The organism is Burkholderia aenigmatica, from assembly GCF_902499175.1.
Classification (GTDB): Bacteria; Pseudomonadota; Gammaproteobacteria; order Burkholderiales; family Burkholderiaceae; genus Burkholderia; species Burkholderia aenigmatica.
The window spans coordinates 57,672-230,840 of sequence record NZ_CABVQC010000004.1; the positions used below are offsets into that span (position 1 = coordinate 57,672).

General features: G+C 63.4%; 157 protein-coding genes and 7 pseudogenes (1 of these 164 cut by a window edge). 100 read left to right on the forward strand and 64 right to left on the reverse strand.

Annotation, left to right across the window (positions count from 1 at the left end; genetic code table 11):
- Both eno and BDO18943_RS04280 read right to left on the reverse strand, forming a co-directional pair.
- Positions 1-696, reverse strand: partial view of a phosphopyruvate hydratase gene (gene eno / locus BDO18943_RS04275; RefSeq protein WP_175021373.1) — the 5' portion only. 579 nt of this gene lie to the left of the window's left edge; the window shows 696 of its 1,275 coding nt (coding positions 1-696); it begins with the start codon at positions 694-696; the stop codon falls past the left edge of the window.
- Positions 696-2,105, reverse strand: a complete 1,410-nt coding sequence (locus BDO18943_RS04280) for a glycerate kinase type-2 family protein (protein WP_175021374.1) — start codon at positions 2,103-2,105, stop codon at positions 696-698. The genes eno and BDO18943_RS04280 overlap by 1 nt, the downstream gene beginning before the upstream one ends.
- A 165-nt stretch (positions 2,106-2,270) precedes the next feature.
- On the opposite strand from BDO18943_RS04280, the gene BDO18943_RS04285 reads away from it, so the two are divergent.
- The 5 genes from BDO18943_RS04285 to BDO18943_RS04305 all read left to right on the forward strand — a co-directional run bounded on the left by BDO18943_RS04285 (position 2,271) and on the right by BDO18943_RS04305 (position 8,006).
- Positions 2,271-3,674, forward strand: a complete 1,404-nt coding sequence (locus BDO18943_RS04285) for an aminotransferase-like domain-containing protein (protein ID WP_175021375.1) — start codon at positions 2,271-2,273, stop codon at positions 3,672-3,674.
- 150 nt (positions 3,675-3,824) lie between these two features.
- Positions 3,825-4,670 (forward strand): sugar phosphate isomerase/epimerase family protein, encoded by an 846-nt coding sequence (locus BDO18943_RS04290; RefSeq protein WP_175021376.1) that lies wholly within the window; start codon positions 3,825-3,827, stop codon positions 4,668-4,670.
- A gap of 29 nt (positions 4,671-4,699) precedes the next feature.
- Complete coding sequence (locus tag BDO18943_RS04295) at positions 4,700-6,157, forward strand: MFS transporter (protein ID WP_175021377.1); 1,458 nt, start codon at positions 4,700-4,702, stop codon at positions 6,155-6,157.
- The gene (locus BDO18943_RS04300) at positions 6,154-6,369 is read left to right on the forward strand and encodes a hypothetical protein (protein ID WP_175021378.1); all 216 of its coding nucleotides are present in this window, start codon (positions 6,154-6,156) and stop codon (positions 6,367-6,369) included. The genes BDO18943_RS04295 and BDO18943_RS04300 overlap by 4 nt, the downstream gene beginning before the upstream one ends.
- 426 nt (positions 6,370-6,795) lie before the next feature.
- A protein-coding gene (locus tag BDO18943_RS04305) for an IS3 family transposase (RefSeq protein ID WP_175021379.1) occupies positions 6,796-8,006 on the forward strand; the annotation gives its coding sequence in 2 pieces (ribosomal slippage) (positions 6,796-7,111 and positions 7,111-8,006; 1,212 coding nt in all).
- Here BDO18943_RS04305 and BDO18943_RS04310 read toward each other — a convergent pair.
- Positions 7,998-8,279 (reverse strand): transposase, encoded by a 282-nt coding sequence (locus BDO18943_RS04310; RefSeq protein ID WP_175021380.1) that lies wholly within the window; start codon positions 8,277-8,279, stop codon positions 7,998-8,000. The genes BDO18943_RS04305 and BDO18943_RS04310 overlap by 9 nt on opposite strands.
- A 483-nt stretch (positions 8,280-8,762) precedes the next feature.
- Here BDO18943_RS04310 and BDO18943_RS04315 point away from each other — a divergent pair, with 483 nt between their 5' ends.
- From BDO18943_RS04315 to BDO18943_RS04360, 10 genes are all read left to right on the forward strand, one after another.
- Positions 8,763-9,596, forward strand: coding sequence for a substrate-binding periplasmic protein (locus tag BDO18943_RS04315; protein WP_175021381.1), 834 nt, complete (start codon positions 8,763-8,765; stop codon positions 9,594-9,596).
- A gap of 108 nt (positions 9,597-9,704) precedes the next feature.
- Positions 9,705-10,544, forward strand: a complete 840-nt coding sequence (locus BDO18943_RS04320) for an amino acid ABC transporter ATP-binding protein (RefSeq protein ID WP_321533521.1) — start codon at positions 9,705-9,707, stop codon at positions 10,542-10,544.
- A 10-nt stretch (positions 10,545-10,554) separates the two neighbouring features.
- A complete protein-coding gene (locus BDO18943_RS04325; protein WP_175021382.1) occupies positions 10,555-11,226 on the forward strand; it encodes an amino acid ABC transporter permease in 672 nt (223 codons plus the stop codon).
- A gap of 10 nt (positions 11,227-11,236) precedes the next feature.
- On the forward strand, positions 11,237-11,902 hold the full coding sequence (locus BDO18943_RS04330) for an amino acid ABC transporter permease (protein ID WP_124500541.1): 666 nt from the start codon (positions 11,237-11,239) through the stop codon (positions 11,900-11,902).
- Between the two features lie 34 nt (positions 11,903-11,936).
- Positions 11,937-12,815: a dihydrodipicolinate synthase family protein gene (locus BDO18943_RS04335; protein WP_175021383.1), complete on the forward strand. Its 879-nt coding sequence runs from the start codon at positions 11,937-11,939 to the stop codon at positions 12,813-12,815.
- A gap of 56 nt (positions 12,816-12,871) precedes the next feature.
- The gene (locus BDO18943_RS04340) at positions 12,872-13,888 is read left to right on the forward strand and encodes a 4-hydroxyproline epimerase (RefSeq protein ID WP_175021384.1); all 1,017 of its coding nucleotides are present in this window, start codon (positions 12,872-12,874) and stop codon (positions 13,886-13,888) included.
- Positions 13,885-15,177 (forward strand): NAD(P)/FAD-dependent oxidoreductase, encoded by a 1,293-nt coding sequence (locus BDO18943_RS04345; protein ID WP_175021385.1) that lies wholly within the window; start codon positions 13,885-13,887, stop codon positions 15,175-15,177. Before BDO18943_RS04340 ends, BDO18943_RS04345 begins: the two co-directional genes overlap by 4 nt.
- 15 nt (positions 15,178-15,192) lie before the next feature.
- Positions 15,193-16,674 (forward strand): aldehyde dehydrogenase family protein, encoded by a 1,482-nt coding sequence (locus BDO18943_RS04350; RefSeq protein WP_175021386.1) that lies wholly within the window; start codon positions 15,193-15,195, stop codon positions 16,672-16,674.
- Positions 16,675-16,686: 12 nt separating this feature from the next.
- Entirely contained in the window at positions 16,687-17,733 is a 1,047-nt protein-coding gene (locus tag BDO18943_RS04355; protein WP_175021387.1) for a proline racemase family protein, read from the forward strand.
- Between the two features lie 64 nt (positions 17,734-17,797).
- Positions 17,798-18,505, forward strand: coding sequence for a GntR family transcriptional regulator (locus tag BDO18943_RS04360; protein WP_175021388.1), 708 nt, complete (start codon positions 17,798-17,800; stop codon positions 18,503-18,505).
- 9 nt (positions 18,506-18,514) lie between these two features.
- On the opposite strand, the gene BDO18943_RS04365 is transcribed toward BDO18943_RS04360, so the two are convergent.
- Positions 18,515-19,332, reverse strand: a protein-coding gene (locus BDO18943_RS04365; protein WP_175021389.1) for an IS5 family transposase whose coding sequence is annotated in 2 segments (ribosomal slippage) — positions 18,515-18,984 and positions 18,984-19,332 — 819 coding nt in all. Because the reading frame shifts where the segments join, the coding sequence is not laid out codon by codon here.
- A 1,731-nt stretch (positions 19,333-21,063) separates the two neighbouring features.
- Here BDO18943_RS04365 and BDO18943_RS04370 point away from each other — a divergent pair.
- A complete protein-coding gene (locus BDO18943_RS04370) occupies positions 21,064-22,344 on the forward strand; it encodes a dicarboxylate/amino acid:cation symporter (protein ID WP_407649790.1) in 1,281 nt (426 codons plus the stop codon).
- A gap of 359 nt (positions 22,345-22,703) precedes the next feature.
- Here BDO18943_RS04370 and BDO18943_RS04375 read toward each other — a convergent pair whose 3' ends face one another.
- Positions 22,704-23,903, reverse strand: a complete 1,200-nt coding sequence (locus BDO18943_RS04375; RefSeq protein WP_175021390.1) for an MFS transporter — start codon at positions 23,901-23,903, stop codon at positions 22,704-22,706.
- Positions 23,904-25,270: 1,367 nt separating this feature from the next.
- Here BDO18943_RS04375 and BDO18943_RS04380 point away from each other — a divergent pair.
- Positions 25,271-26,158, forward strand: coding sequence for an isocitrate lyase/PEP mutase family protein (locus BDO18943_RS04380; RefSeq protein WP_175021391.1), 888 nt, complete (start codon positions 25,271-25,273; stop codon positions 26,156-26,158).
- 121 nt (positions 26,159-26,279) lie between these two features.
- A pseudogene (locus tag BDO18943_RS04385) lies at positions 26,280-26,537 on the forward strand (transposase); the annotation flags it as partial.
- A gap of 252 nt (positions 26,538-26,789) precedes the next feature.
- On the opposite strand, the gene BDO18943_RS04390 reads toward BDO18943_RS04385, so the two are convergent.
- Positions 26,790-27,833: an IS110 family RNA-guided transposase gene (locus BDO18943_RS04390; RefSeq protein ID WP_210771939.1), complete on the reverse strand. Its 1,044-nt coding sequence runs from the start codon at positions 27,831-27,833 to the stop codon at positions 26,790-26,792.
- 68 nt (positions 27,834-27,901) lie between these two features.
- On the opposite strand from BDO18943_RS04390, the pseudogene BDO18943_RS04395 reads away from it, so the two are divergent.
- Positions 27,902-28,771: pseudogene (locus BDO18943_RS04395) on the forward strand (IS3 family transposase); the annotation flags it as partial.
- Between the two features lie 395 nt (positions 28,772-29,166).
- Here BDO18943_RS04395 and BDO18943_RS04400 read toward each other — a convergent pair.
- Positions 29,167-29,460 (reverse strand): H-NS histone family protein, encoded by a 294-nt coding sequence (locus tag BDO18943_RS04400; RefSeq protein ID WP_175021393.1) that lies wholly within the window; start codon positions 29,458-29,460, stop codon positions 29,167-29,169.
- A 693-nt stretch (positions 29,461-30,153) separates the two neighbouring features.
- Here BDO18943_RS04400 and BDO18943_RS04405 point away from each other — a divergent pair.
- Positions 30,154-30,720: a hypothetical protein gene (locus BDO18943_RS04405; RefSeq protein WP_175021394.1), complete on the forward strand. Its 567-nt coding sequence runs from the start codon at positions 30,154-30,156 to the stop codon at positions 30,718-30,720.
- Positions 30,721-30,785: 65 nt separating this feature from the next.
- Here the strand turns inward: BDO18943_RS04405 and BDO18943_RS04410 are convergent, their stop codons facing one another.
- From BDO18943_RS04410 to BDO18943_RS04465, 12 genes are all read right to left on the reverse strand, one after another.
- Entirely contained in the window at positions 30,786-31,439 is a 654-nt protein-coding gene (locus BDO18943_RS04410; RefSeq protein WP_175021395.1) for an acyl-homoserine-lactone synthase, read from the reverse strand.
- Positions 31,440-31,685: 246 nt separating this feature from the next.
- Positions 31,686-32,468, reverse strand: a complete 783-nt coding sequence (locus tag BDO18943_RS04415; RefSeq protein ID WP_175021396.1) for a LuxR family transcriptional regulator — start codon at positions 32,466-32,468, stop codon at positions 31,686-31,688.
- A 341-nt stretch (positions 32,469-32,809) separates the two neighbouring features.
- Positions 32,810-33,736, reverse strand: a complete 927-nt coding sequence (locus BDO18943_RS04420; RefSeq protein ID WP_175021397.1) for a beta-ketoacyl-[acyl-carrier-protein] synthase family protein — start codon at positions 33,734-33,736, stop codon at positions 32,810-32,812.
- The gene (locus tag BDO18943_RS04425) at positions 33,733-34,773 is read right to left on the reverse strand and encodes a 3-oxoacyl-ACP synthase (RefSeq protein WP_175021398.1); all 1,041 of its coding nucleotides are present in this window, start codon (positions 34,771-34,773) and stop codon (positions 33,733-33,735) included. Before BDO18943_RS04425 ends, BDO18943_RS04420 begins: the two co-directional genes overlap by 4 nt.
- On the reverse strand, positions 34,770-35,363 hold the full coding sequence (locus tag BDO18943_RS04430; protein WP_175021399.1) for a GNAT family N-acetyltransferase: 594 nt from the start codon (positions 35,361-35,363) through the stop codon (positions 34,770-34,772). Before BDO18943_RS04430 ends, BDO18943_RS04425 begins: the two co-directional genes overlap by 4 nt.
- Positions 35,360-36,469, reverse strand: a complete 1,110-nt coding sequence (locus tag BDO18943_RS04435; RefSeq protein WP_175021400.1) for an acyl-CoA dehydrogenase family protein — start codon at positions 36,467-36,469, stop codon at positions 35,360-35,362. Before BDO18943_RS04435 ends, BDO18943_RS04430 begins: the two co-directional genes overlap by 4 nt.
- A 28-nt stretch (positions 36,470-36,497) precedes the next feature.
- Entirely contained in the window at positions 36,498-37,706 is a 1,209-nt protein-coding gene (locus BDO18943_RS04440) for a pyridoxal-dependent decarboxylase, exosortase A system-associated (protein WP_175021401.1), read from the reverse strand.
- The gene (locus BDO18943_RS04445) at positions 37,703-39,322 is read right to left on the reverse strand and encodes an acyl-CoA ligase (AMP-forming), exosortase A system-associated (protein WP_175021402.1); all 1,620 of its coding nucleotides are present in this window, start codon (positions 39,320-39,322) and stop codon (positions 37,703-37,705) included. Before BDO18943_RS04445 ends, BDO18943_RS04440 begins: the two co-directional genes overlap by 4 nt.
- Positions 39,323-39,372: 50 nt before the next feature.
- Positions 39,373-40,320, reverse strand: a complete 948-nt coding sequence (locus BDO18943_RS04450; protein ID WP_175021403.1) for a 3-oxoacyl-[acyl-carrier-protein] synthase III C-terminal domain-containing protein — start codon at positions 40,318-40,320, stop codon at positions 39,373-39,375.
- Positions 40,317-41,216, reverse strand: a complete 900-nt coding sequence (locus tag BDO18943_RS04455; RefSeq protein WP_235995809.1) for a 3-oxoacyl-[acyl-carrier-protein] synthase III C-terminal domain-containing protein — start codon at positions 41,214-41,216, stop codon at positions 40,317-40,319. Before BDO18943_RS04455 ends, BDO18943_RS04450 begins: the two co-directional genes overlap by 4 nt.
- Before the next feature lie 121 nt (positions 41,217-41,337).
- Positions 41,338-41,616, reverse strand: a complete 279-nt coding sequence (locus tag BDO18943_RS04460; RefSeq protein WP_175021405.1) for an acyl carrier protein — start codon at positions 41,614-41,616, stop codon at positions 41,338-41,340.
- A gap of 32 nt (positions 41,617-41,648) precedes the next feature.
- Positions 41,649-42,908, reverse strand: a complete 1,260-nt coding sequence (locus BDO18943_RS04465; RefSeq protein ID WP_175021406.1) for an acyl-CoA dehydrogenase family protein — start codon at positions 42,906-42,908, stop codon at positions 41,649-41,651.
- A gap of 227 nt (positions 42,909-43,135) precedes the next feature.
- On the opposite strand from BDO18943_RS04465, the gene BDO18943_RS04470 reads away from it, so the two are divergent.
- The gene (locus BDO18943_RS04470) at positions 43,136-43,972 is read left to right on the forward strand and encodes a FadR/GntR family transcriptional regulator (protein WP_124455160.1); all 837 of its coding nucleotides are present in this window, start codon (positions 43,136-43,138) and stop codon (positions 43,970-43,972) included.
- Between the two features lie 41 nt (positions 43,973-44,013).
- On the opposite strand, the gene BDO18943_RS04475 is transcribed toward BDO18943_RS04470, so the two are convergent.
- The 3 genes from BDO18943_RS04475 to BDO18943_RS04485 all read right to left on the reverse strand — a co-directional run bounded on the left by BDO18943_RS04475 (position 44,014) and on the right by BDO18943_RS04485 (position 46,540).
- Positions 44,014-45,438, reverse strand: a complete 1,425-nt coding sequence (locus BDO18943_RS04475) for an amidase family protein (RefSeq protein WP_175021407.1) — start codon at positions 45,436-45,438, stop codon at positions 44,014-44,016.
- 360 nt (positions 45,439-45,798) lie between these two features.
- Positions 45,799-46,125: a helix-turn-helix transcriptional regulator gene (locus tag BDO18943_RS04480; RefSeq protein WP_175021408.1), complete on the reverse strand. Its 327-nt coding sequence runs from the start codon at positions 46,123-46,125 to the stop codon at positions 45,799-45,801.
- Positions 46,126-46,189: 64 nt separating this feature from the next.
- Positions 46,190-46,540: a helix-turn-helix domain-containing protein gene (locus BDO18943_RS04485; RefSeq protein WP_059708336.1), complete on the reverse strand. Its 351-nt coding sequence runs from the start codon at positions 46,538-46,540 to the stop codon at positions 46,190-46,192.
- 180 nt (positions 46,541-46,720) lie between these two features.
- Here BDO18943_RS04485 and urtB point away from each other — a divergent pair, with 180 nt between their 5' ends.
- The 28 genes from urtB (at position 46,721) to BDO18943_RS04625 (ending at position 74,460) form a co-directional block, all read left to right on the forward strand.
- Complete coding sequence (gene urtB, locus BDO18943_RS04490) at positions 46,721-47,596, forward strand: urea ABC transporter permease subunit UrtB (RefSeq protein ID WP_175021409.1); 876 nt, start codon at positions 46,721-46,723, stop codon at positions 47,594-47,596.
- 3 nt (positions 47,597-47,599) lie between these two features.
- The gene (locus BDO18943_RS04495) at positions 47,600-48,673 is read left to right on the forward strand and encodes a branched-chain amino acid ABC transporter permease (protein WP_175021410.1); all 1,074 of its coding nucleotides are present in this window, start codon (positions 47,600-47,602) and stop codon (positions 48,671-48,673) included.
- Positions 48,673-49,407, forward strand: a complete 735-nt coding sequence (locus BDO18943_RS04500; protein ID WP_175021411.1) for an ABC transporter ATP-binding protein — start codon at positions 48,673-48,675, stop codon at positions 49,405-49,407. Before BDO18943_RS04495 ends, BDO18943_RS04500 begins: the two co-directional genes overlap by 1 nt.
- Positions 49,394-50,164 (forward strand): ABC transporter ATP-binding protein, encoded by a 771-nt coding sequence (locus BDO18943_RS04505; RefSeq protein ID WP_175021511.1) that lies wholly within the window; start codon positions 49,394-49,396, stop codon positions 50,162-50,164. Before BDO18943_RS04500 ends, BDO18943_RS04505 begins: the two co-directional genes overlap by 14 nt.
- An 8-nt stretch (positions 50,165-50,172) precedes the next feature.
- Positions 50,173-51,351 (forward strand): ABC transporter substrate-binding protein, encoded by a 1,179-nt coding sequence (locus BDO18943_RS04510; RefSeq protein WP_175021512.1) that lies wholly within the window; start codon positions 50,173-50,175, stop codon positions 51,349-51,351.
- A gap of 52 nt (positions 51,352-51,403) precedes the next feature.
- Complete coding sequence (locus BDO18943_RS04515) at positions 51,404-52,816, forward strand: amidase family protein (protein WP_175021412.1); 1,413 nt, start codon at positions 51,404-51,406, stop codon at positions 52,814-52,816.
- Entirely contained in the window at positions 52,813-53,367 is a 555-nt protein-coding gene (locus BDO18943_RS04520; RefSeq protein ID WP_175021413.1) for an amino acid synthesis family protein, read from the forward strand. The genes BDO18943_RS04515 and BDO18943_RS04520 overlap by 4 nt, the downstream gene beginning before the upstream one ends.
- A gap of 61 nt (positions 53,368-53,428) precedes the next feature.
- Positions 53,429-54,466: a porin gene (locus tag BDO18943_RS04525; protein ID WP_175021414.1), complete on the forward strand. Its 1,038-nt coding sequence runs from the start codon at positions 53,429-53,431 to the stop codon at positions 54,464-54,466.
- 150 nt (positions 54,467-54,616) lie between these two features.
- Positions 54,617-55,075, forward strand: a complete 459-nt coding sequence (locus BDO18943_RS04530) for a hypothetical protein (RefSeq protein WP_175021415.1) — start codon at positions 54,617-54,619, stop codon at positions 55,073-55,075.
- 279 nt (positions 55,076-55,354) lie between these two features.
- A complete protein-coding gene (locus BDO18943_RS04535) occupies positions 55,355-55,606 on the forward strand; it encodes a helix-turn-helix transcriptional regulator (RefSeq protein ID WP_124520927.1) in 252 nt (83 codons plus the stop codon).
- The gene (locus BDO18943_RS04540) at positions 55,593-55,886 is read left to right on the forward strand and encodes a hypothetical protein (RefSeq protein ID WP_175021416.1); all 294 of its coding nucleotides are present in this window, start codon (positions 55,593-55,595) and stop codon (positions 55,884-55,886) included. The genes BDO18943_RS04535 and BDO18943_RS04540 overlap by 14 nt, the downstream gene beginning before the upstream one ends.
- Positions 55,887-56,360: 474 nt before the next feature.
- Positions 56,361-57,206: a ParA family protein gene (locus tag BDO18943_RS04545; RefSeq protein ID WP_175021417.1), complete on the forward strand. Its 846-nt coding sequence runs from the start codon at positions 56,361-56,363 to the stop codon at positions 57,204-57,206.
- A 357-nt stretch (positions 57,207-57,563) separates the two neighbouring features.
- Positions 57,564-58,241, forward strand: a complete 678-nt coding sequence (locus tag BDO18943_RS04550; RefSeq protein WP_175021418.1) for a lytic transglycosylase domain-containing protein — start codon at positions 57,564-57,566, stop codon at positions 58,239-58,241.
- A 95-nt stretch (positions 58,242-58,336) separates the two neighbouring features.
- The gene (locus tag BDO18943_RS04555; protein WP_235995811.1) at positions 58,337-58,630 is read left to right on the forward strand and encodes a TrbC/VirB2 family protein; all 294 of its coding nucleotides are present in this window, start codon (positions 58,337-58,339) and stop codon (positions 58,628-58,630) included.
- Positions 58,631-58,646: 16 nt separating this feature from the next.
- A complete protein-coding gene (locus BDO18943_RS04560; protein WP_175021419.1) occupies positions 58,647-58,967 on the forward strand; it encodes a type IV secretion system protein VirB3 in 321 nt (106 codons plus the stop codon).
- A gap of 1 nt (position 58,968) precedes the next feature.
- Positions 58,969-61,437 (forward strand): VirB4 family type IV secretion/conjugal transfer ATPase, encoded by a 2,469-nt coding sequence (locus BDO18943_RS04565; protein WP_175021420.1) that lies wholly within the window; start codon positions 58,969-58,971, stop codon positions 61,435-61,437.
- Positions 61,434-62,597, forward strand: a complete 1,164-nt coding sequence (locus BDO18943_RS04570; protein WP_175021421.1) for a type IV secretion system protein — start codon at positions 61,434-61,436, stop codon at positions 62,595-62,597. The genes BDO18943_RS04565 and BDO18943_RS04570 overlap by 4 nt, the downstream gene beginning before the upstream one ends.
- A 16-nt stretch (positions 62,598-62,613) precedes the next feature.
- Positions 62,614-63,309 (forward strand): P-type DNA transfer protein VirB5, encoded by a 696-nt coding sequence (gene virB5, locus BDO18943_RS04575; RefSeq protein WP_175021422.1) that lies wholly within the window; start codon positions 62,614-62,616, stop codon positions 63,307-63,309.
- Between the two features lie 209 nt (positions 63,310-63,518).
- A complete protein-coding gene (locus BDO18943_RS04580; protein ID WP_175021423.1) occupies positions 63,519-64,214 on the forward strand; it encodes a virB8 family protein in 696 nt (231 codons plus the stop codon).
- Positions 64,211-65,035, forward strand: coding sequence for a TrbG/VirB9 family P-type conjugative transfer protein (locus BDO18943_RS04585; protein ID WP_175021424.1), 825 nt, complete (start codon positions 64,211-64,213; stop codon positions 65,033-65,035). The genes BDO18943_RS04580 and BDO18943_RS04585 overlap by 4 nt, the downstream gene beginning before the upstream one ends.
- Entirely contained in the window at positions 65,028-66,254 is a 1,227-nt protein-coding gene (gene virB10, locus BDO18943_RS04590; RefSeq protein ID WP_175021425.1) for a type IV secretion system protein VirB10, read from the forward strand. Before BDO18943_RS04585 ends, virB10 begins: the two co-directional genes overlap by 8 nt.
- On the forward strand, positions 66,251-67,369 hold the full coding sequence (gene virB11, locus BDO18943_RS04595; RefSeq protein WP_175021426.1) for a P-type DNA transfer ATPase VirB11: 1,119 nt from the start codon (positions 66,251-66,253) through the stop codon (positions 67,367-67,369). Before virB10 ends, virB11 begins: the two co-directional genes overlap by 4 nt.
- 8 nt (positions 67,370-67,377) lie before the next feature.
- Positions 67,378-67,752 (forward strand): hypothetical protein, encoded by a 375-nt coding sequence (locus BDO18943_RS04600; RefSeq protein WP_175021427.1) that lies wholly within the window; start codon positions 67,378-67,380, stop codon positions 67,750-67,752.
- Positions 67,749-69,467, forward strand: a complete 1,719-nt coding sequence (locus BDO18943_RS04605; RefSeq protein ID WP_175021428.1) for a type IV secretory system conjugative DNA transfer family protein — start codon at positions 67,749-67,751, stop codon at positions 69,465-69,467. The genes BDO18943_RS04600 and BDO18943_RS04605 overlap by 4 nt, the downstream gene beginning before the upstream one ends.
- Positions 69,464-71,320, forward strand: coding sequence for a PriCT-2 domain-containing protein (locus tag BDO18943_RS04610; protein WP_175021429.1), 1,857 nt, complete (start codon positions 69,464-69,466; stop codon positions 71,318-71,320). The genes BDO18943_RS04605 and BDO18943_RS04610 overlap by 4 nt, the downstream gene beginning before the upstream one ends.
- A 56-nt stretch (positions 71,321-71,376) precedes the next feature.
- A complete protein-coding gene (locus BDO18943_RS04615) occupies positions 71,377-72,900 on the forward strand; it encodes an LPD7 domain-containing protein (RefSeq protein ID WP_175021430.1) in 1,524 nt (507 codons plus the stop codon).
- A gap of 14 nt (positions 72,901-72,914) precedes the next feature.
- Complete coding sequence (locus tag BDO18943_RS04620; RefSeq protein ID WP_235995813.1) at positions 72,915-73,445, forward strand: plasmid stabilization protein; 531 nt, start codon at positions 72,915-72,917, stop codon at positions 73,443-73,445.
- A 1-nt stretch (position 73,446) separates the two neighbouring features.
- A complete protein-coding gene (locus BDO18943_RS04625; RefSeq protein WP_175021432.1) occupies positions 73,447-74,460 on the forward strand; it encodes a relaxase/mobilization nuclease domain-containing protein in 1,014 nt (337 codons plus the stop codon).
- Between the two features lie 17 nt (positions 74,461-74,477).
- Here the strand turns inward: BDO18943_RS04625 and BDO18943_RS04630 are convergent, their stop codons facing one another.
- Positions 74,478-74,909: a hypothetical protein gene (locus BDO18943_RS04630; RefSeq protein ID WP_175021433.1), complete on the reverse strand. Its 432-nt coding sequence runs from the start codon at positions 74,907-74,909 to the stop codon at positions 74,478-74,480.
- Between the two features lie 215 nt (positions 74,910-75,124).
- Between BDO18943_RS04630 and BDO18943_RS04635 the strand changes: the two genes are divergently transcribed.
- The 5 genes from BDO18943_RS04635 to BDO18943_RS04655 all read left to right on the forward strand — a co-directional run bounded on the left by BDO18943_RS04635 (position 75,125) and on the right by BDO18943_RS04655 (position 79,014).
- A complete protein-coding gene (locus BDO18943_RS04635) occupies positions 75,125-76,282 on the forward strand; it encodes an IS30 family transposase (protein ID WP_175021434.1) in 1,158 nt (385 codons plus the stop codon).
- 178 nt (positions 76,283-76,460) lie between these two features.
- Positions 76,461-76,703: a hypothetical protein gene (locus BDO18943_RS04640; protein WP_175021435.1), complete on the forward strand. Its 243-nt coding sequence runs from the start codon at positions 76,461-76,463 to the stop codon at positions 76,701-76,703.
- Between the two features lie 408 nt (positions 76,704-77,111).
- Positions 77,112-77,576, forward strand: coding sequence for a hypothetical protein (locus BDO18943_RS04645; protein ID WP_175021436.1), 465 nt, complete (start codon positions 77,112-77,114; stop codon positions 77,574-77,576).
- Between the two features lie 9 nt (positions 77,577-77,585).
- Positions 77,586-78,293 carry a nucleotide-binding protein gene (locus BDO18943_RS04650; RefSeq protein ID WP_175021437.1) on the forward strand — a complete coding sequence of 236 codons (708 nt, stop codon included), beginning with the start codon at positions 77,586-77,588 and terminating at the stop codon, positions 78,291-78,293.
- A 76-nt stretch (positions 78,294-78,369) separates the two neighbouring features.
- On the forward strand, positions 78,370-79,014 hold the full coding sequence (locus BDO18943_RS04655; protein ID WP_175021438.1) for a hypothetical protein: 645 nt from the start codon (positions 78,370-78,372) through the stop codon (positions 79,012-79,014).
- A gap of 47 nt (positions 79,015-79,061) precedes the next feature.
- On the opposite strand, the gene BDO18943_RS04660 is transcribed toward BDO18943_RS04655, so the two are convergent.
- On the reverse strand, positions 79,062-81,251 hold the full coding sequence (locus BDO18943_RS04660; protein WP_175021439.1) for a ParB/RepB/Spo0J family partition protein: 2,190 nt from the start codon (positions 81,249-81,251) through the stop codon (positions 79,062-79,064).
- Between the two features lie 129 nt (positions 81,252-81,380).
- Positions 81,381-82,214, reverse strand: coding sequence for a DUF932 domain-containing protein (locus tag BDO18943_RS04665; protein WP_175021440.1), 834 nt, complete (start codon positions 82,212-82,214; stop codon positions 81,381-81,383).
- Positions 82,215-82,655: 441 nt separating this feature from the next.
- On the opposite strand from BDO18943_RS04665, the gene BDO18943_RS04670 reads away from it, so the two are divergent.
- The gene (locus BDO18943_RS04670; protein WP_210771940.1) at positions 82,656-82,865 is read left to right on the forward strand and encodes a hypothetical protein; all 210 of its coding nucleotides are present in this window, start codon (positions 82,656-82,658) and stop codon (positions 82,863-82,865) included.
- Positions 82,866-82,990: 125 nt separating this feature from the next.
- On the opposite strand, the gene BDO18943_RS04675 is transcribed toward BDO18943_RS04670, so the two are convergent.
- The gene (locus tag BDO18943_RS04675; protein WP_175021442.1) at positions 82,991-85,399 is read right to left on the reverse strand and encodes a hypothetical protein; all 2,409 of its coding nucleotides are present in this window, start codon (positions 85,397-85,399) and stop codon (positions 82,991-82,993) included.
- Between the two features lie 38 nt (positions 85,400-85,437).
- Positions 85,438-87,000, reverse strand: coding sequence for an SLC13 family permease (locus BDO18943_RS04680; RefSeq protein ID WP_235995815.1), 1,563 nt, complete (start codon positions 86,998-87,000; stop codon positions 85,438-85,440).
- Positions 87,001-87,165: 165 nt separating this feature from the next.
- Between BDO18943_RS04680 and BDO18943_RS04685 the strand changes: the two genes are divergently transcribed.
- Together BDO18943_RS04685 and BDO18943_RS04690 are read left to right on the forward strand one after the other, a co-directional pair.
- On the forward strand, positions 87,166-87,906 hold the full coding sequence (locus BDO18943_RS04685; RefSeq protein ID WP_175021443.1) for a GntR family transcriptional regulator: 741 nt from the start codon (positions 87,166-87,168) through the stop codon (positions 87,904-87,906).
- 174 nt (positions 87,907-88,080) lie between these two features.
- The gene (locus BDO18943_RS04690) at positions 88,081-89,166 is read left to right on the forward strand and encodes a sigma-54 interaction domain-containing protein (protein WP_175021444.1); all 1,086 of its coding nucleotides are present in this window, start codon (positions 88,081-88,083) and stop codon (positions 89,164-89,166) included.
- Between the two features lie 50 nt (positions 89,167-89,216).
- On the opposite strand, the gene BDO18943_RS04695 is transcribed toward BDO18943_RS04690, so the two are convergent.
- From BDO18943_RS04695 to BDO18943_RS04725, 7 genes are all read right to left on the reverse strand, one after another.
- Positions 89,217-90,326, reverse strand: a complete 1,110-nt coding sequence (locus BDO18943_RS04695; RefSeq protein WP_175021445.1) for an LLM class flavin-dependent oxidoreductase — start codon at positions 90,324-90,326, stop codon at positions 89,217-89,219.
- The gene (locus BDO18943_RS04700) at positions 90,323-91,075 is read right to left on the reverse strand and encodes an LLM class flavin-dependent oxidoreductase (RefSeq protein ID WP_175021446.1); all 753 of its coding nucleotides are present in this window, start codon (positions 91,073-91,075) and stop codon (positions 90,323-90,325) included. The genes BDO18943_RS04695 and BDO18943_RS04700 overlap by 4 nt, the downstream gene beginning before the upstream one ends.
- The gene (locus BDO18943_RS04705) at positions 91,072-92,130 is read right to left on the reverse strand and encodes an LLM class flavin-dependent oxidoreductase (protein WP_175021447.1); all 1,059 of its coding nucleotides are present in this window, start codon (positions 92,128-92,130) and stop codon (positions 91,072-91,074) included. The genes BDO18943_RS04700 and BDO18943_RS04705 overlap by 4 nt, the downstream gene beginning before the upstream one ends.
- Positions 92,127-93,149 (reverse strand): LLM class flavin-dependent oxidoreductase, encoded by a 1,023-nt coding sequence (locus BDO18943_RS04710; protein WP_175021448.1) that lies wholly within the window; start codon positions 93,147-93,149, stop codon positions 92,127-92,129. Before BDO18943_RS04710 ends, BDO18943_RS04705 begins: the two co-directional genes overlap by 4 nt.
- Positions 93,146-94,519, reverse strand: a complete 1,374-nt coding sequence (locus BDO18943_RS04715) for an LLM class flavin-dependent oxidoreductase (RefSeq protein ID WP_175021449.1) — start codon at positions 94,517-94,519, stop codon at positions 93,146-93,148. Before BDO18943_RS04715 ends, BDO18943_RS04710 begins: the two co-directional genes overlap by 4 nt.
- 325 nt (positions 94,520-94,844) lie before the next feature.
- Positions 94,845-97,190 carry a TonB-dependent receptor gene (locus BDO18943_RS04720; protein ID WP_175021450.1) on the reverse strand — a complete coding sequence of 782 codons (2,346 nt, stop codon included), beginning with the start codon at positions 97,188-97,190 and terminating at the stop codon, positions 94,845-94,847.
- Between the two features lie 38 nt (positions 97,191-97,228).
- Complete coding sequence (locus BDO18943_RS04725; RefSeq protein WP_175021451.1) at positions 97,229-97,576, reverse strand: hypothetical protein; 348 nt, start codon at positions 97,574-97,576, stop codon at positions 97,229-97,231.
- Between BDO18943_RS04725 and BDO18943_RS04730 the strand changes: the two genes are divergently transcribed.
- The 24 genes and pseudogenes from BDO18943_RS04730 to BDO18943_RS04845 all read left to right on the forward strand — a co-directional run bounded on the left by BDO18943_RS04730 (position 97,575) and on the right by BDO18943_RS04845 (position 124,937).
- A complete protein-coding gene (locus tag BDO18943_RS04730; RefSeq protein ID WP_175021452.1) occupies positions 97,575-98,816 on the forward strand; it encodes an SfnB family sulfur acquisition oxidoreductase in 1,242 nt (413 codons plus the stop codon). The two genes, BDO18943_RS04725 and BDO18943_RS04730, sit on opposite strands and share 2 nt — an antisense overlap.
- Positions 98,816-100,444: an ABC transporter substrate-binding protein gene (locus tag BDO18943_RS04735; RefSeq protein ID WP_235995818.1), complete on the forward strand. Its 1,629-nt coding sequence runs from the start codon at positions 98,816-98,818 to the stop codon at positions 100,442-100,444. Before BDO18943_RS04730 ends, BDO18943_RS04735 begins: the two co-directional genes overlap by 1 nt.
- Before the next feature lie 4 nt (positions 100,445-100,448).
- Positions 100,449-101,450, forward strand: coding sequence for an ABC transporter permease (locus BDO18943_RS04740; RefSeq protein WP_175021453.1), 1,002 nt, complete (start codon positions 100,449-100,451; stop codon positions 101,448-101,450).
- Positions 101,447-102,277, forward strand: a complete 831-nt coding sequence (locus BDO18943_RS04745; protein WP_175021454.1) for an ABC transporter permease — start codon at positions 101,447-101,449, stop codon at positions 102,275-102,277. The genes BDO18943_RS04740 and BDO18943_RS04745 overlap by 4 nt, the downstream gene beginning before the upstream one ends.
- The gene (locus BDO18943_RS04750) at positions 102,274-103,971 is read left to right on the forward strand and encodes a dipeptide ABC transporter ATP-binding protein (RefSeq protein WP_175021455.1); all 1,698 of its coding nucleotides are present in this window, start codon (positions 102,274-102,276) and stop codon (positions 103,969-103,971) included. The genes BDO18943_RS04745 and BDO18943_RS04750 overlap by 4 nt, the downstream gene beginning before the upstream one ends.
- Positions 103,968-104,852, forward strand: a complete 885-nt coding sequence (locus BDO18943_RS04755) for an alpha/beta fold hydrolase (protein ID WP_175021456.1) — start codon at positions 103,968-103,970, stop codon at positions 104,850-104,852. Before BDO18943_RS04750 ends, BDO18943_RS04755 begins: the two co-directional genes overlap by 4 nt.
- Before the next feature lie 78 nt (positions 104,853-104,930).
- Complete coding sequence (locus tag BDO18943_RS04760) at positions 104,931-105,476, forward strand: GNAT family N-acetyltransferase (RefSeq protein ID WP_175021457.1); 546 nt, start codon at positions 104,931-104,933, stop codon at positions 105,474-105,476.
- 4 nt (positions 105,477-105,480) lie between these two features.
- Positions 105,481-107,013: an MFS transporter gene (locus BDO18943_RS04765; RefSeq protein WP_175021458.1), complete on the forward strand. Its 1,533-nt coding sequence runs from the start codon at positions 105,481-105,483 to the stop codon at positions 107,011-107,013.
- A 219-nt stretch (positions 107,014-107,232) separates the two neighbouring features.
- A complete protein-coding gene (locus BDO18943_RS04770; protein WP_175021459.1) occupies positions 107,233-107,790 on the forward strand; it encodes a GNAT family N-acetyltransferase in 558 nt (185 codons plus the stop codon).
- Positions 107,791-107,820: 30 nt separating this feature from the next.
- The gene (locus tag BDO18943_RS04775) at positions 107,821-108,762 is read left to right on the forward strand and encodes an ABC transporter substrate-binding protein (protein ID WP_175021460.1); all 942 of its coding nucleotides are present in this window, start codon (positions 107,821-107,823) and stop codon (positions 108,760-108,762) included.
- A 118-nt stretch (positions 108,763-108,880) separates the two neighbouring features.
- Positions 108,881-111,364, forward strand: a complete 2,484-nt coding sequence (locus tag BDO18943_RS04780) for a TonB-dependent receptor plug domain-containing protein (protein ID WP_175021461.1) — start codon at positions 108,881-108,883, stop codon at positions 111,362-111,364.
- A gap of 151 nt (positions 111,365-111,515) precedes the next feature.
- The gene (locus BDO18943_RS04785) at positions 111,516-112,517 is read left to right on the forward strand and encodes an LLM class flavin-dependent oxidoreductase (RefSeq protein ID WP_175021462.1); all 1,002 of its coding nucleotides are present in this window, start codon (positions 111,516-111,518) and stop codon (positions 112,515-112,517) included.
- 42 nt (positions 112,518-112,559) lie between these two features.
- Positions 112,560-113,882, forward strand: a complete 1,323-nt coding sequence (locus tag BDO18943_RS04790; RefSeq protein WP_175021463.1) for an LLM class flavin-dependent oxidoreductase — start codon at positions 112,560-112,562, stop codon at positions 113,880-113,882.
- Complete coding sequence (locus BDO18943_RS43045; RefSeq protein ID WP_175021464.1) at positions 113,882-115,693, forward strand: amino acid ABC transporter permease/ATP-binding protein; 1,812 nt, start codon at positions 113,882-113,884, stop codon at positions 115,691-115,693. Before BDO18943_RS04790 ends, BDO18943_RS43045 begins: the two co-directional genes overlap by 1 nt.
- Positions 115,694-115,744: 51 nt before the next feature.
- On the forward strand, positions 115,745-116,785 hold the full coding sequence (locus BDO18943_RS04800) for an LLM class flavin-dependent oxidoreductase (protein ID WP_175021465.1): 1,041 nt from the start codon (positions 115,745-115,747) through the stop codon (positions 116,783-116,785).
- 162 nt (positions 116,786-116,947) lie between these two features.
- The gene (locus tag BDO18943_RS04805; RefSeq protein WP_175021466.1) at positions 116,948-117,643 is read left to right on the forward strand and encodes an energy transducer TonB; all 696 of its coding nucleotides are present in this window, start codon (positions 116,948-116,950) and stop codon (positions 117,641-117,643) included.
- Positions 117,644-117,712: 69 nt separating this feature from the next.
- Entirely contained in the window at positions 117,713-118,651 is a 939-nt protein-coding gene (locus BDO18943_RS04810; RefSeq protein ID WP_175021467.1) for a MotA/TolQ/ExbB proton channel family protein, read from the forward strand.
- A gap of 12 nt (positions 118,652-118,663) precedes the next feature.
- Positions 118,664-119,086, forward strand: a complete 423-nt coding sequence (locus tag BDO18943_RS04815; protein WP_175021468.1) for an ExbD/TolR family protein — start codon at positions 118,664-118,666, stop codon at positions 119,084-119,086.
- A 12-nt stretch (positions 119,087-119,098) separates the two neighbouring features.
- The gene (locus tag BDO18943_RS04820; RefSeq protein ID WP_175021469.1) at positions 119,099-119,530 is read left to right on the forward strand and encodes an ExbD/TolR family protein; all 432 of its coding nucleotides are present in this window, start codon (positions 119,099-119,101) and stop codon (positions 119,528-119,530) included.
- A 160-nt stretch (positions 119,531-119,690) separates the two neighbouring features.
- Positions 119,691-121,034 (forward strand): annotated as a pseudogene (locus tag BDO18943_RS04825) (LLM class flavin-dependent oxidoreductase).
- A gap of 1,661 nt (positions 121,035-122,695) precedes the next feature.
- Positions 122,696-123,052, forward strand: a pseudogene (locus BDO18943_RS04830) (DUF1016 N-terminal domain-containing protein); the annotation flags it as partial.
- Between the two features lie 177 nt (positions 123,053-123,229).
- Positions 123,230-123,400: pseudogene (locus tag BDO18943_RS43125) on the forward strand (biotin carboxylase N-terminal domain-containing protein); the annotation flags it as partial.
- Between the two features lie 80 nt (positions 123,401-123,480).
- Positions 123,481-123,687: a hypothetical protein gene (locus BDO18943_RS04840; protein WP_175021470.1), complete on the forward strand. Its 207-nt coding sequence runs from the start codon at positions 123,481-123,483 to the stop codon at positions 123,685-123,687.
- A gap of 464 nt (positions 123,688-124,151) precedes the next feature.
- On the forward strand, positions 124,152-124,937 hold the full coding sequence (locus BDO18943_RS04845) for an ABC transporter substrate-binding protein (RefSeq protein WP_175021516.1): 786 nt from the start codon (positions 124,152-124,154) through the stop codon (positions 124,935-124,937).
- A 184-nt stretch (positions 124,938-125,121) separates the two neighbouring features.
- Here BDO18943_RS04845 and BDO18943_RS04850 read toward each other — a convergent pair whose 3' ends face one another.
- The gene (locus BDO18943_RS04850) at positions 125,122-126,309 is read right to left on the reverse strand and encodes an MFS transporter (RefSeq protein WP_210771941.1); all 1,188 of its coding nucleotides are present in this window, start codon (positions 126,307-126,309) and stop codon (positions 125,122-125,124) included.
- Between the two features lie 159 nt (positions 126,310-126,468).
- Here BDO18943_RS04850 and BDO18943_RS04855 point away from each other — a divergent pair, with 159 nt between their 5' ends.
- The gene (locus BDO18943_RS04855) at positions 126,469-127,368 is read left to right on the forward strand and encodes a LysR family transcriptional regulator (protein WP_175021471.1); all 900 of its coding nucleotides are present in this window, start codon (positions 126,469-126,471) and stop codon (positions 127,366-127,368) included.
- A gap of 83 nt (positions 127,369-127,451) precedes the next feature.
- Here BDO18943_RS04855 and BDO18943_RS04860 read toward each other — a convergent pair whose 3' ends face one another.
- The 6 genes from BDO18943_RS04860 to BDO18943_RS04885 form a co-directional block, all read right to left on the reverse strand.
- On the reverse strand, positions 127,452-128,912 hold the full coding sequence (locus tag BDO18943_RS04860; protein WP_175021472.1) for a gamma-aminobutyraldehyde dehydrogenase: 1,461 nt from the start codon (positions 128,910-128,912) through the stop codon (positions 127,452-127,454).
- Between the two features lie 69 nt (positions 128,913-128,981).
- A complete protein-coding gene (locus BDO18943_RS04865; protein WP_175021473.1) occupies positions 128,982-130,046 on the reverse strand; it encodes a threonine aldolase family protein in 1,065 nt (354 codons plus the stop codon).
- Positions 130,047-130,066: 20 nt separating this feature from the next.
- The gene (locus BDO18943_RS04870) at positions 130,067-130,825 is read right to left on the reverse strand and encodes an ABC transporter permease (RefSeq protein WP_175021474.1); all 759 of its coding nucleotides are present in this window, start codon (positions 130,823-130,825) and stop codon (positions 130,067-130,069) included.
- On the reverse strand, positions 130,818-131,516 hold the full coding sequence (locus tag BDO18943_RS04875; protein ID WP_175021475.1) for an ABC transporter permease: 699 nt from the start codon (positions 131,514-131,516) through the stop codon (positions 130,818-130,820). The genes BDO18943_RS04870 and BDO18943_RS04875 overlap by 8 nt, the downstream gene beginning before the upstream one ends.
- 23 nt (positions 131,517-131,539) lie before the next feature.
- On the reverse strand, positions 131,540-132,313 hold the full coding sequence (locus BDO18943_RS04880) for a transporter substrate-binding domain-containing protein (RefSeq protein ID WP_175021476.1): 774 nt from the start codon (positions 132,311-132,313) through the stop codon (positions 131,540-131,542).
- A gap of 12 nt (positions 132,314-132,325) precedes the next feature.
- Entirely contained in the window at positions 132,326-133,159 is an 834-nt protein-coding gene (locus tag BDO18943_RS04885) for an ABC transporter ATP-binding protein (RefSeq protein WP_210771942.1), read from the reverse strand.
- A gap of 228 nt (positions 133,160-133,387) precedes the next feature.
- Between BDO18943_RS04885 and BDO18943_RS04890 the strand changes: the two genes are divergently transcribed.
- The 3 genes from BDO18943_RS04890 to BDO18943_RS04900 all read left to right on the forward strand — a co-directional run bounded on the left by BDO18943_RS04890 (position 133,388) and on the right by BDO18943_RS04900 (position 136,499).
- Positions 133,388-134,584 (forward strand): amidohydrolase, encoded by a 1,197-nt coding sequence (locus BDO18943_RS04890; protein WP_175021477.1) that lies wholly within the window; start codon positions 133,388-133,390, stop codon positions 134,582-134,584.
- Positions 134,585-134,814: 230 nt separating this feature from the next.
- A complete protein-coding gene (locus BDO18943_RS04895) occupies positions 134,815-135,540 on the forward strand; it encodes an alanyl-tRNA editing protein (protein WP_175021478.1) in 726 nt (241 codons plus the stop codon).
- A 284-nt stretch (positions 135,541-135,824) separates the two neighbouring features.
- On the forward strand, positions 135,825-136,499 hold the full coding sequence (locus tag BDO18943_RS04900) for a helix-turn-helix transcriptional regulator (protein WP_175021479.1): 675 nt from the start codon (positions 135,825-135,827) through the stop codon (positions 136,497-136,499).
- 462 nt (positions 136,500-136,961) lie between these two features.
- On the opposite strand, the gene BDO18943_RS04905 is transcribed toward BDO18943_RS04900, so the two are convergent.
- Entirely contained in the window at positions 136,962-138,311 is a 1,350-nt protein-coding gene (locus BDO18943_RS04905) for an MFS transporter (RefSeq protein WP_235995833.1), read from the reverse strand.
- 219 nt (positions 138,312-138,530) lie between these two features.
- Between BDO18943_RS04905 and soxR the strand changes: the two genes are divergently transcribed.
- Positions 138,531-139,007 carry a redox-sensitive transcriptional activator SoxR gene (soxR, locus tag BDO18943_RS04910; RefSeq protein ID WP_175021480.1) on the forward strand — a complete coding sequence of 159 codons (477 nt, stop codon included), beginning with the start codon at positions 138,531-138,533 and terminating at the stop codon, positions 139,005-139,007.
- Between the two features lie 307 nt (positions 139,008-139,314).
- Here the strand turns inward: soxR and BDO18943_RS04915 are convergent, their stop codons facing one another.
- Positions 139,315-140,484, reverse strand: a complete 1,170-nt coding sequence (locus BDO18943_RS04915) for a porin (RefSeq protein ID WP_175021481.1) — start codon at positions 140,482-140,484, stop codon at positions 139,315-139,317.
- Between the two features lie 669 nt (positions 140,485-141,153).
- Here BDO18943_RS04915 and BDO18943_RS04920 point away from each other — a divergent pair.
- Positions 141,154-142,290 carry a TIGR03364 family FAD-dependent oxidoreductase gene (locus BDO18943_RS04920; RefSeq protein ID WP_407649791.1) on the forward strand — a complete coding sequence of 379 codons (1,137 nt, stop codon included), beginning with the start codon at positions 141,154-141,156 and terminating at the stop codon, positions 142,288-142,290.
- A gap of 227 nt (positions 142,291-142,517) precedes the next feature.
- Here the strand turns inward: BDO18943_RS04920 and BDO18943_RS04925 are convergent, their stop codons facing one another.
- Positions 142,518-143,189, reverse strand: coding sequence for a TetR/AcrR family transcriptional regulator (locus tag BDO18943_RS04925; RefSeq protein ID WP_175021520.1), 672 nt, complete (start codon positions 143,187-143,189; stop codon positions 142,518-142,520).
- A gap of 357 nt (positions 143,190-143,546) precedes the next feature.
- Here BDO18943_RS04925 and BDO18943_RS04930 point away from each other — a divergent pair, with 357 nt between their 5' ends.
- From BDO18943_RS04930 to BDO18943_RS04940, 3 genes are read left to right on the forward strand one after another with little or no spacing between them, the layout of a single operon-like run.
- The gene (locus tag BDO18943_RS04930) at positions 143,547-144,359 is read left to right on the forward strand and encodes an enoyl-CoA hydratase/isomerase family protein (protein WP_175021483.1); all 813 of its coding nucleotides are present in this window, start codon (positions 143,547-143,549) and stop codon (positions 144,357-144,359) included.
- 29 nt (positions 144,360-144,388) lie between these two features.
- Positions 144,389-145,573: an acetyl-CoA C-acyltransferase family protein gene (locus BDO18943_RS04935; RefSeq protein WP_175021484.1), complete on the forward strand. Its 1,185-nt coding sequence runs from the start codon at positions 144,389-144,391 to the stop codon at positions 145,571-145,573.
- Positions 145,574-145,620: 47 nt separating this feature from the next.
- A complete protein-coding gene (locus tag BDO18943_RS04940; RefSeq protein WP_175021485.1) occupies positions 145,621-147,177 on the forward strand; it encodes a long-chain-fatty-acid--CoA ligase in 1,557 nt (518 codons plus the stop codon).
- A 411-nt stretch (positions 147,178-147,588) separates the two neighbouring features.
- Here the strand turns inward: BDO18943_RS04940 and BDO18943_RS04945 are convergent, their stop codons facing one another.
- Positions 147,589-148,428, reverse strand: a complete 840-nt coding sequence (locus tag BDO18943_RS04945; RefSeq protein ID WP_175021486.1) for a TrmB family transcriptional regulator — start codon at positions 148,426-148,428, stop codon at positions 147,589-147,591.
- Positions 148,429-148,540: 112 nt separating this feature from the next.
- On the opposite strand from BDO18943_RS04945, the gene BDO18943_RS04950 reads away from it, so the two are divergent.
- The 4 genes and pseudogenes from BDO18943_RS04950 to BDO18943_RS04960 all read left to right on the forward strand — a co-directional run.
- Positions 148,541-148,906, forward strand: coding sequence for a RidA family protein (locus BDO18943_RS04950; RefSeq protein WP_175021487.1), 366 nt, complete (start codon positions 148,541-148,543; stop codon positions 148,904-148,906).
- Complete coding sequence (locus BDO18943_RS04955; RefSeq protein WP_175021488.1) at positions 148,903-150,144, forward strand: MFS transporter; 1,242 nt, start codon at positions 148,903-148,905, stop codon at positions 150,142-150,144. Before BDO18943_RS04950 ends, BDO18943_RS04955 begins: the two co-directional genes overlap by 4 nt.
- A 57-nt stretch (positions 150,145-150,201) precedes the next feature.
- Positions 150,202-150,360, forward strand: a pseudogene (locus tag BDO18943_RS43130) (IS481 family transposase); the annotation flags it as partial.
- Between the two features lie 24 nt (positions 150,361-150,384).
- Positions 150,385-150,723, forward strand: a pseudogene (locus BDO18943_RS04960) (transposase); the annotation flags it as partial.
- Here the strand turns inward: BDO18943_RS04960 and BDO18943_RS04965 are convergent.
- From BDO18943_RS04965 to BDO18943_RS04990, 6 genes are all read right to left on the reverse strand, one after another.
- A complete protein-coding gene (locus tag BDO18943_RS04965; RefSeq protein ID WP_175021489.1) occupies positions 150,704-151,045 on the reverse strand; it encodes a hypothetical protein in 342 nt (113 codons plus the stop codon). The pseudogene BDO18943_RS04960 and the gene BDO18943_RS04965 sit on opposite strands and share 20 nt — an antisense overlap.
- Positions 151,046-151,058: 13 nt before the next feature.
- Entirely contained in the window at positions 151,059-151,499 is a 441-nt protein-coding gene (locus tag BDO18943_RS04970; protein WP_235995825.1) for a hypothetical protein, read from the reverse strand.
- Positions 151,500-151,504: 5 nt separating this feature from the next.
- Positions 151,505-151,780 carry a hypothetical protein gene (locus BDO18943_RS04975; protein WP_175021490.1) on the reverse strand — a complete coding sequence of 92 codons (276 nt, stop codon included), beginning with the start codon at positions 151,778-151,780 and terminating at the stop codon, positions 151,505-151,507.
- 258 nt (positions 151,781-152,038) lie between these two features.
- Positions 152,039-152,500 (reverse strand): hypothetical protein, encoded by a 462-nt coding sequence (locus BDO18943_RS04980; RefSeq protein WP_235995835.1) that lies wholly within the window; start codon positions 152,498-152,500, stop codon positions 152,039-152,041.
- A 5-nt stretch (positions 152,501-152,505) separates the two neighbouring features.
- Complete coding sequence (locus tag BDO18943_RS43050) at positions 152,506-152,646, reverse strand: hypothetical protein (protein WP_175021491.1); 141 nt, start codon at positions 152,644-152,646, stop codon at positions 152,506-152,508.
- 146 nt (positions 152,647-152,792) lie between these two features.
- Positions 152,793-153,332 carry a DUF4303 domain-containing protein gene (locus BDO18943_RS04990; RefSeq protein ID WP_175021492.1) on the reverse strand — a complete coding sequence of 180 codons (540 nt, stop codon included), beginning with the start codon at positions 153,330-153,332 and terminating at the stop codon, positions 152,793-152,795.
- A gap of 409 nt (positions 153,333-153,741) precedes the next feature.
- Here BDO18943_RS04990 and BDO18943_RS04995 point away from each other — a divergent pair, with 409 nt between their 5' ends.
- The 4 genes from BDO18943_RS04995 to BDO18943_RS05010 all read left to right on the forward strand — a co-directional run bounded on the left by BDO18943_RS04995 (position 153,742) and on the right by BDO18943_RS05010 (position 156,803).
- Complete coding sequence (locus BDO18943_RS04995) at positions 153,742-154,461, forward strand: response regulator transcription factor (RefSeq protein WP_039353478.1); 720 nt, start codon at positions 153,742-153,744, stop codon at positions 154,459-154,461.
- Positions 154,461-155,963, forward strand: coding sequence for a sensor histidine kinase (locus BDO18943_RS05000; RefSeq protein WP_175021493.1), 1,503 nt, complete (start codon positions 154,461-154,463; stop codon positions 155,961-155,963). The genes BDO18943_RS04995 and BDO18943_RS05000 overlap by 1 nt, the downstream gene beginning before the upstream one ends.
- Before the next feature lie 101 nt (positions 155,964-156,064).
- Complete coding sequence (locus tag BDO18943_RS05005) at positions 156,065-156,283, forward strand: YgaP family membrane protein (protein ID WP_175021494.1); 219 nt, start codon at positions 156,065-156,067, stop codon at positions 156,281-156,283.
- Between the two features lies 1 nt (position 156,284).
- On the forward strand, positions 156,285-156,803 hold the full coding sequence (locus BDO18943_RS05010; RefSeq protein ID WP_175021495.1) for an RNA polymerase sigma factor: 519 nt from the start codon (positions 156,285-156,287) through the stop codon (positions 156,801-156,803).
- A gap of 40 nt (positions 156,804-156,843) precedes the next feature.
- On the opposite strand, the gene BDO18943_RS05015 is transcribed toward BDO18943_RS05010, so the two are convergent.
- Together BDO18943_RS05015 and BDO18943_RS05020 are read right to left on the reverse strand one after the other, a co-directional pair.
- Positions 156,844-157,944: an AraC family transcriptional regulator gene (locus tag BDO18943_RS05015; RefSeq protein WP_175021496.1), complete on the reverse strand. Its 1,101-nt coding sequence runs from the start codon at positions 157,942-157,944 to the stop codon at positions 156,844-156,846.
- Positions 157,945-158,083: 139 nt separating this feature from the next.
- Complete coding sequence (locus BDO18943_RS05020; RefSeq protein WP_175021497.1) at positions 158,084-158,539, reverse strand: carboxymuconolactone decarboxylase family protein; 456 nt, start codon at positions 158,537-158,539, stop codon at positions 158,084-158,086.
- A gap of 536 nt (positions 158,540-159,075) precedes the next feature.
- Between BDO18943_RS05020 and BDO18943_RS05025 the strand changes: the two genes are divergently transcribed.
- Positions 159,076-160,710 (forward strand): AMP-binding protein, encoded by a 1,635-nt coding sequence (locus BDO18943_RS05025; protein ID WP_175021498.1) that lies wholly within the window; start codon positions 159,076-159,078, stop codon positions 160,708-160,710.
- Positions 160,710-161,870 (forward strand): AraC family transcriptional regulator, encoded by a 1,161-nt coding sequence (locus BDO18943_RS05030; RefSeq protein WP_043185763.1) that lies wholly within the window; start codon positions 160,710-160,712, stop codon positions 161,868-161,870. The genes BDO18943_RS05025 and BDO18943_RS05030 overlap by 1 nt, the downstream gene beginning before the upstream one ends.
- Positions 161,871-161,970: 100 nt before the next feature.
- On the opposite strand, the gene BDO18943_RS05035 is transcribed toward BDO18943_RS05030, so the two are convergent.
- The 11 genes from BDO18943_RS05035 to BDO18943_RS05085 form a co-directional block, all read right to left on the reverse strand.
- The gene (locus BDO18943_RS05035) at positions 161,971-162,237 is read right to left on the reverse strand and encodes a hypothetical protein (RefSeq protein ID WP_175021499.1); all 267 of its coding nucleotides are present in this window, start codon (positions 162,235-162,237) and stop codon (positions 161,971-161,973) included.
- A complete protein-coding gene (locus BDO18943_RS05040) occupies positions 162,234-162,923 on the reverse strand; it encodes a response regulator (protein WP_175021500.1) in 690 nt (229 codons plus the stop codon). Before BDO18943_RS05040 ends, BDO18943_RS05035 begins: the two co-directional genes overlap by 4 nt.
- Before the next feature lie 113 nt (positions 162,924-163,036).
- Positions 163,037-164,479 (reverse strand): efflux transporter outer membrane subunit, encoded by a 1,443-nt coding sequence (locus BDO18943_RS05045; RefSeq protein WP_175021501.1) that lies wholly within the window; start codon positions 164,477-164,479, stop codon positions 163,037-163,039.
- 4 nt (positions 164,480-164,483) lie between these two features.
- Positions 164,484-167,627, reverse strand: a complete 3,144-nt coding sequence (locus BDO18943_RS05050) for an efflux RND transporter permease subunit (RefSeq protein ID WP_175021502.1) — start codon at positions 167,625-167,627, stop codon at positions 164,484-164,486.
- 20 nt (positions 167,628-167,647) lie between these two features.
- A complete protein-coding gene (locus tag BDO18943_RS05055) occupies positions 167,648-168,805 on the reverse strand; it encodes an efflux RND transporter periplasmic adaptor subunit (RefSeq protein ID WP_175021503.1) in 1,158 nt (385 codons plus the stop codon).
- 265 nt (positions 168,806-169,070) lie between these two features.
- The gene (locus BDO18943_RS05060) at positions 169,071-169,814 is read right to left on the reverse strand and encodes a 4'-phosphopantetheinyl transferase family protein (RefSeq protein ID WP_210771943.1); all 744 of its coding nucleotides are present in this window, start codon (positions 169,812-169,814) and stop codon (positions 169,071-169,073) included.
- A gap of 52 nt (positions 169,815-169,866) precedes the next feature.
- Positions 169,867-170,307, reverse strand: coding sequence for a hypothetical protein (locus BDO18943_RS05065; protein ID WP_175021505.1), 441 nt, complete (start codon positions 170,305-170,307; stop codon positions 169,867-169,869).
- Positions 170,308-170,365: 58 nt separating this feature from the next.
- Positions 170,366-171,841: an efflux transporter outer membrane subunit gene (locus BDO18943_RS05070; protein ID WP_175021506.1), complete on the reverse strand. Its 1,476-nt coding sequence runs from the start codon at positions 171,839-171,841 to the stop codon at positions 170,366-170,368.
- A gap of 11 nt (positions 171,842-171,852) precedes the next feature.
- Positions 171,853-172,767, reverse strand: coding sequence for a biotin/lipoyl-binding protein (locus BDO18943_RS05075; RefSeq protein WP_043185806.1), 915 nt, complete (start codon positions 172,765-172,767; stop codon positions 171,853-171,855).
- A 23-nt stretch (positions 172,768-172,790) separates the two neighbouring features.
- A complete protein-coding gene (locus BDO18943_RS05080) occupies positions 172,791-172,985 on the reverse strand; it encodes a DUF1656 domain-containing protein (protein ID WP_089429479.1) in 195 nt (64 codons plus the stop codon).
- The coding region (locus BDO18943_RS05085) for a hypothetical protein (RefSeq protein WP_175021507.1) at positions 172,975-173,169 on the reverse strand (195 nt) is incomplete at its 5' end. The genes BDO18943_RS05080 and BDO18943_RS05085, both read right to left, overlap by 11 nt.

Sequence of the window (173,169 nt, forward strand, 5' to 3'; positions counted from 1 at the left end):
GCCGCAAGCGTCGATGGCAATCTGCATCAGCGTGAGGATCAGCTCCGGATCCTCCGACGGTGCGGCATAGCCATATGAACTGGCGACTTGTGGCTTGTGTCCGAGATACGAAGTCAGGACATCGCCCAGTTTCTGGAACACGGCTACCGCCATTTCGATCGAGAAATCGATGCTGTCGGTTCCGTAGGGAACGATGAGGAATTCGTTGAACGCCTGAGCGAAGCCGTCGTAACGTCCACCGTTGATGACATTGAAGCATGGCACGGGAACCGTCCACAGCGCTCTGCCGGCAATGTGCTCGTAGAGTGGGATCGCGCGGGACGCAGCCGCCGCGCGAAACGCCGCGATCGAAACCGAGTAAATCGTATTGCCGCCGAGGCGATGCTTGTCCGGCGTGCCGTCGAGCGCGATCATCTTCTCGTCGATCGCGCGCTGGTCGAACACGTTCATGCCGATCAATGCGGGGCCAATGACGTTCTCAGCGTAGTCGACCGCCTTGTGGACGCTGAGTCCCTTGTACGTGGACGGATCGCCGTCGCGAAGCACGAACGATTCGTGCATGCCGACCGACGTCCCGGTGGGCGCTGCGCCACGTCCGATCGCGCCGCTTTCGGTGCGGATCTCGACTTCGACGGCCGGCCGGCATTTGCAGTCGATGATTTGCTGCGCGTGAACGGAGGAGATGTTGTCGGTCATCATTGGACCTCCGTCGCTGCCGGGACGTACAGAATGTTCAGGTCGCACAGGTTGGTGCCGGTGTTCCCCGTGAAGATCGCGGAGTCGATCGCTGCAAGCGCTTCGTAGCAGCTATGCTCGCGCAACGCCTGATACAGGCTCACACCTTTCGCGGCGGCCGCCTTGAGGCTCGTCGAATCCGTGATGCCGCCCGCGACGTTCGCCGTTCCGTCCGTCCCTTCGCTGTCGATCGACAACAGGCATGCGCCGCGGGTCTTTTCCGCAGTGATGGCAAAGCTCACCGACATTTCCTGGCCCGGGCCGCCATGCCCTTTGATCACGCTGCTGTCGTTGATCAGCGTCGTGACTTCGCCGGAGCTGAGCAGCACGCACGGCGGCTTGATCGGTCTGCCGTAGGTCTGGATCTCGCGCGCGATCGACGCGAGGAACGTGCCGGCATCGCGGCTTTCTCCTTCGAGGAACGACGTGACGATCATTGCCGGGATGCCCAGCTCCTCGCAGATTTCCTTCGCGTAAATGCACGAGTCGGGCAGCGTGTTGAGCAGAAAGTAGGTGTTCTCCGGAAAGGCCTTGGGCGTCTCCGCTTCCGGGCCAGCGTGCATCAGGTAATCGACGACGCTGGCAGGCAGACGGTCCGCGACGTTGCGATTGACGATGGTTGCGCGCGCATCGTCGAGCGTCGTCATGTCGGGGCCGATCGGCGTGCTCTTGTAAGCAGCATACGGCACGGCGATATCGTCCGTCGCCGGGGAACCGACCGCATCGCTGATACCGAAGCCGATCAGCTCGGCACCCACGGCCTGAATGCGCTTGGCCAGCATGCCGCCGTTGAGTGCAGAAATGTGCCGGCGCACCGCGTTGATTTCGTAGATGCCCGCGCCGGACTTGAGCAGTACGTCGGTCGTGTCGATCTCGTCCTGCAGCGTGATGCCGTCGATCGGGCACGACATGAGTGCGGAGCTGCCGCCGCTGATCACCGCGATGAACAGATCGTCGGGCCCAGCCTGATCGACCAGTTCGATGATCTTTCGCGACGCTCGATGGCCTTCCTCGTTCGGCAGCGGATGACCGCCGACGAACACTTCGGTTTTATTGAAGCGATCCGATTTCTCGTGAATCTTTACGATCGCGATGCCATACGTGAGCCGGTCTCCGAGCACGTGATCGATGGCCATCGCCATGTGGTTGCAGGCCTTACCCGCGCCGACCAGATACACGTTGCGCTTTTTCGACAAATCCCAGGAGCGTGTGCCGATATGCAGCATGTCGCCGTCGACGCGCATGATGCTTCGAATGCGCTCGTAGCCGTCGAGACGCTGCAGCGTGCGATCGGCAATGTCCAGAACGATGCGCCGGGATTCGACGGCGCCGTGAGAGAGAAGCTCTGCGGAATTTCGTATTTTCTTCATACGGGGATCGGTGAAGGGTTGCCGTCTCGCCGAACGCATGCAGCGACGACGTAAGGGCAATTTAGGCAAACACCCTGCACAGATACATGTACACTTGGATGTACTGGCGGATCGCTGTACAGGCTCCGCGGCCTACACGCATCTCTCTCGTTACGAGTCGTTCTCATGAAGCCCGTTCTTTCTCTGGATGCAGGTTCCGAGATGTCGCTCACCATGCAGATCGTGGTGGGCATCATTCAGGAGGTCGACGAAAAACGCTGGCGGCCGGGTGCGCGCGTACCGAGCATCCGCACGTTCGCTGGCGCGCATGGCGTGTCGACCTTTACCGTGGTGGAGGCCTACGATCGCCTCGTTGCGCAAGGCGTTCTGGTGGCGCGTCGCGGGTCCGGCTTCTACGTGTCGGAACGGCGCCTGGGTGCGCCGCGGAAAGCGGCGGAGAAGCTTGACGAGAAAGTCACGAACGGATGGCTGGTACGCAATTTTCTCGGCGCGACCGAAGGGGCCATTCACGCCGGCGCAGGCTGGCTTCCCGAAACGTGGTTCGACAGCGAAGGGATCGCACGATCGCTGCGACAACTCGCGGCGCACCCCGAGCACCTGCTCGGCTACGGACACGCACGGGGCTTCGACCGGCTTCGCGAACAGATCGTGCGTCAACTGGCCGAATACGAAATCGAAACCGACGTCGGCGGCATCATGACGACGCTGGGCGCAAACCAGGCGCTCGATCTCGTGATTCGTCAATTCACGCAGCCCGGCGACGTCGTGATGGTCGACGAACCATGCTACAGCGACCTGCTGGTCGCCCTGCGGATGCGCGACGTCGAAACCATCGGGATTCCGATGACGCCGACCGGGCCGGATGTCGCAGCGATGGAGGCTGCGCTCGAATCGCGTCACCCGAAGCTCTACTTCACGAACAGCCAGCTGCACAATCCGACGGGGGCGAGCTACAGCTCCTCGGCGGCCTACAAGGTCCTCAAGATCGCGGAGCGCCACGATTGCCTGATCGTCGAGGACGACGTGTCGGCCGATCTCGTCCAGGGCGCGCATTTCACGCTCGCGTCGATGGATCAACTGCGCAACGTGATCTATGTCGGCAGCTTTTCGAAGACCATCGGCGCGGGGTTGCGCGTCGGATTCGTCGTTGCCGATCACGATGTCATCGAAGCGCTCCTTTACCAGAAGCTGGTGTCTGGCATGTCGACGCCGACCGTCACCGAGCGCCTCGTCAGCGCGGTGTTGTCAGAAGGGCACTACCGGAAGCAGACGGAGCAATTGCGGGACCGACTGGCCGCCGCGCAGGAGAAGACGTGCCGACGGCTGGAGGCGAACGGCATGGATGTGTTCTGCGAGCCGCGTTCCGGCATGTTCGTCTGGGCGAAGGCGGTCGGTGGAGATTCGGATTCATCCCGGCTGGCGGAGTTGGCGTTACAGCAGAACATCTTGCTCGCGCCTGGACACCTGTTCTTTGCCGGCCGCGTCAAGACGGGCTGGCTGAGGTTCAACGTCGCGCACTGCAACTACGACCGGCTATTCAACTTCCTCGCGAATTCCATCGGCCGCTGACGGGGCGCCAGCGGCGCTTCCCAAGTGTGCAGTTTCCATCGCCTGTACAGGTATCACGGCCTGTACATGTCGTGCGTTATTTCAGCGCGTGAGCATGTGCTGAAGAAACGTCGATGCAGGTCGGGAGAAACACATGGAGAGAGCCTACGCATGAGTGATGACCTTTCGCGGTTCGCGATCAATCAAATCACGACACCCAGATGGACTCTGCCTGAAGCACTCGATGGCTACAAGCGTCAGGGAATCGGCGGAATTGGGGTCTGGCGTCAGTTTCTTGAGGCGTACGGAGTCGCGCAAACGCGCAAGCATCTGCGACAACTGGAGATGTGGGTGCCGTCGCTGTGTACGAGCGAGTGGCTCAACGTGAGCGTCGAACAGAGCATGGCCGCGGCGATCGAAACGAATCGGCGCCTGCTCGATGCGGCCGCGGAAATCGGCGCGGCATGCCTGATGATGGTGGTTGGTGGGATGCCACCGGACAGCAAAGATATACAAGGTCAACGGTCCCGCGTGCGCGATGCACTGTTTACGTTGTTGCCGCATGCGCGCGAAGTCGGCGTCAAGCTTGGCCTCGAGCCTCTGCATCCGATGTATGCCGGCGACCGCAGCGTACTGAATTCGATAAAACTCGCCAACGATCTCTGTGACGAACTCGGTGAGGGCGTCGGGCTCGTGCCCGACGTTTACCACTGTTGGTGGGATCCGGCCTTCGAAGCCGAACTTCGCCGCGCGGGACCACAACGGATCATTACCTTTCACTATTGCGACTGGCTCGTGCCGACACGAAACCTGCGCGATCGCGGCATGGTTGGCGATGGCGTCATCGATATTGCACGAATCAAGGGATGGCTGGACGACATCGGCTATGCGGGACCGTTCGAGCTGGAAGTTTTCTCCGAGCTGGACTGGTGGGAGCGTCCACCGGATGAGACGGTTCGTGTCGCGATCGAACGCTGCGGACAATATGTCGGCACGGCTTCAACCAAACGAGTCTGAGCGCTGTTCATTTGGTTTAAAGGGTCGCAATGAACCGCTTATCCATCGGAAAAAGCGTGTGTGACGACGAGCGTGCGGAAAGTACGGGCGCGCTCTTCGGTACACGTACGGAAAAGGTACAAGATCAGGTGACACAAGACTCGTCTTCAGTTACTAATCCCGATCCCGCAGATCTCGCTGTTTCGATTCGGCACCTTGGCGCGACCGGTAGCACGGGCCTCGACGCGTTGTATCGCAAGGTAACCGTGCGTTTGCTGACGCTGTTCTTTCTGTGCTTTTTCGCGGCCTATCTCGACCGTGTCAACATTGGGCTGGCCAAGCTTCAGATGCTTGATGCGCGCGGTTTCAGCGACCGCATTTATGGTCTCGGTGCAGGACTTTTCTTTGTCGGATACATCGTATTCGAGATACCGAGCAATCTCGTGCTTGAAAAAGTGGGTGCCAAGGTCTGGATCGCACGCGTCATGATTACATGGGGCGGTCTGTCTGCTGCGACACTGCTCGTCAGAACTCCATTGCAGTTTTACATCGTACGCTTTCTTCTCGGGGCCGCAGAGGCCGGCTTCGTACCGGGCGTACTGTTGTATCTGTCGCAATGGTTTCCGTACGAGCGGCGTGCAAGAATTGTTGCGTTGTTCATGATCGCCATGCCCATCTCAAGCCTTGTTGGTAACCCGCTGTCCGGCTGGCTGATGAACGCGATGGATGGGGTGCGAGGCTTCGGCGGTTGGCAGTGGTTGTTTCTGCTCGAAGCGCTGCCATCGGTTGCGCTTGGTGCTTTCGTGCTCGTCTGGCTGCCGAATAGCATTGAGCAGACATCTTGGCTTACGATCGATGAAAAGCGTGTCCTGCTCGGCAGCGTCGACAGCCATGCGCATGTCGAGAAGATATCATCGCTCACGCATGTGTTCATCGACCGGCGCCTATGGATTCTGGGTCTCATCGACGCCTGCATCATGGTCGGCGTGTATGCGACGAGTTTCTGGCTACCGTCGATCTTGCACGAATCGGGAGTGAGCGATCCGCTCAAGATCGGACTCTGGATGGTGCTACCAAACGCGGCTGCGGTGTTCAGTATGCTGTGGTGCGGTCGCAGTTCAGATCGCGCACGCGAACGTCGCTGGCATATGGCTGTTCCATGTCTGGTCGCGGGTTGCGGGTTGTTCGTCGCGGCATTCACGCCGCATGCCACGCTCTCGACCGTCGTACTGTTCACCCTTATCAACGCAGGAGCGGCGGCGACCATACCGGTCATCTGGACGTTGCCACCTACGTTCCTTCAAGGGACCGGCGCTGCTGCCGGCATCGCCATGATCACGTCGCTCGCGAATTTGGGGGGCTTTATTGGTACCTATATCTTGGGGTGGCTGCACGACGAATTCCATTCGCAGCGAGTAGGGCTGCTCGGATTTGGTGTGTGCATGCTGATTGGATGCGCATTGGCGCTCGCCTACCCGAAGACCAATGGTGCGACGGGGGATTCATGAGACGCTGGCTGGTGGCATTGTTCAAATACCGCTCGAAGTATGCGCTTGAGCCCTGTTTCTACACGTCGGTGATGTCGGCAACGCCGCTTGGTTTCGCGATAAGCGCCCACTACGACGCACGCTCAAAAAGTACGGCGCTTCAAGATGATCGTTTCGTATGGCCTATTGGTGCGGATTCTAATAGCCGTTTGAGGAAAGAGATCCGTGATTGAGTCGGTGTGGCGAACGATCAACCAGAACACACGGTGACGACTGCATATTAAGCCTGATTGTTCATCCATCGACGAAATCCTTGGCGTCGGCCCGCTTACTACCACGGCGGCGGTGGCCACTGTAGTTAATCCAAAATTATGGTGAACGGTTAATCCTTTTAGGATCAGCAAAAAGGACAACAACAATTTGTGCAGGCTCTTGACTCACGGAGCATGCTGCATGCTGGAAAGTGCCGAGGACCTAAGTTCTTGGGGCGAGCAGCAAAAGAAGAAAACAGGCAGCGAACGTGGTAGTGATCTCATGGGCGAACAAACTGGCACGAGTCACCTTCTGGAGCAGCCCCCTGAAACACCGGACATAGCCTCTCACTTAAACTAGCGGGTAGGCATAAGACTGTGTTTTTGACTAACACCAGGCAGGAAGTGATGGAAGTGTTGACGGGCCCGGAGCGTCGGCGGCGCTGGACGACGGAGCAGAAGCTGGCGATGGTGCGTGAGAGCTTCGACCCAGGGAAGTCGGTTTCGCTGGTCGCGCGCCAGCACGGCGTGAATCCGAACCAGCTGTTCCATTGGCGCAAGCTGTACCAGGACGGGAGCCTGTCAGCGGTCAAGGCTGGCGAGGAAGTGGTTCCGGCATCGGAGTTGGTCGATGCGCTCAAGCAGATTCGCGAGCTGCAACGGATGCTCGGCAAGAAGACCATGGAGAACGAGATTCTCCGGGAAGCAGTCGAGTATGGCCGGGCAAAAAAATGGATAGCGCACTCGCCCTCGCTGCCGGAGGACGACCAGTGAAACTGGTTTGTGAAGTTCTCGGCGTGTCGCGCTCGAACGTATCGGCACGACTGTCGCGTCCGGCGACGTGGCGCGATGGCCGTCAATCGAAGCAGACTGACGATGCGAGCGTGGTCGAGGAAATCCGCCGGGTCGTCGGCGATTTGCCCAGCTATGGCTATCGCCGCGTCTGGGGCGCGTTGCGTAATGAGCGCGTCGCTGCCGGGCAGGTGCCGTTCAATGCGAAGCGCATCTATCGTGTCATGCGTATGCATGGTCTGCTGATGCAACGCCGTTCGATTCCGCCTCGGCCGCAACGTCGGCACGATGGCAAGGTGGCCGTCGCGCGCAGCAACCAGCGATGGTGCTCGGATGGTTTCGAGTTCCGCTGCGACAACGGCGAACCGCTGCGCGTGACGTTCGCGCTGGACTGCTGCGACCGCGAAGCGATGAGCTGGGCGGCCACGACGGCGGGCCATAGCGGCGACATCGTTCGTGACGTGATGCTGGCTGCAGTGGAAAATCGGTTTGGCAACGAGCTGCATACCCCGTCCGAAATCGAATGGCTGACCGACAACGGTTCGGGCTATACGGCCGACGAAACGCGCCGGTTCGCGACGGCCATCGGCCTGAAGCCATTGACCACGCCGGTGTGCAGTCCCCAAAGTAACGGGATGGCCGAGAGCTTCGTGAAGACGATGAAGCGCGACTACGTCGCCTTCATGCCGAAGCCGGACGCAGCGACTGCTGCACGCAACCTGGCCATCGCGTTCGAGCATTACAACGAGAAGCATCCCCATAGCGCGCTGAAGTACCACTCGCCTCGCGAGTTCCGGCGCTCGATCGATTCAGCAACCTTAGTGTGACGCCGTGTCCGGGATTACAGGGCCAACTCCACCTTCCAACACTCCAAACTTGTCGCCCCGATCGAATTCGACCGTCAGTAGCGATACTTCGGCGCTCTGGTGCAATTCCATCATCAGCACCACATCCGACTCATCGCACTTCACTCGCCAGGCATCCAGGCTATACGTCGCAATGCCTAAACGCTGAGCCAGATCCGCTACCAAACGGTGCTGTTTGGCGACTCTCTTGACTGCTTCGATCTTGACCTTATCGGTGCACCGCTTGCCGCTCATGCAGTTGACGGAAGGTTGACCGCTCCTGTGGGACTGGTGAGAGGGCGGCTGACGGGACGCAGGACTAGCCAAACGCGACGGCCAGTCAATTCGAGTGCCTAGAGAGAAATCGCTCGCCCTCATCACTAACGCGACGCATCAAATATTCCTCGGTGGCGCGTGTAGAGGTGACCCTCCGAAACCTAGCAGGTGGTCAACGCCCAGTGTGCTGTCGTTCTTCGGTCGAGTGCCCTTGCACGATCGGTTACCGAAGTCGATCCATTGAAACGCGCCGAATGTTTCGCACCGAGATGAGCGCGGCTGGCCGATGCGTTTCTCTCTTACCCGCCCGGGAAAACCCGACCACCTCACGGCCCAATTTCTCGTTGACACGCAGATTTTTGCCCTTCTAATATGTACACAACGATGTACACAGTAAAACACACATTGATGTGTGGAGAAATAAGCCGTCATACGGGTTTACCCATCTCAAGTGAGGTCACCATGAATCGACTGTCTCGTTTCACCCGTCAAATTGCCGCGTGCACCGTGGCGGCGGCATCGCTGGTCGCGGTCGCGCCTTCGTACGCCGCCGGGCCCGACGCCTGGGCCGCCGTGAAGAAGGCCGGCGTCCTGCGCTGCGGCGCCGCGGTCGCGCCGCCGTACGTGATGCGCGATCCGAAGACGGGCGCCTACAGCGGCTTCTTCTCGGATCTGTGCCGCGATTTCGGGCAGAACGTGCTGAAGGTGAAGGTCGAATTCGTCGATACGAGCTGGGACAACATCGTGGCCGGCCTGCAATCGGACAAGTGGGACCTGTCGCTCGCGCTGAACGACACGCCCGAGCGTGAAAAGGCCATCGCGTTCTCCGCGCCTGCGACCGACTACAACGTCTCGTTCGTCTACAACAAGAACAACCCGAAGATCACGAAGCCCCTGCGCTCGCTAGCCGATATCGACAAGCCGAACGTCACGATCGCGGTGATGTCGGGCACGTCGCAGGACAAGGCGATTTCCGCCGAGCTGAAACAGGCGCGGATCATGCGGCTGCCGGGTAACGACGAGACGCGCCTGTCGCTGATCTCGAAGCGCGCCGACCTGCTCGCCGACGCGAACATCACCAACATGTTGCTGACGGAAGCACACCCGGACTGGGCGGCCAGCTTCAACCCCGCGCCGCCGCTCGCTCAGCAGGAAGTCGCGTTCGGCCTGCGCAAGGACACGCCGAAAGCCGATCTCGACGTGCTCAACGACTACCTCGCGCAGCAGGTCAAGTCGGGCGCGGTGAACCGCCTGATCAAGACGTCCGTGCAGGCGATGCTCATCCCGGGCAAGTAAGCGCCGGCCGCACACCCCGCGCCGACGGGCCCGGCGGATCGCCGCCGGGCGCCGATTTTCCGATTCGCACTTTGCGCGCCGACGTCGGGCGCCGCTGGAGAGACAGTCATGTTGTCGCCTCAAACGACGGCCGTCAGGTCGGCCATGCACCCCCTTTCGTCCACGCGCTTCGCCGCGTCCGGGCCCGACGGCGATTTTGTGCGGCTGCGCGACGTGCACAAGGCATACGGCCCGAATCTCGTCGTGATGGACGGCATGAGCCTCGACATGCGCGCCGACGACCGGCTCGTGATCATCGGCCCGAGCGGGAGCGGCAAGAGCTCGCTGCTGCGCGTGATGATGGGCCTCGAAGGTATCCAGCGTGGCGAGATCGCGTTCCAGGGCGCGTCGTACATCCAAGGCGGCGATGCGCGCGGTGGTTGGCGCATCGACGCGAAGCTGCAAAAGCAGGTCGGCATGGTGTTCCAGCACTACACGCTGTTTCCGCACCTGTCGGTACTCGGCAACCTGATCCTCGCACCGGTGCGCGTTGGCGGGCTGTCGAAGACGGACGCGACCGAGCGCGCACGCACGTATCTCGCGCGCCTCGGCCTCGAAAGCAAGCTGCACGCGTACCCGAGCCAGCTGTCCGGCGGCCAGAAGCAGCGCGTGGCGATCGCGCGCGCGCTGATGCTCGAACCGAAGCTGATGCTGTTCGACGAAGTGACGTCCGCGCTCGATCCGGAAATGGTCGTCGAAGTCCAGAACGTGATGCTGCAACTCGCCGAACAGAAGATGGCGATGATCATCGTCACGCACGACATGCATTTCGCACGGGACATCGCGACACGCGTCGTGTTCTGCGCAAACGGCAAGATCGTCGAGCAAGGCGCGCCGGACCAGATTTTCAAGTGTCCGAAGGAAGCCCGCACGCGCGAATTCCTCGAGAAAGTGCTGCATCTCGACTGAGGCCGATGCCATGAACTATCACTTCGATTTCAGCTTCCTCGCCGGCAGCGTCGGTGCACTGATCGACGGGCTGAAGGTCACCGTCGTGCTGGCCGTGGCCGCGAACGCGATGGGTCTCGTGCTCGGCTTCGTGCTGTGCCTGCTTGCCATGAGCCGCTGGGCGCTCGTGCGCTGGCCCGCGCAGCTCTTCATCGAATTCTTCCGCTGCACGCCAGCGCTGCTGCAGATCATCTGGTTCTTCTACTGCATCCCGATGATAGTCGACGTGTTCATCGACCCGGTCACGATGGGCGTGCTCGCGCTCGGCCTGAACCTGACCGCATTCAACGCGGAAGCCTATCGCGCCGGCGTGCAGGCGGTGCCGAAGGAGCATCTCGACGCGGCGGTGGCGCTCGGCCTGAGGCCGTGGCAGCGCACGCTCTTCGTCGTGCTGCCGCAGGCGCTGCGCAGCGCGATGCCGGTGCTGCTGACGAACGGCATCGGCAGCCTGCAGCAAAGCGCGCTGGTCGCGATCGTCGCGGTGGGCGACCTGATGTACGTCGCGAAGAGCATCGCGACCGAAGCGTACCGGCCGCTCGAAACCTATTCGGTCGTCGCGCTCGTATATTTCGCGCTGTCGCTGCCGATCGCGAAACTCGTCAACGTCATCGAGCGCCGCCAGGACGTCGCCGTCCAGCGCTGAGGAGCCCGTCGTGAATCTCGATTTTGCCGTCGTCTGGCCGTACTGGCTCGTGCTCGCGAAAGGCCTCGGGCTGACGCTCGCGTTCACCGTGACCTGTGCACTCGTCGGCAGCCTGCTCGGCTTCGTGCTGAGCCTGCTGCGGATGTCGCCGTCGCGCTGGCTGCGCGGGCCGGTCACCGCATTCGTCGAATTCTTCCGCGGCACGCCGCTGCTGATCCAGCTGTTCTGGGTGTTCTTCTGCTTCCCGGTCGTGCTGCGGCTGCCGATCCCGCCGTACCTGTCGGTGCTGATCTCGCTGACGCTGTACATGGCCGCGATCACGAGCGAGACGTTTCGCGGTTCGCTGAAATCGATCGCCGGCGAACAGCACGACGCATGCATTGCGCTCAGCCTGTCGCCGCACGTGAAGATCGTCTACGTGATCTTTCCGCAGGCATTGCTGCGCGCGATCCCGCCGCTGCTGTCGAACGTCGTGAGCCTGTTCAAGGAGAGCGCGCTCATCTCGTCGGTGGGGATCGCCGACCTGATGTTCGTCGGCCAGAACGTGTCGAACAGCACCGCACGGCCCGTCGAGTTCCTGACGACGGTTGCCGTCATCTATTTCCTCGTCGCCTTTCCGCTGACCCGCCTGGTCGGCGTAGTGGAGTCCAGGATGCTCAGGCGCTATGCCTATTAACTCGCAACGCTCTCATCCAAGCCGGAGAAATCTCATGCAACTGAAAGGCATTCTGCCCGCACTCGTTACGCCGTTCTACGCATCGGGCGCGGTCGACCACGATACGCTTGCGTCGATCCTCGAATATCAGCTCGCCGCGGGTGTCAGCGGCTTCGTGCCGCTCGGATCCACAGGCGAGTACTACGCGCTCACGAACGACGAGCGCCGTGCGGTGATGAAGACCGTGCGCGAAGTGGTCGGCAACCGCGGCGAGCTGATTGCCGGCGCGAACGGCTCGTCGACGCGGGAAGTGATCGAGCAGGTCCGCCAGGCACGCGATGCCGGCTACACGAACATCCTGATCGCGCCGCCGTACTACGCGCTGCCGTCGCAGGACGAACTGATCGGCCACTACGACGCGATTCTCGCCGCGGTGACCGACGTGAACGTGATCCTGTACAACTATCCGGTGCGCACGAACGTCGAGGTCGGCTTCGGCGTGCTCGATGCGTTCAAGGATCACCCGCGCGTAATCGGTATCAAGGAAAGCAGCGGCAACCTGCTGCGCGCGATCGAGATCGGCGGCAAGTACCGCGACCACTATCAGCTGTCGTGCGGCTCGGACGACCAGGCGCTCGACTTCTTCCTGTGGGGCGCGACCAGCTGGATCTGCGGGCCTGCGAACTGCTTCGCGAAGCAGGTCGTGAGCTTCTACGACAAGTTCTCGGCCGGCGACCTCGCGGGCGCGCAGAATGTGATGCGCTCGCTCTTCCCGGTGATGGCGAGCATGGAGTCCGGCAAGTTCATCCAGAAGGTCAAGTACGGTTGCGAGCTGGCCGGCTTCAAGGTCGGCAATGCACGCATGCCGCTGCAACCGCTGACCGACCAGGAGAAAGCGGAATTCCGCGCGGTCTTCGAGGCGTCGCAAGCGTAACGCGCACCCGTACCGGCGCCACGCGGCGTCGGTACGTCGACCGAGGGCATCCCAACATGACGATTCACAGCTTTACCTGTATCGAAGGCCATACGGAAGGCATGCCGGTGCGCATGGTGATCGACGGCGCGCCGACGCTGCAGGGCGCGACGATGAACGCGCGCCGCGAGGATTTCGTCGCGCATCACGACTGGGTTCGCCGCACGCTGATGCTGGAGCCGCGCGGCCATGCCCACATGTCGGGCACGATCCTCTATCCGCCCGTCAGCGACAACGCCGATTTCAGCCTGCTGTTCATCGAGACGTCCGGCTGCCTGCCGATGTGCGGCCACGCGACGATCGGCTCGATCGCGTTCGCGATCGAGGAGCGTCTCATCGCGCCGAAGCAGCCGGGCACGGTCACCGTCGACGTGCCGGCGGGGCGGATCGTCGCGCGCTACGAGATGACCGGCGAGCGCGTCACGTCGGTCCGCTTCACCAACGTGCCGAGCTTCCTGCTCGCGCGCGATGTCGAGATCGCGATTCCGGCGCTCGGCACGCTTGCCGTCGATATCGCGTACGGCGGAAACTTCTATCCGATCGTCGACGTTCAGCCCAACTTCCCCGGTTGCGAACACTTCACGCCGGACGAACTGCTCGCATGGGGCCGCGACGTGCAGCGCGCGGTGAACGACGCAATCGACGTCGTGCATCCCGACCATCCGGCCATTCGCGGTGTTCGTCATTGCATGTGGACCGGCAAGCCGATCGCGAGCGACGCGCACGGGCGCGCGGTGGTGATCGCCGGCGACAGTCTCGTCGACCGGTCGCCGTGCGGCACCGGCAGCTCGGCACGCGTCGCGCAGCGCTTCGCGCGCGGCTGGCTGAAAGCGGGCGAAGCGTATCGCCACGAGAGCCTGATCGGCAGCCGCTTCATCGGCCGTGTGGAATCGGTCACGCGTCTCGACAGCGGGCTCGACGCCGTGCGGCCGAGCATTGAAGGACGCGCATGGGTCACCGGGCGCGCGCAGTATCGTGTCGATTCGTCCCAACCGTATGCGCACGGCTTCAGCCTGCAGGAGTTCGTCAATTGAACGCGATTCCGCGAGACCATGCGCCCGCATCAACCGGCGCGGCGCGCAACGAGACGGCCGTCGTGATCGGTGGCGGGATCGTCGGCGTGTGCTGTGCGCTTTATCTGCAGCGCGACGGGTACGCCGTCACGCTGATCGATCCGGCCGCACCCGGCGACAGCACCGCGAAATGGAGCTGCGGTCAGATGGCCGTCAGCGAGGTCATCCCGCTGTCGAAGCCGGGCATCCTGATGAAGGTCCCGCGCTGGCTGATGGACCAGAAGGGGCCGCTTGCGCTGCGGCCGGGCGCGCTGCCCGGCATCCTGCCGTGGTTCTTCCGCTTCGTCGCCTCGGCCCGCCACGCGAAGATCGTATCGATCGCGCAGGCAATGGCCACGCTGACGCACGACGTCTATCCCGACTACGCGCCGCTGCTCGATGCGTGCGGCGACCGCGCGCTGCTGGGCCAGCGCCCGGTGCTCGAAGTGTTCGACGATCCGGCCGGCATCACGCACGAGCAACCGCATCTGGACCTGCGGCAGTCGCTCGGATTCGAATCGCAGCGGCTGACGGCCGCGGACATCGGCGATCTCGAACCGGCGCTCGCCGGCCGGTTCAAGCACGGGGTGCTGTTTCCCGACTGGCGCGCGGTCAGCGATACCGAAGGCTTCATCGCGGCGCTGACGGCCAGCTTCGAAGCGCAAGGCGGGCGCCGCATCCGCGCGCATGCCGCGCGGATCGACGAAGCACCCGGCCGCGCGACGGGTGTGACGCTGGCGAACGGCGAGCGCATCGCGGCCGACCATGTCGTCGTTGCGGCCGGTACCGGCTCGCGACAATTCTTCGGCCCGCTCGGCGTACGCGTGCCGCTCGAAGGCATCGCCGGCTACCAGGCGCTGCTTGCCGACCCGGGCGTCGAATTCCGTCACTCGGTGATCTACGCGGACGGCGGCTTCTGCTTCAGCCCGATGACGCGCGGCCTGCAAATCGGCGGCACGATCGAGTTCGCGGGCCGCAACGCGCAACCGAACTTCCGGCGCGCGGACATCATCCTGGAAAAGGCCCGGCGCATCCTGCCGGAGCTGCGGACCGCGCGAGTCGAGTACGGCGTCGGCTACCGCCCGTTCCTGCCGGACACGAAGCCGGTGATCGACCGATCGAAGCGGCTACCCAACGCATACATGGCCTTTGGCCACGGCCAGCTCGGCCTCACACTCGGTGCGACGACCGGCCGCCTGATCGGCGACCTCGTCGCCGGCCGCCCGACGCGGCAGGACCTGTCGCCGTTCAGCGCCTATCGTTTCGCCTGACATTCGAGACCCTTCATGCAAACCTACGAACGACTTTTCATCGACGGCCGCTGGGTGGCGCCCGTTCGCGGCCATACCTTCGACTCGATCGACCCGAGCGACGAAACCGTGATCGCGAGGGTGGCGGCCGCCACCGCCGAAGACATCGATCTCGCCGTCACCGCGGCGCGGCGCGCCTTCGACGAAGGCCCGTGGCCGCGCCTGACCGGTGCCGCGCGCGCCACCGTGCTGCGGGCCATCGCGCAAGGCATTCGCGACCGCCTGCCGGAACTGGCCGAACTCGAAGTGCGCGACAACGGCAAGCCGCTGCCGGAAGCGCTGTGGGATCTCGGCGATGCAGCCGGCTGCTTCGACTTCTATGCGGGACTGGCCGAGCAGCTCGACGGCAACGCCGAAACCCCGGTGCCGCTGGCCGACGAGCGCTTCAGCACGGTCGTCCGCAAGGAGCCGATCGGCGTGGCCGGCGCGATCATCCCGTGGAATTTTCCGCTGCTGATGGCTGCGTGGAAGGTCGCGCCCGCGCTCGCGGCCGGCTGCACGATGGTGCTCAAGCCGTCCGAGCTGACGCCGCTCACCGCGCTGGAGCTGGCCGGCATCGCCGACGCGGCCGGGCTGCCGGCCGGCGTGCTGAACGTCGTGACGGGCCTCGGCACGGACGCCGGCGCGCCGCTCGCCGAGCATCCGGGCATCGACAAGCTCGCGTTCACCGGCAGCGTGCCGACCGGCAGCCGGATCATGCAGGCCGCCGCACGCGACATCAAGAACGTGAGCCTCGAACTCGGCGGCAAGTCGCCGTTCATCGTGTTCGGCGACAGCGATCTCGAAGCGGCCGTCGAATGGATCCTGTTCGGCATCTTCTGGAACCAGGGCGAAGTGTGCTCGGCCACGTCGCGCGTGCTGGTCGAGCGCTCGCTGTACGCGCCGCTCGTCGAGCGGCTCGCGCAGGAAGCGCGCAAAATCAGGATCGGCAACGGCCGCGACGACGGCGTGCTGCTCGGACCGCTGGTGAATCGCGGCCAGTACGACAAGGTGTTGACGGCCATCGCGCGCGGCCGGGAAGAAGGTGCGCGACTCGTGACCGGCGGCGGCCGGCCCGCGCATCTCGAACGCGGCTACTTCATCGAGCCGGCCGTGTTCGCCGACGTGCCGGAAGACAGCTGGATCTGGCGCGAGGAAATTTTCGGGCCGGTCGTGTGCGTGCGGCCGTTCGATACGGAAGACGAAGCGGTGCGTTCGGCCAATGATTCGCGCTTCGGTCTCGCGGCTGCAGTGATGTCGGCCGACCTGCCGCGCTGCGAGCGCGTCGCCCGCGCGATGCGCGCGGGCATCGTCTGGATCAACTGCTCGCAGCCGACGTTTACCGAAGCGCCGTGGGGCGGCTACAAGCAGAGCGGGATCGGGCGCGAACTCGGCGAGTGGGGGCTGAACAACTACCTCGAGGTCAAGCAGATCACGCGCTACGACAGCGACAAGCCGTGGGGCTGGTACATCAAGTAAGGTGAATCGATCATGCGCTGGAACAAAACGCTGCAGCTCGTCGACGTGCATTGCGAGGGCGAGATCGGCAAGGTCATCACCGGCGGCGTCCTCGACGTGCCGGGCAAAACCATGCTCGACAAGATGAACTACATCAACGAGACCGACGACAGTTTGCGGCGCCTGGTCGTGCTCGAACCGCGCGGCTGCCTGCAGATGTCGGTCAACCTGCTGTTGTCGCCGACGCGACCCGACGCGCAGGCGGGTTTCATCGTGCTGCAGGCCGACAAGGCGCATCCGATGTCGGGCAGCAACTGCATCTGCGTCGTGACCGCCTTGCTCGAACTCGGGATGGTGCCGATGCAGGAGCCCGAGACCACCGTCGTGCTCGATACGCCGGCCGGACTCGTCACCGCGCGGGCCGCGTGCCGCGACGGTCGCTGCGTCGGCGTATCGCTCGACATGGTGCCGGCGTTCGTCGAGCACCTCGACGTTGACGTGCACACGCCGGAGTTCGGCACGATCAAGGTCGACATCGCATTCGGCGGCGTGTACTACGCACTTGTCGACGTCGGCCAGATCGGGCTCGACATCGCGCCGGGCAACGCGCGGCAGCTCGCGACGCACGGCGTGCGGCTCAAGGAGATCATCAACCGGCAGGTCACGGTGCAGCATCCGCTGTACCCGGAGATCAACGAAGTCGCCTACGTGATGTTCCGCAACCGTGTCGACGACACGGTGTACCAGACCTGCACGACACTGCCGCCCGGCCGTGTCGACCGCTCGCCGTGCGGAACCGGCAGCTCGGCCAACCTCGCGACGCTCGCCGCGCGCGGACGCGTGCAGATCGGCGACCGCCTCACGTCGCGCTCGACGATCGGCGGCGAATTCCGCGTCGAGCTGCTCGGCACGACCGAAGTGGGCGGGCGAGCGGCCGTGCTGCCGCGCGTCACCGGGCGCGCATGGGTGTTCGGATTCCAGCAGCTCGGCGTCGATCCCGACGATCCGCTGGCCGCCGGATTCATGCTCAGCGACACGTGGGGCGACGGATTCGGGCCGTCCGCGGCGTCGGGCACGTGAGGGCGCGATGCTAAACTCCAGAGCGCGCCCGGCGACCCGGGTCGATTACAGGAAGGGTAGCGAGATGAGCAAAGAGGCCGTTGAAACCGAAGGTGGCGGCCGCCGGCACGGCGGGCGGTATGTGTATGAGGAATTGCGCAAGCAGATCCTGACGCTCAAGCTGAAACCCGGCGTGCAGCTCGACGAAATCTCGCTGGCCGCGCAGTTCGGGCTGTCGCGCTCGCCGGTGCGCGACGCCATCGCGCGGCTGAGCAGCGAAGGGCTCGTCACGATCCTGCCGAACCGTACGACGCTCGTCACGCCGTTCGAGATCGAGGAATTCCCGAAATACATCTCAGCGCTCGACCTGATCCAGCGCGCGGTCACTCGGCTCGCGGCCACGCAGCGCTCGGAAGCCGACCTCGCGAAGATTCGCAAGGCCGACGACGTCTACATGGAGGCGGTCGAGAGCGGCGACTTCCAGGCGATGTCGGAGACCAACAAGGCGCTCCACATGGCGATCGCGCATGCGGCGAACAACCCGTACTTTGTTGGCTACTACGAACGGCTGCTGGGGGAAGGTCAACGCCTGCTTCATCTGCATTTCGACTTCACTGTGAGTTCACCGACGGCAGCCAAGCTCGGTCGCGATCACGACGAACTGATTGATGCGATCGCACGACGCGACGCCGATGCCGCCGAGAGGGCCGCGCACGAACACACGATGCTGTTCCAGAAACGCTTCCTCGACTACATGAAGCAGAACATGACTGAGTCGGTGGCAATCCTCTAAGAGACGGTTTCATAAAGACTGCTCGGCGCGCCGGAGCGTATTCCAGCAGATCAGGCAGCAACCGAGTTTGAGGAACGCGCCGTGAATGTCGGCACGGCGTTCGAAACGAATACGGATGCGACGGAAGTGATGCAGCCAAGCATGCGTGCGTTCAACGACCCAGCGATAGTTTCCAAGGCCGCTGCCGTGTTCGGTACGACGCTTGGCAATCACCGGTTCGATACCACGATTGCGCAACGCTTTTCGATGTCGCTCGGAGTCGTATCCGCGGTCGGCGTAGACCACACGCGGTCTCTGCATTGGGTGGCCGCGCAATCCGCGAATCGGTGGAATCGCGTCGATCAGCGGCAGCAATTGCGTGACGTCGTTGACGTTCGCGCCGGTCAGGATCGCGGCAAGCGGCGTGCCGTTGGCATCGGTGACGATGTGGTGCTTCGAACCGGGTCGAGCGCGATCGGTAGGGTTTGGCCCAGTTTTTGGCCCGCCCCAACGGCGCGAATCGATGACGAATCGACAGCGGCTCGCGAGAAGTCGATCTGGTCTGCTGCTCGCAGCTTCGCGAGCAGCAGCTCGTGCAAGCGGTCCCACACGCCGGCCGCCTGCCAGTCGCGCAGCCGCCGCCAACATGTCACGCCCGAGCCGCAACCCATCTCGGCAGGCAGGTCGCGCCAGCGTAGTCCGGTCTTGAGAACGAACAAGATGCCGGTCAGCGCGGCGCGATTCGAAACAGGCAGGCGGCCCGGGTTCTTCTCGCGCCGCGGCTTGGATGGCGGCAGTAACGGCTCGATCAGTGTCCACAATTCGTCGTCGATGATCGGCTTGCCCATCTCCTCGGCCTCGGTTGTTCCGATGCCTGAGGTTAACAGTTCGCCGCGAAAGTTAACAGGCCCACGGGCTCTTTTTGAAACCGTCTCTAAGAGTATGGCTGCTGATTGACCCGAAAGTGGTCTCACTCTTGGTCAAAATATTCCATTCAGGCATAACGGTATCGACGATATCGTGGGCAATCGTCAACTCGGTATTACTTTCGTAATGCAGTTGCTGCATAGCAGCTATATCTGCGGCTCGATTCAGTGCCGATCGGCTCGGGTATCGAACGAGATGCTCTGTGATGGGCGACGCGGCGGCGCGTGGGTTGACAATCCAAATTTCATCAATCGAGTGGCTCGCCTCAGGTCCCAGAAGGCTTGACTGACACCCACGTTCGCGCGGAAGAGCTTCGCGTTTGTCATTCGGATTTATGAGAAGCGTCGGGACGCGATACTGGGCGCGAAGCCGTTCTGCAAGCTGTCGCCGTTGCCATCCTTCAGCATCTCAGACGAGTAGAACGCGAAGCGCGTTCCGATGTATCGCTGAGCGTCGGTGGAGACATGATCACGACGCCGCAATTGAAGACGCCATATAGGTGGCGAGTCAGCGAGACGCGAGGGGGTAGCGTTCTACCCATCTTCTACTTATCTTCCGCAGAGGCATGGATCGTGAGAGCCGTGCTTAGTGGCGAGCCACGGCACGCATGAAAAATGTCGCGGATCTGGCGAATCGGAACCGGGCTACCCAGGGCGGCCCCGTCACGGGTTCTAGGTGGAAATTGAGTTTATTCTCAATTGCACATGCGCAGTCGAGAATCTACGCTCAACGAAGAAATAGATAAATGTGGTTGCACTACGCGACCCTAAAGGAGACGAGTATGTTCGCCAAATTGGTGGAGCGGAGTCGTTTTGCCATCAAATCCCCAACCTCAATGTTGCCCGCAAAGGGTGGCGGCATTCAAATAAATCAATCCATGTTTTTTTTGGAAACATAGATTTTTGATATATGAAGCGCACCTGTGAATATAAGAATTCACGAATACCTTAATTCCTCTTATTGAAGCTACTGGTAGTCGAAAAGGTATCGATAGGTGGAATTCTCGATTGGCAATGGGTATCGGCATTCATGTTTCAGCCGCAACTCAAAGGATGTCGAACCAATGGCGCGCACTCAATAGAGTGTGAGTTATGCCGCTTGAATCGCTTTTCGAGGCTCATGACGTTGCCGTCACCCAGATTTCGACTTGTGATCCGACGCGAAGAATTATCTCCGATGAGGATCGCGTCATGAAGTAACTCGGGCGACGACTGGTTAACGTACATCGCAGTGGTTTAGTTGATGCAATGACATCGCAATTTTATTGCGCTTGAATTCATCTTTCCAGTGCTGTTATTCGCGTGCTTGCGATCGATTTGGCATCTTTATCATGTCAATTAAAAATCCAGGAATCTGGTTGTGGTTGCACATATCAAATCTCCCTCCAGGCAATCGACTGGGTAATTATTGGAGGGCACTGACGACGGGAGCCATTATGCGAAGTAGGGCGGCAGGCTGAATCAGTCGCTCAAGAAAATAAATACTCCAGTTAACGATAAATCAATATCATCAATTAAATGGAGGTTGTTTAATTTATTGGTTGGATTGTTTTTTCGATTGTTTTTTGGATTGCTGAAATTTATTTTGAGATGAATTGGTGTGCCCCAGCTTGCGGCGGCTGATCAGATACTATCTATCGGTATGGAAAAATCGTGAAGAAACCTTTCTATAAAATCCTCTACGTTCAGGTAATTGCGGCGATTCTTGCTGGCATCATCGTCGGGCATTACGCGAGCTCGTTTGCCGTCGACATGAAACCACTCGGCGATGCATTCATCAAAATTATCAAAATGGTGATCGGACCGATCATCTTCTGCACAATCGTTACTGGCGTTGCTGGCATGGAGGACATGAAGAAAGTCGGGCGGGTCGGCGGCAAGGCGATCTTATATTTCGAGATCGTGTCTACGTTTGCGCTGCTGCTTGGACTGTTGGCAACACATTTGCTGCGTCCAGGCGCTGGATTCAACGTCGCTCTGTCAACATTGAACGGCAAGGAGGTCGCATCGTATGCTGCGAAGGCACACGGGCAATCGATGGTCGACTTCTTTATGCACATCATTCCGGACACGTTAGTCAGCGCGTTTGCACAGGGTGAACTCCTGCAGATCCTACTGATCGCATTGTTGTTCGGGAGCGTGCTCGTGCATCTGGGTGAACGCGGCAAGGTCGTCACAGATTTCATCGATGGGATTTCGCGTGTGCTGTTTGGCATCGTGCACATCGTCACGAAGCTGGCACCGATCGGCGCCTTTGGCGCAATGGCATTCACGATCGGCAAGTACGGCGTCGGCTCGTTGGTGCCGCTGCTCAAGCTGATTGGAACGTTCTACCTGACGTCGGTCGTGTTCGTGCTGGTCGTGCTTGGCGGGATCGCACGCTTTGCCGGCTTCTCAATCGTTCGCTTCGTCAGCTACATCAAGGAAGAGATGCTGATCGTGCTCGGCACGAGTTCATCGGAAGCCGCGCTGCCGCACCTGATGGAGAAGCTCGAGAAGGCCGGTTGCTCGCGCTCAGTCGTCGGCCTCGTCGTGCCGACCGGCTATTCGTTCAACCTCGACGGCACCAACATCTACATGACGATGGCCGTGCTGTTCATCGCACAAGCGACCAACATCGAACTCACGTGGATGCAGCAGCTCACGCTACTCGCTGTCACGATGCTCACGTCCAAGGGAGCGAGCGGCGTGGCTGGCGCGGGCTTCATCACACTCGCCGCGACGCTTGCGGTCGTGCCGACGATTCCGTTGTCCGGGATGGTGCTGATCCTCGGCATCGACCGTTTCATGAGCGAGTGCCGTGCGCTGACGAACATAGTGGGGAACGGCGTCGCAACGGTCGTTGTGTCTGCGTGGGAGAACGAACTCGATCGCGCAAAACTGGCCAATGCACTTGGGAGGGAGGTTGGAGTATCGGAGCGTGTTGAGGCCTGATGTGCTCACGCGACATCGATAGTGCTCCAGCGATGGCCAGGTTGATGCAGGAGTGAGGAGTTCCTGTCGCGACAACCCCGCCAGCTCTGGAAGGAACTGCACGTTGCGTAGTTCCAAATAGGAGAGGCGTTTCAATATCGCTGGATCGGCGCCGGTCGGAAAAAGTGGTCCGGCCCGCCGATCCGCGCAGTTTGCATAGGAAAGTACAGTATCGACAGAATGCTTCAATCTCGGCACCCGTCGAGGCGAGGAAAGCATTGACTATTTCACGGGGCTCTTGGAGCTTCCGCGAGAGTCAGGGCTCATGGCGAGGTAAGCCATCTATCAGGACTGTGGCTGTTCCAACTGAAGAAATACGATCAACCGCGTCGAGCAAGGTGGGTGGTTGCGGCTTGTGCACGCCGCAACCAGAAAAGACTGGTTGCGGCAATCAACGCCGGCGGCAGCGCCAGGCTGCATACCACGGCCCATCCGTATGTCGTCAGCAGACTGCCCGACGCAAATGAGCCGACGACCATGGCACCGAACACCACAAAGTCGTAGACGGATTGAACCCGTGGGCCTTCCGCCGGCGTGTGGCAACCCAATACCATCGCTGAAGCACCAAGGAAACCGAAGTTCCAGCCAAAACCGAGCAACATCAGAGCGACCCAGAAGTGATTCACCGACAAGCCAGACATGCCGGTGACGGCGGCTAGGGTAATCAATACCAATCCGGCAAAGCTGACCACAGGTGCACCAAAGCGGGCGATCAGCCTCCCGGTGAAGAAGCTCGCCGCGTACATGGCGATAACGTGGATCTCGATGCCGTAGTTCGAACGCACTCGCGGGATGCCGCACAACTCCATGGCAAGCGGCGCCGACGTCATCATGAAGTTCATCATCATGTAGCTCACGACGCCGCACAGCATGGCGACTGCAAACTGCGGCTGCCGCACGACGGCAGAGATCGGTCGACCTTGTGCAAGGGGCGAGACCGGCGGCTGGTGCTCAAACCGTACACCCTTCAGGACGACGGCTGAGAGCACCGCCACTCCGGCGGATGCCAGGTAAGTTACCGCATACGCGTATGGAGACCACAAATTCATGGTGGCTGTCACCAATTGCGGTCCGAGGACGCCAGCGGCGACGCCTCCGGCTAGTACGGTCGACATGGCCCGCGCACGATTATCTGGAGGTACGCATTCTGCCGCGGCGAACCGGAATGTCAGCACAACGGCCGCGTATGCACCTCCAAACAGCATGGCAATGCAAAACAGGCTGAACGATTGAATGATTAAGGCTAGCGCCGCCAGTAGTCCGACGATCACGCCACACGCATTGCCAGACAGGGCTGCAGCCCTCCGCCCGTAGCGTCGGGTCATTACGCCGACGGGAAGTGTTGCGGTGGCCATGCCGACAACGAAGATGGATACAGGGACCGTTGCCAGGGCGGGATTCGGGGCAAGCATGTGGCCGATGATGGCCCCAGTGGCGTAGACAACAGTCGAGTTGGCCCCTGCCAAGGCTTGCGCCGTGGCCAAACGGAGGACATCGGCGTTGATTGTTGAAGTGGGCATCAGGATTGAATTGTGTGTGAGTTGCCGTCATCCGACGTTCGTGGTCGGCACCATATGGAATTTGACCTGCACACGCTTCGCTCCCTGATAGCCCTCGTAGGCTGAACATTGGTCAGTAAACTGGAGTTCGATGTCTTTGCCGATTCAAAGCGCCAGCCCATGATGGTGCTCGGATGGATGCGCTCTCCACCTACCAGTCTCCCTCGGCCCGATCGTCAACCGCTCGTTGGGCATGTGCATTGCAAATGGCCTTCGCTGCGGCACCAAACTGGGCACGCAAACGTCGTGATGCGTCCCGCGATTTGATGTCCGGAAGCTCGCGGAGTACTTCGCCCGAGGCTGTCACCTCTCGATAGCGTCTGCGTCACGCTAGCAGTGAGGCTTAATTTGTCGTCGGCGGTTGTGTATCCCGTCCAATCTACTCCGGTGTACCCGGCTTCTTCACTTCAATTTTTTTTGCGAGCCTTCTGTTCTGGCATGACTGGTTCTCAATCATGCGAGAACGTATCGTGGTTGTTTCACGTGCACCGAGTTGCATATGATCGCTGGTTGCATGCGTCACACCAGCGACATAGCGGGAGAGCCACCGCGCTTGCTGATCGACAACTCCGATGAGTGCAGCGGCTCAGGCAACAGCCGGTGACACCGACGGCACGGCTGTTGCCTTGGTGCGGAGCAGGGCGCTTGGCTGCAAGCACCGTCCTGTTTGTCCGCTCGTTCAATCCGTTACCTGTTTGGTCCTCGGTGTCCGGACGGTTGCCATGCAACCGAACGAGGTGAGTGCAGCTAGATAACGTACCCCAAGGTTATGCAGATTGTTGGCTAGGGACTCTTCTTGGGCAATTGAATCTGATTTCAAGTGATGTGCGTGCTTTGGAGGGCTTCGTTCAGGCGTTGTGCCAGAGCTAGCGAGCCGTTGCTATGAGTTCATCGTGATATCGGTGTTCTGGTAAATCACCTCATGTACGAATCCGATTGCTCTCGGTACACGAGCGTCATCAAGGGACGGCCAGACGAGGCCTCGCATAGAGACTCCTTGGAGTTGATCTCAATTTCACTTGCTTGTGAAAGAGATGAGCAAATATGTTAGACGCAAGTTCACGATAGGTTCGGGGTCGGTACTCCGGCAAACGGCTTTCCTATTGACAGCCAGTGTCCAGGATTCCGATGGGGCACGCCAAGCGCAATGCCACATCGCAAGCCGTGCTTGCTATACGTTCACGCGTGCGTGACGCTTACACAAAGAGACAAGTCAGATATTTGGCTAGTACCCGGAGAGTACAGGGCACCGATACGACGTGGAATGGAGTGTCCGGTTCACTCCTCTCGATCACCGAGCAGCTGAAATACCTCAACAAGGAGCAATGATGTCTGATTCGTCCAGCGTACGCCGTGAAAAATTTCGGACCGCGGTAATGGAGCGCCGAGGCCTACTTATGCCAGGGGCATTCAACGCGCTAAGCGCGCGTGTGATCGCGGACACCGGCTTCACCGCGCTTTACGTAACAGGGGCCGGAGTCACCAACATGTCACTTGGTTTACCGGATCTTGGCTTCATTGGCTTGAGCGATATCGCCGAGCATACTTCCCGGATACGAGAAGTCATCGATTTGCCGATCCTGGTGGATGCAGATACCGGATTTGGGAATGCTCTGAATGTGCGTCATACCGTGAGGACCCTGGAGCGTGCCGGCGCAGATGCTATTCAGTTTGAAGATCAGGTTAGCCCGAAGAAATGCGGGCACTTTTCAGGGAAGGCGGTAATTTCCACCGCTGAGATGGTTGGAAAACTGCATGCTGCGACAGATGCGCGTGAAGACCCCAATGTTCTGATTGTCGCACGGACTGACGCATGTGCAGTGCATGGTTTTGATGAGGCTATTGAACGCGCCAATCGCTTCGCGGAGGCGGGTGCAGACGTTCTCTTTGTCGAGGCGGTCGAGACGTTCGAACAGATCAAGCGTCTGCCATCGCTCGTTCAGGCACCGCAGTTGGTCAATCTTGTTGTCGGTGGGAAGACCCCGGTCGTTCCACAACCCATGCTCGCGCAATTTGGTTTTGGAATTGTGCTGTACGCGAATGCGGCACTCCAGAGCGCCATAGCGGGTATGAAAAAGGCGCTGACGACTTTGCAGCAAGAAGGGACGCTTGATGAGGATCCGGAAATCCTTGCTCCGTTCAGCGAGCGTCAGCGCCTAGTCGACAAACCATTTTTCGATCTACTCGAGAGACAGTACACGGCAAATGATCGGTAACGGGGGAAAGGCGGCAATGCTGAGGGGAAAGTTTGCCCTGTGACCGTAGCCCACAAAACTGTCCCATTTGGAAGTGGAAAATTCCGGCATGACGTTGTCATCAAGGCCAGGAGGTCATGCCGTGAAGAAGAGCAAGTTCACCGACGAGCAGATTACATACGCATTGAAGCAGGCCGAACTGGGTACGCCGGTCGCGGAGGTCTGCCGCAAGATGGGGATCAGCGACGCGACGTTCTACAACTGGCGGACGAAATACGGCGGGCTGTCGCCCTCGGAACTGCGCCGACTGAAGCAGCTTGAGGAAGAAAACGCGAAGCTCAAGCGCCTCGTGGCCGATCTGTCGCTGGATAAGGCCATGCTGCAGGACGTGCTGTCAAAAAATGTATGGTCCGCCCCGGCGTTGCAAGGCGAGCGTTGTCGATCCGACGCATGTCAGTTTGCGTAAATGTATCCGGCCTCTCGCGAGTCGAACGCTTTTGGCGTTCAGGCCATGATGAGATCTGCGCGTACCGTTCCTAATAAGCTGGTTCGGGCTTGCTAGCCCGCTTTTTTGACCAAGGCTTACGACACGCCAGTCAACTGTTGCGTCATCTCGATTCCACGTCCCTGCAAACTTGAAGTCGATTCGGTTCTAGAAGCGAGGATCCATTTTTTCGTACAAGGCTCCCGGACGCGTGAGCACAACCCACGCGACGCGAGCAAGTTTGTTCGCCAGCGCTATCACGACCTTGTTGTGATGCATCCTGCTCTCGAGCGTATCCAGCCATCGCCCGAGCCGATCTCTTGAGCGATCCAGATGCATCAGACAGGACTGAGCGCCCAATACAAGTAAGCGACGCAGGTACGTATTGCCGCGTTTGCTGATGCCCAAGAGCGTAGGCTTGCCGCCGGTCGTATGCTGACGCGGAACGAGGCCGATCCACGCGGCCAAGTCGCGTCCGCTGCGAAACTGTTTGCCGTTTCCAACGGCTGTGCACAAAGCGCTTGCCCCAAGCGGGCCAATTCCCGGAATCGTCGTGAGGCGCTGTACAACGTCATCGTGCTTGGCAGAGGCTTCGATCTGATCGGAAAGTGCGGTGACGCGCTCGTTGATACGCAGGAAGTCCGACCACAGATCCGTCAGCAGTTGTCGCATCGTCGGCGTCAGATCGTTGGAATCGTCCGCGAGAATGCGAGTCGCATCGCGTCGAAACATGCCGATACCGGTGTGGATTGCGATGCCGTATTCGAGCAGAAAGCAGCGAAACTGACTCACCAGGGCCGTGCGCTGATGAACGAATTGGGCACGCACGCGGTGCAGCGCTTGCATGTCAAGTTGCTCGTGGCGTTTGACAGGGACGAAGCGCATCGTTGGGCGCGTTACTGCTTCGGCGATTGCCTCGGCGTCGAGCGTGTCATTCTTGTTCGACTTCAGATAGGGCTTGACGAATTGGGCCGGGATCAACTTGACGTCGTGGCCGAACGCGATCAGTTTCCTTGCCAGCCAATGGGATCCCGGACAAGCTTCCATGCCCACGCGCGCGGGAGACGCGGTCGCAAAGAACTGTAGCAAGGCGTCGCGACGAAGCTTGATTCTCAGTGTGGGCCGTCCATGCTGGTCGGCTCCGGCGATGTGAAACGTCGTCTTGCCCAGGTCGACACCGTAGACGGCGCAGTTGTGAGGAACGATACGCATGATCATTCTCCGACGGTTTCGGGGCTTCAGTATCCACCTTCGGGGAGGGGCGGACCATCCTATTAACTCTGAAGCCTTCTCGGCGCCGTGATCTGGCCACGGACTTGATGCAGCGTCGGCGCAAGCCAGCGGCAGACCTGCGCGTTGTTGCAGCTGTCCCGCACGGTCTACCGCTACGAGTCGGTCGTGCGGGATCAAAGCGCACTGGAAATGCGCATCAAGGAGATCACGGAAGTGCGAGTGCAATACGGTGCGCCCCGCGTGTACGTGATGCTTCGCCGGGAAGGCTGGAGAGACAACCACAAGAGAGTAGAACGCGTGTATCGCGAACTGGGTCTTTCGTTGCGCCACAAGTGACCTCGTCGAAACAAGTCTGCCCGGCGCCGACGACCGAAGCAATCAGTAAGCGCAATCAACGAAATCTGGAGTATGGATTTCGTCGCTGACGCGCTGTTTGATGGTCGACGCTTGCGCATGCTCACGATCGTGGATAACTACACGCGGGAATGCTTGGCGATTGAAGTCGACGGCTCGCTGCGTGGCGAGTACGTTGTCGCTGCGCTGACTCGGCTTGCGCATCATCGTCCGCTTCCCCGCTATATCAAAGCAGACAATGGCAGCGAGTTCATTTCGAAGGCGCTCGACAAATGGGCGTACGAGAACGGCGTGGAGATTGACTTCTCGCGCCCTGGCAAGCCGACTGACAACGCGAAGAACGAATCCTTCAACGGACGCTTCCGGGAGGAATACCTCAATGCGCATTGGTTCTTGTCACTGGAGGACGCCAGACGCAAAATCGAAGTCTGGCGCGAGTACTATAACGAGGCGTGCCCTCACTCTGTGCTGCAGTGGATGATCCCGGCGGAATTCGCCCGCCAGTGCACCGATCGGGCCGATTCGGCCCGCCCCGCCCCGAAGAGCCGGAATTTTCCAACTAAGACCGGGACGGAAATTGGGCTAGCCTCACATTGCTGCCGATATTGGATTGCGACTGGCCCAAATATGGGTAGGACCGTGGGTGGCGAGCAATCTGCGACTGCGGGAGTGTTACCTAAAGGGTCTTGCGAGCGGTGATTGGAGGCTGCCGCCTGATGCGAGGTCGACCGAATTTGCCGATATTTGATAGTATCGCTGCCATGCGTGAAATAGAGTCGCCGCGGAGACGAACGGCATGGATTCCAAAGGACCGCGGACATCTTTAATGTTGGGGCGGCTAAGGCGGATCTGAATCGCTTGGACCGGCAAGGCTTGATACAGATTCAAATGGGTCTGCAGCATGAAGCTACAGGCCCAAAGAGTGTCCGTAGGGCGACCGATCGCTACGCTGCGGCGATCATTCAGCGATCAAGAAGCGATCGCGTTTCTTACCCTTGATCCATGACGGTTCGCGGCCACGCCCGCTCCACGTCTTGCCCGTTTTCGGATCCTGATACTTCGGCGTCGCGGGTTGGCTGCCATTCGCGCTACGTACGCGCTTACGACCGAAGACCTGTTCCGGCGTGAGACCATACTCTTGAACCCGCGCGCGAACTTCTTCGAGCACGGTCTCTAGTTCGGCCTGCCTAGCTTCTTCAGCTTGCACGAGCAGTGCTTCAGCCTTGGCTTTCAACTCATGATATGTGGCCATTCTTCACTCCGCGTGGTTAAAAGAAACAGTATCAAATCGTCGCTTTGAGCAGCGCAATTCCGTGCGACGCATCATGTCTGCGGCATGTCATTGTCGGCAGCGCAATTGGAACGATTACGCGATTTTCTCATCGTTTGCACCAGGAGTCGATCATTTATCGTTCCCGTGGCCACAAACCCGGTGGAACAATCGAAGCCATGCATTGGACGATTGCGGTTGGGTAGGCAAATTGCCGACGATCATCAGCAAGCAGTCGGGCGGCCGCACGTCGGGCGCCGATGTACGGTCAACCGCTCTTATCCGGCAGGGGGCACGGCCGTCTGTATTGGATTACGTTGAAGACACAATGAGGAGAGCTATTTTTGTGTTCGCCAGGCCATGCCAAAGAGTAAAACGTCAGACAAGCCGCGTTATTTTTTGAGGACGCGCGTGACCTAGTGCAAGTGACATACCAACTCTGCGGCAATGTTGTGGTTGGACGTTTCTTTTTTTTCATAGACCTCAAACTTGGCAGACGAGCTGATTGCTACTGGTGTCCCCCCAATCTTCACAGTTGACACTGCTGCGTGAAGGAACGAAAAAAGACGCACTGATCTGGGCCGGCGCGATAAGTCCGGTCAGTTCGGTGCATCAGCGATCCGATTTCTCGCGGTGTGTGGAGTACATATCGCCATGTTCGAGGCGAGGCCTGCTATGGAGCAACGCGATAATGTTTGGCGATCGAGTGATACAAGCGCATGCTCGGCGCCGGCCTGCGATTGCGCGACCTTACAGATCCGTTTGCGAAGGGCCGAAACGCAGATTCGTCGTCTCACAAGATGCGTTCAACTGAAAGACGAGAAGCTGTGCGAGCTTGGCAAGGTCCTGGCGAACTCGGCGACCGCGCACTATTGCGTTGAAGAGCGATTGCAGCGTGAACTTGACGCGCTGCGGATAGACCTGCCGGCCGACGTGCCGAGCGATCACTACGGTCCCGTTGATGGCAATTCGATGGGAGGCGGTGTAGTCGTTCGCCTGCCTTATCTGACCGCGATCCTCTCAGTTTTGTTCGACGCGATGCATGTGTTCTGGGCGGAATGCGATGACGGCCGCCTGCCAAAATCTTCGACTGTTGCCCATGCAATTGACGAACGTCTCGGACTGCGCGCACAGGCAAGCGGCGAAGGTTCACGCACCGGTCAGGCCTATGCGTCCGCCATCCGGCCGGATTGGGTAAAGGACGCGGATAACCGGCATCACCGCCGGCGATCCACATCCTAGTTGTGGTCGTGGAAGTCGAGTGCACTAATTTCGGCGAAGCGCGACGGTCGCCGCTGGGACGGGACCTATTGCACGTCTGCTGCGCAACGAGCAGCGCGTGGTACCGTCCTCACCACCGAGCCACGAACATTCGGCGTGAGCGAACGATGCCACGTGATTGAAGATTGGAGACTATCGAGATCGGATCCAAGTTTGGCGAACGCCGCGGGCGTGAGATCAATAGCACAGACGACGAACGGACAGCTAGCGGTCTCCGGATGAGGTCCCACATACTGAAGATCGAGACCGAAGCGGCGATACAGTCGTGCGATGGCCGGGGTGACGACACCAATGATGCGGGTCGCGCCGAGGGATGCCGCGACGGCCATGACATAGGGAAAGAGTTGCATGCCCGAGCCGGCGAACCGCGATAGCTCCCATACGGTGGGTGACGAGGGAAAATCGAGGTTCGACGAGCGAGGAAGTAGTTCTCGGAGCAGGTACGGGGCGGTAGTTGGCATCAGACGTGCGCAACCACATATCTGCCCTTCGGAAGTGAGTTCAACAACCTGAATGGTGTTTTCTCCATCGAAGTGATCCCATTCTATGGTTTCATTTTCCTTAACATCGGGTAGCGGCCAGCCGAGGCGGCGCACGAACACGTCGTACCGGAACGCGCCGAGTCCACCACGAAGTTCAAGCGGCAAGTCGCTCAACCTACCCGCAATAATGAGTGGCATGTGCGTTCTCCATCGTTTATCGATGGGCGCCACCGTATCAAGTCGAAGCAACAACAGGAACTAGTTAGGTAGGGAGGAGTAGGCGCAAATGAATATTGGCCACGCATTATCCATGCGAGATTGAAGATCCCTGGCTGGTCCAGAATTATTCAATATATGGGATTCGAGAGGCCCGGGGGCATGGTTAAATCATGCCAGCGATGTGATCACAAATTATTCGGAAAATTTCGACTGAAAATAAGAGGGCTAATCAAGTAGGCCGTAATTGGAGGCAATGACGGCGGCTGCTATCCTGCTATTCACGTTCAGGACCTTCATTGCTTCAGTGATATGATATTCGACGGTATGGCGGGATATTTCGAGAATCATGCAAATATCCGTCGATGTTTTTCCTTGTGCGACCCATGAAAGGCATTGGCGCTGGCGCGGGGAAAGTTGAACGAACGCCTTCGGATGGGGAGGAGCGAACCGATCCAGCTCCAAACGAAATAGATTGCTGATTACGCTCGCGAGCTGCCGACTCGTCCCTGTATTGATACTGGATGACGGCCCTGACAGATTGATGAGCAAAACACTGCCCCCGATCTCACGAATTGGAATGCTCAGCCCGTTTTTGAGTCCGGCGTCGCATGCTTCCACGAGCACATGTCGCTCAGCATGGTTCAAATCGGTAATATCGCCCCAGCGATAAGGTCCTGAGGAAGTAAAAGCCGCTCGATGTACGGGATCAACGGGGCCATAGTTGTGCTGTAGATAGTGCTGCACCCAGTTATTGGGATAATGTGAGCAGATTGCCTCCATGGACATGCTAGGTCTAGAGCGAATGCAAGTCAGGGAGATCCGTGTGACGGCGTAACATGGAAAACCCAATGGAAGCACCGCATTGCCAAGTAAGTCGGAAAGCGAAGAAATATCCTTTGCATCGGTAAAGAGAGACAGGATTGGCGCCATTCGGGTGGCTAATGTGACATTCCATGGTGGTGGCTTGGACGCCTTTTTGCTTGTGCGATGCCGAAATCGAGTTCTCATGACTTCTACCTCACTTTTTGCCTAGTGGAATTCAAGGGAAATGCTGGAGCAGGGCGCCAGCACTGTGGCAGCGACTCCGGCAAACGGTATGGTAGTGGGGTGCTGAATACCCGCGCAACTGCTAAGCGATGGCCGACGTCGGAGGTTACGTCGAGATGGACGGTGGGTGCGTAGCTAGTGTGGAGTCTAATGGTTGGAATCGGAACGTCATCCAATAGATTGTAATAATTTAATACGCGATATTTTTTGAAAGTCACCACCCAGAACGGGAGCGATATTGCGACGTATTTAGCGATCGCGTGCCGCGCCATCAGCGAAATTTCCTGAATTCAACGATCCTGTTAGCGAACGAATAGCGCCGCTGCGGTAAATCCTCCAACTCCGCGGGCGCATAGCAGGAAAGGCTTACCGGGAACCAGATCATCGCAGTCGGCGAGATTGATGAATGGATCGCTGACCGTCACATGTGCGACGCGAGCAAAGTTGTCAGTAAACAGGCAGCGTGCAGGAAGACCGAGCGATGCAGTAGTTCGGCGCCAGGTTGGCAGATCAAGATGGGAAGGCAAGATGCGCTGAATCTCGGCTAGGGGCACATTCGCGTCAGCGCTTGTTTGCGTCGCGAGTCGACGCGCCGCAAAGAAGTACTGAGCCGCGAAACGCGATTCATCTTCTTCCAGTGTGCCTCGCCAACCTTCTCCACTCGCGTGAAAGGCCAGCGCGACCAATCGATTGATCGAGGTATCGCGCTCGACGAGCACAGCACATGCGCCGTCGCTGAGCAATCCGGCCCCGGCTATTGACCGGTCGCTTGCGAGGGGCATGACGTCTGCGCCGACCAGCAGACCGCGGTTGATGGCGGGACGGGCGGTAAACATCGCGCGCATGATCCGTAGCGCGCCCAGTGATGAGGCGCAATGCTGCTGTGCAAACGAGAATGCCTCCGCCTGCTCGAAACCAAAGTGTTCGCATAGCAGGCGTGGCAGGGATAGCGGCGGAGGGGCGACGCTGCCCTGAAGCGTATGAACGTAGACGAGAAAGTCGATCGTGTCGGGCCCAAGCTGGGTCGCACGAACGAGCGATTGGATGGCGTTCGCGGCGAGTGAAAGCGCAGTCTGTCCCCGAGCGTCATAGAACAAGCGCACCCCCGCTTTTTCGAGGCGTTTGACGGTCTCGGCGGACTGCTTCGTTCGTTGGGCCCAGCTGCGGACATCCTCGGCCGGCTCAGGCAGATAGTAAGCGGTATGGACGATCCCGATAGAAGCGCTCATGACGGATTGAGATATAAGAGCGGCCTGCCATGCGATTCGAACAGTGCGCAACCGACGAAGCCGCCCAGGCCGATGCCCCACGTCAGGATTCGATCGCAAACTGACAGATCGTGAGATTCGAGTGCATCCGCGAGCTGCACGATAGGTTCGGCCGCGCCTAGATGGGCGCGGCGGCGGTCGGAAAATTCAATGACACGGCGACTGAGATGTCGGCAAATAGCTTCATCAAGTTTCGGATCTATTCCTGCTCCTACGACGGTGCCAATGTCGTTCGGTTGAAGCTCGTGCCGGCGCAGTATCGCGTCGATCGTCGATCGCAGCGCCGGAACCCAATCTGTGCGGATATCCAGGCTTGAGTGCGGGGCGGGTGTCGCGAACCGGTGGAGGCGGCTGGCGCGTGCGTCGATCACCACCAGTCCGCAAGACGCGGGTCTGGAACGTTCCACCAGGATGGCACCGGCTGCGTCTCCCTGCACGAATCCCTGATCCGTCCATCGCGAGAACGGCGGACACCACTTTTCTGCAGCGACGATCAAGAGGGTGTGGATTTCGGGCTCCGCAATCAGCAGATCACTCGCCAGCTGGAGCGCCGTGAACGTGGAGGCCCCCTGCAGTTGGGAGATGGAGAACGGGAAGCAGGGCGTTCCGATTACTGCACGCAAGCGTCCAGCGGTCGTTGTGGACACATGCTCGTTGAGGCTACTGTGACAGAACATTGCAATATCGATCGGCGCTGCATTGGCTGGCCGCGCAGCACATATTGTCTGCGCCACTTTCGCGGCGAGCCCGGATAGATCGGTATTGCGCTCAACAGGCACACAACGAAATTCGTCCGGCGCTGCGCTGACTGCAGCACTTCTGGTTGCAGCCGCTTTCTTTGCGGGGTGGGGGGCGTAATCCGCTTGCCACGACGCGACCCACGCGTGCCAACCGGACCGTATCGGAGCACCGAGCGTCGGCTCGATTCCGCACTTACGATGTACAGCGACTGTGCGCGGCACATAGCTGGCAAGTGCCGTGATCACGGGTGTATTCATGGTGCGCGTGGTAGCGCGAGGTCCTCGGGCAGTAGGTCGTAAAGGAGCCGCCCGACGCGCGTGTCATCGACGAGATGGCAGTCTCGTTGCAGTCCGATCAGGCGAAAACCCAAGCGCGCGAGCAGACGTTGCGACGGAACATTGCAGTCGACAGCCCATGCGGTGATGCACCGCAACCGATCACGGACGAACGCTTCATGAAGTAGGTGTGTAGCAGCGTTATAAGCCATATTGACGCAGATTGGCCGCAACCGGTCGCGAAGGATCCAGAATGAGCCCGTCGCAAAGCGATGCGTGACATCACTGACGGCGACTACACCGCTCGGGACGGTATAGCCAGCCGAACCGAACACGCGTATTCGATGCTGTCTGCTATGGACCATCGCTTGGACTGCCAATGCGGGCAGGGCTTGGCGGCCGAGCCCGAAGTCGAACCACCGACTGATGGTCGGCTGCGCGAACCACGCGACGATGTCGTCGATGTCATTCGGCCCTGGTTCGCGTAACCAGCACGTGGAGGACGTTACATGCGTTGCAGCATTGTCCACCGAGGGCTGAAGCGTGCCGTCCGTAGGGGCGCAACCACTCATCCGTCGACCTCCTCATTCGCGACCCGTGGCTCCGCGAGCCAGCCGAGTGCTGTGTCGATGCGCTGCAGCAGGAAGGCAAACCAGTGGCCCGTCTGGAAGCGGGCTGCCGGCGGGAGGCCTTCAACATAACCGTGACCGCCGCAAAGCTGCACGAATTCACGACTGACGTTGACCGACTCGGCCGCGACGTGTCGCAGTAACTGACGAATCAGCGAGACCGGCGCCGACGGGCGGGCCGCACTGACAGCTTGTAGAAAAAGATGGGTGCCATGGGCGGCGATCAGCATATCGGATAATCGCGCCGCGACGAGTTGATGGTTTGACAACGGCTTTCGGAACGCTTGCCGAGTCGCTGCGTAATCGAACGCGAACCGGACGCTATGTTGCATGGCGCCCGTCAAGAGCGCAGCGAGATAGAAGCCGATTTCCGTCATGTACGTTTGCGCGGGAGGAACGCTATCGCTGTCGGCCCGCGTAATCACGGCGAGCGGCGTTTCGGCCGCGGCCTCGTCAGAATGCAATTGCTCCAATACAAGGGCGCCGAGCGTGGCGATGCCTGTCGATCTCGAAGATCGCCGATCACGTGGGCGCTCGGTGAGGAGGAGGCGCCGCTTGTCATCTAACCGCATGGTGAGGGTCACCGCGCCGCCCAGTGGACCAAGTTGCCATATTGTTGAGTTTTCGATGCCCGGCACGGACAACGCGATCGCTGTTGTGCCGTCGAAATACGCCTGAACAGGCCGAGCCAGAACCGAACCGAGCGCATTGTGCATCCGGAGCACCATGAGCGCGGGTGCTGTCAGCGTCAACTCCAACGCACGCTCAAGCGGTCCGGCGGCGAGCGCTTCGACAACAAGTGCCAGGCCGTGACGGTCGATTCCTAGGCCGCCGTGTTCCTCGGGTAGGACCATTGCTCCAAGATCAAGTGTTGCGGCAGCGAGTCTGACGGTTTCTTGCCACGCTGCTACGCTGGGTGAACCGGCAAGCAAGGGCTCCAGTCGGTCGCGCGCGAAGTGTTGACTCGCCATATAGAGATTGAGTTGATCATCGGTCAGTGCCCGCGGCGCCGGAGCTGGCCCTGGCGGGAAGGAATCAGGGGAGAACATCACAATCCTCCACAAAGAACGAGGGTGGTCAGACGAGCATCTCGATCGCATCAGGGTGGCCGAGAAAGTCCCTCGGGCTGGCCGAGCGTCCATACGCACCCGACTGAAATACGACCACAAAGTCCCCAATGCGAGCCTCGGGAAGCAGCACGTCGTCGGCGATCCGGTCGAGCGGCGTGCACAGGCATCCGACGATGTGGCAACGCTCCGTCGGGGCTTGTGTCTGGCGATTCCCAATGGCGACCGGAAAATTGCGACGCAGGATCTGACCGAAGTTTCCGGATGCGGCCAGGTGGTGGTGCAGGCCGCCATCGGTGATCAGGAACGTTCGGTCTCGGGATACCTTGCGATCGATGATGCGGCACACATAGATGCCGGCTTCCCCGACCAAATATCGTCCAAATTCCAGGACCGTGCGCGTGTCCGGAAAGCTGCCGCGGAACACGCCGAGCCAATCGTGCATGGCCTCGGTGACTGCAGCGAGGTCGAGTGGCGTTTCTCCCGCGAAATAGGGGATGCCGAAACCGCCTCCGAAGTTCACGTATTGCGGAGCGAGCGACAGGCCAGCGGCTAGTCTCACGACGAGATCCGAGCTTTTCCGTTGAGCCTCGATGACGGTCGGGGCGTGCAGACACTGGGATCCCCAAAAAATGTGAAAACCGGCCAACGTCACTTCTCTAGCATCGAGCTCCCGTAGTAACTCGGGCACCTGCTCCGCGTCGAGCCCAAAAGGGGTGGCCCCGCCACCCATACGCATGCCGCTGTGATCGACGTGAAAGTCCGGGTTGACTCGAATGGCGACCTTCGGCTGCACACCGAGCTCCCAGCCGAGTGCTGTCACGAGGTGCAGCTGGGTGCTCGATTCGAGGTGAATGTTGACACCGCTTGCGACGGCGCGACGCAAGTCGTCCCGGCTTTTGCCTGGGCCGGCAAAGCCGATCAGTTCTGCGGGCATGCCCGCGTTTAGCGCAAGCGCCATCTCGTTGGCCGATGCCACGTCGAACCCGTCCATCTGTGGCGCAAGGTGATGGACGACCGCGGGCATTGGGTTGGCCTTGATCGAGTAATGTAGGTCGATACCGGCTGGCAGCGTATCGCGCAGCGTGCATACACGCGCGTCGAGCATTGCGCGATCATAGGCGAAGAACGGTGTGCGCCCTGCGCGATCGGCCAGGCGATTGATCTCGACGCCGCCGACGGTGAGGATGCCTTCGCGCTCGCCAAACAGTCCGTTCATGATTGCCTCGCTTCGGCGGCGGCGTCCGGATTGGAGAAGGCGGCGCGCAATGCGGCTCGATCGAATTTCCCGTTAGGGTTGCGCGGAACTGTCTCGCGAACCACGATGCGATGCGGCACCATGTAGCGCGGCAGATGCTCCACACACCAAGCCTGAAGTGTTTGAACATCGAAGCCCGTGGCGGTCGGCACGACCAACAGGACGATCGCTTCGCCAAGTTCATCATTGGGGATGCCGAAGGCAACCGCTTCCGTGACAAGACCACTGTCGTGAACGATTTCTTCGATCTCTTCCGGGCTGATGCGATAACCGGAGCTCTTGATTTGGGCGTCGTTGCGCGCGACGAAGTACAGGAATCCTTCTGCATCTCGTCGTACCAGATCACCTGACCAGACAGCACGATCTCGCGGCGCGCCACCGGGTTTCAGCTCGGGCGAAGGTCGATAGCGCTGGGCTGTGCGCGTCGCGTCATTCCAATAACCGAGCGTGACGCAGGCTCCGACATGGACGAGTTCTCCGGTTTCGTCCGGTCCACAAGGCGAGCCATCATCGCGAACGACCAGAATTCGGGCGTTAGGTACGGCTTTCCCGATGGAGTCGGGGCGACGATCGACCTCTGAGGGGTCGAGAAACGTGGAGCGAAATGCCTCGGTCAGGCCATACATTAGATAGGGTTTGGCATGCGGAAACAATGCTCGGAGTTGCTGCAATACGGGTGCCGGCAGCTTGCCGCCGGTGTTCGCAAAGTAGCGCAGCTTCCGGCGTGCCGTTTCGGGCCAAGCCGCACGGGCCAGTTGCATCCATAAGGGCGGCACACCCGTGATTGCTGTAATACGTTCGCTCGCGCACGCATCAATGACGTCTTGCGGTGCAAGATAGTTGATGAGCACGGCCGTGGCCCCCACGGCCCAGGTGGATGTGAGCTGACTCAGGCCAGCATCGAAACTGAGCGGCAGGGCCGCGAGGATTCGATCGGATGAGGCGTGGTTCAGATAATGGGCAACGCTCCAGGCACCCTCGAGCAGGTTGCGGTGGCTTAGCATGACGCCTTTTGGCAGTCCGGTCGAGCCTGAGGTGTACAGGATGGCGGCCAGATCCGTGTCGACATTGGCCGACGCCGGTGATTGTGGTGGATTTTCACTATCGCGTTCCGTGCGATTTCCGCTTGCGGACTCGGGCCAGCTTTGAACGTGCGTTGTTGTTCGGAGATGTCGGCTTGCGGAGCCGGCATCGTCCACGATGATTGTGTTGGAAACGCCGGTAAGACCATGTTCGTCAAGGACCCGCGCGCGCAGCGCGCTGGTAATCAGGCAATCGGCACCGGAATCGAGCAGGATGTGAGCGACCTGCTGAGGTTTGAGGAGCGGATTGATCGGAACGAACACGCATTGCGCGGCAGCTGCGCCAAGCATCGACACGACGGTTTCGACACGTTTGTCCAGATAGATCGCAATGCGCGCGCCGGCCGTGAATCCAAGCGCGTAGAGCGCATTGCCCATGCCTCGCGCGCGGTGAACCAGGTCCTGATAGGTTACTCGGGCGGAACCGCAGACGAGAGCTTCCGCGTCAGGTGTGCGGTTTGCAGCGGTGTGCATGAGGTCGAGGACGTTTCTCATGATGGTATCCGGATCGAATGTCGAGCGTTGAAAGGAAATCGTTCAGGTGATCAGTGGCGGACGACCATGGCACCGAAGCAGCCAGCGAGGCCACACGAGAACAGCAGCGACCAGCCGCCCGGTTCCCGGTTCGAACATGTCTGGAAGTTAATGAAGGGATCCGCGCCAAAGACGTGACCGATTGGCGCGAAGTTCGCCGTGAAAAGTCGCTCACGAGGAATGGAAAGCATTGTCATCAGCCTGAACCAGCCCGGAAGATTGGCGTGATGAGGCAGTACGTGCGTAATCTCGCGTGTCGTGATGCCTGCTTGTTGAATGGCGGCCCGCATGGTCGTGAATGCAGACCAGTAGTACCGGTCGTCGGGAATCGGCTGCAGATCCTCGTCGGTGCCGCGGAAGGATCGTCCATCTGTGTACACGTGCAGGCCCGCAATGGCGTTTCGATGACCGTCTCGTTCTAGCAATAGCGCACAAGCACCGTCGCTATGGAGGGCAAGATCCTGGATTGCTCGCAGTCGGTCGCAGTGGGATCCGATCACATCGGCACAGACCACAATTGCGCGCCGGATGGAGGGCCGTCGCATGGCGAGCGCCTGCAACACACGGATCGCGGCCATTGGCGAGACGCAGTGCTGCTGCGTGACTGAAAATGCCAGCGCACTGTTCAGATTCGTTTGGGACTGAATCTGTTGGGCGGTACTTGCTGGTGGCGCGATAACGCTGGTCTGAATCGTGTGCGTGTACACGAACGCATCGATCGATTCAGGTGCTATTCGGGTGTCGCGTAGCAGGGACGATATAGCGTCAACGGCGAGCGTCACGGGCGATTCGCCAGCTGCGTCGTGGAACTGCGTTACGCCGTTTTCGATCAGTGCACGCGCTCGAATCGACGGCTGACCACAGCGCTGCGCCCAGCGATGTGCATCCACAGTTCGATCCGGCAGACTGAATGCGATGCCAGACAGTGCAAGCGAGCTAGCCTGTTGCGACGCAATCATGATCCACCTCCACGAAATTCAAGGAGAGCGCAACCGGCCTGCCCTTGGAAGCCGGCGGACCAAACGAGGGCATGTTGTCCCTCGCTAGGGTTGATCGACCGCAGCAACGCGTCGAGCCGTGCAGGCGTGTCGGCGGCGCAGAAATGGCCGGGCGCGTCCATACGTATGTGGCAGACCCGTTCGGGCCGCAGTCCGCAACGCGTATTGATTTCGCGAGCCAGTCGAGTCTCGATTGGCGCCGGAAGTACCCAGTCGACATTCGCAGGTTGCAAATCCGCGCCTGAGCACGTCTCGCTAATGACGTTCGTGAGCGTCGATGTGTAGACGGGTTCGCGCTCACTTGCGAGCGGTGGGATTCCGGGCGTCAGTACGGTGAGCCCGCTCACGCGCCATCCCGGGCCGGGGTGTCTCGCGATCAGTACGGCAGCGGCCCCGTCACCCATGTCGATCAGTGCACCGATCCGACGTGAGAACGGCCGGCGCCAGCGTTCCGCGGCGACAATCACGACGGTATTCAGTCGGATATCAGCGGCCATCATCGCCACGGCAATCTCCAACGCCATCAGGAACGACACGCCTTGAAGCTGGCCGACCGCCAGCGGTGCTCGGCTTGATCCAAGTTCGCTGTGGAGGCGGCAGGCACACGACAATGCCAGATCATGCTCGAAGCTCGTTGTGCATACGATGATTTGATCGGGTGTGGGCGTGGCGACCTGAGGCGACGATTCAAGCAGCGCTCGCACCGTGGCAAGTGCCATGTCGGACAACGTCAGGTCGGATTCCACAGCGACCCGGTGATCAGTAGCTCGTGATGCTTGCGGCAACGGAATACCGGCCACGCCGAATGGGGCACCACTGTCGCGCCACCGCAGCGTATCGGCGTATACGGCTTGCATCACGTCCTCTCGCGCGGATCCACCCGAAACCATGAATGGTTCGAGATGTGCATCGGCCGGGACATCGTGCGGTGGGATATATCGTGCCGTGGCGACAATGCACGGTTCGTCGCCAGTGACGTTAGTCGAAGGACGCATGGGATTCGACGAACGCGACGAGATTGCCGAAACGCAGGAACAAATCGGCGGATAGATCTTCGGGGGCCAGCGTGAAGCCGAAGCGCTGTTCGAGTTGCAGCAGCAAGTCCGTCATATTCATTGAATCCACACCGACGTCGAAGAGGTTGGTGTCATCTACGATGAGATCGGTGCTTAGGGTGCTGCCAAGTACCGATAGCAAGCAGGTTTTTACTGTCTCGGACACGCTGGCGGAGCTGGGGGAAGCGGGATGGGTTGCCATGAACGATCTCCAGTGCGAAATTTCGGCCGGGTTCAGGATTGGTGCGCTTCTGTAGAGCGGTGCGACGCGGGAGAGATGGCCTCCCAGGGAAGAGTCGCCGAGCGGAGTGCGGAGCGAGCAATCATGAGCCGCTGTAGGTCCCCGGTACCTTCCATGATGTCGAAGGCCTTTGCATCACGATAGCTTTGCTCGAGCGAGGGAAAGGCAGCGGTACCATCAAGGCCGGCGAGATCGATGGCTGTCCTGGTGATGCGGGCGGCTACTTGTGATGCATATGCCTTGGCCATTGACGAGTCCATGGAAGTCGCGATGCCTTGATCGGTCTTCCACGCCGCGTGTCGGCAGAGCAACTGGGCTGTAGTGATTTGCCGATCGATATCGAGCAGGGTTTCGTTCACATTCGCAGTGCGGTGGCGTTGATTCACAGGATGCCCGCCTGCTTCGAAGTAGGCCGCGAGATCGTCGCGTACTCGTCGACATGCGCCGACCATGACCGCGGAAAGTAGGGGGCGGAAGTAGTCCCATGCGTGTTGTGCGCCCGAAAACGCGTCGTTGAGGGGCTTTTCGTCACCGCGTCTGAGAAGCGCGTCGTCAGGGACTTCGCAATCGGTGTAAGAGAGAATCGCAAGCTGACTCGCGCGCAGGCCGACCATTTTCTCGATGCGATCGACAGAGAAGCCCGGGATATTGCGATCGACGTGGAACGCTCGAACGCCGAAACGACCAGCGTGCCGATTAATGGTGGCGAACGTGATCACGTCGTCCGCGCGTGCGCCGTTGGTGATGAAGCACTTGGTACCGTTCAGCACCCAGCCGCGTGCCGTCTTGCGAGCGGTGGTCCGCATCGCGGTCGCATCCGAGCCGCAGTCGGGCTCCGTAATGGCAAACGCACCCCAGCGCGGTGTGTCGCTGCGAAATCGTTTGAAGAAGCGGGTCTGTTGCTCGCCGCTGCCGAGTGCGAGGACGGGTGGCATTGCAAGGCCAGGGCCGGGCAGCGCAAGCGCTAGCGCCGCGTCGGCGTACCCGAGATATTCCATGAGTGTGGTGCGCGACATCAGTGATTGCACGTCCATGCAACCGCCGTATGCGGCCGGAACGAGATTCAAGTTCAGCGCAGTTACGTCCGAGGGGGCACAAACTGCATCTGGAATTTGCCGTGTCCGGTCGGCTTCGGGGCCGTGCAAACGCATGCGTGCAGCAAGCTGATCCAGTTCCAGCCCGTCGGCCAAGAGGTTGGCACGGATTGTCGCAAGCGTGGATTGCACCTGAGACGACTTCACCGACTGTGACATGAGGGATTCCCTCCTGCTGGCGACCTATATCGAGTGACCGACATGCAGGGAAGCTGCGGGTACTCGGCGCATGGCGTTCGGATTGCAGCGTAGGTCTTGGTTACCATGCCTGCTACTCCTAACGTTGGGAGGGGGCATGAAGCCGGAAATCTCGCCGTGCCGGGCGGGGATGCCTGATAATGGCGCCGGGATACAGCAGTGAATGGCCAACGACGGACGTGACCGATATGGCAGGGCGAAAACCGACAACCGAAAAGAAGATGTCGCCGGCGCAGCCGGATAAACGAGGTTCGCGCGCAATCAAGCGCGGCGACCAAGTGGCCGAGCAGATCAAGCGTTGGATTAACGACGGGCAGGCACGGCCAGGAAAGCGCTTGAACAAGGAGGCCGAGCTTCAGCAGATGTTCAACGTCAGCCGGGGTTCGATGCGCGATGCGCTCAAGGCGCTGGAGATGCAAGGGCTCGTGAGACTGAGTACCGGGCCGGATGGCGGCGCGACGATTACGCGCGTACCACTGGCCCGAGCATTCCAGTCGCTGCAGAACTATCTGTTTTTCGAGAGCATCACGCTTGAGGACATTTATGCGGTACGCCGCACGCTGGAACCCATGGTGGCGGCGGGTGCGGTTCCCCATCTGAGCGACGCGGACTTCGATGCGCTCGAGCGCAGTGTGTCCGTCTGCGAGCCGTTCGAAGCACGTCACGCCGAGGCGCTCGACCAGCGGCACGAGGATATCCATTTCCACGATGTACTGGCTGCAGCACATCCGAATGCGTTTCTGCGTAGCCTATGCCAGATCATCAACCAGATGCTGCACACGCTCGTGATCGTGGCGGGGAACGTGACGCAGCAGGACTATCAGGCATTCGGGCGGCACACGGTTGCCGCGCACCGCGCGATACTGGACGCCGCGCGACGTCGGGATGCCGACGCAGTCGCGCAACTCATGACGGCGCACATGGACGAAGCGCATTCGCAGTTGCGCACAGTGCACGCTGCGCTGCAGCAGAAGCTGGTGCTGGATTCAGAGTTGGACCTGGATTCCGATCGTGATGCCGGCTAAAGCATTCAGACCGGATCCGGTCGACTTCTGCTCTTAGCTCATTAGGCAGGGGTTGCGCCGGCCGCGGAGGCGAAGAGCTCGCGTGTCAGCTCGGCGAACGGGGCGCGCCCAAATGCGCGTTCGAGCATATGACTCGCCCACAACACCAACGCATCGGCATGGCGACTGCCTACAATCTGGATGCTGACGGGCAGGCGCGTGGCAGTCATCCCGGCATAGAGGCTTGCCGCCGGCAGTCCCAGCTGATTGCACCATGCCGTGAAATGCGGAAACAAGGCTGTGCTTGAACTCACTTCGGCAAGTGACGGGGCCACGTCGGGATATACCGGGCAGATGAGGAGATCGTGCCGCTCGAAAAACGCATTGACGGCGGCGCCCAACTCTCCCCGTTCGATCAGCGCGCCCAATAGCTCCCCCCGCGAGATGCCGTTGCCGGCTTGCGCGTATGCCTGCAGCGATGGGTCGAGTTCGGCCCACCTGTCGGTCATGCCGTCCGTGAGCTGACGGCAGCATGCACGCCAAAGTGTTGTGTGGATCGCATTGCACTGCGCGACGCCAGGCGGATCGGCGACGTGAACGAGTGCTCCAAGTTCGCGAAACATCGCTGCAGTTCGTACCACGGCATCGTGGATTTCAGCCTCGGCGATGACAGGCAATCCGAGCGTGGGACTGCACGCAATACGAATGCCGCCCGGAACGGGAAGGCATGACAGCCCGCGCGCATAGTCTGCTCCCTCGAACGGTAAAGCGTACCAGTCGCGGCTGTCCGGGCGGGTGATGATCGTTAGGATCTGCGCGGCATCCTCGACGCAACGTGTCATCGGGCCGACATGACTGAGCAGACCGAAGGGACCGCGAGGTGCGTGGGGTACTCGCCCAAAACTGGGCTTGAATCCGAAGACGCCGGTGAAGGAGGCTGGGATGCGAATGGATCCGCCGCCGTCCGTGCCGATGGCCACCGGGCCCATTCCGAGCGCAACGGCGACGGCCGCACCTCCGCTGCTGCCACCCGGCGTACGCGAGCGGTCCCATGGATTGCGCGTGGTGCCGGTGAGGGGACTGTCGGTGACGATCTTGTGTGCGAAATCCGGCATGGTCGTTTTGCCAAAGCAGATTGCCCCCGCTTCACGTAGGCGCGCCACGCTGGGACTGTCCGATGCGGCGGCTTCCGGCATCGTTGCCCGCGACCCGTATCGCGTGGGGAGTCCGGCAACGGCGATGTTGTCCTTGATGCTGACCGGGACGCCGTCGAGTTGGCTGAGGGGCGCGCCACGTTGCCAGCGCGCCTCGGACGCCCGCGCCAATTCGAGAGCCTCATCGGCGACTTGGCAGAATGCGTTGACCGTCGGATCCAATGACTGGATCCGTTCCAAGATGGTCTTCATCACATCGACGGGCGACGTCCGTCCGTTCGCATACAGCCCGCTAAGTTCCCATGCAGTCAGTTCACGCAGGTCGATTCCCATGCCATCCTCCAATTAATTATAATAAACTAACGGTAGGCGTGACCGGCCACGTTTGTCAAGCTGCGGGGCATCATGCTAGAGGGAGAGTTGCCGGGTAAACGCTTGGATGGGGCACGTTGACGAGTGACCGTGACGAGCGTAGATTTAATGATAATAAATAGGTAGTGCGCCAAGCGTGATCCGCAGCGGAGACGCAGAATGCGTGACATGCCGCGTATTTCGGGGCGCAAGGTGTCCAGTCACCGAAATCGGCGACGCGTCGTTTGCTCGAGAGAACTGGGGGCGTATTGGGAGGGTACGTGGTGTCGTTGCCGACACCGAGGGTGCTGCGATGCGCCCGGTGAGGAGCGACTTTGAGCGCTATTCCTGCGCGAGTGCTTCCGCGCTCGCAATGAGTGCTCTTTTCTTTTCCTTGCTCAGTCGGCCGGCGATGGCAAGAAGGGTTGCGAGCAGGTCGTCGTCCTCATAGAGGAAGCTGGTGGGAACGAGCATCGCGCGCGCCAGACGTTGGCTGGTTTGAAGCGTGGGCGTATGTTTGCCCTTTTCGTACTGATTGACGCGGGCGCTGGCGGAAAATTCGTCGATGCCCGCCTGAATGCCGAGCTGTTCCTGTGTAAGGCCCGAGCGTAATCGAGCCTGTTTCAGGCGCTTGGGAAACACGGAGGGAGAGGTGGCATCGCTGGACATTCACGGAGTGTCCGGGAAAGGCGTGCCGTTTTTACTAAGTAACTCTTAGTCTGCAGGCTAAAAACTACTTGGTCTTGGAGGTCAGGCCGATAGTCTGCGTCAACGCTTCAGCGCTCTTGAGGAGGGCCTTTCTCTTTTCGCGAGGCAACCTTGCAGCAGTTGCGAGAAGGCTTGCGAGCAGGTCGTCTTCTTCGTAAAGGTAACTGGTCGGAACCTGCAGTGCACTGGCCAGCCGTTGCCCCATCTGCAGCTTGGGTGTGTGCTTTCCGCTTTCGTATTGGTTCACGCGCGCGCTTGCGGAGAATTCGTCGATACCCGCTGCGATCCCAAGTTGCTCCTGGGTGAGGCGCGAGTGCAGACGGGCCTGTTTCAGGCGCTTGGGGAAAGCAGAGGATGTCGATGAGGGCCGAGGCATCCTAAGAGTTTCTTTAGTTATTGCAGGATTTTTACTAAGTATCTCTTAGCCTAAAAACTAAGAATGTCTTAGCCTGATGGCGGCGAAGTGATGACTTTTCCGCTTGGTGAAACGAGACTCCGCAGCTTCTCGAGTTGGACAGGATTGGCATGGCGGACATGACATGACGGACTTTTGACGATGGCGACAATCTTGAACATCCTCAGCTACGTGAGCATCCTCGCGCTAGTCGCGCTGGGTCTCGCGATCATCTTCGGTTTGATGGACATCGTGAACCTCGCACACGCGGAATGGGTGACGATCGGTGCCTACACGTTGGCAGTGGCGCAATCTTTGGGCGGCCCACATGCGTTCTGGCTCGCGTTGTTTGTGGCGCCGGTGGTTGGTGCGGTGCTCGGGTGGTTCCTTGAGCGCCTCGTGATCCGACTGCTCTACGACCGTCCGCTCGACACATTGCTCGCGACGTACGCGATCAGCTTGATCGTCCAGAAAGCCCTCGAACTGATTTTCGGCACACATCCGATGTTGGTGTACGCGCCCATAGATGGGGCGATTCCCGTGCCGGGAGGCAGCTATCCGGCGTATCGGTTGTTCGTGATTAGCGTTGCAGCGGTGGTGACGACCGGTTGCTGGCTGCTATTCACCTATACGCGCTTCGGAACTCAGCTGCGTGCGGTGATCCAGCACCCAGCGATGGCAGAGGCAGTCGGTATCGACACGCGGCGGCTGAACCGGCTGGCGTTCTGTGGCGGTGCCGCACTCGCATCGCTGGCCGGCGTACTTGTCGCGCCGATGATATCAGTGGAGTCCCACCTTGGCGTCGCCTATCTGGCCAAGGCGTTTTTCGTGATCGTGTTGGGCGGTATCGGTTCGATCGCCGGCAGTCTGCTAGGCAGTGCCTTCGTCGGCACGGCTGAAACGCTGCTCAGCTATCGCGTGGATCCGTCACTCGCCTCGGCGATCGTGCTGGTCCTGTCCATCGTTCTGATCCGTTTTCGGCCACAAGGCCTGTTACCCGGTTTCAGCGCCGCCCATCAGCTCCACGGCAAAGGTTGAATCATGCTCCAACAACTTCTTGCGAGTACGCGCCGCTGGCTGTTTCAACCAGCGATCGGTATCGACGACATCTCTCCGATGGCAATCGGCGCAGCGATTGTTGCTGCCGCATTGATCTTGCCGTTTTGCCTAGGGAGCTATCTGCTTTCGACCGTGCGGGATGCGCTGATCATGGGACTGCTGGCGCTGAGCTACGACCTGTTGTGGGGCAGGGCTGGCGTGCTCACGCTCGGACACACGACCTTCTTCGGACTCGGCGCGTACGGTTTCGCAATCGCCACCGTGCAATATGGACAGACGTCCGTCGTCGGAGTGATCGTGGGACTGGTCTGTGCCGTGGTCGTCGCGGCCGTGTTGGGCTATTTCCTGTTGTTCGCCGGTGTGCGGTTGCACTTTTTCGCCATTATCAGCATGGCCGTGCTGATTGTCGTCCAGCAATTGGCGACAAGCTGGCAGTCGGTCACGGGCGGTGATACGGGCCTCCTCGGCATTCCGGGATTGTCCTTCTCACCGGTCGGGCAGACGCTCGATTTGAGCGGACCGCGCGGGTCCTGGTACACGGTCGTGACCGTGCTTGCCGTGCTGCTCGTCGCGACCTGGCTCGTATGCCGCAGCCGGTACGGCAAAGTTCTGACCGCGATCGCGACGAACGAATGGCGCGCAAAGGCGTGCGGCTATCACACGTCCGGGCACCTTTTGCTGGTGTTCGTTGCATCGGCCGGACTTGCCGCTATCGCAGGAACGTTGATGGCCGCCTGTTCGGGGGTGGTGGCGCCCGATGTGTTCTCGCCGGTGCTGGCCACCGAAGTCATTCTATGGGTGGCGATCGGCGGTAAAGGCACGCTCGGTGGTCCGGTGCTCGCCGCCGTCGGGTTGACGCTGCTTAAGCAAACGGTATCGAGCGCAACTACTGACGGATGGCCGCTGCTGCTCGGCGCATTGTTCCTCTGCTGCGTGCTGTTCCTGCCCAACGGCGTACGACTCGGTGGCTTGATCGCCGGGGCACGTCGGATCGATCGAATTCGACGGGGACGTAGCCCCTTACATCGTGCCGAACGCGTGGAAGGAGGCCGGTAATGGATACGCCGCTGATAAGAGGTGAAGGGTTGCAGCGCGCGTTCGGCGGCATTCATGCGGTCGACAACGTCGATGTGTCGATTGGCTCGCACGACCTGCTGTGCGTGATTGGCCCGAACGGCGCTGGCAAGAGCACTTTGGTCGGGCTGTTGTCCGGAGCGATCGCGCCGGGGGCCGGGGAGTTGTATCTCGCCGGTGTGCGCATGACGGGGCGGCCGATGCACCGATTCTGCCGACGCGGCGTGGTCCGCAAGTTCCAAGGCACGAACACATTTCTTTCAATGAGCGTGCGCGAGAACCTCGTCGTCGCGGGCCTCGGTGTTGCGTCGTACCGGGACACGCCGATGCCGAACCCGGACGCCATTCTGGACGAGATAGGACTGTCGGACCAGGCCAACTTATGTGCGATGACCCTGCCGCATGGTGAACGCCAATGGCTGGAGATCGGTATGGCGATGATGTGCCAACCCGCGTTGCTCTTGCTCGATGAACCGGCCGCCGGCCTGTCGGCCGCCGATGCGCAACGGCTCGTACGCTTGATTCACCGTCTGCGCGAGCGCTGCGCGGTACTCGCGATCGAGCACGACCTGATCTTTGTCGAGGCGCTGCAGTGCGAGACCTGGGTCATGCATCGAGGCCAGATTGTTCGGCGAGGCTCCTATGCGGACATCGCGCGCGATGAAGAAATCCGGCGCATTTATCTCGGTCAGGGAGCGGGTCATGCTACACATTGAGAATCTGTCTGCCGGATATGGCGACGTCGCGGTGCTGCATCAACTCGACCTCGACGTCGTGCCAAACGAAGTTGTTGGCGTGCTCGGCTGTAATGGCGCGGGCAAGACGACCCTGGTCAAAGCGATCATGGGCTTGCTGCCACGCGTGACGGGCGACGTGCGGTTTCAGGGGCAATCCATCAACGGCTTGCGCACCCATGCGATTGCCCGACGCGGCATCGGATTGGTTCCTCAGGGGCGCTGGATCTTTCCCAAGCTGACCGTGCGCGAGAACCTCATGATGGGCACGCAGGCTGCGGGTGGTGGGGAGATTCTCGACGAGGTGTTCGAATATTTCCCTATTCTCAAGTCCAGACTCTCGCAGCACGGAGGCACGCTGTCCGGCGGTGAGCAACAGGTGCTCGCCATTGCCCGCGCGCTGTGCGGTAGGCCGAAACTGCTGGTGCTGGACGAACCGTCCGACGGTGTGCAGCCGAATCTGGTCGAGCTGATCGGCGAGGTTATCCCAACGTTGTGCCGCCGATCGCAGCTCGCCGTGCTCCTGGTCGAGCAGAACCTCGATCTCGTGCTGCGCAGCGCACAGCGCTGCATCGTGCTCAAGAACGGGCGACTTGCCCATGCCGGCCGCATCGAGCCGCGAAGCGGTGCCGCGGGGGCTCATCCGTTGGCGCAATACCTGTCGCCGGCCGCCGAGTCTGACACGTCTTCAATCTCTTCACCACATTCGACGCATTCCAACCTGAACTTCACCCAATGAAGAACATGATGAACCGCCGTGCCTTTACCAGAACCGCCTTATTCAGTGCTGTCGGCGCACTCACCGCGTCCGCTATGCCATCGTTGGTACGGGCCACCACGCCGCTCAAGATTGGCTTGCTTGCACCGCTGAGCGGTCCGCTCACCCGCGTGGGTGAGACCAACCGCAACTGCGCGCAGTTGGCCGTCGACGAAATCAACGCCGCGGGTGGATTGCTGGGACGCCCGTTGCAACTGAGCGTCGAGGATACCCAGATGTCCACCGCTGTGACGCTGCAGAAGGCCCGACAACTGTTGATGCGCGATGAGGTCGCGGTCCTGACAGGCATGGTGCTACCGTCCGAGCGCGAAGCAGCGTTGCAGGCCGCCAAGTCCGCTGGGCGGCTCGTGATCTACCCGAACTTCGACGAGGGGCGCTGCGATCCGAATCTGTTCACTACGGGGCTGACTGTCAACCAACGCATCGATCCACTGATCGATTGGCTGATGCGCAAGGGTGGTCGCACGGTGTGCGCGGTGGTCTCCGACATCGGCAGCAACCGCAAGGTGCTGGTGCCCAGACTGCAGGCAGCGGTGAAGCGTTACGGCGGGCAGTTTCTCAACGTGTATTGGTTGCCGTTCGGCACGCGCGATTATGGTGCGGTGCTGCAGCAGATCGCCAGCCAGCGCCCACAGATCGTCTGGCACAGCATCGGCGACGACCCGGTCACCTTCGTCAAACAGTACCGCTCGTTCGGCATGAAACCGCAACTGGTGACTGACATTGCGCACGAGTCGCTGTCGATTGCAACCACCGGCGCGTCGACCGGGATCATCGGCGTGTCCTCGTATTTCATGAGCGTCGACAACCCAGAGAACCGAGACTTTCTCGCGCGCTACACGGCGCGTGAAGCTGGGCCACACGACCCTCGGTTAGGGCAGTTGGCCGTGGTGCTACCGCACGGTGAGTGCACGTATGCCGGACTTCGCCTATTTGCCGCGGCAGTCAAGGCGGCCGGCAGCGTCGACGTGGCACGCGTGAAAGCCGCGTTGCCTAGCGTGTCGTTGAATCTGCCGCGTGGCAAGGCGGGTGTGAGCCAGGACGGGGATCATGTGTTATGCCAAACCCGCATCGGTCGGGCACTGGCGGACAACAGTTTCGCGGTGTTGGATTCGGCCGGACCGATTCCACCGCAGTGCGAGGGATAGGCACGAGGGAATCGAGCGCGTTCTAATTTATCTCAATTATTAAGGATTGCATATGGATGACGTACTGAGAATGAACGCCGAGCAGCTAATGGCCGGCTACCGGCGTCGCACGTTCTCGCCCGTCGAAGTTATCTGCGCGGTGCTGGACCGGGTTGCGCACTTCGATCCCTTTGTCAACGGGGTGTGCAGCCTCGACGAGGACAGCGCGCTGGCCGCCGCGCGCGAGTCGGAGCGACGCTGGATGCGGGGGGAGCCGTGTGGATTGCTGGATGGCGTGCCGGTCTCGGTCAAGGACCTCATTGCCGTGCGCGGACTGCCTACCCGATACGGATCGCTCACGTCACCCAGTGCGCCGGAGGCCGATGACGCACCCGCGGTCGCGCGACTGCGACAAGCCGGCGCGCTGCTGTTCGGCAAGACCACGACCTCGGAGTTTGGAAACAAGATCGTCACGGACAGCCCGCTCACCGGCATTACCCGTAACCCGTGGGACCGGCGTCTCACGTCCGGCGGGAGCAGCGGTGGATCAGCTGTAGCGGTTGCGCTCGGCATGGGACCGTTGTCGCTGGCCACCGACGGCGGCGGCTCAATCCGCGTCCCAGCCTGCTGGAGCGGGGTGGTCGGAATGAAACCGTCGTTCAACCTGGTGCCAGCCGGCGCGGCGGTGAGTTGGACGCACCTATCGACGCTTGGGCCGATCGCGCGCTGCGTAAGCGACGCGGCGCTGATGCTGACCGTGATGGCCCGCCAGAGCGATGCGCGAAGACTGGTTTCTGCTTGTCCCGATCTGCGCATCGGTCTGGATGATGGCATCGCCGGATTGCGCATCGCCTACTGCCCGGCGCCTGCTGGCGTACAGGTTGAGCCTGACATCACCGTGAGCGTTTGTCAGGCGGTGGGCCTGTTCGAGGCACTCGGGGCACGGGTCGAGGAAACGGACGTGAAGCCGCTTGACGGCTATCTGGAGAGCCGCATACACGCCATTCAGTGGGCCGTGTTCTTTGCACAAAGGGTCCGGCAGCTTCATCCCGCTGCGCGGCCGCAGCTCGATCCGGATGTGTGTGCGCTGGCTGAGGCGGGCGATAGCGTCCTCACTTCGACCTTTGTCGATGCGCTTCAGGCGCGCCACGCGCTCACGGTCGCGATGGCTGCGTTCTTTGAAGACTACGACCTGCTGGTCACGCCGACATTCCACTGTGCCCCACCGCTCGCGGAGGGGCGGCGCGAGCAATCGCGTATGGCGCCGCCATTGACGTCATGGTGTAACCAGACTGGTTTGCCTGCGGCGAGCGTTCCGTGTGGTTTGCCAGGTGGATTGCCGACGGGCCTACAGATCATCGGGCCACCGGGCGGCGATGCGCTGGTGTTGCGTGTGGCACGTGCGTACGAATCCGCACGCGGTCCGTTTCCGGTTCCGACAGAAGCAATGCAGGGCCAGACGGAGGGCGCGGAGGTGCGGACATGAATCCTCCCATTACCAAAATCGTCGTCCAACTCCTCGAACGGCGCGCCGAACTGCACGTACCGATCGACCCGCCACATCGGCAGGTCGTGGTGGCGGCAGTGCTCCAATTCGACGACTGGCGCGCGGACTCGCCACGCGCGGCGCTCGAGCCGCTCTATGAACTCGGCGCTGAGCTGGGCACGTTGCTGACCGGACGGGCGCGATGGGCGCTGGATGTCGCGCCGTCGGCAATTCAGGCCTACGGCAAGGCCGCGCTCGTAGGCAGCGCGGTACCGCTCGAGTGTGCCGCGGCGCTTTTGCATCCCCGCATGGGCAAGGCCATGCGCGAGAGCTTGCCTGGTGCCACGTCGTTGATCCCGTCGGTGACCAAGCGCGGTGCGCCAGGCACATGCATGGACATTCCGTTGCACGGCAGTACCGACATGTGGAGCTTCGACCACTTCGACGCGGTATCGCTCACGCTCGCCGATGCGCCAGCGTCGAACGAGATCGTGGTGGCAATCGCGCTGGCCGACAGCGGTCGGCCGCTCGCGCGGGTACGTCCGGATTGAGCAAGGGCGAGGCCAAGACACCACGACACGTACAGACAATCACAAAGACGAAGGAGACATCATGCTGTTAAGGAAATTTCGGGGTAACGCAGGGAAATGGGCTGTGATGTTAGGCATCTCAACCTGTGCGGGGATCGCACATGCGCAATCATCGGTCTCGCTCTATGGGCTGGCCGACGCATTCGTTGGCGAAGTGCATCCTGCCGGTGCAGCCGGCAACGCGTGGCAAGTCGGTTCTGGCGGGATGACGACTTCGTATTGGGGGATGTCCGGTACGGAGGATCTGGGCGGCGCCATGAAGGCCGTCTTCACCCTCGAGAGCTTTTATCGTATCAACGGTGGCCAGGCCGGTTCGTTTCCTGGACAGTCATTTTTCGGGCGAAATGCCTTCGTTGGTCTGAGCGGCCATTTCGGGGAGTTGACGCTGGGGCGCAATACCGCGCCGCTGTTCGTGTCGACGCTGCTGTTCAATCCGTTCGGCAATTCGTTTGTCTTCTCGCCGATCGTCGTGCATAGTTTCCTTGGCTCGGCCATGGGTGCTGCGTCACTCCAGAGCGATACGGCGATCGACAATTCGCTCCTTTATCAGACACCCGAGGTGGCCGGTCTGTCGGGAAGTCTGCTTTACAGCAACGCCGGCGTCGCCGGCCATGCAGGGCAAGCCAACTATAGCGCGAACGTGTTGTACTTCGCGGGCCCGTTTTCCGCGACGGCCGCCGTGCAGAGCCTGCACACGGCATCGCTGTTTCTCAACGGCGCAACCGCGCAGACCGCCTGGATGGCCGGTGGCGCGTATCGGTTGCGTGCGGTTAAGCTGTTCGCACAGTACGAACGCGTGGACAATAACATTCACGTCACGGACGATACGGTACAGCTCGGGGCAAGTGTTCGGATAGGGTTAGGAAGCGTACTGATGTCGTGGGCGGGAACGCGGCGACGACCGTCGGTAGGCGATCATATCCGTTGGTCGACGGTCGCGTTGGGTTACGACTACCCGCTGTCGAAGCGAACAGATGTGTATGCAGCTTGGCGTTATGACACGATCACAGGTGTGTCGTCTGGCAATGGCGTGGGTGCCGGGATGCGAGTCAAATTCTGAGCCGCACGACCTCGTTAGGGTAGAACACGGCCGGATCGTGTGTCCGGCCTTCAGTGCAGCGCTTGCTTGGGTTCGAGACCAGGATATATTCGGCTGGATGTGAGGCGCGCGGTATCATGTCTCAACATCATCAAGAGTACTTCATGCCTCATGGTTTTGCAGAAAGTCCGACGCCCGGGTCGCAAGCCGCTTACGAAAGGTGACCTCTTGCCATTGCCGACCGCGAAGGTCCGTGAGCTGTCCCTCGAAAATCATATGGCGCTGGCCGCTGTGCGGGCCGGTCATGGGGGAGAAGAGCAAATCAGTTGTCTGTTACGAGTCGTCTACCTCGCGTTCTACATGCGCAGCGAGACCGACACAGGCGCGGATTCGAGTATGTACCGGCAAGCCGAAGCCGCTTTGGAAGCATGCATTGCACGCGCGGAGCAGGGCGCGGCTTGGCTGTTGCTCGATCGCGAGCAGTCCATGATCGAGCAGATCCTGGTCGTTCATGACGATCAGTTGGCGGCCGTGCCGATGCACCGGTACTGCGCAGCCTGGGAAAACCTCCAACGATTGATGACGGGACAGCTCGCGTCACCCATTGCAACGCTGAACGTGGCGTCGTGAAACCAACAAGTCTCCCGTAAAAGTACCCCGAGATCTTCCTCCCTGCCTATAGGCGAGTAGCGGCGTCGGCCGCTGCAGGAACGTTGCATCAATGCGCGATGGCTTCACACTCGCCTCGAGCGCGCGTGCCTCGACCATGTCATATGTGAGTTCCGCGGAGATGCCGCTCTGAACCGACGGGATGTCCCGTCGATAAGACGGGTTTGGCCCTTCGTCGTGTTCGCTGCTTGAATGCCTTTCAGTTCCGGCCACGTTCGTGCCGGGTATGGAGGGCGAATCATGTCTTGGAATGATGACGGAACGCGGACAATCTTGCGCCGACGACAGGTCGAGCAGTGCACCGGTCTATCGAGGTCGACGATCTACAAGCGCATGCAAGACGGAACGTTTCCTCGTGCCATTGCGCTTGGCGGGCGAATGGTAGGGTGGCGGGCGGCCGATATCGAACAGTTCTTGGCAGATCCTGCGCGATATCGCGCGTCGCAGGCGCGCGAACCTGAAGAGCAGGACGGCAGCGGTGAAAAACGATAAGCCGCCGCCGTCGCTCGATGAGCGTCTTCGCAACTGGGGGCAGTCGAATCGTGGTGCCCATGATCCCGTTGATGCCGAATATGTGACCCGAGCATGGCGAACACTGCCGCCACGAGATCGGGACCTTCTGCGCATGATCTATCTCTGGCATGCGAGTCGGGAAGTCGTGTGTCGACGGCTGAAGATTGCCCGCCATCCACGTCAGCATTTCGATCTGGAACTCCATGCGGCACGGTCCGCGCTTGCCCGCGCCCTTGCAGAAGGCGAGACCGAACAGTGACATTCGCGTGATGAATGTTCGGCGACTTCCATAGCACGGGAGCTCGTGCGACATGAGTCGCACTCGACTCGTGCAGGTCCGCGGTGGACACGATCGAGTTCACCTCGAACACGAAATAAATATAGGAACAGCGAGGAGCTTCACGGCACGATAGGGACATCGTCTCATCTCGTCGACGCATGTCGGCCCTTGAATCGACGTGGCAGCTGACCTACAGTGAAGCCAACAATCTGATCCGGTCAACGTGCACAGCACGACCGAGTACGCGTTAGCGGCCCCGCAGCATTGACGTCTGTGTGATGGCGTAGTGTGCCGTAGCGTTCGTGAGAAAGCCTGCAATCGCAGGCTTTTCTGCTTTATGACGTGCTCTCAAGAATGCACGTTGAACTCGTCGCGACCCTTCCTCGTGCCGAGACTCTCTCACTTCCATGAAAAGACGTCGCTGCTCGGAGCCCCATCCGAGGAATGACAACCATGAAATCGCTTCTGGTGGCTTCGGCCCATGGTGGTACAGGCAGAACGACCGTGGTGTGTCAGTTCGCCCATTATCTTCGTCTCGTACGTGGATATCGGGTGTTGGTGCTTGATCTGGCCGAGCCGGCATGTAGTGCCATTTCGCTTACACGCGGTGCACGTGCACGCTCGATGAAGTGCGCAAAACACGATATTCGGTGCGACCGGCAACCTGATATGGCTGGACCCTGCATTTGCGTGCTTGCTGCGCACGCCATTGCCGGCATTGCGTATCGAGCTGATCCGGCTGGCGTACGTTGCTACGCCAACTTGCGACACCTGTTGACACACGTCGCTCCGTTGTTCGACGTCTGTTTGATCGATAGCCCGCCGTGGCCTGACTCGCGTGCCATTTGTGCGGCTGCGCTTGCCGACGCGCTGGTCAGTCCCGTTCTGTTGTCGCCGGACACGCTCGAGCAGGTGGTCGAATTCATCAATGGCAGCAATGGCGTGCGTAGCGTTCGAGCCCGGCTCAATCCATCGTTGTGCTTTATCGGCATCGTGCCCAACTGCGTCGAGATGACTCCGCCGCAGCGGGCCCGAATCAAGCCGTTCGAAGCGTGCATGGCCACCTGGCTGGTTCCGCATGATCAGAGCCCAAGCGGCTATCTGTTGCTCCCCCGGATTGACGCCATTTCGCAGGCGCAGGCGAATGGGACCTCGGTCATGGATCTCATTCCAGCCGGTCTGGCGGCCAATCGCGAATGGCAGGCCATGAGCGCGTGTTTCGACGTGCTCGCTCGACGACTCGATTCTGCAAATGACGTGGCATTGCCTTCTGAAATGGCCGAGGCATACCATGCGTAATTCCGCGTTGATTCCGGATGTGCGACAAAACGTGTGGCGTGGCGTGGTGTCGCTTGTGGTCGTGCTTGGAACGTCGATGGCGTGGCCCGATGTTGCACGAGCGGACGATTGGGGTTGTCAGGTGATGTTGTGTCTGTCTAACCCCGATGGCCCGGAGCAGTACGCCGAATGCGTACCGCCAATCGAGAGACTATGGGCCGCGCTGCGAGATGGCGATCCTTTCCCAACCTGTGATCTTGCTACGGTTGGCACGCTGAACGGAGCGGCACGCAACAATACACATTCCGCCCATTATCCCGCGACGTCGGCAGTGCATCTCCTGCAGCAGGTCGTTCGCCCGGGAGAGGGAGATCGATAATGCCACTCGATTTCTTGTCGCTCGTGCACGACTGCGCGCCGCAGATCGCCCCGGCCACGATGGCGGCGATCGTGCGCACCGAATCAGGATTCAATCCCTACGCGATCGGCGTCGTTCACGGGCGGCTGCGTCGACAGCCATCGAATTTGGCCGAAGCGGTCGCGACGGTACGCGCGCTGGAGGTGGGCGGCTGGAATTTCAGTGTCGGGCTCGCGCAGGTGAATCGCGCGAACTGGCTGGCCTATGGTCTGACCGCCGAGAACGCATTCGAGCCATGTCGCAACCTAGCTGCTGGTGCTGCGATTCTCCATCGCTGCTTTACCGCGGCGGTGACGAGCGGAAAGTTCTACGCAGCGACCGATTATCAGGCTGATGTACAGGCCGCACTACGCGCGAGCCTGTCCTGCTATGCGAGCGGCAATTTCACGACCGGCTACCAGACGGGCTACGTCCAGCGTGTCGTGGAGAGCGCAGCGGTGCAAGCTTCCTCGAATTCGTCTGTTCCGGCGATTGCGCCCATTCCGATCGTACCGATTGGTTCTGCAGTGCCGATTCGAGCTCCTCGCTATGAACCTGCGGTTCACCGGCTATTGCGGCGGGATCGTGATGGGATGAACGCCGCTTCGCCCGTGACAGAGGAGCGTCACAAACCGGACAGTAGCGCAGTGGTGTTCTAACTCGACATTGACGAATCAGATAGAGATATATCGGAAAGGAGTTAATTGTGTACTTAGGAATGCGATATAAATCATTGGTATTCGTCGAACGGACGATGCAATTTCTGTCTGACCGAAAGACGGCGCTGGCGATCATTCTTGCCACTTCGTCCCTGATGTTCACGGCTCCGGCCTGCGCGCAACTCTCACAGGTCAATGCGCTGCTCAACACGATCCAGACGACGTTGTTGAGCGTCGGGGGCGTGATTTGTTCGATTTCCATCATCTGGGCGGGCTTTCGGATGATGTTCCAGCACGCCCGGTTCGGTGATATCGCGAACGTGTTTATCGGCGGCCTGTTCGTCGGTTGCGCGACCGTCATCGCCGGCATGCTGATTCCTTCGAGCTGATCCGGGGGGCCGAACCATGGATTCTCTTAAGGATCCCGTCTTCAAAGGTTGCACACGTCCCGCGATGCTTTGGGGGGTGCCGCTGGTGCCATTCCTGATGGTCGGCGGCGGCATGCTGATCCCCGCGATCTGGGCACTGCTGGCCAGCCCTGCGCTGGGTGTCGCGATCCTCCTTTTGATGATTCCGGTGTTCGCCGCGATGCGGGTGATGACGCGTCATGACGACCAACGGCTTGCGCAGCACGCGCGACGCGTTCGCATGGCGTTGCGTCAGGGCAATCGCCGCTTCTGGGATGCACATGCCTATGTGCCGGTGCGCCTGAAGAGGAGGGCATGACATGCCGCGCAAATCGCACGTCGGATCCGTCGCGAGCCGGGAAGTGCCGCTTGCCGGCTATATCCCGTACTCGACGCATGTGACCGACCACGTCATCAAGACGCGGGAAGGCGACTACCTGCAAATCTGGAAGATCGCCGGCATTGCGTTCGAGGCAGCCGATCCCGCTGACATCCTTGCGCGCCATGAAGGGTTCAACCAATTTGTGCGTGGACTGGCGGGCGGCCATGTGGCGCTGTGGTCGCATCGTCTGCGCCGACGGGTGTCGGACCGATTCTCGACGCAGTACGACAATCGTTTCTGCGAGGAACTGGCGACGCGCTACTACGCGAGTTTTGCCGGCTACCGGATGATGGCCAACGAGTTGTTTCTGACGGTGGTCTACCGGCCAAACCGCACCCGCCTCGGACGTGTCTTCAGCCGTGCGGCCCGCCGCACGCGCGACGATATCCGGCGCGATCAACTCGACGCACTGAAGATGATGTCGGAGCTCGCGGCTCAGGTCGAATCGAGCCTGAAACCCTATGAACCGGTCGCGCTCGGTGTCTATCGCCGGCCGAGTCCCATCGTGGCCACTTCGCGCCGCTATTCGTCAGCGCTGGAACTGCTCGGCTATCTGGTCAACGGAGTCTGGGAACCTGAGCCCGTGCCAGCCGGCGCGATTCGCGAGGCGCTGCCGATTTCGCGGCTCTTTGTTGGCGCCGAGAAAATCGAGATTCGCATGCCGACGGCAACGCGGTTCGCGGCGATGCTGGACCTCAAGGATTATCCGGAAGACACCGAGCCGGGCATGCTCAATGGCATGCTGTACGGCGACTTCGAATATATCGAGACGCAGAGCTTCACGATTCTGGATAAACCCACGGCGAAGGAGGCATTGGAGCGGCAGCGCAATCAGCTTATCGCCGGTGAGGACGTTGCCCTGTCTCAGGTCGACGCGATCGACCGCGCGCTCGATGATCTGATCAACGGAAATTTTGTTCTTGGCGAGTATCACTACTCGCTGGCGGTGCTCGGCGACTCGCTGAATGAAGTGTCTCGAAGCATCGCGAAGGCACGAACGCAACTGGCCGATGCCGGGTTCCAGACGGCATTGATCGATCTCGTGGCTGATGCAGCCTGGTTTGCGCAACTACCGGCAAACTGGCGCCACCGACCGCGCGAAGCGAAGCTCACGTCGCGCAATTTTTGCGGTCTGGCAAGCCTGCACAACTTCGCGACCGGCAAGCGCGAAGGCAATCCGTGGGGCGAGGCAATCACGATCGTCAAGACACCCAGCGGCCAGCCGCTCTATCTGAACTTCCACGCGACACCGGATAAGCAGGATTCACTCGACGAGAAGGCACTCGCCAACACGCAGATCATCGGCCGGGCGGGAGCGGGCAAGACGGTGCTCGAGCTGTTCATGCTCGCGATGGCGACCAAGTATGACCTTACGGTGGTGCTGTTCGACAAGGATCGCGGCACGGAGATTGCGATTCGTGCGATGGGCGGCACCTATACCGTGTTCCGCCGCGGCGAGCCCACCGGGCTGAACCCATTCCAGATGGCGCCGGATGAGCCGGTGATCGATTTCTGGGAGCGTCTCGTGCGCAAGCTCGTCGACGTCGGCGAGACATTGTCTGCAAAGGACGAACTCGACATCTCACGTGCCGTGCGAGAGGTCGCGCGTATGGACAAGCCACTGCGCCGTCTGTCGATGGTGCGGCAGCTTCTACCGAACGTGGGCGAAAACAGCCTGCATGCGCGGTTGGCCAAATGGTGCGCGGGCGGACGTCTGGGGTGGGTACTCGATAATCCGGCGGATCGTATCGATCTGGCGCACGCGAAACTGTTTGGTTTCGACGACACCGAGCTGCTGGACGATCCCGAGGTGTCGACGCCGGTGACGATGTACCTGCTGCATCGGACCGAAAATTTAATCGACGGTCGACGCTTCATCTATGTGATGACCGAGTTCTGGAAGCGGCTCGGGGACCCAGTCTTCACGGATTTTGCGAAGAACAAGCAGAAGACAATCCGCAAGCAGAACGGACTGGGGATTTTTGATACCCAGTCGCCGGCCGACGTATTGCGAAGCGAAATCGCCAGCGCGCTGATCGAGCAGAGCGCGACGTTTTTCTTCCTGCCGAATCCACGTGCCGACTACGACGATTACGTGCATGGCTTCAAACTGACCGAAGCCGAATTCAATATCGTGCGCAACCTGGGCGAGAGCAGCCGTTTGTTCCTGGTCAAGCAGGGTCATCGCTCCGCGATCGGTCGACTCGATCTCGCGGGGCTTGGCGATGTGCTCGATGTCCTGTCCGGCACGACCGATAACGTCGAATTGCTCGATGCGATCCGTGCCGAAGTCGGAGATATGCCCAAAGATTGGTTGCCCGTTTTTCATGAGCGACTAGCGAAGCGCCGGGCGGCCCAGGCAAGCTCGCGCTTGTCTCCGACGCCCGGGCCGGGAGGTGCGCGATGAGCGGCCTCTTTACTGCAGTGGGGGGCACCCTCGAAAACGGCATGTTGACCTACGTGACGACCGTATCGTCGGCGCTTTCCGGCGCACTCGTGCCGGTCGTGACCACGGGCGTCACGATCTGGGTGCTGGCCTATGGTCTCGCGGTGGTGCGTGGCGAAGCCCACGAGGCGATGCCAGCCTTTGCCTGGCGAGGGCTGAAAGTGTCGATCACGCTGGCGTTTGCGCTGAGCGCCGGGATCTACCAGCAGCAGGTCGTCACAGCCGTCAACGGCGCGACGGCCGGGCTGGCCCAGACCATTCAGAACGCGGCGAACACGACAGGCGGGGGCAACCCGGGATGCGGGTCGGCCAACGGCAGCACCGTGACGGGACAGGGCGCGGCGACCAGCATTTACCGGACGCTCGATTGCTACGACCAACAGGTCGACCTCGTGATGGACGCCTACTTCAACAAGGCGACGCATGAGGGAATCAGTCCGAGCGGTCTGGCCGCCGCGATTGGGGATTTCCTCTGCGGTCTCATTGCTGCGCTCGGCGGGTCCATCTTTTTGATCGTGCTGGCCTTCGAGGTCGTGATGGCGAGGATGCTGCTCGATCTCGTGCTCGGACTGGGCCCGATCTTCATCGCGTGCGCCGCGTTTGCGCCCACTGCGCGATTTTTCGAAGCGTGGACCGCGAAGGTTGCCAATTACGCGTTGCTACAGGTTCTGGTTGCTGCCTTCCTTGGCATGGCGCTCACGGCATTCTCAGCCGATCTCACTTCGTTCCACGCGACGGGCGGCTCACCCGGCGCCGATTCGTCAACCCTGATGCAAGCCGTTTCCGCCTCCCTAGACGATGCCGCAGCTGCTGCTGCCGCGATTGGGCTCTTTGCGACCGGGGTGTTCCTCGCGATGGTCGGTTGGCAGTTGCCTTCGGTTGCAGCGGGCTTGTCTGGCGGCGCCACTCTGTCGGGTTTCGGCGCGTTTGTGGCCGGCATGGCATCGCGAAGCCTCGTCACGGCGATCGGGCGGGCGTTCAGCCGTACCGGACGAGGCCCGCCCTCCGGTGGCGAAATTCGCGACCGGACGGGTTCGGGTGGGAGATCTGGGTCGAGCGGCGGCGGGACCCCAGCTTACCAGCGCGCTGCGCGCGCGAATTTGGGCCAGCAGGACAGCTGACCAGGAGGTAACGATCATGAACGGGCGAAGCAAATGGATCACTGTCGCATTTGCGTGTGCGGGGCAGTGCGCTGGCGCTCACGCGCAAGGGATCCCGGTTTACGACGCGCAGAGCGTTGTGCAGGCCGTTGCCACCGTGGGCCAACTCAAGCAGCAAGTGCAGCAAGAAATGCAGATCTACCAGTCGACGATCGGCACACGCGGTTTCGGCGCGCTTCTGAGCAATCCAGTCGTCGCCAACTCGTTGCCGTCGAACTGGCAGAGCGTCTATACCGCGATCCAGAACGGCGGCTACGCGGGCCTGACGGGCAGTGCGCAGGCATTGCGCTCGGCCAACCGGATCTACGACTGCGAGGACCAGACCGGGGTGGATCAGCAGGTGTGTCGGCGCACGCTCAACAAGCCCTACCAGGACAAGGCGTTCGGCCTGCAGGCATACCAGACCGAGCTGCAGGAGCTGGATCAGATCCAGAGTCTCGCGCAACAGATCAACGCGACGCAGGACCCAAAGGGCGTCGCGGAGTTGCAAGCGCGTATTCAGACCGAATCTACAGCGGTCGGCAACGAGATGACCAAACTGCAGCTCTTTCGCATGCTGGCCGAGACGGAGGACAAGCTCGTAGCCGAGCAGCAAAGTGAACTGGTGCTGAGCCGAGCGGGTAAGACCAACCGGCTCCAGGACCAGATGGTGCCCGCGTCATTCGGAAACTGAGGCGACACCATGACCATACTGAGTTCGTTGACGTTCGCCGGGTGCCTCGCCTGGAGTCTTGCCGCCTGCAGCAGCGGGCCACCCAAGCCCGTATTGCCGGACGGCCTGCACCGCGTGCCGGTCAATCGTGTCCCACCCGTGCCTGACGTGCCAACGCCCGTGCCGGCTGCTCCGGACCAGCCCGCGGTGCCGGATGCGGGAGATTACTCATGAGCTTGCACGGTTATGGCCGCGTACTCGACATCGAGGCGTCGCTGACGCACCTGCAGGAGTGCTCCGAGCGGCGTGCATGGCACATCGCTTATGCGGCAGTGGGCATTGCCGTGCTGAGCACGGTAGCACTCGCCGTGATGGTGCCGTTCTATCGCGTAGTGCCTCTGCCCATCGAGGTCGATCGCCTGACGGGCGAATCCCAGGTGATCGACGTGCTCGACGCCCGCCACGTGCATACGAAGGAGATCCAGGACAAGCACTGGGTCGAGACTTATGTGCGCGCACGCGAGCGCTATGACTGGGGACTGCTGCAGATGGACTACGACAGCGTGCTCACGATGAGCGATGACGTCGTTGCTCGCGATTACCGTGGCATCTACAGCGGTCCCGATGCACTGGATCGGCAGTTGGGGGCTGGTGTCGAGCGGCGCATCCGGATTCTCTCGGTCACGCTGCCGCCCGACGAACCCGGTCGTGCAGTCGTGCACGTCGAACGGACGTCGTTCAAGAATGGCGAGGCCCATGCCGAGCCAACCCAGCGTTTCGTGATCACGCTGGCTTATACCTACTGGCCGCCCGTGTTCACGCGTGAGAGCGTGGCAATCGCCAACCCGTTCGGCTTCAAGGTCACAGCCTATAGCCGGGATGCGGAATATACGCCGTCGGCGTCGGCAGTAGGAGGCACACCATGAGAGTGCGTCCGTTCGGCATCGCGCTGGCGAGTCTGCTACTCGTGGGGGGCGCGAGGGCGGTTGATCTGCCCGGTTGGAACGGCGACTCGCGCGTTCGCCAGGTGATCTATCGAGCCGATGAGGTGGTGCGCGTGGAGGCTCAACGCGGCTTTGCGACGCACATCGCGCTGGGTTCCCACGAGCACATTCAGGTGGTCGCACCTGGAGATCGAGACGGCTGGCAGGTGGTGGCGAACAAGGGCGATCACGATGTGTACTTGAAACCGCAGCTTGCCGCCCACGATTCGAATCTCGAAATTCGCACCGACCGGCACAGCTACAGCTTTGATCTCGTTGTGCTTCCGCTGAAGTCGAAGTTCGGCAATGACCGCGTGATGTATCGCGTGACTTTCGTCTATCTGGACGAGTTGGCGAAGCGGGCGTCGAGGGAATCGGACGTCGAGTTGGTTGCGAAGCGCCTGACGCAGCCCGCGGCCGTGCGTAACGCACGGTATTCGATGCAGGTGATGCCGAGCTCCGACGACATCGCACCGACCGCGGCATGGGACGACGGACGTTTTACGTATCTGCGTATTCCGAACAACCGACGCATGCCGGCGATTTTCCGGGTGGCCGATGACGGTACGGAAAGCGTGGTCGACAAGCACATCGACGGTGACACGATCGTCATACATGAGGTGGCGAAGCGATTCGTGTTGCGGCTCGCACGAGAGGTCGTTGGAATCTGGAATGACGCTTACGACATCGACGGCGTGCCGGCTCATGACGGCACGACGGTCAACGGGGTGAAGCGCATTCTGCGGAGCCATCGCGATGAATGACGATACCCCGCGCAACGTGATTGAGCCCGACGATGACTCTGAGCGTCAGTCTGAAGGTGGCCAGAACGCGGACGCATCAAATGCTTCCGCTGATCGCGGTATGCCAGCGTTGGGGCAATACCGAGGTGCACGTCCGCGCGCCTGGTGGCTGACGCCCGTGGTGATCGTGCTGATCGTCGGTGTGGGCGCCGTCTGGACCGTGCACGGTTTTCTCGCGCGGCACGATGCCGAATCGAAGGCGCGGCGCGATTCGATGGCCGGTACGTCGTCCCAGGGGCGCATGTTCAACGATCTGCCCGCGTCGTCGGTCGGTAACACAGCCTCGGCCACGGTACCGGCAAGCGCGGTTGCCGTGCGCCTCGCATCGACTTCGGGTGTGGTCACGCCTGCTCGCGTCGCACACGCTGCGACACCTCGCAGCTACTACGATGCGCCGCTGCTTGCAACGGGCGGTGGGCAGGAACTCGCGGGTGTGGCGCTAGGCGTGCCGGGGTCGGGTGGTGTGTCTTTCCCGCTTACCGGCGGTGTAAACGGCGGTGCAGGCGCGTCAGCCCAAGGTTCGGGGCAGATGGGGAGCGGGCTCGCCCAGGCGCTGATGCCGACCGTGACACCGCGTGTTCAGGCCGGAACGCTCGGTAATCGGAGCCTGGTGCTTGCGCAGGGCGCCAAGATCGACTGCGCGGGCGATACGGCGTTTGATTCGACCGAGGCCGGCTTGTCGACCTGCACGGTGACCAAGAACGTGTATTCCGACGACGGCCACGTCGTGCTGATTGAGCGGGGTTCGCAGATCAACAGCCAGTATCGTTCGAACATGTCTCCGGGACAGAAGCGGGTATTCGTGCTGTCGGCCCGTATCAAGACGCCAAACGGTGTCACGGTCGAGATCGATTCGCCGGCGGCCGACGCACTCGGCCGCATGGGCATCGACGGCTACGTGGACAACCACTGGAGTCAGCGCATTGGTGCGGCGATGCTGCTTGGCGTTACGCAGGACGCGATCGGCTATCTGTCGACGCGCGGTGGCAACGCCAACGGATCGGTGGTGTTCCAGAGCACGCAACAGCAGGGCAACGACATGGCCACGCGCGTGCTCGACAGCACGATCGGTATCCCACCGACGCTCACCCAGAACCAGGGCGCGGAGTTCACGATCGTGATTGCGCGCGATCTGGATTTCGGATCGGTGTATGCACTGCAGCCGGAGGGCACGCGATGATGATTCACTCGCATCTGCTAGATGCATCGCGCGACGCGGTGCTGGCTCGGCTGCCCGACGACGCATCCGTACGCGAACTGATGCGACCGTTCGCGCCACTGCTCGATGATCCCGATGTGACTGAACTGGTGATCAATCGGCCGCAACGTGTTTTGACCGAAAACTCGGTCGGTTGGCACGGCCACGACTACGCCGACCTCGATTTCGACCGGCTGATGTCATTCGCGGTGTCGGTAGCGACCCTGACCAACCAGGAAGTATCGTCGCAGCATCCGATTCTGTCCGCGCTGTTGCCGGACGACGCGCGTATCCAGATCGTGGTTCCGCCGGTCGTGCCGGCGCGGACGGTGTCGGTCACGATTCGCCGTCCGTCCCCGGACGAAAAGACGCTCTGTGCATGTCGCGACGAGGGATTGTTCGACGCTACGGTATGGCGGAGGCCGGACGGGCTCGATTCTGTTTTGGCAGACTTGTCTGCCGAAGACCGCAATCTCGTCCAGTGCCTGGAAGAGCATGACTGGGTTCCCTTTTTCGAGCACGCTGTCACGGGAAAACGCAACATCGCGGTGGTCGGCAATACAGGGTCCGGCAAGACCAGTTTCATGAAGACCCTATGCCGCTCGATTCCTGCGACCGAGCGGATCGTGACGATCGAGGACGTACGGGAGCTATTCATCCGGCACGTCGAGAACTGCGTGCATCTTCTATATAGCAAGGGCGGGCATGGTCACGCGCAGGTGACGCCCGCGGACCTCATTGCAAGTGCGATGCGCATGCGCCCGGATCGCGTGCTGTTGGCCGAACTGCGTGGCGCCGAAGCCTACGACTTCCTGAAGCTTCTGACGACAGGACATGCAGGGTCGATCACGAGCTATCACGCGCCCAATGTGACCGTCGCGATCGAGCGATTCGCGCTGATGGCAAAGGAACATCCGGAGGCCGCCGCCTGGGACGATGCCGCACTCAAGAGATTGTTGTTCCTGACAGTCGATGTCGTCGCGCACATGGAATCACACCCAGTGTTCGACGTAGAGGGTAAGCAGACCGGCAGGCGCTGGGGCATGACCGAAGTCTGGTTCGATCCGGTGCGCAAGGCGCGCACCGCGTTTGTATAGGGGCGGCCATGGGTCATCCGTCGTCGCCTTTGCGCCAGCATATTCGGACAGCTGTAGTGACGTTGGTCGCGCTAGCTTGCTTAATGGCTGGGCTGGCGGCGTCGCTCGGGCTCGCGTCATTCCTCCTCTATGCCAGCCTGCGCATTAATCCGCTGCACGCGGGACTGTGGGGTTGGCTCGATGCGGCGCTGATGTGGCGCGACGGGGCGATGCCGAACGTCGGACGTAAGCTGGTTGGGGCGGCGCTGTTCGGTGTACTCGTGTGCATGGGGGGACCGGTATTAGGCGTTCATGCGCTATGGGTGAACTCGCATCGACGTCGTCTCTATGGCAGTGCGCGCTTTGCGAATGAATCGGAAATCCGGCAGGCGGGGCTGCTATGACGACGCACGCCCATCTCAATACGCCGCCTGCGATTGTCGTGGGGGTATGGCGCGGCCGTTACCTGCGATTTGCCGGTCAGCAATTCGTGCTACTTGCTGCCCCTGCTCGCTCTGGCAAGGGTGTCGCTGTGGTGATCCCGAATCTTCTCACCTTTCCACATTCGGTGGTGGTGCTTGACATCAAGCTGGAAAACTATGTGGTCACAGCCGGCTTCCGCCGCGCGAATGGGCAGGATGTTTATCTGTTCAATCCGTTTGCCGAAGATGGCCGGACACACCGCTACAACCCACTGTCTGCGATCTCCGATGGCTTGTTCCGGGTGGGCGACATTCTCGCGATCGGCTATGCACTATATCCACCAGGCGGCCACGACGATTTCTGGAAAGATCAGGCGCGAAATCTGTTCCTCGGTATCGTGCTTCTGCTGTGCGAATGGCGTGATGCGCACCGGGCTGGCAAGGATGCATCGACTCCTGATTTTCCCGTCACGATGGGCGAAGTGCTGCGGCAATCGTCGGGCAATGGCATGCCGGTCAAAACCTATTTGCAGCGAGCGCTGGTCCGGCATCGTGGCTTGCTCTCGCAACAATGCGTGGATGCACTGAATCGCTTCCTGTCCAATGACGACAAGGTGCTGGCGAGCGTGTTGGCGACCTTCAATGCGCCGCTGACGATCTGGGCCAACCCGATTGTCGACGCAGCAACGAGCGCGAGCGATTTTGATCCGCGTGATCTGCGGCGCCGACGTATTTCCATCTATATCGGTGTCACGCCCGACCATCTGTCGGAAGCGGCCTTGATCGTGAACCTGCTCTTTTCGCAGATTATCAACTTGAACACGAAACAGCTGCCCGAAGCCGATCCGACGCTTAAGTTCCAGTGCCTGCTTTTGCTCGATGAGATGACCGCAATCGGAAAGATCCACATTCTTCCGCGCGCGATTGCCTATATGCCGGGCTTCAATCTGCGCGTGCTGTCGATCGTGCAATCGATCGCGCAATTCGAATCCGTTTACGGGCGATCCGATGCCCGTACCATCATCACGAACCACGCGATGCAGATTCTCTATGCACCGCGCGAGCAGAAGGACGCGAACGATTACTCGGAAATGCTCGGGACGTTCACCGACCAGTCGCGCAGCGTGAGCCGCCCCAACGCTTTCTTTGGCGGCCGGGGTGGTTCAAGCGAAAGCGTATCCGAACAGCGCCGGCTGTTGCTGTTGCCGCAGGAGTTGAAGGAACTGGAGCGCGACAAGGAAATCATCCTGCTCGAAAACACCAAGCCGATTTTGGCCGACAAGATTTGCTATTGGCGCGATCCCGAGTTTGCGTCCCGCGTCATGCCGGCGCCGTCCGTGCCTGCCCTGGACATGGCTTATTTTTCCGCGGTGGTCGAGCGACGATTGCGCGACTTGCATCCCGATGAGGCCGACCCGGAGGGCGCGGGGCTCGTTCATCTTCCGCACGAGTACCTGGAAGTATTGCAGGCGTGGAATCCGCGTGATCTGCCGCCGAACCTCGCAGACATCAGCGAGGAGGAGGCTGTGGCCTACGTGGAGCGGCATTTCATGCTGCTGGGCATGCCAGTCAGTAAGGTTGAGCAGGCGAGACGTTGCCTGAGCGTGAATGATCTTGATGTGGCTGAGCTCGACTTTGTTGAACCTGCGCGCCAGGCAACCGTGAGCGGTCTGCCAGTTGCGGGAGCCCGGCAATGACGACACCCTACGGGCATGATGCGGACCGTGCGCGTGCAGCGCTTGCCGCGATTCCGGCCGACGACTACGAGACCTGGGTCGATATGGCGTTTGCGCTCAAGCAGGGCTTCGGGGACGAAGGCTTTGAAATCTGGGACGCGTGGAGCCGGACGGCAGCCAACTACAACGAGCGTGCGGCCCGGACAACATGGCGCTCCGCCAGTGCATCGGGTGGCAAGACGCTCGCTACGCTTTTCTGGCAGGCGCGTCAGTACGGTTTCGATCTGAAGCGGGCGAATTATCCAGATCGCATGACCGCCGTGCTGGCGGCGTCCCCCGAGGTGTTGGCTCAGCGCGCACGGGACGAGGCTCAACTGCAAGCACGTCACGCAACTGTTGCCCACGAGGCCGCTTCGATCTGGCAGTGGGCCAGACCAGTCGGCCCGCAGCATCCCTATCTTGTACGTAAGCACCTTGACCCTGCATACACGCTGCGCGAGCTCGATGCACTTGAACTGCATACACTGCTTGGCTACCTGCCGGTCAGCGAGGAAGTACCGCTGAATGGACGTGTTTTGATCGTGCCGGTCTGGAACGGATCGATCTCGACGCTTGAACTGATCGACGAACACGGGCGCAAATCGTCCCTAGCTGGCGGAGCGAAGCGGGGTGGCTACTGGACGACGGAGCCGAGATGGGTTCCGGCCAGCGCTCCGTCGCGCGTTCTGATCGCGGAAGGTATGGCGACAGCATTGGCGGCTTCAAGAGCCACAGGTTGGTTCGCGACGGCGGCGCTGTCCAGTGGGAACCTGGGGCTGGTGGCGAAGAGTTTGCGTGAACAGTATCCCGCCGCGGAACTGATCGTGTTAGGTGAACTGGGTAGTGGCGAGGCGCAGGCGCGGCGTGCGGCGGAAGACGCGAGGGCGCATCTAGTTTGGCCACGATTCGCCGCAGATGCGCGCATCCACGGCATGGTGCCGAACGACTTCAGCGACATGGTGGTGCTGAGCGGATTTGAAGCGGTCGGCGAATACCTGCGCGTCATGGTCCGTTCTGTTGTAAGGGCAGATGGTCAATCGGAAATCTGCACCGAATCCGGTTTCACCTTGGTTTATGTCAATGAGTATGAGGAGGGCGGGAAGATGAGCAACGTCAAGGAAAAGCTGCTGGCAGAAGATGACGGCACGTCGCGTCGCCGGTCCTCAAAGCGAGGTGCGCCGAAACAGGCGACGCCGGATGTGGCGGCAACGGATCGTGCATCCGGCTCGGGATCACCCTCGGTGGATGCTCTGCCTGACACGCTGCCCGTTGCGGCGCCATCGGCTGGCGATCCGCCTCGATTTGCGTCGACGCGTCCGTCAATCGGCGAACCGTTGTTTGGCGTGGGTGACGTTCCGAACGAGGTCAAGGCGCTTGCGGAACATCGGTTTGGCTCACCGCTCAGGCTGGGCACGCCGCGCGAAAACGGTGGCCCCTATCGGGGTGAGGTGTTCAACACGGAACACTATCTAATCCAGCAGGTCGCGACACGCAGTGTCGTGTTTCACCGCAAAGATCGAATGGCGTTTGTGTCCGACCGTCTGAAATGGATGGATGAAAACGCCCGGTTGAACGGATCCGAGCTGCAAGTGGGTTATGACGGCGACCAGGCGAAGGTCTATCCGTGGGACCGGGCGCGCGATCTGCTGGAACGTATGGTGGGTTCGCTGAAAAAGTCGGCACGCGAGTTGAACTACAGCCCCAATCTGGAGGCGATGCTTGATCAGTTGCAGGCGAGATCCTGGACGCGCATCCGCGAAGCGCGTGCGGCCGCCCTCGAGAAGTCGCGGGAACAGGAAGCGTCTCGCGAAGCCGGCTCAATGCCTGACCGATAGGGCATACCAGCATCGCGCCAACATTCAACGCCGATCTCTAGAATGCGAGGTGCCACATGGCTCTGAGAACTTCCGCGGATGAAGCCGATCCAGTTATCAACGTGATCGAACAGGATTTGCCGGTTAACAGTGGCGGACCGGCTGCGTCGGACGAACGTCGGAGCAGGCTGGAATCGGCTGCACTAGCAGCCGTATCGGCTCGGCGCCGACGTGAGTTCGATGCCACCCGGGCGCGATTGCGGGAGCAGGCCATCCGTGACGATGCGATCACGCCGCAGAAGGCCGGGGCTCGGTCGCCGAGCGGGACGCCGGCCGACGTGGATCTGTTCGGTGTGCCGCTCGACCAACCGCCCGAACGCGTACGCAAGCGTTACTTGCGCGCGGGCAATCAGTATTTCCTGAAGGACGCGCCGTATCAACTCGCGTTCGAAGATCTAGGGCCATATCTCGTCACCGAGCACAACCGACCCGACGTCATCGAGTCGATGATTGACATGGTGCATGCCAAATCGTGGCGGCGCATTCGTGTCTCGGGCCATGAGGTGTTTCGTAGCGAGGCGTGGTTGCAGGGCACGCTGCGTGGCATTGAAGTGAGCGGCTACGAGCCGAAAGCAGCAGATCTGGCCCGTCTGACAGATGTGCGGCAGGCGCGGTTGGACAATCGCATCGAAGTGGTTGCGCAAGTCGGGGTGGCAACTGCCGAGAGTGGGCCGGCTCGCGCAGATGATCCAGCTATGGTTTCAAGCGCGCCCCGAGTCGACGTAGGCACGAATGGCGACCCTAACTCTCCATCCACATCGGTCCGTGTGTCGGCATCGGAACCGCCTATTCCTGAAGGCAGCCAGAGCGCTGCGCACGACGAAGCTGATCTGCCGCGGCGATACGTTGGAGAACTGCGTGAGCATGGTGGCGCCCCGTATCAGCATAATCCAGCGCGCAGCGACTCGTACTACGTCGTGTTTCGCGATGTGGCGGGCGTTGATCAAGTCGTGTGGGGTGTGGATCTCGAGCGTGCGGTGCGCGAGGCGAATGCCGAGATCGGACAGCAGGTGATACTCGAAAATCTTGGCAAACGTCTCGTCACCGTGCGAATGCCAATCCTGGATGACGAAGGAAGGGTGATCGGTGAAGACGAGAAGGTCGTGCATCGCAATACCTGGCAGGTAGAGACTGTGCAGCGAGGTCATGACGTCGCAGTCTCACAGAAGCCGAACTATTCGCGGGATGACCAAGCCCGATCTACAGATTCATTCGGTGCTCCAGTCGACGAAACAGCGCCGCACGGCAGTCACGATGCGCGCCATTTAAGTAGCGAACGGGCATTGCATGTAGCCGTGCTGACGGCCGCCATGCGCGAACAGGGTTTCAGCGAGCGCTCCGTTACCCGTGTGCGGCAGCACGCTGAACGCATGCTGGCGGCGTTCCAGCGCGAAGGCATTCCGGTCCCGACGCCGAAGGTATTCGATCCGAGCGCGCCATCGGGCCGGAATCGTCGCAAGCATCAGGCTTCCGAACGCACGCCTGCCCGCGAACTCGAGCGCACGCCAGCCGAGCCGTCGCGATCATCACCCTCTCGCTGAGGTGAATCGTGGTCGTGCGCGAGCGTTTGTGCGTCGAACTTGGGGCAATCAGGTTGCGCTGGGACGACTGGTGCGCTCGCCGAGGTTTGACGGCGGGCGAGGGCGCGCGTCAGTTGATCGCAACGGCTATCGGCGACGATGCGGACGGCGAATCCGGCACGACCATATGTCGCTTACCTCTACCGATCGTTGGGGAGCCGCGTCATCGCATCGAAATCCGACTGACCAGCGCGGAGCTGAATGCGGTCGAGCGGTGCGCCGCAGCAATGGGTCTGCGCAGTAATCGCTGGATAGTCTCGCTGGTTCGGGCGCAATTGAGCCGGGAACCGCAATTGGGCGAGCCAGAATTGAGTGCGCTGTCCGTATCAAACCAGCGACTTGCTGAGATCGGCCGTTTGTTGGGCCAACTTGCACGTGCCAACGAAACCGAACCAGTGCCTCGAGATTTAATGTCCGAATGGGCGCAATTGCGAGAGCACGTTGACGAACACCTGCATACGGCGGCCGCGATTATGCGCGCGAACCTCGATCGCTGGAGCCGCTGACATGCCATACCCGAAAATCTACATCGACGCGATGCTCGTGAACTGGGGCGATCGCCTGTTTCATGATCCGCTACGACATGCGCAAGCGTCGCGGCTCTCACATGTGGGTATTCGCAACGCTGCCGCTCGCATGCGTGCGCAGGTCGCCCGCACGCTCAGGCGCTCTCCTGAAGTCATGGTGAAGATTACCAACAAGGCAGCGAGTGCGCAGGGCATGGGAGCCGTACGTCGACATCTGCGCTATATCTCTCGTAACGGCCGGACCGAACTGGAGGATCAGAACGGTGACCGGATTGAAGGCAATGATGCGCTGAGTGATCTCATGAAGACCTGGCAACTCGGCGGGTGGGGTATCCCCGAGACCAGCACGCGGCGCGAGACGTTCAACATCCTGCTGTCGATGCCACCGGGAACGGATCGGAAAGCAGTGCGCGATGCGGCGCGAGATTTCGCGGCGCTTGAGTTCGGTGACGGAAGGGCATACGTTTTCGCCGCGCACAATGACGAAGCGCATCCGCATGTGCATCTGAGCGTACAGGTACGTGGTCCGGACGGCCATCGCCTGAATCCCCGCCATAAGGATCTTCAGCGATGGCGTGAGCGTTTTGCGGAGAAGTTGCGTGAGCATGGTGTCGAGGCGAATGCGACGCCTCGGCGTGTGCGCGGTGTGACGCAGCGCTATCCGAAGCAGCCGGTCGTCCATATGGTTGCGCGTGGCGAAACGCCGAGGTACTGGAAATCGATGCCGACCGATGCTCAGCGCGATGCAGTATGGGTCGCGCAAGGTGGCGTATTTACCGCCTGGCGAGAAATTGCCTACGCAATGGCGAGGTCGAGTGTGCGTGAGGATCGCTCGATGGCCGTTGAAATGGCGTACTTCGTCGGGTCCATGCCGGTGCAACGAGATCGACCAATGGTAGGGCGTGCGCCGGATGACAGGAGCGAGATGCCGGATCGTCAGGTGTCAGATGCCGTGGAGCGTTCAGGCGGCGCTAGGCAGGATGTGGAGCGTTGACGGTCACAGCGTTGGGGTCATTCCCGATCGGAAAGCCACGCTGGTCCGGCCTTGAATGTCACGACGAGCAGAAACAGGAACGTGATCGCGAGAAGCGGGATGCCGTAGACTGCCACCGGAAAAAACAGCACAAGCTGCAGGATCGATCCGGGAACACCGTACGTCAGCGCCGTGTTTCTGACGTTTTCGTAGATCAACCGGATGACTGCCGCAAGCCCCATTGCCATGAGGACGAGACCCGCCCACATCGATTCGTGATGCAGTAGTGCGGTTCCCCATCCGACGTATCCCCACCATGTGAGATTAATGCCGACTGCGGCAAGCCAAAATCCACGTGCCGTGAAGAAACTGTAACCGTACTGACGTCGCGAGTGACGACTAAAAAGCCGAATGCTCTTTGCAATCGCGATGACTGTACCGAAGATGATCGCAAGTTTAAGAAATCCCACAGAACATTCCTCCAGAACGTGGCGCCCGATCAGGCCACCTCCTTTGTCGACATGAACAGCTCTACAGCGAAATGTGATGTGTCGACTGCCCTTCCTTCCAATATAGTCGGCTAGGCCGTGGATGAACAATCTCGACTTCGTAAACTTCAGAAGGGTAGGTTCAATGGATCGTAGCAACACCTTCCTATTAGTATCGAACGAGGGAGGGTTGACGAATGGCACAAATGGGACGGCCAGGGTTGCGGCCAGAAGGCAAGGCAGAGGTTTGGCGGCGGTGGCGAGCAGGCGAATCGTTTCTTGGCATCGGGGCGGCGCTAGGCAAGCCTGCAGGCTCGATCTACGGCGTGATCCGACTATGCGGAGGGTACACCCCTGCTGCTCGTAAGCGGTCGTTGCGGGCATTGACCTTGAGCGAGCGTGAAGAGATCTCGCGCGGCGCCTCGGCTGGACTGTCAATTCGAGCGATTGCCCGCCAGTTGAACCGTGCGCCCTCCACAATTTCCCGTGAGATTGCGCGTAACGGTGGAACAGGCCACTATCGAGCTTTGGAAGCGGATGCGCGGGCCTTGCAGTCTGCTCTGCGCCCCAAACGCTGCCTTCTGGAGCAGAACCGGCGCTTGCGTTATGCGGTCGAGCGTAAGCTTTGCCGCGAATGGTCCCCAGAGCAAGTGAGCGGTTGGCTTAAGCACCGATATGCCGATGACGAGGCGATGCGCGTGTCTCACGAGACGATCTATCGCAGCCTGTTTGTGCAAGCGCGCGGCGTTCTGAAGAAGGAACTGCAGTATCACTTGCGGACCCAACGTAAGATGCGTCACTCGCGCTTCTCCAGCTCGAAGGGTGCTCGCAATAAGATTGCTGACGCGGTTTCTATTCACGAGCGACCACCTGAAGCCGCCGACCGTGCAGTGCCCGGTCATTGGGAAGGAGATCTCGTCAGTGGCGCCAACAATACTCATGTCGCCACTTTGGTGGAGCGGCGCTCGCGATTCACTATCATCGTCAAGGTCAAGGGAAAGGACACGGTGAGCGTTGTGGCGGGCCTGAAGCGCGAGGTTAGGCGGCTGCCGCAGCATCTACGCAAGTCCCTCACCTGGGACCGGGGCATGGAGCTGGCGAACCACAAAGACTTCACGATCGCCACGGATGTGAAGGTCTACTTCTGCGACCCGCGGAGTCCTTGGCAACGTGGCACCAACGAAAACACGAACCGGCTCCTGCGTCAGTACTTGCCCCACGGTACGAAACTTGATCAATATTCGCAGACGGATCTGAACAAAATTGCAGCGCGGCTCAATGAAAGACCCAGAAAAACATTGGGCTTCATGTCTCCGGCCGATAAGCTACGCGAGGCTGTTGCAGCGACTCATTGAACCTACCAGGTCGTTGTTCAGCAAATCTCCGCGTGCTTGAGAGCTAAGGTTCTCACGATGAACGAAGAAATGGACGAATGTGGACAACATCGGAGTGCTTGGTAGTGCATGCTGTAGTCGTTGATCTAGAAAACACTTTGGACGTCAGATCGGACTTGATTTTTCGAGGAGCATTGCAATGGTGCCAAAAACCGGCGCAAGCCTATCCTGCAATTCCGCTTCTTTTGTCCTTTTATCTCGTCGTTCGTCAATTGCCACGCACGATGCGGTGTGGTCATGCAGAAAGATGGAGCCGTGGCTGCAAAAAGACGTGTTCATAGCGAGCAGGAAGGGCGCACGTCTCGCGCCGAAAAACGATCCGCCTGTAATCAAAAGCAGCGAACGGCACGAGTTGCGTCATGTCAATCCTTTGGCCAGGTGACGTAGGAAAACGAAGCGTTGTGAACGACGTGACCGATCGGGGCCGTCACACACAGTGCAACAAAAGCGACTGATTGAAAACGTGACCGCGTCAGTGTGGGCGCGAACTCAACCAGTAGGCGGCGACGCGGATGCGGAGTAAGTCGCAGCGGTCGAATGCAGAGGTTTGCTCCTCGAGCCGCACTCACATGACCAGATTCGTCTGGCTCCGATCGTCGTTTGTAACTTAAGGCATGGTCGATCGCGAGTTGGTGTCGCCTCAGCGCGACGACACAAAATATTTTGCGATGCCGTTCAATTCCGGCCCGTTCCCATGCGGTCCGATGCGCTAAGTTCGGCTTTTTTCGGGCATTGACGGCCATCATTGCGATCAGCAAGATGGTATTAAGGCAGTGTGTCGAGGCGGATCATGCCGGTCGTAAAGCACTTTACTCAAGCGCAATGGGACGCGGTAGCTCGCCGTCTCGACGCGCTGCCACCAAAGCCTACACACGAGCATCACGTCACTGTGCGTGAGGCGGTGAATGCAATGCGGCCGCAGATCAACGGCGCGCAACAGAAGGGCTACACATTCGAAGAAATCGTTCAGCAGATGGCGGAAGAGGGCGTGGGCATCAGCGCCAGCACTTTGCGCTACGCGATGCAACGCGTAGCGAAGGATCACAAGGCCGGGCGTTTGGAAAGAGCCGCCCCACCGGGTCAGGCTACTGCGCCACCGCGAATCAAGAAGCCGAAACAAACAAGACTGCCGTCTCTCGATCAAGTAGAGAATCGAGACCGAAAGGATAGTCGAAGGGCGACGACCAATTCGGGGGCCATGGTGATTCAGAATGCGTTCTCGTTCGAGATTGTGCCTGACACCGAGAACCTGTAGAGGAAGTGTATGACGACGATTTATCCAATCTATCTGGTGGGCGGCAGCAAGGGCGGTGTGGGTAAGAGCATTGTCTCGCTCGCGCTGGCCGACTACCTCCAGCGCCGTGATTTTCCTGTCGCGCTGGTCGAAACCGATACGTCCAATCCCGACGTGATGAAAGCGATTCAGGACGAGGTACCGTGCGTCGCCTACAGTTTGGACGAAGCAGAAGGCTGGATCGGCCTGGTCAACTTATGCGACTTACGCCGAGACGCAGCCATTGTTGTCAACACGGCGGCGCGCAGCCAAACGGGTATTACCCGTTTTGGCGCGACACTTGCCAGTACGCTCAGCGAACTGCGGCGCGAACTCATCGTGCTGTGGGTAATCAACCGGCAGCGCGATAGTTTGGAATTACTGCGCGCGTTCAGTCCGACATTCCCCCAGGCGACGATCCATGTCGTGCGCAACGGTCATTTCGGCACGCCGGACAAGTTCACGCTGTATCAGGCGTCGCAATTACGCAAAACGATCGAAGCACGAGGACGCACACTCGACTTCCCGGATCTGGCGGATCGTGTCGCGGACGAACTGCGTAGTCAGCGGATGTCGATTCGCGTCGCGTCGGAGACGATGCACATCGGCGAGCGGGCAGAACTGCTGCGCTGGCGCGCGCTGTGCGACATGATCTTCTCGACCATGATTGATAACGCCGGGACCAATGATGAGCCGTAGGCGGCCAGTCGAGCCACTGATTCGCCTGTTTCAGGAGATATCCGGCGAGGTTCCGGACGACACGAGTCTGGCCCGGATGCGTCGGGTATCGGGCGTCCTGAACCTGCACGACAACGACGCGCTCTGGTCCATCATCGCGGTGCTCGAATACTACGCGCGCCTGTATGAGGCAATGCCGGAGCGTATTCGATGGGCGAGCGAGGGTAGTCTCGAAGCGGCTCGGCGGGAAATCGGTGGCGCGAACGATGCGTTAATGCAACAACACCGCAGCGCGCTTGAACGGTGCAAGGCGACGATCACGGTGGCGGAGGACCTGATTCAGGAACATGAGGCGCGGTACCGGGAAGTGTTGGCGAATCTCAATGAGGCGGCACTGACGGCGCTCGGCACACGGCTGACCAGTCAGGTTGTGCGCTCGGCCGGCAATCGAATGATCGGTGCGGCGGCAATTTCGGGGCGCGCACAGCGTGAGCGGCTGGATGAGACGATCGGTCGGTTCGACAAAGCGTTGGACACGGCGGCGGCGCGGATGGACATGATGGCGACGGCGATGGAACGACGTTTTGTGCGTGCGATGCGGTGTCTATGGTTGGCGAGCGCAACGGTCCTCTGCTTGATGCTGCTGGTTGCGAGTGGTTGGATGGACGGGCGGTCAGGGCACCACGCGTCGGGTACGGTTAGCCAAGCGGCGCAGGGCAGGTCAGCATACGGCAGGCCCTGAAGTGCGCTGCCATATGCTGTGTTGCGTCATTGGATGAGGATCAACAGTTACGCGACGTCCGGGTCAGTTTGTGCAGCGGTTACCGATTCGGTGGTCGGAAAAGGCCACGGCGGCTGTTCGGCGGTTCCGGTAGACGGCTCGGCGTCGTGAGGCGTGTGGTTGACGGGGTTGTGGTCATTTCCGCCGTTCTCGTTTGTATCGACGTCCTCGCCATCGCTGTCATCCTCGTCGTCGCGGTGGACAGCCCATGAGGGCGATGCCGGAATCTCGCGATCGGTGAGGATTTCCGGGAGCCATGCGACCTTCGCGAGGCGCAGTTCCGCCGCCGCCGCCGCTGCAGCGTCGCTCTTTTTCATCTTCGCGAGGTCCGCCGCGATCTTGGGAGAAACCGCACCAGACACGACCTCCGCGATGCGCGCCTTACTGACATGGTCGAAGTACGCGGTGCGCGTTGGTGTCCAGTACCGGGCCATATCAAGATTCAGTGCATCGGCCAGTGCGTTAATCGCGTGTGGCGCTTCGGATGTCGCAATACCATCGAGCACGGTTCCTGTGCAAAACGCGAGTAGGTCGAGCAAGGTCGTGTACGCGTCCTGCCTGAGCAACCATGGCAGCAGATCGGCTTGGCTTGCTGGCAGTTCCGCGATCCAGCGTGTGCGTTGCGTCTCGATAGTGTTCCAGGCCGGGCTGACAGGGAGGTCGTCTGCCGCGTGCAGAAGACTATCGCGATTGTTGTTTCCAGAGAGCGCCAGATAGCGCGGTGCGCAGGCATGGCCGTAGTGCTCGGGCACTGCTTGCGGAATCAAGTGCTGCAGCAGCGCAGCGATCGCCACGGTAGGCTGCGCAATCAGTTCCGCATGGACGGCGGCGGTGCGATGTGCGGTGAGTCGCTGGCAGAGTGTTGCGCTATGGATGGGCTTGACCTTGGCCGGTGCATCTGCCGTGTCCGGCGCTTCGGTTGTGGGCGTGCCGGTTACGGTCCCGCCCGCCGCGACGAGTGTCGCGCTGTCCTCGCGCCGTACGAGACCGCGTTCGATGTCCAGTTCGCCCTGTGAGCCGACGATCACGAATGCCCCGGCCTCTGCCATTTGCGATGCATCCCACACGATAGTGCTGGTTTCAAGGGCGCGGATCGCGGCTTCGACCTGTCCGATCTCGGCGTCCAGACGTTCGGCTGCGTCATAGGCATCGTCGTCGTCTTCCGTCAATGCATCGAGTTTGTTGCTCAGTTCGGTCTGCTGCGCGGTCAGCGCGTCGAGTTCGCGTTGCTCCTCGTCGCTGTAGGGACGGTGGACAGGGCGCAGTCTGCCGTAACGGTTCAGTTCCAGCATGTCGCGTTCGACACGCGTTTCCGTCCAACCCCAGCCTTCGGTACGCAGCGTTTCGGCCGCCGCGTCGAGTTTTTGCGCGGCAAGGTTCTGCAGCAGGTCGGCGTCCGCAATGTAGCCCGCATGCTCGTCGTCGCTAAAGAGGTCCCGGCGCACATAGCCGCCCGCTGCCTCATAGGCGGCGAGGCCGACGAAGCGTACGAGGCGGCTGCGGCTCGCATCGATCTCGGCGCGGGTGATCGCCTGCCGCAGATAGTGTGGCTGACGTTGCCACTCGTTGGCCTCGAACCACAGATGCTCCTGCGTGTCGTGATCGTCCGTGAGCGCGAGTGCGGCAAGCTGGTCGAGCGTGATTGAGTCCTCGCGCAGCAGCGCCAGTAGCTTGGGCGACACGTTGGCGAGCTTCATGCGCCGTTTGACGGTAATGGGCGACGCTGAAAAGAGCGCCGCGATGTAATCGACGCTGCGGCCTTCGTCTGCCAGCATCCGATACGCGCGCAGCACGTCGAACGGGTCGAGTCCTTCTCGCTCGCCGTTCTCGATCAGCGATATGGCGAGCGCTTCACCTTCGCTGACGATGCGCACTGGTACCGGATAGTCGGCGGCGATGTGCTTCTGCTCGAACAGCAGATCGAGAGCGGCTTCGCGTCGCTGCCCCGCGCACACGCCATATTTGCGGTGCTTTCCGCGTGCCCCCTTGATTTCGTGGACTACGAGGTTTTGCAGTAGCCCTTTGGCGCGAACGTTGGCAGCTAGTCCAGCGATGCCGGATGGCGGCTTCGTACGCACGTTTAATGGTGAGCGTTGCAAACTGGAATACGGCACCGTCACGACCGGCTGCTCATTGCCGAAGTTCGTTTCGAGCGCCGCGGAGGCAGATGTGACGGTTTCAACAGATTGGGCTTGCATGATCGACTCCTGATAGTAGGAAGGAAGATGCCGGGCCAGTAAGGTGCGGATGCGTCAGGACGTGACCCGACGGGCGTCATGGCGCAAAACTGAACAGCAGGGCGACGCGGACGCGCCGCCCGTCAGTTGTTACGCCTTCATCTGGCGCATGGCGTCCGCGAGCATCCACAGCGCGCGGTTGAGCTTCACGTTCTGGTCGATACCGGTAATGGGTCGCGTCGACATGGCGCGGCCCGAGCGGGAGCGGCCATGCAGGCCGCCCTTGGTCAGGTTTTCCTGCACCCGGTTAAAGACAGTCCAGAGATCGTCGCGGCGATCTTCGAAACGGCGCGGGGCAAGCAACTGGCTTTCGCAGATGGGAGCCGGGGCTTCGGCGTCGGTCGGGTCGTACCGCAGCGTGAGCGCGGAGCGGGCGAACGCGTGCTGTTCGTCGCGGTCGAGCGTCACCGAGCGCATGCCGTCTTTCTGTTCGCGGATCAGATCGAACCCGTCGAGCACGTCGAATGCACCGTTGATCACGTTCTGCACCACGTTGCCTTTGTGCGGCACGCGGATATCGGCGATGTTTTCGCCTGCGACCATGCCGTTCTGGCAGACAAAGCGGAATGTGCCGGCGAGCATCTGGTAACTGCTGGTGCCGTCGTGCGAGTTCAACAGTACGATTTCGTCGGCCTCTTCGCCGGTGATTTGGTCGGCATGGCGCAGCCGGAGCATGTGCTTGGTGAATTCGCGCTTGCCAGTGTCACGTACGCGGGTCTGACAGATCATGAACGGTTGAAAGCCTTCGTTGCGCAGGCCGCGCAGCACATCGATGGTGGGAATGTAGGTGTAGCGTTCGGAGCGGCTTTCATGCTTGCCATCCGCGAAGACGGACGGGGCAACGCGACGAATCTGGTCGTCCGAAAGGGGCGAATCCGCGCGAAGCATCGGGGCGCTGTAATGGAAAGAGGAAGCGAGTTGCATGGCAATCTCCACAGTCAAGGTTGAGGACCTGAACCGGGCGAGGGGATGTGCCTTGCCGTTGCGGCTGGACACCTCCCGGTGGAACTCGGGGTTGGCTTTGCTGCCGCCAGGCTCCCGGGTTTCCGCCCGTGCGACTCGAGGAGCCGATAGCGGGCAGGCGTCAAGGAAAAAGGCGAGGGAGGGGTGCGGGCAACACGGTCCCGCGCCCCTTGATGGCTGACCGCTATCGGCTACGGTCGCGGGTCAAGGGCGGGAAGCTGGGAGTCGGGTGCATGCCATGCCGCGGGTTGACCGGGCCTTGGGGTAGCTGCGAGACTCGGAATTTTCCAACTAAGACCGGGACGGAAATTGAGCCAGCCTCAGGTGCATAGATGCCTAGGAAAACGCCGGCCGCGGCGGGGTGGCAAGTAATATGAATGCGAACGAGACGTTCGACAAGCTATGAGCGCTTATCGACCACGCCACGGGCATCGTTTCCACGGGCTGCATATCAAGAACTTCGACATGATCGGCTATTCAACCTCGCTCGACGCGGCTTCCCCGGACCACATTACCGGCCGCGGCCGCGGTGTGATCGACTATCGGCCGATAGCCGCTACTGCGCGGCAGCGCGACGTGCGATACCTGTTCGTCGAACACGATCCGAGGTGAGGTGTTCCCATTCCGGTGGACATGGTCGCGCGTGTATTCGAATTCTTCGAAAGCGTGGTTTGACGGGGAGTCTGTAAATCCAGGACGGCGACTCGGGAAGCGGCATCGCCGGTCCTGATTGCAGGCTATTGGAACGTGATGAACTGCGCGGACGACCACACCTTGCTGTCGTTGCGCTGCCGACCGAAGAAATACACGGGACGGTATCCGAACGATGCGTTGCGAGGCGCGACGTCGATGCTGCCTGCCAGATCGACGGGCAGCGCCTGGTCCGTCAGACGTTCGACCGCGACGAACAGCTCCGTGCCGCCGAGCGCATGCGTCGCCGTTTCGCGTGCGAGCAGTTCCGCGCCGCTGATTTCGAAGCGGAACGCGGGCGCGTGCACGAACGGATTGCGCTGCAGCGGATCGCCGACCTTCGCGAAGCTGTCGATCGTGCCTTCGACCACGATCGTCGCGGCGGCCAGATTGCCGATGTCGAGCTCGATGCTGTCCGCGTCGCCGTAGGTGTCGCTGCGGAACTCGATGTCGGTCGCGCCGGTGCGCCAGGCCGATTCCTCAAGATGCTCGAACCCGTTCGACCCGAAGCGATGGATCGTGCCGTTGACGATCCGGATCCGGCCGCGCCACGCGGCCCAGCGATAGCGGTCGCGGATGCGTGCGCCGCCCCAGCGCACCCGGACCAGACGCTCCGCATAACCGAGTTCCGCGTGCAGGTTGCGTTCCCACAGCAAGCCGTCGTGATCGTAGGCGGCCACGTATTCCCAGCCCGATTGGCCGAGCAGCCGGTAGTCGAGCCGCGCCGGCCCTTCGTGCGCGAATGCGTCGCCTTGCCGGTGATCGCCGCAGCGAACCAGCAGCGCACTGTGCTCGCCGGTGGTCGCCCACGTGTGCCGCGCGCGCAGGGCTTCGCCGACGTGCTGTCGATCGAGTGCGGGCGCGAGCACGCCCGTCAGCCCGCCATGCACGCCGAACACCTGCACGCCGGGTGCGCCGCCGCCGGGCCGGCCGCGATGTTCGTCGCCGCTGGCCGCGACGCCGAGCTGATAGCCGCGTTCGATCACGTCCTGGTACAGCCAGCCGAAATGGCCCCATGACGATGCGATTTCGACGAGGCGTTCAAGCTCCGGATGGTGCCAGTCGGGGATATAACGGCGGCCGCCGACGTGCGGCATCACCAGATGTTGCACGGCATCGTCCGCGTATGCATCCCACAGTTCCTCGACGGGCCAGCGGCCGAGTTCGACCGCGTTCCCGTTCATGTCCTCGTTCCAGACCAGCGTACGGTTGTGCTCGCCACGCGCGTTGTACGGAAAATCTGGTCGAGCGTCGCCGAGGAACACCACGTTGTGGTCGCCGCCTGCGGTCGAGCTGCCGCACCATTCCTGCACCGGATACGCGACGAAGCGCCCCGGCTCGTTGAAGCGTTCGACCGCGTCGACGCCGAGCCGCCAGTTCTCGTCGGTGATCTGGAAATCGTTCGCGGTGTAGCCGAGCACGTCGATGCCGCCGATGTCGCGTGCGTAGCGCGCGTTGTACTCGGGGCTGTTGGTGCCGACCGTGTCATGCGCGTGCACATGAAGATCCGCATACAGCGCGCGCGGCGCGGGCAGTGACGCATCGATCGTCAGCCACGCTTCGGCCGCGCGTACGTCCGCGCGTGCGGGCACGTCGGCCACGATGCGCAGCGTGCCCGCGTCGACCGGCAGGTCGTCCACCGCGCAGCTCGCGAAGCCCGCGTCGGGCAGCGCGTGTTCGCGCCGGTAGACGATCTCGCCGCGGGCGTCATACGCAACGACACGCGCATGACCGCCGACGTCGTGGCACGCGTTGCCCCAGCGGTCCTGCAGCGACAGCCGGAACGGGGCGCGCGTGCCGGGCCGCACGAAGCGCGGGCCGTTCAGCAGCACGTCGGACGGTGCGCCGGCCCGGATGTCGATCGATACGTCGCCGGGCACCGCGACGAAGCGCGACGTGCCGAGCGGATCGACGTAGAGCCGGAAGCGGAAGTTGTCTTCGGCGAAGGTCTGCACGCGCGTGCCGGAGCCGCGGCGGCGGTCGCCGAGGCGGATCACGATCCGGTCGCCGGCATTCACGTAGCCGTCGACGACGTCGACGATCACGGCCTTCTGGAACGGCCGCTCGTGCCCCTTCTGGTCGAAGCGCACGTTCAGCGCCTGCACGGTGGCCGGGCTTTGGCCCGGCACGAGCGGCGCCGCGTGGTATTCGGCGCTGATGTAGTTCGCGGCGCTCGGGTCGCTCGTCTGGAACAGCGCCCAGTCCGAATAGAACTTGAAGGTCGCCTTCAGCCAGCCGCCGTCGGCGATGCCGGACGAGCCGACCTCGTAGTCGAGCACGATCTCGCTCCACTCGCCGGCTTCGAGGCGCGTGACGTTGCATTGCACGCGTCCGGCGAACGGCAGGCGCTTGTGGCGCTCGTACAGGCCTTGGGGCGCGACGTGCGGGCCCAGGCGGTCGCGCAGCGCGGCGGCGCGCGCATCGACGGTATCGAGGGTGTCGTTGGATTCGTTCATGGGGAATGCGAGGAGATGTCGATGGAAGACCAGGCGATTCAGTGCGCGAACGGCCAGGGCGCGCTCGCGTCCCAGACGGGAATGCCCATGTACGCGTACCACGGTGCGATCACGCAGAGGCCGTAGACGATCGCGATCAGCACCGCCACCGCACCGACTTTCGCGTAGTCGGCCGTCGAGAACGCGCCGCTGCTGTACGCGATGACGCCCGCGGTGATCTGCGTGGGCAGCAGATACGCGAAGCTGTCGGTATCGCTGACGAGCATCGTGAACGCGACCGGATGCAGCCCGAGGCGCGGTGCGAGCGCCAGCGCGATCGGCGCGATCATCGTGACGGCCGCGACGTTGGACAGCATGCCGATGCGGATCACGTGCGTGCCGAGCATCACGATCGCGATGGCGAGCCACCAGCCGTGCCCGCGCGCGGCGACGTAGACGTGATCGGCGGCCCAGTTCGCGAGCCCCGACGCACTGATCGCCGAAGACAGCGATAACGCACCGGCCAGCAGGAACAGCGTGCCCCAGATCGTCCGCTGTTCGACCTCGGCCCAGCCGAAGCGCAGCACGCCGGGCGCGAACAGCAGCGCCAGCGCGATCAGCGCGACGATTTCCGACGGCAGGTGATGCAGCGGCTCGGTGGCCCACAACACGGCGACGGCCGCGAACAGCGCAAGTACGGCCCAGTCGTTGCGCGCGGCGGGCGGCTGCGCACGACGCATCGCCGCGATCGCGCCGGGGCCGCCGGGAATCGCGACGGCGCGCGAGCGGAAATGGAACTGCACCCACGCTTGCGTGATCGCGAACATCCCGAGGTACGGCCACTGCAGTTTCAGCCACGTCAGGTACGAGATCCGGATGCCGAGCTGCTTCTCCAGCAAGCCGGACACGACCATGTTCGGCAGATGGGCGGTCAGGATGCACATGCCGCTGATCATCGCGCCGTATACGAGCGTCTGGATCACGATCGCCTTGCGCGCGGCGCGCTCGCGCGGCGTTTCGCCGAACAGCCGGACGATGCCGTTCGTCACCGGCAGCAACGTCGCGGCACGGGCGTTCGCGGCCGGCACGACGAGCGCCATCACGCAGTTCACCGCGAACATCGCCCAGATCACGCCGTTGGCCGTGCGCACCTTCAGGCGATCGAGCAGCAGCAGCGCGATGCGGCGGTCGAGCCCGCTCGCCTGCATGATCGCGGAGAACAGGAACGCGGCGAGGCACAGGAACACGACCGGCGCGGCGAAGCCGCTGGCCGCCTTCGGAAACGACGGGCTCGCGTGCGACAGCACGAGCAGCATCGGCAGCAGGATGCCGCTCACGCCGACGGGAAGCGCCTCGGTGATCCAGACGATCGCCACCCACGCGACGACGGCGAGCGTCGCCTTGCCTTCGGCCGACAGATGCGCAGGCGCAGGCAACCACCACGCGATGGCGAAGAACGCCAGCCATGCGGCGGCGAAGCCGATCGCGGCACGCCACTGTGCGCCGCGCGAGCGGCCCGTCGCGTGCGGATCGGTGCGCGGCGCTGTGGCCGGTTCGGCCCGTGTCGGCCGGCTGGCCTGCGCGCCGTCGAGCGGCGGCGTGCCGATTGCGTTGTCAGTCACTGATATGCTCCCCGTGCGTCGGGCCCCCTGAAACTGAAACGGCAGCCCCGACCGTCTGTCGAAATGTCATAATACGTATTAATACAAGTTGAGCGATCCAATTGCTTTTCATATCGATATTGAAGATCGCGCATAGCGCGGCCCTAGCACGGAAAGGAACGACCGATGACGCTGGTGCGTGAGGACGCGACGTCGCTTTACGAGCAGATCGCGACGACGCTGCGCGATGAAATCGAACGCGGCGTGTACGAGCCGAGCGGCAAGTTGCCGTCCGAAGCGCAATTGAGCGCGCGTTTTCAAGTGAGCCGCGTGACCGTCAGGCTCGCGCTGGATCGGCTGACCGACGCGCACATCGTCGAGCGCAAGCAGGGCAAAGGGACCTTCGCCGCGAAGCAGCGGCTGCGGCATCGGCTCGACGTGCTGCGTGGGCTGCACGATTCGATTGCCGGGCAGGGCGCACGGGCACGAATGGAGTTGCTGCGCATGGAAGCGTGCGACGTCCCGCCGGGCCTGCGGCACGCATTCGCCGCCGACGTCACGCGCTGCGTCTATCTCGAGCGCCTGCACTGGGTCGACGACGAGCCGATCGCGCTCGCGCAGACCTGCTTGCTGCCCGATGCCGCAACCGTCACCTTCGAGCAGGCCGAGCGCATGCCGACGTATGAAGTGATGGAAGGGGTGCTTGGCTGGCGCGTCACGGATGCCGACATGTCTGTGACGGCCGTGGCCGCGCCGGAGGATATCGCGACCCGGCTCAAGACCGGAAAACAGGCGCCGCTGCTCGTGCTGCGGCGGACGTCGCGTCTGGCCGACGGCCGGACCTGCGAATCCACCGTGTTCCATATCCGGCCTGAACGATTCGACCTCGTCGTGCGAAGCGGCGTGGAGGCGAGGTTCGTCGGCTGATGTAACGAAGGCCTGGCCGGCGGTGACGTCCAGTGTGCCGCGCCGGGGATTCGTTATTTGCGCGCGGCAGCGAAGCATCCCAGCAATCGGTATTTCGGGCGCGCCGGAGGTTGACTAAGATCAAACCCTCGGGCGGACGCCAGTATCGTCAACCGGTCCGCCCGTGCCCGGACCATGGACAACCGCACAGATTCCCCTCCGCTCATTTCGCTGCCGGAAAGCGAGCATCGCCCCCTTTCGGTGCGCGCGAAGGCGCTCGTGTTCGCCGATCCCGCGTCGCGTGCCGTACTGCGCTTCGTCGAACAGATTGGGCCGAGCGCCGCGCCCGCGCTGATCCTCGGCGAGACGGGCACCGGCAAGGAGCTGGTCGCACGGCATATCCACCATGTCAGCGGCCGCACGGGCGCGTTCATCGCGGTCAACTGCGGCGCGATCAACCCGCAGCTCGCGGAGAGCGAGCTGTTCGGCCACGAGGCTGGCGCATTCACGGGCGCGCAGGGGCGCCGCGTCGGCTATTTCGAGGAAGCGCACGGCGGTACGATCTTTCTCGACGAGATCGGCGATCTCGCGCCGCCGCTGCAGGCCAAGCTGCTGCGCGTGCTGCAGGAGGGCGAGGTGACGCGCGTCGGCGCGACGCGGGCGCGGCCGGTCGACGTGCGCGTCGTCGCGGCCACCAACGTCGATCTCGAACAGGCCGTGCTGGCCGGCAATTTCCGGATGGACCTGTTCTACCGCATCAATCTCGCTCGCGTGCGCCTGCCGCCGCTGCGCGAGCGGCCGCAGGACATCCTGCCGCTCGCCGAGCATTTCCGCGGGCGCTATTGCGCGCAACTGAAGCGGCCGCAGCCGATGCTGTCCGAGGGCACGGTCCAGGCGCTGCACGCGTACCCGTGGCCCGGCAATATCCGCGAGCTGGAAAACGTCATGCATCTGGCGCTGCTCGTGTCGAACGGCAACCTGATCCGCCCGGAGCACCTGAAGTTCTCGGAGGCGCTCGCCGGCTATGCGCGCGCGGACGACGCGGCGGCGCTGCCGCAGGACGAGATCCGCGCGGGCGTGCGCCGCCTGTTTCGCGCGCCCGGCGAAAGCCTGCTGCGCGACATCGAGGAGCTGGTCGTGTGCGAGGCGTTCGAGCACTGCCGGTTCAGCCAGGTGCGCACCGCGGCGCTGCTCGGCGTCACGCGCAATACGATGCGCACGTTGCTCGCGCGTTACGGGCTGCTGAACGAGCAACGCCCGGAATCGGCGTTCGACAACTGACGGGCCGGCGTCCCGGCGTCCCGCGTCGCGGCCGGCCGGGTCCCAGCCGATCACGGCAGGCTCGTGCGTGCCAGGCGCGTGCGGACGCGCGGCAAGACATCCTCGCCCACGCGTGCCGCTTCCTCGAGGTTCGGATAGGACGACAGCAGGAACGTCTCGATGCCGAGCGCGCGGTATTCGTGGATGCGCTCGGCGACCTGGTCGTAGCTGCCGACGATCGCGGTGCCCGCGCCGCCGCGGATCAGGCCGACGCCGGCCCACAGGTTCGGATACACCTCCAGCTCGCGCAACGAGCGCAGCGCGCCGCGGCTGAGCGCGGTCTGCCGCTGCTGGCCGACCGATTCGTACGCGGCCAGCTTGCGCTGCGCGTCGACATAGGTCTGGTCGGAAATCTCGCTGAGCAATTCGTCGGCGCGCGCCCACGCGGCGCGTTCGGTCGCGCGGGCGATCACGTGCACGCGCAGCCCGAAGCTCAGCCGGCGGCCGTGCATCGCGGCCAGCGCGCGCAGCCGCGCGAGCCGCTCGCGCACGGCGTCGGGCGGCTCGCCCCACAGCAGGTACGTATCGGCCTGGCTTGCGGCCACCTGCTCGGCAAGCGTCGACGCGCCGCCGAGATAGAGCGCGGGCGGGGTCGCGAGCGGCACGCCGGCATGCGCGGGGCTCAGCGTGTAGTAGCGGCCGGCGACGGAATGGCCGCCACCTTGCCACAGACGCCGCAGCACCCGCAGGTATTCGGACGTGCGCTGGTAGCGCGCGTCGTGATCGAGAAAATCGCCGAGCGCGCGCTGCTCGTAGGCGCTCGAGCCGTTCACCGCGAACAGGCGCAGGCGGGCGCCGCTCATGTGCTGCAGGGTCGCGGCCTTGCGCGCGATCTGTTCGGGCTGCTCGAGCCCGGGCCGGAACGTGACGATCAACGCGATGCGCTGCGTCGCGCGCGCGAGCTGCGCGCTGACGAGCCACGGATCCTCGAAGCCCGCGGCCATCGGCAGCAGCAGGCTGTCGAAGCCGGCAGCCTCGGCCGCGCGGGCGACGCCGCGCAGGTATTCGGGCGTCGCCTGCCGATAGTCCTGCATGAAGGTCGGCGGGCGCGGCAGGCCGCTGTTGGCCAGATGCGGCCCGTCGCCGTTGGTGGGCAAGAACCACGCGAAATCCACGCTCATGCATCCCCTCGTCGGCGGTTCGCCCGCTGCGCGGCGCGCGCGCGGCGCGCAGCGTCGAACCGGATCGTGCGCCGGAGCACGATGCCGGCCGGCGGGGGCGCGAGGCCGCGTGCGCGATACGCGTGTTCGACGGCCGCCGCGAGCGGCGGCGCGCTCGCGGGCACCAGCAGCCCGTCGCACCACGACGCGGCGAACGCGATCTCGTGCCGCTCCGCGACCGACCAGTAGACGGGCGGCTGCTGCGCGGCGAGATCCGGCAGGCGGGCATGCTCCGCGCGGTAGTAGGTGCCGCGATACTGCAGCGGCGACTCGGTCGCCCACAGCGCGTGCAGGATCGACAGGAATTCGGCGCTGCGCGCGAGCCGCTGGTCGCGGTTCAGGTGCATCGCGCGGTCGGTCGCGTCGACGTCCGCCGCATCGGCTTCGACGGCGAGCCATGCGCGGCCGCGGCTCAGCGACTGCAGGCTCTGCGCGAGATGCGCGGCGGCGACGGGCAGCATCGCGCCCGCCTGCAGCGTCACCATCACGCGCAGCGCCGGCAGCGCGTCGACGAGCGCGGCGGCCGCCATCCACGGATCGGGGCCGGTGCGCTGCACGGGCAGCAGGATCGCGTCGCAGCCGGCCGCCACGCCGGCCTCGGCGATCGCGATCCAGTCGGCCGCCGGATCGCGCCGCGTGGCGTTGCAGCCGGTGCCGCTACCGATGTCGTAGCCGGTATCGAGCCGCAGCAACAGACGCGGCGCGCTCATGCAGCGGCCTGCGCCGGCTGCCAGCCGAGCGCCGGCGCAATCGTTTCCGCGAGCGTGCGCAGCCGCGCCAGCGCGTCGTCGAGCGATGAGCTTTCCGATTGCACGACCGGCAGGAAATAGTCGGCGAACGGGAACAGCGCCGGGTCGCCGCGCAGGCTTTCGATCACGTCGTCCGGATGGCCGTAATGGACGTTCAGCAGCCGCACGATCTGCTCGGGCTCGGTCACGTCGGGATGGCCGCTCGCCGCGAGCCACGGGATATGCCGCACGACGTCGGGCGCCAGCGCGGCGAGCGCGGTGCGACGGTCCCGCGCGGGAAACACCGCGCGTACCACGCCGATGCGGGGCCGCGCTGCGTCGGCGTTCGCGCGTTCGCGCCATGCGTCGAGATACGCGTGCGCGAGCGGCAACTGCACGGTGCGCGGATCGTGCACGGCGGTACCGAGCAGCAGGCCGTTGCCGTGCCGTGCGGCGAACCGCGCACCGTCGGGCGACGCGTGCGAATGCCACAGGCGTTCGCGCACGCCCGGCGCCGCGGGCTGCAGCACGAGCGGCGGCGCATCATCAGCGGCGCCGCGCGCGACCGGCTGGCCGGCGAGCGCATCCTGCAGGCGTTCGAGCGCGGCCGCGAAGCGCGCCTGGCGCGTGTCGACGTCGAAGCCGAACGCGGCGAACGCGTCGAGGTTCGCGCCGCCGCTGCCGAGCCCGAGTTGCAGCCGGCCGCCCGCCAGCGCATCGAGTACCGCCGCATCCTCGGCGAGCCGCAGCGGATCCTCGAGCGACAGCGTGACGATGCCGGTGCCGAGCTCGATGCGGCGCGTGCGTTGCGCGACGGCGGCCAGCAGCACGAGCGGCGACGGCAGCCGGCCGTACTCCGCGCGGAAATGATGCTGCGCGACGAAGCCGCCGTCGAAGCCGAGCTGTTCCGCCGCGACGAACAGCGTCTCGAGATCCGCGTACACGCGGCGCGCGTCGCCGGCGCCGTGCACGTGCGTGAGAAAGCCGAGCTTGAACGGCCGGCGCGCGGCCGGTGCGGGGGAGGACGAATGGGTCATGTCGGGATCGGATCGGAGGTGAACGAAGCGGCTTCGGGGCCGGCTGTGGCCGGCGTCCAGCCGAGCGCCGGTGCGATCGCTGCCGCGACGGCTTCGAGCCGCCGCAGCGCGTCGCGGTGCGAGGTGCTGGCGGTCTGCACCTGCACGACGAGTTCGGTCGTGCCGGGCAGCGCGGGATCGGCATGCAAGGCGGCCACGATGTCGGCGGGCGTGCCGCGCAGCACGCCGAAGCGGTCCAGCAGCGCGGGGACGTCGGCCGGCGCGGGCGCCGGTACGCCGCCCGCCCGCGCGAGCCGTTCGGCGTAACGCAGGATGTCGGGGCCGAGCGCGGCTTCGACGCTCGCCGCATCGTCGCCGGGCACGACCGCCCGCACGAGTGCGACGCGCGGCGCGTGCGGATGCGTCCACGCGCCGCGATAGCGCGCCACGAGCGCCGCTTCGCCGTCCTGATCGGGACGCGTGCGCGCGACGATCAGCCCGTGACCGTTGCGCGCGACCGCCTCGGCATCGCCGGTCGCCTGCCACAGGCGCGCGGCCAGCGTGGGCGCGTCCGGCTGCAGTGTCGTGCCGGCCGGGCCGAGCGGCGCGCCGTCCAGCGCGCGCCGCAATGAAGCGAGCGCATTGGCCTGCAGCGCCGCGCGTGCATCGAAATCGCGGCCGAACGCGGCGAACACGTCCGGCTCGAAGCCGGCGCCGACGCCGAGCTGCAGGCGGCCGTCGGCCAACGCGTCGAGCACGGCCGCATCCTCGGCGACGCGCAGCACCGATTCGAGCGGCAGCACGATCACGCCGGTGCCGAGCGCGATGCGCCGCGTGCGGCGCGCGGCGGCCGCCAGCAGCACGAGCGGCGATGGCAGCCGGCCCGTTTCGCTACCGAAATGGTGCTGCGCGACCCACGCGCTGTCGAAGCCGAGCGCTTCCGCCGCGTCGATCAGCGCGAGCGTGTCGTGCAGCACGTGCGGCGACGGGTCGGGTGTGTACACGCGCGTGAGCACGCCGAGACGAAACGGGCGCGTCATGCGGCGCCTCCGCCGACGGGCGCGACCGTATCGCCGCGCAGCGACGACGGGCGACGGAAGAACGGCGGCCGCGGCAGCCCGAGCTGATCGCGCAGCGTCGGGCCTTCGTATTCGGTGCGGAACAGCCCGCGACGCTGCAGTTCGGGCACGACGAGGTCGACGAAATCGTCGAGGCCGCCGGGCACCCAGGCGAACGCGACGTTGAACCCGTCGGCGCCGTACGACTGGAACCATTCCTCGAAGCGATCGGCGATGGTCTTCGGCGTGCCGGTCACGACGCCCGCGCTGGCAAAGCGCTCGTAGAGCTGGCGGATCGTCAGGTTCTCGCGGCGCGCGAGATCGACGATCAACTGCTGGCGGCTCTTGCTGCGATTGCTCGGCGGCAGCTCGGGCAGCGGCCCGTCGAGCGGATAGCCGGACAGGTCGAAATCGCCTGCGTTGTCGGCGAGCAGCCGCAGCCCGAGCACCGGGTCGATCAGGTCCTGCAGCGCGCGCAGCTTGTCGCGCGCGTCGGCCTCGGTCGCGCCGACGATCGGCATCACGCCGGGCAGGATCTTCAGGTGCTCGGGGCGGCGGCCGTAATGCGCGAGGCGGCCCTTGACGTCCGCATAGAACGCCTGCGCGTCGTCGAGCCGGTGCTGCGCGGTGAAGATCACTTCCGCGCAGCGGGCCGCGAGCTCGCGGCCCGCGTCCGACGAGCCGGCCTGCACGAGCACCGGATGCCCCTGCGGCGCGCGTGCGACGTTCAGCGGGCCGCGCACGCTGAAATGCGGCCCGTGATGATCGAGCACGTGCAGCTTGCGATGATCGAAATGCAGGCCGGCCGCCTTGTCCTCGATGAATGCGTCGTCTTCCCAGCTGTCCCAGAGCCCGGCCACGACGCGCTGGAACTCGTCGGCGCGCGCGTAGCGATCGGCGTGCGCAAGGTGCGGCGCCGCGCCGAAGTTCGCCGCTTCGTCGGGCACCACCGACGTGACGAGGTTCCACCCGGCGCGGCCGCCGCTCAGGTGATCGAGCGACGCGAACTTGCGGGCGATGTGGTAGGGCGCGTTGTAGGTCGTCGTCGCGGTCGCGATCAGCCCGATGCGGTGCGTGACGGCCGCGAGCGCGGCGAGCAGCGTGAGCGGCTCGAAGGTGTCGGCGCGCGCGCTGCGGCGCAGCGAATCGATGTGGCTGCCCTGCGTGGCGACCACGTCCGCGACGAACAGCGCATCGAGCTTGCCGCGCTCGGCCGTCTGCGCCATCCGGCGGAAGTGCGCGAAGTCGCGGTTGCCGTTCGGCTGCGCGAGCGGATGGCGCCAGCCGACCACATGGCTGCCGCCGCCGTTCAGCATCGCGTTGAGTTTCAGGGTGTCGGTGCGGCGCGTCATTCGGCTGGACTCCTTAGGGTCTGTTTACATATGGAACGCGCATGCGTTGCCACGAGAACGGCCGCTCGCGAGGCGCGCGACGCCGCGAATACTGACGTATTCGCAAGGAGCGCAACGTGGCGAGCGGCCGTTCTCGTGGCAACCCCAAATTAAAAAAATCATGTCACGGGAATGCCCGAAATCGCCCGTATGGCGGCGTCGCTCGTCGCTTGTGTGGCTCGGCCAAACGGCGCTCCTCACTTCTTGCCATACGCCCCGAAGGAAGTCCCCTTGGGGGACGAGCGATTTCGGGCATTCGCATGCGCGTTCCATATGTAAACAGACCCTAATACGTGTAGGTCACGCGCACGCCGACGGTGCGCGGCTCGCCGGCCGCGGCGACGTTGGTGCCGGGCAGGAAGAAGTTCTTCGTCAGGTCGTACTGGCGGTTGAACAGGTTCCGCGCCCACAGCGCGACGTCCCAGTGCCGGTCGGGCGACGTGACGGTCAGGCTCGCGTTGACGAGCCAGTAGCTGTCGACCGTGTAGTTCGGGCCGAGCAGGAGCAATTGCGAATACGCGTCGCGGTAGCTGTAGTTGGTCTCCGCGCGCAGCCGGTAGCCGCCGGCGAGCCAGCTGTACGCAACTTGTCCGCCGTAGCTCAGGCGCGGGAAGCTGAGCGCGCTGCCGTTGTAGTCGGTGAACACGTTGTGGCCGCTGGCCGCCGACGCCTGCGTGTTGTACGTGACGAACGGCGACGTGTACTTGCCGCTCTTGTAGCCGACGTACTGCGAGATTTCCAGCCCGCGCACCGGCTGCCATTTCAGGTCGGTCTCGAAGCCGTCGATGCGCGATTTCGGCGCGTTGACGAACGTGCCGATCAGCGATTGCGAGTTCGGGTCGAAGGTGGCCGACAGCACCTGCTGATCGCGATAGTCGTAATGGAACGCCGACGCGTTCCAGCGCAGCGTGCGCGTGAGGTCGGCCTTGAAGCCCACTTCGTACGCGGTCAGCGATTCCGGCTTGAACGGTGCGAGCGCGTTCGAATTGCCGGTGTTGTGCGCGGTGAAGCCGCCCGACTTGTAGCCGCGGCTGACGGTCGCGTAAAGCATCGTCGCCGGCGCGAGATCGAATTCGAGGCCGACCTTGCCCGACGTGCCGTTCGACGTCAGCGACTGGTTCGCGTCGCCGCCCTGGAAGCCCGCGAACGGCACGAACGACGGCGTCAGCATGCCCGACGCGAAGCCGCGCAGCTCGCGCTTCTCGTGTTCCTGGCGCACGCCGACGATGCCGCGCAGGCGCTGGGTGATGTCGTAAGTTGCCTGGCCGTAGACGCCGAGCGTATCGACCGACTGACGGTAGCGCGTGAGCGCGATGAAGCCGAGCCGGTCGCTGAAGTCGGAATAGAACTTCTCGTCGAGATCGTCGTGCGAGTAGAACAGGCCGGTGACCCAGCGCAATCGCGTGTCGCCGCGCGACGACGCGCGCAGCTCCTGCGTGACTTCGTTGACGGTGTCGTCGAAGTATTCGTCGGAATCGTGGTATCGCGTCGCGTCCCAGTCCGAATACTCGCGACGGTGCAGGTAGTTGTACGCGGTGATGCTCTTCAGCTCGACCGGGCCGAGGTTCCACGTCGCGGTCAGGTCGACGCCGCCGTTCGCGTTGTCGCGCCCCGGCTTCGCGTCGGTCGACAGGCCCGTCACGCGCGAAAACGCGGGGCTCACGCCCCAGCCCGTCTTCGTATGGTCGGCATCGGCCGGGATCACCTCGCCGGTCTTGGTCGACGTGTAAGGCGAGAACAGGTAGAGCCCCGTGTTGTCGGACTTGTCGAAGCCGCCGTGCGCGCCGAAGTGCAGCTTGAAATCGCGCGCGACGTCCCAGTCGAGCTGCGCGCGTGCGGCGGCGCTGTCGTGGTTGCCGAGCGTCTGGTTGGTCGCGCGGTTGTTCTGCCATGCGCCGAAGTCCTGCGTCGTGAACGCGAAGCGGCCGCGCACGCGGTCGCTCAGCGGTCCGGACACGTAGCCTTCGGTCGTCAGCAGGTTGTGCGTGCCGTATTCGACGCTCGCGCCGGCTTCGAAATCGCGGGTCGGCTGGTTCGTGATGAAGTTCACCGTGCCGCCCGTCGTGTTGCGGCCGTACAGCGTGCCCTGCGGGCCGCGCAGCACCTCGACGCGCGCGATGTCGAACAGTTGCCCCTGGGTCTGGATCGGCAGCGCGTACGCGACGTCGTCGACGTTGATGCCGACCGTCGACGCGTTGTTCGACGTGTAGTCGTTGAAGCCGACGCCGCGAATCCGGAACTGCGGCTGGCCGCCGCCGAACGCGGGCTCGACTTCGACGCTCGCGGTCGCGTGCTGCAGGTCGTTGACGGTCTCGACGTTCAGCGTCTTCAGGTCGCTGCCCGACAGGACCGACATCGACGTGCCGACGCGCTGCGCCGATTGCCGCCGCCGCTGCGCGGTGACGATCACGTCCTTCAGCTGGGTCTCCGCGACCGGCGCGTTGCCGTTCGCACGCGTCGCGCTGGAGGCCGACGCCGGGTTGGTCGATGCAGCCGATGCAGCCGGCGTGATCGGTGCCGCCGCGGCCGCCGACGCGGCGATCGGCGCCGCGGTCACGGCCGGCTGCTGCTGCGCATGCAGCGCCGGCGCGGCGGCCAGCAGTGCCGATGCGCCGAGTGAGGCGCTCAACATCGTGTATTTCATCCGTATATCCCCAAATCGAAGCGTTGTTATGCGTGTGGTCCGGCGCGGCGCGCATCGGATCGACGGCGGCGCGGCTCGGCAGTGCGTGAGCGGGGCTTCGCAACAGGCGTGCCAATGGGCGCTCGGGCGCGCCCCATAACGGCCCGACGCCGAAAGCACAGGCCGGATGCCGGCGCGTGCGCACCTGCGTTCCAGTCGTTTTGCTGGATTTCCAGCAGCGCCGCCGCGCCGCGCGCGGCGTGCTGCATTTGCGGCATCTCGCTGGAAATCCAGCGCGCCGCACGTGGTGCGATGGCCGCACAGGCAGACAGGACGGTATTGGCATGGTGCTTGCTGTCGACGGAGGCCATGCACCCGTCCACGAGGATCTTCATGAACGCTTTCACGTCCGCCGATGCGCCGGCCCGCGCGTCGTCCCCGCTGTCCGCCCGTCCGCCCGCGAGCCGCATCGTCGACGACGCGCACGCACTCGAAACCGCGCGCCGGCTCGCCGACGAACTGGCGCGCGACGCGGCGCTGCGCGACCGCGAGCGGCGCCTGCCGTTCGCGGAGCTCGACCTGTTCTCGGGCAGCGGGCTGTGGGGCATCACGGTGCCGCGCGCGTTCGGCGGCGCGGATGTGTCGCTCGCGACGCTCGGCGAAGTCGTGCGGACCATCGCGCAGGCCGACCCGTCGATCGGCCAGTTGCCGAAGAATCACTTCCACGCGCTCGACGTGATCCGGCTGACGGGCGACGATGCGCAGCGCCGCAAGTTCTTCGGCCTCGTGCTCGACGGCGCGCGGATCGGCCATGCGGCGTCCGAGCGCGGGACCAGGAACGCGCTCGAGATCGGCACGCGGCTGTCGCGGCGCGGCGGGCGGCTCGTGCTCGACGGCCAGAAGTTCTATTCGACGGGCGCGCTGTTCGCCGACTGGATCGCGGTGCTCGCGCTCGACGACGACGGCCGCTACGTGCAGGCGCTGGTCGAGCGCGACCGGCCGGGGCTCGACATCGTCGACGACTGGAGCGGCTTCGGGCAGCGCACGACGGCGAGCGGCACGCTGACGTTGTCGGGCGTGGAGGTCGACGAGCAGGACGTGGTGTCGATCCAGGCCGCGTTCGAGCGGCCGACGCTCGCGGGCCCGGTATCGCAGTACCTGCACGCGAACATCGACGTCGGCATCGCGCGCGCGGCGCTGGCCGACACGCTCGACTTCGTGCGCACGCGCAGCCGGCCGTGGGCCGACAGCGGGATCGCGCGCGCGTCCGACGATCCGTACGTGATCCGCGACGTCGCGGACGTGCAGGTTCGCCTGCTCGCGACCGAAGCGCTGCTCGACCGTGCGGCCGCGGCGCTCGACGCATTGCCGGCCGAACTCGACGACGCGCAGGTCGCGCATGCGTCGGTGCAGGTCGCGGCCGCGAAGGTGCTGAGCACCGAACTTGCGATCCTCGCGACCAACAAGCTGTTCGAGCTGTCGGGCACGCGCTCGGTGCTGAGCGAATACAACCTCGACCGTCACTGGCGCAATGCGCGCACGCATACGCTGCACGACCCGGTGCGCTGGAAATACCACGCGATCGGCAACTACGTGCTCAACCACGTGAACCCGCCGCGCCACGGCTACCTGTGATGACCGACACGCTCCCGACTCCATCGCCGTTCGCGCCGAAGGACCCGGCGCGACGCCGTTATGCGCTCGCCGCCGCGTGGGCCGCCGCCGGGCTCGGCGGCGCGGCGCGCGTGTTCGCGGCGGACGCCGCGGCCACGCCGGTGCGCGGCGGCACGCTGTCGCTGTTCGCGCAGCCGGAGCCGCCGTCGCTCGTCAATGCGCTGACGCCGCACGTCGCGTCGCAATACGTTGGCGGCAAGATCTTCCAGGGGCTGCTCGGCTTCGACCCGCAACTGCGTGCGGTGCCGGTGCTTGCGCGCAGCTGGCACGCGACGGCCGACGCGCTGACGTACACGTTCGACCTGCAGCCGGGCGTGCGCTGGCACGACGGGCAGCCGTTCGGCGCGCAGGACGTGGTGGTCACGCTGAAGGAAATCGCGCCGCAGGCGCTGCCGCGCACGAAGGTGACGTTCGACAAGTACGTCGCGTCGATCGATGCGAGCGGCCCGCTGCAGGTGACGATCCGCCTGAAGAAGCCGTATGCGGGGCTGATCAACCTGCTCGGCAGCGGGCTGCTGCCGATCCTGCCGGCCCATCTGTACCAGGGCAAGGACCCGCGCAGCAATCCCGCGAACCAGCATCCGGTCGGCACCGGGCCGTTCGTGTTCCGCGAATGGAAGCGCGGCGCGTACATCCGTGTCGCGCGCAATCCGGATTACTGGAAGAAGGGGCTGCCGTATCTCGACGGGATCGTGTTCAACGTCGTGCCCGACGCGGCCGCGCGCTCGATCGCGTTCGAACGCGGGCAGATCCATGCGCTGCGCGCGGGCGACGTCGACTACGCGGACATCGCGCGGCTCGCGAAGCTGCCGGGCGTCGCGATCACGACGCAGGGCTGGGAGCTGTTTACCGGGATGGCCTTTCTCGAACTGAACCAGCGCAAGCCGCCGTTCGACAACGTGCTCGTGCGGCAGGCAGTGCTGCACGCGCTCGATCGCCAGTTCATCGTCGACCGGATCTTTTTCGGCTACGGGAAGGTCGCGAACGGGCCGTTCGTGTCGTCGTCGCCGTTCTACGATCCGAACGTGCCGCGCTTCGCGTACGACCCGGAGCGGGCGCGCGCGCTGATCCGGCAGTCGGGCGTCGACGTCGGCAAGTTTCCGCTCGTGCTGATCAACGGCGAGAAGGGCGGCGCGTGGGAGCGGGTGGCCGAATACACGCAGCAGGCGCTCGGCCAGGCCGGCTTCCGGCTGCGCGTGCAGACGACCGATGCGGCCGGCTGGTATGCGCGCGTCGCGAACTGGGATTTCGACCTGAGCTACAACTTCCTGTTCCAGAACGCGGACCCGGATTTCGGCGTCGCGCCGCTGTACCGGATCGACGGCATCTCGAAGGGCTCGCCGTTCGGCAACGTCGAGGGCTACCGCAATCCGCAGGCCGATGCGCTGTGGGACGCGGCCGCGCTGGACACCGATCCGGCCGCGCGCCGCGCGCGCTACGCGCAGATCCAGACCACGCTCGCGAACGACGCGGCGATCGCGAACATCTTCGAGATGGTGAACCCGACGGTGTACCGGCGCAACGTCCACAACCTGCTGCGCACGGCCACCAGCGTGAACGACAGTCTCGAGGACACGTGGATCGGATGACGCGATGAACACGGCGCTGCGCTTGACGTCGACGGTGCTCCGGGGCCTTGCGGTCGTGCTGGGCGTGCTGGTCGTGAACTTCTTCCTGATCCGGCTCGCGCCGGGCGATCCCGCGCTGATGCTGGCCGGCGACGCGGGCTCGGGCGATGCCGCGTACGTCGAGCGGCTGCGCGCGCAGCTCGGGCTGAGCCGGCCGCTCGTCGAGCAATTCGCGCTGTATCTGCGCGATCTCGCGCACGTCGATTTCGGCTTCTCGTACCGCAACCAGCTACCGGTCTTGCAGCTCGTCGCGGACCGCCTGCCCGCGACGCTGCTGCTGATGGCGGCCGCGTTCGCCGTGTCGGTCGTCGCGGGCGTGACGGCGGGTGCGATCGCCGCGTATGGCGAGTCACGCGGCGGCCCGTGGATGCGCCGCATCGCGCGTGCGATCGGCGCGCTCGCGGTGATCGTCTATGCGACGCCGCTGTTCTGGCTGTCGCTGATGAGCGTGATCGCGTTCTCGGTGGTGCTCGGCTGGCTGCCGTCGTTCGGGATGGAAAGCGTTGGCGCCGGCTATACGGGGTGGCGCCACGCGCTCGACGTGGCCGCGCACCTGGTGCTGCCGGCCACGACGCTCGGGCTCGTGTACGGCGCGATCTACGTGCAGCTCACGCGCGCCGCGATGCTGGAGGTGATCGAGCGCGAGTTCGTGCGCACCGCGCGTGCGAAGGGCGCGTCCGAGCCGCGCGTGATGATCCGCCACGTGCTGCGCAATGCGCTGTTGCCGGTCGTCACGCTCGGCGGGCTGCAACTCGGCCAGCTCGCGGGCGGCGCACTCGTGACCGAGATCGTGTTCGCATGGCCGGGGCTTGGCGGGCTGATGTACGACGCGCTGCTGCAGCGCGACTATCCGGTGCTGCTCGGGCTGCTCGCCGTGGTCGCGGCGCTCGTGGTGCTGTTCAATGCGCTGACCGACCTGCTGTACGGGATCGTCGATCCGCGCATCGACTGGCGGAGTGCGCGATGACGCGCGGCTTCCTGCGCCGTTTCATACGCGCGCGCGGCGCGGCGGCCGGCACGCTGTTTCTGGCCGTCGTCGCGCTCGTCGCACTGAGCGCGCCGCTATGGCTGCCGTCGCCGTGGCGCATGGCGGGCGAGCCGCTGCTGCGGCCGCTTCAGGCAGGCCATCCGCTCGGCACCGACATGCTCGGGCGCGACGTGCTGATTGCGCTGCTGTGGAGTGCGCGCGTGTCGCTGTTCGTCGGGCTCGCGGCGACGGTTGCGACCTTTGCGCTCGGTGCGTCGATCGGCGCGCTCGCGGGCTGGTGCGGCGGCTGGGTCGACCAGGCGCTGATGGCGGTCACGACGCTGTTCCAGACCGTGCCGCAGTTCGCGGTCGCGGTCACGATCGCGGCCGTGCTCGGCGCGTCGCTCGAATCGACGATCGTCGCGATCGCCGCCGTGTCGTGGCCGGCCATCGCGCGGCTCGTGCGCGGCGAATTCATCGGGCTCGCGCAACGGGAGTTCGTGCTCGCGGCGCGGCTGGCCGGCGAGTCGCCCGCCGCGCTCGTGCGGCGCCAGATCCTGCCGCACGTCTGGCCGCCGCTCGCGGTGCTGGCCGCGCTGATGGTCGCGACCGCGATCCTCACTGAATCGGCGCTGTCGTTTCTCGGGCTCGGCGATCCGTCGCAGATGAGCTGGGGCTTCATGATCGGCGCGGCGCGCAACGTGGTGCGCGACGCGTGGTGGCTGAGCATCTGGCCGGGGCTCGCGATCGTCGCGACCGCGCTCGCGATCAACCGGGTCGGCGAAGGGTTGCGCCACGCGTCGGCGCGTGCGGAGCACGGGCGATGAGCGGCGCGCCGCTGTTGTCGATCGAGCGGCTCACGCTCGCGTTGCCGGCCGCGGCGGAGCGTCGCGACGCGGTGCGCGACGTGTCGCTGACGGTCGTGCCCGGCGAGGTGCTGTGCGTGGTCGGTGCGTCCGGGTCGGGCAAATCGCTGCTCGCGGCCGCGATTGCCGGCCTGCTGCCGCGTGGCGTGCGGCACGCGGCCGGGCGGATCGTGCTGCGCGGGCGGGACCTCACGCATTGCAGCGATGCCGAATGGCGCGCGGTGCGCGGCCGCGACGTGTCGATGATCTTCCAGGAACCGCTCGCTGCGCTGAATCCGCTGATGACGGTCGGCGCGCAGGTCGACGAGGTGCTGCGCGTTCATCGCGTGCTGAGCGGCCGCGGCGACGGTGCGGCGCGCGCGGCACGCGTGACGGCGCTGTTGCGCGACGTCGGCCTGCCGGAGCCCGAGCGGCTGCGGCATGCATATCCCGACGCGCTGTCCGGCGGCCAGCGCCAGCGCGTGCTGATCGCGATGGCGCTCGCGCTCGAACCGGCGCTGCTGATCGCGGACGAACCGACCACCGCGCTCGACGTCACCACGCAGGCGCGCATCCTGGCGCTGATCGAGCATGCGGCGCGCACGCGGCGAACCGGCGTGCTGCTGATCACGCACGACTTCGGCGTGGTCGCGCGCGTCGCCGATCGCGTCGTGGTGTTGCGCGATGGCGAACCGGTCGAGAGCGGCCGCGCGGCCGACGTGCTGCGTGCGCCGCGCCATCCTTACACGCGCGCGCTGCTCGATGCGGTGCCACATGGCCGCGTCGAGCCGCGCACCGTCATTCGTAGCGGCGTGCCGCTGCTGGACGTGCAGGGCTTGCGCAAGCGCTATGCGCCGCGTCGCGCGTTGCCGTTCCTGCCGGCGCGAGGGCGACGCGGCGTCGATGCGCTGATCGACGTCGGCTTCGCGCTGCATGCCGGCGAGACGCTCGGCATCGTCGGCGAATCGGGTTCGGGGAAGTCGACGCTCGCGCGGGCGCTGGTGCGGCTCGCGCGGGTGGATGCGGGCCGTATCGTACTGCGCGGCGAGCACGATCTCGCGCGCCTGCCGGAACGGGCGTTGCGGCCGCTGCGCCGCGACATCCAGATGGTGTTTCAGGACCCGTATGCATCGCTGAACACGCGTCAGACGATCGCGCAGATCGTCGCGACCGGCCCGCTCGCGCATGGTGTTAGCCGGCGCGACGCGTATCGGCGGGCGGCCGAGCTGCTCTCGCAGGTCGGCTTGCCGCCGGATGCGCTCGACCGCTATCCGCACGAATTTTCCGGCGGGCAGCGACAACGGATCAGCCTCGCACGCGCGCTGGCGCTCGACCCGTCGATCCTCGTCGCCGACGAAATGGTCTCGGGGCTCGACGTGTCGGTGCAGGCGCAGGTGCTCGATCTGCTCGCGTCGGTGCAGCGGCGCCGCGCGATGGCGATCGTGTTCGTCACGCACGACCTGCGCGTCGCCGCGCAGATTTGCGACCGGATCGCGGTGATGCAGGCGGGGCGGATCGTCGAGCTGGGCGACACCGCGCAGGTGTTCGGCGCTGCGCGCCATCCGTACACGCGCGCGTTACTCGACGCGATACCGGTATTGCCCGCGCGTGCTGCAGCGAGCGGCACCGCGGACGCAGCCGCGCGTGCTCATCGTATCAACGAGGAGCAATCGTGACCTTCGTTTCGAACGTCGCGGCCGATGCTTCGGCCGTCGTGGCCGGCGTGCCGGTCGAGGTGCGCGCGGGGCGCACGCTGAGTGTCGCGCATCGCGCTGCGTCGCTCGGCTCGCCGCATGCGGGGACGGTGCTGTTCTTCGCGCACGGCGGCGGCGGCAACAAGAACCAGTGGCGAGCGCAGTGGCGCACGTTCGCCGATGCGGGCTACGAACTCGTCGCATGGGATTTTCTCGGCCACGGCGACAGCCCGCGCCCACCCGCGCGAAGCGGCGCTTATCACGGCGACGAAACGCTGCTCGACTATCTCGCGCTGTTCGACCGTTACAAGGGCGCGCACAACGTGCTCGTCGCGCATTCGCTCGGCACGGGCAGCACGCTCGCGTTGCTCGATCGGCTCGCGGAGCTCGGGCGGCTGCATGAAGCAAGCGGCGCGCTGCTGCTCGGCACGCAGCTCGCGCGCCCGGTGACCCGGCCACCGGCATTGCCGGGCTGGCTGCTCGAATGGATCAAGCCGGTGTTTGCGCGTCGGTTTCGGCGGCTCGCGTGGCATCCGCGAGCCGATCCGGCGCTGGTCGCGTACGAGTCGCGCGTGGCGCGCCGCAACCGGATGACGACGTTCCAGGCCGTGCTGCGCGACGCGCCGTGGCCCGACGCGGCGCTGCTGGCCGTGCTCGACTTACCGGTCGCGGTGCTGGCCGGCGATGCCGATGGGCTGACGCCGCCGGCCGGCGGGCGTGCGCTGGCTGATGCACTGCCGAATGCGACATTCGACGTGCTGGCCGCCTGCGGGCATCAGTTGATGCTCGAGCGGCCCGATCAGGTCGGCGCCGCATTGCGTGCGCTGCTCGAGCGCGCCGTTCAGCCGGCGCCGTCGGCGTGAGCGTCGATGTATGCGTCGGCCGATGGATCATGTCAAACCGGCCAGGGGTTCGGATAACGGTGGAAGAGGAGGCGTTTGATGTCTGAAGTCGAAGTTTCGTTGGATCGGCAGGACCGGCTCGTCTATGTGTCGGCCCGGGACCCGCTCGCGCAGCCGCTGTTCGACGAGCTCGCGTACGAGTACAGCAGCCGTTACGCGGCTTATATCCCCGAGGAGGAACTCGCCAGGGAGCTCGTGCGCTATCCGGTCGAAGCTTTCGCGCCGCCTCATGGCGCGTTCTTGCTGCTGTTGCGTGAGGGCCGGGCCATCGCGGGCGGTGCGTTCATGCGTCATCACACGCCGGCCACCGCGGAGTTCAAGCGGATCTGGGTGAGTCGCGCGCATCGGCGTCAGGGGTTGGCGCGGCGCGTGCTGGCCGAGCTGGAGGCGCAGGCTGGCCGGCAAGGCTACACGCGCGTGCATCTGGGAACCGGGCCGCGGCAACCCGAAGCGGTCGGCCTTTACCGGTCCTCCGGCTATACGCTGCTGTCGTCGCACGATTTCGGCGAGGACGCGCCGCCCGGTGTGTTGTTCGAGAAATATCTGCTGCCGGTTCGGCCGGTGCATACCGGCAACGTGGAATGAGTCGATGACGCCGGACGAGCCGCAAGCTTGCGTGCACACCGGGCTTGCAGATGCCGTTGCCCGCGCGCGACCGTCCGGCCGGTTCGGCTGGCTCGTGCGACGGCTCGATGCGCGCGGTGCTTCGCACGACACCCGTGCCGACATCGTGCTGGGCATCTGCGTCGCGATGGGCTTCACCACGCTTCTCGATCAGGCGATCTTCACGCTTGCGGTGCCGGCGCTCAGAAGCGGACTACGCGCGTCGACAGCTGAAATACAGCTGATCACGTCGGTTTATTCCATCGCGTTCGGTATCGCGCTCGTCCCGGCCGGCCGGCTGGGCGACGTGATCGGGCGCCGCTTGCTGTTTCTGGTCGGGCTCGCGATGTTTACCGGTTTCAGCGTACTGGGCGGATTGGCGGACGATGCGCGAACGGTGATCGCCGCACGCGTGCTGCAAGGCCTCGGCGCGGGGATGATCAATACGCAGATATTCGGCTTGATCCAGGACTTGTTCACCGGCACGGCGCAAGCCAGGGCGCTCGGGCGATACGCGATGGCAGGCGGCTTGTCGGCGCTCGTCGGCCCGCTTCTCGGTGGGCTGGTTCTTGCATCGGTTCCGCCGGACATCGGCTGGCGGCTGCTGTTCCTCGTCAATGCCCCGTTCGGCGTTGCCGTCTTCTGCGTGGCGCTTCGGTATTTGCCGCGCCACCGGCCGTCGGTTCGCCGGTTTTCGATCGACCTGATCGGGTTGATTCTTTTGTCCGCGATCACGCTCGCGCTCATGCTCGCCACGTTGGTCGGGAGTGCCGCGATGCCGTCGCGGCGCGTGTGCCTCGCGGTCGCGTTGGCCGGGCTGCCGTTGTTTCTCGCGTGGGAGGCCGCGTATCAGCGTCGCGGCGGCACACCGATCCTGTCGCGCAGTCTGGTCGGCTCGCGCGGCTATGTGCTCGGTACGATCGTCGCGATGTGCCAGTTCGCAGCGGGCGTCACGCTCGGGATGGTCAGTGCGTTGTTCTTTCTCGACGGCTTGCATGTCGACCCGCTGCTATATGCCGCGCTGTCGATTCCTGCCGCGCTGGCATCGACCGCATCGGCGATGTGGAGCTGGCGTTTCGTCCGGCGCTTCGGCCGCGGCGGAACCGTGTTCGCGATAGCGTGTCATGCGCTTGCCGTCGCCGCGCAAGGTTGCGCGGCCGAATTCTTCGAGATTCGCTGGATCGTACTCACGTATCCCGCGATCGCGTTGCTGCAGGGCGTCGCCGGCGGCCTGATTCATGCGCCGAATCAGGCGATGACGCTCGCGCAGATCGGCCAGGATGAGGGGCGCGGGCTGGCTGCAGGGTTTCTGCAGTTATCGCAGCGGCTTGCGTGCTCGATCGGCATGTCGTGGGGAACGGGGGTGTTCCTGGTGCAGGCATCGTCTTCCGCCGGTTTGACGGCATACCGCGATGCATTCGTCGAAGTGCTGATGCCGATATTGCTGTTGGTCGCCGGTGCGTTCTTGGCGGCATGCGCGGACTGGGCAAGCAGGCGAGCACAGTGCCCAACGACGTGACCGGCAGGGCGATCCATGTTTTCGGTGCATTCCGACCTTTACGATATGTCATCCTGATTATGTGTATCTGTGTGCATAACGATTTCAAAAATGCTTGGTTTGCGCATGAATGGTTAACGCGCACTATTGGGCCTCGCGACACAGGAAATTAACCGTGTCGAACAAATCGATCCAATCCGGCAAATCAGAGGCAGATGACTCGAAGCATCTGGCGTATCAGTGACAGACGAAGTAATCGACACATCCCCGCTTGACCCGCTCGCGCTGCCCATGTTCGACGAGTTGTCGGTCGAGTATTCCACGCGATATCAGGACTTTCGCTCGGCGCCCGCGGAAGTCGTGCGTGATGAACTCCTGGCGTATCCGGCCGCACTGTTTGCACCGCCCGACGGTGCCTTCGTGCTGATTCGCCGGGGTGACGAAGTCGTGGGCGGCGGCGCATTCCAGCGCTACGACGCAACGACCGCCGAGCTCAAGCGCATCTGGGCGTATTCCGGCGTGCGTCGCCAGGGCGTTGCGCGCCGCGTGGTGGCGGAACTGGAACTCCGTGCGTTGCAGCAAGGCTACCGGCGCGTCTATCTCACGACCGGATTTCGTCAACCGGAGGCCTCCGCGCTCTATGCCGGCACCGGCTATGTACCGCTATACGATCCGGCGATCGCACCGGAAGTGCATTGGCGGCTGCCGTTCGCCAAGGATCTGCTCGAGCCGGGCCGTACGGATCGTTTGCAGGATTTGAAGCCGGACCGGCCGTTGGGTCGGCCGTTCGGCGCATGACGGATGAATACTTCTACGGGATATCGAAACATGAATCGTCGTCGCGGAATCAGTCTGGCAGTGTCCGGCGCGCTTGCCCTCGTCGTCATGGGCGTGGCCGGCCTCGCACAGTCGGCGCCATCGTTGAATCTGAGCCCCGATCAGCAAGATCGCCCGCGCGGCACGCCGGACGCCGCGGCCATCAAGCTGATTCCGGAGAACTTCCGCTTCGTCGAGAAGGGCGTGCTGACGGTCGGGATCTCGGTGAGTGTTCCGCCGATCAGTGTGTATGCCACGGATGCGAAAACGATCGTCGGGGCCGATCCGGATCTCGCGCAACTGGTGGCGGACGAACTTGGCCTGAAGCTCAAGCTCGTGCCGCTCGCGTGGGCGGACTGGCCGCTCGCCGTCGCGTCGGGGAAAGTCGACGCGGTACTGTCGAACGTGACCGTGACCGAGGCGCGCAAGCAGAAGTTCGATTTCTCGACCTATCGCCGCGACGTGCTCGGCTTCTACGTCGAGCAGAACAGCGCGATCAAGCAGATTCGCGAGCCGAAGGATATCGCCGGACTGCGGGTCATCGGTGACTCGGGCACCAACCAGGAAAAAATCCTGTTGGCATGGGACAAGGAAAACGTCGCACACGGGCTGAAGCCAATTCACGTGCTGTATTACGAGGATCCATCCGTGCGGACGCTGGCGCTGGCATCGGGACGCGCCGACGCGATTTTCAGCGTCAATGCGGTGTTGGCTTACCAGGTGAGCCAGGGTGCGAAGATCAGGCAGGTCGGCACGGTAAGTGGCGGGTGGCCTCGCACGGCAGAGCTCGCTGTCACGACTCGCAAGGACGGCGGGCTCGCGGCGCCCATGACCTATGCGATCAACGACCTCATTCAGAACGGCAAATATCGCCAGGTACTGAGCCGATGGAATCTCGACAGTGAGGCGATCACGAAAGCGTCGACGAATCCGCCGGGGCTTCCCGATCTCTGATTGGGCGTTGAGCGGATGAAGAAGGACCGCCACTGAGAATGGCGTTTTATAAATTATACGTACTACTACTGAAAGGCAGATTGCTACGTGCCTTCAATCGACAAGGGGCAGAGAAATCATGCGGCACAAACGGGGCGAAGGGGTTTCGCCGAAGAAGCGCAGGACAGTGATATCGGTGGCGGTGGCGGTGGCGGCTGGCGTTTTTCATGGCGCGGCCTGGGCGCAGGAAGCGGGAGCGGGGGACGCAGCGGCAGCGGTCGCGACACCGGCGAGTAGCGCGGTCGCACCGGCATCGTCGGCTTCGGCCGCGCCGGACGGCAAGGTACAGGTTCAGGACCGCGTCGTGATCACCGGTTCGCGCACCGAGACGCGCGCGAGCAAGAGCCTGACGCCGATCGACGTGATCGGCGGCGATCAGTTGCGCGCGACGGGGCAGACCAACCTGCGCGATGCGTTGGTGAAACTGTCGCCGTCGATCACACGGACCTCGAACTCCGGCGATACCGGCGTATTGACCGACACGCTGTCGCTGCATGGCCTGACGCCCGACCACGTGCTCGTGCTGGTGAATGGCAAGCGCCGCCATACGACGGCCAACATCACGCTCGACCCGGGCCTGAACCAGGGCTCGACCGGCGTGGATATCGATACCATTCCGGTGGGCCTGATCGACCATATCGAAGTGCTGCGTGACGGTGCTTCCGCGCAGTACGGCTCCGACGCGATCGCGGGCGTGATCAACATTATCCTGAAGCGCAACACGCACGGCGGCGAACTCGCGACGACCAACGGACAGACGTATTCGGGCGATGGCTTCAAGACCAGCGAATCCGCGACGATCGGCCTGAACATCGCCGACAAGGGTTTCCTCGATCTGAGCGCCGGATTCGACCGGCAGAACCATACGATCCGCACGGGGCCCGACGACTATTTCGGGCGGTTTCCGCAGGGGCAGGGCTATTACAACCCGATCCTCGGCGACCCGTCCAGCTCGCGCGAAACGGTCGGCTTCAACGCCGGCTACTACCTCGGCGACGACGTCGAGCTCTACGGGTTCGGCACCTATGCGCACCGCAACGGCGACGCGTACCAGAATTATCGCCCGCCGTCGGTCCTGCCGCAGGTCTACCCGAACGGGTTCGTGCCGGTCGAAACGATCAACGAGAACGATTACTCGGTGACGGCCGGTGTCAAAGGCAAGAACCTGTTCGGCTGGGCATGGGATCTGAGCACGACCTATGGCGGCGACTACAGCGTGTTCGGGATGCGCAATTCCGCCAACACGGGGTTGTACGCGGCAACGGGATCAACGCCGACCGCCTTCCATCTGTCGACCGTCAGCAACACCCAGTTGACGAACAACCTCGACTTGTCGCGGGCGTTCAATGTCCCGCTGCTGCCCGCACCGCTGAATGTCGCCGTGGGCGTCGAGCAGCGTCGCGAAACCTATACGATCCGCAATGGCGAGCAGGCATCGTGGATCGACGGCGGGTCGGCTGCGTTGCCGGGCCTGGCGCCGGTCAGCGCAAGCGACATCTCGCGCAACGTGATCGGCACGTACGTCGATTTGTCGACCTACCTGACGCCGAAATGGCAGGTGAACCTGGCGGGCCGTTACGAGCACTACAACGACGTCGGTGACACGACCAACGGCAAGGTTTCCACCCGCTACCAGTTCTCGCCGGCCATCGCGGTTCGCGGCAGCGTGAGTTCGGGCTTTCGTGCGCCGTCGCTGGCCCAGGAGTCCTATACCAGCGTGACCACGTCGCCGGCCTCCGTGGGCGGCATCCTGGCAACGACGTCGCCCGGCGCGCGCCTGATCGGCGCGCAGGCGCTGAAGCCCGAGCAGTCGACCAGCTACAACTTCGGATTGGTGCTCAATCCCGTTCGCAACCTGCAGCTGACGATCGACGCGTACCAGATCAATATCCGCAACCGGATCGTTCTTGGCGGAACCGCGTCGGGCGCCGCGGCCATCGCCGCGCTCGAAGGGGCGGGCCTGAGCGTGCCGGGCTCGGTGCCGGCATCGGCGGTCAGCGCAAGTTACTTCACCAACGGCGCGAACACGCGCACGCGCGGGATCGACCTCGCGGGCACCTATCACACCGGGTTCGGTCGCTACGGCCAGGTGGACTGGGATTTCGGCGTGAACCTGAATACGACTTCGGTCACGCACGTGGCGAACGGATCGAACGGGAAGCCGTCGCTGAACGGACAGCAGATCGCGTCGCTGTCCACGACGACGCCGAAGAACAAGATCATCATCGGCGGCACCTGGCGTCTCGACAAGTGGGCGGTCACGCTGCATGAAACGCGCTACGGGAAGACCTCGGGCGAGGGGACGTACTTCGTCGGCCCGAACGCATTCTCGACGTCGCAGTTCGTTCACTACGAGGAAGCCGCGCGGTACGTGACCGACCTGGAAGTGCGCTATGACGTGACCAAGCAGTTCCAGATCGCGGCGGGCGCGCAAAACCTGTTCGACGTTCGCCCGAGCAAGCTGCCTGTCGAAACGCAACTGGAAGGTATTCAGTACAGCGGCGGCAGCACGATCGGCGTCAACGGCGGATTTTATTATCTGCGCGCGCGCTATCTGTTCTGATCGAACGACCATATCCATAGCAGAAATGACCGTAACGCTACGTTGATCCGTTATCCATAATAACTGGTCTGCCCGGTGTTTTCCGCTGTATCGGCACCCGCCGGACGCCGCTTCGTGCCGGCGGGTCAGCCGTTCTAAAAGGTTGAGCTTCATGTCTTATTCCCTTTCGATTCTCGACAAAAGCCCGATTGCAGAAGGGGCGAGCGCGCACGACGCACTGAATTTCACAATCGCGCTCGCGAAGCGTGCCGAAGCGCTCGGCTACAAGCGCTACTGGATCGCGGAACACCACGGCGCGCCCGGGCTCGCGAGCTCGGCACCGGAAATCGTCGTGTCGCATTTGCTCGCGCACACGTCCCGAATTCGCGTCGGATCGGGCGGCGTGATGCTTCAACATTACAGCCCTTACAAGGTCGCCGAATCGTTTCGCGTGCTGGCGTCCATCGCGCCCGGCCGCGTCGACCTCGGCGTGGGCAAGGCACCCGGCGGCCTGCCGCTCTCCACGCGCGCATTGCAGTGGTTTCACGACAAGTCGAAGAAGCCGGATTTCGCCGGACAACTCGCCGAGCTCGATGCGTTTCTCGGTGACGGCGTCGCACCGGATCATCCGCTGGCCGGCGCGCTCGCGCTGCCTTCTCCTGCGGAGCCGCCGCAGCGGATCCTGCTGGGTGGCAGCCCGGAAAGCGCCGAACTGGCCGCGCGGCATGGCTGGCAGTTCTGCTACGCAGGCCACTTCAACGGCGACGTTGCCAATATCGAGCGGTCGATCGACGTCTATCGCGACGCGACGGGCCGCGTGCCGCTGCTCGCGCTGTTCGCGGTCGCCGCGCAATCGTCCGACGACGCGAAACGTCAGGTGGGCGCACTGAGGATCTTCAAGCTGCGTTTCGGGAGCGGGCAGAGCGTCAACCTGCCGAGCGCGGAGGCGGCGGCCGATTTTGCGCGCCAGATCGGCGTGACCGACTACCGGATCGACGAGCTGCATCCGCAGGTGCTGGCCGGCACCGCGCAAGAAGTGCATCGGGAACTGGATGCGCTGCATGAGCGCTTCGGCGTCGACGAGTTCGTGATCGACAACCCGGTGACGGACCCGGCGAAACGTCTTGCATCGCTCGAAGCGCTCGCACGCGTCGAGCAGCCGGTCGGCGTTTGATGGCGAGCGTCCCTTTTCCCTCTTCCGCATGCTGATCTGACCATGACCCAACGTAACCTGACATTCGGACTGATACTTCACGGCGCCGGCGGCCACATGAATTCGTGGAAGCATCCGGCCGGCCCGGCCGATGCGAGCGTCAATATCGATTTCGTCACCGGCATCGCGCAGAAGGCCGAAGCGAACGGCGTGGCATTCGTGTTCGTCGCGGACGGCCTCTACATCAACGAGAAATCGATTCCGCATTTCCTGAACCGCTTCGAGCCGATCTCGATCCTGTCCGCGCTTGCGACGGCGACATCGAAGATCGGGCTCGCCGGCACGCTGTCCACGTCGTATAGCCATCCGTTCACGGTGGCGCGCCAGTTCGCATCGCTCGACCTGATCAGCGGCGGCCGTGCCGGCTGGAACGTCGTGACGTCGCCGCTCGAAGGGTCCGCGAAGAACTACGGCGGCGAACATCCGGATCACGCGCAGCGTTACGAGATCGCCGACGAATATCTGGAAACGGTGCAAGGCCTGTGGGACAGCTGGGACGACGACGCGTTCGTGCGCGACCGCGCGACCGGCCGCTTCTTCGACCGCGACAAGCTGCATCCGCTGAACCACAACGGCCGCTTTTTCAACGTGGCGGGGCCGCTGAACATCCAGCGCTCGCCGCAGGGGCAGCCAGTGATCTTCCAGGCCGGATCGTCGGATGCCGGCATCGCGCTGGCCGGCAAGTATGCGGATGCGGTGTTTACCCATGCGCCGTCGCTCGACGAGATGCGCGAATTTGCCGAACGCGTGCGCGACAGCGCGGAGGCGCACGGTCGCGCACGAACCGACGTGAAAATCTTCCCCGGCATCGGGCCGATCGTCGGCGCGACGCGTGAAGAAGCCGACGAGAAGTACCGCGCGATTCGCGACCTGCTCACGATCGACGAGGCGTTGGCCTACCTCGGCCGTTTCTTCGAGCATCACGATTTTTCGCAGTATCCGCTCGACGCGCCGTTTCCCGAGCTGGGTGAACTCGGCAGGAACAGCTTCCGCTCCACGACCGATCGCATCAAGGAAGAGGCGAGGAAAAACGGCTCGACGCTCAGAGAAGTGGCGCTTGAAGTAGCAACGCCGAAACCGGGGTTCATCGGCACCGGCGAGGAAGTCGCGGACGAACTGATCCGCTGGTTCGATGCAGGCGCGGCCGACGGCTTCATCCTCGGCTTCCAGGTGCAGACCGAAGGGCTCGACGATTTCGTCCGTTACGTGATTCCGGCACTCGAAGCGCGAGGCCGCTACGACCGTGCGTTACCGGGTGCGACGCTGCGCGACCATCTCGGCTTGCCGCGTCGCGCGAGCCGCTACGCAACCACAGAGACTGCGTGATGAACGACCTCTCCCGGATTGCCGGCCACGCACCGTTCGTGCCCGATACCGCGGCACCGGCGGGCCCCGACTACGCGGATTGCCGCGTCGTTCCCGCCCGCTATCCGGCGAGAACGGCCGGCACCGTCGCGGCGATCGTGCTGATCGCCGCTGTTCTCTATTCGGTGCTCGGCAACCCGCGCTGGGGCTGGAACGTCTTTGCTCACTGGTTTTTCTCTGAGGCCGTGCTCGCGGGCCTCGGGCAGACGCTGCTGTTGACGGCGCTCGGTGCGGTGCTCGGCTTCGCGCTGGCCATTCCGCTCGCGCTCGCGCGGCTCTCGCGTTCGCCGCTGTTGTCGTCGTGCTCGTGGGCGTACATCTGGCTGTTCCGCTCGATTCCGACCATCGTGCTGCTGCTGTTGCTGAACAATCTCGGCTATCTGTACGACACAGTCAGGCTGGGTATCCCGTTCACGGAGATCGTGTTCCTGCGCGGCCCGACCCCCGACCTGATCACGCCGTTCATGGCGGCCATACTCGGGCTCACGCTGACGCAGGCCGCGTTTGCGGCAGAGGCGATCCGCGGCGGCATCCTGTCGGTTGATCACGGGCAACGCGAAGCCGCGGCCGCGCTCGGGCTGCCGCGCGCGCGGCAGACCTGGCGCATCGTGTTGCCTCAGGCGATGCGCGCGATCCTGCCCGCCGCGTTCAATGACGTGATCGGCCTCGCGAAGGGCACGGCGGTCGTCTATATCCTCGCGATGCCGGATCTGTTCTACACGGTGCAGATCATTTACCACCGCAACCTCGAAGTGATCCCGATGCTGATGGTCGCGACTGTCTGGTATCTGGTGATCCTGACCGTGTTGTCGGCGATCCAGGTGCATATCGAGCGGCACTATGCGCGCGGTGCGACGCGCGACGCGGTCGCCGTGCCGGGCCTCGTCGCAGTCCGGCGCAGAGGCCGTCTTGCGGTCGACGCGCTGCTGTTCCGTGGCTCGGCGGCTGACGCCCGGCCTGACGCTGCTGCCGCGCCGGGCGCGGAGACGGCCGGCTGGGCGAAGCAGCGCGTCGGCGCGGCCGTCGGCATTCACCGCGTATCGAAGAGCTTCGGATCGCTGAAGGTGCTCGACAACGTATCGCTGGCGATCCCGTCCGGGAGCGTGACGGTCGTGCTCGGGCAGTCGGGATCGGGCAAGTCGACGCTGTTGCGCACCATCAACCATCTGGAGCGTGTGGACGAGGGGTTCATCGACATCGACGGCGAGCTGGTCGGCTATCGCCGCGACGGGCGCACGCTTTACGAACTCAAGGAAAAGGACATCCTGCGCCGCCGCGCCGAAGTCGGCATGGTGTTCCAGAGCTTCAACCTGTTCCCGCATTTGACCGTGCTCGAGAACATCGTCGAGGCGCCGGTGGCGGCCGGCCTGTCGCGTGCCGAGGCGGAAGCGGAAGCACGCACGCTGCTTGCCCGGGTGGGCCTCGCCGGCAAGGCCGACGCGTGGCCGCGTCAGTTGTCCGGCGGGCAGCAGCAGCGCGTCGCGATCGCACGCGCGCTTGCGCTGAAGCCGAAGGTGTTGCTGTTCGACGAGCCGACTTCCGCGCTCGATCCGGAACTCGTGAACGAAGTGCTCGACGTGATTCGTCAGCTTGCCCGTTCCGGCACCACGCTGATCATCGTCACGCACGAAATCGGTTTTGCGCGGGAAGTGGCGGACACGATCGTTTTCATGGACGGCGGGCGCGTCGTCGAGTCTGGGCCGCCGTCGGCGGTGCTGACGGCCCCCGCGCATCCGCGTACGCGCGAGTTCCTGTCGAAGGTGCTGTCGTAGTGATGCCGTGGACATGCACCGGCACCACGGCAAATGACGAAGGATGAAAAAGTGAGCAACGTACGCATTGATCATATTGCCTTCCTGACACCGGGAAACTATCCCGACGAAGACGCGAGCGCGGGATTCGAGCGGACGCTCGAACTGTTCCGCATGGGCGAGGCGCTCGGTTACGACAGCGCGTGGGTGCGGCAGCGCCATCTCGAGCGCGCCGTATCGTCGGCCGCCACGTTTCTCGCGGCGGCGAGCCAGCGGACGACGCGGATCGGACTCGGTGCGGCGGTGATCCAGATGGGCTACGAGAATCCGTTCCGGCTCGCCGAGGATCTCGCGACCGTGGACGTGCTGTCGAACGGGCGGCTCAACGTCGGGCTCAGCGCGGGCGCACCGAATCACGGCGCTCTGCTGGGCGAGCGGCTGTTCGACACCGATCCGGACCTGGTCGACTTTTCGCATGCGCGCGTGGCGCGCCTGCGCCGCAATCTCGCCGGCGACTGGCTCGGTGACGACGACACGTTCGTGGAGTCGGCCGCGGGCCGGGTGCGGCCGCGCGTGAGCCCTTATGCGCCCGGATTGACGGACCGGCTCTGGTATGGAGGGGGCTCGAGGCGCTCGATCGAGTGGGCCGCCAGAAACGGCTTCAACCTGCTGATCGGCAACCTGACGACGGGCGAGGGGACCGACAGTTACGTCGACGCCCAGCTCCGGCAGCTTGAGCTGTACCGCGCTCACTGGAGCGAGGCCGTCGCCCCGCGGATCGCGCTGGGGCGCGTGATCGTGCCGACCGACGGTGCGAATGCACGCGAGCGCGAACGCTATCGCGCGTTTGCCGATGCTCGCCATGCGCGGACGCTCGCGCCGCAGGGTGAGCGGCGCACGCTGTTCGCGCCGGATCTCGTCGGCTCCTCGGACGAGATCGTGGAGCGGCTGCTTGCTGACCCGGTGGTCGGACAGGTGCGGGAGCTGCGCCTCGAATTGCCTTACGACCTGCCGTTCGAGAATTACCGGCAGATCCTGGAGGACTTCATCACGCATATCGCGCCGGCGCTCGGATGGCAGCCGGTTGGCCGGCGAGAGCCCGCCGCGGCCTGATGCGATCGACATGACCTTCCCTCGAATGGAGCACGTGATCGAAGTCGGCGATGGAGCGGATGCGGCCGGGCACGCCGCGCGTGCCCGGCGCGTGCGCACGGCTCGCGTCGCGTGGCGCGCCGGCGGCGACGCACTTTCGACCTCGTTGCAACTGGACCGAACATGACAACCGCTTCTCAATCCCGGCTCGCGGCAATCGGCCGCCCGCGCCGCTTCGGCAACAAGCAGACTCACCCGGTACGCCGCTTCGGCGGCATCGCGATCGCGATCGTCCTGCATCTCCTTCTGATCTGGGCGCTCGTGAACGGTCTCGCGACCCGGGTCGTCCAGATCGTCCAGCAACCGATCGAGACGCGAATCATCGTGCCGGTGAAACCACCTCCGCCGCCTCCGCCGCCGAAGCCGGTCGAGAAGGTCGTGTCGAAGCCGCGAGTGGCACCGCCGCCGCCGCCGTTCGTGCCGCCGCCCGAGGTGCGCGTGCAGGCGCCGCCGCCGCCGACCATCACGCATCAGGACGTGCCGGCGCCGAGCGCCCCGGTGCACGAGGCACCGCCCGCGCCGGCGCCGGTGCCGGTCGCGAAGCCGGTGAACCACGAGATCGGCGTGGTCTGCCCGAATTCGGATGAAGTCCGATCGTCGATCGTCTATCCGCCGGAGGCGCAGGACAACAACATCACGGGCGATGTCACGGTCGAATTTACGGTGGACCCGGACGGCCACGTCGCGAACCTGCGGGTCGCGCAGCCGGCCGACCCGGTGCTCAATCGTGCGGCGCTCAACGCGGTCAAGCGCTTTCACTGCATTGCGCAGGGGCAGCCCGTGCGCGTGCGCGTCCCGTTTTCCTTCAACCTGAATTGACGCAGGCCACGGCGAGACGTTCGGCCGGGCCAGTTTTACGAATCGACACACGACGCATACGGAGTCCTTATGAACAAGCGCTTTCGCGCCGCAGTCGCGGCAAGTCTGATGATAACGGCCGGCATCGGCGGCACGCTGATCGCACCGCAAGCCGTGCTTGCACAGCAGGCGGGGGCATCCACGCCGAGCCAGGCGGCTTCCGGCGCGGCACTGACCTCGGCGGCACCGGCTGCCGCAAGTGCGGCCGATCATGCGGTGCCGCCGCCCGAACCGGCGACGTCGGCAACGGTCGAGAATCCGTACGGGCTGGGCGCCCTGTGGGCGAACGGCGACTTCGTCGCCCGCTTCGTGCTCGGGCTGCTCGTGGTCATGTCGCTCGGCAGCTGGTACATCATGATCACGAAGTTCGTCGAGCAGGCGCGGGCGAACGGCCGCGCGAAATCGGCCGACGAACAGGTCTGGAATGCGCCGACGCTGGCCGAGGGCGCCGCTCAGCTCGACGATGCGTCGCCGTTTCGCTTCATCGCCGAGAATGCGATCGAGGCGGGCGAACACCACGACACCGCGCTGCTCGATTCGGTCGACCGCAATACCTGGATCGACCTGAACATCGAGCGTTCGATCACCAGCGTGTCGAACCGGCTGCAGGACGGCCTGGCCTTTCTGGGCACGGTGGGTTCCACCGCGCCGTTCGTCGGCCTGTTCGGCACGGTGTGGGGCATCTATCACGCGCTGACCGCCATCGGCATCGCGGGCCAGGCGTCGATCGACAAGGTTGCCGGCCCGGTGGGCGAGGCGCTGATCATGACCGCGATCGGCCTGGCCGTGGCCGTGCCGGCCGTGCTCGGCTACAACTTCCTCGTGCGCCGCAACAAGTCCGTGATGGAGCGCGTGCGCGATTTCGGCGCGCAACTGCACACGGTATTGCTCGCAGGTGGCAGACGCGCGGCGGGCGGCATCGCGACGCCGGCGGCACAGGCGCCGCAGGCGCTGGCGGTTCAGTCGTAAGCGGGGCGCGTCATGGCAATCAGTGTCGGCGGTGACGACAACGACGAGGTTATCTCGGCGATCAACACGACGCCGCTCGTGGACGTGATGCTGGTGTTGCTGATCATCTTCCTGATCACGATTCCGGTGGTGACCCATACGATCCAGGTGCAGTTGCCGGCGGAGCGCGTCCAGCCGTTGCAGACGCAGCCGAAAAGCATCGAGATCGCGGTGAACCGGCAGGGCGACGTTTTCTGGGGCACGGAGCATGTGGATTTGCCGACGCTGGTGGCCCGGCTGAAAGACGTGTCGGCTCAGGCGCCGCAGCCGGACGTGCACGTGCGCGGCGACCAGGCCACGCCGTATCAGTACATCGGCAAGGTGGTAACCGCGTGCGAGCGGGCCGGGATCGGCAAGGTCGCCTTCATAACGCAACCGCCCGCACGGGGCGGCTAGGGAGTTCGAACGATGGGTATGAACGCAGGCTCCGGCGCAAGCCGGGACGACCCGGAAGTGATGGTCGACATCAACACCACGCCGCTGATCGACGTGATGCTGGTGCTGCTGATCATGTTGATCATCACGATCCCGATCCAGATGCATTCGGTGAAGATGAACCTGCCGGTGGGGAATCCGCCTGCACCGCCGCATCCGCCTCGGGTCGTACAGATCGATATCGGCGCCGACGGGGCGGTCAATTGGAACGGCGCGGCAGTGGGCGGCGGGGCCGCACTGGACGCGAAATTCCGCGAGGTGGCGACCGAGGCCGACCAGGACGAGATCCGGTTGCGCCCGGACAAGTCCGTACCCTACAGGGCGGTGGCCGAAGTGCTGGCCTCCGCCCAGCGCGAAGGGGCGACGAAGATCGGGTTGATCGGCAGCGAGCAGTTCACGCAATGAGTCATTCCAGAGCGCTGGTGATCATGGGGGCTTCAGGGCGGAGGACTGATCGCCGTCCATGGCGCAATCGACGTTTACCGACCCTTGGCACCGGTAGAGTCGGCGCAGGCGAAGAAGCGCCTTTGCCGTTAATCTCGGTACAACATATCAATATTCAATCATGAGCGAAACGCAGGCAGTGCGGCAGAACGGGCGTTCCAGGCAGATTCATCTTGGCGCGACGATCCACGGTCCCGGCGGACATTACGCCGGGTGGCGCCATCCCGACGCGGTAATCGATGCGAGCATCAATCCGGATTTCGCAAAGAGCGTGGCTCGCCAGGCCGAGGCCGCAAAGTTCGATTTCGTGTTCGTCGCGGACGGCCTGCATATCAACGCGAAATCGATCCCGCACTTCCTGAACCGTTTCGAGCCGCTCACGCTGCTGTCGGCACTGTCGGCCGTCACCGAGCGGGTGGGGCTGGTGGGAACGCTGTCGACGTCGTACAGCGAGCCGTTCACGGTTGCCCGGCAGTTCGCGAGCCTGGATCACTTGAGCCGAGGGCGTGCAGGCTGGAACGTTGTTACGTCGCCGCTCGAAGGCTCGGCACGGAATTTTTCGCGCACCGAGCATCCCGAGCATGACGAACGGTACCGGATCGCCGACGAATATCTCGCGGTCACGAAGGGGCTCTGGGATTCATGGGAGGAAGACGCGTTCGTGCGCGACCGCGCGAGCGGGGTGTTTTTCGATCCCGCGAAGCTCCATACACTCAATCACAAGGGCAAGTATTTCTCTGTCGAGGGGCCGCTGAACGTCGGGCGTACGCCGCAGGCGCGCCCCATTCTGTTTCAGGCCGGCGCGTCCGATGCCGGCAAGCAACTCGCGGCCACGCATGCGGATGCTGTCTTCACCCATCACGACACGCTTGCCCAGGCGCGCGCATTTTATGCGGATCTCAAGCGTCAGCTGATCGAGCAAGGTCGTCACCCCCACGAGCTGAAGATTTTCCAGGGGATCGGCGTGATCGTGGGGCAGTCGGCCGAGGAGGCGGAGCAGCAATACCAGGGGAGCTAGAAACTGATCACGGTCGGCAGCGCGCTCGATCATCTCGGGCGATTTTTCGAGCATCACGATTTCGGCCAATATCCGCTCGACGAGCCGTTTCCGGAGCTGGGTGACCTCGGCAGCAACAGTTTCCGCAGCGGGACCGACGAGATCAAGCGCAATGCGCGCGAGCGCGGACTGACGTTGCGCCAGGTCGCGCTCGAAGCGGCTGCACCGCGGCCGCGTTTCGTCGGTACGCCCGAGCACATCGCGGACGGCTTGCAGGAATGGTTCGAAGCCGACGCCGCGGACGGTTTCATCGTCGGCGGCGGTACGCCAACGGCATTCACCGACTTCGTCGAGCAGGTGGTGCCGATCCTTCGGGAGCGTGGTCTGTTCCGGGCCGAATATGAAGGCACGACCCTCCGGGACCACCTCGCCGTCCCTTATCCGCGCAATCGTTACGCGTCAGCGTAAGGGCTCGGAATTCGCTCTGACTGCGCGGTGCGACTGTGCAAGCATGGCTCCATACAAACTTGCGACCACAATTCTACATAACCAACTCTCTCATCGGGAACGCGTGTAGCAGCTTTCGCAATCCCGTGTGTGGCCCGACGGTATCGATGACGGTATCTCTACAAAGACCTCCATCGAGATGCGCTGCCTTCGCGGATCTTCAGCGAAAGCATGCCTTGTTTTTCCGGTGCGGTCTCTCCAGTACCGGCAACAGCCAGCCGAATTCTTCGGTATCTTTGACGGTATCGGCGCTGCGCGACCGTGCAGAAGCGCCGTCGCTGCAAGGGTTCAGCTGATCGATTGACGATCGAGTGGGTATGCTTCACCCGCCAAGAGGAATGCCGTCAGCGCTGGCCGGCACACTGGTTCCTCTGCTGCCAAATAAACGTTGCCCCGCTTCCTGGAAGGCGGATTCATGACGGCCTTTCAGCTCTGCGGGTTCGCTCCGCAGGGACACGATCGGAAGTACTCAGACGTTCGAACATCTGTAGATTGAACCGCGCGGATGTGTGACGATATGGTGGACCGAATGCATCATGGATGCGGTGGCCATCGGTTGCGCGGCACATGGCCGGTGCTGCCGCGCCCGGGTGGCGGTGAGGCGGCACGCAGTATCTCGCGTCCGCTTTTTAGTGTTCGGGCCGGGACGGGAGGAATCGAGTTTGAGGGGCCGGAGCGGAGGGCCTTGCGGGCATTGGCTCACATCACGAGCACGATCCAGAGTTAAATGATTTGTGATGTCTGCGGTGTTCCGTCGAGGTGCGCTGGAATCCGTCGAAGCTTCGGCTGGCGAGGGCCCTCGAGCGGGTGAGCCGCCGATATTGGCCGAGTACCTGTTCACGCCGCGATTTTTAATGTCTTTTTAGTGTTCGGCGAGTGACGCGGCGGATCCGGAGCTTGGCTTGCCGGTCGAATCGGACAGGGACACGAGCGTTGTTTGACTGCGGTCGTGCATCACGTCGAGCGTGTGATGCGCGTTGATTGACGGATGAGTTTGCAAGCTAGCGCGACCGACGTGTGGTGCGCGTATGGACGCGGAAGTTTGACAGTTTTTTTCGTAGAAACTTCAGGGGGCGAGTTAGGACGTGCGCGGTTGAGTAATGAAAGAGGGGCGCGATGCGCTCCGCCGAAGTGGTCCATTTCGAGGCAGGATCCGGCGGAATGAAGGGGAACATAGACAGGGCTATGTTCCCCTTCATTTCGGGACATGGGCGGAGCCCCTGCGTGCGCGGCACTCGTCGGAGGGAATTGCGTGCTCCCACCGCGACGATCGAAAAGCGGTGCCGTCACCGTTTCGGCGCCCCTGTATTTCTGGCGCGGGCGACGACGTGCCGGTGGGCGGGTTCATTTGCCATTGCGTCACACGCGGGCCTGGAGGTTCTTCGATCCGGGCGGGGCTGTTGGCGAGGCGACTTCGTCTCAGGCGGTGCTGAAGCTCAATTGCGAGCGCCCATATTTTGCTTGGTGGCAGGGCAGGGCCTCGGCGGGCCGGGGGGCTGAATTCTCTCCGCGGTGCGGAGAGAATTGGGGAGCGCCCAGCAGGGTTCCGCCGTGGCTGAGATTCCGGTAACGTGGCCCCTATTGGCGCGCGCCGGCCCGCCGAGTCCTCCATTCAAGACCAGATGACCGAACTCGTCCCCGCATCCCTATTGACCGACATCCGCCGCATGATTGATTCGGCGCGCGCCCGAGCGGCGGCGGCCGTCAATGCTGAACTGACCCTACTTTATTGGCAGGTTGGTTGTCGCATTCGAGATGATGTGCTGGGCGGTGAGCGCGCGGGCTATGGACAACAGATCCTCCCTGCGCTCGCCCGGCAACTGAGAGCCGAATACGGCCGGGGATGGAGCGAGCAGCAATTGCGCCACTGCATCCGCGCGGCGGAGGTGTTTTCGGACGAGTCAATTCTCTCCGCACTGCGGAGAGAATTGAGCTGGACCCATCTGAAGATGTTGGTCGCTCAGGAAATTCGATTGAAGGACAGAAACGGGTCGTTCGGGGCCGTTCGCATCGCCCTAGAACCGCAATTCGCGGTCGCGTGCCAACCCTGACGTCGAAATGAACGCGCCAGCGAGATAGGGCATATTACCTGTCGTGATCGATGCATCTGTCAAATCCTTGCTAATTGCAACCGCTCGGAAATCTCGATCCGCGTGATGCGTGCCGCCGCCGAATTGAACATGCGTACGGTGGCGGTGTATTCGAAGGAAGACCGCCTCGCACTGCATCGCTTCACGGTGGACGAAAGCAACCAGACCGGCGAGGGCCGGAAGCCGCTCGCCGCGTATCTCGACATCGACGACATCCTGCGCGTCGCGCGGCAGGCGCTGGGCGAGCAGAAGAGCGTCGTGAAGCCGGGCGGAAGGGCTGCGGCGAAGGATCTGCTGATCGAGCTGAAGGACGCCTCGTGAAGGGAGCGCTGAATAGCCATTTCAACCTGATTTCGGAAATGCCGCACGGGGGCATGAAGATTTTGGGCTATGGCAAGGATATTTCGATGCAGTCCCTTGAGGACGATAGCTGCGTCCGGCATGTGACGATTGCCAATCAGATCGCTCCCCGGGTGGCTAAGAGGTTCGACGCGCATCTGTGGAACCGCACGGAATGCGGTTGATTATTTTCGATGCGCCGCATAGTAATCGAATGAAGCCGACGCGTCGAAATTCTGGATGCTCAATCGGATGAGGCACAATAGAGCCGGAGTCGGTGATCTGAAAAGGCCCACGCTCGCGTGTGCCGAATCAAGCATGGCCGAAGAGCCCGCTATTCGTCGAAACAGAGGATGGAAAATCGTCCGTCTGGTCGCCGTGTTATCCAGTATTAATTCGCCCCGGTCGTTTCATCGATACAATCCGTACGAGACACCGAAAGATCGCCTCTGCCGTTGCTTGGCGGCAGTGCCGTCGCATTGCCGTGATGGAGCAATGCCGGGTTGAGGCGGCGCGGCGATCGATGGCGACCGACAGCGGGGGCTCGGCGGCTGTCATGCAGGTGTCCGGTTTCGACGAATCAGGCTTCGTCACCCGTTTCGGATCGACCTGTTCGAAGGGTAAATGCCAACGCTGTTATTTCAACTACATGGAGAAAAGAATGAAGAGGATCATGATCGGACTGGTTGCGCTTGCCATGTCCGCCACCGGGTTTGCCAAGGAATGGACGACGATTCGCATTGGCGTCGACCCGTCTTATCCTCCGTTTGAATACAAGAAACCGTCCGGCGAATTGACTGGCTTCGGCGTGGACCTCGGCAATGAAGTGTGCAGGCGCCTCAATGCGAAATGCCTCTGGGTCGAAAATGCGTTCGACGGCATGATTCCCGGGCTGAAGGCGCGGAAATTCGACGCGGTCCTGTCGTCGATGTCGATGACGCCTGCGCGATTGAAGCAAATCGATTTCTCGAACAAGACGGCGCACGCACCGACGTTTCTTGTCGCGAAAAAGGGCTCGGGTATCCAGCCGACGCCGGCATCGCTCAACGGTAAAGCCGTCGGCGTGCTGCAAGGCTCGATGCAGGAGACGTATGCGAAGGCGCATTGGGAAGGTATCGGCGCACGGATCCTGTCGTATCAGAACCAGGATCAGGTGTATGCCGACCTGACCAACGGCCGGCTCGATGCGGCGTTGCAAAACGGCGTGCAAGCATCGCGGGGCTTCTTGAATACGCCGCAAGGCAAGGACTACGCGTTCGCGGGCGGTGAACTGAGCGATCCGAAGATTTTCGGACCGGGTCAGGGCATCGGCATCCGCAAGGAAGACACGGACCTGAAGGACAAGATCAACACGGCGCTCGCCGCGATCCGTGCCGACGGGACGTATGACAAAATCGCTAGTCGCTATTTCAATTTCGACATCTACGGCAATTGAGCGCGTGCGCGTCCTGCTCGTCGCACCGGGTGACGGGCGCGTGACGTACCCGGGGCGGCGGAACGAGGCGGCGGCACGATGATGCGTCCGCCGCGCCGAAGTGCATGTGAAGGGGCCGGTGCGGATCGGACGTACGGCGATCGAGCACATGCGCCCCCCGGGAGAGAGATCGCCCCGGAGCCGCTCAGTTGCGCTTAAGTGCCTTGTTCATGAAGAACACCGTGCCGAGCAAAGACGCGGCGAGGATGCCGATCGTCACCCACGCGAAAGACGCGGATCCCGCCCGGCCAAGCAAAATGCCGCCGACAGCCCCGCCGGTGGCCACGGCAGTATTCCAGCCCGCCGTATACATGGATTGCGCGACGTCGACTGATTCCCCGGCGAATCGAGACAACGCGGTTTGCGTAATCGTCGCAAATCCACCCACTGCAGCACCCCAGATCGCCACGGACGGAAGGATCATCTGCGCATTGCCTACCCCCCACCCCAGCAAGAGCGACGCGACAGCAAACACGACAATGCTCACCACGGCCAGGCATTGCAGACGACGATCAACCCACGCACCAACGAACCACAGGCCGACGATGGAACCCAGTCCGAAGATGAATAGAACGAGATCGACACGCGTCGCCAGCCCGGAGGGTTGCAGGAACGGCTCGATATAGATGTAGAGAATGTTGTGGGCAACCACGAACGTGAAGACCACGAAAAGCACGGAGCGGATTCCGCTGCCCAGGAAGACGGACCAGAGGGACTGGCGCTGGTCTCGGCTTTGCCCCGCGAAGTCGGGCACGATCGCGAGTATCCACGCAACGAGCAACAGCGCCAGAACGGTCATCAGAACAAAAGCGCCTTGCCATCCTATCAATCGACCCAGGAGGGTACCGAGAGGTACACCGAGCACCAGGGCAACGGTTGCGCCCGCACCGGAGATCGCGATCGCGCGCCCACTCATATGAGGGGGTGACATTCGCACGGCATAGCCAGCCAGCAGCGACCAGACGATGCCGCCGAATACGCCTGCGAAGAAGCGCGCGACCAGCGAAATGGAGTAGTCACGGGAAAGCGCCGTGATGAAATTTACAAAGGCAAAACCGAAGATTGCAAACAGGAGTAATGGGCGGCGGCGCATGCCTTGCGTCAGCACCGTCACTGGAATCGCCGCGACGAGTGCGCCCACCGCGTAGGCGGTAATGAATTGGCCTGCCAGGCTCTCGGAAACATGCAAGCCTTCCGCGATCGAAGCGAGCAGGCCAGCGGGCATGATTTCGGTCAGCAACGTTATGAAAGCGGCCATCGCCAACGCAAGCAGCCTCGCCAGCGGCAAGCGCCCCGCGTTCGGGGGCAGAACGGATGAAGTGGTGCGGTTCATTCAATAATTTCGCAATTAGATGAGAATGGTGTCCTGGTTCAATCGGCCCGATTCTTAACCGAGCACGCAATTTCATGATGGTGCTTGAACATGCAATTACGAGAAACAGGCTACAGTGAACAACACTCATGACGCGTATGTCATCAATAAAGAGGCCACATGGAAAGTCTTGATTCGCTGGGCATCTTTGTGCGGGTGGGGGAATCTCGCAGTTTCACTGCCGCAGGTCAGCAGTTGGGTATATCCGCATCGGCGGTCAGCAAGGCCATTGCGCGCCTTGAGGACCGACTCTGCACGCGGCTATTTCATCGTTCCACGCGCACCGTCACGCTGACACCCGAGGGGATCAATTTCCTCGAACGCTGTCGCCGGATTTTGCATGAGCTGGAACTGGCCCAGGACGAACTTGCTCTATCGCAGCGATCGCCGCGCGGCAAGCTTCGTGTCAGCCTGCCCTCGGTCGGTCTTCTGTTCATGCCGCAATTCGCTCAATTCAGCCGTCTATATCCCGACATCGAATTGGACATCGACTGCACCGACCGTCTGGTAGCCGTGATCGAAGATGGGTTCGATGCTGTTATTCGTACCGGCGAACCCAAGGATTCGCGCCTTACCGCGCGCAAACTCGGTACCTATCGCCGCGCCATGGTCGCCGCGCCAGAGTACTTGAAGGTGCATGGCCTCCCCCAGAAGCCGGAAGACTTGTTGCAACATCGCTGTCTCCTGTACCGCTACCCGACGAGTGGGAAGATAGATTCCTGGCCGCTATCCAGGAAGGGAGAAAAGCTCCTTTTGGATCTGCCCGATTCGATGGTCGCCAATACGCTTGAACCGCTACTCTGCTTTGCCGAGTCGGGGCTTGGCATTGCGTGCCTACCCGATATCGCCATTCGCCAACAACTGGAATCGCGCACTCTGATTCCGGTGCTCGACAAGTTCAATGGTGACAGTACGACCCTGCATGTTTTATGGCCGTCGGGCAAACACCTTGCGCCAAAACTGCGGATCTTCATCGACTACATGGCAGAATGCCTCACGCTGAACTCAGCGCGGCGATGATCCGCCTGGTTAGAGCGGATCACGGATAAAAAAAGACCCGCGGTCGCGGGTCTGATTAAATTGGAGATCAAATTGAATCCGGTTCAGTGAGCAATCATCACATGCCGAACACAGCTATAGTCTTCGAGCGCGTAGGCCGAGAGATCTTTCCCGTAACCGGAAACCTTCATACCGCCATGCGGCATTTCCGACACCAGATTGAAATGCGTATTCACCCACGTACAGCCATACTGGAGATCGGCACTCACTCGCATGGCGCGAGCAACATTCGTGGTCCATACGGAACTGGCAAGGCCGTAGTCCGAATCATTTGCCCAAGCGACCACCTCGTCTTCTTCATCGAAACGTGTCACTGACACGACGGGGCCAAAGACCTCTTTCTGAACGATCTCGTCGGCCTGCAGGGCGCCTGCAAGAACAGTGGGGCTGTAGAAGTACCCCGGGAGATCGAGTCTCCTACCGCCAGCCGTTACCTCGATGTGTCCTGTTGCCACGGCGCGATCGACAAACGATTCGACGCGGTCACGCTGGGCATCCGAGATCAGTGCCCCCATCTTTGTGTCAGGTGCTGCCGGCATACCAACGGAGATACCGCTGGCAGCGGCAGAGATTCGGGCGACCACCTCATCGTAGATCGAGCCCTGTACGTACAGCCTGCAAGGGGCCGTGCAGTCCTGGCCGGCATTGTAGAAGGCGAAATCGCCGATGCATGCGGCCAGCCGATCGACGTCGGCATCTCCGAAGGCGATAACCGGCGCTTTCCCACCGAGCTCCAGGTGCGTTTTCGTTATCCGCGCGGACGCCATGCCCAGAATTTTGCTTCCAGTGCCGACGTCCCCGGTGAGCGAAACCATCCGGACGAGTGGATGCTGTACCAGCGCCGCGCCGACCGAGTGACCACGGCCATTGACGATATTGACGACGCCAGGCGGCAAGATCTCCGCAATCAGGGACGCAAGCGCCAACGTGGTGAGCGGCGTCATTTCCGACGGTTTGAGGACAACGGTGTTCCCGGCCGCGATCGCGGGTGCGATCTTCCAGATGGCCATCATCAACGGATAGTTCCACGGAGCGATGCTTGCAACGACGCCCAGCGGTTCACGCCGGATCATGCTGGTGTGGGAATCGAGATATTCGCCGCTCACGGGCGCCTGTTGCGTTCGACACGCACCCGCGAAGAATCGGAGCACGTCTGCGCATGCGGGAATTTCGTCGCCGATCACGGATTGCAACGGCTTGCCGCAGTTCAACGATTCCAGCTGCGAGAGATACCCCGACGCGTGCTCGATGCGGTCCGCCAGGCGAAGCAGCAAGTCCGCCCTTTCTTTCGGAGTGGTCTTTCGCCAGGTCGCGAAAGCGCATTGCGCGGCGCTGACCGCAGTGTCGACCTGATCTCCGGTGGCCTCGCCGAACGTACCCATCACCGCGCCTGTCGCGGGCGCGTGAAGGACCAGGGAATCGCCTTTCCCGGGCACCGTCTCGTTGTTGATGAACTGTGCCCCGTTGTCGAGCAGCGCGGCGATCTTGTCATACACTTCACTCATAGGGTTTCTCCTTTCCGTTTTCGCACCAGTGAGCGTTGAGAGCGATCCGGACGGATCGCTTTCCTGCGTTCAATTGAGTTCCTTCGCGATGATCTCTGCAACTGCATCGACTTCCGCTCGCGTTGACGACCACGACGTGACGAAGCGCACGGGAAGCTCGTTGTCGCGCAGTTGCACCGACTTCGGAAGGCTGCTCGGATACCAGTCGCTGCATCGCACGCCGGCCGCCTTGAGACGGTCGAACAGCTCACGCTCCATCACGACGAAAATTTCGTTTGCCTGAACCGGCCACGCGGAACGGATTGCGTCGAATCTCGACAGCGTGGAAGACAGATATCGGGCCGTGTCGTTTGCGCTTCTCGCCAGGTCGAGCCAGTGATCGTTCGACAGCCATGCCGTGAACTGCGACCCCAGCACACGTCCCTTCGAGATGAGTTGGCCGGCCCGCTTTCGTCGCAAGTCGAAGTCCTTGGCGAGCGCATGGTTGAAGAATACGACGGCCTCTGCCATGAGCGCACCATTCTTCGATGCCCCCAGACAAAGCACGTCGACACCGGCCTTCCACGTGATATCGGCCGGTGCACACCCCAACGAGGCAACGGCGTTCGAAAAGCGTGCGCCGTCCATGTGAACGTGGATGCCGTGCTCGTGGGCGGCATCCGTGAGCCGCTTCAGCTCGGAGGGTTCATAGACCAGTCCATTCTCCGTTGCCTGCGTGACGCTCAAGGCCGATACGGACACGTTGTGCGGTCGGTCCGCCGGCAGCTTCTTCAGAAGATCGGAAAAGTCTTTCTCGGTGATCTTTCCACTATCCGTCTCGAGCGGGATCAATCGTGCCCCTCCGGTGAACAACTCCGGCGCACTCACTTCATCGATCGTCACATGTGCGTGGCTGTGGCACAGGATGGCATCCCACGGATTCGCCAGTGCGGAAAGCGCCAGGCAATTGGCGGCGGTGCCCGTCGTGACCAAGAACGCCTGTACTTCGCGGTCGAAGGTCTCGGAGAGTGCAAGCTCGGCCTGTTTGGTGAAGTCATCGTTGCCGTACGAGCTGGCGGTACCCGTACATGCGGATACGAGCGATTCGAGAACCTGCGGCGACACGCCGGACTGATTGTCGCTACCAAAATTCATAGATATTTTCTCCATTCGGTTTACTTTGCGTAGCTCGACACACCGTTTGACGGAGCGTGGCCACTGGTACCGGAATTGCGATATCGGGTTCGAGCCGTTGAAGTGCCCGGATTGAGCCGTCGCTCGACTCTGCCCAAGACTCTCCGGAGGATTTCCACCATCACGACATAGGTTGCGCCACACAGCAGGTATATCCGGTAATCGTACGTGTTGCTGAATATCACCTTCGACGCGCCGAGCAGATCGTAAATCGCGACTACACTCGCAACCGCACTTCCTTTCAGCATGAGGATCACTTCATTCCCGTACGGCCTGATCGCAGTGCGCATGCCCAGCGGGAAAATGAACCGGGTCAGCAAGGTTGCATCGTCGAAGCCCATGGCCCTGGCGGCCTCGAGTTGCCCCCTCTGGATCGAGTTCACCGCGCCCCTGATGATCTCCGCCTGATAGGCGGCGGTGTTCATGGAGAACGCGAGGACGGCACAGAACACCGGGTCGCGAAAGAAGACCCACACGCCGACTTGCCGCAGCCACGGTTCGAACTGGCCTGATCCGTAGTAGATAAAGAACAGTTGCGCGAGGAGCGGGGTCCCTCGAAAGAAGGCGATATAGATGGCGACCGCCTTGCGAACCGGAGCACGATTGGTCGCGCGCAGTACGGTCAATGCTCCGGCGAGGCACCCGCCAAGCGCGAGCGAGGCCGCGGTAAGCGCAAGCGTGACGAGGAGCCCCTGCCAGAGGGCAGGTACGTACGAGATGTAGGAATCGATATCAAACATGGCGCACACTCCCTCGCGAAAAGTGCCGCTCGAGGGACGAAAAAAGTATCACCAGGCACCATGCCATTGCAAGATAGAGCAGGCATGCCGAGAAGAAAAACACGATCGGCTGCTTGGTGTTACCTGACGCCAGATAGCTCTGGCGCATCAGGTCTTCCAGGGCAATGATCGAGACCAATGAGGTGTCCTTCAAGATGTTCAGGCAGTTGTTGCCTAGCGATGGCAGGGCGGTTCGCAGTATTTGAGGAAGGGAAATCCGGAAAAAGATCGTCACTGGATGCAAGCCGAAGCTTTTCGCCGCCTCAAGCTGTCCTTTCTCAAGCGCGCGAATAGCCGCAAGGAAGTTTTCGCTCGAGTAGGCTGCCGCAACCAGAGTCAGTGCGAACGCGCCTGCCGCGAAGGGCGGGATCTGAATGCCCGAGAGAATGGGCACACTGTCGCCGGTCGCGTCCAGCAGCATCTGCGCGCCGTAGTAGATCAGAATCAAGGTAAGCAGTTCGGGCATCCCCCTGAAGACTGTCGTAACGGCTTCGGCGGCCCAACGACTCACCAGAAATCTCGATTCCTTTCCGAGTGCGACGACCAAACCCAGGAGGAATCCCGTCGGGGCCGTGACCACGGTCATTTCTATGGTGACGACTGCTCCCGAAACAAGCTGGGAAAACCAGCCCCAATACTGTTGCAAGTTCATGTCGGCCTTCGTGGCATCGAGAGTCAATAGATGTCGATCGGGAAATACTTCGCGTTGATTTTCTTGTAGGTACCATCCTTCACGATTTCCGCGATCGCTTGATTGAAGCGATCTGCGAGGGCCTTGTCACCCTTTCTGATACCGATGCCGGCACCTTCGCCAATCACGGCCGGATCGGTCAGTCTGGCGCCCTTGATTTCGCAGCAGCCTTTCGCGTTTTTATCGAGCCAGCCTTGCTCCGCGGTCTGGTCGGCTACGACGATATCGACTCGTCCTGCGGCCAGGTCGAGAAATGCCTCGTCGGCAGTGTTGTAGAGACGGATCTTCGAGTCCGGATATGCCTTCGGTAACCACACCGAATACGGCGTGGCAGCCTGTGCCGCGATCGTTTTGCCCTTCAGATCGGCCGGTCGCTGCCCTTTGATGCCACCGTTTTTCTGCACAAGAAAAGCGCCAGACGTGCTGTAGTAGCGGTTCGAGAACGCGATCACCTTCTTCCGTTCGGGGGTGATCGACATGGACGCGATAATCGCATCGAACTTATGCGAAAGGAGTGCCGGAATCATGCCGTCCCAGTCCTGGGCGACGATGGTGCATTTCGCCTTCATTTGATCGCACAAGGCCTTCGCGATATCGACGTCGAAACCCTTGAGTGAACCGTCGGCGTCTTTGTAATTGAACGGAGGATAGGCGCCTTCGGTTGCGATCCGAATAACGTCGTCGGCCATCGCCGCGCTGGAGGACGCGAGGATCAGGGCCGCTACGGCCGCACGTTTGAGCAGGTGATTGAAGTTCATTTTCGTCTCGACTCAAGTGGATTGGGGGCGTACGGCCGGTGCGTCTTGTGCGCTGTGATACGACGCCAGGAATTCGGCCAGACGCTCGCTGCGAGGATTGACCAACACTTGGTCGGGGTGTCCCTCTTCCTCGATTTTTCCCTGATGGAAGAAGACCACCCGATTGGCGACCCTTCGCGCGAAGCTCATTTCATGTGTGACCACGAGCATCGTTCGACCTTCCGCGGCGAGATTCGTCATCACCCGCAGCACTTCGCCCACGAGTTCGGGATCCAGCGCCGAGGTCGGTTCGTCAAATAGAATCACCTCGGGGTCGGCGGCGAGCGCCCGTGCAATCGCCACGCGCTGCTGCTGCCCACCAGAAAGTTCATTCGGGTAATGATGCGCACGATCGGCCAGCCCTACTTTTCCGAGGAGTGCAGAGGCTTGTTCTGCTGCCTCGGCCTTCGACACCTTTCGAATCCTCATCGGCGCTTCCATCACGTTTTGAAGTGCAGTCATGTGGCTCCAGAGATAGAAGCCCTGGAAGACCATGGAGACTTTGCGGCGAAGCGCGCGGATCTGTTTTTTCTCGTCCGAAGCGCTGGAGCGTCTCGCGGCGCCGGGGTGCGAGATCGATTCACCGCGAACGGAGAGCTCGCCGGCGTCCGGTGACTCCAGGAGATTGAGGCAGCGGAGGAAGGTGCTTTTCCCCGAACCTGATGATCCGATGATGGCAATGACATCGCCTCGTCTTGCCTCCATGGAAATCCCCTTCAACACCTCGTTCGAGCCGAACGACTTCCGAATCTCTATTGCGGATAGGATTGCTGATTGATTGTCAGTGTTATCGACCCTCAGTGGCATATTCAGATTTCCAAAATAAATGAGGTTGCAACGTCCCGTGGGCGTTCGCGATCGAGCCCGGCAACGGCCGAACCACCACGTTGCGAGTGCGGGATGCAATCGCAGGCTGCATCAGACGAGGCGTCATCTTGATCGGTGAAATACTTTCTGTCAACATGAGACAAAATGTATGCGACCCTGGGTTTTCCCGGGCAAGCGACCGAATGTTTCCGTGTGAGGAGGGACAAGATGCAACTGAGGCGAACCGGGAATCGCGAAGTCTGGGCAGAAATCGGCACCGACATGAAGCGGTGGAGGCGCAATCTGCACATGTGGCCGGAGCTTGCCTACGAGGAAACGCGCACCGCTTCGTTGGCCGCGCTGTTGCTGACGGAGTGGGGATTCGATGTGACAACCGGGTTGGCGGAGACGGGTGTCCTCGGCACGCTGCGCGTAGGAAGCGGATCGCGGAGCATCTTGCTGCGCGCCGATATGGATGCACTTCCCATCCAGGAACGCTCGTGCATCGAGCATGCTTCGGAGCGACCGAACATCGCTCATCTATGCGGGCATGACGGGCATACTGCGACGCTTTTGGGCGCAGCCCGCTATCTCGCCGAGCAGCGGAATTTTTCCGGAACGCTGCACGTACTCTTTCAGCCGGCGGAGGAAGCTACCATTAGTGGCGCTGCGACCTTGTTGAGAAATGGGGCCCTGGACCATCTCGACGTCGATGCAGTCTATGGTTTGCACACATGGCCGGCTTTGATGGCAGGTAACGTCGCGGTGCACGACGGGACGGCAATGGCCGCCGCCGACTTCTTCGAAGTCGAAATAGGCGGGAAAGCCGCACACGCGGGCATTCCCGGGTTGGGTTGCGATGCAATCGTCGCCGCATCGCAGGTCGTGTCCGCGTTGCAGACAATCGTGTCCCGAACCGTCAGTCCGAACGACCTCGCTGTTGTAACGGTCGGAACCATTCAGGGCGGCGAGGCCAGCACACAGGTGGCCGATCGCGTGCGAATGACCGGAACGGTGCGAGGGGCCGACGACAGCGTGGTTGGGCGTGTCCGAACGTCGATGGGTCGCATCGTTACCCAGGTATGTGCCGCGCTCGGTGCACGGGGAACAGTCGAGTTCAGGGGCGCGGTGCCTGCCGTGGTCAATGCGTCGCGCTGTGTACAAAACGTCGTCGCCGCGGCCGGACGCGTAGTCGGGCGCGGAGGCGTGCACACGAACATTCCGCCGAGTATGGCCGCCGAGGACTTTGCGTTCCTGCTCGGCAAGTGGCCCGGCTGCTTCTTCTGGCTGGGAGGGGGCACGTCTGCCGACAGTCCGTCGTTGCACGATCCAACCTTCGACTTCAACGACGAAACGCTTGTGATCGGAGCGCGGATCTTTGCGGAGATTGTCGAGCTGGAACTTCCTGCAGGTACCCAACTGTAGCCCTGAATCACCCACATCTCGGATGCATCGAGTGTTCGGCGTGTGCCGGTGTCGACCACGGGTGGGTGGCTACAACAAATCGGTGTGAGGTAGTGAAATATGCAATGTGTATTTTGTAGACAAATAGTCTATATTGTCCGGTCGGATTTCAGGCGTCGACTTTTGACGGTGAAGCAGCTCTTATCGAGCCCTTATTCCACGGATAAACAAGTCAACCTGGTGGTGCCGGCATGATCACGAAAGCGCTATATGCAGCAGACCCTTATCTGACCGAGTGCGAAAGCACGGTCGTCGACGTCACGAACGGCATCGTATTGAGCGAAACGGTGTTCTATCCGCTGGGAGGCGGGCAAGCGGGGGATACCGGCAAGTTGGTCATGCAAACCGGGGAGGAGGTCCTCATTGCCGACACACGGTTTGTCGACGGCGCCGATCATTCGAAGGGGATCGCACACGTTCCTGCAGAAGGGCAAGAGGGTCTGCTCTCTCGGCTGAAGGCGGGCGATGTGGTTCATGCCCATATCGACTGGACGAGGCGTTTGCAACACATGCGGCTCCACACGGCAAGCCACCTGGCGGGTGCCATCCTGAGCATCGAGACGGATGGTTGCAGCGTGACCCGTGAACGTGCCCGCCTTGATTTCGTGACGGCCGAGCCGATCAGTGCCGATCAACTCCAGGAGGCACTTGCGAAGATCGTGGCCGATGAGCGAGACGTCACGTGCGAACTGATCGCGGTGGATGAGCTCGCGCAGCATGCTACGGCTGCGGCTTGGGCCGAACAGGTTCCGGATGGTCAAGATGTCCTTCGTCTCGTGAATATTGCAGGTGTCGACCTGCAACCTTGCGCGGGTACGCACGTCAGGAACACACGCGAGATCGGTAGCGTGCGCGTGAAGAAAGTGGAGAAGAAATCATCGCGCACGCGGCGCGTGACTTTGGAACTTGTCGACTGACGGAGGCGTGTTGCCGACGTTGACCGATGCCGATGGAAACGACGATGGCAGCAGGTCGTTGAAATGCATGCGTCGCAGTGCGAGCGGATTGGGCGGTGGCGGCGGTGACAAGTCGCGCGGTCCGTGCAGGAAATCAGATATGCAGCGGCGCAATCGTGACCGATCGTTCCTGATGGTCGCGGGTGCCACGTCGGACGCCTCTTGCATCAACCCGGGTCCCATGCCGTCCGTCTCGACGCTGGGATAGAATCCAGCCACTGTCGCGAGATTGAGCAAAGCCGAACATGAATCAAGACTTTGGAACGTACGCTACCGTTGCGCAAGCAATCGCCAAGCTTTTTCAGCCCTACGCGGAAGTGATCGTCCACGACCTGAGTACAGGCAAGATTGCGCACATTTTCAATAGCTTCTCGAAGCGTCGCGTCGGCGATGACTCAATGACCGAGATCGACGACCAGATTTCCCTCGATCAGGACGTTATCGGCCCGTACCGGAAGGTGAACTGGGATCGTCGTGAAGTGCGTTCCATCACGGCGGTGTTGCGGGACCCGGCCGGAAAACCGATCGGGTTGCTTTGCATCAATTTCGACGTGTCCGTGTTCGACGGGATGGCGTCTCTTGCGGCGACATTCCTGAAATCCAGTGTCATTATCGATGAGCCCGAAATCCTGTTTCTCCGGGATTGGAAAGAGAAAGCCAACAAGGTTCTGGATGATTTTCTTGAGCAGCGCGGAATATCGGTTTCGGGGCTGAGTCGAGACGAGACAATCGAGATAATTGGTGCCCTCGACGATGCCGGTATCTTCACCGTCCGCAACTCTGCCCCGTACGTCTCGGAATTGCTGGGGCTGTCTCGCGCAACGTTGTACAAGTACCTCAAGGTTGCGAAGGATTCTGGATCGAAGCAGCAGGAGATCCGGGGCAGCCGCGGCAAGGGCGCTCGGGCGCGCAAAAAGTAAAGCGGGGAAGCGCGTTCGAAATTGCGGGCGGCGCAAGATAGCGCGATCGGGTTGACAAGCGTATCGGCCGAACCGCATCTGTCGTGGCCTAATCCTGTTTAGCGACTGATTTTCGGTGAGGTCGTTCGGGTCGTTCGAGATCCAGATTCAGGATTGAAATCGCATTCGAACCTGTCACAGTCTGCTGGACGCAGCTGGATTCCGGTGCGGAAATCGTGGGAATTCCACCGGTTCAATATTGGCCGGGAGAGCCGGGAAAGTCCACGCCGGTAGTTGATCTCCAGGCAGTGAGGCGTGCTTTCCGCGTCGGATGCGGGACGGTCACTACGTTGAGTGGTCGGCCGTGATAGTCAGGATGGGGAAATGACTAGCGTCACGGCCGGTTCACGGTCATGGCGGGTATTCCGCCAAGTCGAATTGTCGTTTCGAGAGAGGCGGCAGAAATTGCGAACCGCCTGGCCTTCATCGAACCGGTACGCGACGCGCGACGACAGCGGCCAGCAGTGGAGCGACAGCGAATGTGGCGAACAACGACACGGCCGCATGCTGCGCACCGGCGAGCCCGCCGGGCGTCGAGAAGCCGGCGAGATTGGCGACGAGCCCCCCGAGTGCGGCGCCGATCGCGGTCGCGTAGAGCTGCACGGTCGTGATGGAGGTCGATGCAAGGTCTTCCTGTCCGGCCGGTGCATGCGTCAGGACCTGCGTGAGCAGGTGCGGCCAACCCAAGCCGATGCCAACGCCTACTGCGGTGAGTGCCGTACACAGGATTGCCACACCGGCCGCTGCGCCAGGCGGGGACGGCTGCGGCACGACGAACGCAAGCGCGGCGAGCGCAAGCATCACGACCAGCGGCCCGCCGCGTACGAGTGCCTGCGCGGCGTGTGAGCTGCGCCCGGAGCTGAAGATCGAGCCGACCGTCCAGCCCGCGGCCATCAGCGCGGTCAGATAGCCGGCAATCAGCGGCGTGTAGCCGTGAATGACTTGCAGGAAATACGGAACGAAGACCTCCGTCGTGATCCCGATCACGAGCAGGCTCATGCATGCGTAAATGGCGCCGAGCGGTGCACGGATGCTGTAGGCACCGATCGGCAGCAGCCGGATCGTCGCGTTGCGCTCGAGGTGTGCGATCAGCGCCGCGATCGCAAGGCCTGCGGCGACGCCCGCGATGTTCGCGGAGCGCACCGTCGACAGGCTGGCCACGGACACGACGAGCACGGAGGCGGCAAGCAGCAGAATCTTGCCGAGCGCGGGCCGGGATGCCGGCTGGCCAGGCGCCTCATGCGCGGGTAGCCTGAAGATCACGATCAGCGCCAGCACGGCGGCGACGGGCAGCAATGCGATGAACGCGAGCCGCCACGTACCCGACTCCGCGAAGATCCCGCCGATTGCCGGTCCGCAGAGTGTCGCGACGCCCCACATGCCGGATACCATTGCCATCGCGCGCGCCCACAGGCGCGTGTCGAACACGACGCGGATCAACGCATAGCTGAGCGCGAACAGGATGCCTCCGCCGAACCCCTGCGCGGCGCGGCCGACGAGCATCCACGGCATGGTCTGCGCGGTCGCGCACGCGAGCGTGCCACCGCAAAACACGACGAGCGCAATGAGGTACGCGACGCGCGGCCCGAAGCGACCCAGTACATTCGCGGACAGCGGTGCACCGACGATCGACGCAGCCATGAAGAGCGTCGTGTTCCATGCGTAGTACTCGAGTCCGCCGATGTCTCGAACGACCGACGGCAGGATGGTCGTCACGATGTAGATGTTGATCGCATGCAGCGCGACACCGCCGGCCAGTGCCAGCGACCGCATGCCGTTCGCACCGGACAGCAGCGCATGCCAGCCGGCGTTGTGCGCCGGCACGTTGACGTCCGGCAGAGCGGCCGATGCAGGTTGCTCGTTCATCGCGTCGTCGATATCCATGTTTTCTCCGATTCATGCGCGCGCGTCAGGCGGCGGCGAGATGCTTGAAAGGGGCATCGGTATCCGTTATAAAACCTCAACCAATGTTGAGGTCAACAGGTGCGGAACATGAAAATCGACGTGCAGGTGCCTTTGTCCGTAGGTGAGGTCGCCCAACGCAGCGGGGTGGCCGTATCGTCAATCCACTTCTACGAAGCCAAGGGCTTGATCCACGGCTGGCGTACCGATGGCAACCAGCGCCGTTACGCGCGCGACGTGCTGCGGCGGGTCGCGATCATCAAGGTCGCGCAGCGCGCGGGCATTCCGCTCGACACGATCAAGGCAGCGCTGGACGAACTGCCATCCCGCAAGGCACCGAGTGCGGCGGACTGGCGGCGGCTGTCTACAGGATGGCGCGACCTGCTGAATGAACGGATACAGCGGCTTACCCGGTTGCGTGACCAGATGGATGGATGCATCGGTTGCGGGTGCCTGTCGATGAAGGATTGCCCGCTGAGAAACCCGGGCGACGCGTTACGCGAGCGAGGGCAGGGTGCGGTGCTGCTCGAGGGTGAGGCGGCCCGCAAGCGCAAGGCGGCGCGATGAGGGCGCGTGAGTGGCCGGGGCCCGCATGTTGCATGCGCTCGCGGGCCGGCCGGATGCGAACGAACGGGGCGCGCCGAGTGAAGTCGCCGGGCTCGCGCCGGATTGGACGCGACGGCTGGGCGAGCGGGCAAGGTGGCTGCGGACGAGATCCAGGGCGGCCAGCCGACCGGCAAGTGCTACGTGCTCACGGTGCGCAACGCGCAACCGCAGCCGTATGAGCGAGCGGGCACGTGTCGGTGGCGCACAGCGCAATCCGACGGCGGCGGCCCCGGATGCAGGTACGCCCCGGGGCCAAACAACGTGACGATCAGAACTTGTGACGCAGGCCGAGCGCGACGATCTCCTGCGATTTCGTGCCGGCGTAGCCGTACGAACCGATCGACGCCTGCGCATCCTGCGTGACCAGTTGTCCGCTCGCGTTCACGACCTGCTGCTGTCCGCTCGCATGCTGGTACGCGCCGATCAGATAGAGGTCGGTGCGCTTCGACAGCGAATAGTCGGCGCCCACCGACACCTGGTGATACTTCGCGTCGACGTTGCCGCTCGCCTTCGTGTACGCATAGCCGATACCGAGCAGCAGCGGCGCCGATGCCTGGTACGTGGCGAATGCGCGGCCGGTGTTGTACTTCTGCGTGTTGGCGAAGCCGGCGAGCGAATCGCCGTCGCGGCGGTACTGCGCATTGCTGTAGCCGAGGCCCAGCGTGACCGGGCCGATCGCGTACTGCCCCGCGACCTGTGCAATACCGATGCTCTTCGCGCTCAGGTAGCCGCTGTTGATCGGGCCGTCGAAGATCGCGTCGGACGAACCGCTCCAGCCCGTGGCGCGTGCGGTGCCGCTCACGTTGTTGGTGTAGAAGTAGCCGCCGGCGATGCCCAGCGGGCCGTTGTTGTACGCGGCCGCGATCGCGTACGTGAGGCCCGAGCCCGTCGAGCCGGCGACGCCGCCGAAGCCGTACATCGCCTCGACCTGCAGGCCGGCCAGCACCGGCGACGTGTACTTGACCGTGTTGTTCACGCGCAGGCTGTTGTCGTTGTTGTCGACGTCGCCCGGCGTCGCGAAGATGCCGCCGAAATAGTTGTCGCCGGTGACGCCCTGAACCAGGTCGACGACCGGGTCGTACTGGCGGCCCAGCGTGACGGTGCCGTACTGGCTGCTCTGCAGGCCGACGAACGCCTGACGGCCGAACATGCGGCCGCCCTGGCCGAGGCGGCCCGTGCCCGAATTGAAGCCGCTTTCGAGCTGGAACACGGTCTTCAGGCCGCCGCCTAGATCCTCGCTGCCCTTCATGCCCCAGCGGCTGCCCGACAGGTTGCCGCTGCCCATTTGCCACAGATTGTTACCCGTGCCGCTGTTGCCGTGAACGTACGTGATCGACGTGTCGATCACGCCGTACAGCGCGACGTTCGACTGTGCGTGCGCCACGCCGGCGACACCCAGCAGCGACAGCGAGAGGGCGGACAGTGCGAACTTCTTCATCGTTGAGTTTCCCATGCGAGAGCGATGCTTGTTTAACTAAGGACTGTTAATAAATTGAAAGGTCGATCCGAGCGCTAGCATCGTGTGTGTCGACCCTTCGTTGTGTCCGTCAGCCGGAGTCACCCGGATTCCCGGCGACGCGTTTTCCGGAGACACGGCAGTGTTGCGGCCCTCGGTGACATGCACATGAAAAACCACAAAACAGCATGAATTGGCTGAAATTGCCACGAGGCATGGCGGGCCCGGGCGATCGGACGCGGACACGCGGCGAGGGCGGGCGCGTGTTGCGAGGCAGGTTGTTCCTACGTGCGTGAAAATCGCATTCGCGCAATACAGGTGTGATATTTCGGCATGTCATCCCTACGCCGACAGCGGATTCGATCGATGCGAACGCGGTACATGCGAATGCGGTGAACTGGCAGGTCGGCGCGGACTGCTGCCAAGTCATATGATGGCAAAATGTGTTAATTCATGCGATTTTGCGGTTTTTCATTCGGATGTCATCTTGCGTCGCGATAGTGCGGGATCGGGCGACCGTCCCGGGAACGGGCGGCGCGAGCCGGCCCGTTCGCTCTGCTGCCGGGGAGCCGTCGATGCGGCGCGGCGAGCGGCAGCCGATGCGCACGGCCCGACGGGCGGCGCGTGTCATCTCGACAAAAGGAACGTGCAATCGTGAACGCCATCGCAGCAGCAGATTCTTACGACGTGATCGTCGTCGGCGCCGGCATCGTCGGTCTCGCACATGCCTTTACGGCGGCCCGCAAGGGGTTGCGCGTCTGCGTGATCGAGCGCGATGCCGCATGCGTGGGCGCGTCGATCCGCAATTTCGGGTTCGTGACCGTCAGCGGGCAGCATGCCGAGCACAGCTGGCGGCGTGCGCGCGCGAGTCGCGAGGTCTGGGCGGACGTGGCGCCGCAAGCCGGCATCGACGTGCTTCACCAGGGCCTCCACCTGATTGCGCGTCGCCCCGAGGCGCTGCACCTGATCGACGCCTTCATGCAGACCGGCATGGCCGACGGCTGCCGGGTCATGACGCCCGGCGAAGCGGCGGCCGTGGCGCCGGAGTTGCGGCTGGACGGCGTGCAAGGCGTGCTGCACAGCCCGCATGAACTGCGCATCGAGCCGCGTACCGCGATCGGTTTGCTGGCGGCGTGGCTGGCGGAACGCTTCGGCGTGCGGTTCCGCTACGGCGAAATGGTGCACGAGGTGTGCACGCCGTCCGTGCGTACGTCGCGCGGTGTGCTGCACGCGGAGCGCGTGATCGTCTGCGGCAATGCGGACAGCCGTCATCTGTACGGCGACTGGTTTGCGCGGCACGAGGTTCGGCTGTGCCAGTTGCAGATGCTGCGCGTGCGGCCGCGCCGCCGGGTGGCGCTGCGCGCCGCGGTGATGAGCGACCTGAGCCTGCTGCGTTACCCGGGTTTCGCGGCGCTGCCCGCGGCCGACGCGTTGCGCACGCGCCTGAAGGCGGAAGAGCCCGTGTGCGTCGGTTACGGCATTCACCTGATCGCGGTGCAGAGCGCCGACGGCAGTCTCGTCGTGGGCGACTCGCACGAATACGGTGCGGCGCCGCTGCCGTTCGCGACGCAGGAGATCGATGCGCAGATCCTGCGCCTGCTGCAAGAGACGCTCGATGTGCCGGAACTGGACGTCGTCGAGCGCTGGACCGGCAGCTATCCGTCGGCCTCCGGTGCCGATTGCGTGATCGAGGCGCCGGACGACGGCACGCGCGTCGTCGTCGTGACGAGCGGCGTCGGAATGAGCACGGGCTTCGGGATCGCGCAGGACGTGTTTGCCGCGTGGTGATGGCGCGAACATGCGGGTCGCGCATTCGACGCATTCGCGGGACTCGCGCGGCCGATGATCGACGGGGCCGCCCGCGGCGTGCTGGTCGAGCGTATCGATAACGCACGTCTCTGACATGCAGGCCGGCCTGCATGCCGGTCACTCTCGGCACGGCATACCGCCGATTGCGGCCGTCCGGCGCGGCGGACCGATCCTGTCGCTCCGCCGGGCGCGGCCCGATTACGACTTCACTTGACCGCCGCCTCCCGGCGCAGCAACAGGCCGCCGGTGAGCGTCGCAATGCAGTGCTCCGCGATCTGCTCGGGCGTGTATTCGCCGCCGGGCTGATACCAGCGCCCGATCCAGCTCAATGCGCCGCCGATCACGAAGGCCGCTATCTTGGGGTCGCATGGCGCCAGCGAACCTTCGTCGATCCCTTCCGCCACGAGCCGGCGGAACTGCTGGTCGATCGATGCCTTGAGTTGCCGCAACGCCGCGCGGCTGTCGGGCGGCAACTCGTCGTCGCCCACGCGGATCAGGCACATACCGAAATCCATCGTGACGATCCGCGCATACACGTTCATCGACGCGGCCAGCTGGTCGACCGCCCTGCCGCCTGCGCTGCGCGATTGCTCGATGCCCTCCAGCACCATCTCCAGGCCCTTGCGGACGCACTGCAACAGGATGTCGTCCTTGTTCTTGACGTAGTAGTAGAGCGTCGGCTTGCTGACGTGCAACTCGGCCGCGATGTCGTCGAGCGAAGTCGCGTGAAACCCCCGCTCGTTGAAGAGCCGGGCGGCAGTCGACAGCACCGCGTTGCGTTTCGCTTCGCGTTGTTGTTCGCGCTCGGTGGCGGGCGTCCAGGGTGACGGGCTGTCGGCGGGGCGTCGGGACTTGGGCGCCGAAGGGGCATTGGACATGAGGCAAACGCGGGAAAGTACGGATGGTGAAGTATCGTTCAAAACCTAGAATCTACCAAATCGTAACTATGTTACTCGGAAGTAGGTTCGTGGAAAAATCCGTGAAACCCCCGTTGGCTGTGACGACCGGGACCCGTTCGGTTCGGGTTCCGGCAGCCGAGCAGGGCTGTCGTGCGGCGGCGCGCGAGCCGGCACATCGTCGAACGCCGGGCATGACAGGGCGCGGCGCGTGGCAGGGGTACCCGCGCAAGCCGGCCGCTGCGATCGGGGCGCTTGCGGCGACCCCTCGCCCGATCGACCGGGCATGCGGTGTGATCCACGGCCTGCCCATCACTTGCGTCTCTTCATGAAATGCCGATGAATCCGACCGACTCACCTTCGCGGGACGTCCCGGGCGCTCCTGAACTGCAAGTGCGGCGCGCCGCTGCAGTCGTCACGCTGACCTTCAACCGACCGCACGCGCTCAACGCGCTGGACGTGCCGATGGCCCGCGCATTGCTCGCCGCCGCGAAGGATCTCGCGGCCGACCCTTCCGTGCGTGCCGTCGTGCTGCGCGGCGCCGGCAAGGGGTTCGTGGCGGGCGGCGATCTGGCGACGCTGCGCGCCGATCCCGTGCAAGGGGCCGTCGATCTGATCACGCCGATTCACGAGGCCGTGGCGATCCTGGCCGGGCTGAACGCGCCCGTGATCGCCCAGGTTCATGGCGTGGCCGCGGGCGCGGGCCTGAGCCTGATGCTGCAGGCCGACTTCGTGCTGGCGGCGGAGGGTACGCGCTTCAACTCGGCCTTCATCAACCTGGGCGTGAGCTGCGATTCGGGCACCTCGTGGGCGTTGCCGCGCCTGGTGGGGCTGCGCCGCGCACTCGAGATCGCAATGCTGGGCGAGACGTTCGGGGCTGCCGATGCCGAGCGGCTCGGGTTGATCAACCGGGTCGTCCCGGCGGAGCGGCTTCAGGAGGAAGTCGACGCACTGGCACAGCGCCTCGCATCCGGCCCGACGCTGGCTTATGGCGCAATCCGGCGCCTGATGCGCGAGTCGTTCGACCGCAGCCTGCCCGCGCAACTCGGTGCCGAAGCCGAGGCGTTCCGCGACTGCGCGGCGACGCAGGATTTCGGTGCCGGGCTGGACGCGTTCCATTCCAGGCAGGCTGCCCGGTTTGCGGGCTGCTGATCCATTCCATTCATCTTCCGGAGATCGATATGACCCTGCGTGACATCTATGTTGTCGGCACCGCGCGCACCGCGATCGGCACCTTTGGCGGCGCGCTCAAGGACGTGCCGAACACGCGGCTTGCGACCACGGTCGTGAAGGCGGCCATCGAGCGCAGCGGCGTCGCGCCCGATGCGGTCGGCCACGTGGTGATGGGCAACGTGATTCCGACCGAGCCGAGCGACGCCTACCTGAGCCGCGTGGCCGCCCTCGACGCGGGTTGCCCGATCGAGACGCCGGCCTTCAACGTGAACCGCCTGTGCGGCTCGGGCCTGCAGGCCATCGTGTCGGCGGCGCAGGCCATCGGCCACGGCGATTGCGATATCGCGATCGGCGGCGGTTCCGAGTCGATGAGCCGCGGCCCGTACTTCGATACCGCGGCGCGCTACGGCACGCGCATGGGCAACGCCGCGCTGATCGACTACATGGTCGGCATCCTGCACGACCCGTGGGAAAAGATGCACATGGGCATCACGGCGGAGAACGTCGCCGCGCGCTACGGCATTTCGCGCGACGCGCAGGATCGCCTCGCCGCGGAGAGCCAGCGGCGTGCCGCGTTGGCGATTGCGCAGGGGCGCTTCGACGAGCAGATCGTGCCGGTCGAGATCGGCACGCGCAAGGGCGTGGTCCGGTTCGATACCGACGAGCACGTGCGGGCCGATACCACGGTGGAGACGCTGGCCGGCATGAAGCCGGTCTTCAGGAAAGACGGCCTCGTGACCGCCGGCAATGCGTCGGGCATCAACGACGGTGCTGGCGCGGTCGTGCTGGCGACGGCGGAGCGCGTCAACGCGCTGGGCCTGCGGCCCCTCGCGCGTCTGGTCGGTTATGCGCACGCAGGCGTGGAGCCCGCGTACATGGGGATAGGGCCGGTTCCGGCCACGCGCAAGGTACTCGAACGCACGGGGCTCAGGATACAGGACCTGGACGTGATCGAAGCCAATGAAGCATTCGCCGCGCAGGCCTGTGCCGTCATTCAGGAGCTGGGCCTGGATCCGGCCAGGGTCAATCCGAACGGATCGGGCATTTCGCTCGGCCACCCGGTGGGCGCCACGGGCGCGATCATCACCACGAAGGCGATCGCCGAACTGCACCGGACGGGCGGCCGCTACGCGCTGGTGACGCTGTGCATCGGCGGCGGGCAGGGCATCGCGGCCATCTTCGAGCGGGCCTGAATCCGTTCGACGGCCGGTTCGATATCGATCACCAGTCAGGAGACGTCATGCATTTGACCATTGGGCTGCATCGCGCGGTACAGCAGAAACCGAATGCCATCGCGACCGTGTTCGGCGAACGGCGCCGGACCTTTGCGGAACTCGGCGAGCGTGTGTCGAGGCTGGCATCGGCGCTGCAGACGCTGGGCCTCGATGCCGGCGGCCGCGTCGCCATGCTCGCGCTGAATTCCGATCGCTATCTGGAGTACTACCTGGCGGTCGTGTGGGCGGGCGGCGTCGTCAATCCGGTCAATATCCGCTGGAGCCCAGCCGAAATCGCGTATTCGCTCGACGATTGCGATACCGCGATCCTGCTGGTGGATGACGCGTTCGCAGCAATGGTGCCCGAGTTGCGCAGCCGGTCGCCGGCGCTGCGCGCGGTCGTTCATGCGGGCGAAGACGCAACGCCCGATGGCATGCTGTCCTACGAGGCGCTGCTGGCCGCCGCGGCGCCGGTGCCCGATGCGATGCGCTCGGGCGAGGACCTGGCCGGCATTCTTTACACCGGGGGCACGACGGGCGTTCCGAAGGGCGTGATGCTGAGCCATCGCAACCTGTTCAGCAACGCGCTCGACATGCTTGCCGAAGGCGCGATCGCGGAGGATGGCGTCGGGCTCCACGCCGCGCCGATGTTCCATGTGGCCGATGTGACGCTCATGATGGCGCTGCTGCTGCGAGGCGGGCGGCATGTGTTCCTCCCCGCGTTCGATCCGGCTGAGGCGCTGTCGGTCATCGAGAAGGAGCGGGTGACCGATACGCTGCTGGTGCCCACCATGATCCAGATGCTGGTCGATCATCCGGCCATGAAGACGCACGACGCCAGCAGCCTCCGACTGGTTCAGTACGGCGCTTCGCCGATCAGCGAGGCGGTGTTGAATCGCGCGTTTGACGCACTGCCCGGCGCGGCATTCATGCAGCTTTACGGCATGACCGAGATGTCGCCGGTGATCGCCGTGCTGCCGCCTGCTTGCCATACCCTGGAGGGTCGCCAGTCGGGCAAGTTGCGCGCCGCGGGACGGTCGACGTTTTTCGCCGAGATCCGCGTCGTCGATGCCGACGGTGTCGAGGTGCCGCGCGGCACGCCCGGTGAAGTCGTCGCACGCGGCGCTGGTGTCATGCAGGGGTACTGGAACAAGCCGGCGGAGACCGCGGCGGCGATTCGCGACGGGTGGATGCACACGGGAGACGGGGGCTATCTCGACGAGGACGGGTTCCTGTTCATCGTGGATCGCCTGAAGGACATGATCGTGACCGGCGGCGAGAATGTCTATTCGGTCGAGGTGGAAAACGCGATCGCGAAACACCCGGCTGTCGCGATGTGCGCCGTCATCGGGATTCCTGATGAAAAGTGGGGCGAGACGGTTCATGCGGCGGTCGTGCTGAAGCCCGGCGTCGACGTAACCGAAGACGACATCAAGTCGCATTGCAAGACGCTCATCGCGGGCTACAAATGCCCGCGCAGCATCGAATTCCGCGACGGGCTGCCGCTGTCCGGTGCGGGCAAGCTGCTGAAGTATGTATTGCGCGAGGCGCACTGGAAAGGCGCCGGTCGGTCGGTGGGCTGACGCTGCATGGTGCCCCCAGCGATCGCCCCGGCCGCTCGGCGGCGCGGCGTGCTTTCATCGCATGAGCCTGCTCTGCTCCCGTACGGATTCGGGCGCTGACGCAGGCGCTCGGGCGCGCTTGCCGGAATCCGCACGACGAGCGTGATGGCTACCCGGCAGGAGAACGTTACTGCCGGGCAGCGCGACGGAACCGTCCTGGTACCGGCCGGCGCCGCGCGGCGTCGAGGCCAGGATCGTGGAGCGGCTCGATGGATTGCGCCGGCTCGAATGTACTGTGCGCAACGCTGTTGCGTTGTCCGGGGGAGGGGCGACCGGCGGATGCCGACCTACTTGTGCCTTCACCTTTGCGCGGCCGGATGGACCATTACCGAGGTACAACGGCCATTCCTGCGGTGCCATGAGGTGCCGCCTTCAATTGCTGGCAGTGCTTTTTGGGGCGTCAGTTTCAACAGGTCGGAGCATAGCCCGCATGGCCTTGGTCGTGAGCAACTTCTTATACGCCGCCGGAGGCATTGCATCGATCATTAGCCGCCCGCTGACGTCGGCCTTGATGTACTCGACAGCCAGCAGTGCGATAACCGGATTGGTGGTGACGGTCGCCTGATCGGGCGTGTAGTCGCCGAACTCTGCCACTACCGCATAGTCCTCGTCGGCCACCACGACAGCAAGACGTCGGCCGGAAAGTCGCAGTCTCGCGCTTGCCCCACATTCGGCCATGTCATACGTATGAGGGCCTTTCAACGTCCTGTTGCCATAGATGGCGACATGTGTGTCGACTCCCCGCGCGCTCGCCGCTTCAAGCAGAGGGCCCAATTCGTCAATCTCGCCGTCCCAGATACCCGCGAACAAACGCTTTTGCGCGTTCGAGATCGTGCGCGCAAATGCCTGGATGATCGATTCCGTGCCGCTCAGCGACCAGACCAGCCCTGGTTCCTGTTGAACCGGCAGGCGATCCAGCGCCGACGCGGCGGCCTCGAGGTCGGCGTTGAAGCGAGAACGGAGTTCGGCCAGCAGTTCCGTATGGGGGACAGCCGCATAGCGCACGGGCTCTGATCGATTGACGAGGACGGCTCCGCGCGTTTCCAGACGGGCCAGCGTCTCATAGACCTTCGAAGGCGGCATCGATGCTCTGCGGCCCACTTCGGCTCCGGTCAATGCGGCTTGACCCACCAGGGCCGTGTACGCCTGCGCCTCGTACTGGGTGAATCCCAGTCGTGTCATCGAGGCGATCAATTCAGTGTCTGCTGTCATACGTGACTCGCTTTTTTGCCGGCAGTTGACTAACTACCTCAGTAGTATACGATCACACTTGGCTACTACCCAAGTAGTTATTCATTGCTTATGTCACCAAAGGACAATCCTTATGCGCGAACTCATCAGCACGGGCTCCCCGTGGGAGACCAAGGTCGGATATTCACGAGCCGTGATCGTCAACGACACGATCTACATTTCAGGTACGGCCGGCAAAGGCTCGGATGTCTACATGCAAACCCGAGATGCCCTTGCCACGGTCGAGAAGGTACTCGTGGACAACGGCTTCCAGTTGTCGGATGTAGTCCAGAGCCGCCTGGTCGTGGCGGACTTTGATCACTGGGAGGATGCCGCGCGCGCGCACGGCGAGGTGTACCGCGACATTCGACCGGCGTTTTCGCTCGTGCATGCGCTGCCGTTCGTCGATGACGCGATCCTCGCGGAGGTCGAGGCCGTGGCCGTCAGGGTTGCCAAGTGAAGGTCGGCGGAGAGAAGAGCGCGCGGCTTTCGGGCCGCGCAGTGGCGGTGCTTTCGATTGCTGCCGGTGGCGCCATCGCGAACGACTATGCGCTGCAACCGGCCCTCTCGATCATCGCCGCCGATTTTGAGGTGCCCGTCGCACCGATGACGGCAGTGGCAGCCGGTGCGATGGTCGGTTATCTGCTCGGCTTGTTGCTACTGGTTCCGCTGGTGGACAAGCTGAGCCCGCGCGCCTTGATCCCAGGGCAGATGTTTGCACTAGCGTGTGCTCTGGTTCTGGCGGCGTCGGCGCCAGGACCCGACGCGCTGATCGCGTGCTTCGTTTTGATCGGCGCCATGACAACGGTTGCCGCGCAGAGCAGTGCCCTCGTAGGCAAGCACGCCGCCCCACAAAACCGGGCGCAGCTCATGGGGACGATCTCTGCCGGCATATCCGCAGGGATACTGCTCAGTCGTTTCGTTGGCGGGGCCTTGGTGCAGTGGTGCGGATGGCGAGGTGCACTGCTGGCATTGGCGGCCTTCGCCACCGTTTCAGCGTTTTGTGTGATCCCGCTTCTGCCCGCGGAACGTCCCCTCGGGCATACCGGATACTGGTCGACGTTGCGCTCCTTGCCATCCTTGATATGGAAATCCCGGCAGTTGCGTTTGCACATCTACGCCGGGGCATTGTGGTTTTTTGCTTTTAATTTGATCTGGGTCGGCCTTGCCGTGCGTCTCGCCACTCCACCGTATAACCTGGACGCTGCGACCATCGGCCTGTACAGCATCGCCGGACTCCTGGGTCTCCTCGTGACGCGTATCGCCGGAAGGCTGGCCGACCGGTTCGGTAGCCGCACCGTGATTGTCTGCGGCCTGATTCTCGCGGCCGCTTCCGCCGGTGCCCTGGCGCCTTCACTGAGCCATCCAGCCGTCACCGCAGCAGCGCTGGCCCTATTCGATGCCGGTTGCTTCGCTGCTCAGGTCGCCAATCAGGCAAGCGTCGTTGCTATCCAGCCAACTCGCGCAGGCGCATTGAACTCGGCTTACCTGACGTTCTACTACGTCGCCGGCGCTATGGGTACGGCCGTGGCGGGTACGATCGCGATCCGTGCTGGCTGGGAGGCACTCGCCCTGCTGGCGGCGATTGCGACGGTGATCGCGGCCATCATTAGTACCCTCGCTACTAGATCCGTACCGGCCAGAAATCGAGGAGATCTTCAACCCGATGCCATCGATACGGAGCAGATTCAAGGATAGGGCATTGAGTGGCGCTACGTGCCAAGCGGTTCGTGAGTGTCTATGAAACTCTGGCCGGTCCAAAGTGCCTACGACGAAACGAAAGAACGAATTCGTCACCGTGAATGGCGCGTCGACAAGACCCTCGCCGAACATCACCGGCGCGTGGTGGAGCTCGCGTCTCCTAACGGAGCCTCGAGCTCCACCACGGAACGAAAAAGGCGCACCAAGAAGTGAAACGATGTCCGTGAATCGCACACGTTACAGGACTTCGCTGACGGCCCCTGGGGCGAGAAATACCCGACCATCGTGCAATCGTGGCAGCGTGCATGGGAGCACGTCGTACCGTTCTACGTGTTCCCGCCAGAGATTCGACGGGTCGTGTACACCACGAACGCCATAGAAAGTTTGAATATGCAGCTGCGCAAGATCATCAAGACGCGAGGCCACTTCCCGGATGATGAGGCCGCGATCAAACTGCTCTGGCTGGCGCTACGCAATGTGCTGGCCAAAACGGTACGCACGGCCTTCGACTGGAAATCAGCGATGAACCAGTTTGCTATCCTGTTCGGCGAGCGGTTTACGCAGGCACGCGGATAACCTGTTGTTCAACCGCCTCGCCCACAAAAATGCGGACAGGTTCCATGTTACGGGCGTGAATGCTCGAAACGCGATCATACCTCGCGAAATCACTCGTCTCCACTTGAGCTCCATAAAGTCCACCATGGCGATCTGAAACAAAGTCGCCCATCGAGAGCGTTACGCCATTGCGAAAGGCAACAGATCCTACCTGGCAGGCCAACGAATTGATGTCGACCTCGCGAAAATTCACCTCGTGCACAAAGGACCGTCCATTTGTGATCGTGTCGCTTGGCAACAGCAAAGAGTCGCCCGATCCCCCGTCGCTTGCGAGTACCGGCATTCAATCGTGAAATTCAAATAATTCTATTCCATGAGCCGTTTTCCGCCCTCTCAGGCTCCACGAATGCCCAAATCGAATGACACTGAGAGCAACGATAGTACATTGCAGAACCAGCCGAGCCTGCGCCTTCGGAATCAAAAAGCGGCGGAGTGATTTCCGTGAGAATCCCGCTTGCAACAGCAGCATCACGGCGTTGTGAATATTGCTGATACTCCATGCGTGACACGAACTGCTTGGGCAAACCGATACCAAGGCAGTGCGTACACGCGGGCAACAACTGAGCGATCGCTCCGTTGCTCTGGGCTTCGCTTCCCCGCCGAAGCTTCAACAACTGACCTCGTGGAATTTGTGCTTCGACGCGCGTTCCTTGGTCATCTAACCATGCGCGTAGCTGTTGCAAATCAACACCTCGATCGCGGTAGCGCCGAAACATATCTTGAATATCTTGATCCATGACGTTCACATTGATTTATCGACCGGGATAATCCAGTCGTCAGACCGCGATTTCGTTGTTCCCATGAACTGATTCTGTCCGCCGGATCCAGCTGCCGGGTAGAACGATGTTTCTGGTTCCCATCCAACCGACAGCTTTCCTCCAAGTGGCCTTGGAACGGTTGCCGAAGAGAGCTCCGACGTCGGGATTTTCAGCAGTACGTCGGGCGGTCCCCAGTGTTGGAAAACCTGACCGCGGTCCATCAGCACGCCTTGATTTGTCCCGACGTAGTCTGTCGACATGTACGTTCCTGCACCCTTATAGAGGGGCGGCCGGGATTCGTGAAATTTTCGCCAAAAACACCTTAACGCGATGATTTAACGGGAAAATTCAGAATCTCTATCAGTTTGGCGTCGTCGGCCTGAGACGGGCTATCCCTTGTGGGCCCCGAACGCCTGATCAAACTGCCGAGCCCGCTGAACCTCGTCGCTATGCAGATAGGTCGACGTTATCGGTCTAGCTTCACTCACGCACTGACAGATGCCTTTCAATCATGATTCTCAGGTACCTGCTGCAGCCGCGATTGGCGAGCGCTTGCCGGCCACGATGTAGTGTTTCAGCCGCTTCCAGGCATCTAGGTAGCGATGCCACGGGATGGCGGCCAACTGCTCGTCGTGAACGACGAGAATTCGCTCGACGGTCGCCAGTTCGTGGTCGAGCAGCAGGCAGCGCTCGCCTTGTTCCGCCCGCGTGACGCACGCATCGAGCGCCGCTTTGGCACGCCGATACAGGTCAAAATCGGCGCCGGCCGACGTCGCTTCCCGCAGATAGAACGCGAGGTACACGACGCGCACCAGGCAACTTACCTGATCGAGGTCGCCGCGGCCGCCGCGCATCGTGGCCAGCGCAAGATGGTTCTCCAGCGACAGCGCACGGATCTTTTCCGTCGACAGCGGCAACAACATTTCTCTCGTCAGGCCAGATCGACCGGTTCGACGCAACAGCCGTTTCCTGCTTTCCATCTTGCTCATTTGTCGTTCGACCACATCATCACGCTCTTGGTGCCGTCGTGAGCGAACGTAAAGTCGAGCTCCTCCAGCGCTTTTAATACCGAGAAGATGGCAGGGCCCAGCAACATGGCTTTGGTTCGCGTATGCTTTGCGCCCATCACGGACTTCAACACCACATCGAAGAACCCGGGAACCTTGAGTCGGTTCGCCGTCGCCCGAGCCGCCACTTAGCTGGGAAACCTCATCAGGATGGTGCAATCACTCGTCTCGACTTGATCGGCACTGCGGACTTACCACGACCGTATCAGGATCCAGCGACATCGTACCTATTCAGAAATTTTTGATATGCCGCGGGAGAATTGAGCTGTTTTGCAGAGTCGTTCTCAAGTTGCTCCGCATCGTTGTCATCTGTGATGGTCACGAAAATGATGATCTTTTCCCGATCTGTCCCGGTGCCAAACACTCCACTTGCATCCGCTGTTCGGAGCGCCTCGATCATGGCTGCGTGAGCGTCAGCCTTAAATTTACTGAAATTGCTTCGGTCGGGCGACTCCCGAAGAGCTTTCGAGATTTCCTTGAACCCTACGCCGCGAAAGGCTTCATAGGCCCACTCGGAGCTGGCCCATCGAGAGTACGCATCTGATTCCGGACTGCGATCCTCAGCGTTCTTTAGTACCTCCTCGAGTGCTTGCTCCGAGTTTCCTGCCGCCTGAACGGACATTGCGCTGCTGTCCGTATACAGCGCAAAAGCATAGAAGTCCTCGTCGGGGTGCTCGTTCCTCAGGGCCGAAAATACTGTTGCGGTTGCTTGGGCAATATGTGCGATCAAGTCTTGAGTGTTCATGGTGCGTGTCCGTGAGTTCGTAAGCTCTGTTCACTTATGCCGGGCCTGGCTGGCCAAAGCCCCGATTATCGGGGCGTGAAGATAGAAACGGGGCGATGAACGTCGTCCGCAGCAGCGCATCGACGAACCCGACCGACTCGTCTTGCGCTTTCTCATCTATGGAGCGTTCTCACCGTCTGATAAAAATCGTCATCCAGGGGCCGGATCGGATAGCCTTGCCAATATTGACGTCCAGTACTGGCACCAGCCAAAGTTAAACGAATCGTGATCACCTGCCGCCGCAAAATTTTGCACAATGGCGGCAGCGCGGCCCGTTGCCGCGATTCGCCCCCGGCACCCCGGCCAGCCGGACCGGGGCCGGCCCGAACCGATACCCGACCACGGCACCGACGTGCCGCCGCCCGCCGCCATGGACCAACCGAAACGCATCCTGATCGTCGAGGACGATGCCGACATCGCCGACGTGCTGAGCCTGCACCTGCGCGACGAGCGCTACGAGGTCGTGCACAGCGCGGACGGTGCCGAGGGGCTGCGCCTGCTCGAACAGGGCGGCTGGGATGCGCTGATCCTCGACCTGATGCTGCCGGGCGTCGACGGCCTCGAAATCTGCCGGCGGGCGCGCGCGATGACGCGCTACACACCGATCATCATCACGAGCGCGCGTTCGAGCGAGGTGCACCGGATCCTCGGCCTCGAACTCGGTGCCGACGACTATCTGGCCAAGCCGTTCTCGGTGCTGGAGCTCGTCGCACGTGTGAAGGCGCTGCTGCGGCGCGTCGATGCGCTCGCGCGCGATTCGCGGATCGACGCGGGCACGCTCGACGTCGCGGGGCTGGCGATCGACCCGATCGCGCGCGAGGCGAGCGTGGACGGCGCGCGCATCGACCTCACGCCACGCGAATTCGACCTGCTGTATTTCTTCGCGCGGCACCCGGGCAAGGTGTTCTCGCGGATGGACCTGCTCAATGCCGTGTGGGGCTACCAGCACGAAGGCTACGAACACACGGTCAACACCCATATCAACCGGCTGCGCGCGAAGATCGAGGCCGATCCGGCCGAACCCGTGCGGATCCTCACCGTGTGGGGCCGCGGCTACAAGCTCGCCGCGCCGGGCCAGCGGGACGCATGATGAAGCTCACGCTCACCCAGCGGCTGTCGCTCGTGTTCTCGGTGCTGCTGCTCGCATGCTCGGGCGCGTCCGCGTGGCTGCAGATCCGTGCGAACGACATGCGCGAGCAGGAAGTCGTGCAGGGGCTGTCGCGCGACCTGGCCGCCAATATCGTCGACAGCGTGACCCACAGCGCGCCGTTGATGGACGCGAACGGGCTGCGCCCGGACGCCGTGCGCACGCTGTTCGGGCAGTTGATGGGCGTGAACCCGAGCGTCGAAGTCTATCTGCTCGACAACGCGGGGCGCATCAAGGGCGACGATGCGCCGCCCGGCCACGTGAAGCGCGACCGCGTCGATCTCGCGCCCGTGCAACGCTTCATCGCGGGCGAGCCGTTGCCGATCCTCGGCGACGACCCGCGCAGCCCCGATGCGCGCAAGGTGTTCAGCGCCGCGCCGCTGCAGCGCGCGGGGCAGCCGCCGTCGGGCTACATCTACGTGGTGCTGCTCGGCGAGGCGCACGACCGGCTGGCCGCGCGCGTCGACGCGGGCAACGTGCTGCGCACGACGCTGTGGTCGATGGCGCTGGTCGCGCTGCTCGGCCTGCTCGCGGGCCTCACCGCGTTCAGCTTCATCACGCGCCCGCTGCGCCGGCTGACGGACGCGATGCGCCGCTTCGATGCGAACGGCACGCCCGACACGCAGCCGCCGGTGCCGCGTTCGCGGCCGGGCCGGCGCGGCGACGACATCGTCGTGCTCGAATCCGCGTTCGCGCAGATGGCCGACCGGATCGGCGACCAGTGGCGTGCGCTGACGCACCAGGACCAGCAGCGGCGCGAACTGATCACGAACATCTCGCACGACCTGCGCACGCCGCTGACGTCGCTGCACGGCTACCTGGAGACGCTGTCGCTGAAGGCCGACACGCTCGCCGAGACCGAACGGCGGCGCTACCTGTCGATCGCGCTCGCGCAGAGCGCGAAGGTCGGCCGGCTCGCGCAGGCGCTGTTCGAGCTCGCGCGGCTCGAATCGGGTGGCGTGCAGGCCGAACGCGAGCCGTTCTCGCTCGTCGATCTCGTGCAGGACGTGTTCCAGAAATTCGAACTGACCGCGCAGGCGCGCGGCGTCGCGCTGCATGCGCGGATCCCGCCGCGCGTGCCGCCGGTGTCGGCCGATCTCGGGATGATCGAGCGTGTGCTGACCAATCTGCTCGACAACGCGTTGCGCCACACGCCGCAGCACGGCGAGGTCGAGGTTGTGCTGGAGCCGCGCGGCGACCGCGTGGTCGTGACCGTGGCCGATACCGGGGAGGGGATTCCGGCGGCGCGGCGCGAAGGGCTGTTCCAGCGGCCGCAGCGGCCGATGAGCGGCGGCGCGGTGACGAGCGGCGGGCTCGGGCTGCTGATCGTGCACCGGATGCTGGCGCTCAATGGCAGCAGTATCCGGCTGGTCGACCAGGCCGGGCGGGGTGCGGTGTTCGAGTTCGCGCTGGCGGTGGCGCCCGGGTCTGATGGCGTGCGCTGATGCGCGGCAAAAAAAATTAAACGGGGCGCGAACCGGATGTCCGCGTGCGGCCCTCTTGGCAGGTGAGAGGTTTTCTCTCGACAACCTGAAAGAGGCTCCCGATGTTTTATGTGAAGAATGTTCCCGCGTGGGAACGCGTGGTCCGGATCGTACTGGGTGCGGTCGTTGCCGTGCTGGCGCTGGCGTGGCTCAAGGGCGTCGCCGGCACTGTCGTCGCGGTGGCGGCCGCCGGTATCGTCGTGTCCGGGATGGTCGGCTTCTGTCCGGCGTGCGCGATGGTCGGCCGCCGTCTCGACAAATCGCTCAAATCGAAGGATTGACATGCCGACGGACGAGCAACGGCTGAACGCGATCGAGGCCGCCCGCGCGGGCGACCCGCTCGCGCTCGAACGGCTGCTGCGGCTGTGCCAGCCCGACGCGCGCCGCTATGCGCAGCGCAACTGCTTCATTTCCGACGTCGACGATGCGGTGCAGGAAGCGCTGCTGATCGTGTCGCGCAAGGTGACGTCGGTGCGCACGCTGGCCGCGTTCTCGGGCTGGCTGTTCAGCGTCGTGCGCCGCGAATGCCGGCGGCTCGGCCGCACGGCATTGCACCACGATCCGTACGACGAGGAGAAGGTCGACCGCTGGCTGGCCAGCCGCGACACCGACGCGTTGCGGCGCGAGCTGGTCGACGCGCTGGAGTCGCTGCCGCAGGACTATCGCGACATCCTGCTGATGCGCGATTTCGAGGAGCTGACGATTGCCGAGATCGCGGCGCGCGTCGGGCTGTCGTCGTCGGCCGCGAAAAGCCGCCTGCACCGGGCCCGCACGCTCGCGCGCGAATACCTGCTCGCGTAGCCGGCCGTGCTCGTCGGCCCGGCTCAGCCAGCGGTCGGGCTCACCCGCCGCGCTTGCGCCGCACGTCGCTCGGCGTCATGCCGGTCCAGCGCTTGAACGCATGGCGAAACCCCACGGCGTCGCTGAAGCCGAGTGTCAACGCGATGTCCTCGGTGCTGAGCGTGGTCGTGCTGAGGTAATCGATCGCGAGCGCCTTGCGCACGCTCGCCAGCAACTCGCTGTACGACGTGCCTTCGGCTTCGAGCTTGCGGCGCAGCGTGCGCGATGTGATGCACAGGATCGCCGCGATCGCGTCGATGTCCGGAAACTGCCCGGGCGTGCGCGTGAGTTCCTGGTACACGCGCCGCGTGACGCCGGCCTGGCTGCGCAATTCATCGAGCAGGCTCGCGCAATGCGACGACACCTGCGCGGCGGTAATCGGATTCGCGAGCTGCGGCGCGCGCGTGAGCCACGCGGCCGGGTAGCTGAGCACGTGATGCGGCTGGTCGAAGGCGATCGGGCATTCGAGCGCATCGGCCAGCAGTGCCGCGTGTGCCGGCTGCGGTTGCGCGAACTGCGCACGCGCCGGCACGCACCACGCACCCATCACGTCCTTGATGATCGTCACGTGCAACGCGAACTGCATGTCGATCAGGAAACGGTACAACGGCTCGTCGAGATCGGGCAGCGCGACTTCGTGCCGGTCGGGAAACTGCCACGACGCGGTATCGCCCTGTTCGACCCAGCGGATCGCGAGCATGCCGTTCGCGAGCCGGTGATATTTGACGGCCGATTCGAACGCGTGCGCGAGCGATTCCGAACACAGCATCGCGTAGCCGTACATCCCGTAGCTCGACACGTGCAGCCGATGGCCGACGCGCACGCCGAGGTCGGTGTCGTCGTAGCGGCCGATTGCATTGCGCGCGGCCGTGAGGAACTGCAGCGGCGACGTGAGCGTGAACGGGTCCGCGACGGCGGCCGGCGTGAGGCCGGTACCGTCGAGCACCGCGGCCGGGTCGATGCCGGCTTGCGCCGCCACGTCGAGCAGCACGGCCAGCTTGGCCGGCGTGAAGCGCTGCTCGCGCAACGCGTGGGTCGGCTCGACGTCCGGCAGGCGGGCTGCGCGGGCGGTCGTCGGGTTCAAGAGCGCGCTGCGCGGCATGGGAGAGTCCTGCGTCCGAATCGATATCGTTTACGGCACGCAATTCTGCTCGGGATCGGTCCCATGCGCTACAGGGTTCACCCTGATACGCGTGCCGGCGCCACCCGGCGCGGCGCGCCGCAACCGCGGCGACCCGGCGTCAACCGGCCTGGAACACACCGGCCTGCCAGGCGAACGGCTTCGCGAGCCGGTTCCACGTGTTGATCTGCGCGACGATCAGCGTGAGCGTGACCAGTTCGTCGCGATCGAAGTGCGCGCGCGTCGCGTCGACGAGTGCGTCGCCGATCGCGTGCTCGCTGATCAGCGTCAGCGCTTCCGCCCAGCGCAGCGCGGCCTGCTCCTTCGGGCTGTAGAGATCGGGCGTTTCGTGCCATACGGGCAGCAGGTGGTAGCGCAGCGGATCTTCGCCCGCGTGGATGCCCTCCTTGATGTGGCGGTCGAGGCAGTAGGCGCAGCCATTGAGCTGCGATACGCGTGCGCGTACCAGTTCCACAAGCTTGAAATCGTGGCCGGTGTTGTTCGCATATTCCTCGACGTTGAGCACGACGTCGAGGAGCCGGGCGGGGAGTTGTCCAAACGGGATGCGTTCTGGCATGGCGACTGACCTTTGAAAGAGCGGGACTGGATCGTTGGGTGGACTGGCCGTGTTGCTTGATCAGGTGTTGCACGCTGCCGAGGCCGGCGTAATGTGTGCAGTAATCCTGATTGTCCGGTGGCGGGATCGACCGACGAGACGGGGTGAGGATGCGCGCATGACCCGTTGTGCGGATGGTGTGTATCGGCGGCATCGGCTGCGGCGCGCGGCACGTTCGGCCGTGGCGAACCGGAAGCGAAGCGATCGTATCAGGCGCGGCCGGCGACAGGAATCGCCCGATCCCGTATGGTGTTCATGCAAATGGACCGATAGTAGGGCCGGCTGACGCCGGCCGAAGTGACGGCATCGTGCGATGTTGTCTAGACAAGCGCAGACCCCCGCGTGTCCGTTTCGATCATCTTTTCGGCCACCCGGATCATTTTCAAAGCGCGCCGCGTGGGCGATAGTCGCCGGTCAGGCGATGGTCCGCGCTTCTCCGGCGTGCAGGCCATCGTGCGAACGGCGCGGCCGGCGCGCCGTCCCCCGTGGAGTGAGACATGACGAAGAGACACTGGACCGGGTCGTATGGCTCGATCCCCGCCGAGATCGATCCCGATCGCTTTCCTTCCGTAAGCGCGCTGCTGGACAACGCGATGCGCCGTTTCGCCGATCGCCCGGCGTTCCACTCATATGGCCGCACGCTCACCTATGCCGACGTCGACCGTCTGTCGACCGCGCTGGCCGCTTATCTGCAGCAGATCGTGGGCGTGCGCAAGGGCGATCGCGTCGCCGTGATGCTGCCGAACGTACTCGCGTTCCCGGTCGCGTTCGTCGCCATCGCGAAGATCGGTGCGATCCAGGTCAACGTGAACCCGCTCTACACGGCGCGCGAGCTCGAGCATCAGCTCAACGACGCGGGTGTCGAGGTCGCCGTGGTGTGCGGCGGGTCGATGGGCACGTTCGCCGAGGTGGTCGGGGGCACGCGCGTGCGCACCGTGCTGAGCGTCGGGCGCGGCGATCTCGGCGTCGTCGATGCGCCGGCCGGCGCATGCGACGCGCTGCCGCCCGGCTCGGTCCCGCTCGCGGACGCCATCGCCGCCGGGGAATCGCTCGCGTGCGAACCGGTCGCGCTGAGCGGCGCGGATCTGCTGCTGCTGCAGTACACGGGCGGCACGACCGGCCTGTCGAAGGGCGCCGCGCTGTCGCACCGCAACCTCGTCGCGAACATCGAGCAGTTCGGCGCGATCGTGCCGGCGGCGCGCGAGCCGGGCGAGGAGGTCGTCGTCACGGCGATCCCGCTGTATCACATCTTCGCGCTGACGGTGAACTTCCTGTCCTACTTCGGGATCGGCGCGCAGAACCGGCTGATCGCGAACCCGCGCGACATGGACGGCTTCATCGACGTGCTGAAGGTCGCGCGGCCGACGGTGTTCGTCGGCGTGAACACGCTGTACGCGGGGCTCGCGGGCCATCCGCGCCTGACGGAAGTCGACTGGTCGCGGCTGAAGCTGTCGGCCGGCGGCGGCGCGGCTGTGATCGACGTGATCTCGTCGCGCTGGAAGGCGGTGACGGGCAATTTCATCCGCGAGGGTTACGGGCTGTCGGAAACGTCGCCGGTCGTGTCGTTCAACCCGCAGTCGATCGACTCGTTCACGGGCACCACGGGCCTGCCGCTGCCGTCGACCGACGTGAAGCTGCTCGACGACCAGGACAACGAGGTGGCGATCGGCGGCGCGGGCGAGATCTGCGTGAAGGGGCCGCAGGTGATGGGCGGCTACTGGCAGAAACCGGACGCGAATGCGGCCGCGTTCACGGCCGACGGCTATTTCCGCACCGGCGACGTTGGCGTGTTCGACGAAGCCGGTTTCCTGCGGATCGTCGACCGCAAGAAGGACATGATCATCGTGTCGGGCTTCAACGTGTACCCGAACGAGGTGGAGGCCGTGGCGACCGGCGTGCCGGGCGTCGCCGAATGCGCGTGCATCGGCGTGCCGGACGCGCGCACGGGCGAGGCCGTCAAGCTGTTCGTGGTGCTGGCGCAGGATGCCTACGTGACGGAGGAGCAACTCGTCGCGCATTGCCGCGCGAGCCTCGCGGCCTACAAGGTGCCGAAGCTCATTCGCTTCGTCGACCGGCTGCCGAAGTCGACCGTCGGCAAGATCCTGCGCCGGGAACTCAGCCGCACCGACTGATGGCGTCGGCGCGCCGCGCAGGGCCCGGCGCGCCGAGGGCCCGGAAGGCTCCGCACGGGCCGCTCAAGTACAATGCGAGCGGTTCGATCGACGGGGACGCGATGACTGGTTCAGATTCACTTTCCGCCCAGCCCGAGCCTGCGCCGGGGCGTGCACTGCCGTCGCCGAGCGCGACGGTGCCGATCTCGCTCGTCAACGGCTTCCTCGCAAGCGCGGGCGTGCAGCGCGACGTGGTCGAGCGCTACCTGCGCGGGGCCGGCATCCCGATCGAGCTGCTCGGCGAACCGCATGCGCGCGTGACGGAGGAGCAGTTCTCGACGCTGTACCGTACGCTCGCGATCGACCTCGACGACGAGATGCCCGGCATCTTCTCGCGCCCGCTGCGCGGCGGCACGCTGAAGTACCTGTGCCTGAGCCTGCTCGATGCGCGCAACCTCGAAACGGCGCTGCATCGTTTCGGGCAATTCTTCCATATCCTGCTCGACGATTTCTTCGTCGAATCGAAGCGCGACGGCCTCGTCGCGCAGGCGGTGCTGCGCCCGAACGACGCGATCGGCCCGATCGGCGCGCTCGGCCAGGAACTGATGCTCAAGCTCGTGCACGGCGTGTGCTCCTGGCTGATCGGGCAGAAGATCCCGCTGCTGCAGATCGAGTTCGCGTGCCCGCGGCCGCGCCATGCGGTCGACCACCTGTACTTCTTCACCGGCGCCGTGCAGTTCGACTGCGAGCGCACGCTGATGCGCTTCAGCGCGGACTACCTCGACGCGCCGATCCGGCAGAGCAAGCGCAACCTGCGCAAGTTCCTCGCGCGCGCACCCGGCGACTGGATCTTCGAATCGTTCAGCGAACAGCTCGTGTGCCATCGCGTGCGGCAGTACCTGTCGGAAGCGTTGCCCGACCTGCCCGTGATCGATCACGCGGCCGAGCACCTGCATTGCTCGGTGCGCACGCTGAGCCGCCACCTGGCCGCCGAAGGGACGACGTTCCAGGTGCTCAAGGACGAACTGCGGCGCGACATCGCGATCCAGCGGCTGACCGACACGCCCGACACGATCGCGGCGATCGGCGCCGACATCGGCTTCGACGATCCCAGCGCGTTCCACCGCGCGTTCCGGCACTGGACGGGGAGCACGCCCGGCACTTACCGGCGGCGCGCGTAACGGGTCGCGTCAAGCTTCAAGGTAGCCGGTTCCCATAACCGGATACCTTCGCGCGCTCCCATGGACGGCGCCCATCGGTGACGTGATCGGACTCGTGTGCTCATCGCCGGATTGGGGGCGTGCGCGCGAGTTTGACCAGATCGACGATCGACAGAACCAGTCCGGCCAACATCAATGCGGCGAATACGAGGTAATCCGGCGTTTCGTGAATCACGGCCGCGAGTGCGCTGTCTGTCGCGGGGAACCAGACCGCCTGGACCACGCAATACGCGATGAACCCTGCATCGGCGATCGCCAGCACGAAGGCGGCTGACAGGAGGCCGACGATCCGCGCCACCCGCAGACGGGATCCACGATGTGCGTTCACTGCGTGCTGCGCAGCCGGTAGCCGACGCCGCGCATCACCTCCGGCACCCCGGACGCGCCCGCGCATTCGAGCTTCTTGCGCAGCCGGCTGATATGGCTGTCGACGGTCCGCTCCAGCGCATCGACGTCGGCGAGGCAGGCGTCGATCAGTTCGCCGCGCGTGAATACGCGGTTCGGCGAGCCGGCCAGGTGGGCGAGCAGCCGGAATTCGGTCAGCGTCAGCGAGACGCCGGTTTCTCCGGCGTCCGTGCGGACCGTGGTCAGATAGCTTTGCGTATCGATTTCAAGGTTGCCGACCTTGATGACGCGTCCCGAGGCGGCCGTTTCGAAACGACGCAGGATCGCGCGGATGCGCGCGACCACCTCGGCCGGATTGAACGGCTTCGTGATGTAGTCGTCCGCGCCGAAACGCAGCCCCTGCAGGCGGTCGATTTCGCGGTCGAGCGCCGTGACGATGACGATCGGCGTGTCGATGCGGCGTCGCAGTTCGACCAGGACTTCCCAGCCGTCCTTCTTCGGCATCTTGACGTCGAGCAGGATCAGGTCGGGCTTCAGCACGGGCTGCACGTCGAGCACGGCCTGGCCGTGACCGACGCGATAGGTGCGTAAGCCGTCGTGAGCGAGGTAGGCGTCGAGTATTTCGGCGATCTCCGGATCGTCTTCGGCAATGAGTATGAGCGGGTTCATCGGTATCGCTGGAAGTGAGCGTGACCTGTAGGCAGTCCGGCGGCGCGGCACGTGCGCCGCCGGACTGCACCGTGCTTTCGGCTGTCGCGAACGGATCGGCGACGGCCCGTTGCTCAGTTGCTCGCGACGCTGTTGGCGGGCGGCACGTCGGTGTCGATCAGGCCGCCGCCGAGCGCCTTGTAGAGCGCGACCGCGTTGTCCAGTTCGGCGTTGCGCAGATCCAGCAGCGCCTGGCGCGCGGCATACAGCTGTCGCTGCGAGTCGAGCAGTTCCAGTCTGCCCTCGATGCCGGCGCGATAGCGCAGGTTCACGAGATCGGTACGGCGCTCGGCACTCTTGACCACCTTGGCCTGTGCGTCGATCTGGCGGCTGAAGGTCTCGCGCCCGGCGAGGCCGTCGGCCACTTCGCGGAATGCAGTCTGGATCGAGCGTTCGTACTCGACGACCGCGCTGGACTTGCGCACTTCCGCAAGCGTCAGCTCGGAACGCAGCCGGCCGCCCTGGAAGATCGGCAACGTGACCTGCGGTGCGAAGCTCCACACGCGCTGGCCGCCGTCGAACAGGCTGCCCAGCCCCGGGCTGAGGAAGCCGATCGACGAGGTCAGCGACAGGCGCGGGAAGAACGCCGCGCGCGCGGCGCCGATGTCGGCATTGGCGGCGACGAGGTTCTGCTCGGCCTGCTGGATGTCCGGCCGGCGGTACAGCAATTCCGACGGCAGGCCGGCCGGCAGTTGCGTCATCACCGGCTGGCGCTCCAGCGACAGCGGATCGGGCAGGCTCTTCGGCAGGTCGGTGCCGACCAGCAGCCGCAGCGCGTTGCCCGCCTGCTCGACGGCGCGCGAACGCGCTTCGAGATCGGCGCTGGCGCTCGCGACCTGGCCTTCGGCCTGCGCGATGTCGACGCCGCTCGCCTGGTTCGCTTCCTTGAGCCGGCGCGCGAGATCGAGCGACTGGCGCCAGTCGTTCAGCGTGCGTTCGGACAGCGCGCGCTGTTCCTGCGCGAGGCGCTCGGCGAAATACGCGTTGGCCACGGAGCCGACGAGTGCGATCTGCACCGCGCGGCGGCCATGATCGGTCGCGAGGTAGCGTGCGAACGCCGCATCGGACAGCGACTTCACGCGGCCGAACAGGTCGATCTCGAACGCGCTGACGCCGACGTTCACACCGTACTGGTTCTGCGTGTTCTCGAGCAGCGGCGGATTCGATTGCGAGTCGGCCGCCGTGCGCTGGCGCGTGAAGCTCGCGCCGGCGCCGATCGACGGCAGGCGCGCGGAGCGCTGGATGCCGTACTGCGCTTCGGCGGCCTGCACGTTCAGCGCGGCCAGGCGCAGGTCGCGGTTGTTGTCGAGCGCGAGCTCGATCAGGCGCTGCAGGCGACGGTCGCCGAACATCGTGCGCCAGCCGAGATCGGCCGCGTTCGCGTGCTGGTCGGCCGCGGCAGCGGTCGTATAGGCGGTCGGCACCGGCATCTCGGGCCTGACCAGCTTCGGCGCCATCGAGCACGCCGACAGCGAGAGCGCGGCGGAGACGGCTGCGGTAAGAATGAGCAATCGCATGACGTCAACCTTGTTGTTCGTGCTTCACGGCCGCGGGCTTCTTGCGGGATGCCTGCCAGGCCGCGATGCGTTCCTGGATGCTCATCACGAACACGAAGAACACCGGAACGAAGAAGATGGCCAGCACGGTAGCGGTCACCATGCCGCCGAACACGCCGGTGCCGATCGCGTGCTGCGTCTCGGCGCTCGCGCCGGTCGCGATCATCAGCGGCACGACGCCGAGGCCGAACGCGAGCGAGGTCATCAGGATCGGGCGCAGGCGCAGCTTCGATGCCTGTACGGCCGCTTCGATCAGCCCCTTGCCTTCCGCGCGCAACTGCTTCGCGAACTCGACGATCAGGATCGCGTTCTTCGCGGAAAGGCCGATCACGGTGATCATCCCGACCTTGAAGAACACGTCGTTCGGCAACCCGCGCAGCAGGACCGCACCGATCGCGCCGATCAGGCCGAGCGGCACCACCAGCATCACCGACAGCGGGATCGACCAGCTTTCGTACAGCGCGGCGAGCACCAGGAACACGACGATCATCGACAGCACCATCAGCATCGGCGCCTGCGACGCCGACTGGCGTTCCTGCAGCGACTGGCCGGTCCACTCGACCGCGAAGCCCGGCGGCAGTTGCGCGGCAAGCCGTTCCATCTCGGCCATCGCGGCGCCGCTCGACTGGCCGGGGGCGGCCGTGCCGGAGAGACGCGCGGACGGATAGCCCTTGAAGCGCACCATCTGCAGCGGCGTCTCGGTCCACACCGGGCGAACCACTTCCGACAGCGGCACCATGCCGCCGGCCGCGTTGCGCACGTACAGCTTCATCACGTTGTCGATCTGCATGCGCGCGGGTGCGTCAGCCTGGATGATCACCTGCTGCATGCGACCCGCGTTCGGGAAGTCGTTCACGTAGGTCGAACCCATCGCGGTCGACAGCGTGTCGCTGAGCGTCGTGAACGACACGCCGAGCGCCTGCGCCTTCGCGCGGTCGATCTCGAGACGGATGCTCGTGCCGGCAGGGAGACTGTCCGGGTACACGCCGGTCACGACCTTGCTTTGCGCGGCGAGTTCGAGCAGCTTGACTTCCGCTGCCTTGAGCGCCGCCGTGCCCTGGTTGGCACGGTCTTCCAGACGCATCGAGAAGCCCGAGCTGTTGCCGAGTTCGTCGATGGCCGGCGGCAGCAGGCTCATCACGGTGCCTTCGGTCACGCCGGCCATCGCCTGCTGGGCCAGCATGCCTTCCTCGAGGGTCGACGAGTCGCCGCGGTCCTTCCAGTCCTTCATCACGGACCAGTTGATCGCCGCGTTCGGGCCCTGCCCCGAGAAGCCGTAGCCGATCACGGAAATGCTCGACCGGATTGCCGGACGCGCAGCAAGATGCTTCTCCAGCGTCTTGACCACGTCATGCGTACGCTCGGCGGTAGCGTCTGCGGGCAGCAGAAAGCTGGTGATGAAGTAGCCCTGGTCCTCGTCCGGCAGGAACGACGACGGCAGGCCGCGGAAGCCGAACACCAGCGCGCCCGAAATCGCCACGAACACCAGCATCACGCGACCCGTGCGGCCGACCAGGCGTCCGACGCGGGTTTCGTACCATGTCGTCAGGCGATCGAAGCGGCGGTTGAACCAGCCGAAGAAGCCGCGCTTCTCGTGGTGGCCCGGTTCGACCGGCTTGAGCATCGTCGCGCACAGGGCTGGCGTGAGCGTCAGCGCGAGCAGCGCCGAGAACAGGATCGACACCGCCATCGACATCGTGAACTGCTTGTAGATCACGCCGACCGAGCCGCTTGCCATTGCCATCGGCAGGAACACCGCGGTCAGCACCAGCGTGACGCCGATGATCGCGCCGGTGATCTCCTTCATCGCCTTCGACGTCGCGTCCTTCGGCGACAGGCCTTCCTCGGCCATCAGGCGTTCGACGTTCTCGACGACCACGATCGCATCGTCGACGATGATGCCGATCGCGAGCACCATGCCGAACATCGTCAGCACGTTGATCGAGAAGCCGGCCATCAGCATCACCGCGAACGTGCCGAGCATCGCGACCGGCGCGACGATGGCCGGGATCAGCGTGTAGCGCACGTTCTGCAGGAACAGGTACATCACGAGGAACACGAGCACCATCGCTTCGAGCAGCGTGTGCAGCACCTTCTCGATCGAGATCTTCACGAACGGCGACGTGTCGAGCGGGATCGAGTAGGTCATCCCCGACGGCATCGACTTGCTCAGTTCGGCCATACGCGCGCGGATCGCATCCGCGGTCTTCACCGCGTTGGCGCCCGGCGCGAGCTGCACGCCGGCGAGGGTGGCAGGCTTGTTGTTTTCGCGGCTCACGAACGTGTAGTTTTGCGAACCGAGTTCGACGCGCGCGACGTCGCCGAGCACGACCTTCGAACCGTCCGCGTTCGCGCGCAGCACGACCTTCGCGAACTCTTCCGGCGTCGTGAGCTGGCCCTGTACCGTGAGCGGCACGGTCACGCGCTGGCCATTCAGTGCGGGCAGCGCACCGAGGCTGCCCGGCGCGATCTGCACGTTCTGCTGGCCGATCGCGGTCGTCAGGTCGCTCGTCGACAGGCCGTAATTGATCAGCTTTTGCGGATCGACCCAGATGCGCATCGCGCGTTCGGAGCCGAACTGCAGCACGCGCCCGACGCCGTCGACTCGCCGCAGTTCCTCGGACACGCTGCGCGCCATGTAGTCGGCGAGTGCGCCTTCGTCGAAGCGGCCGTTGTCGGAGCGCAGGCCGATCAGCATCAGGAAGCCGGACGACGCGGACTCGACGATCAGCCCGTTCTGGCGCACGGCTGCCGGCAGGCGCGGTTCGACCGACTTGATCTTGTTCTGCACGTCGACCTGCGCCATCTCCGGATTGGTACCGGGCTTGAACGTCACGGTGATCTGCGCGGAGCCGGACGTATCGGCCGACGATTCGAAGTACAGCAGGTTCTTGACGCCGGACAGTTCGCGCTCGATGAGGCTCAGCACGCCGTCGTTCATCGTCTGCGGCGTGGCACCCGGGTAGTTCGCGGTGATCGTGACGGACGGCGGCGCGACCGACGGGTAGCGCGCGACCGGCAGTTGCGGGATCGCGATCAGCCCCGCGAGGATGATGAAGAGCGCGATCACCCACGCAAACACCGGGCGGCGGATAAAGAATTCAGCCATGACTGGAGGCTCCTCGTGGCTCAGTGCGCGGACGCGGTGGCAGCCGCGTCAGGCGACTTCCAGTCGGTGGCGGCGGCCGGTGCGCCGTCGATCAGGCGTTCCATCCCTTCGACGACGACTTTCTGGCCGGCCTGCAGGCCCGACTTGATGCGATAGCTGCGGTTCGTCAGTTCGCCTACTTCGACGGCCTTCAGATGCGCGGTGCCCTTCGCGTCGAGCACCCACAGCTGCGGCTTGCCGCCGGCGCGCACGACGGCCTGTTGCGGCACCGTCACCGCGTTCGCGTAGTGCGCGCGCGGAATGCGGGCACGCACATACATGCCGGGCAGAAGCTGGCGCTTCGGGTTGTCGACCAGTACGCGCAGCAGCACGTCGCCGGTGCCCGGATCGACGTTGACGCCCGAGAACAGCATGCGGCCGCGCGCGTCGTAGCGCGTATCGTCGTCGCGCAGCACGTCGATCGGCAGCCCGTTGCCTGAAGCGTCAGGCTGGGCCGCGAGCGCGCCGCGCAGTGATTCGAGCGACGCGGCCGGCTGGCGCACGTCCACGTAGACCTGGTCGATCTGCTGGATGCGCGCCATCGGCTGGCTGTCGCTGCTCGACACCAGTGCGCCTTCGGTCACGAGAGCCTGGTCGATCCGGCCCGTGATCGGCGCCTCGACGGTCGCGAACTTCAGGTCGAGCTGGCGGCGCGCGAGCGTCGCGCGGGCCTGTGCGACGTCGGCGGCGGCCTGGTCGCGCTGCGACACGGCGTCGTCGTACACTTGGCGGCTGATCGCATCGGCCTCGACGAGCGGCTTGAAGCGCGCCGTCTGTACCTTCGCGCGTTCGAGCGCGGCCTGCGCGCGCTGCAGCGACGCGGCGGCCGTATCCATTTCGGCCTTGAACGGCGCCGGATTGATCTGGAACAGCGACTGGCCTGCACGGACTTCGGTGCCTTGCTCGAACAGCCGGCGCTGCACGATGCCGCTGACCTGCGGCCGGATCTCGGCGATCCGCACGGCCGCGACGCGGCCCGGCAGGTCTTCGCTCACGTCGAGGGGCGAAGCGGCAACGGTCATCGCAGCGACCGGCGTGGGCGGTACGGCGGCCTGCTGTTCGGAAGGCCCGCAGCCCGCCAGCATCGCCGCCACCAGCGCGCCGGCGGCGCCGTAGCAGGTTCGTTTCTGATTCTTCATGTGGACTCCATGGGACGCAGGCACCCGACGGCCCGCATTTTCGGATCGCAGTGTGCGTGCGCCCGATGGAGGTTTTTGTGCGGAAAGATGGAGGTTTGATGGAGAGGAAAGATAGGCGGGAGCGGGCGTGCCGGGCCGCCACCCTGCATCGAGGTTGACCGTTCCCATAACAGGCAACCTTTGTGTACTCCCATGAACGGCTCCCATCGGCGATGCCGACGGCGGTCGTAGCGCAAGCATGCGACGCGAGGGTTTCGGCGCTGGCCTATCCGGCTTCGCCAATGACCGCTGCCCCGCGCACCTTCTCCGCCCGCAGTTGCCGATCGCGATCGGCCAGCCATTCATTCCGCTCGCCGCGCCAGCCGACCGCGTGGATCCGATCCATCTGGCGAGCGGCAACGGTTGCCGCGCAGGCCAGGCCGGAGAGCGGGAGATCGAGCAGGCGCCAGTTGCCCGCATGCGGCGTATCGACTTCGCGGAACGACCCCGCGAGCGGCGCCAGCGACGCGAGCGTGGCGCCGTGTCCGCGCCCGCACGCATTCGAGATGCTGTCCAGCCGAAGCTGGTCGCGCGATACCGGATCGGCGAGCGTGCTGGTCTGCGCGATGCCCAGTCCGATCGGGCCACGCGCGATCGCGATGACGATCCAGATCCCGGCATGGCCGACCACGACATCGAGCCCGTCCAGCCGGTCGCAGCCCGCGATCGCGATATGGTCGGCATCGCGGTCGATCAGCGTCAGTTCGTCGGCCGCGCGGCCGGCCAGTGTCCCCAGGATCGCACGCAGCGCCGATCGGCCGATTGCAAAGCGGCGGGCATGCGCGCGATTGGGATGCGTCCTGACCCGCCGCAGTTCCGTCTTCGACAGGCTGAGATGACCTTGCTCGCTGGTGACGAGCTGCCATTCGCCGCGCAGTCGCCACAACAGGATCTCGCCTGCATCGGGGGGCCGCGACGGACATGACGCAAGCGTGTGCGAGCCCGCGATCGTCAGGGCGGGATAGCGCATGCCGGCCCTCGCGCCGGTGGCGAATTCAGCGCGGCGTAGCGCGCCGGCCCCGTCATGCCTGTTGTCCGGCCTGCTGTGCGTCGTTCCCTGAATGCTGCCGCGTGAGCCGCGCGGCGAGCGACAGGGCCTGTCCGAACGACGCCACCGCATGATGCGGAATCCCGAATGCCTTGACGGCGGTTTCGCCCTGCGCGGCCACTTCGGCGCGCCGGTCGGGATCCGGTTCGACGCTGACGAGCGCCTTGCAGACGGCACCCAGCGCGTCCTTGTTCTGCTTGAGCCAGATCGCGCGATGCTTGCGGTCGTCGTGGCTCTCGTCGGTATCGAGCTCGATGTAGACGATGACGAATGGCTCGCCGTGGCGCATCAGCGCGTCGATCTCGCGTTCCCAGCGGGGCGCGTAGCCCGGTGTCGCGTGTTCGGCGCAAAACACGCAGACCGGAAAGAGATGGATGTCGTGCAGCGTGAAATCATTCGGATCGAGAGCGGGCATCGAGGTTTCTCCGGGGGATGAGCGACGCCGAAGCGCCGGGGCGGTCGTGCTGCGGCGATCAAGGTGCGTTCGCCGGCGTTGCGCTGGCCTGCGCGACCGGCGGCGCGTCGCGCCAGCCGACGCCGAGCGACTTGTAGAGCGCGATCGCGCCTTGCACCTGCGCGAGCCGGCTGAGCGCGAGCGCATCGCGTGCGCGGTAGGTTGCGCGCTGCGCGGTGAGCACCGACAGGTATTCGCCGAGACCGTTGCGGTACAGCCGCGTCGCACGCGATTGCGCATCCTGGCTGCTGTCGACGGCTGCCGCGAGCATGGCCTGCCGGTCGCGTGCGGCGCCGATCACAACGAGTGCGTCCTCGACATCGCGAAACGCGCTGCGGATCCGCTGCTCGTACGCGAGCCGTGCGGCCTCGGCCGCCGCGCGCGCGGCGTCGACGCCGGCTTTTGCGCGGCCGCCGTCGTATAGCGTCTGCGTGCCGTCGAGCGCGACCGACCAGGCGACGCTCGCACCCGTGAACAGGTCCTGCACGAGGCTCGCCGTCGTGCCGAGGCTCAGCGGAATCGCGAAATGCGGAAACTGTTCGGCGCGCGCGACGCCGATCTGCGCGGTCGCGGCGGCAAGCCGCCGTTCGGCGGCGCGAATGTCGGGGCGTTCGCGGATCACGTCCGACGGCAGCGTGACGGGCAGCGCGGGCGCGACCGGCAGCGTCGCGCCGGGCGCGCTCAGCGCGTCGCGCAGCGTTTCCGGAAAACCGCCGACGAGCACGCCGATCGCGTGTGCGAGCTGCGCGACGTCCCGTTGCAGCGGCGGCAGGGTCGCCTGCGCGAGCTGCAGCTCGGCACGCGCCTGGGCGACCGCGAACGACGTGCCGAGGCCGCGCCGGTTCGACTGCTCGGTCAGCCGCCGCGTGGCGTCGAGGCTCGCGACGTTGTCCATCGCGATCCGCAGCCGCTCCTGGGTCGCCCGCAGCGCTGCGTAATCCGACGCGAGCTCGGCCAGCAGGCTCACGAGGATCGCGTGGCGATCGTCGTCGAGCGCATCGATCTGCGCATCGGCCGATTCGACCGCGCGTCGCGTGCCGCCGAACAGGTCGAGCTCCCACGACGCGTCGAAGCCGAGCCGGTAGGTGCGCGACTGGCCGATGCCGGGGGAGCCGTCGAGCGCCCGCGACGAGCGCAGCGCATCGGCGTTACCGCCCGCGGTGACGGTCGGGCCGAGGCGACTCGCGATCTGGTCGCGCTCGGCGCGCGCCTGCAGCAGCCGCTGGCGTGCGATCGCGAGATCCTGGTTGTGCGCGATCGCCTGATCCACCAGCGCATCGAGCTGCGCATCGCCGAACGCGCGCCACCAGTCCTGCAACTGCGCGGGATCGGCCGGCACCGTGTCGCGCGGCGCGATCCAGCCGGGCGGATGCGCGGGCTGCGGCGCCACGTAATCGGGGCCGACCGTCGTGCACGCGGCCAGCGCGCACGTGCAGGCGGTGGCGAAGGCGCGCACGTAGCGCGTCGCGTGTAAAGGCGGGAACGGATATCGCATCGTCGCCTCCTTCACATCCATGCGTGCAGCCACGACGCGAGCCGGCCGCGCGGCGTGCGCTCGCGTCCGCGTTCGCCGACTTCGACGCTGCAGGTCATGCCTGCCGCCAGCAGGACGCCGGCCGGCACCCGGTCGATTTCGATGCGCACCGGAATGCGCTGCGCGAGCCGAACCCAGCTGAAGGTCGGGTTGACGGCCGGCAGGCCGAGCTCGTCGAGCGTGCCGTTCTCGTCCGCGATGCCGCGGCCGATGCTCGTCACGTGCCCGCTCAACAGCGGATCGAAGCCCATCAGCCGGATCGTCGCGGGTGCGTCCGTCGCGATGCGGCGCAGCTTGGTTTCCTCGAAATAGCCGGTGATCCAGAAGCTGTGCGCGTCGAGCACCGAGATGCCGGGCTTGCCTTCGACTGCGTAGTCGCCGTGACGCAGGCGCAGTTGCGTCACGTAGCCGTCGACCGGCGAGCGCAGCGTCGTGCGTTCGAGGTCGAGCTTCGCGACGTCGAGCGCGGCCAGCGCCTTGCGGTGCTCGGCCTGCGCGATCGCCACCGCGCGGCCCGAGCGCTGGATGTCCTCGCGCGGCACGAGATCGTCGAGGCCGGTTCGCCGCTGTGCTTCGTCGCGCTTCTGGCGCATCGTCTCGGCGGTCGCGGCGACCTGCGCTTCCGCCTGCTCCACCGCCAGCGCGAAGCGCTGCGGATCGATCCGGTACAGCACGTCGCCTTTCGCGACGCGCTGGTTGTCGATCACCGCGACTTCGACGACGGTGCCCGACACTTCGGGCGCGATCCGCACGACGTGCGCGCTCACGCGCGCGTCGCGCGTCCACGGCGCGAGGACGTACGCATGCCAGAGTGCGGCGACCAGCACGATCGCGACGGCCACCGTGGCGAGTGTCAGCAGGGAGCGGGTGAGGGGTTTGAGCGACATGACGCGATACGTTCCGACGAAGGCTAGAAGTAGAGGATCAGCGTGGCGACCAGCACGAGCGAAATCGCGAACTCGAACAACGCTGGATGCCACACGCGGCGCAGCACGCCGAGCCGGGCGAGCAGCGCGCGCACGGCCATGTAGAGCGGCACGGTCGCGCACGCATAGACGAAGAACGGCGGCAGGTAGATGCCGGCCAGCGGGAATTCACTGAGCATCGCGGGCGCGCTCCGGAACGGTGGTGAAATAGGCGGCGTACGTGTGCAGCAGCACGTAGACGTCGGCGAACGCGGCCATCAGCCACTTCAGTTCGGTATTGCCCGGCTGCGAGGCGGCGAGGCCGGCGAGGGCGTGCGCGGCGCGCCGTGCATGCCGGGCCGCGCGCTTCGGGGCGGCCGCGTG

Excerpts from the sequence above, each read along its gene's own strand:
- BDO18943_RS04700 (WP_175021446.1), bottom strand. The coding sequence starts at position 91,075 with ATGAGCGCGCCGCGTCTGTTGCTGCGGCTCGATACCGGCTACGACATC.
- BDO18943_RS04885 (WP_210771942.1), bottom strand. The coding sequence starts at position 133,159 with ATGCCACTGAGGGTCGATAACACTGACAATCAATCAGCAATCCTATCC.
- BDO18943_RS04855 (WP_175021471.1), top strand. The coding sequence starts at position 126,469 with ATGGAAAGTCTTGATTCGCTGGGCATCTTTGTGCGGGTGGGGGAATCT.
- BDO18943_RS04925 (WP_175021520.1), bottom strand. The coding sequence starts at position 143,189 with ATGTCCAATGCCCCTTCGGCGCCCAAGTCCCGACGCCCCGCCGACAGC.
- BDO18943_RS04325 (WP_175021382.1), top strand. The coding sequence starts at position 10,555 with ATGAACTATCACTTCGATTTCAGCTTCCTCGCCGGCAGCGTCGGTGCA.
- BDO18943_RS04350 (WP_175021386.1), top strand. The coding sequence starts at position 15,193 with ATGCAAACCTACGAACGACTTTTCATCGACGGCCGCTGGGTGGCGCCC.
- BDO18943_RS05080 (WP_089429479.1), bottom strand. The coding sequence starts at position 172,985 with ATGCTCAGTGAATTCCCGCTGGCCGGCATCTACCTGCCGCCGTTCTTC.
- BDO18943_RS04730 (WP_175021452.1), top strand. The coding sequence starts at position 97,575 with ATGAACGCTTTCACGTCCGCCGATGCGCCGGCCCGCGCGTCGTCCCCG.
- BDO18943_RS04865 (WP_175021473.1), bottom strand. The coding sequence starts at position 130,046 with ATGAATTTTGGTAGCGACAATCAGTCCGGCGTGTCGCCGCAGGTTCTC.
- BDO18943_RS04935 (WP_175021484.1), top strand. The coding sequence starts at position 144,389 with ATGACCCTGCGTGACATCTATGTTGTCGGCACCGCGCGCACCGCGATC.
- BDO18943_RS04845 (WP_175021516.1), top strand. The coding sequence starts at position 124,152 with ATGGAGAAAAGAATGAAGAGGATCATGATCGGACTGGTTGCGCTTGCC.
- BDO18943_RS04665 (WP_175021440.1), bottom strand. The coding sequence starts at position 82,214 with ATGCAACTCGCTTCCTCTTTCCATTACAGCGCCCCGATGCTTCGCGCG.
- BDO18943_RS04285 (WP_175021375.1), top strand. The coding sequence starts at position 2,271 with ATGAAGCCCGTTCTTTCTCTGGATGCAGGTTCCGAGATGTCGCTCACC.
- BDO18943_RS04565 (WP_175021420.1), top strand. The coding sequence starts at position 58,969 with ATGCCGCGCAAATCGCACGTCGGATCCGTCGCGAGCCGGGAAGTGCCG.
- BDO18943_RS04815 (WP_175021468.1), top strand. The coding sequence starts at position 118,664 with ATGGCAATCAGTGTCGGCGGTGACGACAACGACGAGGTTATCTCGGCG.
- BDO18943_RS04415 (WP_175021396.1), bottom strand. The coding sequence starts at position 32,468 with ATGAGAACTCGATTTCGGCATCGCACAAGCAAAAAGGCGTCCAAGCCA.
- BDO18943_RS04290 (WP_175021376.1), top strand. The coding sequence starts at position 3,825 with ATGAGTGATGACCTTTCGCGGTTCGCGATCAATCAAATCACGACACCC.
- BDO18943_RS04640 (WP_175021435.1), top strand. The coding sequence starts at position 76,461 with ATGGTGCCAAAAACCGGCGCAAGCCTATCCTGCAATTCCGCTTCTTTT.
- BDO18943_RS04965 (WP_175021489.1), bottom strand. The coding sequence starts at position 151,045 with ATGCCGGTACTCGCAAGCGACGGGGGATCGGGCGACTCTTTGCTGTTG.
- BDO18943_RS04740 (WP_175021453.1), top strand. The coding sequence starts at position 100,449 with ATGAACACGGCGCTGCGCTTGACGTCGACGGTGCTCCGGGGCCTTGCG.
- BDO18943_RS04435 (WP_175021400.1), bottom strand. The coding sequence starts at position 36,469 with ATGTTCTCCCCTGATTCCTTCCCGCCAGGGCCAGCTCCGGCGCCGCGG.
- BDO18943_RS04940 (WP_175021485.1), top strand. The coding sequence starts at position 145,621 with ATGCATTTGACCATTGGGCTGCATCGCGCGGTACAGCAGAAACCGAAT.
- BDO18943_RS04685 (WP_175021443.1), top strand. The coding sequence starts at position 87,166 with ATGACGCTGGTGCGTGAGGACGCGACGTCGCTTTACGAGCAGATCGCG.
- virB5 (WP_175021422.1), top strand. The coding sequence starts at position 62,614 with ATGAACGGGCGAAGCAAATGGATCACTGTCGCATTTGCGTGTGCGGGG.
- BDO18943_RS04470 (WP_124455160.1), top strand. The coding sequence starts at position 43,136 with ATGGCAGGGCGAAAACCGACAACCGAAAAGAAGATGTCGCCGGCGCAG.
- BDO18943_RS04535 (WP_124520927.1), top strand. The coding sequence starts at position 55,355 with ATGTCTTGGAATGATGACGGAACGCGGACAATCTTGCGCCGACGACAG.
- BDO18943_RS04555 (WP_235995811.1), top strand. The coding sequence starts at position 58,337 with ATGCAATTTCTGTCTGACCGAAAGACGGCGCTGGCGATCATTCTTGCC.
- BDO18943_RS04720 (WP_175021450.1), bottom strand. The coding sequence starts at position 97,190 with ATGTTGAGCGCCTCACTCGGCGCATCGGCACTGCTGGCCGCCGCGCCG.
- BDO18943_RS04860 (WP_175021472.1), bottom strand. The coding sequence starts at position 128,912 with ATGAGTGAAGTGTATGACAAGATCGCCGCGCTGCTCGACAACGGGGCA.
- BDO18943_RS04995 (WP_039353478.1), top strand. The coding sequence starts at position 153,742 with ATGGACCAACCGAAACGCATCCTGATCGTCGAGGACGATGCCGACATC.
- BDO18943_RS04750 (WP_175021455.1), top strand. The coding sequence starts at position 102,274 with ATGAGCGGCGCGCCGCTGTTGTCGATCGAGCGGCTCACGCTCGCGTTG.
- BDO18943_RS04430 (WP_175021399.1), bottom strand. The coding sequence starts at position 35,363 with ATGAGTGGTTGCGCCCCTACGGACGGCACGCTTCAGCCCTCGGTGGAC.
- BDO18943_RS04455 (WP_235995809.1), bottom strand. The coding sequence starts at position 41,216 with ATGCAAGCCGTATACGCCGATACGCTGCGGTGGCGCGACAGTGGTGCC.
- BDO18943_RS04980 (WP_235995835.1), bottom strand. The coding sequence starts at position 152,500 with ATGGAAAGCAGGAAACGGCTGTTGCGTCGAACCGGTCGATCTGGCCTG.
- BDO18943_RS04495 (WP_175021410.1), top strand. The coding sequence starts at position 47,600 with ATGCTCCAACAACTTCTTGCGAGTACGCGCCGCTGGCTGTTTCAACCA.
- BDO18943_RS04510 (WP_175021512.1), top strand. The coding sequence starts at position 50,173 with ATGAACCGCCGTGCCTTTACCAGAACCGCCTTATTCAGTGCTGTCGGC.
- virB10 (WP_175021425.1), top strand. The coding sequence starts at position 65,028 with ATGAATGACGATACCCCGCGCAACGTGATTGAGCCCGACGATGACTCT.
- BDO18943_RS04790 (WP_175021463.1), top strand. The coding sequence starts at position 112,560 with ATGACCCAACGTAACCTGACATTCGGACTGATACTTCACGGCGCCGGC.
- BDO18943_RS04280 (WP_175021374.1), bottom strand. The coding sequence starts at position 2,105 with ATGAAGAAAATACGAAATTCCGCAGAGCTTCTCTCTCACGGCGCCGTC.
- BDO18943_RS04820 (WP_175021469.1), top strand. The coding sequence starts at position 119,099 with ATGGGTATGAACGCAGGCTCCGGCGCAAGCCGGGACGACCCGGAAGTG.
- urtB (WP_175021409.1), top strand. The coding sequence starts at position 46,721 with ATGGCGACAATCTTGAACATCCTCAGCTACGTGAGCATCCTCGCGCTA.
- BDO18943_RS04355 (WP_175021387.1), top strand. The coding sequence starts at position 16,687 with ATGCGCTGGAACAAAACGCTGCAGCTCGTCGACGTGCATTGCGAGGGC.
- BDO18943_RS04425 (WP_175021398.1), bottom strand. The coding sequence starts at position 34,773 with ATGAATACACCCGTGATCACGGCACTTGCCAGCTATGTGCCGCGCACA.
- BDO18943_RS04675 (WP_175021442.1), bottom strand. The coding sequence starts at position 85,399 with ATGAACGAATCCAACGACACCCTCGATACCGTCGATGCGCGCGCCGCC.
- BDO18943_RS04360 (WP_175021388.1), top strand. The coding sequence starts at position 17,798 with ATGAGCAAAGAGGCCGTTGAAACCGAAGGTGGCGGCCGCCGGCACGGC.
- BDO18943_RS04605 (WP_175021428.1), top strand. The coding sequence starts at position 67,749 with ATGACGACGCACGCCCATCTCAATACGCCGCCTGCGATTGTCGTGGGG.
- BDO18943_RS05065 (WP_175021505.1), bottom strand. The coding sequence starts at position 170,307 with ATGCCCGCTCTCGATCCGAATGATTTCACGCTGCACGACATCCATCTC.
- BDO18943_RS04610 (WP_175021429.1), top strand. The coding sequence starts at position 69,464 with ATGACGACACCCTACGGGCATGATGCGGACCGTGCGCGTGCAGCGCTT.
- BDO18943_RS04695 (WP_175021445.1), bottom strand. The coding sequence starts at position 90,326 with ATGAGCGTGGATTTCGCGTGGTTCTTGCCCACCAACGGCGACGGGCCG.
- BDO18943_RS04670 (WP_210771940.1), top strand. The coding sequence starts at position 82,656 with ATGAGCGCTTATCGACCACGCCACGGGCATCGTTTCCACGGGCTGCAT.
- BDO18943_RS04765 (WP_175021458.1), top strand. The coding sequence starts at position 105,481 with ATGACGCCGGACGAGCCGCAAGCTTGCGTGCACACCGGGCTTGCAGAT.
- soxR (WP_175021480.1), top strand. The coding sequence starts at position 138,531 with ATGAAAATCGACGTGCAGGTGCCTTTGTCCGTAGGTGAGGTCGCCCAA.
- BDO18943_RS04530 (WP_175021415.1), top strand. The coding sequence starts at position 54,617 with ATGGTTTTGCAGAAAGTCCGACGCCCGGGTCGCAAGCCGCTTACGAAA.
- BDO18943_RS04870 (WP_175021474.1), bottom strand. The coding sequence starts at position 130,825 with ATGTTTGATATCGATTCCTACATCTCGTACGTACCTGCCCTCTGGCAG.
- BDO18943_RS04725 (WP_175021451.1), bottom strand. The coding sequence starts at position 97,576 with ATGAAGATCCTCGTGGACGGGTGCATGGCCTCCGTCGACAGCAAGCAC.
- BDO18943_RS04975 (WP_175021490.1), bottom strand. The coding sequence starts at position 151,780 with ATGTCGACAGACTACGTCGGGACAAATCAAGGCGTGCTGATGGACCGC.
- BDO18943_RS04895 (WP_175021478.1), top strand. The coding sequence starts at position 134,815 with ATGATCACGAAAGCGCTATATGCAGCAGACCCTTATCTGACCGAGTGC.
- BDO18943_RS05025 (WP_175021498.1), top strand. The coding sequence starts at position 159,076 with ATGACGAAGAGACACTGGACCGGGTCGTATGGCTCGATCCCCGCCGAG.
- BDO18943_RS04635 (WP_175021434.1), top strand. The coding sequence starts at position 75,125 with ATGGCACAAATGGGACGGCCAGGGTTGCGGCCAGAAGGCAAGGCAGAG.
- BDO18943_RS04500 (WP_175021411.1), top strand. The coding sequence starts at position 48,673 with ATGGATACGCCGCTGATAAGAGGTGAAGGGTTGCAGCGCGCGTTCGGC.
- BDO18943_RS04460 (WP_175021405.1), bottom strand. The coding sequence starts at position 41,616 with ATGGCAACCCATCCCGCTTCCCCCAGCTCCGCCAGCGTGTCCGAGACA.
- BDO18943_RS04900 (WP_175021479.1), top strand. The coding sequence starts at position 135,825 with ATGAATCAAGACTTTGGAACGTACGCTACCGTTGCGCAAGCAATCGCC.
- BDO18943_RS04505 (WP_175021511.1), top strand. The coding sequence starts at position 49,394 with ATGCTACACATTGAGAATCTGTCTGCCGGATATGGCGACGTCGCGGTG.
- BDO18943_RS04945 (WP_175021486.1), bottom strand. The coding sequence starts at position 148,428 with ATGACAGCAGACACTGAATTGATCGCCTCGATGACACGACTGGGATTC.
- BDO18943_RS04950 (WP_175021487.1), top strand. The coding sequence starts at position 148,541 with ATGCGCGAACTCATCAGCACGGGCTCCCCGTGGGAGACCAAGGTCGGA.
- virB11 (WP_175021426.1), top strand. The coding sequence starts at position 66,251 with ATGATGATTCACTCGCATCTGCTAGATGCATCGCGCGACGCGGTGCTG.
- BDO18943_RS04545 (WP_175021417.1), top strand. The coding sequence starts at position 56,361 with ATGAAATCGCTTCTGGTGGCTTCGGCCCATGGTGGTACAGGCAGAACG.
- BDO18943_RS04390 (WP_210771939.1), bottom strand. The coding sequence starts at position 27,833 with ATGCGTATCGTTCCTCACAACTGCGCCGTCTACGGTGTCGACCTGGGC.
- BDO18943_RS04525 (WP_175021414.1), top strand. The coding sequence starts at position 53,429 with ATGCTGTTAAGGAAATTTCGGGGTAACGCAGGGAAATGGGCTGTGATG.
- BDO18943_RS04930 (WP_175021483.1), top strand. The coding sequence starts at position 143,547 with ATGAATCCGACCGACTCACCTTCGCGGGACGTCCCGGGCGCTCCTGAA.
- BDO18943_RS05045 (WP_175021501.1), bottom strand. The coding sequence starts at position 164,479 with ATGCGATTGCTCATTCTTACCGCAGCCGTCTCCGCCGCGCTCTCGCTG.
- BDO18943_RS04340 (WP_175021384.1), top strand. The coding sequence starts at position 12,872 with ATGACGATTCACAGCTTTACCTGTATCGAAGGCCATACGGAAGGCATG.
- BDO18943_RS04890 (WP_175021477.1), top strand. The coding sequence starts at position 133,388 with ATGCAACTGAGGCGAACCGGGAATCGCGAAGTCTGGGCAGAAATCGGC.
- BDO18943_RS04785 (WP_175021462.1), top strand. The coding sequence starts at position 111,516 with ATGTCTTATTCCCTTTCGATTCTCGACAAAAGCCCGATTGCAGAAGGG.
- BDO18943_RS04745 (WP_175021454.1), top strand. The coding sequence starts at position 101,447 with ATGACGCGCGGCTTCCTGCGCCGTTTCATACGCGCGCGCGGCGCGGCG.
- BDO18943_RS04760 (WP_175021457.1), top strand. The coding sequence starts at position 104,931 with ATGTCTGAAGTCGAAGTTTCGTTGGATCGGCAGGACCGGCTCGTCTAT.
- BDO18943_RS05030 (WP_043185763.1), top strand. The coding sequence starts at position 160,710 with ATGGCGTCGGCGCGCCGCGCAGGGCCCGGCGCGCCGAGGGCCCGGAAG.
- BDO18943_RS04655 (WP_175021438.1), top strand. The coding sequence starts at position 78,370 with ATGCGTCGGGTATCGGGCGTCCTGAACCTGCACGACAACGACGCGCTC.
- BDO18943_RS04705 (WP_175021447.1), bottom strand. The coding sequence starts at position 92,130 with ATGACCCATTCGTCCTCCCCCGCACCGGCCGCGCGCCGGCCGTTCAAG.
- BDO18943_RS04810 (WP_175021467.1), top strand. The coding sequence starts at position 117,713 with ATGAACAAGCGCTTTCGCGCCGCAGTCGCGGCAAGTCTGATGATAACG.
- BDO18943_RS05060 (WP_210771943.1), bottom strand. The coding sequence starts at position 169,814 with ATGCGCTATCCCGCCCTGACGATCGCGGGCTCGCACACGCTTGCGTCA.
- BDO18943_RS04645 (WP_175021436.1), top strand. The coding sequence starts at position 77,112 with ATGCCGGTCGTAAAGCACTTTACTCAAGCGCAATGGGACGCGGTAGCT.
- BDO18943_RS04915 (WP_175021481.1), bottom strand. The coding sequence starts at position 140,484 with ATGAAGAAGTTCGCACTGTCCGCCCTCTCGCTGTCGCTGCTGGGTGTC.
- BDO18943_RS05040 (WP_175021500.1), bottom strand. The coding sequence starts at position 162,923 with ATGAACCCGCTCATACTCATTGCCGAAGACGATCCGGAGATCGCCGAA.
- BDO18943_RS43045 (WP_175021464.1), top strand. The coding sequence starts at position 113,882 with ATGAACGACCTCTCCCGGATTGCCGGCCACGCACCGTTCGTGCCCGAT.
- BDO18943_RS04905 (WP_235995833.1), bottom strand. The coding sequence starts at position 138,311 with ATGCGGTCGCTGGCACTGGCCGGCGGTGTCGCGCTGCATGCGATCAAC.
- BDO18943_RS04550 (WP_175021418.1), top strand. The coding sequence starts at position 57,564 with ATGCCACTCGATTTCTTGTCGCTCGTGCACGACTGCGCGCCGCAGATC.
- BDO18943_RS04600 (WP_175021427.1), top strand. The coding sequence starts at position 67,378 with ATGGGTCATCCGTCGTCGCCTTTGCGCCAGCATATTCGGACAGCTGTA.
- BDO18943_RS05075 (WP_043185806.1), bottom strand. The coding sequence starts at position 172,767 with ATGTCGCTCAAACCCCTCACCCGCTCCCTGCTGACACTCGCCACGGTG.
- BDO18943_RS04880 (WP_175021476.1), bottom strand. The coding sequence starts at position 132,313 with ATGAACTTCAATCACCTGCTCAAACGTGCGGCCGTAGCGGCCCTGATC.
- BDO18943_RS04560 (WP_175021419.1), top strand. The coding sequence starts at position 58,647 with ATGGATTCTCTTAAGGATCCCGTCTTCAAAGGTTGCACACGTCCCGCG.
- BDO18943_RS04465 (WP_175021406.1), bottom strand. The coding sequence starts at position 42,908 with ATGTCACAGTCGGTGAAGTCGTCTCAGGTGCAATCCACGCTTGCGACA.
- BDO18943_RS04735 (WP_235995818.1), top strand. The coding sequence starts at position 98,816 with ATGACCGACACGCTCCCGACTCCATCGCCGTTCGCGCCGAAGGACCCG.
- BDO18943_RS05000 (WP_175021493.1), top strand. The coding sequence starts at position 154,461 with ATGAAGCTCACGCTCACCCAGCGGCTGTCGCTCGTGTTCTCGGTGCTG.
- BDO18943_RS04310 (WP_175021380.1), bottom strand. The coding sequence starts at position 8,279 with ATGAGCGGCAAGCGGTGCACCGATAAGGTCAAGATCGAAGCAGTCAAG.
- BDO18943_RS04775 (WP_175021460.1), top strand. The coding sequence starts at position 107,821 with ATGAATCGTCGTCGCGGAATCAGTCTGGCAGTGTCCGGCGCGCTTGCC.
- BDO18943_RS04570 (WP_175021421.1), top strand. The coding sequence starts at position 61,434 with ATGAGCGGCCTCTTTACTGCAGTGGGGGGCACCCTCGAAAACGGCATG.
- BDO18943_RS04520 (WP_175021413.1), top strand. The coding sequence starts at position 52,813 with ATGAATCCTCCCATTACCAAAATCGTCGTCCAACTCCTCGAACGGCGC.
- BDO18943_RS05020 (WP_175021497.1), bottom strand. The coding sequence starts at position 158,539 with ATGCCAGAACGCATCCCGTTTGGACAACTCCCCGCCCGGCTCCTCGAC.
- BDO18943_RS04400 (WP_175021393.1), bottom strand. The coding sequence starts at position 29,460 with ATGGCCACATATCATGAGTTGAAAGCCAAGGCTGAAGCACTGCTCGTG.
- BDO18943_RS04990 (WP_175021492.1), bottom strand. The coding sequence starts at position 153,332 with ATGAACACTCAAGACTTGATCGCACATATTGCCCAAGCAACCGCAACA.
- BDO18943_RS04320 (WP_321533521.1), top strand. The coding sequence starts at position 9,705 with ATGTTGTCGCCTCAAACGACGGCCGTCAGGTCGGCCATGCACCCCCTT.
- BDO18943_RS04585 (WP_175021424.1), top strand. The coding sequence starts at position 64,211 with ATGAGAGTGCGTCCGTTCGGCATCGCGCTGGCGAGTCTGCTACTCGTG.
- BDO18943_RS04410 (WP_175021395.1), bottom strand. The coding sequence starts at position 31,439 with ATGCCACTCATTATTGCGGGTAGGTTGAGCGACTTGCCGCTTGAACTT.
- BDO18943_RS04295 (WP_175021377.1), top strand. The coding sequence starts at position 4,700 with ATGAACCGCTTATCCATCGGAAAAAGCGTGTGTGACGACGAGCGTGCG.
- BDO18943_RS04375 (WP_175021390.1), bottom strand. The coding sequence starts at position 23,903 with ATGCCCACTTCAACAATCAACGCCGATGTCCTCCGTTTGGCCACGGCG.
- BDO18943_RS05050 (WP_175021502.1), bottom strand. The coding sequence starts at position 167,627 with ATGGCTGAATTCTTTATCCGCCGCCCGGTGTTTGCGTGGGTGATCGCG.
- BDO18943_RS04300 (WP_175021378.1), top strand. The coding sequence starts at position 6,154 with ATGAGACGCTGGCTGGTGGCATTGTTCAAATACCGCTCGAAGTATGCG.
- BDO18943_RS04515 (WP_175021412.1), top strand. The coding sequence starts at position 51,404 with ATGGATGACGTACTGAGAATGAACGCCGAGCAGCTAATGGCCGGCTAC.
- BDO18943_RS04440 (WP_175021401.1), bottom strand. The coding sequence starts at position 37,706 with ATGAACGGACTGTTTGGCGAGCGCGAAGGCATCCTCACCGTCGGCGGC.
- BDO18943_RS04850 (WP_210771941.1), bottom strand. The coding sequence starts at position 126,309 with ATGAACCGCACCACTTCATCCGTTCTGCCCCCGAACGCGGGGCGCTTG.
- BDO18943_RS04710 (WP_175021448.1), bottom strand. The coding sequence starts at position 93,149 with ATGACGCGCCCGTTTCGTCTCGGCGTGCTCACGCGCGTGTACACACCC.
- BDO18943_RS04485 (WP_059708336.1), bottom strand. The coding sequence starts at position 46,540 with ATGCCTCGGCCCTCATCGACATCCTCTGCTTTCCCCAAGCGCCTGAAA.
- BDO18943_RS05005 (WP_175021494.1), top strand. The coding sequence starts at position 156,065 with ATGTTTTATGTGAAGAATGTTCCCGCGTGGGAACGCGTGGTCCGGATC.
- BDO18943_RS04420 (WP_175021397.1), bottom strand. The coding sequence starts at position 33,736 with ATGAGCGCTTCTATCGGGATCGTCCATACCGCTTACTATCTGCCTGAG.
- BDO18943_RS04660 (WP_175021439.1), bottom strand. The coding sequence starts at position 81,251 with ATGCAAGCCCAATCTGTTGAAACCGTCACATCTGCCTCCGCGGCGCTC.
- BDO18943_RS04690 (WP_175021444.1), top strand. The coding sequence starts at position 88,081 with ATGGACAACCGCACAGATTCCCCTCCGCTCATTTCGCTGCCGGAAAGC.
- BDO18943_RS05070 (WP_175021506.1), bottom strand. The coding sequence starts at position 171,841 with ATGCGATATCCGTTCCCGCCTTTACACGCGACGCGCTACGTGCGCGCC.
- BDO18943_RS04625 (WP_175021432.1), top strand. The coding sequence starts at position 73,447 with ATGCCATACCCGAAAATCTACATCGACGCGATGCTCGTGAACTGGGGC.
- BDO18943_RS05055 (WP_175021503.1), bottom strand. The coding sequence starts at position 168,805 with ATGAAGAATCAGAAACGAACCTGCTACGGCGCCGCCGGCGCGCTGGTG.
- BDO18943_RS04405 (WP_175021394.1), top strand. The coding sequence starts at position 30,154 with ATGGAGCAACGCGATAATGTTTGGCGATCGAGTGATACAAGCGCATGC.
- BDO18943_RS05010 (WP_175021495.1), top strand. The coding sequence starts at position 156,285 with ATGCCGACGGACGAGCAACGGCTGAACGCGATCGAGGCCGCCCGCGCG.
- BDO18943_RS04380 (WP_175021391.1), top strand. The coding sequence starts at position 25,271 with ATGTCTGATTCGTCCAGCGTACGCCGTGAAAAATTTCGGACCGCGGTA.
- BDO18943_RS04805 (WP_175021466.1), top strand. The coding sequence starts at position 116,948 with ATGACAACCGCTTCTCAATCCCGGCTCGCGGCAATCGGCCGCCCGCGC.
- BDO18943_RS04715 (WP_175021449.1), bottom strand. The coding sequence starts at position 94,519 with ATGACGCGCCGCACCGACACCCTGAAACTCAACGCGATGCTGAACGGC.
- BDO18943_RS04650 (WP_175021437.1), top strand. The coding sequence starts at position 77,586 with ATGACGACGATTTATCCAATCTATCTGGTGGGCGGCAGCAAGGGCGGT.
- BDO18943_RS04480 (WP_175021408.1), bottom strand. The coding sequence starts at position 46,125 with ATGTCCAGCGATGCCACCTCTCCCTCCGTGTTTCCCAAGCGCCTGAAA.
- BDO18943_RS04475 (WP_175021407.1), bottom strand. The coding sequence starts at position 45,438 with ATGGGAATCGACCTGCGTGAACTGACTGCATGGGAACTTAGCGGGCTG.
- BDO18943_RS04970 (WP_235995825.1), bottom strand. The coding sequence starts at position 151,499 with ATGGATCAAGATATTCAAGATATGTTTCGGCGCTACCGCGATCGAGGT.
- BDO18943_RS04875 (WP_175021475.1), bottom strand. The coding sequence starts at position 131,516 with ATGAACTTGCAACAGTATTGGGGCTGGTTTTCCCAGCTTGTTTCGGGA.
- BDO18943_RS04780 (WP_175021461.1), top strand. The coding sequence starts at position 108,881 with ATGCGGCACAAACGGGGCGAAGGGGTTTCGCCGAAGAAGCGCAGGACA.
- BDO18943_RS05015 (WP_175021496.1), bottom strand. The coding sequence starts at position 157,944 with ATGCCGCGCAGCGCGCTCTTGAACCCGACGACCGCCCGCGCAGCCCGC.
- BDO18943_RS04615 (WP_175021430.1), top strand. The coding sequence starts at position 71,377 with ATGGCTCTGAGAACTTCCGCGGATGAAGCCGATCCAGTTATCAACGTG.
- BDO18943_RS04335 (WP_175021383.1), top strand. The coding sequence starts at position 11,937 with ATGCAACTGAAAGGCATTCTGCCCGCACTCGTTACGCCGTTCTACGCA.
- BDO18943_RS43050 (WP_175021491.1), bottom strand. The coding sequence starts at position 152,646 with ATGGGCGCAAAGCATACGCGAACCAAAGCCATGTTGCTGGGCCCTGCC.
- BDO18943_RS04445 (WP_175021402.1), bottom strand. The coding sequence starts at position 39,322 with ATGAGAAACGTCCTCGACCTCATGCACACCGCTGCAAACCGCACACCT.
- BDO18943_RS04580 (WP_175021423.1), top strand. The coding sequence starts at position 63,519 with ATGAGCTTGCACGGTTATGGCCGCGTACTCGACATCGAGGCGTCGCTG.
- BDO18943_RS04315 (WP_175021381.1), top strand. The coding sequence starts at position 8,763 with ATGAATCGACTGTCTCGTTTCACCCGTCAAATTGCCGCGTGCACCGTG.
- BDO18943_RS04450 (WP_175021403.1), bottom strand. The coding sequence starts at position 40,320 with ATGATTGCGTCGCAACAGGCTAGCTCGCTTGCACTGTCTGGCATCGCA.